We start from the raw sequence: 224816 nt of genomic DNA, 5'->3' as shown, positions 1-224816 counted from the left end.
GCACCATCACCAGCCCGTCCACCGAGCGCGACACGCCCAGCGCATCGGGCGCCACGCTGCCTTTGGAAAACACGTACAGCGCCCCCGCCAGACCGGCCAGCAGCCCCGCCACCACGAAGGCGGCCCACTGCACGCCGCGCACGTCGATGCCAATGGCGTCGGCCCGCAACGCCGAGTCGCGCGCCGCGCGCAGCGCCCAGCCCAACGGCGCAAACAGCATGCGCCGCAGCAGGTAGATGCCCGCCACGGCCAGCGCCAGCACCAGCCAATAGAAGCCCGCGCCCTGCGCGGCCCACTGCGGCGGCCACACGCCGGTGATGCCGTTGCTGCCGCCGGTGAACCCGTCCCACTGGTAGGCGATGGCCCAGGTGATCTGTGCGAACGCCAGCGTCAGCATGGTGAGCGACACGCCCGACAGGCGCACGCAGAACCAGCCGTACACCAGCGCGCCCACCGCCGCCACCAGCGGCCCCAGCAGCAGCGCCGTGCCCATGGGCCAGTCCAGCCAGCGCACCAGCAGCGCCGCGCCGTAGGCGCCCAGGCCGAAGTACGCCGCATGGCCGAACGAATGCAACCCGCCCGGCCCCAGGATGCAATGCAGACTGGCGGCGAACAGCGCGGCAATCGCGATGTCGGTCAGCAGCACGGTGGCGTAGCTGCCCGGCTCCACCGCCAGCGGCAGCAGCGCCAGGCCCAGCACCAACGCGCACCAGGCGGCCGTGGCGCCCTGCCCTGCCCGGCGCAGCGGCGCCTCGGGCGCGCCCACGCCGCGCACCACGGCCTGCGGGCGGCCCATGAGGCCCCAGGGCCGCCAGATGAGCACGGCCGCCATCACCAGGAACTCCACCACCAGCGTGAGCCGGGGAAAGGCCACCTCCACCCCCGCGACCTCGACCACGCCCAGCCAGATGCACACGGCCTTGAGCTCGGCAATCACCAGCGCCGCCACGAAGGCGCCGGGCAGCGAGCCCATGCCGCCCACCACCACCACCACGAAGGCGGCGCCGATGGTGAGCATGTCCAGCTCCAGGCTGGCGGGCTCGCGCGGCAGCTGCAGCGCGCCGCCCAGGCCTGCCAGCAGGGCCCCCAGCGCGAACACGCTGGTGAACAGCCAGGCCTGGTTCACACCCAGCGCACCGACCATCTCACGGTCCTGCGTGGCGGCGCGCACCAGCGTGCCCCAGCGCGTGCGCGTGAGCAGCAGCGTGAGCAGCACCAGCACCAGCGGCCCCACGGCGATGAGGAACAGGTCGTAGGCCGGGAAGCGCCGGCCCAGCAGGTCCACCGCGCCCTCCAGGCCCGGCGCGCGCGGGCCGAACAGCTCCTCCGGCCCCCAGAGCCACAGCGCCGCGTCCTTGATCACCAGCACCAAGGCGAAGGTGGCCAGCAGCTGCAACAATTCGGGTGCGCGGTAGATGCGGCGCAGCAGCAGCACCTCCACCGCCGCGCCCAGCAGGCCCACGGCCAGCGGAGCCAGCAGCAGCGCAGGCCAGAAGCCGAGGGCATCGCCCAGACGCTCCACCAGGGCATAGGCCAGGTACAGGCCCAGCATGTAAAACGAGCCGTGCGCGAAGTTGACGATGCGCATCACCCCAAAGATCAGCGACAGCCCCGCCGCCACGAGGAACAACGTGGAAGCGCCCGCCAGGCCATTGAGCAGTTGGGCCAGCAGCCCCGAAACATCCATGTCAGTCGTCCAATGCCGCACAGGGCCACCGCAGCCCGCACGGGTGAAGCCCGCAGCCATAGCGCCCGGGTCGCCCCGCGGTAGCGGCCGCGCGTTCCCCCACGGGAAGGGCGCCGGCGCAGAGTCCGGCAGTCACTCGTCCTTGCGCAGCCGCTTCACCTCGGCGTCGCTGGGCTGGTACTTGGCGCCGTCGCGGTAGGTGAAGTCCACCATCACACCCTTGCCCATGCGCAGCGCGGTCTTGCCCACGTAGGCACCCATGGTGGACTGGTGGTCCTGCGTGCGGTAGGTGATGGGACCGAACGGCGTGGCCACCTGCAGGCCGCGGAAGGCGGTGATGAGTTTCTCGGTGTCGGCCGATCCGGCCTTGGCCAGCCCCGCCGCAACCGACTGGACGGCGTTGTAGCCCACCACCGAGCCCGCGCGCGGGTAGTCCTTGAAACGCTTCATGTAGGCGTCCAGAAAGGCCTTGTGCTCGGGGGTCTGGATGGCATACCAGGGGTAGCCGGTGACGATCCAGCCCTCGGGCGTCTCGCTCTTGAGCGTGTCCAGGTATTCCGGCTCGCCCGACAGCAGGCTCACCACGCTGCGGCCCGCGAACAGCCCGCGGGTGTTGCCCTCGCGCACGAATTTGGCGAGGTCGGCGGCGAACAGCACGTTGAAGATCGCATCGGGCTTGGCGTCTTCCAGCGCCTGGGCCACGCTGCCGGCATCCACCTTGCCCAGCGGCGTGGCCTGCTCGGCAACGAACTCCACGTCTGGCTGCGCGGCCTTGAGCAGCTGCTTGAAGGTGGCCACGGCCGACTGGCCGTACTCGTAGTTGGGATAGACGATGGCCCAGCGCTTTTTCTTCAGCGCCACGGCTTCGGGCACCAGCATGGCCACCTGCATGTAGGTGGAGGGGCGCAGGCGGAAGGTGTAGCGGTTGCCGTGCTCCCACACGATCTTGTCGGTGAGCGGTTCGGCCGCCAGGAAGAAGCGCTTCTTCTGCTGCGCGAAGTCGGTCAGCGCCAGGCCCACGTGCGACAGAAAGCTGCCCATGAGCACATCCACCTTCTCGCGCGCGATCAGTTCCTCGGCCGCGCGCACCGCGTCGCCGGGGGTGGCGTTGTCGTCGCGCGTGACCAGCCGCAGTTGCTTGCCCTGGATGCCGCCAGCCGCATTGATCTGCTCGACCGCCAGTTCCATGCCCTTCTTGTAGGGCTCCAGAAAGGCGGGCTGGGCCTTGTAGCTGTTGATCTCCCCGATCGTGTAGGCCTCCTGCGCATAGGCGCCACCCGCAAACAGCAGGGCGAGCAGGGGGGTGAAGGGCTTGTGCATGGTCGAATCCTTTGCCACAGGTCAGCTTCCGGGCAACGCAACTGTACCGCTGCCACGAGTTTGCCCGACAATGTGCGGGTTTGCCCGCATGGCAGGGGGCAGCCAACGCCCGCACGCGATGCTTGACGGGTGCCGTGGACACAGCGCAAATGTCGGCTTATGCCGAGAGCGCATATCAAAGCCGCGACACTAACGCCACCGGCCCTGCCCCCACGGCTCCCGTTCGCCCTGTTTTCGTTCATTTTTCTGGCACCCATCCATGAGCGCATTTCACGAAGAGCGTGTACTGACCGTACACCACTGGACCGACCGCCTGTTCTCCTTCACCACCACGCGCGACCCGGCGCTGCGGTTCTCCAACGGCCACTTCACCATGATCGGCCTGAAGGTGGACGGCAAGCCGCTGCTGCGCGCCTACAGCATCGTCAGCGCCAACTACGAGGAGCACCTGGAGTTCCTCTCCATCAAGGTGCCGGACGGCCCGCTGACCTCGCGCCTGCAGCACATCCAGGTGGGCGACTCCATCATCGTGGGCAAGAAGCCCACGGGCACGCTGCTCATCGACTACCTGTTGCCCGCCAAGCGGCTCTACCTGATGTCCACGGGCACGGGCCTGGCGCCGTTCCTGAGCGTGATCCGCGACCCCGAGACGTACGAGAAGTTCGAGCAGGTGATCCTGATCCACGGCGTGCGCCAGGTGGCCGAGCTGGCCTACCACGACTACATCACCAAGGAACTGCCCCAGCATGAGTTCCTGGGCGAGCTGATCACCAAGCAGCTCAAGTACTACCCCACGGTCACGCGCGAGCCCTTCCGCAACCAGGGCCGCATCCCCGACCTGATCGACAGCGGCAAGCTGGCCGCCGACCTGGGCCTGCCCGAGCTCAATCCGCTGGAAGACCGCGTGATGCTCTGCGGCAGCCCTGAGATGCTGGCCTCGCTCAAGGAACTGCTGGAAAAGCGCGACTTCGAGGAAGGCAACACCACGCGCCCCGGCGACTTCGTGATCGAGCGCGCCTTCGTGGAGAAGTGACGCACGCGGCCCTGGCCGCGTCGATTTGCTAGCAAAATAGGAGCTATTGGCGCTTACCCACAGGCGATCCAACGCCAATCCCCCTCAAAACGGCCTGCCCGCAAGCGCAGGCCGCTTTTATTTTCGTAGCGCCTGGGTAGCCACTCTCGTCAAGCGCAGGCCCCTGCGCTCAATAGCCCCGGTCCACTACGCGCACCGGCTCCACGCCCGCACGGTCGGCATCGGCCCCCGGGTCCACGCGCAGGCTCTTGCCCTGCACGCGTACGGCCGTGCCCTCGGCCAGCGGCTGGGCGCGCGTGAAGTTGCGCACCGAACCGTCATCCATGCGCACGCGCATCTGGTAGACCGTGGTGGTACGGGCGCGCTGCTCCACCTTGTGGCCCACGTAGCCGCCGCCCACGGCGCCCAGCACCGTGGCCGCGGTGCGGCCCGATCCCTTGCCGATCTGGTTGCCCAGCACGCCCCCCAGCACACCGCCGGCCACCGCGCCCACGCCCGTGGCCGGCGCGGCCTGCTCGACAGCGCGCACCGACTCCACCCGCCCGCAGGTGGCACACACCGGCGCCGCACTGCGCTGCGCCACGGCCCGCTGCAGCGGTTCGCCGCGCTGGGTTGGCACTGGCGAGGGCGATGCCGCCGGCTGTGGATAGCCCTGTGCATACGTCTGTGGATCGCCCTGTGGATACGCCTTTGGAGAAGGCGGCGCTGCTGAGCGCCGGGCTACGGGATTCGCTCCTGAATCGAGAGCTGCCATCGCTTGCTGCGACTGGGCTAGAGGCGCTTTTTCATTCAACACTTCCGCCTCGGGCGTGCGCGGCGCGGTGGCTGCCAGCGTGGCGGCCGGTCCGCCAGCCGCGGAGTCGCCAGCAGGCGGACCGCCGCGCAGGTTCTGCGCCAGCAGCGTGCCACCCAGGGCCAGCACACTCACGCCCAGCACGCCCACGGCGGCCCACAGCCATTTGAGCGAAGCCGCGGACGGGGCTGCGGCGGAGGAAGCAGAGGTGGAATGCATGTGCTCGTCCGGTTGCCAGAAGAAAAGCCGCGGGCTGCGCATGCAGCCGCCACGGCACCGGCGCCAAGGCTAACGCCGGCCCTGCTTCACAAAACCGCGCGCGGCGTAACGGACGTAATCAGCGGTCAACGGCCCGCCGGCGCGGAGGCGGCGGTACGCGTTTCGTGCAGCGCCCGCGCGCTGGCGGCCGAGAACAGCAGCACCGCGGACGAAAAGTAGATCCACATCAGCAGCACCACCAGCGAGCCCGCAGCGCCATAGGCCGACACCACCGCCGCGGTGGACAGGTACAGCGCCAGCAACTGCTTGCCCACCGTGAACAGCGTGGCGCCCACCACCGCGCCGAATACCAGGCAATGCGTGGGCGGCTTGGGGCCGCTGCCGATGCGCATCAGCCCCAAGAACAGCGCCACCGCCACGGCGAAGGCCACGGCCTCATTGACGATCTGCAGCAGCGTGCCCGAGCCGAACGGCAGCCGCGCGCTGGCCCAGGTGGCCAGCACGTTGATAGCCGTGGACAACACCAGCGACACCAGCAGCAGAAAACCGATGGCCAGCACATAGGCCAGGCCCCGCAGGCGCAGCGAGGCCATGCGCCACCACGCCTTGCGCTCGGGCGCGGGCTGGCCGTGTGCCCACAGCCGCTCCAGCGCGCTCTGCAGCTCCACGAACACCCCCGTCGCGCCGGACAGCAGCAGCACGAAGCCAGCCATCGACGCGAGGCGCCCCTCGGCCGGTTCCTGCGCACTGGCCAGCGCCAGGCGCACCACCTCGGCGCCGCGCTCGCCCATCACCCCGCGCACCTGGGCGATGAGGTTGCTCTCCAGGTAGGCCTGGTCGATCCACCACCCCAGCACCCCCACCAGCAACAGCAACAGCGGCGCCAGGCTCAGCATGCCGTAGAACGACATCGCCGCGCTCATGCGCAGGCCGTCGGCGTCCAGCCACATCTGCACGGCGCGCACCAACGGCGCAATGGGCTGCAACACCCGCTGCAGCAGTGGCTGGGCAATAGATTTGAGGCTCTGCAGGGTCAGTGGCATGGCCCGATTGTGAACAGTGCGGGCCCGGCCCCCTGTCGGCGCAAGCCGACAGCCGGCCGCGCACCGGCTGCCGCACGGACCAGGTGGACGCTCTTACACTTCCCAGTCTTCACTCACCACGACAGACAAGCATGCAAACGCGTTGCGCCCTGGTCGGCATGCCGGGCTCGGGCAAATCCACGGTGGGCCGCCAGCTCGCCCGCCGTCTGGGGCTTCCCTTCGTGGACCTGGACCAGCGGCTGGAGCAGCGGCTGGGCACCAGCATCCGCGACTATTTCGACCAGCACGGCGAAGCGGCCTTTCGCGACCACGAGGCCGCGCTGCTGGCCGAGCTGGCCGCCCAACCCGGCGGCATGGTGCTGTCCACCGGCGGCGGCGCCGTGCTGCGCGAGGACAACCGCGCCACGCTGCGCCGCGGCTTTCCCCATGTGATGTACCTGCGCGCTTCGCCCGAAGAGATCTTCAAGCGCATCAAGCACGACCGCACGCGCCCCCTGCTGCAGGTGGACGACCCGCTGGCCCGCCTGCGCGACCTCTACCGCGCGCGGGACCCGCTGTACCGCGAGGCCGCGCACTACGTCATCGAGACCGGCCGGCCCACGGTGCACACGCTGGTCAACATGATCATGATGCAGCTGGAGATGGCGGCGCCGGGCGACCCGGTGTAGCAAGCGCCCTTCCTCAGACATGAAAAAGGCCCCGCATGCGGGGCCTGGGTTCTCTTGCGGCGCAGAGGCTTACCAGCTGCGCACACGTCCGGTGTCGATGTGCACGAACTGTTCCCGGGCGTAGTAGCCCACGCCGCCCGCCCGCAGGGAGATGGCGGCGTCGCGCAGGTCGCTCAGGGACACGCCGGGCAGGCGCACGTCGATGGCCTTGCCGTCCATGTGCAGGCTGCGCCGCGCCACACCGCCGCCGCGCGTGGTGCGCAGCGTCTCGTTGGTATGGGGGCTGCGGTAGCCGGAGATCACCTCGAACGGCTGCTGCGTCTCCAGCGTCTGCCGCACGCGATGCAGCAGGTGGAACAGGTCCGGGTCCATCACGCCGACGTCGCCGCTGTAGTGGTCGCGCAGGAAGTGGTTGAGCGTGGGCAGCGCCGCGGGAACGAATTGTTCGCCCTGGGCGTAGACCAGCGCCAGCCGCTCATGGGTGTGCAGGTGGTTGAAGGCCAGGCGCCGCGCAAGGTCCTGCTCTTCGCTGAGCGACGCCAATGCCGCCTTGGGCAGCAGCACCGCGGCCGCTGCGGCGTGCGCGATGGCGGCGCCGCGCCCCAGGAATAGACGGCGGTGGGGGTTATGCGGTGGAGCCATGCGCGAAAAACCTCGAAAAAGCGAAAAAACGCGCTATTTTGGACCGATCACCCCGGCAGCACTACCCGCGCGGACCGCATCGTAGGGTTTTGCCGAATGCTGGCGCAGCAGGCTGGCGAGCTTGCGGTCATGGCCGTACAGGTCGCCATAGAAGTGCGGACGGCCGTCCTGCACCACCACGGTGATGTGCGTGATGATGACCGGCACCGGATGCGGCAGCCGTACGAACACGGGCTTGGGCTGCGCCATGGCCGCACGGATGCGCTCCACGGTCCAGGTGGGATCGTCCTGCAACACGAACTGGGCGAGCGCCACCGGCTCCTCGACACGCACGCAGCCGTGGCTCAGGTCGCGCCGGCTGCGGCCGAACAGCGTGGGCGCCGAGGTGTGGTGCAGGTAGATGTTGTCGTTGTTGGGCAGCACGAACTTGATGTCGCCCAGCGCGTTCAGCGGCCCCGGGCGCTGGCGTATGCGCGCCTGGCCTGCCAGCACGGCACCCAGCATCTCGGGCGTGGTGTCGGTGCTCACGCCCGCCGCGCTGACGAACTCCATGCCCTGCCGGGCCAGGTAGCCCGGGTCGCGGCGCAGGCGCGGCACGGTTTCGCCGCGGGCGATGGACGGCGGGATGTTCCAGTACGGGCTGAATTCGATGGACTGCATGTCCTCATCGAACAGCGGCGTGCGCGTATCCAGCGCCTTGCCGACGATGACCGCCATGGACAGGCGCAGCGTGATCCTGCCGCCCGCGTACTCATAGGCGCGCAGGCGGTATTCGGGCACGTTCACGGCGATCATGCGCGGGCCTTGCAGCACGGGCGTCCAGCGCAGGCGCTCCATCTGCAGCGCGATCTGCTCGGCGCGTGCGGCCGGGGGCACATTCAGCGCCGCCAGCGTGGTCGCGCCCAGCACCCCGTCCGCCTCCAGCCCGTGGCGGCGCTGGAAGGCCGTGACGGCCTCGACCAACGCGGGGGTGTATTGCGCCGGCGCGGACGCTGCAGGCGGCTCGCCCGTGGGCTGCGGCGGCAGGTCGCCCAGCGCCACCAGCCGCTCGGCCAGCACGCCCAGGCCCTCCCAGGGCTGGCCCGGCGTGAGCTTGCGGCCCGGCAGCGCGGGCATCGGCTGCGCCCAGGCAGGGTGAGCGCCCAGCGCGCGGTACTGCGCCAGCAGTGCGCGCAGCGCCGGATACATGGGCACGCGGGGGACGGCCGCGTCCCGCGCCTGCTGGATCTGGCCGTCGGCCAGCGCGGTCTGCAGCGCGGCGCGCAGGTCGGGCTGGGGGCGGCGGGAGTGGTCGTAGCGCTCGTTGAGCCGTGCCGGATCGATGCGCCCGCCGTGCAGCTCATACAGGTAGCGCTCCACGGCCTGCGTCAGCTCCTGGTCGAGCGCCACGGCGGAGGCGGCATCCAGGCCGCGGGCGGCTGCGGCCGCCAGCGCATCACTCAGGTGCTGCGCGCCATAGTCGGCCGGCTCCAGCCCATCGGCTGCGGCTTCGTTGAGCCAGCGCACCGCTTCATGCGCAGCCGGCAGGGGGCGCCCGTCAGCCGTCAGCCAGGACGGGTTGGCCCAGGCAGCCAGCGGCATCCAGGCCGCCAGCAGCAGGGGGGCAGTGTGGTGTGTCAGCAGGCGCAGGTTCATGGGTCGATCTTGGCATGGCCTGCGCCGACCAGGCGCTATAGCCCCAGATTCGGCGCAAGCGCGCGCTCCACCTCGGCCAGGGGCACTCCGCTGCGCTGGGCCATGTCCTGCACCTGCGCATCGTCGATCTTGCCGACGCTGAAGTAGGTGCTCTCGGGGTGGCTGAAGTAAAAGCCGCTCACACTGGCCGCGGGCGTCATGGCGTAGCTGTCGGTAATGTCCATGTCCACGTCGGCCGTGCCCAGCAATGCAAACAGCGGCTTCTTCACCCGGTGATCGGGGCATGCGGGGTAGCCCGGCGCGGGGCGGATGCCCACGTACTTCTCGGCGATCAGTTCGTCGTTGGACAGCCGCTCGCCCGCCTGGTAGCCCCACCAGTCGGTGCGCACGCGGTGGTGCAGCCATTCGGCACCGGCCTCGGCCAGGCGGTCGGCCAGGGCCTTGAGGGTGATGGCGTTGTAGTCGTCGTGGTCGGCCATGAACTCGGCCACCTTGGCATCCACGCCGATGCCGGCAGTGACGGCAAACGCGCCAATGTGGTCGGCCTGCGTGGGTGCGCCACCCTCCGAGCGAGGCGCGATGAAGTCGGCCAGGCAGCGACTGGGGCGCATGCGGCCCTCGGCGTCGGGCTGCTTCTCGGCCTGCTGGCGCAGGCCGTACCAGGTGAGCACGACCTTGTCGCGCGCGGCATCGGCATACAGCTCGATGTCGTCATCGCGCACGGTGTTGGCGGGCCAGAAGCCCACCACGGCGTGGGCCGTGAGCCAGCGGCCCTCCACGATCTTCTTGAGCATGGCCTGTGCGTCGCGGAAGACGCGCGTGGCTTCCTCGCCCACCACCTCGTCCTGCAGGATGTCGGGGTACTTGCCAGCCAGGTCCCAGGTCTGGAAGTACGGTGCCCAGTCGATGAAGGGCACCAGTTCGGCCAGGTCGATGTTCTTGATCACGCGCCGGCCGATGAACTTGGGCGCCGGCGGCTGGTAATGCGCCCAGTCGATGCGCGTCTTGTTGGCGCGGCACTGCGCCAGCGGCCACACCGGCGTCTTCTTCTTGTTGGCATGCAGGTGGCGCACATGGTCGTAGTCGGCCTGCACCTCCGCCAGGTAGCTGTCCTTTTGCTCGCCCAGCAGGCTCTGCGCCACGCTCACGCTGCGCGAGGCATCGGGCACGTAGACCACGGGGCCCTGGTACTGCGGCGCGATCTTGACCGCCGTGTGCACGCGCGAGCAGGTGGCGCCGCCGATCAGCAATGGAATCTTCTTGATGCGGAAGTACTCGTCCTTGTCCATCTCGCCGGCCACGTACTGCATCTCTTCCAGGCTGGGCGTGATGAGGCCCGACAGGCCGATGATGTCCGCGCCTTCGGCCTTGGCACGCGCCAGGATTTCATGGCAGGGCACCATCACGCCCATGTTGATGACCTCGAAGTTGTTGCACTGCAGGACGACGGTCACGATGTTCTTGCCGATGTCATGCACGTCGCCCTTCACGGTGGCGATGACGATCTTGCCCTTGCTGGACACATCCAGGCCGGCGGCTTCCTGCTGGCGCTTTTCTTCCTCGATGTAAGGGATCAGGTGGGCCACGGCCTGCTTCATCACGCGGGCGCTCTTGACCACCTGCGGCAGGAACATCTTGCCCGCGCCGAACAGGTCGCCCACGATGTTCATGCCGTCCATCAGCGGACCTTCGATCACGTGCAGCGGGCGGCCGCCGCCTTGCACCACGATCTGCTGGTAGGCCTCCTCGGTGTCTTCGACGATGAAGTCGGTGATGCCGTGTACCAGCGCATGCGACAGGCGCTCACCCACGGTTTTCGGGTGCTCGGGCGTGCCGCGCCACTCCAGCTTCTTGCTGTCGTCCTTGGCGGCGCCCTTGGCGGCCTCGGCAATCTCCAGCAGGCGTTCGGCCGCGTCGGGGCGGCGGTTCAACACCACGTCTTCCACACGCTCGCGCAGCTCGGGGTCAAGATCGTCGTAAACGCCGACCATGCCCGCGTTGACGATGCCCATGTCCATGCCGGCCTTGATGGCGTGGTACAGGAACACGGTGTGGATCGCCTCGCGCACCGGCTCGTTGCCGCGGAAGCTGAACGACACGTTGGACACGCCGCCCGACACCTTGGCGCCCGGCAGATGCTGCTTGATCCAACGCACGGCCTCGATGAAGTCCACGGCGTAGTTGGCGTGCTCTTCGATGCCCGTGGCGATGGCGAAGATGTTGGGATCGAAGATGATGTCCTCGGGCGCCATGCCCACCTCGTCCACCAGGATGCGGTAGGCGCGCTCGCAGATCTCGGTCTTGCGCGCGAAGGTGTCGGCCTGGCCCTTCTCGTCGAAGGCCATGACCACGGCAGCCGCGCCGTAGCGGCGGATCAGCTTGGCCTGGCGCTTGAACTCCTCCACGCCCTCCTTCATGCTGATGGAGTTGACGATGCCCTTGCCCTGCAGGCAGCGCAGGCCGGCCTCGATGACCTCCCACTTGGAGCTGTCCACCATCACCGGCACCCGGGCGATGTCGGGCTCGGAGGCGATGAGGTTCAGGAAGCGCACCATCGCGGCCTTGCTGTCCAGCATGGCCTCGTCCATGTTCACGTCGATGATCTGCGCGCCGTTTTCCACCTGCTGGCGCGCCACCGACAGTGCCTGCTCGTACTGGTCATTCAGGATCATGCGCGCGAACGCCTTGGAGCCGGTGACGTTGGTGCGCTCGCCCACGTTGACGAACAAGCTCCCCTCGCCGATGAACACGGGCTCCAGCCCCGACAGGCGCATGGGCGGCACGGCGTGCGAAGGGACGGAAGATGCGGGGGCGGACGACGGCATGGGGCTCACCTGGATAACAAGAACAGATACATCAGGTGAGCGCCGTTGGTACACGCACGGCTGCATGCCGCGGTGGGCCCGAGCCTGACGCCGCCACGCGCGAGCCGCCTGTGCGGCCCCGGCCGGCGGGCGCTGCAGCGCTCCTCGGGAAAGCGTCGAATTCTACGCGGCCCACCTTTGGGGGGCAGGTATATGGATATACCCCCGCGTGCACTGTGAGCCCAGAACATGGCCCCTACACGGGCCGGTGGCTGTTTCAAGCAAAAACAGACCGCAAGCCAGACACAGCAAGCGTTAAAAGCTATCAAACAAGGAGCATCAGCCCTGCTCCCGTAACAGTCGCAGCTTGCGGTACAGCGTGCGCGTGCTGACCCCCAGGGCGCGCGCCAATTCGCGACGCGACGCGGCCCCACCCGCCAGCGCCGCGCGCAGGGCCTCGGATTCGATGTCACGCAGGGTGGCATGGTCGGGCTGCTGCGCAGCGCGGGCCGGCGCCGCCGCGGGCGCATCGAACGAGAGCGCGCGCTCGATCGTATGGGCGGTCACCACCGCGCCGTCGGTCAGCAGCGCGGCACGTTCCAGCACGTTGCGCAGCTCGCGTACGTTGCCGGGGAAGGGGTGCTGCGCCAGCCGGCGCAGCGCCGCGGGCGCAAGCACCAGGCCCCGCCCCCCGGCCACGCGCTGCAGGAGCGATTCCGCCAGCAGCGGAATGTCCTGCGGGCGTTCGCGCAGCGCGGGCAGCTGGATGGGAAAGGTGCTCAGGCGGTAGTACAGGTCCTGGCGAAACCGCCCCTCGCGCACCATGGCGCGCAGGTCGCGGTGGGTGGCCGCCACCAGGCGGATGTCCGCGCGGCGCAGCTCGGTGTGGCCCACGCGGCGGTAGGTGCCGCTTTCCAGCAAACGCAGCAGCTTGACCTGCATGGTGAGCGGGATGTCGCCCACCTCGTCCAGGAACAGCGTGCCGCCGTGCGCCGCCTCCACCAGGCCGGCGCGTGCGGCATGGGCGCCGGTGAAGGCGCCACGCTCGTGGCCGAACAGTTCGCTCTCGAACAGCGTCTCGGGCAGGCTGGCGCAGTCCACCACCACCAGCGGCCGCCCCGCGCGCGGGCTGGCCTCGTGCACGGCGCGCGCGGCCAGCTCCTTGCCCGTGCCCGACTCGCCCAGCAGCAGCACGCTGGCCTGCGACGGGCCCACGCGCGCGATCAGCTCCAGCACGGCCTGGAACGCGGGCGCGCGCCCGATCATGCCCGGCGCGCCCGGCTGCCCCTGGGCAATGCGCAGCGGCTCCATCTTCTCCAGAAAGTACTGGGGCTGGCCCGCCTCGTCGCGCAGCGGCACCAGTTCGATCTGCACGTATTCCTCGCCCGCCGGGGTGTGGTGCAGGTGCAGCACGCGCTCGCGCTGGCCACTGAAGAGCGAGCGCGCCAGCGGGCAGGTCTCGCCCGCCTGGTCGCACGGCACGGGCGAATGGTGCGAGACCGCATGGCAGGTGCGCCCCACCACCGGCGCGCCCTGGCCGAACTGGCGACGGTAGGCGCCGTTGGCGGCCACGATGCGGTAGCCGCGGTCGAACAGGATGTGCGGCTCGGGCAGCCCCTCCAGCCAGGAGGCGAGCAGCGCGGTCTGCGCCGCCTGCGCCGGGGTGGGAGAAAGATCAGGGATGTCGGCCATGGTGACATATGGTGTCACAAATGGCATGCATTGGCAGTGTTTTTGCCGTTCACCATGGCAGCGCTGACTCCTTGGGTGGATGTAAGCCTTTGTTCCACATGGAGATTTCGCACGCAGTGCCGCGCGGCCAGGCTGGCACGGCTCTTGAGTCAGGACAAGCAAGCGCGCGGCCCCTTGGCCGCGCCCATCGTGAAGGAACCGCCATGACTGCCCTCCCCGCCTCGTGCACCTGCGCTGCGCCCGACGCAGAACGCCGCACCCTGATCCACGCCACGGCCGCCGCCGGGGGCCTGGCCGCCGTCGGCGCGGCCGTGCCCCTGGTCAGCAGCCTGGCGCCCAGCGAGCGCGCGCGTTCCCTGGGCGCGGCCGTGGAGGTGGACATCGCCGGCCTGCCGCCGGGCGGCATGCTCACGGTGGAGTGGCGCGGCAAACCCGTCTGGATCGTGCGGCGCACGCCGGAGATGCTGCAGTCGCTGCAGGGGCTGGAGGCACAGTTGGCCGACCCCGCATCGGCCAAGGACCAGCAGCCCGACTACGCGCGCAATACCCACCGCTCCATCCAGCCGGAGGTCTTCGTGGCCATCGGCATCTGCACGCACCTGGGCTGCTCGCCCACGGCCGTGGCCCCGGGCGCGCCGCAGTCCGGCCTGGGCGCGGGCTGGCCCGGGGGCTTCTTCTGCCCCTGCCATGGCTCCACGTTCGACAACGCGGGGCGCGTGTACCGCAACAAGCCCGCACCGACGAACCTGGAGGTGCCGCCGCACCGCTTCCTGAGCGCCACGCGGCTGCTGATCGGCGAGGACAGCGCCAGCGCCTGATCGACTGCCCTTCGCCCAAGACCATCACAACCACGCCCCTTCCATGCCCGCCCCACAGACCCAGCCCCCCGCTGCCGAACGCGACGTCTACGTCGACCTGTACGAAGCCAAGAAGAAGATCTACCCGCGCGCCATCGGCGGCGTGTTCACGCGCTGGCGCTGGGCGCTGGTGCTGCTTACCCAGGGGGTGTTCTACGGCCTGCCCTGGTGGCAGTGGGGCGAGCGCCAGATGGTGCTGTTCGACCTGGGCGCGCGGCGCTTTTACCTGTTCGGCCTGGTGCTGTACCCGCAGGACTTCATCTACCTCACCGGCCTGCTCATCATGTCGGCGCTGTCGCTGTTCCTGTTCACGGCAGTGGCGGGGCGGCTGTGGTGCGGCTTCGCCTGCCCGCAGACGGTGTACACCGAGCTGTTCCTGTGGCTGGAGCGCCTGACCGAAGGCGACCGCAGCGCGCGCATGCGCCTGGACAAGGGCCCGTGGACCTTCGAGAAGCTGTGGCGTAAGACGCTCAAGCAGCTCGCCTGGGTGTCGGTGGCGCTATGGACCGGATTCACGTTCGTGGGCTACTTCGTGCCCATCCGCCAGCTGGGCGGCGAGCTGCTGGCGCTGCACGGCACCTGGCAGATCTTCTGGGTGGGGTTCTACAGCTTCGCAACCTATGGCTTTGCGGGCTACATGCGCGAGCAGGTGTGCAAGTACATGTGCCCGTATGCACGCTTTCAGAGCGCGATGTTCGACAAGGACACGCTGATCGTCACTTACGACACCCAGCGCGGCGAGCCGCGCGCCGCGCGCAGCAAGAAGGTAGACGCCAAGGCCGCCGGCCTGGGCGACTGCATCGACTGCTCGCTGTGCGTGCAGGTGTGCCCCACGGGCATCGACATCCGCAAGGGCCTGCAGTACGAGTGCATTGGCTGCGGCATGTGCGTGGACGCCTGCAACACCGTGATGGACAAGGTGCAGTACCCGCGCGGGTTGATCCGCTACGCCACGCAAAACGGCATGCAAAACCGCTGGAGCAGCGCACAGATGCTGCGCCGCGTGCTGCGCCCGCGCGTGCTGTTCTACAGCGCCGTGCTGCTGGCTCTGTGCACGGCCATGCTGGCCAGCCTGGTCACGCGCACGCCGCTGAAGGTGGATGTGGTGCGCGACCGCGCCGCGCTCTCGCGCGTGGTGGCGGGTGGGCAACTGGAGAACATCTACCGCGTGCAGGTCATGAATGCCACCGAGCAGCCCCAGCGCTACCGCATCACGGCCAGCGGCCTGCAGGGGCTGCAGGTGGCCTCGGAGCCCGAAGTGGAGATCGGCCCCGCCGAGTCGCGCTGGGTGGCGGTGCGGCTGCAGGTGCCCTATGGCGCCGCGCCCGCCGGTTCGCACACCGTGCACCTGGACGTACAGGCGCAGGGCGACCGGGCGCAGGTGTCGGAAAAGACCGTGTTCCTGGTGCCGCGGTAGGCGCCGCCGCAGATTACAAGCCAAAAGAGCTTCCAGCGCCCTTCTGTCAAGCGCTGGAAGCTCCTTATTTCATAGCAATCCGCTATCAATCCATGCGGATGTTGCGCTCCTTGATCAGCGCACCCCAGCGGGCCACCTCCTTGTCCAGGTGCGTGGCCAGCTGCTGCGGCGTGGTGCCGATGGGCTCGGCGCCGATGGTCTCGAACTTGGCCACGGTATCGGGCTGCTTCATGGCGTCGATCAGCGCGGCGTTGATCTTGTTCACGATGGCCGCCGGCGTGCCCGCGGGCGCGAACACGGCAAACCAGGGCGAGACCTCGTAGCCCGGCACGCCGGCCTCGGCGATGGTGGGCACGTCGGGCAGCGTGGCCGATCGCTTGGCGCTGGTCACGCCCAGCGCGCGCAGCTTGCCGGCCTGGATGTGCGGGCGCGCCGAGGTGATGCTGTCGAACATCAGGTCCACCTGGCCGCCCAGCATGTCGGTCACGGCCGGGCCGCTGCCCTTGTAGGGCACGTGCAGCAGGTTCAGCCCGGCCATGGAGGCGAACACCTCGCCCGCCAGGTGAATGGAGGTGCCGTTGCCGGCCGAGGCATAGGTGAGCTTGCCGGGGTCGCGCTTGGCATGGGCGATCACGTCGGCCACGGACTTGTCGGTCGTCTTGGCGGTGTTCACCACCAGCACGTTGGGCACGATGGCCAGCAGGCTGATGGGCGCGAAGTCCTTCACCGGGTCGTAGCTCAGGCGCGGGTACAGCGCCTTGTTGGTGGCCATGCCGATGGACGTGATCATGATGGTGTAGCCATCGGCCGGCGACTTGGCCACGGCGTCGGCGCCGATGTTGCCGCCCGCGCCGGGACGGTTCTCGATCACGAAGGGCTGACCCAGCGTGCGGCCGGCCTTCTCGCCCAGCGTGCGGGCAATCACGTCCATCGCGCCGCCCGGAGGGAAGGGTACGACCCACTTGATGGGCTTGGCAGGCCATTGGGCGTCGGGCTGCGCCATGGCGGCAGCGGGCAGCAGGCCGGCGGCGGCCAGGGTGCAGGCGCCCATCAGGGCAATGCGGCGGGAGAAAGTCATGGTGTGTCTACCTCAGGTCCAGGATGTCAGGCGGCGGCCACGCGGTCCATGCGTGCCTCGGGGCGCTGCTCGTCGGCCGACAGGGCCTTTTGCAGCACGAAGTCAAAGCGCACGCGGGTGAACGGCGCGCTGATGCCCAGCGATTCATAGCCGGCGGCGGGCGTGCCCGGCTCCAGCGTGACCACCAGGCCGTCGCGCGTGGCGAAGGCGAAGTCGTCGTCCAGGAAGCTGTCGCCCGGAATGTTGACCTGCGTGGTCAGCGTGCGCAGGCCTTCTGCTACCACCAGGAAGTGGATGTGCGCGGGGCGGTTGCCATGGCGGCCCAGGGCGTCGAACAGTTCGGCCGTGGGGCTGCCCGGCGGGATGGCGTAGCCCGGCGGGATGAAGCTGCGAAAGCGATAGCTGCCGTCCGCCCCCGTGCGGATCTTGCGGCGCAGGTGGTAGGGCGCCTGGTCGGGGTCGAAGTGCGAGTAGCGGCCCAGCTCGTTGGCGTGCCACACGTCCACCAGCGCGCCGGCCACGGGCTGGCCCGCGGTGTCGAGCACGCGGCCTTCCATCACCACCACCTCGCCGCGGGGCGGCTCCTCGCCCTCGTCCAGGCGCACCTCGCGCTCGGACAGCGGCGCGCCGGCCACGAACAGCGGGCCCTCGATGGCGCGCGGCGTGCCCGCGGCGCGCTGGGCGCGCTCGTCGGCCTCGTCCATGCGGATGTCGATCAAGCGGTCAAAGCCCAGGCCGGCGGTGATCAGCCCCGTCTGGCCGCTGGCGCCCAGGCGCGTGAGCCAGCCCACGCCGGCCCAGAACTCGTCGGGCGTCACGTCCAGGTCTTCGATGGTGCGGAACAGGTCCGTGACGATGCGCTGCGTGATCTGGCGCACGCGGGCATTGCCCTCGGCCACGTGCACGGTGTTGACGATGTCCAGCAACTGCTGGGCGGTGTATTCGGCCATGTCTCTCTCCTGTGGGATGGAATGTGGGGGTGTCGGGGGCCGTGCGTCAGCCGGGGGCGCCTTCCTGCACGATGGCTGAAGGGTGGTTGGCCAGCGGCGTCACGTGGATGTCCATGTAGAGGAACAGCGGCAGCTGCGACAGCAGCTGGTGCAGCTCGTCGTTGGACTGCACGTCGAACACGCTGTAGTTGGCGTACTCGCCCACCACGCGCCAGATGTGGCGCCAGCGGCCGTCACGCTGCAGGTCTTGCGAGTACTTCTTCTCGCGGGCCTTGATTTCGTCGGCCTGCGCGGCGGGCAGGTCGTGGGGAATCTTCACATCCATGCGAACGAGGAACAGCATCTGGTTTTCTCCTGGCAAAAAAAGGGTTCAGGCGGGCTGCGCGCTGGCGCGGCCCAGGTCCACGTGCACGGGCGTGAGGCCCTGGCGTGCACGGTCGAAGCGGTCGAGCCGCTCGGGCACCACGGTGAGGCCGAAGCCCGGCCCGTCGGGCAACTGCAGCGCGAAGTCGGAAAGGACCATCTGCTGCTCCACGATGTCGTCCACCAGCAGCTGCGGGCCGAACAGCTCGCAGTTGTGGTGCGTGCCGCCCAGCGTGGCAAACACATGGGCCGAGGCGGCGCTGCCGACGGAGGTCTCCAGCATCGTGCCGCCGTACCAGCCGATGTCGGCGGCGCGCGCCACGTCGGCCACGGCCCGGGTGCGCAGCAGGCCGCCGTGCTTGGCGATCTTGAGCGAGAACACGTGGCAGGCGTTATGGCGCGCCAGGCGCATCGCGTCCTGCGGCGTGCAGACGGTCTCGTCGGCCATCACCAGCGCGGTGTGGGGCAGCGTGGCGGTGAGCTGGCGCAGCGCCTCCTCGTTCCACTGGGCCACGGGCTGCTCGATCAGGCCCACGCCGGCGTCGATCATCTCGGGCAGGTAGCGGCGCGCGGTGGCGCCGTCCCAGGCCTGGTTCACGTCCACCGTCATGCTGGCGCGGCCGTCCAGCGCGCGGGCGATGCGTGCCACGTGCGCCACGTCCTCCTGTGGCGCGCGTGCGCCGATCTTCAGCTTGAAGATGCGGTGGCGGCGCGCGGCCAGCATCTTCTCGGCCTCCTCGATGTCCTTGGCGGAGTCGCCGCTGGCCAGCGTCCAGGCCAGGGGCAGGCTCTCGCGCTGCTTGCCGCCCAGCAGTTGCCACACGGGCAGGCCCAGGCTGCGCGCCACGGCGTCGATGGCGGCCTGCTCCACAGCGCTCTTGGCAAAGCGGTTGCCCTTGCAGGCCAGGTCCATGCGCTGCAGCAACTGCTCGAAGCGGCCCGCGTCCTGGCCGATCACGGCAGGCGCGAGGTAGCTGTCGATGGCATGCCGGATGCTCTCGGGCGATTCCTCGTTCCACGAGGGGCCGCCGATGGTCGCGGCCTCGCCGAAGCCGCTGGCGCCATCGCTCAGCCACAGCTGCACGATCACGGGGCTCTGGCGCTGGATGGCGCCGAACGAGAGCTTGTGCGGGCGGATCGTGGGGATGTCCAGGATGCGTGCCTGGATGCGTTCGATGCGCAGCACGGAAGCGGAGGGAGAAGTCGTCATGGAAAGCGGGCCGTGGCGAAAAAAGCGTTACGGGCCATGACCTTAGCGCTGCCATCGGGGCGAATCCAATGAGATATATTGCAGTTTTTGTTCGACGCCATCGAACAGTCACAGGTTTTAGGGTTAACCCTTAGAACGGATTGCACCCATGGAACTGCGCCAGTTGCGGTACTTCTTGAGCGTGGCCGAGACCGAGCACCTCACCCGCTCGGCGGATGCGCTGTTCGTCACACAGTCCACGCTCTCGCACGGCCTGCGCCAGCTGGAGGCCGAGCTGGGCGTGCCGCTCTTTGACCGCCTGGGGCGCGGGCTGCGCCTGTCCCAGGCGGGCCACGCCTTTCGCGACCACGCAGCGCGCGCGCTGCAGGAGCTGGAAGCCGGGCGGCAGGCCGTGGCCGACATGAGCGCGCTGCAGACCGGCACGCTCCAGGTGGGCGTGATCCCCACCTTCCTCACGCGCTTCGTGCCCGACGCGGTGGCCGCCTTCAGCGCGCGCTACCCGGGCGTGCAGCTCACCGTGCGCGACCTGCGCAGCGGCCAGATCGAGGAACTGCTGATCGCCGGTCGGCTGGACCTGGGGATCGCCTTCCATCCGGCCAGCCGCGAGGAGATCGAGGCCGAGCCGCTGTTCGAGGAACGCATGCACCTGGTGGTGCACCAGGGCCACCCGCTGGCGCGCAGGCAGCGCCTGCGGCTGGCCGAGCTGGCGGGCGTGCCGCTGGCGCTGCTGCCGGCCAGTTTTGCCACACGTCGGCTGATCGACGCGGCATTCGCCCAGGCGGGCGTGACGCCGCTGGTGCGCGTGGAGATGGAGTCGGTGGATGCGCTGCTGCAGGCCTGCCGCAGCGGGCCGCTGGCCACCATCGCCGCGGAGCACGCGGCCCTGCACGCGGGCCCCGACATGCGCGCCGCCATGCTCACCGAGCCGCGCACCGTGCGGCGCGCCGGCCTGCTGTGGCGCCGCGGCGCCTCGCGCAGCGCGGCCGCGCGCGAATTCGTGGCGCTATTGCGGCCCGCCATCGCACGCACCGCTGCTCCGCCTTCCCTGCAGGGCGGTGTTGCACAGCAAGAGTAAAAAATGGCTCTAGCGCTTACCAGTCAAGCGCAAGCAGCTATGAACTAAGGAGCACCTACCACGACCCCGGCTGGCGCGGCAGCAGACACGGCCTGGGCCGATGCGGGCAGGCCGAAGATGCGGTCAAACGCCCAGTTGAAGCCGTAGGTGTAGACGAGGAAGAACAGCAGCAGGCCGGCCTCCATTACCGTGGCCTGCCACAGGCTCACGCCGAACCACCAGGCCATCAGCGGGATGAGGACCAGCGCCAGCCCGCCCTCAAAGCCCACGGCGTGCACCACGCGCCGCAGTACGGAGCGGCCCTTGACGCGCTGGCGCGCCTCCCAGCGCTCGAACAGGGCGTTGAAGGTCACGTTCCAGGCGATGGCCAGCGCAGACGCGACGACGGCCATCACCCCCGAAGCGCCCGCGCCCTGGCCAATGGCCATGAAGAGCAGGCTGGAGACGATGATCGCGATGATTTCGTAAAGGGTGACAAAGACCACCCGGCGCTTCGGCCCCTGCAGGCCGACCGCATGTGTTGTTGCACTCATGCGGCGCAGTATAGGGAGTGAAATCTGAAGGAAAAAGTCATCTTCCTTCAGAAATATTGATAGATTGGCGCATGGCCTTCACTTCCGACAACGTCCTCGTGTTCCTGGCCGTGCTGGACCGCGGCTCGTTCTCCGCCGCGGCGCGGGCGCTGTCGCGCGTGCCCTCGGCCGTGAGCATGGCCATCGCCCAGCTGGAAGCCGAGCTGGACATGCCCCTCTTCGACCGCAGCGGCCGCGAGCCGCGCGCCACGGCGGCCGCGCGTGCGCTGGAGCCGCAGGCACGCGCGCTGGCGGCGCAGCTGCAGCAGCTCAATACCCAGGCGCTGGCGCTGACCCAGGGGCTGGAGGAACGCCTGACCCTGGCCATTGCACCCGAGCTGCTGGCCGCGCGCTGGCACGGCCCGCTGGCCACGCTGGCGCAGGACTACCCGCTGCTGCAAGTGGAGGTGCTGGCCGCGCCCCAGGCCGATGCGCTGGCCCTGCTGCATGCCGGGCGCGCCCAGCTCGCGCTGGTGTTCGAGCGCCCCAGCCTGGACGGGCGGGAAGACTTCCAGGAGGTGGGCAGCGAAACCCTGGTGGCCGTCATCGCGCCGCAACATCCGCTGCTGGCGCCGCGCGCGGCGGGTGCGGGCCCTGCAGGCCTGCGCGAGGAACACCTGGCCGGCACGCGCCAGATCGTCGTGGCCGGGCGCGACCTGGGGCAGACCGATGCGCGCTTCGTCTACGCGCGCCACCATTGGCGCACCGACAGCCACTTGGCCGCGCTGGGCCTGATCGAGGCCGGCCTGGGCTGGGGCTGGCAGCCGCGCGCGCTGGTGGCGCCGCGCATCGCCGCCGGCACGCTGGTGGAACTGCCCCTGGAGAACCTGAGCAACGGCGCCCAGTTGTGGGTGGACGTGGTCTGGTCCCGCGAGCGCCCGCTGGGCCTGGGCGCACGCCGCTTCGTAGAGTTGATGGCGCGCCAGCGCCCCGGCAGCAGCCCGGCGCCACAATAGCCAGGCACTGACCATCTTGAGGAGCGTTCATGCCCACCTACCTGCCACCCTTTGACATCGCCGACGACGCGCTGGCCAAGCAATGGCGCCAGTGGCAGCCCAAGGACTTCGCCGCGAACGGCGGCAACGGCAAGAACGACAAGAACGGCAAGCATGCCGACAAGGACAACGGCGCGCTGCACCTGAAGGACTACGACCCTGGCGCCAAGCCCTTTTCCTGCGGCGACAAGGCACGGGACAAGGCCCGCGTGGAGGAGCTGGCGCTGGAGCTGGACGCGCTGCAGGACCTGCTGTACGCCGACCGCCGCTACAAGCTGCTGGTGGTGCTGCAGGGCATGGACACCGCCGGCAAGGACGGCACCGTACGCGGCGTGTTCGGCCGCATGAGCGCCCTGGGCGTGCATGCCGTGGGCTGGAAGGCGCCCACCGAGCTGGAGCGCGCGCACGACTACCTGTGGCGCATCCACCGCCAGGTGCCCGGTGCGGGCGAACTCACCGTGTTCAACCGCAGCCATTACGAAGACGTGCTGGTGCCCGTGGTGAACGGCTGGATCACGCCCGAGCAGCAGCGCCAGCGCTATGCGCACATCAACGACTTCGAGCGGCTGCTGGCCGAAACGGGCACGGTGGTCATGAAGTTCATGCTGCACATCAGCAAGGACGAGCAGCGCCAGCGCCTGCAGGAGCGCCTGGACGACCCCACCAAACACTGGAAGTTCGACATGGGCGACATCCAGGTGCGCGAGCAGTGGGACGCCTACCAGCGCGCCTATGAGGCCTTCCTGCCCGCCACGCACACCCCGTGGGCGCCGTGGACCATCGTGCCCGCCGACTCCAAGACGCACCGCAATCTGATGATCGCCAGCGTGCTGCGCGGCGTGCTGCAGCGGTTGGAACTGCGCTACCCACCGGGCGACCCCGCGCTGGAAAAGTTCACAGTCAAATAGGGCTCTAGCGCTTGCATGGCAAGCGCCAACAGCTCCTTTTAAAGGAGCAAATTTCACCAAGACGCGGGCATGGCAAGGTTATGCATCGAATGCATTAGATGGAAACATGGCGGCGTTGGACAGCCCTGGGCGACAGGCATAAAGTGCTTCGCTTGGTAGACATTCCCCAAGGAATTCCGCATGTCCAACACCCCCAACCCACCCCTTCCCACCCACGCGCTGCCGTCCTATCTGGACCCCAACCACCTCGGTCCCTGGGGGGTGTATCTGCAGCAAATCGACCGCGTCACCCCTTACCTGGGCAGCCTGGCGCGCTGGGTGGAGACGCTGAAGCGCCCCAAGCGTGCGCTGATCGTGGATGTGCCCATTGAGCTGGACAACGGCACCATCGCCCACTTCGAGGGCTACCGCGTGCAGCACAACGTCAGCCGAGGCCCGGGCAAGGGCGGTGTGCGCTTTCACCAGGACGTGACCCTGTCCGAAGTCATGGCCCTGTCGGCCTGGATGAGCATCAAGAACGCGGCCGTGAACGTGCCCTACGGTGGCGCCAAGGGCGGCATCCGCGTCGACCCCAAGACCCTGTCGAAGGCCGAGCTGGAGCGCCTGACGCGCCGCTACACCAGCGAAATCGGCATCATCATCGGCCCCTCCAAGGACATTCCCGCGCCGGACGTGAACACCAACGCCCAGGTCATGGCCTGGATGATGGACACCTATTCCATGAACGTGGGCACCACCGCCACCGGCGTGGTCACGGGCAAGCCCGTGGACCTGGGTGGCTCGCTGGGCCGCGTGGAGGCCACGGGCCGCGGCGTGTTCACCGTGGGCGTGGAGGCCGCGCGCCTGACCGGCATGGCCATCGAGGGTGCGCGCGTGGCCGTGCAGGGCTTTGGCAACGTGGGTGGCACGGCCGGCAAGCTGTTTGCCGAGGCCGGCGCCAAGGTGGTGGCGGTGCAGGACCACACCGGCAGCATCCACAACGACAAGGGTCTGGACGTGCCGGCGCTGCTGGCGCACGTGCAGCAAACCGGCGGCGTGGGCGGGTTCGCCGGTGCCGAGCCCATGGCCAACGACGCCTTCTGGGGCGTGGCCTGCGACATCCTGATCCCCGCAGCGCTGGAGAGCCAGATCACCAAGGACAACGCGGGACGGATCCAGGCCAAGATGGTGATCGAGGGCGCCAACGGCCCCACCACCCCCGAGGCCGACGACATCCTCAACGACAAGGGCGTACTGGTGCTGCCCGACGTGATCTCCAACGCCGGCGGCGTGACGGTCAGCTACTTCGAGTGGGTGCAGGACTTCTCCAGCTTCTTCTGGACCGAGGACGAGATCAACGCCCGCCTCGTGCGCATCATGAAGGAGGCCTTCGCGGGCGTGTGGCAGGTGGCGCAGGAGAACAAGGTCACGCTGCGCACGGCGACCTTCATCGTGGCCTGCAAGCGCATCCTGCATGCGCGCGAGATGCGCGGCCTGTACCCCTGACACGGCACACCCCGTGCGAGGCGGCCTGCGGGCCGCCTTTTCTTTGCCTGCCCTTCCGGCCTCGGCGCACGCGCATACGGGACATCGCGGATGACGCGCGCGCACCCCATTTTTATAATCGGCCGTGCAGACTGCCCTTGGCGGCCTGCATGCGCCCTTTTGTTCGGGCAGGCCGCAGTCCCTGTGGCCACCTGGAATCCCGAACCGTCTGCCGGGCGCGTCATCGCGCTGGCCATTCCTGCGATGGCCAGTTTCATTGCTCTCCCTGCTGCCTGCGGCAGCACCACGCCCATGCCTTCCCCGCGAGGGAGCGGCAGGGCGTTTCATCACACAAGGAGTCTCCCCAGGATGCGCATGTCCCAATGCCTGCCTCTCAGTTTTGCCACCCTCGCCGCCCTCGCCCTGCCGGCCGCCGCGCAGTCACAAGTGACCATCAGCGGCTATCTGGACACCGGCGTCTTTCGTGACTACGACAAGACCCGCAAGCTGGGGACGATCCAGCGCAGCCATCTGGCGGTGGCCGGCACGGAAGACCTGGGCGGTGGCCTCAAGGCCAACTTCCGCCTGAGCACACGCTTCGAGCTGGACACGGGGCAATCCGAAGGGGCGGGCAGCAAGCCCTTTTGGCATGACGAATCTACCGTGGGCCTGCAAGGCGGCTGGGGCCAGTTGCGCCTGGGCCGCGCCCTCAGCGCGATGTGGAGCCAGGAATGGAAGTTCGACGCCTTCTCCAACTTCAACCGCATTGCCTCCACCGCCTGGCACATGGCCCACTACTACACGCCCACCGACCGCGCCAGCAACAACGGGGCCGCGGAGTACGGGCGCATGACCAACGGCATCTACTACGACTCGCCCACCTGGGACGGCTTCTCGTTCAATGCCAGCGCCTCGACCGAGCGCACCCAGGCGCCCGGCCGCGACGGGCGCGGCGGCTCGGTGGCACTGAACTACGACCAGGGCCCGGTGGCCGCCATGGTGGGCTACGAGCGCAACGGCAGCGGTGACAAGGACCTGTTCCTGGGCGGCCTCTACCGCCTGGGCGCCGCCACGCTGATGATGGCCTACGACCACAGCCGCGCGGGGAGCAGCCCCGATACGTCGCGCATGGTGTCGGTGGGCGGCAGCTACGCCCTGGGTGTCACCACGCTGCGCGCCAGCTATGGCCGCCAGCGGCTGAATGAGGGGGTAACCCACCACATGGCGTCACTGGGGGCGGAGTACAACCTGTCCAAGCGCACCATGCTCTACGCGAGCCTGGGGCACCAGCGCTACGAACACAACCCCTCGCGCACGGCGTTCGGCGTGGGCGTGGCCCACGCCTTCTGACGCTGCCTCAGAGTACGCGCTGCGCGCGCAGCGCCTGCAGCTGCGCGGCATCCAGCCCCAGCCGCTCGCGCAGCACCTCGTCGGTGTGCTGGCCCAGTGCGGGCGGGGCATAGCGCAGGGTGACGGGCGTATCGGACAAGCGCAGCGGGCTGGCGGTGGTCACCACGCGGTTGACCACCTCGCCGGCCGGCGGCTGGGCGCCGGGGTAGCGCTGCTGCTCCACGCGCAGTCCGCGTGCGCGCACCTGCGCATCGTCGAACGCCTGGCCGACGTGGTTGATCGGCCCGCAGGGCACGGCCTTGTCCTCCAACAGCGCGATCCAGGCGGCCGTGGGCCGCGTGCGCGTGAGGGCGGCCATCAGGGGGATCAGCGTCTCACGGTGGGTCACCCGGCCAGCGTTGGTGGCAAAGCGTTCATCACCGGCCCAGTCCGTGCCAGCCGCTTCGCAAAAGCGCGCGAACTGCCCGTCGTTGCCGATGGCCAGCAGCATGTTGCCGTCCTGCGTGGGAAAGTCCTGGTAAGGCACGACACTGGGGTGGGTGTTGCCCTGGCGCTTCGGAATGTTGCCGGCGTTGAGGAAGCCCGCACCCTGATTGGCCAGCACCGCCATGGCCACGTCCAGCAACGCCATGTCGATGTGCTGGCCGCGTCCCGTGCGGTGGCGCGCCTCCAGCGCGCCCAGGATGGCGGTGGTGGCATACATGCCGGTGAACAGGTCGATCACGGCCACGCCCACGCGCATCGGGCCGCCGCCAGGCTCGCCATCGGCATGGCCGGTGATGCTCATCAGGCCGCTCATGGCCTGGATCAGCAGGTCGTAACCGGCCCGCGGCGCATACGGCCCGGTGTGGCCGAAGCCGGTGACCGAGCAGTAGATCAGGCGCGGGTTCAGGGCCGATAGGCTTTCGTAGTCCAGCCCGTAGCGCTTGAGGCCGCCGGTCTTGAAGTTCTCCACCACCACATCGCTTTGCTGGGCCAGCTCGCGGATCAGCCGCTGCCCCTCGGGCGTGGCCATGTCCACGGTGACGGAGCGCTTGTTGCGGTTGCAGGCGGCGAAGTAGCAGGCGTGTTCGCTCGGCTGGCCGTCGGCATCGGGAAAGAACGGCGGGCCCCAGTGGCGCGTGTCGTCGCCATCGCCGGGCTTCTCGATCTTGATCACGTCGGCGCCCATGTCGGCCAGGTTCTGGGTGCACCACGGGCCGGCCAGCACGCGCGATAGGTCGAGTACGCGCAGATGGCCGAGCGCGCCGGCGCGGCCTGCGCCTGGGGAAGAGGAAGAATCAGGGGTGGTCATGGACAGGCGGTGGTTGCCGAGCGGAAGGCGCATGGTACGGCGCGCCCCGGCGCCGCGGCTTTGCATTTGTGAAAGCTGGCGTTCACGCAGGGCCGCCAGGGTATCCAGCGCTTTCTACAATGCCGGCCATGGCCATGCATTTCGATCTTGTGGATCTGCGCCTGATGGTGCACATCGCCGACGCCAACAGCATGACGCGCGGCGCGGAACTCTCCTTCATCTCCCTGCCGGCGGCCAGCACGCGCATCAAGAACCTGGAAGAAAGCATCGGCACCAAGCTGCTGTACCGCACCAGCCAGGGCGTGACGCTCACGCCGCCGGGCCAGGCCTTCGTGTCCCACGCGCGCATGGTGCTCGGGCAGATCGAACACCTGCGCGGCGACATGCAGGAATACGTGCGCGGCATCAAGGGCCATGTGCGCGTGTTCGCCAACACCACCTCTCTGGGCGAATTCCTGCCGCCGGTGCTGCGGCACTTCCTGCGCCGCAACCCCGACGTGAACATCGACCTGCGCGAGCGCCTGTCGCACGACATCGTGCGCGCCGTGACCGAGGGGCAGACCGACATCGGCATCGTCGCCGGCCTGGTGCGCACCGAGAACCTGGAGACCCTACCCTACCGCCGCGACCGGCTGGTGTTGGTGGTCCCCAAGGGCCATGCCCTCGACGGCGAGATGCAGATCGACTTTGCCGACACGCTGGAGCTGGACTACGTGGGGCTGCACGAATCCAGCGCCATCCATGCCTTCCTGCGCCACGCCAGCGACCAGCTGCACCGTCCGATCAAGCTGCGCATCCAGGTCGGCAACTTCGAGACGGCCTGCCGCATGATCGAGGCCGGCGTGGGCGTGGGCGTGCTGCCCGAGTCCGCCGCCAGCCGCCATGCGCAGGCCATGGACATCGCCATCGTGCCGCTGTCGGACGCCTGGTCGGTGCGCGAGATGCAGATCTGCGTGCGCAGCATGGAGGCCCTGCCCAGCTTTGCGCAGGAACTGGTGGACCTGCTGGTGGCCGATGCGCAGGGGCGGCTGCAGCTGGAGTGACCGCGGCAGCGGCAGCGACAGCGGCAGCGGCAGCGGCCCGCGCGATCTTTGAGTGAAATTGGCCTCTAGCCCTTGCCAGAAAAGCGCTAGCAACTCACTTTTTTGAATCAAGCGTGGTCGGCGCCAGCCAGTACTTGAAGGTGCCGTGTGCGGTGGCCACGAGCCGGCCGTCCTCGTCCAGCAGCTGGCCCGCGCAACTGCACAGGCTGCGCGTGGCATGCACCACCCAGCCTTCGGCCAGCAGCGCGCCGCGCCCCGGGCGATGAAAGCGGCTGCTCATCTCCACCGTCACCGCGGTCTGCGAGGGCGCCTCGGGCAGCTCGCCCGCGGCGCGCGACATCACGGAATCCAGCAGCGCCATGACCACGCCGCCATGCGCAGCGGGTAACTGGTTGAGCAGTTCCTCGCGCAGGTGCGGCAGGCGCACCTGCACCTTGCCCGGCGGCGCCGGCACCTGCGCGGCGCCGATCAGGCGCAAGAAGGCGCTGCGGTCCACCAGCGGCGGCACCCCGCTCATGCGGCGCGCGCCTCACGCACCATGTTGCGCGCGATGATGATCTGCTGGATCTGCGTCGTGCCCTCGTACAGGCGGAACAGGCGCACGTCGCGGTAAAAGCGCTCGATGCCGTACTCGGCCATGTAGCCTGCGCCGCCCAGGATCTGCACCGCGCGGTCGGCCACGCGGCCGCACATCTCGGTGGCAAACATCTTGGCGCACGAGGCCTCGGTGGAGACGTTGTGCCCGTCGTCGCGGCGGCGCGCGGCGTCGATGGTCATGCACTCTGCGGCGTACAGCTCGGCCTGGCTGTCGGCCAGCATGGCCTGCACCAGCTGGAAGTCGCAGATGGGCTGGCCGAACTGCTTGCGCTCCAGGGCATATGCGAGGGCGTCGCGCAGGATGCGCTGGGCCACGCCCACCGCCACCGCGGCGATGTGGATGCGGCCCTTTTCCAGCACCTTCATGGCGGTCTTGAAGCCGCGGCCCTCCTGCAGGCCGATGAGGTTGGCCGCCGGCACCTTGACGTTGTCGAAGATCACGTCGCAGGTGTGGGCGCCGCGCTGGCCCATCTTTTTGTCGTACTTGCCAAAGCTGATGCCGGGCGTCTTGGCGTCCACGATGAACGAGGACACGCCGCCCGCGCCCTTGTCGGCCGGGTTGGTGCGCGCCATCAGCGTGAACATGCCGGCGTGCGGCGCATTGGTGATGTAGCGCTTGGTGCCGTTGACGATGTAGTGGTCGCCGTCCTTGATGGCCGTGGTGCGCAGCGATGCGGCGTCCGATCCCGCCTCGGGTTCGGTCAGCGCGAACGAGGCGATGACCTCGCCGGTGGCCAGCTTGGGCAGCCACTGGGCCTGCTGCTCGGGCGTGCCATCCATCAGGATGCCCTGCGAGCCGATGCCCACGGTGGTGCCGATGATCGAGCGGAAGGCCGGCGCCGTCTGGCACAGCTCGAACAGTACGCGGCACTCCTCCTCCATCGTCAGCTCCAGGCCGCCGAACTTCTCGGGAATGGTCATGCCGAACAGGCCCAGTTCGCGCATCTCCTGCACGATGGACTCGGGGATTTCATCGGTCTCGGCCACTTCGTTCTCGGCCGGCACCAGGCGTTCTCGCACAAAGCGGCGCACGCTGTCGAGCAGGGCTTCCAGGATGTCTGGGTCGCGGATCATGAGGGTTCTTTCTTCGGTATGCGGGTTCAGAGGGTGTCGGCGGTGCCGAGCACGGCGGTGGACTGGCTGGACAGCGTGCCGCCGTTGCCATGCACCACGGCGGTGTCATGACGCGATAGCTGGCGCGCGCCGGCCTCGCCACGCAGCTGGCGCACGGCCTCGATCAGCGCAAAGATGCCGTACATGCCTGGGTGCACGCACGACAGGCCGCCGCCGTTGGTGTTCACGGCCAGGCGCCCGCCGGGCGCGATGCCGCCGTTCTGCACGAAGGCGCCGCCCTCGCCCTTGGCACAGAAGCCCAGGTCTTCCAGGAACAGCAGGGTGTTGATGGTGAAGGCGTCGTACACCTGGGCCATGTCCATGTCTTTGGCCTGCAAACCCGCCATCGCGAAGGCCTGGGCGCCCGACTGCGCTGCCGCGGTGGTCGTCAGGTCGGGCATGCAGGAGATCTGGCGGTTCCAGATCGCTGTGGCATTGCCCAGCACATAGACGGGCGGGTTGGGCAGGTCGCGCGCGCGCTCGGCGCGGGTGAGCACCAGGGCGCCGCCACCGTCCGTCACCAGGCAGCAGTCGCGCACGGTGAGCGGGCTGGCGATCGGCCGGGCCGCCAGCACATCCTCGATGGTGAGCGGGTCGCGCATGAACGCCTCGGGGTTCTGCTGCGCCCAGGCGCGTGCGGCCACGGCCACCTCGGCCAGTTGTTCGCGCGTGGTGCCGAATTCGTGCATGTGGCGCGCAGCGGCCAGCGCATAGGCGGACACGGGCAGCACCGGCTCATAGGGGAATTCGTACGGTTGCGGGTCCAGGAAGCGGCGTGCGGCCACGCTTTCCTTGCGCCCGAAGGTAGCCGAGCGCTGCGCGCTGCCGTAGCACACCAGCACGGCCTTGCACTGCCCGGCCTCCAGCGCGCGGATGGCGGGCAGCAGGTGGGCGATGAAGCTGGAGCCACCGATCATCGTGCCGTCCACATAGGTCGGGTTGATGCCGAGGTGTTCGATCACCGGCATGGTCCACATGCTGGCGTTCACACTGCAGGTGGCCAGGCCGTCGATGTCCTGCATGGTCAGCCCCGCGTCGGCCACGGCCGCGTGTGCTGCACGCACCAGCAGCGTCATGTCGTCCATGCCGGGCGCCTCGCCGCAGCCGTAGGTGGCGGCGCCGACGATGGCTGCGCGGCCGCGCAGCGGCCGGTTCACGGCGGCGGCGTCCAGGGGGGATTGCGGAACGCGGCTCATGCGGCACCCCCTTGCGCTGCGGGCTGGAACAGCACCAGGCCACGCCCGTCCTTCTGCGCCACGCGGGCCTGCACCCGCTGGCCGATGCGCACGTCTTCGGGCGCCACGCCCTCCACGCGGCTCATCATGCGCACGCCTTCATCCAGATCGATCAGCGCGACGTTGTAGTTGCCCCCCGCGTCCGCCTTGCGTGCGATGGTGGTGGCGGAATACACGGTGCCCAGGCCGCTGGCGCGCACCCAGCGCAGCGGGCTGGCGCCGCAATGCGGGCACAGCTCGCGCGGCGTGAATACGTGGTTCTTGCACTGCGGACAGTGCTGCAGGCAAAAGCGGCCGGCATCCAGCTCGGCCTGGTAGTGGGTCTGTGCGCTCAGGTGCATGGTGTATTCGGCTCGGGCTTCTTGAGGGGTCTATGGTTTTGTGGAATGCAGCATGCCTGCAAGGGCGGTGCGCTTCAATTTGGCATTTTTTAAGACCACCTTTAGCGTGCCCAACTCAGGGGTGTATAGCAGCGGTCAAACCATCGACGGCCCGCCTTCATCCAAGCAGGCCACCCGCCTCAATCGTGTGTCTGAGGACGCGCGGCCGATGGATGAGGAAGCCATCGAACCGCGGGCACTCAATCGATCTTCAAGAAAGCAGCTGTAGCGGGTGCTGTTTGTCCCTGCACATTGCGAATAGGCCGTATCCGCGAATACAGGGGCAAGATCAATGCGCGGACAATCTAGCTAACAGCAAGATGAGGAAGGAACCATGCGCCCACAGCTTCACCAGCGGTTCGTTGACAAAGCCCAAGCGGCTGTCACCGCTGCAGTCGAGGTGTACAACAAGCCAGCCTTTGCCTACCGGGAAGAGACGTTCGCAATCCTTGCGCTCAATGCGTGGGAGTTGCTGCTGAAGGCCAAGGTACTCAAAGACGCGGGCAACGCCGTCAAAGCGCTCCGGGTCTACGATTCGCGGCCAACCAAGAGCGGGGCGCCGTCGAAGAAGGTCTATCTGAAGACGAACCGGGCCGGGCTGCCCATGTCTATCTCGCTGGGTACGTGCATCACCAAGCTTGAGGGCACGGCTGCGCAACTTCCGGCGCCCGTGCGTGCCAATTTGGATGCCCTGCAGAGCATCCGCGACAACAGCGTGCATTTCGTGACGGCAAACGCCACGCTGGCCAGGCAGACGCAGGAGCTGGCTGCGGCGAGCGTGAGCAACTTCGTGCTGCTGTCCAAGGCGTGGTTCGACAGAGACTTCTCGCGGATGCTGAACCTTGTGCTGCCACTGTCCTTTGTGACACCTGCACAGGAGGTGAATGCGGTGGTAGTGTCAGCCGACGAGACGCGTCTCATAGAACATCTGAAAGACTTGGCTCAGGAGGTTGCAGATAGCGACAGCAATTACGCTGTGGCCATCCGAATGCAGGTCAAGCTAGAAAAGAGCGTTCTGGCTAACGCCTCCAAGGTGATGCTGACGAAGGACGACGACGCAGTGAAGGTCACGCTCTCAGAGCAGGACATCCGCGAGCGGTACCCGTGGGACTACGGCGAGTTGTGCAAACGACTCGGAGCCCGCTACACGAATTTCAAGCAAAATCAGGACTTCCACAACGTCCGACTGCCTCTGATGAAGGACAACAAGTACACCAAGGCGCGGTACCTGGATCCAGGCAATCCAAAGAGTCCGAAGAAGGACTTCTACAACGCCAACGTGCTGCAGGTCTTCGACCAGCACTATACGAAGAGGTAGACGGCTAGGCGACGACAGCTGTTGCTCGGCCTGTTTGCTTCTAAGCGAAGGTCTTTGTTGATATAGCGGCGGCCTCGCACAACCGTGGGCTGGCTGCTTCGGAGCAAGGCCAATAGCTACTTTAGGTCGATAGCAGATAGCCGCTCTACTACTTCAGTGCCTGCGATCAACCCAAAGCAGCCCCATCACCCCGGCGTGATCCCCGCCGTCTTGATGACCTTGGCCCACTTGTCCAGCTCGCCGCGCAGACGCTGGCGCATCTGCTCCTGCGTGCCGGGATCGGCCTCGGCGCCGGCGTCCAGCAGGCGCTGGCGCACGGCGGGGTCTTTCATCGCGGTGTTGAAGTCGGCGTTGATCTTGTCCAGCACGGCCTGGGGCGTCTTGGCGGGCGCGAACAGCGCGGCCCACGAATACGCCTCATAGCCCGGCAGACCCGATTCCACGCCCGTGGGCACGTCGGGCAGCATGGCCGAGCGCTGGCGGCTGGCCACGCCCAGCACCTTCACGCGGCCGCTCTTGATGTGCTGCAGCGCCGTGGGTGCGTCGCTGAACATGAGCTGCACCTGGCCGCCCAGCAGGTCGTTCATCGCGGGGGCGCTGCCCTTGTAGGGAATGTGCTGCAGCTTGGTCCCCGCCTCCATGTTGAACAGCTCGCCCGCCAGGTGCGTGCCGCCCCCGTTGCCCGACGAGCCATAGGCCAGCGGCGTGCCCTTCTTGGCCAGCGCGATCAGCTCCTGGATGGTGTTGGCCGGCACCGAGGGGTGCGCCACGATGAACACGGGGAACATGGCCGCAAAGCTGATGGGCGCGAAGTCCTTCTCGATGTCGTAGGGCAGCTTGCCCATCAACGAGGGGTTGACCGAGTGGTGGATGGCACCCACGAAGAGGCCGTAACCGTCGGGTGCCTCCTTGGCGGCGGCCGTGGCGCCCACCACGCCGCCCGCGCCGGCGCGGTTGTCGATGACGGTGGGCGTCTTCCAGATCTCGGACAGCCTGTGGCTGAAGACGCGGGCGGTGGTGTCCACCGGGCCGCCGGGCGGGAACGGCACGATGAAGCGCACGGGCTTGCTGGGCCAGGGGTCGGCCGCGAGCGCCGCCAGCGGATGGGCGGCGGCAAGCAGGCTGCCGGCGATGAAGTTGCGGCGGGAGGGGGTGGAATGCATGGTGTGTCTCCTATCGTTCAGGTGGTCAGGCCCAAGGCCTGGTCTTTCAGGGTGCGCTTGAGCACCTTGCCGTTGGTATTGGTGGGCAGTTCGCTCAGGGCGACGATGTGGGACGGGCGCTTGTAGGGCGCGAGCAGCTCGCGCAAATGGGACTGCATGGCATCGGCATCCAGCGCGGCGCCGGGGCGCAACTCCACAAAGGCCACGATCTCCTCGTTGCCGTCCTCCACGGTGCGGCCCACCACGGCCGAGCGCTGCACGCTGGGGTGGGTGTTGAGCGCGGTCTCCACCTCGGCCGGGTAGACGTTGAAGCCCGAGCGGATGATCATTTCCTTCAGGCGCCCCACGACGAACAGCGCGCCGTCAGCATGCATCTCGCCCAGGTCGCCGCTGGCGTACCAGCCGCCCTCGCGCATCACCGCGGCCGTGGCCGCGGGGTCGCGGAAGTAGCCGGGCATCAGCCCCCGGCCGCGGATCCACAGCTCACCGCGCTCGCCCAGCGGCAGCGGCTCGCCCGTGGCCGGGTCGGTCACACGCACCTCGGCCTCGGCCACAGCGTAGCCGGCACTGGTGTCGGGCCGCTGCTCGCCCAGGCGCGTGAGGTGCACCGAACCCGCGTATTCCGACAGGCCGTAGCCGTGGTGCAGCGCCTGGCCGAAGGCGGCCTCCACGCGCTGCTTCAGCGCCAGGTCGAGCGGGCCCGCCCCGGTGTAGAGGTAGCGCAGCGCCGGCGCCTCGGGCCGCTGGATGCCGCGCTCCTGCAGATGCGCCAGCAGGCGCGAGAACAGCGCGGGCGGCCCCTGCAGCTGCGACACGCCATGGTGGACCAGCGCATCCAGCAGGTCGTCGGGATCGAACTGCGGACGCATCACGAGCTGCGCACCGGCCAGCAGCGAGCTGATCAGCACCGTGCCCAGACCGAAGATGTGGGTCATGGGCACAAAGGCGTAGCTGCGGTCCTGCGGACCCAGCGCACGCGATGCCCCCGACACGCGCGCGAAGTGGATCAGCGCATCGTGCGTGAGCATCACGCCCTTGGGCTGGCCCGTGGTGCCCGAGGTGAAAATCAGCGAGGCGACCGTATCGCGCAGCGCACCTGCCTCGGGCTGCGCGTCCTGGAGAACCGCGCCGTGCTGCATGCCCGGCAGCGCGGAATCGACCGCCGCGAAGCGCTGGGCATGCGCGGCAGCGCTGCGCGATGCCGCAGCCGTGAAGAACACCACGCGCGCATCGGCCTTGCCGACGAAGGCGTCGATCTCGGCGGGCGCCATGCGTGCGTTCACGCCGCAGGACCAGGCGCCCACGCGGCTGCAGGCCAGGATCAGCGCAGCATGCTCGGGGCAGTTCTCGGCCACCACCAGCACGCGGTCGCCAGGGCGCACATCCAGGGCCCCCAGTTCGGCCTCGGCCGTGTCGGTGAGCGCGCCCAGGTCGGCAAAGCTCAGGCTGCGGCCGTCCGGCAGATGAATGAAGGGCCGCGCGGGCGCCTCGGCCAGCCAGCGGTCCAGCAGGTGATGGATGCGCTCTGCCATCTCAATCCACGGTGATGCCGTGGGTCACCGTGGCCCACATGGCGCGCTCCTGGGCGCCGCGCTCGGCCAGCTTCTGCGGCGCGCCGGTCCACTCGTCGTAGCCCAGTTCCTTGTAGCGCTTCTTCAGCTCGGGCTGCTGCAACGCTGCATTGACGGCCTTGTTGAGCTTGGCCACCAGCTCGGGCGACATGCCCTTGGGACCATAGACGCCGTACCAACCACCCACGTCGAAGCCCTTGAGGCCGTCGATGCCCGACTCGGCGAACGTGGGCACGTCCGGCAGCGAGGCATTGCGCTGCGGCGAGGTGACGGCAACGGCGCGCACCTTGCCGCTGTGGATGTAGGCGCTGGCGGTGCTGATGATGTCCAGCATCATGTTGAGCTGGCCGCCGATCACGTCCGTCATCGCCGGGGCGTTGCCCTTGTAGGGGATGTGGTTCATCTCGATGCCGCTGCGCTTGGCGAACAGCAGCGCGCCCAGATGGTTGGATCCGCCCACACCGGCCGAGCCGTAGGCCAGCTTGCCCGGATTGGACTTGGCGGTGGCCACCAACTCGCGCACGCTCTTGTAGGGCTCGTTGTTGTTCACCACCAGCACGTTGTAGTAGCTCAGGATGGGCGCCACAGGCGTCAGGTCCTTGGCCGGGTCGAACGGCATCTTGGTCATCACATTGGGGCTGATGGTGATGGTGGGGCTGGCGGCAAACCACAGCGTCATGCCATCGGGCTTGGAGCGCACGACCTCGCTGCCGGCAATGGTGGCGTTGGCGCCGGTCTTGTTTTCCACCATGACCGGCATGCCCAGTTCCTTGGACAGCGCCGGTGCGAACAGGCGCGCCCCCTGGTCCACGGGGCCGCCCGCGGCATAGCCCACGATGAGGCGCACGGGCTGGCCGTCCTGCGCGGCGGCAGGCAGAGCGAAGGCGAAAGGCGCCAGGGCCAGGGCGGCCGTGGCTAGACGACGGGAAGCGGGCATGGTGTGTCTCCTGATGTTGTAGGTAACGCGGGCACCGCTGGGGCGGAGGGCCAGCGCGTTGGCAGCAATGGTGCGGCCCGGTGCGCACGCTGGGAATCTGCTTTTGCCAAAGCCGGGGTTCAGGTGTCCTTAGGGCCAGGCCAACAACGCGCACGCTGGCGCGGGCCTTGCACCGCAGCCGTGCAAGGCGCCAGGCCACGCAGTCACACGCGGCGGTCTGCGGCGGCGCAGATCCGCCGCTCAGTGGAAGGGCCGCGCGTCAGACGCGCTCGAACACTGCGGCGATGCCCTGGCCGCCGCCGATGCACATGGTCTCCAGGCCGTAGCGGCCCTTGCGGCGCTGCAGCTCGTGCAGCAGCGTGGCCAGGATGCGCACGCCCGTGGCGCCGATGGGGTGGCCCAGCGAGATGCCCGAGCCGTTGACGTTGAGCTTGTGCGCGATGGCATCCTGGTCCTGCCATTCCCAGCCCTTGAGCACGGCCAGCACCTGGCAGGCGAAGGCCTCATTGAGCTCCACCAGATCCATGTCGTCGATGCGCAGGTTCAGCCGCGCGAGCAGCTTCTTCACGGCCGGCACCGGGCCGATGCCCATGTGCGAGGGCTCGCAGCCCGCGGCGGCCCAGCCCACCAGCGTGGCCATGGGCGTGAGGCCCAGCTCGGCCAGCTTGTCCTCGGCCACGATCAGGCAGGCGGCCGAGGCATCGTTTTGCTGGCTGGCATTGCCGGCGGTCACGGTGCCGTTCGGCATCAGCACGCGCAGCTTGGCCAGGCTCTCGGGCGTGACGTCGGCGCGAAAGCCCTCATCGCGGGCAAACGTGACCGGCTCGCCCTTGCGCTGCGGCACCTGCACGGGAACGATTTCGTCGGCAAAGCGGCCCGCCTCCCAGGCGGCCGCCGCGCGCTGGTGGCTGCGCAGCGCGAAGGCGTCGGCCTCCTCGCGCGTGATGCCATAGTCGCGCGCCAGGTTCTCCGCCGTCTCGATCATTCCGCTGATCTTGCCGAAGCGCTCCACCGGCTGCGAGCGCTCGCGCCCGCGGTCCAGGCGGTCGTAGAAGCGCACGTTGCCCGAGCGCGCGCCCCAGCGCATGTCGGTGCTGTAGTACTCGATGTTGCTCATGCTCTCCACGCCGCCGGCGATCACCACGTCGGCGGCGCCGCTCTGCACCATCATCGACGCGGTGACGATGGCCTGCAGGCCGCCGCCGCAGCGCCGGTCCAACTGCATGCCGGGCACCGACACCGGCAGGCCCGCCTGCAGCGCGGCCCAGCGGCCCACGCAGGGCACCTCGCTGTTGGCGTACGACTGGGCCATCACCACGTCGTCGATGCGTGCGGGGTCGATGCCGCTTCTCTCGACCACGGCGCGCACCGTGGTGGCGGCCAGCTCCTCGACGGGCACGGGCCGCAGGCTGCCGCCAAAGGTGCCAACGGGGGTGCGGACGGGGGTGACGATGGCGGCTCTGCGCATGGTGTTGCTCCTTGAAATATGAATGAAAATGGCCGCTAGCGCTTATCTGACATGCGCTAATAGCTATCAAATTTGAAATACCGCGCCACAGCGGCGCAGCGTGTCGTGGGCCTGGCGCTCCAGGTCGGCGCGGTGTTCGGGGGCGGCAATGTCGATCAGCCGGCGCACGCGGCGCGACAGCGTCTGGCCGCGCAGGTCGGCCACGCCATGCTCGGTGACGATCAGACCCGCGTCGCTACGCGGCGTGCTCACCGGGCCCGAGAGCTGCGCCACGATGCGCGTCTTGCCCTTGGCGGTGGCGGGCAGCGCCACGATGGGCAGGCCGCCTTTGCTGCGGGCCGCGCCGCGCAGGAAGTCCACCGCGCCGCCCACGGCGCCCACGTAGCAGCCGGCAGCCACCTCGGCGTTGATCTGGCCGGTGAGGTCCACCTCGATGGCCGCGTTGATGGCGGTGAGCTTGTGGCTGGTGGCCAGCACCTCGGGGTCGTGCGTGTAGTCGGTGCCGCGCAGCACGATCTGTGGGTTGCGGTGCGCCCAGCGGCGCAGCTTCTCGCCACCCATGAGGATGCCGCCAATGCCCACGCCGGTGTCCAGACTCTTCCTGGCGTTGGTGAGCACGCCGGCTTCGGCCAGAGCGGCAATGCCGTCGCCCACCGCGCCGCTGTGCAGGCCCAGGTCGCGGTGGCCGTGCAGCGCGGCCAGCACGGCCTCGGGCAGGTTGCCGATGCCCAGCTGCAGCGTGGCGCCGTCTTCCACCCACCCCGCCACATGGCGCGCAATGGCCTGCTCCACCGGGCCGGGCGCGCTGCGGCTCTGATCCAGCGGCGGGTGCTCGGCGTCGATGAGCAGCGCGAAGTCGCTGGCCTGCAGGTGCAGCCCGCCGTGCGTCCAGGGCACGTCGGGGTGCACCTCGGCGATCACCACGCGCGCGCGCTCGATCGCGGCGGGCAGGTACTCCTGCACCAGCCCCAGGCTGTAGCGGCCCTGCGTATCGGGCGGCGACACCTGCAGCAGCACCACGTCGGCCGGCAGCACCCCCGCGCGGATCAGGCCCGGCAGATGGGAATAGTGGCTGGGCAGGATGTCCAGCACGCCGGCCTGGGCCAGGGCGCGATGCGGCCCGCCCGCGGCATAGCCGAAGAAATCGATGGCGTCGGCCTGCCCGGGCTGCAGCGTGTCCGACGCGCCGATGCCCACGAACACGCGCAGCCGCCCGCCCTGCGCCAGCGCGTGGCGATGCTGCACCACGGCGCGTGTGAGCGTCAGCGGCTCGGCCGTGGCCTGGCCCCACCACAGCGTGTCGCCGGGGCGGATCAGTGCCTGCAAGCGTTCGGCCAATGCGCTCATATCAGTCATCCATGGCGCAGCGCGCCACCCGCAACCCATGAAACTGGCGCGACGGCACCGGTCCGATGGCCGCGGAGCAGGCCATGCCAGCGGACGCCGTGGAGCGGGCTTTGCCCGGCCACTGGCGTCGTCCCCCTGGGGGGATGGCGCCGCAGGCGACACAAGGGGGAGTCATTTCCTGTCCCAGTCGAAGCGCAGCGGCTGCTTGTCCTTGAAGCGTCGCACCGCGTCCTGGTGGTAGTCGGAGCCACGGCACACAGATTGCGCATAGGACTCCAGCTCGGCGATGGTGCGCGCGTCGCTCTCGAAGGACTGGTTCATGATGGTCTTGGCCATGCCGATGGCAGCCGTGGAGGCCTCGCCAAAACGCCGCGCCAGCGCCCGCGCGGCCTCGGTCAGCGCCGCGGCGTCGTCCACGATGTCGAACACCATGCCCAGTTGCTTGGCTTCTTCGGCATCGACGGTGCGCGCGGTGAAGACCAGCTCCTTGGCTTTTTGCTGGCCCACGATGCGCGGCAGCAGGTGCATCGCGCCCAGGTCGGGGATCAGGCCGATGCGGCCGAACACCGCGCAGAACTTGGCGCGGCGCGTGGCCAGCACGAAGTCGGCCGCCAGCGCCAGGCTCAGGCCCGCGCCGAAGGCCGGGCCGTCCACCGCGGCGATCACGGGCTTCTCCAGGTTCACGAGTTCGGGGAACCACTGGTGCAGCTCGCGCATGCCCTTGCGAAAGGCCAGGCCGGTGCGGCTGGTGTCCAGCATGGCCGAGATGTCGCCACCCGAGCAGAACGCGCCGCCCGCGCCGGTGAGGATGACCGCGTGCACCTGCGCGTCGTCGCGCATCTGCGCGATGGCGGCGGCCAGGGCCGGGCGCATGGCCTGGTTGAGCGCGTTGCGTGCCTCGGGGCGGTTCAGGGTGATGGTGCCGATGCCGTCCTGCACGGCGGTCAACACGGGGGATGCGCTCATGGCGTGCTCCAGGGTTTTTGATTCAGAACGAGCTACAGCGCTTACCTATGAAGCGCCGGCAGCTCACTTTTTGATAGCTCACGCCAGTTCGGCGAAGCCGTGGCTCAGCACAACCTTGTCGCGTTCGAGCACACGGGCGCGCAGTTGCACCTGCGTCGGTTGGCCGGGCACGCGCCAGATCTCGGTCACCAACGTCTCGCCCGGGTACACCGGGGCGGCAAAGCGGATGTCCAGCGCCTTGAGGCGCGCGGGATCGCCGCCGCAGCACTGGCGCAGCACCGCGTGCGCCACCAGGCCATAGCTGGCCAGGCCGTGGAGGATGGGGCGCTCGAAGCCCGCCTTGGCGGCCACGGCCGGGTCGGCGTGCAGCGGGTTGTAGTCGCCCATCAGGCGGTAGAGCAGCGCCGCCTCGGGGCGGGTGGGCTGGGTGTCGGTGAAGTCGGGCGCGCGGTCCTGCGGCGTGGGCTGCAGCGCGGGCAGCGGTGCGTCGCTGGGCTGGCCGCCGCCCTGCTGGCTGTAGCCGCCATCCCCGCGCAGAAAGGTCACCTGCTGCACGGTGGCCAGCAGCTCGCCGGCGGCGGTTTCCAGGCGCCGCTCGGTCACCATGATGGCGCCCTTGCCCTCGCCCTTGTCGGTCAGGTGCGTGATGCGGTTGTGGCCCACGACCTCGCAGCTCGCGGGCAGCGGGCGGTGCAGGCGCATGCGCTGCTCGCCGTGCAGAAGCTTGACCCAGTCGATGCCCGTGTCCGGCTCGCGCGCCCAGAAGCCCGGGTAGCCCAGCACCACGGCCTGCGACGGCAGGGCGCGCAGGCCGCCTTCCAGCCCCTCGTAGACGAAGGGCAGCGCGCCGGCGTTCAGCGGATCGTTGCCCAGCCCGAGGCTGAGCGCATAGAGCATGGTGTCGCGCTCGGTGTAGTGCTGGTGCACCGGCGGGAAAACCCGGCTTTTCAGGTGTTGGTAGTCAATAGCCATTTCGTTCCTCCATGACGCCGCGCGTCACCTGCATCGCTTGAAACTGGCGCGCCCCACACCAGGGCAGCCGAGCAAGGGCCTGGGCCGGCGCGCCGCCCCGCAGCGAGGGTTGCGTCCCCCTTCCCGGAGCGCGCAGCGCTGCGAGAGAAGGGGGAAGGCGCGCAGCGCCTCAGGGGGTTGTCTCTGTCACACAGGATCCCAGGAGAACACGTCGCCCGAGCGCTCCATGGGCACGAACGAGGCCTTGAGCGCGGGCATGCCGTGCTCGGCGATGAACTCGGGCGTCCAGCCTTCGCTGCGGTGCACCGAGCGCAGGGGGCGCGGCTGGCTCATCAGGAAGATTTCATTGTTGCGCACGGCGAAGACCTGGGCGTTCACGTCCTGGGCCTGGTCCGACAGCAGGTACACAGCCAGCGGGGCGATCTTGTTGGGCGTCATCTGCTGGATCTTGGCCACGCGCGCCTGCTGCTCGGGCGTGTCGGTGGGGATCGAGCCGATCATGCGGCTCCACGCAAAGGGCGCGATGCAGTTGGAGCGCACGTGGAACTTCTGCATGTCCAGCGCGATCGACTTGGACAGCGCCACCAGCCCCAGTTTGGCCGCGCTGTAGTTGGCTTGGCCGAAGTTGCCGATCAGGCCCGAGGTGGAGGTCATGTGCACGAAGGCGCCGCTCTCCTGCTCCTTGAAATGGCTGGCGGCCGCGCGGCTCATGTAGTAACTGCCGTACAGGTGCACCTTGAGCACGGCGTCCCACTCGTCCAGGCTCATCTTGTGGAAGAACCGGTCACGCAGGATGCCCGCGTTGTTGACCACGCCGTCGATGCGGCCGAAGTGGTCGAGCGCGCACTGGATGATGCGGCCCGCCGCGGCGGCCTCGGCCACGCTGTCCATGTTGGCCACGGCCTGGCCGCCGGCGGCCTTGATCTCCTCGACCACCTTCTGCGCGGGGCCGGCGTCGGTGCCTTCGCCCGTGGTGGAGGTGCCGATGTCGTTCACCACCACCTTGGCCCCGGCGGCGGCCAGCGCCAGCGCCATGTCGCGCCCGATGCCGCCGCCAGCCCCCGTCACCACCACCACCTTGTCCTGCACCATCTTCTGCGCCATGTCTGTCGTCCTTTGTTTGCGATAGGAAATCAATGGCTGCGAGCATGACGGCAAAGGGCCGCCCGCGCTATTCGGCAATCGCAAGGGCGGGCTTCGGCCCCATGAAAGCGGCGCGAAGACCCCGGGGGCTTCATGGGCGACGAAGAGGCGCTTTCACAAACGCGGATTGCGCGGGTGTCGGCCAGACCGCACGATGGCGACCATGACCGAACCCACCATCGACACCGCCCAGCTCGCGCACCTGCAGACCTGGCAGGGCCAAAGCGAAACCCTGAGCGACACCCTCACGGCCACGCCCATCGCGGCGCTGTCGGCCACGCTGGACCGCGACGACCCCGCGCCGGCTCCCGGCACCACCGTGCCGCCGCTGTGGCACTGGCTGTACTTCCTGCCGCATGCGCGCCAGAGCGAGATCGGCCCGGACGGGCACCCCAAGCGCGGGGGGTTTCTGCCGCCCGTGCCGCTGCCGCGCCGCATGTGGGCGGGCGGGCGTCTGCGCTGGGAAATGCAGGGAGATGGTGCCAACCCGCTGCAGGTGGGCCAACAGGTGCAGCGCACCTCCACCATCCAGTCCGTCAAGCACAAGGCCGGGCGCTCGGGTGAGTTGCTCTTCGTGCTGGTGGAGCACCAGTACCGCAACGCGCAGGGCCTGGCGCTCACCGAGGAGCACGACATCGTCTACCGCAGCGCCGCCCAGCCCGGCGACCCGGCGCCCACGCCGCAAAAGCCGCCGCTGGAGGGCCAGGCCGCCTGGTCGCGCACCATCGTGCCCGACGACGTGCTGCTGTTTCGCTACTCCGCGCTCACCTTCAACGGCCACCGCATCCATTACGACCGCAAGTACGTGACCGAGGTCGAGGGCTACCCCGGCCTGATCGTGCACGGCCCGCTGATCGCCACGCTGCTGCTGGACCTGCTGCGCCGCAGCCTGCCCGGTGCGCAGGTGCTCACGTTCGACTTCCGCGCCGTGCGACCGACGTTCGACCTGCACCCGTTCAGCGTGCACGGCAGGCCCTCCAGCGACGGCAAGACCGTGGAGCTGTGGGCCCAGGACCACGAGGGCTGGCTGACCATGCAGGGCACGGCCACGCTGGTCTGAACACTACTAAATCCATAGCCGCTGGCGCTTGCTGCATCCGCGCCAGAGTCTAAAAACACTTGAAATCCACCATGATCCACCAGCCCGACCAGTACCAGGAAATCCGCGACGCCGTGCGCGCTCTGTGTGCCCAGTACCCTGACGAATACTTCCGCAAGGTCGATGAGGCCCGCGCCTACCCCGAGGCCTTTGTCGACGCCCTGACCCAGGCCGGCTGGATGGCCGCACTGATCCCGCAGGAGTACGGCGGCTCGGGCCTGACCATGGCCGAGGCCTCGGTCATCATGGAAGAGATCAACCGCAGCGGCGGCAACTCCGGCGCCTGCCACGGCCAGATGTACGTGATGAACGCCATCGTGCGCAGCGGCAGCGAAGCGCAAAAGCAGAAATACCTGCCCAAGATTGCCTCGGGCGAGCTGCGCATCCAGTCCATGGGCGTGACCGAGCCCACCACGGGCAGCGACACCACCAAGCTCAAGACCAGCGCCGTCAAGAAAGACGGCCGCTGGGTCATCAACGGCCAGAAGGTCTGGATCTCGCGCATCCAGCACAGCGATCTGATGATTTTGCTGGCCCGCACCACGCCCGCCGATCAGGTGAAAAAGCGCTCCGACGGCCTGTCGTGCTTCTTGATCGACCTGCACCAGGCGATTGGCAACGGCCTCACCGTGCGCCCCATCCTGAACATGGTCAACCACGAGACCAACGAACTGTTCTTCGACAACCTCGAGATCCCCGAGGACGCGCTGCTGGGCGAAGAAGGCAAGGGCTTCAAGACCCTGCTGGACGGCCTGAACGCCGAGCGCACGCTGATCGCCGCCGAGTGTATTGGCGATGGTTACTGGTTCATCGACCGGGCCAGCAAATACGCCAAGGAGCGCGTGGTGTTCAACCGCCCCATCGGCCAGAACCAGGGCGTGCAGTTCCCGATTGCTGACGCTTTCATCGAGCTGGAAGCCGCCAACCTGATGCGCTGGAAGGCCTGCGAGAAGATTGACGCCCACCAGAACGCGGGCGCCGAGGCCAACATGGCCAAGTACCTGGCGGCCAAGGCCAGCTGGGAAGCGGCCAACGTCTGCCTGCAGACCCACGGCGGCTTTGGCTTCGCGTGCGAATACGACATCGAGCGCAAATTCCGCGAAACCCGCCTGTACCAGGTGGCGCCGATTTCGACCAACATGATCTACAGCTACGTGGCCGAGCACATCCTGGGCTTGCCCCGTTCGTTCTGACGTGCGACACCCCCCTGTGGCGCTTCGCGCCTTCCCCCCGCTCTCGCAGCGCTACGCGCTGCGGGCAGGGGGACGACGCCCTCGCTGCGGGGCGGCCCTTGCTCGGCGTCCGCTGGTGTGGGTCGCGCCAGTTTCGAACGTCGCGGGCAGCGCCACCGCTCGATAGAAGTCCTGAGATATGAATCCAAACATCCGCCCCCTTGACGGCATCACCGTCGTCTCGCTGGAACACGCGGTGGCCGCGCCGTTCTGCACGCGCCAGCTGGCCGACCTGGGCGCGCGCGTCATCAAGGTGGAGCGCCCCGGCAGCGGCGACTTCGCGCGCGGCTACGACCAGCGCGTGAAGGGCCAGTCGTCGCACTTCACCTGGATCAACCGCAGCAAGGAGAGCCTGGCGCTCGATGTGAAACAGCCGCAGGCCAAGGCCGCGCTGCTGCAACTGCTCCAGACCGCTGACGTGTTGGTGCAGAACCTCGCGCCCGGCGCGGCCGCGCGCATGGGCCTGTCGTATGAAGCGCTCAAGGCGCACAACCCCAAGCTCATCGTGTGCGACATCAGCGGCTACGGCGCCGACGGGCCGTACCGCGACAAGAAGGCCTATGACCTGCTGATCCAGAGCGAGGCGGGGTTCCTCTCCGTCACGGGCACGCCCGAGACGCCATCCAAGTCCGGCATCTCGGTGGCCGACATTGCCGCGGGCATGTATGCCTACACCAACATCCTGTCGGCCCTGCTGCTGCGCGGCAAGACGGGCGAGGGCAGCCACATCGACGTGTCCATGCTCGAAGCCATGGGCGAGTGGATGGGCTATCCGATGTACTACGCCTTCGACGGCGCGCCACCGCCGCCGCGCACCGGCGCATCGCACGCCAGCATCTACCCCTATGGCCCGTTCGTGGCGGGCGATGGCAAGACGGTGATGCTGGGCCTGCAGAACGAGCGCGAATGGAAGGCCTTTTGCGACACCGTGCTGCAGCGCCCCGAGGTGGCCACAGACGCGCGCTTCTGTTCCAACGCCCAGCGCAACGCCCACCGCGACGCGCTGCAGGCGCTGATCCTGCAAGAGTTCTCCACGCTCAGCGCCGCCCAGGTCGTCGAGCGGCTGGACCAGGCGGGCATCGCCAACGCCCGCGTGAACGACATGGCCGACCTGTGGGCGCACCCGCAGCTGGCCGCACGCCAGCGCTGGAGCGACGTGGATTCCCCCGTGGGCCGCATCCCGGCGCTGCTGCCGCCCGGCGTGAACAGCGCGTTCGATTACCGCATGGATGCCGTGCCCGCCGTGGGCCAGCACAACGCCGCCATCCTGGCCGAGCTGGGCTGGAGCGCCGAGCAGATCGACGCCCTGCAGGCCCCGCAACCTCTTTGACGCAAAAACCATAGCTGCTAGCGCTTGATACGCCTGCCCGGGAGCCCGAAATGAAGCAAGAAACCCAAGTCACCATCCATCCCCTGGCCCAGTTTGCCGCCACGCTGCAGTGGAGCGACGTGCCCGCACCCGTGCAGCGCCGCACCGAAGACCTGTGGGTGGACTGGTTCGGCTCCGTGCTCGCCGGCTGCCGCGCGCGGCCCGTGGCCAGCATCACGCGCTTTGCCCTGTCGCAAGGCCCTGCCAGCGGCCCGGCCGAGGTGATCGGCCACGGCGCCACCAGCAGCCCCATGATGGCCGCGCTGGCCAACGCCGCGGCCAGCCATGTGGCCGAGCAGGACGATGTGCACAACGGCTCGGTGTTCCACCCGGCGGCCGTGGTCTTTCCGCCCGCGCTGGCCGTGGCGCAAAGCATCGGCGCCAGCGGCGCGCAGCTCATGGCGGCCTGCGTGGCGGGCTATGAGGTCGGCATCCGCGTGGGCGAATTCTTGGGCCGCAGCCACTACAAGGTGTTCCACACCACGGCCACGGCCGGCACGCTGGCGGCAGCCGCTGCCGTGGGGCGCCTGCTGGATCTCACGCCCGCGCAGATGCAGCACGCCTTTGGCTCGGCCGGCACGCAGTCGGCGGGGCTGTGGGAATTTTTGCGCACCGCGGCCGACAGCAAGCAGCTGCACACGGCCCACGCCGCCGCGGCCGGCCTGATGTCCGCCTACCTGGCCCAGGACGGTTTCACCGGCGCGCAGGACATTTTTACCGGCCCGCAGGGCCTGGCCGCGGGCATGTCCAGCGATGCCAACCCGGCCAAGCTCACCGAGGGCCTGGGCACCCGCTGGGCCACGGCCGAGACATCGTTCAAGTGGCATGCCTCGTGCCGCCACACGCACCCCGCGGCCGACGCGCTGCAGCAGGTGATGCGCGAGCACGGCCTGGCGCCCGCCGACATCGCACAGGTGACCTGCCATGTGCACCAGGGTGCCATCGACGTGCTGGGGCCGGTGGTCTCGCCCACCACGGTGCACCAGTCCAAGTTCTCCATGGGCACGGTGCTGGCATTGGCCGCACGCTTTGGCCATGCGGGTTTGACCGAATTCGACGAGCAGTTCCTGGCCCCGGACACTGTGACCTTGCGCGAGAAGGTGCGCATGGTGCTGGACCCCGAGGTGGACGCCGCTTACCCGCAGCGCTGGATCGGCAAGGTCACCGTGCAGACGACCGACGGCCGCACGCTGGCCGGGCGCGTGGAAGAGCCCAAGGGGGACCCCGGCAACACCCTCTCGCGCGAGGAACTCACGGCCAAGGCCCTGCGCCTGGCCGCCTACGGCGGCGCGGTGTCCGACGCGCAGGCCCGGGCGGCCGTGCAGCACCTGTGGCAAGTACAGGAGTGGCCGCGCACGCAGCATCTGCTGGGCTGACCAGTGGTCCCGCCTGCGCCGCGGCCCATGATCCCCCCAGGGGCGCAGAAGACGCCCCCTTCACCACCACCGACAAGGAGACACACGCATGACCGCACGCTTCATCCCGATTTCCCGACGCACCACCTTCGGCGCCATCGCCGCAGCCTGCGCGGCGCTGGCCTTGGGCGGCCCTGCCGCCGCCAACACCTGGCCTGAAAAGAACGTCACCCTGGTCGTGCCCTACAGCGCCGGCGGCCCCACCGACGTGGTGGCGCGCCTGCTGGCCGTGCCCATGGGCCAGTCGCTGGGCCAGACGGTGGTGGTGGAGAACACCGTGGGCGCGGGCGGCACGCTGGCGCCCGCGCGCATCGTGCGCTCCAAGCCCGACGGATACACCATCCTGATCCATCACATGGGCATGGCCACGGCCCCGGCGCTGTACAAGAAGCTGCCCTATGACCCGCTCAAGGACTTCGAGTACATCGGGCAGGTGCTGGATGTGCCCATGACGCTGCTGTCGCGCAAGGACTTCCCTGCCAACACCTTCCCCGAGCTGCTGGACTACGTGAAGAAGAACCAGGACAAGGTATCGCTGGCCAACGCAGGCGTGGGTGCCGTGTCGCAGCTGTGCGGCATGCTGTTCATGCACCAGGTGGGCGTGAAGCTGACCACCGTGCCCTACAAGGGCGCCGGCCCGGCCATGAACGACCTGATGGGCGGCCAGGTGGACCTGCTGTGCGACCAGACCACGCAGACCGCACCCGTGATCCAGGACGGCAAGCGCGCCAAGGTGTTCGGCGTGACCACGCCGCAGCGCCTGGCATCCATGCCCAACATTCCCACGCTGGACGAGCAGGGGCTCAAGGGCTTCGACGTGAAGGTGTGGCACGGCATGTACGCCCCCAAGGGCACGCCCAAGGACGTGATCGAGAAGCTCAACAAGGCATTGAACGTGGCGATCAAGGACGAGAACGTGAAAAAGCGCATCGCCGAGCTGAGCTCCGACCTGGTCTCACCCGAGAAGGCCACGCCCGAAGGCCTGCGCAAGCACCTGGAAGCCGAGGTGGCGCGCTGGGACAAGGTCATCAAGGCCGCCGGCGTGAGCGCGGAGTAATCTCGCCCGTTTTGCCCCGGCTGGCACGCTGCCGGCCGGGGCGCTTGCACCACAAGGCACCCCATGATCGACCGGCTGGACCACCTCGTGCTCACCACCGCCCATGAGGCGCAGTGCGTGCACTTCTACTGCACCGTGCTGGGCATGGCGCTGCAGACCTTTGGCGAAGGCCGCAAGGCCTTTGTGTTCAACGGGCAGAAGATCAACCTGCACATCCAAGGCCGCGAGTTCGAGCCCAAGGCCCTGCACCCCCTGCCGGGCGCGCTGGACTTGTGCTTCATTGCGTCCATCCCGCTGGCGCAGGTGCAGCAGCGCCTGGCCGAGCACGGCATTGCCATCGAATGCGGCCCGGTGCCGCGCACCGGCGCGCGCGGCCCCATCCTCTCGGTCTACGTGCGTGACCCGGACCACAACCTGATCGAAATCTCGGAATACGCCTGACCCGCGCTGTTCCCGCCTCCCTGCTTCCCTGCTTCCCATGACCGACTCCGTGCGCCACGCCTGCTCCTTCCTCTTCGTTCCCGCCACCCAGCCTGAGCGGCTGCCCAAGGCCCTGGCCAGCGGCGCCGACCTGGTGATTGCCGACTGGGAGGACGCCGTGGCCCCCGCCGACAAAGAACGCGCCCGCACCGCCCTGGCCGACGCGCTGGCCGCCCTGCCGGCCCCGCAGCGCGCACGGCTGCTGGTGCGCATCAACAGCGAGGCAACCCCCTGGTTTGCGGCCGATCTGCAGGCGTTGGCACAACTCACCGCCCAGGGCTTGGCCGGCGCCGTGGTGCCCAAGGCCGAGCGCGCGCAGACCCTGCAGGCCGTGGCCCGGGCCGCCGGGCCGCAGGCTGCGCTGGTGCCGCTGGTGGAAAGCGTGGCGGGCCTGGCGGCCGCCGACGCGCTGGCTGCCGCGCCCCAGGTAGCGCGACTGGCCTTCGGGCATCTCGACTTCCAGGTGGACGCAGGCATGGCCTGCGCCGAAGACGAACAGGAGTTGCTGCCCGTGCGCATGGCCCTGGTGCTGGCCTCGCGCCGCGCGGGGCTGGCCGCGCCCATCGACGGCGTGACGGTGGACACGCGCAACCCCGAGCGCATGGGCCGCGATGCCGAGCGCGCACGGCGCATGGGCTTTGGCGGCAAGCTGTGCATCCACCCGGCGCAGGTGCCAGTGCTGCATGCCGCGTTCGACCCCGATGAGGCTGCCGTGGCCTACGCGCAGCGCGTGCGGCAGGCGCTGGAGCAGGCGGGTGGCGGCGTGTGCGTGCTCGACGGCCGCATGGTCGATGCACCGGTCCTGGCGCAGGCCGAGCAGACCTTGCTGCGCCACGCACGGGCGCTGCAGCGCCTGGCGAGGGTCTGAAGGCCCGCTCCGGTTTCGTGCCTGCAGCTCTGCCGCGCGCCGGCACAATCACCGGCGTGCCCCTACCGTCATTCTTCCCTCGATGAGACTCTCCCGTACACAACCGCTGTGGGTCATGCTGCTCACGCTGCTGTCGGGCTTTGCGCTGAGCCAGGCTTACCGCACCACCACCGCCATCGTGGCCCAGGGCCTGCAGGCAGATTTCGGCCTGCAGGCTTCCTCGTTGGGGGCGTTTGCCGGACTGTTTGGTTTGTCGTTCGGCATTGCGCAACTGCTGATGGGCATCGCACTGGACCGCTACGGCCTGCGCCGCACGGTGCTGGTGGCTGCGCCCCTGGGCATCGCTGGTGCGGCCCTGTCTGCGCTGGCGCCCAGCTATGGCTGGCTGATGGTCGGTCAGGTGCTGATCGGGGTGGGCTATTCACCCGCCTTCGTGGCCTGCACGCTGTTCATTGCGCGCTATTTCGCGGCCGACCGGTTTGCCTTTTTCTCGGGCCTGAGCATGGGCCTGGGCGGGCTGGGGTTGCTGTTCACCGGCACACCGCTGGCCTGGGTGGTGCAGCACTGGGGCTGGCGTGCCGGCTTTGGCCTGCTGGCTGGCCTGAGCCTGCTGTCATGGCTGTTGATTTATGCGCTGGTGCATGAACCGGTACGTGCCGATACCGCACACCGTCCAGCCAGCAGCTGGGGGGAGGCACTGACGGGCATGGGACGGCTCTTTACCGTGCCACACACCTGGGGCATCGTGATCCTCGGCATGTCGTGCTATGCGGCCTTTTTGTCGCTGCGCGGCCTGTGGCTGGGGCCTCTGCTGATCGACCGCTACGGTTTTTCGCTGGTGGACAGTGGCAACGTGGCGCTGGTGTTGTCGCTGATTGCGCTGTTCACCCCCGCCGCTTTCGGCCGCATGGACCCGGGCCCCGCCCGGCGCCGCACCTGGGTGGGCCGCGCTTCGCTGTCGATGGCCGGCCTGTTCGCCATCATGGCCTGGGTCAACAACGCCCAGGCCACGGTGGCGCTGATGATCGCGATGGGGCTGCTGTCAGGCTACAGCATCTTGCAATATGCCGACGTGCGCTCGTCCTACCCCAACGAACAGACGGGACGCGCCCTGTCGCTCTACACCATGGCCATGTTTCTGGGGGTGGCGCTGATGCAATCGCTAACCGGCGCCGTGGCCGCCTGGGCCACCAGCGCCGGGCTGGAGCCCTACCGCGCGGTGTTGCTGTGCATCGCCGCCTGGCTGGCGCTGGCGTCGCTGGCCTTCAGGCTGCTGCCAGCGTCCGCGCTGCTCCAGCAACGGTAACCAGGGCCGCGCGGGAGACTGCCCCGCGCAACGCGCTCAGCGCTGGCGCCACACGGCCCGCGCGCCGGACTGGCCCAGTCCTTCCATGACCGACTGCGTATGCGCGCCGGGCGCGCAGGCCTCGCCCGGCTCGTAGGCTGCACCGTCAAAGCGGGGCGCGGGTGCCGCCTGTAGCACCCCCTGGCGTTCGGCATACACATCCCGCGCACGCATGTGCGGGTGCTGCGCCGCCTCGACGGGGCTGAGCACGACGCCAAAACAGGCGTCGGTGGGCTCCAGCAGCGCCTGCCAGTGCGCACGCGGCTGCGCCAGGAACAGCGCGGCCAGCCGCACGCGGCGCACCGGCCAGGCGGCCTTGTCCCATTGCGACCCGGTGAAATCGGGGTCCTCGGCCAGCCCCAGCACCTGCAGCAGCAGGGTGTAGAACTGCGGCTCGATAGCGCCCACGGTGACGTAATGGCCATCGGCGCAGACATAGGTGTCGTAGAAGGGCGCGCTGTCGTGGATGCTCTGGCCGCGCACATCGGCCACCAGGCCGCTCTGGCGCGCACTCAGCATCAGGTTCAGCATATGGGCCGAGCCGTCCACGATGGCTGCGTCCACCACCGTGCCGCGGCCCGTGGCGCGCGCCTGCACGATGCCCGACAGCAGCCCCGTCATCAGGTACATCGCACCGCCGCCGATGTCGCCAAGCACGGCGAAAGGCGAGACGGGCCGCGCGTCCGCCGGACTGCAGCCCCACAGCGCGCCGCTGACGGCGGCATAGTTCGTGTCGTGCCCCGCACGCGGTGCCAAAGGTCCGCTCTGGCCCCAGCCCGTCATGCGCCCGTACACCAGGCGCGGGTTGACCGCCATGCACTCCTCGGGGCCCAGACCCAGGCGCTCCATCACGCCAGGGCGCATGCCCTCGATGAGCGCATCGGCCTCGGTCACCAGAGCCAGCACCAACTGGCGCCCCTCCTCGGTCTTGAGGTCGGCAAACACCGAGCGCTTGCCGCGATTGAGCAAGGCGCCGGTGGTCTCGCGGCCCTTCGTCTCGCGCACCACGGAAATGACGTCCGCACCCAGGTCGGCCAGGTGCATCGCACAAAACGGCCCCGGCCCCAGGCCGCCAATCTCCAGTACGCGCACGCTGTCCAGAACCTTCACGATGTCTCCTTGGTAGATGTTGTATGGGTGGCGGGCGCGGGTATCAGGTGAGGCCGGAGGCCCCGAGCACGCTCTCCACCGAGCGCACCAGCGTGCGCAGGCGCGGGCCCAGGTCTGTCTCCAGCCGGGCGTACATGGGGCTGAACACCGGCACCGAGACGGCGAACACCCAGAGTTCCCCGTCCTGCGGCTGCGACATGGGCACGGCGATGGATTCGATCTCGCGGTGCAGGTCGCCGTGGCTGCGGCAGAAGCCGTGGCGCGCAAAGTCGTCGCGCGCGTCCGTCAGGCGCTGCTCCAGCCACGCGGCGCGCTGCGGGTCGTTGCGCTGCAGGTCCTGCAGGTAGGCCTTGCGCTCATCCTCGGCCATGCCCAGCAGATAGGCGCGGCCCGTGGCCGTGCGCGACAGCGAGATGGGCACGCCGATTTCCTGGCGGAACACGGTGTTTCCCATGCCGTTGGCCAGCTCCACCATGCACAGCCGGCGCTTGTGGCCCACGGCCAGCTGCACCTGCCCCTCGGTCAGGTCGGCCAGCGCCTGCATGTGCGGCCGGGCGAACTGGCGCAGGGCCATGCGCGTGAGCACGGGCGAGGACAACTGCAGCAGGCCCAGGCCGGGCACGTACTTGGACAGCCGCTCCGAGTAGCGCAGCAGGCCCAGCTCGCACAGCGTGTCCGTCAGGCGAAACAGCGTGGGCTTGGGCAGGCCGGTCAGGTCCATCAGCTCCTTGGCGCTGAGTTCCTGGCACTTGCTGGAGAAGCACCGCAATATGGAAACGCCACGCACCAGGGCGCTGACCAGTTTGCCGTCCGGATCTGCGTTCACGTTCACATTGACCTCAAAAAGCTTGAGATTTTCACCTGTTTCAAAGTCAGGTCTGCGGCCACTGGAAGGGCATCGGCCTTTTCTCCAGGAAGCAGCGCACGGCCTCGCGGTGCTCGGGCGTGCCCATGGCCAGGGCCTGGGCGTTGGCCTCCTGCTCCAGCAGCGACGGCAGGTCGCTCGCGGCCAGCGCGAGCGAGCGCTTGATCAGGCTCAGCGCCACGGGCGATGCGCCCACGAAGCTGCGCGCAATCGCCTGGGCGCGCGCCTGCAGCGCATCGGGCTCTACCAGCTCGGCGGCAATGCCCAGGCGCAGCGCCTCTTCGGCTTGCACCTCGCGGCCCGATAGCATGAGCTCTCGCGCACGCTGCACGCCCACCACGCGCGGCAGGGTGTAGAACGCCGCGCAGTCCGGCACCACGCCCACGCGGATGAACGACATGGCAAAGCGCGCGCGGGTGCTGGCAATGATGAAGTCCGCCGCCAGCGCCAGGCTGAAGCCCGCGCCATAGGCCGCGCCATCCACCGCCGCAATCACCGGCTTGTCCAGCAGCATCAGGTCCTTGAGCCAGTCGTGCAGGCTGGTCAGGCGCTGGCGCCAGCCGCCGTTGTCCAGCCCGCTGGCGGCGATGTTGGAGAGGTCGCCGCCCGAGCAGAAATGCGCGCCCGCGCCCGTCAGCACCAGCGCGCGGATGGCCGGGTCGGCCTGCACCTGGCGCACCACCGCGGCCATCTCCCCGCGCATGGCGGGGTCGAAGGCGTTGCGCTTGGCGGGGTTGCTCAGGGTCAGCGTGGCCACGCCGTCCTGCACCTCGAAAACGATGCGCTCGTAGGCCTGGCTCATGCCGCGCTCCGCGGCACGTACGACGCGCGCATGTCGCGCCCGCCGCGCAGCGACGATCCGCCGTCCACCGGGATGACGGCGCCCGTCACGTAGCCCGCCTGTGGCGACGAGAGGAACAGCGCCATGTTCGCAATGTCATCGAGCGTGCCCATGCGCTGCAGCGGCACGGTGGCGACCGCGTTGGCCAATGCCTCGGGCGTGGGCGCCAGGCGCCGCATGCCCTCGGTATCACCGATCGGGCCGGGCGCGATGGCGTTCACGCGCACGCCCACCTCGCCCCATTCCATGGCCAGCACGCGCGTCATCATGTCGATGCCGGCCTTGGCCGCGCAGGCATGCACCTGGTACATGGTGGGGTTCACGCCCTGCGGCGCCGAGATGTTGATGACGCTGGCGCCCGGTTTCTTGAGCATCGGGTACGCCAGGCGCAGCACGTGGAAGCTGCCGTTCAGGTCGATGTCGATCACGGTCTTGAAGCCGTTGGGCGACAGGTCGGCCGCGGGCGCGATGAAGTTGCCCGCCGCGCCCGAGACCAGCACGTCGATGTCACCGAACTGCGCATGCGCCTGGCGCAGCGCGGCGTCCACCGCAGCGGGGTCGCGCACGTCGGCGCTGATGCCCAGCGCCTGCGCACCCAGCGCGCGCAGGCCTTCGGCCGCCTGCTGCACCTTGTCGGGCGAGCGGCTCATGACCACCACGTGGGCGCCCGCGCGTGCAAACGCCTGGGCGATGCCGAGGTTGATGCCGCTGGTGCCGCCGGCCACGAAGACGTGGCGGCCTGCGAAGGAGGAGGACTCAGCCATGGCGCCCTCCTTTCAGTCCAGCTGCAGCTTCTGGCTGCGGATCAGCGCGCCCCAGTCCTGCCGGTCGCGCTCCACCATCTGCGAGAACTGCTCGGGCGGCATGCCGCCGGGGCGGCCGCCCAGCTCGCGGTAGCGTTGGACCACGGCCGGGTCCTGCAGCACGGCGATGAGGTTGTCGGTGAGCTTCTTCACGACGGCCGGCGGCGTCTTGGCAGGCACGAAGAAGCCCATCCAGCCCACCTTGTCGAAGTCCTTCATGCCCAGCTCGGTCATGGTGGGCACGTCGGGCAGCTCGGGCTCGCGCGTGGCGCCGGTCACGGCCAGCGCACGCAGCTTGCCATCCTTCACATGGCCCAGCGACCCCGTGAGGTTGTCGAACATGAACTGGGTCTCGCCGGCCACGATGGCCATGGTGGCAGGTGCCGAGCCCTTGTAGGGCACGTGCACCACGTCCACCCCCGCGCTTTGGCGCAGCAGCTCGCCCATCAGGTGCGTGGTCTGGCCCACGCCCGCGGACGAAAAGGCCAGCTTGCCCGGCTCGCGCTTGGCCGTGGTGAGAAGCTCCTTCAGGCTCTTGATGGGCGATTTCACCGGCACGACCAGCACGTTGGCGAACGAGATCATGTCGGTCAGCGCCACGAAGTCCTCGGCCTTGTAGGGAAGCTTCTGGTAGGCGGTGTAGTTGATGGCGTTCGAGCCGGTGTTACCCACCAGCACGGTGTAGCCGTCCGGCTGCGCGCGCGCCACGAGACTGCTGCCCAGCGAGCCGCCCGCGCCGGGCTTGTTGTCCACCACGATGGGCTGGCCCAGCCGCTCGCTGAGCTTTTGCGCCATGAAGCGCACGGGCGTGTCGGTGGTGCCGCCGGCCGCGCCGGGCACGACGAAGGTGATAGGGCGTGTGGGCCAGGCGGCGTCGGCCCGTGCGGGGTGCGACGCCGTCAGGGCGGCCAGGCCCAGCAAGGTGGTGGCGCCTGCGAGGCGCAGCGCGTGGCGGCGGGGAGGGAATGGCATGGTGGTGTCTCCTGGGGTCCTTGCGGCACTGCGGCCGCTTTTGCTATGAATTAAATAGCCATTAACGCTGGATGGACGGGCGTCAACGCCTCTTTTTGCTTCAAGCGCCCTTCCAGACCGGCGCGCGCTTCTCGGCAAAGGCCGCAGCGCCCTCGCGCGCGTCCTGCGAGGCGAATACCGGCGCGGTGATGGCGGCCTGGCGCTCGAACATCTCGGCCTGCGACCAGTCGGCCGACTCCTGCGCCACGCGCTTGCTAGCAATCAGCGCCAGCGGCCCGTTGGCGGCCACGGCCTGGGCCAGCTCCAGGGCGGCGTCCAGCGCTTGGCCGGTCTCGACCAAGCGGTTGACCAGGCCATGGGCGTGCGCGCGCTCGGCGCTGAACATCTCGCCCGTGAGGATGGCTTCCATCGCCACGTGGTAGGGCAGGCGCCTGGGCAGGCGCAGCAGCCCGCCGGCCGCGGCGGCCAGGCCGCGCTTGACCTCGGGAAGGCCGAATTGGGCCGTCTTGGCGGCGACGATCAAGTCGCAGGCCAGCACGGTCTCAAAGCCGCCGGCCAGGGCATAACCCTCCACGGCCGCAATCAGCGGCTTGCGCGGAGGCTGCTGTGTGAGGCCCAGGAAGCCCCGCCCCGGCAGGCTGGGACGCTTGCCCTGCAGAAAGCCCTTCAGGTCCATACCGGCGCAGAACGTGCCGCCCGCGCCGGTGATGACGCCCACCTGCAGCGCGGGGTTGCGGTCCAACTCGTCCAGCGCCGCCGCCATGGCCTCGGCCATCTCCAGCGTGGCGGCGTTGCGCGCCTCGGGGTTGCTCAGCGTCATGACTAGCACGTTGCCGCGCACTTCGACCCATACCGTGGATGCCATCACAAATTCCTTTCAGTTGTTCGCCGGGTTACATGGCCCGTGTCGCATGCAACCGGCACCTCAGCCCATTACTCCGAAGGCCGCGGAGCAGGCCACGCCAGCAGACGCCGTGGAGCCGGCTTTGCCGGGCCACTGGCGTCGTCCCCCTTCCCGGAGCGCGAAGCGCGCAGAGAGAAGGGGCTGAGGGGCCGGCTCCGAGCCTGCCTGCGCAGGCTTGGACGTCCCCGAAGAGCTGTCGCCTCTGGCGGCTGCACGGAGGGGCGCTCCTCAGGGGGTTGTTATCTAGGCGCCATGCGGATGGCCCCATCCAGGCGGATGGTTTCGCCGTTGAGCATGGGGTTCTCCAGGATGTGCAGGGCGGTCATCGCGTACTCGCTGGGGTGGCCCAAGCGCGCGGGGTTGGGCACCGACGCACCCAGAGACTGGCGCACGGCCTCGGGCAGCTTGGCCAGGATGGGCGTATCGAACAGGCCCGGTGCGATGGTGCACACGCGGATGAACTTGGAGGCCAGGTCGCGCGCCGCCACGATGGTCATGCCGATCACGCCGGCCTTGGACGAGGCGTAGGGAATCTGGCCGATCTGCCCCTCGTAACCCGCCACCGAGGCGGTGAGCACGCACACGCCGCGCTCGCCGTCGATGGGCTCGTTCTTGGCCATGGCAACGGCCGCCAGGCGCAGCGTGTTGAAGGTGCCGATCTGGTTCACGCGGATGATGTTGATGTACTTCTCCAGCGAGCCGGGGCTGCCGTCCTTTTCGATCAGGCGCACCGGGCCGCCGATGCCCGCGCAGTGCACCAGCGCGCGGAAGTTGCCGAACGCCTCGGCCGCGGCGATGGCCTGCTGCATCTGGCCTTCGTCGGACACATCGGCCTTCACATAGCGCAGGCGGCCGGCGTATTGCTGTTCCATGGCCTGGCCCCGCTCGTCGTTCAGGTCCACGGCCACCACGTTCAAACCACGCTCCAGCAGCGCGATGGCCGAGGCCTCGCCCAGGCCCGAGACCCCGCCCGTGACGAGGGCGGTCATTCCTTTTTGCAGCTTCATGCTTCTTTCCTCATTTTGTCTTCCAGCGCCCGTCCATCAAGCGCCAGCAGCTATCAAATCAATAGTTACAGACGTTCGATGATGGTGGCGTTGGCCATGCCGCCGGCCTCGCACATGGACTGCAGGCCGTAGCGCTGGCCGCTGTCTTCCAGCGCGTGCAGCATGGTGGTCATCAGGCGCAGGCCCGAGGCGCCCAGCGGGTGGCCCAGGGCGATGGCACCGCCGCGCGGGTTCAGGCGCTCACCGTCGGCCTTCAGCTCCTTCTGCCAGGCCAGGGGCACGGAGGCGAAGGCCTCGTTGATCTCGTAGTGGTGGATGTCGTCCAGCTTCATCTTGGCCTTGGCCAGCACGCGCTGCGTGGCCGGGATGGGGGCGGTGAGCATGTACAGCGGGTCGTCGCCCACCACGTCGAAGGCCACGAAACGCGCACGGGGACGCAGGCCCAGCTGCTGGGCACGCTGCTCGCTCATGATGAGCATGGCGCTGGCGCCGTCGGTCATCTGCGAGGCATTGCCGGCCGTGGTGGCCCACTGGATCTGCGGGAACCGCGCGGACAGCTCCGCGTTCTCGAACACGGCCTTCAGGCCGGCGAGCTTTTCCACCGTGGTGCCGGCGCGGATGGTCTCGTCTGCCGTCACGCGGCCGGCAGGGGTGTCGATGCCCACGATCTCGCGCGCAAAGCCTCCGCTGGACTGCGCCGCGTGGGCACGCTGGTGCGAGCGCGCGGCATAGGTGTCCAGCGCGGTGCGGTCCAGGCCCCATTGGGCGGCCACCAGGTCGGCCGAGACACCCTGCCCCACCAGGCCGGGGGCGTAGCGGGCGTCAAAGCGCGGTCCGGTAGTGTTCTTGCCCATGCGCGAGCTGCCCATGGGCACGCGGCTCATCGACTCCACGCCGCAGGCGATCACGATGTCCTGCGTGCCCGCCATGATGGCCTGCGCCGCGAAGTGCACGGCCTGCTGGCTGGAGCCGCACTTGCGGTCGATGGTGGTGGAAGGCACGTGCGCAGGCAGGCCCGCGGCCAGCCAGGCCAGGCGCCCGGGCGTGCCCGCCTGCTCGCCGGCTTGGCTCACGCAGCCGCAGATCACGTCGTCCACCGTGCCGGGATCCAACTGGTTACGGGCGACCAGTTGCTCCAGCACCTGCGAGAGCAGGTCCACAGGATGCACCTCGGCCAGTGCGCCATCGGGCTTGGCCCGGGCCATGGGGCTGCGGATGGCATCGACGATGACGGGAATATTCATGCTGACTCCATGTGTTTATGAGACAAATGATCCATTAAAAATGATTTTCAGCCGGTTTGAATGTGCTGAAGACCGTGTTTACCCGATGTGTTTTGGTCTGTACGCCTGAAAAAATCGTCTCACACAACATTTTTGTGAGACATGCATTTCGCATTTTTGGGTGACTCCAGTCCCCATGGCGGCGCACCGAGGAGCAACGGGTGACAGGTATGCAGGACTTCTTTGGCCGCGCGGCGGCAGCTCCCGACCGGGTGGTACTGGTCATGGCCGAGACAGGCGCGCGCTTCACCGCCGGCGAAGTGGCGCAACGCGCCCTGGCGATGGCACAGTGGCTCCACACCCAGGGCCTGCAGGCGGGCGAGCGATTCGCGGTGGTGCTGGAAAACCGCGTCGAGATCCTGGCGCTGGCGCTGGCGGCCCGGCAGGCCGGCCTGTATGCCGCCGTGCTCAGCACGCACCTGACACCGGCCGAGGTGGCCTACATCGTGCAGGACTGTGGCGCGCGGCTGGTGGTGGCGTCCGCCAAGACCCTGCCCCAGCTGGCCGAGTTGCAGGCCCACCATCCCCTGCCGTGCTGGACGGTGGACGAGGCCCCTGCGCAAGCCACGTCGGTGCAGGCCCCATCGCTACAGGCCGCGCTCGACGCCCTGCAGGGGGCGCCTGCGGACTTCGCCGACCGACCGCTGGGGCGCGATCTGCTGTATTCCTCGGGCACCACGGGCCGGCCCAAGGGCGTGCTCAAGCCCCTGTGGCCCGCCCACCTGCGCGGCCAGACCGACCCCGAAGCACTGGGCACGGCGCGCATCATGGGCATGGGCGAAGACACCGTGTACCTCTCGCCCGCGCCGCTGTACCACGCCGCGCCGCTGCGCTACACGCTGCGCGTGCTGGAGCTGGGCGGGCAGGCCGTGATCATGGAGCGCTTTGACGCCGAGACCGCCCTGGCCCTCATCGAGCGCTACCGCGTCACCCACAGCCAGTGGGTGCCCACCATGTTCGGCCGCATGCTCAAGCTGCCCGAGGCCGTGCGCCAGCGCTACGACCTGTCCAGCCACCGCGTGGCCATCCACGCCGCTGCGCCCTGCCCCGTGGATGTGAAGCACGCCATGCTCGACTGGTGGGGCGACATCCTCATGGAGTACTACGCGGGCTCCGAGGGCTGCGGCACGACGATGATCAATTCGGCCGAGTGGCGCCAGCGTCCCGGCTCGGTGGGCCGCCCCACCACGGGCCGGCTGCACATCGTGGGCGACGACGGGCAGGAGTTGCCCGCGGGCGAGATCGGACAGGTGTACTTCTCAGGCGGCGGACAGTTCAGCTACCTCAACGACGAGGAGAAGACGCGCCAGGCCATCAATGAGCGTGGCTGGATCACCTATGGCGACATCGGCCATGTGGATGCCGAGGGCTACCTTTACTTAAGCGACCGGCGCGCAGACCTGATCCTCTCGGGCGGCGTCAATCTCTACCCGCAGGAGATCGAGAACGCCCTGATGCGCCACCCCGACGTGTACGAGGTGGCCGTGGTGGGCGTACCCCACCCCGACTTTGGCGAGCAGCCCCTGGCGGCCGTAGTGCTGCGCCACGGCGCGCAGGCCTCGCTGGACACGGCCCGCGCCATTGCCGCCCAGGCGGCCGAAGTGCTGGCGCGCATGAAGCTGCCCCAGCGCGTGGTGTTCGTCGATACGCTGCCGCGCCTGGAGACCGGCAAGCTGCTGCGCCGCAAGCTGAAGGAGCGCTTTCGTGACGAGCCGCAGGCGGGTTTTGCCCTGCGAGACTCCTGAAACCATAGCTACTAGCGCTTACTAGATAAGCGCCAAAGCCCATTTTGATATTTAGACCCTGAGACACCGACCATGCAAGACCTGATCCAGCGCACCGTTTTCCGTGAAGACCATGAACAGTTCCGCGACGCCGTGCGCCACTTCTTCGACAAGGAAATCGTGCCGCACCTGGCCGATTGGGAGCGCAACGGCATCGTGCCCAAGGAAGTGTGGCGCAAGGCCGGCCGCGAAGGGCTGCTCAACACCATGCTGCCCGAGCCCTACGGCAGCGGCGGTGACTTCGGCCATGCGGCCGTGTTGATCGAGGAGGTAGGCCGCACCAACGCCACGGCGCTGGGCTTTCCGCTGCACTCGGACATCGTGGCGCCCTACATCTACGCCTACGGCAACCAGGAGCAGCACGACCGCTGGCTGCCCAAGATGGCCGCCGGCGAAATGATCGGCGCCATTGCCATGACCGAGCCCGGCGCGGGCAGCGACCTGAAGTCCGTGCGCACCACGGCCAAGCGCGAGGGCGACCACTACGTCATCAACGGTGCCAAGACCTTCATCACCAACGGCATCAATTCCGAGATCGTGATCGTGGTCTGCAAGACCGCGCCCGACCTCGGCGCCAAGGGCGTGTCGCTGATCGTGGTGGAAGAGGGCACGCCGGGTTTCAGCAAGGGCCGCAAGCTGGAAAAGATCGGCCTGATGGGGCAGGACACCTCCGAGCTGTTCTTTGACAACGTGAAGGTGCCCGTGGGCAACCTGCTGGGCGAGGAGAACATGGGCTTCAAGTACCTGATGCAGGAGCTGGCCCAGGAGCGCCTGGTGGTGGCGGTGCGCGCGGCCCGCTGCATCGAGTCCTTCCTGCAAAAGACCATCGACTACACGCGCGAGCGCAAGGCCTTCGGCCAGACCGTGTTCGAGTTCCAGAACACGCGCTTCAAGCTGGCCGAGGCCAAGGCGCAGGCCACCATGCTGCGCACCTTCGTCGACGAATGCATGAAGCTGCACATGCAGCGCAAGCTGACGCCCGAGCGCGCCGCCATGGTCAAGCTCAACGCCACGGCGCTGCAGAACAAGCTGCTCGACGAGTTCCTGCAACTGCACGGCGGCTACGGCTACATGACCGAATACCAGGTGGGCCGCGCCTGGACCGATGCCCGCATCGGCCGCATCTACGGCGGCAGCGACGAGATCATGAAGGAAATCATCGCCCGCACGCTGTAGCACGAGCCATTCCCTTTCTACATAAAACCCAAGGAGACAACACCATGGCATTCACCCGGCGCAAGACCCTGGGCCAATGGCTGCCCCTGATCGCCCTGGCCGCCACGTGCGGCGTGGGCGCCGCACAGGCGCAGGACCATTACCCGAGCAAACCCATCCGCGTCATCGTGCCCTATCCGGCTGGCGGCGGCACGGACATCATTGCCCGCCTGATCGGCACGCAGCTGTCCCAGCGGCTGGGCCAGGCCGTGGTGGTGGAAAACAAGCCCGGGGCCAGCGGCATCCTGGGCAACGACACCGTGGCCAAGGCGCCCGGCGACGGCTACACGGTGCTCATGGGCATCACCACCGTGGTGCAGATCCCGGCGCTGTACAAGAAGGTGCCCTACAAGCTCAGCGACCTGGCCCCGGTGTCGCAGGTGGCCAAGTCGGCCGACCTGCTGATGGTGCCGCGCAGCTCGGGCGTGACCACGCTGCAGCAGTTCGTGGACAAGGCCAAGGCAGCCCCCGGCACGCTCAACTTCGGCAGCTACGGCAACGCCACCTCGTCGCACATGAACGGCGAGCGCTTCAAGCAGAAGGCCGGCATCGACATCACGCACATTCCCTACCAGGGCTCGGGCCCCGAGATGGCGGCCATGCTGGGCGGGCAACTGTCGCTGGCCTTCGTGGACGCCACGGCCGCCTACCCGCACATCAAGTCGGACAAGATCAACATCCTGGCCATCACCGGCGCACAGCGCCACCCGGCCCTGCCCCAGGTGCCCACCATGACCGAAGCCGGCTACCCCGGCCTGGAGGCCAACGGCTGGTTCGGCATGTTCGTACCCGCCACCACGCCCAAGGCCATCGTGGACAAGCTGGGCAGCGAGGTGAGTTCCATCGTCAAGTCGCCCGAGCTGAACAAGCGCCTGACCGAGATGGGCCTGATCCCCGTGGGGTCCCTGCCCGACGACTTCAAGGCCCAGATCGACAAGGACGCTGCCCACTGGAAGGCCGTGGCCGAGGCCGCCAAGATCTCGATGGACTGAGATGAAACGACGCCCCCGAGTCGCTTCGCGCCTGGCCCCTACCCGCTCTCGCATTGCTGCCATGCGGGCAGGGGGACGCAGCCTCGCTACGGGGCGGCGCGGCCGGCCTAGGCCAGCATAGGCCGGCATAGGCCCTTGCTTGGTGGCGGCCCTGGCTTGGGGTGCACCGGTTGCATGGGCTACGGGCGGTGCGTAGCGCTATGGATAACTGAGAGGCCATACAGGCAAAGGAGACGCGCGATGAAACACGAAGCCCACCCCCTTGGATGGAACCGGCGCCACCTGCTGGCCCTGGCCGCCGCAACCGCGGCGGCAGGCCCGCTGGGCGCACGGGCGCAGACCGCGCCCACCGGCTTCGCCACCCGCCCCGTGCGGGTGGTGGTGCCCTTTGCCGCCGGCGGCGCCACCGACGTGATCGCCCGCATACTGGGTGAGCGCATGGCGCAGCGCTTTGGCCAGTCGGTGGTGGTGGACAACAAGCCCGGCGCGGCCGGCCTGATCGCCGGCGAGATGGTCGCCAAGGCGCCGCCCGACGGCATGACGGCGCTGCTGGGCACCACCTCGTCGATGCTGACCAACAAGTACCTGTACAAGAAAACGCCCTACGACCCGCTGACCGAGCTGACCCCGCTGGTGCGCGTGTGCCTGGCGCCGATCGCCCTGGTGGTCACCGCCGACACGCCGGCGCAGAACCTGCAGGACTTCATGGCCTGGATCCGCTCCCAGAAGGGCAAGCTGACCTATGGCTCCTACGGCATCGGATCGCACGGCCAACTGGCCTGCACCACGCTCAGCGAGGCGGCCGGCGCCGACATGACGCATGTGGCCTACAAAGGTGAGGCGCCGATGGTGCAGGACCTGCTGGGCGGACAGATCAAGATCGGCATGGGCAGCCTGCTGTCGCTCAAGGCGCACGTCGACGCGGGCAAGCTGCGCGCGCTGGCCCTGACCGGCCCGCGTCGCGTGCCGCTGCTGCCCGAGGTGCCCACCTTCACCGAGGCCGGCTACCCACAGGATGCGCTGTCGATTGTGGGTTGGTTGGCGATTGCCGGCCCCAAAGCCATGCCGGCCGACGTGGCGCGGCAATGGGCCCAGGCCGCCAACCACGCCGTGGCCAGCCGCGAGGGCCTGGCGCGCATCATCGCCGCCGGCTTCGTACCGGTGGACGACGACACGCCCGAGAAGTTCGCCCGCCTGTGGGCCCAGGAAGCCCCTGTCTGGGGCCGCCTGCTGCAAGCTGCAGGCGTCCAACCCAGCTGAGCAGCCCCACTGGCCGCCCGCTGGCGCCTAGGCGATGGCGGATGCAGTGGAGCGGGCGATCAGCTTGAAGCTGCCCGTCGCCATGGCCACCAGCGTGCCGTCCTCGGCGCGCACTTCGCCGCGCACGAAGCTGATGGAGCGGCCGCGCCGCTCGCAGCGCGCGGTGGCAATCAGATCGCCCGTGCCCGCGGCGACGTAATGCAGCGTCAGGTCGATGGTGGCCACGCCATAGGCAGCCGGGTCGTGCGCGCGCGCCGCCGCAGCTAGCGTGCAGTCCAGCAGCGTAGCGATCGATCCGCCGTGGACCTCGCCACGGCTGTTGGCCTGGTCCGCCTGGAAGCCCATGCGCACCTGGGCCATGTCGTGGCCGATGCGCTCACCGCGCAGCGCCATGGCGCGGGCCATGGCCATGGGCAGGCCAAAGAACATGTCGGGGGCTTCGCCGGCGAAGGGGCTCAGGGGAATGTCGGCGGTGATGGAAGACGGTTGTTGCATGAAGGGGATTGTCAGTGGTTCATGGTGCACCCGCACGGCAGGGCCCAGGCACGGGCGGCCGCGCAAGCGGCCTATGCCGGCCGCGCCGCGCTGGCGCAACCGCGAGCGGGGGAAGCGGCGCAGCGGCTCAGGGGGTGTCAATCCACTCTTGCCCCCGTGGACTTGACCACGGCGGCCCAGCGCGTGATCTCGCGCTCGATGTGCGCCTGCAGCGCCTCGGGGGTGGAGCCCACGGGCTCGTAGCCGCCGGCAGCCAGTTGGGATTGCAGCTGGGGCTGGCGCAGCGCGGCGGCGATCTCGCGGCTCAGGCGCTGGGTGATCTCGGGTGGCGTGCCGGCTGGCGCGATCAGCGCATACCAGCCGGTCACGTCAAAGCCGGCCATGCCCTGCTCCTGCACCGTCGGCACCTCGGGCGCCAGGGCCGAGCGCTGCGGGCTGGTGACGGCCAGCGCATGCATGCGCCCGCCGCGGATGTGCGGCATGGAGGTGGAGATGCTGTCGAACGTGAGGTCGATGTCACCCGCCAGCATGGCATTGACCACGCCGGCGCTGCCTTTGTAGGGCACGTGCGTCATCTTGACCCCAGCAATGCTGCTGAAGTATTCCGCCGCGAGGTGCCCGGTGTTGCCGTTACCGGCCGAGCCAAAGGTGAGTTTGCCCGGCGCCGCCTTGGCGGCCTGGATCAGCTCATGGATGTTTTTTGCAGGCAGCTTGCCGCTGGCCGCCACCACCATGGGCAGGTTGGCCACCAGCGACACGGGGGCGAAGTCCTTGCGCGTGTCGTAGGGCAGCTTGGGGTAGAGGCTGTCGTTGATGGCATGCGCTGCCAGCACCATGAACACGGTGTAGCCATCGGGCTTGGCCCGCGCCACATACTGCGAGGCCAGTGTGCCGCCCGCCCCGGGTTTGTACTCCAGCACCACGGGCTGGCCCAGCTGCTGCTGCAACTGCATCGCCAAGGGGCGCCCCAGCAGGTCGGCGCTGCCACCAGGCGGGTAGGGAATCACGAGCTGGATCGGCTTGGCGGGCCAGGCGTCCGCGGCGTAGGCAACGGGCGCCAGCAGGGCGCTGGCGGTCAGGGCCATGCTGGCGAGCAAGGCGCGGCGCAGCCGCGAGGGACGAGGCAGTGACATGGCAGTCTCCGGGTGGTGAGAGGAAAGTCAGCCGGCGATGGGCGCCGCTTGCAGGTACTGCTCGCGCAGCGTGCGCTTGAGCACCTTGCCGATCTCGCTGCGCGGCAGGCGTTCGACCAGCCGCAGGTCGGCCACGCGCTGGGTCTTGCCCACGCGGGTGTTCAGCCATTCGCGCAGCTCTTCGGCGATGGGCTGTGCGCCCGAGCGCGCCACCACGTAGGCCACGGGGGTCTCGCCCCACTGCTCGGAGGGCACGCCGACCACGGCGCACTCGGCCACCTGGGGGTGCTGGCACAGCACGGCCTCGATGTCGCTCGGGTAGACGTTGAAGCCGCCCGTGATGATCATGTCCTTCTTGCGGTCGCCCAGCACGATGAAACCGTCCGCGTCCAGCCGGCCCACGTCACCGCTGCGGATGTAGCGCCGGCCTTCAGCGTCGAACCACTCGGCCTCGCGCGTCTTGCCCTCCAGGCGGTAGTAGCCGCTCATCATCCCGGCCGAGCGGCCGACGATCTCGCCCTGCTCCCCGGCGGGCAGCTCGCGCCCCTCCTCGTCGATGAATCGGATGTCGGCGCCCTCGCCGGGGCGGCCCACGGTGTGCAGCTTGGTCGGGTGGTCGTGGCAGTGCAGCTCGCAGCGCACGCCGCCCTCGGTCATGCCGTAGTACTCGATGAGCCGGCCAGGCCAGCGCCGCAGCACCTCGGCCTTGAGCGCCGCGCTGAAGGGCGCGCTGGTGCAGAACTTGTGTTGCAGCCGGCTCAAGTCGGTGCGATCAAAGTCCGGGCAGGCCATCAGGCGCTGGTATTGCACGGGCACCAGCATGGTGTGGGTGGCGCCGTGCTGCTGGGCCAGCGCCAGATAGCGCGCGGCATCGAACTTGCGCATCAGCACCAGCGTGCCGCCCAGCGCCAGCGTGGGCAACGCCGCCACCAGCGTGGTGTTGGAGTACAGCGGCGTGGCGCACAGCGAGACGGCATCGGGCCCATAGCCATTGGTGACCGCGCGCCGCACATGCGCCCAGCGCATGGCCCAGGACTGCACGATGCCCTTGGGCACGCCCGTGGTGCCCGAGGAATAGATCACGTTGAACGGCCAGTCGGGCACCGGCGTGATCGGCGCCGGCGCGCCGTCGCCCTGGGCCAGCCATTGCGACCAGGGCTCGCCCGCCTCGGGCGCACCGTCCAGGGCCACGCAGCGCAGCGCAGCGCCGGCATGCAACGGCCATTGCGCGGCCACCTCGCGGTCACGCAGCACCAGGCGCGCGCCGCAGTTGTCCAGCATGGCGCTCAGGTGCTCCGCCGTGGCCGAGGGCGCGAGCGGCGCCACGGCCACGCCAGCGCGCAGCGCGCCCAGATAAGCCAGCACATATTCGACCGAGGTGCCTGCGCAGATGGCCACCACGTCACCGGGTTGCATTCCGTCGCGCTGCAGGCTGCGCGCCACGCGGTCCATGCCGGCGCGCAGCGCGGCGTAGTCCAGCCGCTGGCCCTCCAGGACCAGGGCGGTGTGGCCAGGGCGGTGCGCGGCCTGGCGTTCAATCAGTTCGGGCAGCGAGCCGAAGGGCTGGGCCAGCAGGTGTTCGATGTCTGGATGCATGGAATCGGGAGAGCAGTGAAAAGAGGGGGCGCGCGCCCCGCCTGGGTTATTCGAGGGACAGGCCCGCCGCCTTGACGATCTGTGCCCAGCTCTTGCGTTCCTGGGCGATGAAGGCGTCGTACTCGGCCGGCGTCTCGCCACCGGGCACGCCGCCCAGTTCGGCAAAGCGCTGGCGCACCTCGGGCGTTTGCATGGCCTTGCGCGCCGATTGCTGCAGGCGCTCGACCACCGCATCGGGCGTGCCGGTCGGCGCCAGCAGGCCGAACCAGGCCGTGACTTGCATGGGCACGCCGGCCTCGGCCATGGTCGGCACATCAGGCAGTTGCGCCGAGCGCTCGGCGCTGGTGATGGCCAGCGCGCGGAACTTGCCGGCCTTGATGTGCGGCATGGAGCTGGGCAGGTTGTCGATCATGAAATCCACCTGCTGCCCCAGCAGCGCCGTGACGGCAGGCGCCGCGCCGGGATAAGGCACGAGGGTCACTTCGATACCGGACTTCTGACGGAACATCTCCGAGGACATATGGGGCGACTGCCCCACGCCCGAGGTGGACACATTGAGGCGGCGCGTCTTCGCCAGGCTGACCAGCTCCTGCGCACTGCGCACGGGGGAGTCGGCATGGACCACGAGGATGTTGGGCACGGAGATCACGTTGGTGATGCCGCGCAGGTCGCTTTCCTTGTAGCTGAGCTGCTTGTAGAGGCTGAAGTTGATCGCCACCGGGCCGATGTTGCCCATGAGCAGCGTGTAGCCGTCGGGCTTGGCGCGCGCCACCTGCGCGGTGCCGATGCTGCCGCCGCCGCCACCTTTGTTCTCCACGACGATGGAAGTGCCCAGGTCCTTGGCCATCTTCTCGGCCAGCACGCGCGCCGCGATGTCGGTGGTGCCGCCCGCAGCGGCTGGCACGACGATGGTGATGGGACGCTCGGGCCAGGCAGCCCAGGTGGCCAGCGGAAGGGCGGTCAGGCAGAGGGCAAGCAGATGGCGGCGCAGGGGCATGTCGTGTCCTTGTCGTGTGCGATGGGGTTCACCACACGATAAGGGCAGGCTGACGGCGACGGCTCAGGGTTTCATGGGAGACACGCTTCGTGATTCAGCAACCCATGCTTAGGCAGGTTGAAAGGACGGCGGGGACGCGTGTACACGTGGTGACTGCGGCCGCCGGCCGGACACGCCTGTCAAGCCGTGGCACGTTGCACGAATCGCGCAAGACGCTCCACGCCCTCACGCAGTCTGGCCCCATCGGACACCGCGTGGCACCAGCGCAGCCAGCCTTCACCCTCGGGGCCGAAGGCCGCGCCCGGCGCCAGGCCCAAGCCGACCTCGCTCACCAGATGTTTGGCAAGCGCCAGGGAGTCGTCAAAGCCCGCCAGGCGGAAGAACACGTACATCGCCCCGCCGGCATCGGGCACTTCCACACCCGGCACGGCACGCAGCGCTTGCACCAGCAGCCGGCGGCTTTCCACGAGGCCCGCGCGCAGCTGCGCCACATGCGCCTCGCCCTGCTGCAAAGCCACCGTTGCGGCGCGCTGCACGGGCTCGAAGATGCAGGAGAAGTTGTATTCAATGACCTTGCCCAGGTCGGCCTCCAGCGCCTCGGGCACCACCATCCAACCTACGCGCCAACCCGTCATGCACCACGCCTTGGAACAACTGTTGACCGAGATGATGCGGTCGCCCGGTGCGTAGTGGCGCAGGAAAGAAGGTGCGCTGGCCAGCTGCGGGTCGTACACCAGACGCTCGTACACGTCGTCGCTCAGAATCCAGATGCCATGGCGGCGGCAGTGCGCGAGGATCGCCACCAGGCTTTCCTCATCGATGGTCCAGCCTGTGGGGTTGTTGGGTGAATTGAGGATGAGCATGCGCGTGCCCGGCGTGAGCGCATCCAGCAGCCGATCCAGCGCAAGCGTCCAGCGCCCGCCCCGCACCACCAGTGGCACGCGTTCAACCTGCGCGCCCAGGATGCGCGGCATCTCCAGCAGGTTGGGCCACAGCGGCGTGACGGCCACCACGCGGTCGCCCGGTGACAGCAGCATCTGGCAGGTAAGCATCAGCCCGGCATCGCCCGAGGCCACAGCGCCGATGCGCTGGGCGGACACCTCGCGTCCGTGCAGGCCCGAGAGATATTGCGCGATGGCCTCGCGCAGGTAGGGCCGGCCCAGATTCTGCGAATAGAAGGTCTCGCCCGAACCGAGCGACTGCGCCGCCGCATCCCGGATGAACTGCGGCGTGGGCTGATCGGACTCGCCAAACCAGAAGGGCAGCACGTCCGCGCGGCCCATGCCGGTGTTGGCGACTTCGCGGATCAGCGATCCGCCCAGGCTCTGGATGGCGGGCCGCGCCAGGGCGGGCAGGAGGGTATCGGTGGGCGAAGCGGGGTTGTGCATGCGGGCCAGATGGAAAGCGAAAAGGTATGGGAAACAGGGCGCTACGGGTCGTAGCGCGTCAGCACTCCACGATGTTCACCGCGAGGCCGCCGCGCGAAGTCTCCTTGTACTTGGTCATCATGTCCGCGCCGGTCTCGCGCATGGTCTTGATGACCTGGTCCAGGCTCACATGGTGCGTCCCGTCGCCATGCAGCGCCATGCGCGCGGCGTTGATGGCCTTCACCGAAGCCAGGGCGTTGCGCTCGATGCACGGGATCTGCACCAGCCCGCCCACCGGGTCGCAGGTCAGGCCCAGGTGGTGCTCCATGCCGATCTCGGCGGCGTTCTCCACCTGCGCGGGCGTGCCGCCCAGCACGGCGCACAGGCCCGCCGCAGCCATGGAGCAGGCCACACCCACCTCGCCCTGGCAACCGACCTCGGCGCCCGAGATGGAGGCGTTCTCCTTGTACAAGATGCCGATGGCCCCAGCCGTGAGCAGGAAGTCGACCACGCCACCCTCGGTAGCGCCGGGAATGAAGCGCCAGTAGTAATGCAGCACCGCCGGCACGATGCCCGCCGCGCCATTGGTGGGGGCCGTGACCACGCGCCCGCCGGCGGCGTTCTCCTCGTTCACGGCCAGGGCGAACAGGTTCACCCAGTCGATCACCTGCAGCGGGTCCTGCTGGGTGTCGGGCGCGTTCTTCAGCGCCTGGTGCAGCGCGGGCGCACGCCGGCGCACCTGGAAGCCGCCGGGCAGCACCCCGCCCACGCTGCAGCCGCGCGCCACGCAGTCCTGCATGGCGCGCCAGATGGCGAGCAGGCCGGCGTCGATCTCGGCGTCGGTGCGCCAGTGGCGTTCGTTCAGGCGCATCACCTGCGCGATCGATCCGCCCTGCGCCGCGGCCTGCGCCAGCAGCTGTTCGCCACTGTGAAAGGGCAGCGGCAGCACCTCGGTGTCGGGCGCGATGGCGGCCTGGCGCTGTGCGTCAGCGGCCGCCTCCTCGCTCACGATGAAGCCGCCGCCCACCGAGTAGTACACCTGCGCGGCCAGCGTGCCGCCCGCCGCATCGAAAGCCTCGAAACGCATGCCGTTGGCGTGCAGTGGCAGCGTGACGTCGGGTACCAGCAGCAGGTCGGCCGCCTCGTCGAATGCCACTTCGGGGCCGTCGGCCAGCGGCAGGCGGCCCCGGCTGCGGATGCGGGCGATGAGCGGCTCGATGGCGTCCACCTCCACGGTGTCCGGCGCATGGCCGGCCAGGCCCAGCAGCACGGCGCGGTCGCTCGCGTGCCCGCGCCCCGTGGCGCCCAGCGAGCCGTAGAGCGTGCTGCGCACGCGCGCCACCTGCGCCAGCACCCCCTCGCGCGCCAGCCGCTGCGCGAACAGCCGCGCAGCGCGCATGGGCCCCACGGTGTGCGAACTGGACGGCCCGATGCCGATCTTGAACAAGTCGAAAACGCTGACGGCCATGGGCAAGACTCCAGAGGGCAAGGATTACGGTCGTGCGCCATGCTGGCGCGGTCGCGATGGCAAGGGAATCGGGTGTTTCGCCCTAGCCAGGCCCCGCCGGTGCCGCAAGCGGCGCCGGCTGCACGCGCAGCGCCAGGCAGAAGGGCTGCACGCAGGGTGCGCGGCCTTCGTAGGGGCAGCCGGGCGCGCTGCAGGGGGGCTCGGCCGCACGGTCGTGTTCTTGCACACGCGACTGGCCGCTGGCCTGCAGCGCGGCCAGGGCCAGCCAGGGGTCGGTGCGCGCCTGCAGCGGGTCGCGCCCGTACACCACGGCGGCCGCACCGGGTGCCGGCGCCAGGTCCAGCGACAGCCACCCGCTGGTGCGCTGGCCCGCGGCGCCCGGGCCTTGCAGCACCAGCGCGAACAGTCCGGGCGCCAGCGCCTGTGGCGGTCCGGCAAAGCCCACCGACAGGGCCGCTGGCGCGGTGGGCGCAGACGGCAGCGCAGGCATTGCGGCAGCAGGCAGGCGCAGCGTGAGCGTGAAGCCGCGCGCACCGTCGGGCGTGTACACCATGCCTTGCGCCACGCGCGCAATCTGCAAAGCCGGCAGTCCGGTGCCGCCGGCCGCCGGGTCGGTGCCGGCGGGCCACGGCTGGGCCGCCAGCACACGCGGCGCCGCGCCGCCAGCCGGGCCAATTTGCTGCACCAGCGTATTCAACAGCCGCAGCAGCGGCGCCCCCACACCCTGGGCAGGCCACGGCGCAGGGATGGCCGCGGCGCGCGCAAAAGCGCCCTCGTCGGCCACGGCATCGGCGGAAAGAGCCGCCGGCCCGTGGGATGCGGCCGCTGCCCTGGACGATGCAACCGCGCCGCCAGCCATCGCCTGCAGGCCCTGGCGTGCCTGATCGGAAAGGCTTACCCGCTCACGGCCTGCCGGCACGGCAGGCATGGGGGGCAGCGCCGTCGGCAGCAGGTTTGGCGAAAACGGCACAGGGGGAGCGTCGGTCGGCGCGGAGCCAGCTGGCGGGGCGCCCGCCGGGGTGGGCGCTGCCGGCGCGGCCAGCAGCCAGTTCTGCCGCTGCAGCGCAGCCTCGGCCAGCACGCGCACGGCGGGTGCCAGCGGCGGACGGGGCGGGTCGATGGAGGAGGCCATGGCGCCCCAGTGTCGCAGAGCGCGAGCCCCGCGCCAACGGTGGCGGCCTCCCGAGGGGAGGCTTTTTGCTACTCAATTAATAGCTTCTACCGCTTACTGGATAAGCGCTAGAGGCAATTTTATTTCAAAACCCTGCGCGAAGCCTCATCCCTTGAGGCCCAGCCGCCGCGCGAGCTTGTGCAGGTTGCTGGGGTCCACGTCCAGCGTGCGCGCGGCCTGCGCCCAGTTGCCGCCATGCGCCACCAGAGCGGCATTCAGGACCTGGCGCTGGCAGGCATCCACCGCGTCGCGCAGTGTGCCCGTGGGCGCGGCCAACGATAAGGCGCCGCCTGCCGCGGGTGCCATGGGGGCATCGCTGCGGGGCGTGGCCACGGGTTCGTCCAGCGCGTCCAGGTCCAGCAGGCCGGCCTCCAGCGTGACGATCTCGTTGCGGTCCACGCCGCGGCTCAGGGCCTTGAGCGCGGCGCGGCTGATCACGTGTTCCAGCTCGCGCACGTTGCCCGGCCAGCGGTAGCGGCGCAGCGCGGCCTGCGCGTCAGGCGACAGGCGCAGGCTGCGCAGCCCCAGGCGGGCGCGGTTGAGCTCCAAAAAGCGGCCGGCCAGCACCAGCACGTCGTTGCCCCGCTCGCGCAGCGGGGGAATGGGCACGGGGTAGACCGAGAGGCGGTGGTACAGGTCGGCGCGGAAGGCCCCGCTGGCCACCTGCTCGCGCAGGTTGCGGTTGGTCGCCGCAATCACGCGCACGTGCACGCTGCGCGGGCGGTCGGCGCCCAGGCGCTGGATCTCGCCGTTTTGCAGCGTGCGCAGCAGCTTGGCCTGCACGGACAGGGGCAGCTCCCCCACCTCGTCCAGGAACAGCGTGCCGCCCTCGGCGGCCTCGAAGCGGCCCGCGCGGTCACTCACCGCGCCCGAGAACGCGCCGCGCACGTGGCCGAACAGCTCGCTCTCGGCCAGCGACTCGGGCAATGCCGCGCAGTTCACGTGCACCAGCGGTCGCGCGCGCCGCGGCGACTGGTGGTGCAGCAGCCGCGCGAACAGCTCCTTGCCCACGCCGGTCTCGCCCAGCAGCAGCACGGGCAGCTCAGACGCGGCCACCACGCTCAGCTCATGCAGCAGCCGCTTGAGGGCCGGGCTTTCGCCCACGATCTCCAGCTCGCCGGCGCCGCCGCGCTCGGGCGTCGCCAGCGCCAGGTCGCCTTCGGCCGGGCCGGTGGCGGCCATGCGCAGGGTGCGCAGTTCCTGCTCCAGCCGCGCCACGCGCACCACTGCCTCCACCAGCGGCACCCACTGGCCCAGCCGCTGGCGCGCGGCGGGTCCGAAAGTGCCGGTGGCCAGGGCATCCAGCGTGAGCACGCCCCAGGGCCGCCCCTCCACGTGCAGGGCCACGCCCATGCAGTCGTGCACGGGCAGCGGCTCGCCCACCAGGGTGTCGAGCAGGCCGTCGTAGGGGTCGGGCAACTGGCTGTCGTGCTCGAAGCAGGTCACCTCGCGCCGCGTGAGGATGGCCGCCAGCCGTGGGTGCTGGCCTACGGCAAAACGCCGGCCCAGGGCGTCGCTCACCAGCCCGGTGACGGCCACGGGGCGCAGGCGCTCCTCCTCCAGCCGCAGCAGGGCCACGGCCCCGCAGCCGAACTGCGTGCGCAGCAGGTCCACCAGGCGCTGCAGGCGCACGGCCTGGGGCAGTTCGGCCCCCAGGTCGGCGCACAGCAGCAGGGCGGAGGTGGCGGCCGCGGGCGACGCCTCAACAATGGTCATAAAAACCCTTTAAAGGTGTTTTTTACCCAAATTGACATGGGTCTATTTTACCCACGATGGTGTAAACCCTTGATTTTTCATGGCAGAGCCGCTGGCCCAGGGATTGCGAGAGGGGAGGCATCTCTTACCGCGACTGTTCGACCATGCATCGTTACTCCCCCTCCCCCACGGTGTGCCGGGCCCGGCCCGCGCACCCTTGCGAGGGCGCAAGGAAAGTCCCCCCACCCTTCGCCCCGCTGCACCGCTTGATAAACACAATGACGGAGGCCCAACATGGGTAAGTACGCCAAGTATTGGTACACGCTGATAGGCGTGTTGATTGTCACCTTCAGCCTGCTGGGCTTCTACGGCGCAGAGGTCTACCGCACCGCGCCGCCGATCCCGGGGCAGGTGCTGGTGCAGGGCAGCGACAAGCCGCTCTACACCAAGGACGGCATCCTCGACGGCCAGACCGCCTGGCAGTCGGTGGGCGGCATGCAGCTCGGCTCCATCCTGGGCCACGGTGCCTACCAGGCGCCCGACTGGACGGCCGACTGGCTGCACCGCGAGCTGACAACCTGGCTCGAACTGGCCGCGCAGAAGGACCATGGCAAGGCGTTTGCCGATCTGGACGTGGGCCAGCAGGCAGTGCTGCGTGACCGGCTCAAGACCGAGTACCGCACCAACACCTACGACAAGGCCAAGGACACGATGGTGATCTCGCCGCTGCGCGCCGAGGCCATCGCCATGACCGCCCAGTACTACGACAAGCTGTTCAGCAACGACCCCTCGTTGCAGAAGACGCGCGAGAGCTACGCCATGAAGGAGAACACCCTGCCCAGCGCCGAGCGCCGCGCGCAGATGGCCGGCTTCTTCTTCTGGACCTCCTGGGCCGCCTCCACCGAGCGTCCCGCCGACAACGGCGGCACCGGCGCCAGCTACACCAACAACTGGCCCCATGAGCCCCTCGTCGGCAACCAGCCCACCGGTGAGAACCTGGTCTGGTCGGTGATGAGCGTGGTGGTCATGATGGCCGGCGTGGGCTTCCTCGTGTGGGGCTGGGCCTTCCTGCGCAAGCACGACGAGCAGGACCCCACCCCTCCCCAGCACGACCCGCTGTCCCGCGTGGCCCTGACGCCTTCGCAGCGCGCCCTGGGCAAGTACCTGTTCCTGGTGGTGGCGCTGTTCACCGCACAGGTGCTGCTGGGTGGTTTCACCGCGCACTACACGGTGGAAGGCCAGACGTTCTACGGCGTGGAAATCTCCCAGTACCTGCCCTACTCGCTGGTGCGTACGTGGCACTTGCAGGCCGCACTGTTCTGGATCGCCACCGGCTTCCTCGCCGCAGGCCTGTTCCTTGCGCCCGTGATCAACGGCGGCAAGGATCCCAAGTACCAGAAGCTCGGCGTGGACGTACTGTTCTGGGCACTGGTCGTGGTCTGCGTGGGCTCGTTCATCGGCAACTACTTTGCCATCGCGCAGATCATGCCGGCCGAGTGGAACTTCTGGTTGGGCCACCAGGGCTATGAGTACGTGGACCTGGGCCGCCTCTGGCAGATCGGCAAGTTCGCCGGCATCGCCTTCTGGCTGGTGCTGATGGCCCGCGCCATCTTCCCCGCCCTGCTGGCCCCCAACGGCCAGGACAAGAACCTGCTGGCACTGCTGACCTCCTCGGTGGTGTGTATCGGCCTGTTCTACGGCACCGGCCTGTTCTACGGCGAGCGCACCCACATCTCGGTGATGGAGTACTGGCGCTGGTGGGTGGTGCACCTGTGGGTGGAAGGCTTCTTTGAAGTGTTCGCCACCACGGCACTGGCCTTCATCTTCTCGACCCTGGGCCTGGTGTCCTACCGCATGGCCACGGCTGCCAGCCTGGCATCTGCCTCGCTGTTCATGCTGGGCGGCGTGCCCGGTACCTTCCACCACCTGTACTTCTCGGGCACCACCACTCCGGTGATGGCCGTGGGTGCCTCCTTCAGCGCGCTGGAAGTGGTGCCGCTGGTGGTGCTGGGCCATGAAGCCTGGGAGCACTGGAGCCTGCAGCACAAGGCCACCTGGATGAAGAACCTGAAGTGGCCGCTGATGTGCTTCGTCGCCGTGGCCTTCTGGAACATGCTGGGCGCCGGTGTGTTCGGCTTCATGATCAACCCGCCGATCTCGCTGTACTACATCCAGGGTCTGAACACCACGCCGGTGCACGCCCACGCCGCACTGTTCGGGGTGTATGGCTTCCTGGCCCTGGGCTTCACGCTGCTGGTGCTGCGCTACGTGCGTCCCCAGATGGTGTTCAACGAGCGCCTGATGAAGACCGGCTTCTGGTGGCTCAACGCCGGCCTGGTGCTGATGATCGCGACCAGCCTGCTGCCGATCGGCCTGTTCCAGTTCCACGCCAGCGTGGCCCACGGCACGTGGTACGCCCGCAGTGAGGAATTCCTGCAGCAGCCGTTCCTGGAGACCCTGCGCTGGGTGCGTACCTTCGGTGACCTGGTGTTCATCACCGGCGCCCTGTGCGTGACCTGGCAGGTGGTGAGCGGCGTGCTGTTCGCCCCCCGCGCCCCGGCCGCCCCGAGCACCGGAGCCCTGGCAGGCGCCAACCGCTGACGCACCGCGGATACCGGGTGCGCCGCCCCGCGCGGCGCGCCCGGTCCCGCCCTCGGACCTTTTGAAGAACCGCCATGAACATCGACCGCTTCAAGCACGAGCACCGGGACATCCTGGGCCAGATCGCCACCCTGCGCCAGCTGGCACACAGCGGCGTGGAGCACAACGCGACGGCGATTGCACAGGGCATCGTGGCCATGAGTTCCACCATCAAGCTGCACCTGGCCGTCGAGGACCGCCTGTTGTACCCCGCACTGCGCCAGGGCGCCGACGCGGAACTGGCACGCCTGGGCGAGCAGTTCCAGCGCGAGATGGGCGCGATTGCCGCGGCGTACATGGACTTCGCACGGCGCTGGAACACGCCGGAGCGCGTGCGCACCGACGCCGAGGGTTTCCGTGCAGATGCCAACACCGTGCTGCGCCATGTGTACGAACGCATGCAGCGCGAAAACCGCGACTTCTACCCGCGCATCGAGGCCGAGGAGGCCCTGGCGCATTAAGGTTCGCTCTATTTTTCATAGCTGTTAGCGCTTACCTGTAGAGCACTGCAGCTCGAAAACGTTTCCATCGGCAAGGCCTTAGGGGCACCTTGCTTTTCAGCCGGCCTTGTGCCGGCTTTTTTTTTGCGCCGCGCGGGCCCCTCCGCGGCTGCCGGCGGGCTTGTCGTTTTTCTGGGGCGATCGCCCGCACAATCACTGCCGTGATGTAACGTCTGCCTACATTTGCACGGGTACCGCGTCCACGCGCCCCTGGCATCGACCCACCACCACGCCGCACATGATGCACCCCGCCCACCGCCAGGAGTTCCGCCAGTCCCTCATCTGGTTCGCTGTGCTGCTGGTCAGCCTGTGGCTGTTGAAGACCCTGCCCGCGCCAGACGCCGCGCGCGGCATGGCGGGCTACTTGCCGCTGCACACCGCGATGGAGGTCGTGTCCATCGGCGTGGCGGCAATGGTGTTCAGCATCAGCTGGGCCACGCAAAGGTACCGGCCCAACGGGCGGGTGCTGGTCCTCGGCCTGGGGCTGCTGGGCGTGGCGGTGCTGGACCTGACCCACAGCCTGTCCTACGCCGGCATGCCGGACTTCGTGACCCCCAGCGACCCGGAAAAGGCCATCAACTTTTGGCTGGCCGCGCGCGCGCTGGCGGCGCTGGCCCTGCTGTGGGCCGCGTTATGGCCCCACCGCTGGAATGAATGGCTGGGCCGCCGCTCACGCTACGCGGGGCTGTTGTGGGTGGCGTTGCTGGTGGGCGCGGTGCACTTTGTGCTACTGGGGCATCCGCAGTGGCTGCCCCGCACCTTCACGCCCGAGGCAGGGCTCACGCCCTTCAAGGTCCGTTTCGAATACGCGCTGGCAACCGCGTACGTGCTGGCGGGCGTGGGCTTTCTCACGCAACTGCGCCATGCGCGGGAGTTCGGCCTGTCGCACCTGGCGCTGGCATCGTTCACCATGGCCATGAGCGAGATCTTCTTCACGCTCTACGCCAACGTGACCGATGTGTACAACGTCGCCGGCCACTTCTACAAAATCCTGGCCTATGGCTTCCTGTACCGCGGCCTGTTCGTGGAAACGGTGCAGATCCCGTACCTGGACCTGCGCGCCGCCGAGGCCCGGCAGCGCGCCACGCTGAACACGCTGCCCGACCTGCTGTTCGAGGTGGACCGCAAGGGGGCCTACCTCGCGGTGCACGCCAACGAGACCAGCAAGCTCATGACCCCGCTGCCCCAGTTGCTGGGAAAAACGCTGGACGAGGCGCTGCCGCCGGCGGCGGCCGCGCAGTGTTTCGAGGCACTGGCGGAGGCTGAACGCACGGGCATGAGCCGCGGCCAGCGCATCACGTTGCCGCTGCCCCTCGGCGAGCGGCATTTCGAGCTGTCCGTCTCCCGCAAATCCGCGGTCGCGGGCCAGCCCGACACCTTCCTGATGCTGTCGCGCGACATCACGCCCACCGTGGAGAACGAGGAGCGCATTCGCTCCGAGGCCGGCCTGAACGCCGCCCTGCTGGACCTGCAGCAGCACGACATCCACCAGCCCGAGGCAGACCTGCTGCGCCGCGGCCTGGCGCATGCCCAGACCCTGACCGGCAGCGCGCTGGCCGTGCTGTACTTCGTGCACGACGACGCACGCGGCACCTCGCTGGCCGCCTGCTCGCACGAGAACGCCCCGCCCGACATGCCGCCGTGGGAAACCGCCCTGCGCGAACGCCGCGCCGTGGTGACGAACGCGCCGCACGATGCGGCGGCTGGGAGCGCACCGGGCGGCGCGACGGCCCGCTGGGCTTGCGTGCCCGTAGTGGAAGGCGGCAGGCCGCGCCTGCTGCTGGGCGTGGCCGGCAAGGCGCAGGACTATCACCCACGCGACGCACAGGCGCTGCAGACCGTGGCCGACGCCCTCTGGAAGCACACGGCCCAGCGCCGCCAGGAGGCCGTCATCCACCGCCTGTCGGAGGCGCTGGACCAGAGCCCCAGTCCGGTGGTCATCACCGACATCGACGCCAGCATCGTCTACGTCAACAAGGCCTTCAGCGAAGTCAGCGGCTACGGCGCACAAGAGGTGCTGGGCCGCAACCCGCGCGTGCTGCAGTCGGGACTGACGCCGCGGACCACCTATGCCGATATGTGGACCAAGCTGCCGCGCGGCCTGCCCTGGCAGGGCGAACTCATTAACCGCCGCAAGAACGGACAGGTCTACACGGAAAACGCCTCGCTTTACCCCGTTCGCGACGTGTTCGGCGAAGTGACGCATTACGTCGCGCACATGGAGGACATCACGCAGCGGCGCGAGGCGGAGGAGCGCATCCGCGCGCTCTCCAACTACGACACGCTGACCGGCCTGCTCAACAAGAAAGCCTTCGACGAACAGTTGACGCAAGCCATCGACCGCGCCGACGCAAGCCACGAACGGGTGTCGGTGCTGTGGTTCGACCTGGACAACTTCAAGCTGGTGAACGAAACCCTGGGCCACGCGGCCGGTGACGAACTGCTGTTGGAGATGGGCAACCGGCTGCGCGCCTGCCTCGCGCCGCACATTCCCGTGGCGCGCTATTCGGGCGATGCGTTCACGGCCATCGTGCCCCTGGCGGACCAGGCGGCGGTGGCGCTGCTGGCGCAGGATGCGCTGGCGCAGCTGCAGACCACGCTGCAGATCCACGGCCATGCCGTTTCGGTCAGCGCGTCGGCCGGCATCGCCGTCTACCCCGACGACGCGCGCACCGCCAGCACCTTGGCGTCCGCCGCGGAAGTGGCGATGTACCGCGTCAAGCAGGACGGGCGCAACGGGCTGCGCTTCTTCGCACCCGAGATGCAGGCGCACACGCAGCGTTCGCTGGAGCTGGCCGCTGGCCTCAAGGACGCGGCGCACCGCGGCGAGTTGTTCCTGGTGTTCCAACCCCAGCGCACGCTGGGCAGCGGCGCGCTGGCGGGCGCCGAGGCGCTGCTGCGCTGGCGCCATCCGCGCTGGGGGCTGGTGTCTCCGGCCGAGTTCATCCCGATCGCCGAACAAAGCGGCTCCATCGTGGCCATCGATTTCTGGGTGGTGGAGCAGGTGGCGCAGCAGTTGCGCGCCTGGGATGCCGCGGGCCTGCCGCCGCTGGTGGTGGCGGTGAACGTATCGGCTGCGCAGTTCGCGCGGCCGCACTTCGTCGAGGAGCTGGTGCGCATCCTGCAACGCATGGACATTTCACCCCAGCGCATCGAGGTGGAGCTGACCGAGGCCGTCGCGCTGAAGAACCCCGAGCAGGCCGAGACCACCATCCGCCGCCTGCATGAGGTGGGCTTTCGCGTGGCGCTGGACGACTTCGGCACGGGCTATTCCTCCATGAGCTACCTCAAGCGCTACGCCATCGACAAGCTCAAGATCGACCAGTCCTTCGTGCGCGAACTCGCCCACCAGGCCAGCGACCAGGCCATCGTGACGGCCATCATCAAGATGGCCCACAGCCTGCGCATGGCCACCATTGCCGAAGGCGTGGAGACGGCCGAGCAGGCCGCGTTGCTGCAGGCCTGCGGCTGCGACGAAATGCAAGGCTACTGGTACAGCCGGCCGCTGGAGCCCGCCGCGTTCGAGGCCTTTGTGCGCAATGCGCAGGCTGGCGTCGAGTTGGCCTGACACGCGTCGCGCCGCACGCAACCCGGTTGCTACTGTTTTAATAGCTTCCAGCGCTTACCCCTCCAGCGCCAGAAGGCCAAAAGGCGTCAAACCCTCCACGGCGCCCCGATCCCCCGCCCAGCCTCTCGGGCGCGGGCCTGCTGCGGCCCCACCCCGTGGCACGCGGGCCACAAGCCGCGCACCGCACCCCCCCTCTGCACAGGCCCTTTTCTGCCCTGCGGTTTGTGCCTGATCAAACTACCTATAGTGTTTGATAGGTATGGTGAACACTATATGTAGTGTTTTAAGGGTTGCCATGACACCACCATCTCCGATCGTCGCCAGCCTGCCGCGCGACGTCATCCAACGCAACGGCGAGCGCACGCCTTTCGATGCTGTGCGCATCCAGTCGGCCATCGCCCGGGCCGGCCAGGCCACGGGCGAGTTCGGCGAGGACGAGGCCCGTCTGCTCACGGCGCAGGCCACCAAGGTGCTGATCCACCGCTTCCATGGCGAGGCGCCGGCCATCGAGCAGATCCAGGACGTGGTGGAGCAGACGCTGATCGCCGCCAACCATCTGCAGACCGCGCGCGCCTACATGGCCTACCGCCAGCGCCACGCCACCCTGCGCGCCGACCGGCAGACGCTGGTGCATGTGGAAAGCTCCATCAACGAGTACCTCACGCGCGCCGATTGGCGTGTGAACGCCAACGCCAACCAGGGCTACTCGCTGGGCGGGCTGATCCTGAACGTGGCAGGCAAGGTGACGGCCAACTACTGGCTCTCGCACGTCTACGCGCCCGAGATCGGCGAGGCGCACCGCAATGGCGACATCCACATCCACGACCTCGACATGCTCAGCGGCTACTGCGCCGGCTGGTCGCTGCGTACGCTGCTGCACGAGGGGCTGAACGGCGTGCCGGGCAAGGTGGAGGCGGGGCCCCCGAAGCACATGAGCTCCGCCGTGGGGCAGATCGTGAACTTCCTCGGCACGCTGCAGAACGAATGGGCGGGTGCGCAGGCGTTTTCGTCCTTCGACACCTACATGGCGCCCTTCGTGCGCAAGGACGGCATGGACTATGCCGCCGTGCGCCAGTGCATCCAGGAGCTGGTCTACAACCTCAACGTGCCCTCGCGCTGGGGCACGCAGACGCCGTTCACCAACCTCACCTTCGACTGGACCTGCCCCGAGGACCTGCGTGAGCAGGTGCCGGTGATCGGCGGCGTGGAGATGCCGTTTTGCTACGGCGAGCTGCAGGCCGAGATGGACGTCATCAACCGCGCCTACATCGACGTGATGACCACGGGCGACGCCAAGGGCCGCGTGTTCACCTTCCCCATCCCCACCTACAACATCACGCCCGATTTTCCGTGGGAGAGCGAGAACGCCGTCGCCCTGTTCGACATGACGGCCAAGTACGGCCTGCCGTACTTCCAGAACTTCATCAATTCCGAGCTGTCGCCCAACATGGTGCGCTCCATGTGCTGCCGCCTGCAGCTGGACCTGCGCGAGCTGCTCAAGCGCGGCAACGGTCTGTTCGGCAGCGCCGAGCAGACCGGCAGCCTGGGCGTGGTCACCGTCAACTGCGCACGCCTGGGCTATCTGCACGCGGGCGACGAGGCGGCCCTGCTGGCGGCGCTGGACCGCCTGCTGGAACTGGGCAAGCAGAGCCTGGAGGTCAAGCGCAAGCTCATCCAGCGCCTGATGGACCAGGGCCTGTTCCCGTACACCAAGCGCTACCTGGGCACACTGCGCAACCACTTCAGCACGCTGGGCGTGAACGGCATCAACGAGATGGTGCGCAACTTCACCGGCGGCGCGCACGACATCACCAGCGACTGGGGTCACCAGTTCGCCCTGCGCCTGCTGGACCATGTGCGCGCGCGCATCGTGCAGTTCCAGGAAGAAACCGGCCACCTCTACAACCTGGAGGCCACGCCCGCCGAAGGCACCACCTACCGCTTTGCCAAAGAAGACAAGAAGCGCTGGCCCGCCATCCTGCAAGCCGGCACCGAGGCGCAGCCGTACTACACCAACTCGTCGCAGCTGCCCGTGGGCTTCACCGACGACCCGTTCGAGGCGCTGCAGCGGCAAGAGGCGCTGCAGGGCAAGTACACCGGCGGCACGGTGCTGCACCTGTACATGGGCGAGCGCATCTCCAGCGGCGCTGCCTGCCGCGAGCTGGTGAAACGGGCGCTCACCCACTTCCGCCTGCCCTACATCACCGTCACGCCCACCTTCTCCATCTGCCCCACGCACGGCTACTTGGCGGGCGAACACCCGTTCTGCCCGCGCTGCGACGAGGAGCGCCTGGCCGCCAAGCGCGCGCGGCTGGCGGCGTGATTTGAATGAAATTTGCCTCTAGCGCTTATGTAGCAAGCGTCAAAAGCTATTGTTTTTGAAGTTCTTCCACCACCAACCCAGGAGTTTGTCATGACCCACTTTTCCGCCACCGAGAACACCGCCCTGGCCACCGCCGTGCAGCTGACCGACGCCGAGCGCCAGCCCTGCGAGGTCTGGACGCGCGTCATGGGCTACCACCGCCCCGTGGCCAGCTTCAACACCGGCAAGCAGGGCGAACACAACGAACGCCAGTTCTTCGCCGAGCCGGGCCGTGCCTGCTAGGACCAGCCACACCGCCGCCCAGGCGCTGCGCGTCGGCGGCATCACGCCGCTGACCACCATCGACTTTCCCGGCAGGCTGGCCGCCGTGGTGTTCTGCCAGGGCTGCCCCTGGCGCTGCGGCTATTGCCACAACGCCGGGCTGCTGGACGCGGCCGCACCCGCGCCGCACCGCTGGAGCGAAGTGGAGCAACTGCTGCACACGCGCCGCGGCCTGCTGGACGGCGTGGTGTTCTCGGGCGGCGAGCCCACGCTGCAGGCCGCCCTGCCCGACGCCCTCGCGCGCGTACGCGCCCTGGGCTTTGCCACCGGCCTGCACACGGCCGGCATGTACCCCGAGCGGCTGCAGGCCCTGCTGCCGCTGCTGGACTGGGTGGGCCTGGACATCAAGGGGCCGCCGGCACATTACGACGCCATCACTCGCACGCCGGGCAGTGGCGACCGCGCTTGGGAGTCGCTGCGCTGCGTGCAGGCCAGCGGTGTGGATTACGAGTGCCGCACCACTTGGAACCCGACTCTTTTCCCGCCTGCCGATCTCGTCGGCCTGGCACATACCCTGGCAGACGCTGGTGTTACACACTGGGTTGTCCAACGCTGCCTAGCTGCGGGCGATGTTCCCTCAACATCGCCCGGCCCCCTCCAGTTTTCGGGAGTAGAGGAGCGTTTTAAGTCGCTCACTTGGCGAGGCTAGTCGCCTCGAAGGTGGCAGCCCGCTGCTCCTATGAGTACTTACGACCCGGGAAAGCGGTCCTTCCTCAAGCCGCACCTCCCATTACATGCCTCTACTTACTCAGGATACTCATGCCGGTCAGCTCATTGCAGTGAGCTTTGGGTAGCCAGATCGCTCAAGGCCTGCTCCAGCAGCGTGATGTCGGGTTGAGATTGCTCCGCTTCTTTAAAAACAATACCGGTACCAATCGTGGAAGGCGTGGTCAGGCGTCGCACTGATACCAATTGCTCGGTCATGGAGCCGCTCGCGTTCAGCAAATAGCCTTCGCCCTCGTTGACGCTGTATACAAACAAATAACCCCGTTGCAACTGACCCTGAGCATTCAATCTCACGCACAGTACGCCGCCGGCCGCGTTACCGCTAGTTTGATGCTCACAGCCGAACAATCCGTCGGATGAGGCAACAATGCCATTTCCTGTATTAGTGGCTGGCCCACTGACAGTCAGGTTCGCCACTTCCGCTGTGAGACCCAATGGTCCGAAGGACGTGAAGTTCCATATGCCTCGAAGACTAGGCGCGGCAAACGGATACCCAAAATTGAATCGTGCAATCGCCTTCTCAGTTTCTCCGGGGAGGGTAACAAACCCGGTCACGCCGCTAGTGAAACGGAATTGGGCAGTACCCGCGTTACCGGCTTCTTGTCCTGAGAGAGGACCGCTGCCCAAGTGGCGGCCGCCCGCATAGCGCATCAGGGGCGCTGAAACTTGATTGTCGACAAGTCTGCCAGTGGCTAAATAGAAAGTCGGGTGTCCGTTATTTTCGTATGCATACATCTGCAGGACGAAAACGTCATTCTGAACATCAATTGCCAATCCACGACCCGGCTTTCCGTCCAGTTCGGACGTTACGACCCATGTGCCAGTCTGTGGCATGAAAGCATGCACCCAACCGGCGCCTAGCAGTGCGGCCACAGTGATTATTTTCTTGAACATCGCCTGAACTCCTTGGACAACCTCCCAGCGAGGCAGTGTCGTTATAGCAGATGTGTCAATTTGTTTCTTTGACGATACCGGCTAAATGCGTCGCTCGTGACTCGGCAGACATACCGCTGCTTTCCCACCAAAGCATCCTGCCCCCAACAGGAGGCTGTCTCATTTGCGCAGGCTTGCAACGAAGGCCACTGTCAGGCCGCGCCGCACACCCGCAGCACTTCGGCGCCGTACGCCTCCAGCTTTTTCGCACCCATGCCGCTGATGCCCTGCAGATCCTCCAGCGTGGCCGGGTTGCGCTCGGCAATGGCGGCCAGCGTGGCGTCGTGGAAGATCACGTAGGCCGGCAGGTTGTGCTCGCGCGCCACCTCGGCGCGCCAGGCCTTGAGGTTGATGAAGCGCACCTGGGCATCCTGTCCCAGGTTGGCCGCTGCCACCGGCGGGGCGCTGGCACGGCGCGGCTTCTTCGGCCCGGCTGCGGCCGTGGTTTCGCGCAGCAGCACGCTCTGTTCGCCGCGCAGCACGGGGCGCGATCCCTCGGTCAGCGCCAGCGTGTCAAAGCTGTGGCCGCCCTCGGTCGTGACCTTGTGCAGCCCCACGGCGCCGGCGGCCAGCAACTGGCGCAGCACGCCGCGCAGCTGCGCCTCGGAATACTGTGCGCCCAGGCCGAAGGTGGAGAGTTTTTCATGGCCGAACTGCTGGACCTTGTCCGTCGCCTTGCCGCGCAGGATGTCCATGATGTGGCCCGTGCCGAAGGTCAGGCCGCTGGCCTCGTGCACACGGTAGATGGTGGACAGGAGCTTGCGCGCGGCATCCGTGCCGTCCCACACGGCCGGCGGGTTCAGGCAGTTGTCGCAATTGCCACAGGGCTCGGATGTCTCGCCGAAGTAGCCCAGCAGCCGCACGCGCCGGCAGTCCGTGGCCTCGGCCAGGGCCAGCAGCGCATCCAGCTTGCCGCGCATCACGGCCTTGAACTCCTCGCCCGCGGGGCTCTCGTCGATCATGCGGCGCTGGTTCACCACGTCCTGCAGGCCGTAGGCCATCCAGGCGTCGGCGGGCAGACCGTCGCGGCCTGCGCGGCCGGTTTCCTGGTAATAGCCCTCAATGTTCTTGGGCATGTCCACATGGGCCACAAAGCGCACGTCGGGCTTGTCGATGCCCATGCCGAAGGCGATGGTGGCCACCATCACGATGCCGTCCTCACGCAGGAAGCGGTCCTGGTTCTGCTGGCGCACCTCGGCGGGCAGGCCCGCGTGGTAGGGCAGCGCCGTCAGGCCCGCATCGCACAGCGCCTGGGCGAGTTCCTCCACGCGCTTGCGGGACTGGCAATAGACCACGCCGGCCTCGCCCAGGTGCTCGCGGTCGATGAAGCGCATGAGCTGCGTGAGCGGCTCCTTCTTTTCCTCGATGCGGTAGCGGATGTTGGGCCGGTCGAAGCTGCTGACGAACTGCCGCGCCTGCTGCAGCCGCAGGCCCTGCACGATGTCCTCGCGCGTGAGCGCGTCCGCCGTGGCCGTGAGGGCAATGCGCGGCACGCCCGCATAGCGCTCGTGCAGCACCGCGAGCTGGCGGTACTCGGGCCGGAAGTCGTGGCCCCACTGGCTCACGCAGTGCGCCTCGTCGATGGCGAACAGCCCGAGCTGCCCGCGCGCATGCAGACCGTCCAGCAGCGTGAGAAAGCGGTCGGTGGTCACGCGCTCGGGCGCGGCGTACAGCAGCGTGATCTCGCCGCGCGCCAGGCGCCGCTCCACGTCCTGCGTCTGCTGCCAGTCCAGCGTGGAGTTGAGGAAGGCCGCCTCCACCCCCGCCTCGTGCAGCGCGCCCACCTGGTCGTGCATCAGCGCGATCAGCGGCGAAACCACCACCGTCACGCCCAGCCCCGCATCGCGCCGCACGATGGCCGGCACCTGGTAGCACAGGCTCTTGCCGCCGCCCGTGGGCATCAGCACCAGCGCGTCGCCGCCGGCGATCACATGGTCAATGATGGCCTGCTGCGGGCCACGGAACTGCTCGTAGCCAAAGACGTCGTGCAGGACGAAATGCGCGGGGGACAAACCGGTGGACTCTCTTTTTGATAGCTGTCAGCGCTTATTGGATAAGCGCCAAAGGCACTTTTGGCCTATAAAACGCGGCCATGCGGATGGCCCCACCATGGCGCAAAGCCCGTTATTGTGCGCCCGCCACCGCGGGCGGCGCCGGCTTCCTACAATCGGCCCCATGACCCTGCCCCACTACACCCGCGCGCAAGCGCTGCCCGCCATCCTGGAACAACGCATCGCCATCCTCGACGGCGCCATGGGCACGATGATCCAGCGCTTCAAGCTGACCGAGGCGCAGTACCGGGGCGAGCGCTTCAAGGACTTTGCGCGCGACGTGAAGGGCAACAACGAGCTGCTGAGCCTCACGCGCCCCGACGTGATCCGCGACATCCATGAAGGGTATCTCGCGGCCGGCGCCGACCTGATCGAGACCAACACCTTCGGCGCGACCTCGATCGCGCAGGACGACTATGGGCTAGCCGAGCTGGCCTACGAGATGAACCTGGAGAGCGCCAAGCTCGCGCGCGCGGCCTGCGACAAATTCAGCACGCCCGACAAGCCGCGCTTCGTCGCCGGCGCCCTCGGCCCCACGCCCAAGACGGCCAGCATCAGCCCCGACGTGAACGACCCCGGCGCGCGCAACATCACCTTCGAGCAGTTGCGCGCAGCCTACCTGGAGCAGACCCTGGCGCTCATCGAGGGCGGTGCCGACGTGATCCTGGTCGAGACCATCTTCGACACCCTCAACGCCAAGGCCGCGCTGTTCGCCGTGGACGAGGCCTTCGAGCAGACCGGCCAGGTGCTGCCGATCATGATCAGCGGCACCGTCACCGACGCCTCGGGCCGCATCCTGAGCGGGCAGACCGTGACCGCCTTCTGGCACAGCGTGCGCCATGCGCACCCGCTGTCGGTGGGCCTGAACTGCGCACTGGGCGCCACGCTGATGCGCCCCTACATCCAGGAACTGGCCAAGGCCGCGCCGGACACCTTCATCAGCTGCTACCCCAACGCGGGCCTGCCCAACCCGATGAGCGACACGGGCTTCGACGAGACGCCCGAGGTCACCAGCCGCCTGGTGCACGAATTCGCCGCCGAGGGCCTGGTCAACATCGTGGGCGGCTGCTGCGGCACCACGCCGGACCACATCGGCGCCATTGCGCGCGCCGTGGCGCCGGTGGGTACGCGCCGGCTGTTCCAGACCGAAGCCGCCTAGAGCGCACGCCGCATGCGCCCAGCCACCGACTGAGAGGACCCGGCGACATGCAACGCACCCCCCGCACTTCTTTCCCAGCAACTCCCCGCCGGGCCACCGCCACGCTGGCCCTGTGCGTGGCCGCATGCCTTGCCGTCACCGGCTGCGCCACGCCACCCCCGCCCCCGGTGGCGCCCGCCCCCGCCGCCGATGCGCGCGCCCGTTACGACGCCGACCTGCAGGACTGCCGCGACCGCGCGCAGCAGGTGGGCGTGCTCAGCGAGACGCTGGACGCCGTGGTCCAGGGCGCGCTGGTGGCGGCGTTTCTCGCCTGGGGACTCGGGCGTAGCGACACGGGCGTGCGCGACTGGGCTCTCACGGGCGGCGCACTTGCGGGCGGCTCGCAGGGACTGCAGGCGCTGGAGCGGCGGCGCCAGCTGGTCGCGCACTGCATGGCCGTGCGGGGCCACCGCATCAGCCCGCTGGCAGTCGCCGGGCCGCAGCCGGGCGCCGCGCCGTCCGTGCCCGTGGCACCGGCGGCGCCGCCGCGCCCCTCGGGCGCCGATGCCTACAGCGCCGAGCGCCTGGCACGCGAGCAAGCGTGCCATGCCCAGCCCGTGGCCGCGCTCGCCGCCAAGGGGCCGGGCTTTGAGACCTATAGCGTGCCGTGCAGCAACGGCGACGCGCTGGCGATCCGCTGCGAGTTCGGCAATTGCCGCGTGCTGCGCTGAGAGAACTCCTGTTTTCATAGCTGTTCGCGCTTGCCAGTTGGGCGCTATGGGCCTATTTGGCTTTGAACGTCGCCCTCTTCCGCGCTCACCCTCTTACCCGGACGGCGCAAGGCTCCTAGACTGGTCCCACGACAACACGGAGGCCACGCACCATGGACTGGACCACCCACCAGGTCTTCAACCAATACCCCGAGCTGAACGACTACCACCCGCTGGCCACCGACGCAGCGCTGTGCGAGGCGCTGGAGCGTGCGGGCGCCGACTGGGCGCGCCCGGCGCTCGACGCCTATGCCGCACGGCTGGGCATGACCGAGACCTACGCCCTGGCCGACCAGGCCAACCGCCACACGCCGCAGTTGCAGCGCTTTGACACGCGCGGGCAGCGCATCGACGCGCTGGAGTTCCACCCCGCGTGGCACCAGCTCCTGGCGCTGTACCGCGGCGAGGGGCTGATCTCCCGGCCCTTCCAGGACGAGCGACCGGGCCGCTGGGCCGCATGGGCGGCGGGCTTTTACCTGCACGGCCAGGTGGAACAGGGCACGCTGTGCCCCGCCACGATGACACAGGCCGCCATCCCGCTGCTGCGCAAGGAGCCCGCGCTGTGGCAGTCGCTGCAGTCCCGGCTCTACAGCACCGCCTACGACCCGCGCGACCTGCCCGTGGCGGACAAGGCCAGCATCTGGCTGGGCATGGGCATGACCGAGAAGCAGGGCGGGTCGGACGTTCGCGCCAACACCACCGTGGCGACACCCATCGGCACGGGCGGGCGCGGCGGCGAATACCGGCTGCGCGGACACAAGTGGTTCTTCTCGGCGCCACAGTGCGACGCGCACCTGGTGGTGGCGCGCACCGGCGAGGGCGGCCCGTTCGCCTGCTTCTACGTGCCGCGCTGGCGCCCGGACGGCAGCCGCAACGCCGTGCGTGTGCAGCGCCTGAAGGACAAGGTGGGCAACCGCAGCAACGCCAGCAGCGAGGTGGAGTTCGAGGATGCCTGGGGCCTGCTCATGGGCGAGGAAGGCCGGGGCATCCCCACCATCATCGAGATGGCCAGCTACACGCGCCTGAACTGCGTGGTGGGCAGCGCCGCCATCCTGCGCCAGGCCACCGTGCAGGCCATCCATTACGCGCGCCGGCGCCACGCCTTCGGCAAGGCCCTGGCCGAGCAGCCGTTGATGCGCGCGGTGCTGGCCGACCTGGCGCTGGAGAGCGAGGCCGCGCTGCACCTGGCCATGCGACTGGCCCAGGCGTACGAGGACGACGGCACGCCCGCCCAGCGTGCCTGGAAGCGCGTGATGACGCCGGCCGCCAAGTTCTGGGTCTGCAAGCGCGCGGTGGAGCTGACCGGCGAGGCCATGGAGGTACTGGGCGGTAACGGCTACGTGGAGGACGGCGTGATGGCGCGCCTGTTCCGCGAGGCGCCCGTCAACTCCATCTGGGAGGGCTCGGGCAACGTGATGTGCCTGGACGTGCTGCGCGCCCTGCAGCGCGAGCCCGACGCCGCACACGCTTTGCTGACCGAGCTGCACGCCGCGGCGCAGGGCGAGCCGCGCATTGCCGCTGCCGCACGCGAGCTGCAGGCCCTGTTGGCCACACCGGCTGAGCAGTTGGAAGGCCTGGGCCGCGTGCTGACCCAGCGCCTGGTGCTGCTGGCCCAGGCCTGCCTGCTGCGCCAGCAGGCCCCCGCGGCCGTGGCCGATGCGTTCATCGCCACGCGGCTGGCGGACAGCGGGGCCGGCCGCGTGGCGGGCGCCATTGACACACGCGGTCTGGATGTGGCGGCGGTTCTGGCGCGCGCGTTTCCGGGATAGTGGACGGGGCCTTCAGAGCAAAACGGCTTCTAGCGCTCGTCCACCAAGCGCAACCAGCTATTTTTACAATAGCAAAACTGCTTCACCTGGCGCGCTGCGCCACAATGCACCATGCTGACCTTCCAAGACATCCAGCACGCCGCTGAGCGCCTGCGCGGCCAGGTACTCGAAACCCCCTGCGTCGAATCGCGCACGCTCTCGCAGATCGTGGGCGCCCAGGTGTTCCTCAAGTTCGAGAACCTGCAGTTCACCGCCTCGTTCAAGGAACGCGGCGCCTGCAACAAGCTGAGCCAGCTCACTCCCCAAGAACGCGAGCGCGGCGTGGTGGCCATGAGCGCGGGCAACCATGCCCAGGGGGTGGCCTACCACGCGCAGCGCCTGGGCCTGCGCGCCGTGATCGTCATGCCGCGCTTCACCCCCGGTGTGAAAGTGGAGCGCACGCGCGGCTTTGGTGCCGAGGTGGTGCTGCACGGCGACACGCTGGAGGAAGCCCGCCAGCACGCCTACCAGTTGGCGGAGCAGCAGGGCCTGACCTTCGTGCACCCCTACGACGACGAGGCCGTGGCCGCCGGCCAGGGCACGCTGGTGCTGGAGATGCTGGCCGCCCAGCCCGACCTGGATGCGCTGGTGGTTTCGGTGGGCGGCGGCGGGCTGCTGGCCGGCATGGCAACGGCGGCGCGGGCCATTAAGCCGAACCTGGAGATCATCGGCGTGCAGACGGCGCGCTTCCCAGCCATGGTGAATGCCATCAAGGGCACGCACCACGCGCAGGGCGCGTCAACCATCGCCGAGGGCATCGCCGTGGGCCAGCCCGGAAAGATGACGCAGGAGGTCATTGGCCGGCTGGTGGATGACCTGCTGCTGGTGGACGAAGGCGACATCGAGCAGGCGGTGCTGATGCTGCTGGAGATCGAAAAGACGCTGGTGGAAGGCGCGGGGGCCGCCGGGCTGGCCGCGCTGGTGCGCCACCCCGAGCGCTTTCGCGGAAAGAAGGTGGGGCTGGTGCTCAGCGGCGGCAACATCGACCCGCTGCTGCTGGCGGCCATCATCGAGCGCGGCATGGTGCGATCCGGCCGGTTGGCGCGCATCATGGTCAGCGCACGCGACGTGCCCGGCGTGCTCGCCCGCATCACTGCCCTCGTGGCCGAAGCGGGCGCTAACATCGAAGAGGTGCACCACCAGCGCGCCTTCACCGTGCTGGCCGCGCAGAACGTGGAGATCGAACTGGTGCTGCAAACGCGCGGCAAGGCCCACATCCAGCAGGTGCTGGACCTGCTGCGCGCCGCGCAGATGGAGGCCGAGCTGCGCTGAGAGCGCCGTGCCGCACGCGCGTGCGGGTAAGGCCCGTGCACGCGCGGGGGCGTTGTGGCTACACTTGTCCCCCATCAAGGCACCAGACCCCACAGGAGACCGAACCCATGGCCCATGACCACCCCATCGCCCCCAACGCCGCCGACGTCGAGGCCGCCACGGCCACCGATGCCGCCGAGTCCGTGGTGCATCTGATTCCCGTCGTGATCCCTGCGGTGGGTGCGGCCATGATCTTCCTGCTGGCCTTCATTGCGGTCTACATGGCCTGAACGCACTGCCCGCTCGCCACCCAGCCCCGCCTCTGCGGGGCTTTGTTTTTGGTGATCGCGTTTGCACTGACACCATGGCGCGCATAACGTCATGTGTTTTTTGCATGATTTAACCCCCTATCCGACAGACAAATCGGGGGCGTCTTCATAAAATCGTCACCCCAGCCGACCTGTGCAGGGGTGCCACCGCGGTACCCCCGTTTCGCCAGCCGACTGAGTCCCAGCGGTTTTTTCAAAGGCAGCGCGCAGATCGGTTCAGCGCGGGCCTGTGCGTCGTGACCCGGTTCGCTTCCTTTGAAAAGACTGTTTTTCAACTTCAAAGAAGCCTTCCCGATGAACGCACCCACCATGCCCGTCCTGGACATTCAGGCGCCCGCATACGTCAAGAACGCCAAGCTGATCGCCTGGGTGGCCGAAATGGCCGCGCTGTGCAAGCCCGCCCGCATCCACTGGTGCGACGGTTCGCAGCAGGAGTACGAGCAGTTGTGTCAGCAACTGGTGGATGCCGGCACGTTCAAGAAGCTGAACCCCGCCAAGCGCCCGGGCAGCTACCTCGCGTGGTCCGACCCGTCGGACGTCGCGCGCGTGGAAGACCGCACCTACATCTGCTCGGAGAAAAAGGAAGACGCCGGCCCGACCAACAACTGGATGGCCCCGGCCGAGATGCGCGCCACGCTGCAGCCGCTGTTTGACGGTTGCATGGTTGGCCGCACCATGTACGTGGTGCCCTTCTCCATGGGCCCTCTGGGCTCGCACATCGCCCACATTGGCATCGAACTGACCGACAGCGCCTACGTGGCCGTGAACCAGAAGCTGATGACCCGCATGGGCAAGGCCGTCTATGACGTGCTCGGCACCGACGGCGAGTTCGTGCCCTGCATGCACACCGTGGGCGCCCCGCTGGCCGCAGGTCAGAAGGACACCACGTCCTGGCCCTGCAACCCCCAGGTCAAGTACATCGTCCACTACCCCGAGACCCGCGAGATCTGGTCCTACGGCTCGGGCTACGGCGGCAACGCACTGCTGGGCAAGAAGTGCCTGGCGCTGCGCATTGCCTCGACCATGGGCCGCGACCAGGGCTGGCTGGCCGAGCACATGCTGATCCTGGGCGTGACCAACCCCGAGGGCAAGAAGTACCACGTGGCCGCCGCTTTCCCCAGCGCCTGCGGCAAGACCAACTTCTCCATGCTGGTGCCGCCGGAAGCCGGTTTCGCCGGCTGGAAGGTCACGACCATCGGTGACGACATTGCCTGGATCAAGCCCCATGCCGACGGCAAGATGTACGCCATCAACCCCGAAGCCGGTTACTTCGGCGTGGCCCCCGGCACCAACATGCACACCAACCCGAACTGCATGCGTTCGCTGGACAAGGACGTGATCTTCACCAACGTCGCCCTCACCGACGATGGCGATGTGTGGTGGGAAGGCATGGAGAAGGACACCGGCAAGCTCCCGGACCACCTCATCGACTGGCAGGGCAAGGACTGGACACCGCAGATCGCCAAGGAAACCGGCGCCAAGGCCGCGCACCCCAATTCGCGCTTCACGGTGGCCGCCACCAACAACCCGGCCCTGGACCCCGAGTGGGACAACCCCGCCGGCGTGGCCATCGACGCCTTCATCTTCGGCGGCCGCCGCTCCACCACCGTGCCGCTGGTGACCGAGGCCCGCAGCTGGATGGAAGGCGTTTACATGGCCGCGACCATGGGCTCCGAGACCACCGCCGCCGCCTTTGGTGCGCAGGGCGTCGTGCGCCGCGACCCGTTCGCCATGCTGCCGTTCTGCGGCTACAACATGAGCGACTACTTCCAGCACTGGCTCGACATGGAACACAAGCTGGAGGAGTCTGGCCACCAGCTGCCCAAGATCTTCTGCGTCAACTGGTTCCGCAAGGGCGAGGACGGCAAGTTCGTCTGGCCCGGCTATGGCGACAACATGCGCGTGCTCAAGTGGATGCTGGACCGCATCGAGGGCACGGCGCAAGGCGAGCCGACCATGTTCGGCATTGCTCCGCAGTACGCCGAGATCAACTGGACCGGCCTGGACTTCAGCACCGAGCAGTTCAAGACGGTGACCAGCATCGACAAGGCTGCCTGGGCCGAAGAACTGAAGCTGCACACCGAGCATTTCGACAAGCTGGCCTACCACCTGCCTCAGGAACTGCTGGCCACCAAGGCCGCGCTGGAGAAGCGTCTGGCGGCCTGACCGCCCTGCCGTGGCTCGGCTCGGCTCGGCATGAATTCAGCCGGGCCTACACACACAACCCCGCGACCACGTCTGTGGCGCGGGGTTTCTTCATGAATGCGCCCCATAGGAAGCTGCCGCGCACATAGCAAAAAGGGCACCCGAAGGTGCCCTGTTGTCGGTTGGCGCGGGGTCGCCGCGCGGCCGTTCAGCGGTAACGGCGCAGATCGTCCACCGCGATGCCGTTCATCGCACGGCTCAGGTCGGCCATGATGCGGGCGTCGCGCAGTGCGGCATTCCAGGTGCGCTCGTCCTCTGCCGCACGCCGGTGCGCGTCCGACCAAGCCTTGGCAGCGCCACGCAGGCCTAGCACCGCGCTGCGCGCAGGTGCCGCCAACAACGCCATTCCCGCGAAAGCGATCACCCACATCACCATCCAGCCGGCCAGCATGTGGCCATCGTTCCAGGTGTCAATGACCTGGTTGGCCACGACAAGCAGCGCGGCGACCAGCGCCGCCAGCAGCAGCGACGTTGCGCCGCGGGTGCCGTCAAAGCGGGCAGCGGTTTGCTTCAGATGGCTTGCGGCCTCTTCAATGCGTGCAATGCCGTGGTGCTGGACAGGAACGTCGATGTGTACAAACTTCGTCATGATGCGACTCGTACGCCACTGTTGGCGAAATTGCCGGGCGGTGCAGCAATACTAGGGTTTACCCTGGTTTGTGTCTAATTTATATGTTGAATCACCCATATTCATCCGTGTGATGATTGCGGCATGCAGCCATTGAACTTTCGCACGCTGGATCTCAATCTGCTGCGCGTCTTTGACGAGGTCATGGCCGAGCGCAACCTGACCCGCGCCGCCGAGAAACTGGCCATCACACAGCCCGCCGTGAGCAACGCACTGCGCCGGTTGCGCGAGGTGCTGGGCGACGAGCTGGTCACGCGGCGCGGCCACGGCGTGGAGCCCACGCCGCGGGCACTGGCCCTGTGGCCCGCCGTACGGCACGCATTGGCACAGTTGCAGGAGACACTTTCCCCCGGGCGCTTTGACCCGGCGTCCGCTCAGACGACCTTCGTTCTGGCGATGGCCGACGCCACGGGTGCCACGCTGATCCCGCCACTCATCGAGATCGTGGAACGCGAGGCCCCCGGCGTCTCGCTGCGCGTGGTGCCGCTGACCACGCGCGACCCGCGCCGCCTGCTGGACGACGAGAGCGCCGACATGGCCGTGGGCTACTTCCCCGCCGTGCTGGCCGACCTCACGGCGCGGGCGCAGTCGGACAACGTGGTGGCGCACGAAAGCACCCGCCTCTACGACGGCCAGTACGTGTGCGTGATGCGCGCGGACCACCCGCTGGCCGCCGTGCCGATGACGCTGGACCTGTACTGCGCCGCGCGCCACCTGCTGGTGAGCTTCTCGGGCAAGCCCTTCGGCTTCATCGACGGGGCATTGGCCGCGTTGGGACGTGAACGCCGCATCGTGCTTACCGTGAACCAGTTCTTCACCGCGGGACGGGTGGTGGCCACCACGGACCTGCTCACCGTGCTGCCGCGCCACTTCGTCGGCGTGGCCAGCGTGCGCGACGAACTGGTGTGGCGCCCGCTGCCCATGACGCTGCCGCCCGTGCACGTGGACGCACTGTGGCACCGCCGGCGCAACCACGACCCCGCCCACCGCTGGCTGCGCGAGGCGATTGCGCGCGCCGCGCGCAACACGCCCGCCCCCATCCACCGCCAGGATTGACCCGTCCCACTCACCCATGAAGCTGCAACTGCTGTCCGACCTGCACCTGGAAGCCCACCCGCATTTCACCCCCAGCCCCGCCGTTGGCGCGGATGTCCTGGTGTTGGCCGGCGACATCGGCTCTTACCAGGCCGGCTCGCTGCTGTCGGACGACGACTTCGGCCTGGCGCGCTTCTCCCCTCTGCCGCAGTACGCCGGATGGCCCACGCCAGTGGTCTTCGTCCCTGGCAACCATGAATACGACATGCAGGACTTCGACGCCGCGCATGCGCGCCTGCGCCGCATCTGCGACCGGCTGGGGCTGATCTGGCTGGAGCGTGAGAGCATGGTGCTGCAGGGGGTCCGCTTCGTTGGAACGACGCTGTGGAGCGACTTCGACGCGCTGGCCGACCACGCGGCGATCACCGACCCGGGCCAGCGACTGCAGCGGCGCGAGAAGGCGTTCCGCGCGGCCAATTTCTATCTCTCCAAGACTGGCAGCACCCGCCAGGGTGGGCCCTTCCTGGCCGCCGAGGTGCGCGAACAGGCCCTGGTTTGCCAGTCTTGGTTACGCAACGCGCTCGCACAGCCCTTTGCGGGCACGACGGTGGCCGTCACGCACTTCGCGCCCAGCCTGCTCAGCGCCGACCCGCGCTACGGCCTGGTGCCGGGCACGGCGGGGTTTTGCAATGCGCTGGACGACTGCCTGCCCCACGCCCAGCTGTGGCTGCACGGCCATCTGCATGCGCCCAGCGACTACCTGGTGCGCGGGGCCCGCGTGGACGGCACGCCCTGGAGCTGCCGCGTAGTGGCCAACCCGCTGGGCTATGCCCGCAAGGGGGAGCAGGCAACCTTTGAGCCGCACTGCGTGCTCACCGTATGATGCGTGCGGGCCCTGCACCCGCCACCGCGTACCGCATCAAAAATATGACTGAAGTCAAGACAACAGGCGCCGGCGCGGATTAGTCTGAATTCTCGTTTCCGGAGCACTTCGAATGAACATCCTGCTTGCTGTCGACGGCAGCACCTACACCAAGAAAATGCTGGCCTACCTGGCCGCTCACGACGAGATGCTGGGCAGCTCGCACACCTACACGGCCATCACCGTGCAGCCCCAGTTGCCTCCCCGCGCGCGCGCCGCGCTCGGCAAGGAAGTCGTGGACAAGTACCACGCTGAGGAAGGCGAAAAGGTGCTGTCGCCCGTCGTGAAATTCATGGCGCGTCAGGGCGTGCAGCTCAAGACCATGACCAAGGTGGGCCCGGCGGGCGAGACCATCGCCAAGGTGGCCGAGTCCGGCAAGTACGACCTGGTCGTCATGGGCACGCACGGCCACGGCTCGCTGGGCAAGCTGGTGATGGGCTCGGTCAGCACGCAGGTGCTGGCCAACTGCCAGGTGCCGGTACTGCTGGTGCGCTGATCAGGCCACCCGCATGGCGGGGCCGCTCGCCAGGCCGCTCAGGCAGGTGTCCGCGGCCCAGTCGATGATGCACTCGTCCGCATAGCCGCGGTCGCGCAGCATGCCGAGCATGGGATCGGCATTGCGCGCCAGCAGCGCACACAAGATCACATCGGGCGGCAACTCGCGCCGCAGCTGTCCCTGGGCCTGCGCCTCGACGATCCAGCCGAGGATGCAGGCATGCACCTCCTGCATCGATGCCTGGTAGGCGTCGCAGGCGCGCAGCGCCTGGGCCAGCGCGGAGTTGCGGCTGGGCAGCAGCGGCACCTCGTCGGCCAGTTGCAACTGCAGCGTCCAGCACAGCAGCGCGTGCAGGCGCTGCATGGCGCCCAGTTCGGCCGGCAGCGCCGCCAGAAAGCGCTGCAGGCGCTCCACCACATGCACCATGGCGGCCGAGCACAGGTCGTCCTTGCCGGCAAAGTGTTTGTACAGGCTGGCCTTGGCAATGCCCACGGCCGCGGCGACCTCGTCCACGGTCATGGTCTCGAAGCCTTTTTCGCCCAGCAGGCGGCTCGCGGCCTCCACGATGGCATCCTCGCGCGCCCGGAGCATCTGCTCCTTGAAGGACGGACGGGGCGGCTGCAACGTGTTCATGCGGGCGATGTTAGCGAGCCTTCACCCCGCGCAGGCCGATAACCCTAAAGACCCCCATCCGCGTGTGCCGTCAGGCCGACAGGTACTGCGCCGCCGCGCTGGTGAGCGCATCGGCCAGCGCATCCAGCACTTCCGACTCCAGGTTCCATGAGTGCCAGTACAGCTGGATGGGCAGCGTATGGCCCGGCGCCAGGTCCACCAGCCGGCCTTGCTGCAGCCAGGGACGCGCGAGCAGCTCGGGCACCACGCTCACGCCCCAGCCCGCGGCCACGGCGCGCACCTGGCCCTCCGAACTAGGCACGAACACGCGGCTGAGCGACACGCGTTTCAGGCCAAAGGTGCGCGTGACGAACTCGGCCTGCATATCGTCCTTGCGGTTGAACGAGACGAAAGGCACGTCGCGGAAGTTGTGCGCCGTGAGCCCTTGCGGCAGTTGGCGGCGCGCCAGCTCTGGCGCGGCCACGGCGACGTACTGCATCGCGCCCAGGGGCACCATGCGGCAGCCGCGCAGCGCACTCTTCAACGTCGTCACGCAGCCCATCACCTGGCCCGAGCGCAGCCACTCCTGCGTGAAGTCCTGGTCGTCGGCAATGATCTCCAGCGGCAACCGCTGGCGCACCAGATCGCCGAGCGCGTCCACCGCCCAGGTCGCGATGCTGTCGGCGTTGATGGCGATGGCGATGCGCTCTTCCTCGCGGCCGCCGCCGCGCCCGCTGGGCATGAGGTCCTGCAGATCGCGCTCCAGGTCGGCGCGCAGCAGGCGCAGCTGCTTGGTGTGCTTGAGCAACAACTGCCCGGCCGAAGTGGGCTTGAGCGGCCGGCTGCGCACGATGAGCACCGAGCCCACCTGCGCCTCCAGCGCACGCAGGCGCTGCGACACGGCGGACTGGGTGATGTTCAGGCGGCGCGCGGCGCGCTCGAAACCGCCCTCTTCGACGATGGCGGCCAGGCATTCCAGGGCGGCGGGGTCAAATGTGCTCACGGTCGGTATCCATTAGTCATTCTGATGAATTCCGAAGAAGTTTAATCACGCTTTTGTTTTTCATTGGGCCGCAGCACACTGCGCGCCATGAAAACCATCGTCCTGGGCGCCGGCATCATCGGCATTAGCACCGCCTGGCATCTGCGCGAGCGCGGGCATGAAGTCACTGTGGTCGACCGCCAGCCCGACGCGGCGCTGGAGACCAGTTTTGCCAACGCGGCGCAGATCTCGGTGAGCTACTGCGAGCCCTGGGCCAACCGCGAGGCGCCATGGAAGGCCCTCAAGTGGATGTTCGACAAGGAAGCGCCGCTGCTGTTTCGCCCCCAGCTCGACTGGGAGCAATGGCGCTGGTGCCTGAAGTTCCTGGCGCAGTGCAACGACACGGCCTTCGCACGCAACGTGCAGCAGATCGTGGCGCTGGGCGCGTACAGCCATGCCGCACTCAAGGAGCTGGTGCGCGTCACGGGCATCGAGTACCACCGGCTGGAACGCGGCATCGCGCACTTCTACACCGACCAGAAGTCCTTTGACGACGCGGCCCACGCCGTGGAACTGATGCGCCGCTTCGGCGTGCAGCGGCGCGTGGTCAGCCGCGACGAGCTACTCGCCATCGAGCCGGCCTTCCGCGCCTACGGCGACCGCATCACCGGCGGCACCTACACCAGCACCGACGAGAGCGGCGACGCGCGCGTATTCACCCAGGCGCTGGCCCGCCGCTGCGCCGAGCGCGGCGTGCAGTTCCTCTACGGTCACGACGTGCTGCGCCTGAACCGCTCCGGCAACGCTATTGAATCAATAGCTATTCGCGCTCGCCAGGAAAGCGCTACAGGCCAAAAAGACCAAATACTGAAAGCCGATGCCGTGGTCGTTGCATGCGGCAGCTACAGCGCACCGCTGCTGCGGGGCGTGGGCGTGCACCTGCCCATCTACCCCGGCAAGGGCTACAGCGCCACGTTCCCGCTGCTCAAACCCGAGGGCGCGCCCATGGTCTCCACCATCGACGATGGCAAGAAGATCGCCATGAGCCGCCTGGGCAACGTGCTGCGCGTGGCCGGCACCATCGAGCTGGGCGGCTACGACCTGTCGCTGGACAGCCCTGTGGCGCGCGCGCGCTGCCACATGCTGTCGCGCCGCATTGAGACCATCCTGCCCGGCGTGTGCGACACGCGCACGCCCGAGGAAGGCGGCGATCCACAGTACTGGACCGGCCTGCGCCCCGCCACGCCCACCAACATCCCGTTCATCGGTCGTACACCGCTGCACGGCCTGTGGGTGAACGCCGGCCACGGCACGCTGGGCTGGACGCATGGCGCTGGCTCGGGCAAGGCCATGGCCGAGTTGCTGAGCGGCGAGCGGCCAGCCATGGACTTCGCCTTTCTGGGCGGCGACACGCCGGCTACCGCCTACGGGGCGCCGCGCCTGGCCTGAGCGGCTCGCACCTCAGCGTTTGCGCTGCACCAGCAGGTTGCGCTTGGCATCCTCGGGGTAGGCGAAGGTCACCGCGCCGGCCTGCACCTTGCCCATCACCAGCATGTTGGGGGTGATGGCCTCTTTCTCCTCGGCCGAGAAGGGCCGCTCGTAGGTCGCCACCACGCCGTAATACACGCGCTGCAGGTTCTCCAGCGAATGCTTGAGGGCCGGGCCGTTGACCTGCCCGTCGCGGATGCCCAGCAGCGCATACATCAGCAGGTAGGCCGCGTCGTACCCTTGCGCCGCCGCCATCGGCACGGCCGGGCGGCCCTTGAAGGCGCGCGCGTAGGTGCTCAGGAACGAGGCGCGGCGTTCGTTGCTGGGCTCGGCGATGAAGGTCTGCGCCGTCAGCGCTCCCTCGGCGGCGTCCTTGCCGCCCTGGATGAAGAACGGGAACGACAGCGTCCAGCCGCCGACCTGCGGCACCTTCCAGCCCAGCTCCTTGCGGCCTTGGGCAATGACAGCGTTCTCCGGCCCTACGGTGTAGCTGAAGATGACCTGTGCGCCCGCATCGCGCGCGGCCTGCAACTGGGGCGCCAGGCTCTTCACGCCCAGAGGGAAGTTGGTCGCGTACACGGGCGTGAGCTGGTGCGCGGCGAGCGCCGCTTCCACGTCCTTGCGCCCGGCCTGGCCGTAGCCCGTGTCGTCGGCAAAGAGGGCCACGCGCGTCCAGCCGCGGCGCAGGATGTCCTCCACCACGAAGGGCGCCTGGATGTTGTCGGGGGCCGAGGTGCGGAAGATGAAGCTCTGCGCCGCCGGATAGGTGCGTGTCACGGGGGTGCCCGTGGCGCACGGCACGATCAAGGGCAGCTTCGCCTGCTGGAACACGTCCAGCGATTTCATCGCCACGCCGGTGTTGCAAAAGCCCAGGGCCGCCACCACGCCCTCGCTGGCCAGTTCCTGCGAGCGTTGACGGCCGGTGTCGGGCGAGCCCTGGTCGTCCTTGACCACCAGCTCCACAGGCCGGCCCAGGTAGCCGCCCACGGCGTTGAACTGCTCCACCGCGAGCTGGATGCCCTGCAGCATGGGCGTGCCGAAGTCCGACGACGGCCCCGAAAAGGGGCCGATGACCCCCACCTTCACGGGCTGGGCGCCCGCCATGCCCGCCAACGCCCACAGCGCCAGCGCCCCTGCCCAGTGTCTGGGTCTCATGGCCATCATCGTGTCTCCGCAATGTTGTGAAAAACACTCCAGCCTAACCAAAAGCGCGGGCGCGCGATGTGGTTTATTGCGCAGCGGTGCGCGGTCGCGGTCAGGGGCGGGTAAGCGATTTGCGGTGAGGGATCACCGCGCACGCGTTCAGTGCAGCACCGGCGCCGGGCCGGCCAGGAAGTCCAGCAGCGCCGCCTCGAAACCCTCGGGGTCTTCAAGCTGCGGCCAGTGGCCCACGCCGGGCAGCAGCACGGCGCGCGCATCGGGCAGCACATGGGCCAGGGCGAGCAGTGCCTCGGGCGGAGTGCAGCGGTCGTACTCACCCCCGACGAGCAGCGCGGGCACCTGCAGGCGCACAAGTTCCGGCGCACGCCGCGCGAAAGCCGTCAGGGCTTCCAACGCACGGCGGTAGGTGGCGGGCGGCACGCGGCCCATGGCGTGCCGTGCAAGCTGCAGCCCCTCGGGCAGCGCGCCGGGGCCGGCGTCGCGCGCCACGGTAGGGTCGGCCAGCCGGGCCATGTCCCGTCCATCGTCCAAGCCCGCAAGGCGCGGCGCCACCCACACGGCGGTGGCGGCCTCGTCCAGCGCCGGGCCGCCGGCACACAGCACCAGCCGCCGCACGCGCAGCGGTGCCCGCACGGCGATCTCCAGCGCCAGCATCGCCCCCAGGCCGTGGCCGACCAGCACCACCTGCTCGCACCGCAGGGCATCGAGCAACAGCAGCGCACGCTGGGCCAGGCCCTTGAAGTTGTAGGGCTCCACCGGCGCACTGCCGCCATAGCCCGGCATGTCCCATGCCACGGCGCGGTAGCCCGCGGCGGCCAGGGTTTCCAGCGTGGGGGCAAAGCCCAGGTGATCGCCATCGGCATCGTGCAGCAGCAACACGGTAGGGCCGGAGCCGAGCAGGGAAAAGCGTGGAAGAAGAGACATCGCAGGGTCCAGGGCCGCAGGGCATGCGCGCTGCAGGCGCGCAGGTGCAGACTGATAATAGCCCTCCCATTGCCCTACGCGGCGCGCCCAGGGCGCCGCCCCCCCTTCGTGAACAGCCGCCTGCCCCACCCGCCCTCCAGCCAACCTCCCGTCTTCACGCCACGCGAGTTCCGCGACGCGCTGGGCATGTTCGCCACAGGCGTGACCATCGTCACGGCGCGCGGGGAAGGCGGCGCGCTGATCGGCATGACGGCAAACTCGTTCAACTCGGTGTCGCTGGAGCCGCCGCTGGTGCTGTGGAGCCTGGGGCACAAGACGTCGTCGCTGCCCGCTTTTTCCCGTGCCACGCACTACGCCATCAATGTGCTGACGGTGGAACAGCGCGCCCTGGCCGAGCAGTTCGCCACGCGCGGCATCGACCGCTTCGCCGGCGTGGCCTACCGCCTGGGACGGAGCGGCGTGCCGGTGCTGGACGGCGCGGCGGCCGTGTTCGAGTGCTTCAACCGCAGCCAGTACGTGGAGGGCGACCACACGATCTTCGTCGGCCAGGTGGAGCGTTGCAGCCACCGGGAAGGCGCTTCGCCCCTGCTGTACCACGGGGGGGTGTTCTATACGGAGCATCCGCTGGGAAGCCTTTCGGCCACCGTAGCCCGCCCGATGGAGAAATAGCGCCCCGGCTTGCGCCGGAGCGCAGGCACGCCCGGCCGCTTCGGGGCTGGGCGGAACGGGCCGGATATCTGCCCGTTACTTGGCTGTCGCCTCGGGCAGTTCGATCTTCACCTCCAGCACTTCCAGGTCGTCCTGGCGCTCGAAGTGGACCTTCAGGTCGTCGGCGTTGATCTTCACGTACTTGGAGATCACCGCCACCAGCTCGCGCTGCAGCGCGGGCAGATAGTCGGGCTGGCCGGCGCTGCGGCCGCTGCGCTCGTGCGCCAGGATGATCTGCAGGCGCTCCTTGGCCACCGAGGCCGTCTTTTTCTTCTCGCCGAGCAGGAAGGACAGCAGGGACATCTCGCTTACCTCCCGCCGAAGATGCGCTTGAAGAAGCCGGGCTTGGCCGCCTCGATGAAACGCAGGGGCTTGTCCTCGCCCAGGAAGCGCGCAACCACGTCCTTGTAGGCCTCGGACACATCGGTGCCCGACAGGTGGATGGCGGGCAGGCCCTGGTTGGAGGCCTGCAGCACGCTCTCGGACTCGGGGATCACGCCGATGAGCTTGATGCGCAGGATGTCTTGGATGTCCTCCAGGCTCAGCATCTGGCCGTCTTCCACACGATGGGGGTTGTAGCGCGTGATCAGCAGGTGTTCCTTGACGGGCTCGCCGCCTTCGATGGCGCGCTTGGTCTTGCTGCTGAGCATGCCCAGGATGCGGTCGGAGTCGCGCACGCTGGAGACTTCGGGGTTGGTGACCAGCAGCGCCTCGTCGGCGAAGTGCATGGCCATCAGCGCACCGCTTTCGATGCCGGCGGGCGAGTCGCAGACGATGTAGTCAAAGCCCATGTCGGCGAGGTCCTTGAGCACCTTGCCCACGCCGTCCTGCGTGAGCGCGTCCTTGTCGCGCGTCTGGCTGGCGGCCAGCACGAACAGGTTCTCGCACTGCTTGTCCTTGATGAGGGCCTGGTTCAGGTTGGCCTCGCCCTGGATCACGTTGATCAGGTCATACACCACGCGGCGCTCGCAGCCCATGATGAGGTCCAGGTTGCGCAGGCCGACGTCAAAGTCGATGACGGCGGTCTTGTGGCCGGCGAGCGCCAGGCCCGATGCGAAGGCGGCACTGGTGGTGGTCTTGCCCACGCCCCCCTTGCCGGAGGTCACGACGACGATTTTGGCCATGTTCTGAGAGGTCCTTGCGTTGCGGTCTGTGGAGTAAGAAAGGGTGGGGACAGTCACAGCGGCTCGATGAGCAGCTTCTCACCGTCCAGCCGCACCTGGGCCGGCTTGCCGCGCACGTTGTCGGGCAGCTCGGTCTCGGTGGTGCGGTAGATGCCTGCCACGGAGACCAGTTGCGGCTCCATGCAGGTGCTGAAAATCCGGGCGCTGGTGTCGCCGCGCGCGCCGGCGATGGCGCGCCCGCGCAGCGGTGCGTACACGTGGATGTTGCCGTCGGCGATCACCTCGGCGCCAAAGCTGACCACGGCCATCACCACCAGGTCCGAGCCGCGGGCATACACCTGCTGGCCCGAGCGCAGCGGCTTGTCCACCACCACGGTCCCCGGCGCCGGCGCGGGCACGGGGACCTCGCGCACGACCTCCACCTCGCGGATGACTTCGTGGACCACCTCGCGGGGAGTGTTCTCACGCGGAGCCTGCATGCGGGGGGGCGGCGCGTCGGGGGCGGCAATCAGGCCCGCGTCGTGCGCGTCCTGCCTCTGCGCGCTGCTGCCGCCGCGCACGGCCACGGGCTGCGTACGATGGCTGCGCAGCGTCTTGACCAGCGCGGCGAAGTCGATGGGCTGCGGCTCGTCCTGCACGGCCGAGAGGTCGATCAGCACCGGGTCGTTGTCGAAAAATTCGGGGTCGTCGGCCCTGCGGGCAGCCAGCTCGGCGGCGATGCTGGCCACGTCGGTGGTCTTGAGCACCATGGCCACCACGGGCAGCTGGGCACTCTTGAGGTCTAGGTGGGTGCGGGCCTGGCCCGCCGTATCAACGGCCATGAAGCGGTTCGGATGGGAAAAAAGACGCCGCGCACGGGCGCCGCCTCGAAGCCGCAAAGTGTACCTGCGCTGCGCCGCTGCCACCGTATCAGGACGTGCGGCGAACCCGGGCGCACCCCAGGCCTGGGCAGCCGCGGATCTGGCTTCACGAGTCCACCGGCTGCGCCCCCTTCGCGCCGCGCAGCGCGGCGAGAGAAGGGGAAAGGTGCGCCAGCGCCGCGGGGGGGATGCTCAGAACTTCGGAATGCGGATGCGGCTGATCATCAGCGAGCCCGACAGTGCGAACAGCAGCACCAGCGGGTGCAGCGTGAAACCGCCGATCGTCACCGACCCCAGCCACAGCTGGCCGCGCACCGCGCCCACGCTGGCGGCCACGGCCATCAGCCCCACGAGCACGATGGAGGTGGGGATCGGCGTGCCCTCGAAGTACTTGACCTTGCCCGACGGGCCCTCGGCCAGCGTTTCGGCCGTGATGTTGAAGCGCGCCAGGCGCGACACGCCGCAGGCCACGAAAAAGGCCAGCACCACGCGGTCGTACAGCCCCTGCATGCCGCAGGCGTAGGCGATGATGGCGGGCGCCACGCCGAAGGAGATCACGTCGGCCAGCGAATCCAGCTCGCGCCCCATGGCCGAGCTTTTCTGCCGCCAGCGCGCGATGCGCCCGTCCAGCACGTCGAACACCAGCGCCGCCAGCACCAGCGCACAGGCGAAGTACACATGGCGCACGTCCGACGTTTCCAGATAGGTCATCGACGAGAACAGCGCCCCGACGCCGCACACCGCGTTGCCCAGCGTGAACCAGTCCGCGAGGTGGAACTCGCGGATCATCGAAAAGCGTTTGTGGGGAGAAGCCATGGCGGCATTATCGAACGGCCGCCGGGCCTTTCCTTGTCCGCCGATGGCTGATTCGGTCTACTGGAAACGCGGGGCGCGCTTCTCGATGAAGGCGGTGACCGCCTCGCGGTGGTCGGCCGTCTTGTGGGCGATGGCCTGGTAGCCGGCGGAGATCTCCAGCAGCGAGGCCAGCGAGGCGTGCTCGCCCTCGCGCAGCAGCCGCTTGGTCATGCGCATCACGGCACCGGGGTTGGCGGCGATTTTCTCGGCCAGCGCACGCGCGGTGGGCAGGAGCTGGTCGGCCGGCACCACGCGGCTCACCAGGCCGCAGGCCAGGGCGTCCTGGGCGCTGATGGCCTCTCCGGTGAAAGCCATCTCGGACGCCTTGGCCATGCCCACGGCCCGCGGCAGCAGCCAGGCGCCGCCGTCGCCGGGCACGATGCCCACGCGCACGAAGCTCTCGGCAAAGGTGGCGTTCTCGGCCGCGATGCGGATGTCGCACATGCAGGTCAGGTCCAGCCCCGCGCCGATGGCCGGGCCGTTGACGGCGCAGATCACCGGCACGTCGAGCTGGTACAGCGCGTTGGGAATCTGCTGGATGCCCTGGCGGTATTCCTCGCGGATCAGGTCGGGCGTGAGCGCATCGTCGAAGAAGCGCTGCATGTCCTTGACGTTGCCGCCCGAGCTGAAGATGGGGCCTGCGCCGGTGAGGATCAGCACTTTCACGCTGGCGTCCTTGCGCACGGTGTCGCACAGCTGCACGAACTCCTGCACGGCCGTGTTGCCGGTGAGCGCATTGCGCGTCTCGGGCTGGTTCATGGTGGCGGTCAGGATGCCGCCGTCGCGTTCAATGGTCAGGAAGGCCATGGTGTCTCTCCGTAATCAAAAGTAGGAGCTGCCAGCGCACATCACCGCTTGATTTCAATATGAAAACACATTGAACGCCTTGATTGGTATGCGCAAACAGCTATGGTTTTCAGAGCATCATTTCCACGTCGGTGATGCGGCGCACGAGGTCCAGCGTCAGCCCGCCGTGCGCCAGCAGCGCCTGGCCGGCCACGCCGTGCCAGTAAGACTCGCTTCCGGCCGTCTGGCGCCAGGCGTGCAGGCGGCGGGTGAACAGCTGCAGGTCGTATTCCGCGGTGAAGCCGATGGCGCCGTGGATGGCGTGGGCGAACTCGGCCACGGCCAATGCGGCCTCGCTGCAGCGCGCCTTGGCGGTGGCCACACGCAGCCGGTCGGGCAGCACACCGGCGCCGTTGCAGCCCAGCTGCGCAGCCATGCGCGCGGCGAACACATGCTCGCTCATCACCGCCAGCTGGTGCTGGATGGCCTGGAACTTGCCGATGGGGCGGCCGAACTGCTGGCGCTCGTTGGCGTACTGCAGCGTGCGGCGGAACACGTCGCCCAGCGCGCCGGCCATCTGCGGGGCCACCACGGCGGCCTGCAGGGTGCGTGCGTCTTGCGCGGCATCCGCCGGCACCCCGGGCGCGGCCTCCACCTGGGCAGCAGACCAGGCCAGGGCGGCATCCAGCGCCAGCGCCTGGGGCGCGGCCTGCGCATCGGCCATGGCCAACAGGTGCCAGGCGCTGCCTGCCTGCACCAGTACGTGATCGGCCACCTGGCCGCCGCGCACCAGGGCGCAGCGCACGCCGCCATCCGGCAGCCGCTCGCCACGCGCCAGCGTGATGCTGCCGGTGGGGCGCGCTACGCCGGCCTGGGCCAGCAGCGCGCGCGCCACCATGGTCTCGCCCAGCGGCAGCGGCAGCGCATGCGCGCCGCATTGTTCCAGCACGCCGAACACCTGGGTCAGGCCCAAGCCGGCGCCGCCCTCGTCCTCGGGCAGCAGCGCATCGGCGAGGCCCGTGGCCTCCAGCTGCGCCCACAGCTGCTGCGTCGCAGGCGCAGCGCGCCCGCCGGATTCGATAGCGCGCACCACCGGGGGGGTGCACTGGTCGGCCAGCACCTGGCGGGCGGCGTCGGCAAACAGATCGTTGTCTTGGCTCATGTCGTGGCTCCGTTTCAGCGCAGGCCCAGGCCCCGGGCGATCATCCCGCGCAGGATGTCGCGCGTGCCGCCGCGCAAAGAGAACGAGGGCGAGGCCTCGGTCACGTATTTCAGGGTCATCAGCAGTTCCACCGGCACGTCTTCCGCCTCGCGGGCGAACAGGTCGTCGGCGATCGCCGCGGGGATCATCTGCTCCAGCGTGGTGCCCAGCTCCTTGACCAGCGCGGCCTCGACGATGGGGCTTTCACCGCGCACCAGCTTGTCCTGAATGGCCACCGACATGGCGCGCAACGGCGCGAGCTGCGTGAGCACCTGGCCCGCCAGGCGCTGGGCCGATTCCGTGCGCCCTTGCGGCGTGCGCACGTACTGAAGCCACTGGTCGAACAGCACGATGCTGGAGAACAGCCGCTCGGGCCCGCTGCGCTCGAAGGCGAGTTCCGCCGTCACCTGCACCCAGCCCTGGCCCTCGGCGCCGATGAGCGCATCGGGGCCCAACTGCACGTTGTCGAAGAACACCTCGCAGAAATGGCGGTCGCCCGAGAGGTCCTCGATGGGGCGCACCGTGACGCCGGGCAGCGACAGGTCCACGATGACCTGGGACAGGCCCTTGTGGCGGTCCTCGCTGCTGCCGGAGGTGCGCACCAGCGCAATCATGTACTGGCAGTGGTGCGCGTTGGTGGTCCAGATCTTCTGGCCGTTGAGCACAAAGCCCTGGTCATTGGGCGTGGCGCGCGTCCTCACGCTGGCCAGGTCCGAGCCCGAGCCCGGCTCACTCATGCCGATGCAGAAGAACGCCTCACCGCGGCACACCTTGGGGATGTAGAACTGCTTTTGCGCCTCGGTGCCGTACTTCAGGATCAGCGGCGCGCTCTGGCGGTCGGCAATCCAGTGCGAGCCCACGGGCGCGCCGCAGGCGAGGAACTCCTCCACCAGTACATAGCGCGTGAAGGCGCTGCGTCCGCCACCACCATATTCCTTGGGCAGCGTGACGCCGATCCAGCCGCGGGCGGCCAGCTTGCGGCTCAGCTCGCTGCTGTAGCCGCCCCACGAGCGCGCGCGGATATGCGCGGGCAGTTCGGCGATCGCCTCGGCCAGGAAGGCACGCACCTCGGCGCGCAGGGCCTCGTCCTCGGGAGGGATGCGCGTGAGCGCGAGTGAATCCAGGGTACTCATCCCAAAACTCCGTTGTCTCTGTAGGTTTGCAGTGCCTCGGGCGCAAGGCCGAGGTGGCGGGCCAGCACCGCATCGGTGTGCTGACCCAGTTGCGGGGGCGTATGGCGGTAGCTCACGGGCGTGTCCGACAGGCGCAGGGGGCTGGCCACCAGCGGCACGCTGCCCGCCTGGGGGTGCTGCATGGCGATCTGCATGCCGCGCGCCTTGACCTGCGGGTCGTCGAACACATCGCGCACAGTGTTGATCGGGCCGCAGGGCACGCCGTGCTGCTCCAGCAGGGCGATCCAGTCGCGCGTGGGCTTGCCCACCGTCACGCCGCGGATCAGCGCCACCAGTTCGTGGCGGTGCGCCACACGCGCGGCGTTGGTGGCAAAGCGCGCATCCTGCGCCCAGCCGGGCTGGCCCGCGGCGTGGCACAAGCGCGCGAACTGCCCGTCGTTGCCCACGGCCAGGATCATGTGGCCGTCGGCCGTGGGGAAGTCTTGGTAGGGCACGGTGTTGGGGTGGGCGTTGCCCATGCGCTGCGGCACCTTGCCGCCGTACAGGTAGTTCATGCCCTGGTTGGCCAGGCACGCCACGCCCACGTCCAGCAGCGCCAGGTCGATGTGCTGGCCGCGGCCGGTGTGCTCGCGCGCCTGCAGCGCGGCCAGGATGGCGGTGCTGGCGTACAGGCCAGTGAGGATGTCGGTGAGCGCCACCCCCACCTTCATCGGGCCGCCGCCGTCCTCGCCGTCGGGGCGGCCGGTGACGCTCATCAGCCCGCCCATGCCCTGGATCAGGAAGTCGTAGCCGGCGCGGTGCGCATACGGCCCGCTCTGCCCGAAGCCGGTGATGGAGCAGTACACCAGGCGCGGGTTGAGTGCGCTCAGCGAGGCATAGTCCAGCCCGTACTGCGCCAGACCGCCTGTCTTGAAGTTCTCCACCAGCACGTCGCACTGCTGCGCCAGGCGCCGCACCAGCTCCTGCCCCTCGGGGCGGGTGAAGTCGATGGTCACCGACTGCTTGTTGCGGTTGGTGCACATGTAGTAGGCCGACTCGCCCGTGGGCTGGCCGGCGGGGTCGGTCACGTAGGGCGGGCCCCAGGCGCGCGTGTCGTCGCCGCTGCCGGGGCGCTCCACCTTGATGACCTCGGCGCCCAGGTCACCCAGCGTCTGGCCGGCCCAGGGGCCGGCCAGCACGCGCGACAGGTCCAGCACCTTCACGTGCTGCAGCGCGCCGGGTTGCAGGGCGGCCGGCGAGGTCATTGCAGCGGCACCTTGGCCTGAGTGACGATGCGCTTCCACAGCGCGATCTCGTTCTTCTGGAACTCGTGCATCTGGGCGGGGCCGCCGGTCATGGGCGTGGCGCCCAGGCGCTCGTAAAAGGCGCGGGTCTCATCCATCTTGGAGATGGTGGTGAACAGCTCGGCCAGCTTGGCGGTCTCGGCCGCGGGTGTCTTGCTGCTGACCATCGCGCCCACCCAGGTGTAGGCCTCGAAGCCGGGCAGGCCGGCCTCGCTGGCGGTGGGCACGTCGGGCGAGGTGGCCACGCGCTTGTCCGCCGCCACGGCCAGCACCTTGACGCGCCCGCCCTTGGCCAGCTCCTGCACGGCCGTGACTTCGGCAAAGGCGTAGTCCACGGTGCCCGCCGCGAGGGCGGTCATGGTCTCGCCGGCGCCCTTGAACGGCACATGCACGGTCTGCACGCCGGCGCTGTCGTTGAGCAGCTCGCCCATGAGCTGGTAGCCGGCCGAGCCGGCGCCGAAGTTCACCTTGCCCGGGTGGGCCTTGGCATAGCTGACCAGCCCCTTGAGGTCGGCAAACGGCGCCTGCGGGGCCGTGGCCAGCATGGCGGGCGAACGCATCATCATGGTCAGCGGCGCAAAGTCCTTCACCGGGTCGTAGGGCAGCTCCTTGAACAGCGCCGCGTTCACCGCCAGCGTGGAGTTGCTGCCGATGAAGACGGTGTAGCCGTCGGCCGGGGCCGAGAGCACCTGCTTGACCGCGATGAAGCCGTTGGCGCCGGGCTTGTTCTCCACCACCACGGACTGGCCCGTGAGGTCCTGCAGCTTGCGCGCGAAGTAGCGCGCCGAGGTGTCGGTGCCGCTGCCGGGCCCGAACGGCACGACGAACTTGAGGGTCTTGGACGGGAAGGCCTGCGCCTGCACGGCGGGCGCGAGGGCGGCGCCCAGGGCCATGAGGCTGGCGCCCGCCAGGGCGCGCAGGGTGGTTCTGCGGTGGAATGCCATGTGCAATGTCTCCTTGGAGTCTCTGCTCCGCTACGGTGCCCCGCAAAGGGGTCGGAGTTGGCACTCTAGGCAGCACCTTGCATGCTGTCTAATATTAAGAATTTAGATTTCAATACTTTTTGCATATCGCATGAACCTCCGGCAACTCAGCCAGTTCGTCGCATTGGCGGAAACCGGCAACTTCCACCGCGCGGCCGAGCGCCTGCACATGGCGCAGCCGCCGCTGTCGGTGTCCATCCGCAAGCTGGAGGAGGAACTCGGCAGCCCCCTGTTCGAGCGCACCACCACGGGCGTGGTGCTCACCCCGGCCGGCGAAGCCATGCTGGGGGACGCGCGCCGCGCGCTGTTCCACGCCCAGCAGTGCCGCCAGGCGGTACAGGACGCGCGGGAGGGCGAGGGCGGGCTGCTGCGCCTGGGCATCATCGGCTCGGCCACCTATGCGCTGCTGCCGCAGCTCATTCCGTCACTGCGCCAGCGCTATCCGCAGATCGAGTTGGAGCTGAGCGAAGCCACGTCGTCCGAGATCCTGGAGGGGCTGGTGTCGCGGCGCTTCGATGCCGGCCTGCTGCGCTACCCGGTGCTGGACCCGAGCGGCTTCGAGCTGCTGCCGCTGGACCGCGACGACTTCGTGCTGGCCGTGGCCGAGAGCAGCCCGCTGGCGCAGCGCGACGCCATCGCGCTGGCCGAGGCCGCGCACGAGCCCTTCATCATGTACCCGCAGCACAAGGTGCCCAGCCTCTCGGCCCTGGCCATGATGCGCTGCCAGTTCTCTGGCTTTGCGCCGCGCGTGGCACAGGAGGCGATGCAGGTGCAGACCATCATGAGCCTGGTGGCCTCGGGCCTGGGCGTGGGCCTGGTGGCCAGCGTGGCGCGGCAGGTGGTGCCGCGCGGCGTGAAATGCCTGGCGCTCACCGACAACCCGCCGGGCTTTCACGTGGGCATTGCGCTGGCGCGCCTGGCCGGCGGCACCAGCCGCGTGGTGGAGCGCTTCACCGAGCACGCGCTGCGCTTTGCCAGCGTGCCGCGCGTGGAAGGAGAGAACTGGGACAAACCGGGCTGAACCGCCCGTCCATCAAGCGTGATTAGCTATCTTTTATGAAGCACCACCGGCCGCACGCCGCGCGGCAAAGTCCACGTACCACGCCAGGCAGCCGGGATTGGCCATCGCGTCCGGGTTGACCACCTTGTCCATCGGCTGACCCAGCAGCAGCTTCTTGACGGGCAGCTCCTGCTTCTTGCCGCTCAGCGTGCGCGGCACCTCGGCCACCTGCACGATTTCGTCGGGCAGGAAGCGCGGGCTCAGGCTGGCGCGGATGGCGTCGTTGATCCGCGCGCGCAGGCCGTCGTCCAGCACCAGGCCGCTGCGCAGCACCACGAACAGCGGCATGTAGCTCGCGCGGCCCAGGTATTCCAGGTCCACCACCAGGCTGTCGAGCACCTCGGGCAGGGCCTCGACGGCGCTGTAGATCTCGCTCGTGCCCATGCGCAGGCCGTGGCGGTTGATGGTGGCGTCGCTGCGGCCGTAGATCACGCAGCCGGGGCGGGCGCTGGAGCCGATCTCGATCCAGTCGCCGTGGCGCCAGACGGCCCCGGCCTCGGGCCCCAGATCCCCGCCGCCGGGCCTGCGGCCATGGCCGGGCGGGTACATGTCGAAGTAGCTGGCGCGGTAGCGCGCGCCATCGGCGTCGCCCCACAGGAACAAGGGCATGGACGGGATGGGCTGGGTGCACACCAGCTCGCCCACGGCGTCCAGTACCGGGCGGCCTCGTTCGTCCCAGGCCTCGACGGCTGCGCCCAGCATGCGGCACTGCATGCGCCCGGGCGTTTGCGGCAGCTCGCGATTGCCGCCGATGAAGGAGCCCGCGAAGTCGGTGCCGCCGGAGATGTTGCACCACCAGACCTGAGGCACGCCCGCGCTGGCCAGGAGTTGCGATCCCCACCGCTGCACTTCGGCAGGCAGCGGCGACCCCGTGGAGCCCAGCACGCGGATCGCCGACAGATCGCCGCAGGCCGCAGGGGTGATCCCGGCCTTCATGCAGTGGCCGTAGAACGCGGCGCCAGCGCCGAAGAAGGTCACGCGCTCCTCGGCTGCCATGCGCCACAGCACTGTCCAGTCGGGCCGCTCCTTGCTGCCGCCGGGGTTGCCGTCGTACAGCACGCAGGTGGTGCCGCCCAGCAGGCCGCCGACCTGGGCGTTCCACATGATCCAGCCGGTGGAGCTGTACCAGTGGTAGCGCTCGCCCAGGGAGTTGGGCGCGTAGCTGCAGCCGATGTCGTTGTGCAGCACCGCCAGCTGCAGCATCACCAGCAACATGCCGCCATGGCCGTGCACGATGGGCTTGGGCAGGCCGGTGGTGCCGCTGGAATAGACGATCCACAGCGGGTGGTCGAACGGCAGCCACGCCGGTTCAAAGGCCGCAGTCTCTGCATCATTTCGGGCGATGACGCTTGCGTAGCAAGCGGTATCAGCTACTGTTTTTGAAGCATCCAGGTTGTTCACCAGCACCACGTGGCGCAGCGTGGGCAGTTGCGCGCGCAGTTCCGCCAGCACGTCGCAACGGTCGTGGTCGCGCCCCCCATAGGTGACGCCGTCCACGACCAACAGCACCGTCGGTGCGATCTGGCGGAAGCGGTCCAGCACCGCGTGCGTGCCCATGTCGGGCGCGCACAGGCTCCACACCGCACCGATGCTGGCGCAGGCCAGGAAGGCGACGATGGTCTCGGGGATGTTGGGCAGGTAGGCTGCCACGCGATCGCCGGGCTGTACGCCTTGGGCCCTCATGTGCAGCGCCAGCGCCGCCACCTGCCGGCGCAGCGCGGGCCAGGACAGCTCGCGGCGCTCGCCGCGTTCGTTGCGGCCGATGAGGGCCGGCTGGCCCGCGGCCTGTGCGGCGTCCACATGGCGCAGCACCTGGCGCGCGTAGTTCACCTGCGCGCCGGGAAACCACTGCGCCCCCGGCATCACGTTCTTTGCGAGTACCGCGCTGTGCGGCGTGGGCGACTGCAGGTCGAAATAGTCCCAGACGCTCTGCCAGAAGGCGTCCAGATCGGTGGTGGACCAGCGCCAGAGCGCGTCGTAATCGTCAAAGCGCAGGCCGTGCTGCGCCTGCAGCCAATCCTGGTAGCGGCGTATCTGGGGCGCGTAAGGCGGGTGTGTTGGGGGGATGTTGTGGTGTGTCTCCATGCGCACAGCCTAGCGCGGTCGCGGTCGCCGTGCGCGCCACGCGTGACAACTGGCCGGTCGCACCTGGCCGGCGGCACCTCGCCGGCCGCACCTGGCCTCAGCGCCGCGGCTGCTCCGTCACGCTGGTGATGGCATAGCCCTTGTCGCGCAGCTGCCGTCCGGGCTCGGGAATACCAAGGTCGTTCCAGTGCGCCTGGGTTTCGTCCCGTTCCACGGCGCGGTGCTCGCAGTTCCAATCGGTATTGATGGCCTCCTGCGGTATGGGCTTGCCCTCGGGCACGGCCAGATGGGAATAACGCCCCTCGGCTTCGGATCGGCGGTAGATGTCCACGCGCATGTCGGGTCCTTTGCTTGCTGGTTGCAGGGTTCTCCACTGTAGTGAGACCATCGCCCGCCCGGCGTAGGAAGCGGCCGCATGGCCGCCGTGCTTGACGCAAGGCAAGATCGCCGCTTTCTGCCCTGCCGACAATTGCCCGCTGTTGCCACTGCCGGCGGCCTGTTTCTGAATCATGACAACACAAGACGTTTCCTCTCAGCGCAGCGACGTGCTCGTCGTGGGTGCGGGGCCTGCCGGGCTGTCGCTGGCGGCCTCGCTGGCCCAGGCCGGCATGCAGGTCACGGTGCTGGAGCAGCAACCCGCCTCCACGCTGGCCGCGCCCCCGGCCGACGGGCGCGAGATTGCACTCACCCACCCCAGCGTGGCCACGCTGCAGCGCATCGGCAGCTGGCAGCGCCTGGCCGCGCACGAGGTCGGCCTGCTGCGCGAGGCGCAGGTGCACGACGGCCCCGTGGGCCAGCGCGGGGCCATGCAGCTGCACGCAGGCGGCAGCGGCGTCCAGCATCTGGGCTGGATCGTGCCCAACCACGCGCTGCGCCGCACGGCCTACGAGGTAGCCGCGCACACGCCCGGCGTACGACTGGTCACCGAGGCGCGCGTCACCCGCGTGGCCGTCACGCCCGCGCATGCCGAGCTGGAATACACCGACACCCGCAACCTCGACGCAGCGCCCCTGCGTCTGCAGGCCCCGCTGCTGGTGGCGGCCGACAGCCGCTTTTCCGCCACGCGGCGCCAGTTGGGCATCGGCGCAGCCATGCACGACTTCGGCCGCACGGTCATCGTCTGCCGCCTGCGCCATGAACTGCCGCACCACGAGGTCGCGCACGAGTGCTTCGGCTACGAGCAGACGCTGGCGATCCTGCCGCTGCCGGGCGACCTGGTCGATGGCGCGCCGATGTGCTCGGCCGTGGTCACCACCGGCGCGGCGCATGCGCAGGAGTTGCTGGCACTGCCCCCTGAGGCATTCGCCGCACGCGTGCAAGCCCAGTTCAAGGACCGCCTGGGCGCAATGCGGCTGGTGGGCGAGCGCCACGCCTACCCGCTGGTCGCCGTGTATGCGCACCGCTTCGCCGCCGCGCGCTGCGCGCTGCTGGGTGACGCGGCCGTCGGCATGCACCCGGTGACGGCGCACGGGTTCAACCTGGGGCTGGCGGGTGTGGACAGCCTCACGCGCACTCTCACCCAGGCACGCGAGCGTGGCGCGGACATCGGCGCCGCCAGCGTGCTGGAGGGTTACGCGCGCGGCCATCACCGCCACGCCTGGCCGCTGTACCAGGGCACGAATGCCATCGTGCGCCTGTACACCGACGACCGGCCGCTGCCCCGCCTGCTGCGCCAGGTGGTGCTGGCGGGCGCCAACCGGCTGCCGCCCCTCAAGGGCGCCATCGTGAGCCAGCTCACAGGCCGGCGCCCCGCCTGGCCCAGCGCCGCACCTTAGTGCGCACACCGCCATCCAACTGGAGGGGCAGGCACTCGCTGCCTGTCCCGGCCTACGTCCTGCGGCACACCCATCCATAATGGCCGCATGGACAACCTGTTGGACCATCTCAGCGAGACCGACACCCGCGCACGCACCGTCGAAGAGCTCACCCGGCCACTGCTGGAGCTGCTGGAAGACATCACCGGGTTCGAATCCACCTACCTCACGGTGGTGGACCTGGAGCGGGGTGTGCAGCGTGTGCTGTACGCGCGCAACACGCGCCAGATGCAGATCCCGGAGGGACTGAGCGTGCCCTGGCACGACACGTTGTGCAAACGCGCGCTGGACGAGGGCCGCCCCTTCACCGCCGACGTGGGGCAATGCTGGGGCGATTCGCAGGCCGCCGCGGCGCTGGGCATCCAGACCTACGCCAGCACACCGGTGCGCATGGCCGACGGCCAGCTCTACGGCACGCTTTGCGCCGCCAGCGACGAGCGCCAGGAGCTCACTTCGCAGGCGCGCAACGCGCTGACGCTGTTCGCGCGGCTCATTGGCCAGCAGGTCGAGCGCGAGCTGCTGCTGCAGCAATTGCTGCAGGCCAATGCCCGGCTGGCGGCCTATGCGGCGACCGATGCCCTTACCGGCCTACCCAACCGCCGCGCGCTGCGCGAAATGCTGCACCAGCAACTGGCGCAAGGCGCGCGCCAGGGCACGGCGGTGCTGATCGCCTTCATGGACCTGGACGGTTTCAAGGCGATCAACGACACCTATGGCCACGAGGTGGGCGACCTCTTCCTGGCCGACATGGCCGAGCGGCTGCGCGGCGCCGCGCGCGCGCAGGACTTCGTCGCACGCTACGGGGGCGATGAGTTCGTGGCCGTAGGCCCCGGCCCCGCGCCCGGCCCGGCGCTGGAGGCGGCCCGCCAGGGGTTCGGCCAGCGCCTGGCACAGGCCACGCGCGGGCGCTTTGGCGGGGCGGACGCCCCCATCGACTACGCGGGCGCCAGCGTGGGTGTGATCGCCGTGCTCCCCAACGACATGACGGCCGACGAGGCGCTGCGCGAGGCCGACCGCGCCATGTACGCCGCCAAGAAGGCGCGCCGCGCCGTGCGCTGAACAAGCCCCCGCACGGGCATGCGCGGCAGGGGGCCGGGATAATCCGCCGCTCTGCCAGCCCCCTCCACCCCTTTGCCCATGCCCGCAGCCCTGCCCCGCGTGCTGTCCGTCATCCCGCCGATGACGCAGCTCAACACGCCCTACCCCTCCACCGCCTACCTCACGGGCTTTCTGCGCTCGCGCGGCGTGCCGGCGTGGCAGGAGGACCTGGCGATCGCGCTGGTGTTGCGGCTGCTCTCGCGCGACGGTCTCGCGCAGGTCGCCGAAAGGGCGCGGGCCCTGCCCGCAAACGCGCAGAGCCCGGCGGTGCAGTTCTTTCTTGCACAGCAGGAGCGGTACCTGGCCACCATCGGCCCAGCCATGGCCTTTTTGCAGGGGCGCGACAGCACCCTCGCGCACCGCATCGTGGGCCGCCACTACCTGCCGGAGGGGCCGCGCTTCGCGGCGCTGGACGTGTACGAGGACGACGGCAGCGGCGACCCGCTGGGCTGGGCCTTCGGCGCCCTGGGCCTGACCGACAAGGCCAAGCATCTGGCCACGCTGTACCTCAACGACCTGGCGGACGTGCTGCAGGGCGCCGTGGACGCGCGTTTCGAGTTTGTGCGATACGCCGAACAGCTCGCCGGCAGCCAGCCCACGTTCGACCCGCTGGCCGACGCGCTGGCGCAGGCGCCGACCTTCTTGGACGAGGTGCTGCAGCAGCTCACCCATGAGGCCGTCGCGCGCCACCAGCCCGGCGTGGTGCTGCTCTCGGTGCCCTTCCCGGGCTCGGTGTACGGCGCGTTTCGCATTGCCCAGGCCCTCAAGGCACAGCACCCGCACATCGTCACCGTGCTGGGCGGCGGCTTCGTCAACACCGAGCTGCGCGAGCTGGCCGACCCACGGGTGTTCGATTTTTTCGACTACGTGACGCTGGACGCCGGCGAGCGCCCGCTGCTCGCGCTGCTGGAGCACCTGCAAGGCCAGCGCGGGCGCCAGCGGCTGGTGCGCACCTTTGTGCGCAATGACGATGGTGCCGTGCAGTACATTCACCTGGCAGAGCCCGACGTCGCCTTTGCCGAGATCGGCACGCCCACCTGGGACGGCCTGCCGCTTCAGCGCTATCTGTCGCTGCTGGACATGCTCAACCCCATGCACCGGCTGTGGAGCGACGGGCGCTGGAACAAGCTCACCGTGGCGCACGGCTGCTACTGGAAGAAGTGCAGCTTCTGCGACGTGAATCTGGACTACATCGGCCGCTACGAGGGCGCCAGCGCCCAGGTACTGGCCGACCGCATCGCGGCCATCGTGGCCGAGACCGGGCAGACCGGTTTTCACTTCGTCGATGAAGCCGCGCCGCCCAAGGCCCTCAAGGCGCTCGCGCAGGAGCTGATCGCACGCGGCACCGGCATCTCCTGGTGGGGCAACGTGCGCTTTGAAAAGACCTTCACGCCCGAGCTGGCCGAGCTGCTGGCCGACGCGGGCTGCATCGCCATCTCGGGCGGGCTGGAGGTCGCCTCCGATCGGCTGCTGGGCCTGATGAAGAAGGGTGTCAGCGTGGACCAGGTGGCGCGCGTGACCCGCGCATTCAGCGACGCGGGCATCCTAGTGCATGCCTACCTCATGTACGGCTTTCCGTCGCAGACCGTGCAGGACACGGTGGACGCACTGGAGTACGTGCGCCAGCTGTTCGGCAACGGCTGTATCCAGAGCGGGTTCTTTCACCGCTTCGCTTGCACCGTGCACTCGCCCGTGGGCCAGAACCCCGCGGAATACGGCATCACCCTCGCGCCGCTGCCGCCCGGCGGCTTCGCCAAGAACGACGTGGCCTTCGTCGACCCCACGGGCGTGGACCACGACGCACTGGGCGCGGGGCTCAAGAAAGCCATCTACAACTACATGCACGGCATCGGGCTGGAAGAGGACGTGCGCATGTGGTTCCCGTTCCGCGTACCCAAAACCACGGTCAAGCGCGACCGCATCGCACGGGCGCTGGCATCGCGCGGCTGACTGCAATGTGCCATGGCCGGTTGCGCGGGGGCGTCAGAGTCCGCGAGACCCTGTGGCGGGTGCCAACGCGGAACATGGCCTCCACCACCTGTCATTGCGTATAGCAGCCCCGGCAACCCGCGCAGTCAGGGCGCCCGGTAGGTCAACGCATGGCGTCAACGCTGCCTCGACAGGCTGACTTCTGAACAAGAAAAGAGCGCCTCCGCCATTTTTCGCACAATTGTGCTAAATTGCGCTCCATCATGGATGCCAAGACCCAGAAGGCGGAATTCACACGCATGGCCATCATCGGCGCGGCGCTGGACCTGGCCGCGGCCGAGGGGCTGGAGGCCATCACGCTGCAGGCCGTGGCCGACCGCGTGCAGCTGTCCAAGAGCGGCGTGTTCTCTCGCGTGGGTTCGCGCGAGGCGCTGCAGAAGGCCGTGATCGAGGAATTCGGTCGCCGCTTCATCGCCGACGTGTTCGTGCCCGCCATGCAGCAGCCCAAGGGCCTGCCGCGCCTGGACACCATCGTGCGGCGCTGGATCGCGCGCACCCGCGACGTGGAGGCCCACCAGGGTTGCATTTTCACGGCCGGCGCGTTCGAGCTGGACGACCGCGAAGGCGAGCTGCGCGACCTGCTGCTCAGCGAGGTGCTGCGCTGGCGCGCCGCGCTGCGCCGCACGGTGTTGCAGGCCGTCGAGGCCGGGCATCTGCGCGCCGATACGTCCGCCGACCAGCTGGCGGGCGAGATCAGCGCGCTCATCATGGGCCAGCTGCACGACGTGCGCTTCCTGCGCGACCCGCAGGCGGCGCATCGCACCGAGGCGTCCTGGGAGCGCCTGGTCAAGAGTTACCAAGCCTGAATCCGCGGGGCGTGGCACGGAACCCTTGTTTTTCTTTTCCCAAATTTCGCACAACCGTGCGAATAAAGGAGCAATCATGCTGATCATGCTTTTCATCGCGGCCGTCGTGGCCGCCCTGCGCCTGTCCTGGTGTGCGCTGCGGCTGCTGCGCGCCCTGCCACGCAGCAATGCCGACTGGATCTTCTACTGAGCCCACACCATGACCCCCACCGCATTGCAGACCACTCCTGCCTACTACCGTAACGTCACGGGCGTGCGCGCCCTGCGCTGGGCGATGGCCGCCACCCAGCGGCTGTGGCCCACGCTGGCGGTGCGCGCGGCCTACCGGCTGTTCGGCACGCCGCTGCCGCTGCGCCGGCCGGCCCGCAACGCGCCCTGGGGCGCCCTCTGGCGCGTGGAGCGCTGGCCGTTTGAGGACGCCGAGATCACCCTCTACCGCCACCACGCCGCACAGGGCCCCACGGCCCTGCTGCTGCACGGATGGGGCGGCCAGGCGGGGCAGATGCAGAGGCTGGCCGACGCACTGGCGGACGGCGGCCTGGCCCCCGTGCTGGTGGACATGCCGGCGCATGGCCGCAGCCGCGGCCGGGTGAGCAACCTCCCTCAGTTCTCCCGCGCGCTGGAGTACGTGGCCGAGCGACTGCGCGCCGAGGGCGCGTCGCTGGGCGCCGTGGTCGCGCATTCGCTGGCGGCCAACGCCGCGGCGCATGCGGCCAGTCGGGGCCTGCCCGCGGATCGGCTGGTGCTGCTGGCGCCTCCGGCCTCGCCACACGAGTTCACGCGGGTGTTCGCCCAGGTGTTCGGTCTGACGGAGCGCACCCGCGCGGCCATGCAGCAGCGCATCGAGGCGCGCGAGGGCATCCTGATGCGCCAGTTCGAGCCCGCCGCCGTGGGCCCGCGCGTGGCCGTGCCCACGCTGGTGGTGCACGACCGCGGCGACCGCGTGAACCGCCTTGCCGATGGCGAGGCTTTCCGCGACGCGATCGCTGGCGCGCGCCTGCTGGTCACCGAGGGGCTGGGGCACAGGGGCATGCTGCAAGCGCCCGAGGTGCTGCAGGCGGTGGCCGCCTTCGCGCAGGCGGCACCGGCACCAGGCAAACAGGATGAACAAGCCCTAACATCGCCCCACTTTTCATAACAAGGAGTGATTGATGGGACTTTTCCAATGGACGGAGCGCCCGGCGCAGGTGCTGCAATCGGGCGGGGTGATCGGCCCCGACGAACGCCTGCCCTGGCCGCAAACGGGGCTGATGGGCATCCAGCACGTGATTGCCATGTTCGGCGCCACGGTGCTGGCGCCCATCCTGATGGGGTTCGACCCCAACGTGGCGGTGCTGATGAGCGGCATCGGCACGCTGATCTTCTTCCTCATCACCGGCGGCAAGGTCCCGAGCTACCTGGGCTCGTCGTTCGCCTTCATCGGCGTGGTGATCGCGGCCACGGCCTATGCAGGCAAGGGGCCCAACGCCAACATCGGCGTGGCGCTGGGCGGCATCATCGCCTGCGGCCTGGTGTACACGCTGGTGGGCGTGGTGGTGCACCTGGTGGGCACGGGCTGGATCGAGCGCTTCATGCCCCCGGTGGTCACCGGCGCGGTGGTGGCCGTGATCGGGCTGAACCTGGCCGGCATCCCCATCAAGAACATGGCGGCCAACAACTTCGAGGCCTGGATGCAGGCCCTGACCTTCGTGTGTGTGGCGCTGGTGGCGGTATTCACCAGCGGCATGCTGCAGCGCCTGCTGATCCTGGTGGGACTGATCATCGCCAGCCTGCTGTACGCGCTGCTGACCAACGGCATGGGCCTGGGCAAGCCGATCGACGTGTCGGGCATCGCCAACGCCGCCTGGTTTGGCCTGCCGCAGTTCCATGCGCCGGTGTTCGAGGCCAACGCCCTGCTGCTCATCGTGCCCGTGGTCATCATCCTGGTGGCCGAGAACCTGGGCCACATCAAGGCCGTGACGGCCATGACCGGCAAGAACCTGGACCAGTACATGGGCCGCGCCTTCATCGGCGACGGCGTGGCGACGATGGTGAGCGGCGCGGCCGGCGGCACGGGCGTGACGACGTACGCCGAGAACATCGGCGTGATGGCCGCCACGCGCATCTACTCCACGGCGGTGTTCCTGGTCGCGGCGCTGCTGGCGGTGCTGCTGGGCTTCTCGCCCAAGTTCGGCGCGCTGATCCAGGCGATCCCGCTGCCGGTGATGGGCGGCGTGTCCATCGTGGTGTTCGGCCTGATTGCGATTGCCGGCGCCAAGATCTGGGTGGACAACCGGGTGGACTTCTCGCAGAACAAGAACCTCATCGTGGCGGCGATCACGCTGATCCTGGGCACGGGCGAATTCACGCTGAAGTTCGGCGACTTCGCGCTGGGCGGCATCGGCACCGCGACCTTCGGCGCCATCGTGCTCTACGCGGCCCTGAACCGCGGCAAGTAAGGCTGGGCGGGAGCGCCCAGGCGCGCTCCCATATCCATAGCTGCTAGCGCTTATTCTGAAACGATTCAAGGCACTTTCCGCCTTGATAATCAACCGTAACAAGCGCCAACAGCTCTTTTTTTAGTAGCAAACAGATCAACGCCGCAGCAGTGACCACACCATCTCGATGCCCGCCGTGAGCAGGTCGAACTCGTCGCTGCGCGTGCCCTCCAGCCGTTCGCGCTGGCGCGCACGCTCCTCCCGCGCACGGTTGCGCTCCAGCGCCACCAGCGCGTCGGCCAGGGCGTCGGGCGAGGCGGCGTCCGCCGGCGCGGTCTGACGGGCGGCGCTGCCGTGGCGCGCCAGGGCCTTGTCCACCGCCTGCGGGTCCAGCAGCGACAGGGCCGAGCGGCAGTAAGGGCAGGCGTGGTCGTGACGGATGTCCACGGTGCCGCCGCAGCTTGTGCAGTTGATGGTGCCCACACGCTCGGCCAGCGCCTCGATCTCCATCGTGGACAGGTGCCGCACGAAGCCCTTCTCGACCATGAACGAGCCAAAGGTCGAAAAGCGCCCGTGGCGCGCCGCGCAGCGGTAGGTGACGTAGCGCCCGCCCTGCGCCACGTCGTAGCCCTTGGCCAGCGCCTGGCTGCAGCGCGGGCAGCGCAGCCGGTCGGCCAGCGGGTGGTGTGCGTCGCCTCGGTGCTGGTGCAGCAGCTCGAACAGCTCCAGCACGGCCGCCGGCGCCAGGCGCGTGTTCTCCTGCGGGTCGAACCACATGCCCTGGCAGGCAAAGCACAGGTCCAGCTCCAGCGTGCCTCCGGTGCTGGCGGCAAATCGCCGGATCTCGGAGGGCTGGCGGCACGAGGGGCAAAGCGGTGTGAACGGCATGGTGGACGCGATCGTACTGCCTGCCCGGCCGTTGCCGCGACGCGGCCGTGCCTGCGCGTGCGGCCTGCGTCAGCGCGGTGTAAGGCCAGGGTTATCCCTAGCCGCGCACGGAGCGGCTGCTAAGATTTACGCTCTTTTTTGCGCCCCGCGCCAGCTGCCCGCCAGGCCTGCACGGGGCGCTTGTCCGTCTGGAGTTAGCGTGTCCACCTCGTCGTCCCCCCGTATCCAGCACCCCGGTCTGGCCCAGAAAATCATGAGCGCGGCCGAAGCCGCGGCCCTGATCCCGGCCGGCGCCAATATCGGCATGAGCGGCTTCACCGGCGCGGGCTATCCCAAGCAGGTGCCCCAGGCGCTGGCCGCGCGCATCGAGGCCGAGCATGCAGCAGGCCGGCCGTTCCAGGTCAACGTGTGGACAGGCGCCTCCACCGCGCCCGAACTGGACGGCGCGCTGGCCAAGGTGAACGGCATCCACCAGCGCCTGCCGTTCCAGTCGGACCCGATCTGCCGCGACAAGATCAACGCGGGCGAGGTGCACTACCTGGACATCCACCTCTCGCACGTGGCGCAGCACGCGTGGTTCGGCTTCCTGGGCCCCATGCAGGTGGCCGTGGTGGAGGTGCTGGGCATCCTGCCCGACGGCCGCCTGATCCCCTCGTCCGCCGTGGGCAACAACAAGACCTGGCTGGAGATCGCCGACAAGGTGATCCTCGAGGTGAACTCGCTGCCCCCGATCGAGATGGAGGGCATGCACGACATCTACTACGGCACGGCCATCCCGCCGCGCCGCCAGCCTATCCACCTGACGCAGGCCACCGAGCGCATCGGCGAGCCCTACCTGCGCGTGGACCCGTCCAAGGTGATCGCGGTGGTCCAGACGCACCAGCGCGACCGCGACACGGCCTTCGCCAAACCCGACGCAGTCTCCAACCAGATCGCGGCGCACATCATCGACTTCCTGGCCCACGAGGTGAAGGTGGGCCGACTGCCCAAGAACATGCTGCCGCTGCAGTCGGGCGTGGGCAACGTGGCCAACGCGGTGCTGACCGGGCTGCTGGACGGCCCGTTCGACGAACTGCTGGGCTTCACCGAGGTGCTGCAGGACGGCATGCTGGAGCTGATCAAGCGCGGCAAGATGACTGCGGCGTCGGCCACCGCGATCTCGCTGAGCAGCGAGGCGCTGAAGGACTTCAACGAGCACATTGCCTTCTACCGCGACCGCATCGTGCTGCGCCCGCAGGAGATCAGCAACCACCCCGAGCTGGTGCGGCGCCTGGGCGTGATCGCCATGAACGCCATGATCGAGGCCGACATCTACGGCAACATCAATTCCACGCACGTGATGGGCTCGGCCATGATGAACGGCATCGGCGGCTCGGGCGACTATGCGCGCAACGGCTACCTGTCGTTCTTCGTCACGCCCTCGGTGGCCAAGGGCGGCAAGGTGAGCTGCATCGTGCCCATGGTCTCGCACGTGGACCACACCGAGCACGACACGCAGATCATCGTCACCGAGCAGGGCCTGGCCGACCTGCGCGGCCTGTCGCCACGCCAGCGCGCGCAGGTCATCATCGACAAGTGCGCGCACCCGGACTTCCGCCCGCTGCTGCAGGACTATTTCGACCGCGCGCGCAGCAAGGGCGCGCAGCACACGCCCCACATCCTGGGCGAGGCCTTGTCCTGGCACGAGCGCTGCCTGGCCACGGGCAGCATGCTGCCCTGAGGGCCCAGCCGTCCCTGGCGCCCCGGGGCCTACAGAAAGAACGGAGAACTGGCGCGCCCCAGGCAAGGGCCTGGACCGGCCGCGCCGCCCCCTGGCCGTGGGGCGCGCCCCCTGCCCGCATCGCGCAGCAAATACGAGAGCGGGACTGCGGGGCGCGCTAGCTGCCTGCGCAGGCTTGGACGGCCCCGAAGGGCTGCTGCCTTGGGCTGCACCGAGGCGCAAAGCGCCTCAGCGGTGCCGTGTTCAGGCGATGAAGCGGCCCGTGCTGCCCAGCACGCCCAGGTCGATGAAGCGCGAGCCCACGTAGGGCGCCTGGCCGCTGTAGTCCACCACGAAGCCGCCCAGGTCCAGGTTGCGGATGCCCGCCAGCGCCGCGCGCAGCTTGGGCTGGGTCACGTCCTTGCCGGCGCGGTCCAGGCCTTCGATGAGCACGCGCGCGTTCACGTAGGCCTCCAGGCTGCCTTGCGAGAACTCGCTCTTGCCCTGCGCGCGCATGGCGGACTGGTAGTCGCGCACCAGCTGCAGCTTGGCGCGGTTGGGGTCGGGCACGATCATGGACAGCGCGAGGCCGCTGCCGTCCTCGCCCAGCTGGCCCAGGCTGGCGCTGGGCAGCGTCACGCTCAGGCCGGCCATGAGCACGCCGGGCGATTCCTTCTTGATGCCGCGCACCAGGCCCACGGACACCGTGCCCGCGGTCGCCAGCAGAACGGCCGAGGGGCGCGCCGCGGCCACGGCCTGCAGCACCTGCGGCAGGTTCTTGCCGTCGGTGGCCACGGCCACCTGCACGGCGGGCTTCATGTTCAGTGCCGCCAGGGCGCGCGTGGCGTCCTCCAGCATTTCGCGGCCGTAGCCGTTGTCCAGGTACACCACACCGATGCCCTTCAGGCCCATGCCCGCCAGGCGCTGGATGAGGCGCTGCACCTCGTCGGTGTAGCTGGCGCGCACATGGAACACGTTGCGCGTGCTCTTGCGCAGCGACGACGCGCCCGTGATCGGCGCCACGTAAGGAATACCGGCCTCTTCCACCAGCGGCACGATGGCCGCGTTGTTGGGCGTGCCCACGCACGACAGCAGCGCCAGTGCACTGCCCTGGCCGATGATCTGCTTGACGTTGGCCAGCGTGCGCTCGGGGTCATAGGCGTCGTCCACCATCTGCAGCTGCAGCGTGCGCCCATGCACACCGCCGCGCGCGTTGGCCTGCGCGAAAGCAGCGCCCGCGCCCAGCTGGATGTCGGTGCCAAAGCCCAGCAGCGGGCCGCTCATGGCGGCCGAGCAGCCGATCGAGAGGGCCTTGGCGGACACGCCTGGCGCGTCCTGCGCACGGGCCGGGAGCACGAAGGCCGGCGCGGCCGCGAGGGCGGCGGCTCGGCCGGCTTGGAGGACAAACTGGCGGCGTTGCATGGTCAAAGGAATGTGTGGGTTGGATGGGAAGGCTGCCCCGCGGCGCCCCGGCCCGCTGATGGGCCACGCAAAGCACTGCGCACGGGAAACGGATAAGCTCCAAACGAGCAAACCGGTCGATTCTGGGCGCGTGGAGGTTGCAACTTCCGCCACCGAGCCCACCAATCGTGCCAAAGCCCGGCGCCGCTGCCGGGCGCAGCCCTGATGTGAGACCCCTCAGCCCATGTCCCTCTGGAAAAAACCCACCACCCTCGCGCTGCTCACCGCCTCCAGCGCCAACACCGCCGTGAGCCACCTGGGCATCGAGTTCACCGAAGTCGGCGACGACTTCCTGCGCGCGCGCGTGCCCGTGGACGAGCGCACGCGCCAGCCCTTCGGCCTGCTGCACGGCGGCGTGAGCGTGGTGCTGGCCGAGACACTGGGCTCGGTGGGCGCCTACCACGCCAGCCCCGAGGGCTGGCTGGCCGTGGGCCTGGACATCAACGCCAACCACCTGCGCGCCGCCAGGAGCGGATGGGTCACGGGCACGGCCCGGCCGGTGCACATCGGCAAGACCACACAGGTCTGGCAGATCGACATGGTGAACGACGCGGGCGAGCTGACCTGCGTGTCGCGCATCACCATGGCGATGCTGGCGCCGAAATAAAGGCATCCCCCTGAGGCGCTGCGCGGCGTCTGCTGGCGTGGCCTGCTCTGCGGCCTTCGGAAGGGCAGCGTGACGAGGGATCGCGCGCCGGCACCGTTCCTGGCCTCAGCGGGAACATGGGTCCAATCGGGGTGTAACGCTTGATGGGTAAACGACAGAAGCTACTTTTTTAATAGCAACACCACCCCACTCGCGCCCAAAGACAGCGCCTGCGGCCCACAGCCCGCTCCGCGCGTTTGCCAGGGGGGCCTGCGCTGCGGCTTTCGGAAGGTTGGAGCGCGGTGATGGGTTGCGCGCCGGCGCACCTGCCGCGTTGCGGTGACTTATGCGCCCCATCGTGTTATGCGTCCAATCGTGCCGCAGCGCTTGACCAGTCTGCGCTGTCAGCTACTTATTCAGTAGCATCGTTCTGGCGTGCCAGGCGCTCGCTCTTCCAGTAGACCTCGCTGCCGCCGTCCATGCGGTTGAGCGCGCGCGAGAGCACGAACAGCAGGTCGGACAGGCGGTTCAGGTACTGGCGCGGCGCGGGGCGCATGGTCTCGTGCTGCTGCAGCGCCACCACGGCGCGCTCGGCACGGCGGGCCACCGTGCGGCACACATGGGCCTGGCAGGCGGCGCGCGTGCCCGCGGGCAGGATGAATTCCAGCAGCCGCGGCAGCTCGGCGTTGTAGCGCGCGAGCGCGTTGTCCAGCTGCAGCAGCGCATCGTCCTTGAGCAGCTCGTAGCCGGGCATGGACAGCTCGCCGCCCAGGTTGAACAGCTGGTGCTGCACGTCGATCAGCAGCTCGCGCATGTCCGCGGGCAGCGGCTCGCACAGGAGCAGGCCGATGTGGGAGTTGAGCTCGTCCACGTCGCCCATGGCCTGCGGGCGGCCGCTGGCCTTGGACACGCGGGTGTTGTCGCCCAGGCCCGTGGACCCGTCGTCGCCGGTGCGCGTGGCGATTTGTGTCAGTCTGTTTCCCATGGCGCGTTTCCTCCTCATTCGGGGCCGGGGCGACGATTGTGCGTTACATCCGCCGGGCCATTGTGGAGACGGGCAACAGCGGGCAAAAGTGCTGGCTGCGGCATCCATGCTGCGGTGCAATGAAGGCCTGTTCAACTTCCACCGGAGCCGAATCGATGCCTCACACACCGCAACGACGCACCCTCCCCTCCTTCGATGCCCGCAGCGTGATGCTGTTTGCGGCGCTGACCGTGGGCGGTGCGGCGGCGCAGGCCCAGACGCCCAGCGCCCCCTCCGCACAACCGCAGTACCAGACGGGGCCGGGCCAAGCCACAACGCAGCCCAAAGCGACCTTTGGCGGCAGCAGCACGGCCACGCCCAGCGGCAGCAGCGCCAGCGCCTTTGAACGCGCCGATGCCAACCGCGACGGCCAGCTGAGCAGCGCCGAGGCGGGCCAGCTACCCGCCATCGCCAACCGCTTCCAGGCGCTGGACAAGGACAAGAACGGCAGTCTGTCCCGCACCGAATTCGAGGCCGGCAGCCGGTCTTGACGCTTAAAGGGACGGGCATGGTCAAGCATTGATTACGCACCCTTCGAGCGCAACGCCGTACCCGTCCTGGGCGGCCCGTCTGGGCGACCCCGTCCTCTCGGGCCGCCACCACCCCCCGCCTGCACTGTCCTCCAGGGTGCGGGCGGGGTTTTTCCATGGATACACGCTAAATCGGCCTTTCGCCACAGGCCGACCATGGTGGACTCTCAACACGCGGCCCGCAGGCCGCAGCCCGGACTTCTAGAATGGCCGCCACCCACGCGCCTTGAAGGAAGCCCGCCATGAACGCCCCCGCGACCACCGCCCATCTGCAACCCCTGACCACGCCGCGCCCCGTGCCGCAGGCGATGCTGGACGCGCTGGCCGCACGCTTTGGCGCGCAGTACTCGGCGGCGCAGGCGGTGTGCGAGCAGCATGGGCGCGACGAGGGCTCGCTACAGGCGCCCCCGCCGGCGGCCGTGGTGTTTGCCGAGAGCACGCAGGACGTGCAGGACGCCGTGCGCCTGGCCGCGCAGTACGGCGTGCCAGTGATCCCCTACGGCGCGGGCTCGTCGCTCGAAGGGCACTTGCTGGCCGTCCAGGGCGGCATCAGCATCGACATGGGCCGCATGAACCGGGTGCTGTCCGTTGACGCCGATGACCTCACCGTGACCGTGCAGCCCGGTATCACGCGCAAGCAGCTCAATGAGGCGATCAAGGACACGGGCCTGTTCTTCCCCATCGACCCCGGCGCCGACGCCAGCATCGGCGGCATGGCCGCCACGCGCGCCAGCGGCACCAATGCCGTGCGCTACGGCACCATGCGCGAGAACGTGCTGGCGCTGGAGGTGGTCACCGCCCGTGGCGAGGTGATCCGCACCGGCACGCGCGCCAAGAAGAGCAGCGCCGGCTACGACCTCACGCGCCTGATGGTGGGCAGCGAGGGCACGCTGGGCCTGTTCACCGAGGTCACCGTGCGCCTGTACCCGCTGCCCGAGGCGGTGAGCGCGGCGATCTGCTCGTTCCCCACCATCGAGGCCGCCGTGCGCACGGTGATCCAGACCATCCAGCTCGGTGTGCCGATCGCGCGCGTGGAGCTCATCGACGCCAACAGCGTGCGCATGGTCAACGCCCACAGCAAGCTCCGTCTGCGCGAGGAGCCACTGCTGCTGATGGAATTCCATGGCTCGCCCGCCGGCGTGCAGGAACAGGCCGAGGTGGTGCAGGACATTGCACGCGAATGGGACGGCAACGCGTTTGAATGGGCCACCACGCCCGAGGAGCGCACGCGCCTGTGGACCGCGCGGCACAACGCCTACTTTGCCGCCGTACAGAGCCGCCCGGGCTGCAAGGCCATCAGCACCGACACCTGCGTGCCCATCAGCCGCCTGGCCGACTGCCTGCTCGACTCCGTGGCCGAGGCCGACGCGAGCGGCATCCCCTACTTCCTGGTGGGCCACGTGGGCGACGGCAACTTCCACTTCGGCTACCTGCTGGACCCGGCCGTCCCCGCCGAGCGCGAGACAGCCGAGCGGCTCAACCACCAGCTCGTGGCGCGCGCGCTGCGCCTGGGCGGCACCTGCACCGGCGAGCACGGCGTGGGCGTGCACAAGATGGGCTTTCTGGTGGACGAGGCCGGCGAGGGCGCGGTGGAGATGATGCGCGCCATCAAGCGCGCGCTGGACCCGCAGAACATCCTCAATCCGGGCAAGATCTTCGCGCTATAGCCTGCGCCGCGGCGGCCGCGCGGGCACTCCTGATTCAATAGCTGCAAGCGCTTGCTGCATAAGCGCTAGGGCCTTTTTTACCCTTGTTTTCCGCACAACGGGCCCGAGCGCGCGGGCAATAAAAAGCCCAGCCGGTCCGCGGCCGGGCTGGTGGCAGGCGCTCCGCTACCCGGCACCACGCGGGCCACGCCGCGCGGCACCGGCGCGGCTTTCAGGCGCCGAACAGCTTGTTGGCCGTCTCGGCCACCAGACGGCCCTGGAAGCGTGCGCCGTCCAGCTCGGTCGCGCTGGGCTGGCGCTGGCCCTGGCCGCCGGCGATGGTGGTCGCACCGTAGGGGGCGCCGCCCACCACTTCGTCCAGCGTCATCTGGCCCTGGAAGCTGTAGGGCAGGCCCACGATCACCATGCCGAAGTGCAGCAGGTTGGTGATGATGGAAAACAACGTCGTCTCCTGCCCGCCGTGCTGCGTGGCGGTGGAGGTGAACGCCGCGCCCACCTTGCCGTTGAGGGCGCCGCGCGCCCACAGGCCGCCCGCCTGGTCGAGGAAGCTGCCCATCTGCGAGGGCATGCGGCCAAAGCGCGTGGGCGCGCCGACGATGATCGCGTCGTAGTTTTCCAGCTCGGCCACGGTGGCGACGGGTGCGGACTGGTCCAGCTTGAAGTGCGCGGACCGGGCAATCTCCTGCGGCACCGTTTCGGGCACGCGCTTCACGTCCACCGTGGCACCGGCAGAGCGCGCGCCTTCGGCGACGGCCTGCGCCATGGTTTCGAGATGGCCGTAAGTCGAGTAGTAGAGAACGAGTACCTTGGACATGACTTTCCCTTTTCAAGAACGCTTGTGCAGCCACAAGCAGCATGGCAGGCAGCGCGCGCAGCACCCCGCCGCCTTCATGGGCCAGCACACGCAGGCACCCCGCTCCAGCAGGCGCCACCGGCGCTGGTTCGATCTCACTTAACCACCCCGGTCCTGCGCCGCGCGGTGCGGGCGCACCCGGGCAGCCAGGCAGCGCACGTAGTCATCGCGGATGCCCAAGAGGTCGAGTTGGCACGCCAGCTGGTCCAGGTAGTCGCGGTTGCTGCCCACGCTGCCCTGCGCGCTGGCGATGATGGCCGCGGTGTCGTCCAGCGATAGCCCGCCGCGGTGCAGCGGGTGCGCGGTGTTGGCGGACAGCACCAGCGCGCGCACACCGCCCTGCGGCGTGTGCAGCGGTTGAAAGCCCGGGCAGTAGCTGCCGTGGATCATTTCGCGCCGCCACAGCATGCGCGACTCCCGCTCCAGCAGCGCCTGCGGAATGCGGAATGCCAACCCCTCGCAGTCACCCACGCCGCGCTGCAGCGTGAGCACCAGCCCCGGGCTGTCGGGTGTACCGCGGCCGATCGTGGTGGCCAGCGCGAACCGGCGCGCATGGTCCGCGAGCCGGGCGCGGCGCACCTCATCAAAGTGGATGGCGGGGTTCCACATCAGCGAGCCGTAGGCAAACACCCAGAGGTCGCACCCCTCGCTCTGCGCCAGCACGGCCTGGCGTGAGCGCTCGACCACGTCATCGGGCAGCCGCCAGTCGGCGGACAGGCCCTGCTGGCGCGCCTGCGCATCCCAGGCGGCGAGCACCTCGTCGGTCAGGCGCAGCCCGCTGGCCTGGGGCGGCGTGAGCCGTCCTTGCAGTTCGGGCAGGTGCCTGAAGGCGTGGGGTTCCATGGGTGGGGTCGATGCAGAACCGGGGGGAAGGAGCGGGCGCGTACGCTGGAGAACGGCGCGGCGGCGCGCCGCTCGTCACTGCGGTTCACTGTATTTCGCATCCACCGCTTGATCAATGGGCCAGAGCGCATCACACCGTCCTGCATAACCGCCGAATGCAGGCTGCGGCGAACGCTTGCCGCCCCGCGCCCAGCGGCAGGAGAACCGCCACGCCGGTATGCGCGGCGCAGGGCTTGCCCTGGAGGGCGCGCCAGCGCTCCTGTTTCAATAGCTATTAGCGCTTGCTACGTAAGCGCTGGAAGCCCCCTACACCTATCACGCAGCCTGCGCCTGGCGTCGCGCCACGCCACCGCCCACCAGTGCCGCCGAGACCACACTCAGCACCAGCGCCAGGGCCGAACCGTAGAAGATGTCGGCGGTCTGCCCGCGGTCCAGCAGCACGCCAAACAACGGCGCCGCGACGGAAAAGCCCAGGTCCAGCCCCGAATACACCGTGCCGTACACGCGGCCCGTGGCGCCGGGGGGCGCGGCGCGCTTGATGAGCATGTCGCGCGACGGGCCGGCAATGCCCACGCCCATGCCCGCCAGCGCCGCCACGGCCAGCGCCACCGTGCCCGGCAGTGCGCCCAGCCCCACCAGCACCAGCAGCGCGGCGGAGGCCATCAGGCAGATGCTGATGGTCTTTTCCAGCCGCACCACGCGGCCCACGAGGAAGCCACCGATCACCATGCCCACGGCGCTGCACAGCATGTAGCCCGTGACCACCATGGAGGTCAGCGACAGCGGCATGTCGTACATCCGCTGCAGCGCCGGGGCGGCAAAGCTCTGGATGGCGCTGAGCGAGCAGGTGCTCCAGAAGAAGAACGAAAAGCACAGCCACACGGCCGGGAGCTTGAGGAAGGCCATGGGGTGTTCCTGCGCGTGCGCGCTGCCCGTGGCGCCCTTGGCCGGCGCATGCGCCCAGGCGCCCTGACGGTCGTCCAGCGCGTCGCGGTTCCACACCATGACGGCCAGCACCACCAGGGCCAGCGCACCGCCGCTCAGGCAGGCCATGCGCCAGGATCCCGTGGCCGTGGCAATGCCCGCCATGAACAGCGGCGCGGTGGCCCAGCCCAGGTTGCCCGAGATGCCGTGCACCGAGAAGCCGTGGCCCAGCCGCGCGGGCGACACGCGCTTGTTGAGGATGGTGAAGTCCACCGGGTGGAACGGCGCATTGCCCAGGCCCGCCAGCACCGACGCCACCACCAGGCCCAGGTAGCCGCTGGCGCTGCCCGCGGTGAGGCCCGCCAGCGCAAAGCTGGCCAGCGCGGCGAACAGCACCGGGCGTGCGCCCACGCGGTCCACCAGGAAGCCCGACAGCGCCTGGCCCACGCCGGAGACCACGAAGAACACCGAGACCAGCAGCCCCAATTCGGAATAGCTGTAGCCGAACTCCGCGATCAGGAACGGAAACAGCGGCGGCAGCAGCAGGTGAAAGAAGTGCGAGGAGCCGTGCGCAAGGCCGATCAGGCCAATGGTGCGCGCGTCCTGGCGCAGGGTGGGGGCAGCAGTCGTCATGGGCATGATCTTAGGCAAGGCAGTCCCGGCCGATATACGATAGTCGGCCAATTGCTGTCGCGATCATGCCAAGCCCGTCCCTTCCGCGCCCTGCCCCGCCGCCTGCCGAGCCCGTCGCGGCCAGCACCGCCGGCCGCGCCGCGCGGCCGGTGCGCGTGCTGTCGTACGTGGAGTCGCTCACGCCGCACCTGTTCGTGCCCAGCCGGGAGCGCCCCGTGCGCGCCAAGCACCGCGAGCTGCGCGCCGACACGCAGGTGCGTCCGCACAGCCACCCCTGGGCGCAGGTGGCCATCTCCACCACGGGCGTGCTGCGCCTGACCGTGCCGCGCGGCACCTACATCGTGCCGCCCTCGCGCGCGCTGTGGATCCCGCCGGGCGTGGAGCACGCCGTGACCATGGTGGAGGACGCCGACCTGCGCACGCTGTACTTCTACCAGCCGCCCGGGCGCTGCGGCCCCGCCGTCGCGCGCGCGCAGGAAGAGCCCTGGCGCCAGTGCCGCGTGCTGGAGGTGTCCGAGCTGCTGCGCGCCGTGGTGCGCGAGATGCCCACCGACCCCGACGACGGCGCCCCGCCGCCGCCCGAGCTGCTGCACCGCGAGCGCCACCTGAGCGCGCTGATCCTGGACGAGTTGCGCCGTGCCAGCAGCGTGCGCCTGGGCGTGGACTTGCCGCGCGACAAGCGCCTGCGCCACCTGTGCGAGGCGGTGCTGGCCGATCCCACACGCCACGACACGCTGGCCGACTGGGCGCGCGACACCGGCGCCAGCCCGCGCACGGTGGCGCGCCTCTTTCGCCAGGAGCTGGGCAGCACCTTCACGCAGTGGCGCCAGCAGGTGATCCTGGCGCGCGCCGTGGCGCTGGCCGCGGGGCGCAAGCCCATCAACCAGATCGCGGCGGAACTGGGCTACAACAGCCCCAGCGCCTTCAGCGCCATGGTGCGGCGGGCCGTGGGGCTGGCGCCGGGACGCTTCCTGGGGTCGCCATAGATCTCAAGGCAAATAGGGCTCCAGCGCTTACCCCATAAGCGCAAGCAGCTCTTTTTTCAGGAGCACTACACAGACAGCATGCCCGTGGCGGCGGCCAGGCGGGCCAGCGTCCAGCCCCGGCCCAGCAGCAGGCGACGCGTGGCCAGGGCTTCCTGCACGCGCGCATCCACCTGGCGGCCCAGGTAGCGCGGGGTCTTGTGCTGCAGGCAGACATAGCCCTGCGGGTAATCACGCCCCAGGCGCTGCCACAGCGCATGGGCCCCTGCAGACTGGCGCGCACCGGACACCAGGCACTGCCCACCGTCCAGCGCCCAGCGGTACACGGCCGTGGCAAGGCCCCGGCGCTGGTAGGCGGGCGCGTAGCGCGAATGCGGCGCGCGCAGGTGGCGGTCGGCGCGGCGGTTCAGTTCGACAAGGCGGTTGAAGACCGTGGTGCCCGCCAGGCACTGGCGCAGCGGGTCTTCGATGTAGACGTACAGCTCGCCATCGGCCACGCGGCTGCGCACGAAAAGGCCGGGGTGCCCCGGCAGGGGCGTGGAGGGCAGGCCATGCAGGGCGTCACCGGGAGAGTGCAGCCGCTGGTGCAGGGCCGAGAGTTCCTGCTCGATCGTGGCGTCGGGCGGGTCCACGTCGATGCGCAGCTCGGCGGGCTGCGCGAGGCGGCGCGCCTGGCGCCGGGAGACATCAAGAAAGGAGGAAAAAACGTCAGAAGCGTCGGGGGCGGGCGGCGGCTTGGGCCACGCCAGCCATGACGACCAGAACGGCGGCAGGGACAGGTACATGGAACTGCGGCAATAACAATGCGGCGCGCATGCTAGGCCACCGCACGCCTGAAGGCCAGCCCCGCCGGCGATACCGCACCCCGCGGGTGCGATACCGTGTCGTTCTTGGCGTTTTCGGGCTATGGCCCTTGCGAGAAAGACGCTGGCAGCTATGAATAACGAAGCACTTTCCCCATAAAGCGCCCACGAAAAAGCGGCCCGAAGGCCGCTTGCTTGCCAGGGGCGAAGCCCCTTGCACCCCGCTCAGCGCGACAGCGCGCCGGCCGTGGCCGAGTCCAGGCGGCCGGTGACGGGCAGGCCCTGGGCCTGCTGGAACTCGCGCAGCGCACGTGCCGTCTTGGGACCGGCGGAGCCGTCGGGCGTGCCCACGTTGTAGCCCATGGCGTTCAGGCGTTCCTGCGCCTCGCGCACCGACATGGCCGCACCCGCGCGGGTCTGCGAGGGAGCCGCGCCGCCATCCACGCCCAGGCGGCCGCCGCCGCCCAGGCCCTGGCCCTGCACCGACTGCGCCTTGTAGCTGCGCAGCGCCACAACCATCTGGTTGTAGGCATCCATGAACGCAGCGGTGATCACCTTGCCTTGCGCGGTGTTCTGGTAGCCCCCCAGGCCACCGCCGGCCGAGCCGCCGAACAGGCTGCCGAAGCCGGCAAAGTCGCTCTTGGAGGCGCTGCCTTCGGAGGCCGCCACCTGCACGCCCGAGCGGTTGTCCACCAGGGTCAGCATGGCGCTGGCCTCGCGCGTCTTCAGCCCGCCGCCGACGGCCGCCAGCGCACGGCCGCTGCCGCCGCCGATCAGGCCGCCCAGCACACCGCCGATGGCGCCTGCGTCGTTGTTCGAGAAGATGATCTCGGGCGACATGCCGTAGTCGGACGCCACCATCTGGCCCCGGCCAAAGTTGCTGCCACCGCGCATCTCGCCGGAGCCCATGAGCTGGCGCTCGCGGTCCATGGCGCGCATGCCGGCTGCGCCGCGCTCCACCACGATGAAGCAGTTGGACTGCTGGATCAGCAGGCGCAGCAGGTTGGCCGTGGGGGGCAGCTTGTACTCGTTGCGCAAGATGGTGTACCAGCCGGCGTCCTGGTTCTCGACCAGCGACACGGTGCCCAGGGGCGACTGGCAGCGCTCCAGCTGGCCGCTCTCGTTGGCGGCGCTGCCGCCGGCGGCAGCGCCGGTGGCCACGGTTTTGGACTCGGCGCTGCCCATCCGCATGTTGGTGGTTTCGCAGCCGGTCAGGGCCAGGGCGGCGCAGGCGGCCGCCAGCAGCGTCAGTGGTTTACGGGACATAGCTTTCCTTCCTCTCTCTCTTTTCTTGCATTCCGGGGTGTGTGGACACGTCTCAACCGAGGCGTTGCGGTCTGCGCACCCGGTACGGGAGCGGCGTGGCCGACGTGAATGCAAAATCATACCGATTCGGCAGTTTTTGCAACCGATGTTTGCAAGTTGTTTCGTTTTAGTGTGGCGCAGCACCGTCCCCCGGCAAAGGCAATTGGTAGATCCACACCGCATGGCCGGCGAAGGAATCCAGCCGCGCGCTGGGGCACACGCCCGGCACGGCGAACGCCAGACTCACGAGCCAGCGGCCCGGCGCCATCTCCGCGCGGGCCTTCGCGGCCACACGGGCCATGCTCTCGGGCCGCTGGAACACGTACACAAGGTCGTAACCGCCCCAGTCTGCGGCCCAGAGGTCACCGCGCCGCACGCGCGCCCAGGGGCAGCGCAGCCGGCACAGCAGCGCCAAGGGTCCGCTCCACTCCAGGCCGTGCAGCCGCGCCTGCGGATAGGCCGCGCGCAGGGCCTTGAGGCCATCGCCCAGGCCACAGCCGGCGTCCAGCACGGCAGCACCCGCGGGCAGCGGCGCGGCGTCCTGCAGGCCGTGCAGCGCACCCGGCGGGGTGGGAAACAGCGGCGCATCGCGCCAGGCATTGAGCGGATACACCAGCAGCAGCAGCGCCAGCGGCAGCAGCCAGCCCCAGGCCGGCAGCGCCACCGCGCCCCCCAGCGCCGCCGACAAGGGAAAGCCCAGCGCGATCAGGCCGCGGCGCCACCAGCCCTGCGCCAGCAGGCTGCCCGCCACACCCACGGCGCAGGCCAGCCCGAGCGCTGCCAGCGGAGCCACGCTGCCGCGCAGGCCCGCGAACAGCAGCCACGCCGCTGCCCACACCAGCACCGCCGGCAGCGGCCAGGGCAGGACGATGCGCCGCGGCGGCGGCGCGTGCAGATGATGGAGTCGGCGGGGCCGGCGCGGCATGGGCACGGGCCGCAACGATGCGGCGTCAGCCGCCGCGCAGGCGCTCGATGAGGCCGTTGAGCGCCTCCAGCGAGCCAAACTGGATGGCCAGCTCGCCCATCTCCTCGACCCGGCTGCCGCGCTTGACGCGCTTCTTGACGCGCACCTCGACCTCGGCCATGAGCAGGTCGGACAACTCTTCCTCCACGCGCTTGAGGTCGCGCGACTTGTCCTTCTTGGGCTTTTGCGGCGTGAGGGCGAACTCCGCCCCCAGCTTCTTGACGAGGCTCTCGGCCTCGCGCACCGACAGCTTCTTCGCCGCGATCTGGTTGCCCGCGGTGATCTGCGCCGCGCGCTCCAGCGACAGCAGCGCACGCGCGTGGCCCATGTCGATGTCGCCGGCCATGAGCATGGTCTGCACCGGCTCGGCCAGGTTCAAAAGGCGCAGCAGGTTGCTCGCCGCGCTGCGCGAGCGGCCCACGGCCTGCGCCGCCTGTTCGTGGGTGAGGCCGAATTCGCGGATCAGGCGCTGCAGGCCCTGGGCCTCTTCCAACGGGTTGAGGTCTTCGCGCTGGATGTTCTCGATGAGCGCCATGGCCGCGGCCGCCTCGTTGGGCACGTCGCGCACCAGCACCGGCACCTCGGCCAGGCCCGCCAGGCGTGAGGCGCGAAAGCGCCGCTCGCCCGCGATGATTTCGTACAACGGCCCACTGGCGCTGAGGGCGCCCATCGCCGCCGAAGCCCCCTGCGTTGCACGCTCCTGGCGGCGCTGTTGCGCCTGTTCGTCGTCGAGGCGACGCACGAGGATCGGCTGCATGATGCCCTGGGCCTTGATGGATTCGGCCAGTTCGTACAGCGCGCCCTCGTCCATGCGCGTGCGCGGCTGGTAGATGCCGGGCACGAGCCGGTCCAGGGCCAGCGTGCTCACCGGCCCGTCTGCCGCACCCGCTGCGTTGGCGCCGGCGGGCGCCTTGTCGGCCACCTTGGGGCCCAGCAGTGCTTCCAGGCCGCGTCCCAGGCCCTTGGGTTTCTTGGTGACCATGTGTCTTCAGTCCTTGTTCATCAATGCGCGCAGCAGTGCGTGCCCTTCGGGCCAGTCGCCCAGGTCGGAATCGGCGTTGATATGGCCGCGGGGCCCAGAATCCACGAAGCGTGCGCCCCATGCACCGGCCAGCGTCTGCGCACGCTCAAAGCTGCAGTAAGGATCGTCCTGGCTGCCCACCAGCACGGCCGGAAAGGGCAGCACCTGGCGCGCGATGGGCGCCCAGCCGGGGATCTGCGCGGCCAAGTCGGGCCGCTCCACATCACCCGGCGCCACCAGCAGGGCGCCGCGCACCTTGTGCGCGTGGCGGGTGTGCGCCGCCCACCAAGCGGTGAGGATGCACCCCAGGCTGTGCGCGGCCAGCACCACCTCGCCCGGCGCATCAGCCACGACCTCTTCCAGCCGCGCGGACCAGTCGCCGCGCAACGGACGCATCCAGTCGTGCTGCTGCACGCGCTGGTAGCCATGCAGCCGCTCCCACTCGGTTTGCCAGTGGCCGGGGCCGGAGTTCTGCCAGCCGGGCAGGAGAAGGATCTGGGAGGGGTTCATGCGGCGTCACTATGATTTATATAGCTGATAGCGCTTATCCAATCAGCCTTGGAGGCCATTTTGACCTGTAAGACCTTGGCCAGGCATCACATGCGCTTCACGCGCTCCACCATCTCGCGCGCGAACTCCAGAAAAGCCTGGCTGCCCTTCGCCGCGGGATCGAACACAACGCCGGGCAAACCGTAGCTGGGCGCCTCGGCCAGGCGCACGTTGCGCGGGATCACGGTGTCGAACACCTTGTCGCCGAAGTGGTCCTTGAGCTGCTCGCTGACCTGGCTTTGCAGCGTGATGCGCGGGTCGAACATCACGCGCAGCAGGCCGATGATTTGCAGGTCGGGATTCAGGTTGGCATGCACCTGCTTGATGGTGTTCACCAGATCGGTCAGGCCCTCCAGCGCGAAGTACTCGCACTGCATCGGCACGATGACGCCGTGGGCGCTGCACAGGCCGTTCAGCGTGAGCATGGACAGGGAGGGCGGGCAGTCGATGAGCACGAAATCGTAGTCGGAGTCCACCGCGGCCAGGGCGGCCTTCAGGCGGCGTTCGCGCTGCTCCAGCGGCACCAGTTCCACCTCTGCCCCGGCGAGTTCGCGGTTGGCGCCCAGCACGCGGTAGCCGCACTGCTCCGACAGCACGGCGGCCTCCGGCACCGAGGCCGACTCCAGCAGCACGTCGTACACCGACAGCTCCAGCGCGCGCTTGTCCACGCCCGAGCCCATGGTGGCATTGCCCTGCGGGTCCAGGTCCACGAGCAGCACGCGCTGGCCGATCTTGGCCAGGCCCGCGGCCAGATTGACGGAAGTGGTGGTCTTGCCGACCCCACCCTTTTGATTGGCAATGCAGAAGATCTTGGCCATGCGGGGCAATTCGCTATTACTTGGAAATGGCCAGCTTGACGCCGAAGCCGATGAGGAACACGCCCGCCGTTTTCTCCAGCACGCGCGCCACCGTGGGGTTGGCGCGCATGCGCTCGGCCAGGAAGTGCGTGAGCAGCACCACGACCAGGCTGTACAGGAAGGTGAGCGTGGCGATGGTGGCGGCCATGGCGGCGAAGGTGACCAGCCCGCGGTGCGTGGCCGGGTTCACGAACAGTGGGAAGAAGGCCATGTAGAACACGATGGCCTTGGGGTTGAGCAGCGTGATGACCGCCCCCTGGCGGAAGTAGTGGCGCGGCGCGATGTTCAGCACCGGCGCCTCCCCCGGCTTGGCGGTGAGCATCTTGTAGCCCATCCAGCCCAGGTAGACGGCGCCCAGCCATTGCACGGCATGGAATGCCGCCGGATACGCGGCCAGCAGGCCCGCCACGCCCGCCACCGCCATCCACATGAGCACCTGGTCGGCGGCGATCACGCCCATGCAGGCGGCCATGCCGGCCCGCACACCGCCCTTGCCGGTGGAAGTGATGAGCGCCAGATTGCCCGGCCCCGGGATGGCGAGGAACAACACGATGGCGGCGACGAATGCGCCGTAGTCTGCAATGCCGAACATGGGAGCGCCTTGCGAAGCGGGAGGGGGCTTGAGTTTACGCGACGGGGCGCAGCCAGAGGATGCAGCGTTCGGCCTGCAGCCCCGGCACAGTGAGTTGTTCCACGTGAAACACGCCTACATCCGCCGGTAGCGCGGCAATCTCGTCGTGCGGGTGCTTTCCCTTCATGGCCAGCCACACGCCGTGCGGTGCCAGTGCCTGGCGCGACCAGGCGGTGAAGTCCGCCAGAGCGGCAAAGGCGCGGCAACTGACCACATCGAACGGACCGGCCAGCGTTTCCACGCGCGCATGAATGCCATGCAGGTTGGACAGACCGAGGGTGCCAGCCGCCTGCTGGATGAACGCTGCTTTCTTGGCCACGGTGTCCACGCAACTCACATCCACTTCCGGGCAACAAATGGCGAACACCACGCCAGGCAGTCCCCCGCCTGATCCCACATCCAGCAGCCGTGCGCCCGGGCGGGCCGCACTGCCCTGCCCCGTTTGCGCGACATGGCGGCGCAGCGGCGGGACGGCAGCCAGGCTGTCCAGCAGGTGGTGCGTGAGCATTTCCTGCGGATCGCGCACCGCCGTGAGGTTGTAGACCTTGTTCCACTTTTGCAGCAGCGCCAGGAAGTCCAATAGCTGTGTGATTTGCGCTTCCGACAGATCCAACCCCAAGGCGTTGGCGCCCTCACGCAGGGTGTACTCAAGGCTTGTGTTCGACACCACGCTCATGCGACCGTCTCCACCCCATCCGCCGGCTGCGGGGCAAACCCCTTGAAACCGCCCTTCTTCAAGTGGACCATCAGCAGCGAGATCGCCGCCGGCGTCACCCCGGAAATGCGCGACGCCTGGCCCAACGTCTCCGGCCGGTGCTTCTGCAATTTTTGCCGCACCTCGATCGACAAGGCCGCCACTTGCATGTAGTCCAGATCTTCGGGCAGGCGCAGCTTCTCGAAGTGCGCGGCGCGCTGCACCTCGTCCCGTTGGCGGTCGATATAGCCCGCGTACTTGGCGGCAATCTCGACCTGCTCGATCACGGGTGCGCTCAGCTCGCCCAACGTTTCACGTGAAACAGCCTCGCTTGCATACTTGCCGCCATCCATGGTCGTCAGTGCGTCGTACCCTACGTCCGGACGGCGCAACAGGTCGAAGAGGTTGTATTCATGTTCGATGGCTTTACCCAGCACGCGCTCGGCCTCCACCGTGGGCAGGTTGCGCGGGTTCACCCATGTCGATTTCAAACGCTCTGTTTCACGTGAAACCGCATCGCGCTTGCGGCTGAAAGCGTCCCAGCGCGCATCATCCACCAAACCCATGCGACGCCCCGCATCGGTCAGGCGCATGTCGGCGTTGTCCTCGCGCAGCTGCAGGCGGAACTCGGCGCGGCTGGTGAACATGCGGTAGGGCTCGGTCACGCCCTTGGTGATCAGATCGTCCACCAACACGCCCAGATAGGCCTCGTCGCGCGCGGGCACCCAGGCACCCTCCCCTCGGCATTGCAGCGCGGCGTTGATACCGGCGAACAGGCCCTGCGCCGCCGCCTCCTCGTACCCTGTGGTGCCATTGATCTGGCCGGCGAAGAACAGGCCCTGGATCTGCCGCGTCTCGAAACTGCTCTTGAGCGAACGCGGGTCGAAGTAGTCGTACTCGATGGCGTAGCCCGGCCGCAGGATGTGCGCGTTCTCCAGGCCACGCATCGAGCGCACCAGGTCGTACTGGATGTCGAACGGCAGGCTGGTGCTGATGCCGTTGGGGTAGAACTCGTGCGTGGTCAGCCCTTCCGGCTCCAGAAAGATCTGATGGCTTTCTTTGTCCGCAAAGCGGTTGATCTTGTCCTCCACGCTGGGGCAGTAGCGCGGGCCCACGCCTTCGATCTTGCCGGTGAACATGGGACTGCGGTCAAAGCCGCTGCGGATGATCTCGTGCGTGCGCGCGTTGGTGTGCGTGATCCAGCACGGAACTTGGCGCGGGTGCATGGCCGTGCTGCCCATGAAGCTGAACACCGGCACAGTACCCTCGTTCACGCCGCCGGGCATGCCATCGCCGGGTTGCTCCTCACACTGGCTGAAGTCGATGCTGCGCCCGTCGATGCGCGGCGGAGTGCCGGTCTTCAAGCGCCCCTGGGGTAGCTGCAACTCCTTCAGGCGTGCCGACAGGCTTACGGCCGGCGGATCCCCCGCGCGGCCCGCTGCGTAGTTGTTCAGACCCACGTGGATCTTGCCGTCCAAGAAGGTACCCGCCGTCAGCACCACCGCGCGACTGCGAAAGCGGATACCCACCTGCGTGACGGCGCCCACCACGCGGTCGCCCTCCACCATCAGGTCGTCCACCGCCTGCTGGAACAACCACAGGTTGGGCTGGTTCTCCAGCATGCGGCGGATGGCCGCCTTGTAGAGGATGCGGTCGGCCTGCGCACGCGTGGCGCGCACGGCCGGGCCCTTGCTGCTGTTGAGGATGCGGAACTGGATGCCCGCCTCATCGGTCGCCAGCGCCATCGCGCCGCCCAGCGCGTCCACTTCCTTCACCAGGTGGCCCTTGCCAATGCCGCCGATGCTGGGGTTGCAGCTCATCTGCCCCAGCGTCTCGATGTTGTGCGTGAGCAGCAGCGTGCGGCTGCCCATGCGCGCGGCGGCCAGCGCGGCCTCGGTGCCGGCATGGCCTCCGCCAACGACGATGACATCGAAATCCTGGGGGTACAACATGGTGGGGTGCTCCGGGCCCGCTGCGGCCCTGTCAAACGGTGAACAAGCCCGGCTTTCACGGCGCCGGTACCGCCCCCACCCTCGCGCCTGCGCTGCCGGCCCGGCGGGGAACCCGTGATTTTCCCATCTTTGCCTCCCCGATGCGCGGCGGGGTTTGTTTCACGTGAAACCGCGCAGGAAAAGTGTGCCCGGCCTGTGCTCCAATCCCGCGCATGAAGTTCCTCGTGTTCGCGGGCAGCACCCGCACCCATTCATTCAACCGCCGTCTGGCCGCCGTGGCCGCACACATGGCGCGCGACGCCGGCGCCGACGTCACGCTGCTGGAGCTGGCCGACTTCGACATCCCCCTCTACAACGCCGACCTGGAGACCGCGGGCACCCCGGCCGACGTGATCCGGCTGAAGGAAGTGCTGGACGCCCACCCCGCCTGGGTGATCTGCTCGCCCGAATACAACGGCAGCTACACCGGCCTGCTCAAGAACACCATCGACTGGGCCTCCAGCCCCGTGGCCGGACACGCGGAATGGAGTGACGGCACACGCCCGTTCGCGGGCAAGGTGGTGGGCATGCTCAGCGCGTCCAACGGCGCACTGGGCGGCCTGCGGTCGCAAAGCCACCTGGCGCCGCTGCTGCTCAACCTGGAATGCTGGCTGGCGCCGCGCCACTTCGCGCTGCCGCGCGCGGCCAGTGCCTTCGACGCCCAGGGCCAGCTGGTCGACGCAAGCCAAGCCGCCCACGTGCGCGGCGTGGTGGAGCAGGTCCTGTGGGCTGCCGGGCGGCTGCACGGCACCGCGTGACAGAAGCAAAATCCGGCAACAGCGCATATCCAGCAAGCGCTGACAGCTATGAATTAAATAGCGCCATGGATTGCCGCCCCGGCTGCGGCGCCTGCTGCACGGCGCCGTCGATCTCCTCGCCCATTCCCGGCATGCCGCACGGCAAGCCGGCCGGCATGCGCTGCGTGCAACTGGACGACGACGCACGCTGCCGCATCTTCGGCCGGCCCGAGCGCCCCGCGGTGTGTGCCTCACTGCGGCCCAGCCCCGCCATGTGCGGCGACAGCCGCGCGCACGCGATGCGCTGGCTGGCGTTCATGGAACAGGCCACGCAGCCGTCCACGCCCCGCTGAGGCCGCCTTGCCCCCCAGGCGCAGCGCCGCGGGGAAACGCCCCCGCAAAGGCCTTGGCATGGCAGACCCGCGCAGGTCGGCATAGCATGCGCTGCGGAGATTTTCTTCATCACTCTCTTGAAAGGACAAGACCGCATGAAGCTCTACTACTCCCCTGGCGCCTGCTCGCTCTCCCCGCACATCGTGCTGCACGAAACCGGCTTGGCCCACACCTCGGTGCTGGCCAGCACCAAGAGCCACAAGCTGCAGGACGGCACCGACTACTACACCATCAACCCCCTGGGCTACGTGCCGGTGCTGGAGCTGGACGACGGCACGCGCCTGCGCGAAGGCCCCGCCATCGTGCAGTACCTGGCCGACCAGGCGCCGCACAAAAACCTCGCCCCCGCCAACGGTACGCTGGCGCGCTACCGTCTGCAGGAGTGGCTGACCTTCATCGGCACCGAGATCCACAAGGGCTTCACCCCCCTGTTCAAGCCCACCACCCCCGCAGACTACAAGCCCCTGGTGCATGAGCAACTGCTCAGCCGCCTCAAGTGGGTGGACGGCGAACTGGCCCACAAGCCCTACCTCATGGGCGAGCACTTCAGCGTGGCCGACGCCTACTTGTTCACGGTGACCAACTGGGCCCCCGCCGTGAACCTGGACATCTCCGCACTGAAGAACCTGGCGGCCTACCGCGAACGCATCGCCGCCCGCCCCGCCGTGCAGGCCGCCATGAAGGCCGAGGGCCTGCTCAAGTAAGGCCCACATGGCCGCGCCCGGCATCTGCGGGGCGCGGCTTGTGCGTGCCGGCGCCTCACCGCAAAAATCCCCCCGCGCGCCGCACGCCCGGCGCCATCCAGGGCCGCCGGCCGGCCCCACCGCCGTACCCCCTCCCTGTTTGACGTAGCACAGAACCCGTGGTTCTGCAGCGCCTGGGTGTACTGCACGCCCTGAGCGATACCGGTAACCTTTGATGCGTGCCGCACCTCCCGCGGTTCGCTTTGCAAGAAGGTACTGAAGTCGCATGCCCACTCTGTTCGATCCCATCCAGGCCGGTGACCTGCACCTGGCCAACCGTATCGCCATGGCGCCGCTGACGCGCAACCGCTCGCCCCGGGCCGTGCCGCGCGACATCACCGCCACCTACTACGCCCAGCGCGCCAGCGCCGGCCTGCTGATCACCGAGGGCACGGCCATCACCCACCAGGGCCAGGGCTATTCCGACGTGCCGGGCCTGTACAGCACCGAGCAGCTGGACGGCTGGAAGCGCGTTACCCAGGCCGTGCATGCACGCGGCGGCAAGATCGTCACCCAGCTGTGGCACGTGGGGCGCGTGTCGCACACTGCCCTGCAGCCGGAGGGCGGCGCGCCCGTGGCGCCGTCGGCCGTGCGCGCGCAATCGCAGACCTACCTGGTGGACCCGGCCAGCGGCCAGGGCCAGTTCGTGCCCACGTCCGAGCCCCGCGCACTGGCGGCCGAGGAACTGCCGGACATCGTGCATGCCTTCGCCGCCGCCGCGCGCAACGCGGTGCAGACGGCGGGCTTTGACGGCGTGGAGATCCACGGCGCCAACGGCTACCTGCTGGACCAGTTCCTCAAGGACGGCGCCAACCAGCGCAAGGACGACTACGGCGGCGGCATCGCCAACCGCGTGCGCCTGATGGTGGAGGTGACGCGCGCCGTGGTGGACGCCATCGGCGGCGGCCGCGTGGGCATTCGTCTCTCGCCCGTCACGCCCGCCAACGACATCCGCGACAGCGACCCGCAGCCGCTGTTTGAACACCTGGCGCGCGAGTTGGCGCCGCTGGGCCTGGCCTTCATCCACGTGATCGAGGGCGCCACCGGCGGCCCGCGCGAGGTGGAGGGCCGCCCCTTCGACTACGCCGCGTTCAAGAACGCTTACCGCAGCGCAGGCGGGCGCGGCGCCTGGATGGTGAACAACGGCTACGACCGCGACATGGCCCAGGAGGCGCTGGCCAGCGGCCGCGCCGACATCGTGGCCTTTGGCCGCGCGTTCATCTCCAACCCCGACCTGGTGGAGCGCCTGCGGCGGGGCGCCCCGCTCAACGCCTGGGACAAGACCACGTTCTACGGCGGCGGCGAGCACGGCTACATCGACTACCCCGCGCTGGAGCAGGTCCCGGCCTGACGCAGGCGGCCCGCCAAGCATCACGCCCGGCGCCGGGCGTGATGCTTCATGGATGGATATAAAAAACGGCTCCAGCGCTGATGGGCAAAGCGCTGACAGCTATCAAAACAAAAGCGGGTACGCCCATGGGGACCCGCGGGCAGCAGGGAGAGATGCATGGAGACACTGGCCGTCCTCGTCCTGGGCGCCGTCGTGGCGGGCTTTGTGCAAGGCCTGTCGGGCTTTGCGTTCAGCATGGTGGCCATGTCGTTCTGGGTCTGGGTGCTGGAGCCGCACCTGGCGGCGGCGCTGGCGGTGTTCGGCTCGCTCACCGGCCAGGTGCTGGCTGCGGTGACCATGCGCCGCGGTTTCAATGCCGCCCTGCTGTGGCCGTTCATTCTGGGCGGTCTGGTGGGCGTGCCCGTTGGCGCCAGCCTGCTGCCCCACCTGAACGCCCACTGGTTCAAAGCCCTGCTGGGCACGCTGCTGGTGTGCTGGTGCCCCGCCATGCTGATGGCGCGCAGCCTGCCGCGGGTGCGTTGGGGCGGGCGCACGGCCGACGCCGTGGTGGGCCTGTGCGGCGGCGTGATGGGCGGCATTGGCGGCTTCACGGGCGTGCTGCCCACGCTGTGGTGCACGCTGCGCGGCCTGCCCAAGGACACCCAGCGCGCCGTGGTGCAGAACTTCAACCTGGCGATGCTGGCCGTGGCCATGGCCACCTATCTGGCCAAGGGTCTGGTCACGCGCGACATGCTGCCCGCCTTCGGCATCGTGGCTACGGCCGTGCTGGTGCCGGTGCTCCTGGGTACGCGGCTGTATATCGGCATCAGCGAGGTCCGCTTTCGCCAGATCGTGCTGGGCCTGCTCACGCTGTCGGGCGGTGCGCTGCTGGTGGCATCCGTGCCGCGCCTGCTGGCATCGGCATAAAAATCGGCTCCAACTCGCGCCCAGTAAGCGCTAACAGCTACTTATTAAATAGCAATCTGTTAACTTCCTTGCGCGCCATCACAGGCCGCAAAACCAAGGGGCAAAAAAAAGCACCCGAAGGTGCGCAAGGAGGGTTTGTTGAAAACTGGCGGCGGCGCCCGGCCGCCGCGTGCGTCATGCAGCGCTCAAGCGGCGCTCAGGCGCGGCGTGTCGCCGCCCCGCAGCGCGGGGGCCGGCGCGCCAGTGCGCGTGAAGGCCGCGGGCGCGTGGCCGTCGTCGGCCAACTGGAACTGGCTCACCACCTGCGACAGGCGGGCGGCCTGCTCGCGCAGCGACTCGGCCGCCGCGGCGGACTCTTCCACCAGCGCGGCGTTCTGCTGCGTCATGCGGTCGATCTCGCCCACGGAGGCGTTGACCTCGCCGATGCCGCCCGCCTGCTCGGAGGCGGCGGAGTTGATCTCGCCAATGATGTCGGTCACGCGCTGCACGCTGGACACGATCTCCTGCATGGCCTTGCCGGCATCTTCCACGTGGCGCACGCCGCCGTCCACGGCCGTCACGCTGGAGCTGATCAGGCCCTTGATCTCGCTGGCTGCGGCCGCGCTGCGCTGCGCCAGGCTGCGCACCTCGCCCGCCACCACGGCAAAGCCGCGGCCCTGCTCGCCCGCGCGCGCCGCTTCCACGGCCGCGTTCAGCGCGAGGATGTTGGTCTGGAAGGCGATGGAGTCGATCAGGCCGATGATGTCGCCGATCTTGCGGCTGGAGGAGGAGATCTCGTGCATGCTGTTCACCGCCTGCTGCACCACCTGGCCACCGCGCGTGGCGATGCCCGAGGCCGAGGTGACGAGCTGGTTGGCCACCTGCGAGGACGACGCCGTCTGCTGCACCGTGGCGGTGAGCTGCGAGAGCGCGGCCACGGCTTCTTGTGCGTTGCTGGCGGTCTGCTCGGTGCGGCCGGACAGGTCCTGGTTGCCGGTGGCGATCTCCTGGCTGGCCGTGGCGATGTTGCTGCTCGCGTCGCGCACCTGCGCCACCATTGCGCCCAGGCCGTTTTGCATGTCCAGCAGCGCGCGCTGCAGGTCGGCCGCCTCGTCACGGCCTTCCACGCGGATGCGCTGAGACAGGTCGCCCCCGGCGATCGCCTGTGCCATCGCGCGGGCCACTTCCAGCGGGCGGCAGATGGACACCATGTTCAGCAGCGTGAGCGGCACCACCACCACCACAGTGATCAGCACCGCCAGGGCGAACAGCCACTTGGTCTGGTCGGTGACGCGGTCCTGGTGCGCAATGGCGCTGTCCACCTCGGCGGCCAGGCGCTTGTCCAGCGCGGCCACCTTCTCGGTGGCGATGTTGAACTGCTCCACCGCCTTACCGCTCATGCGGTTGGCGATCGTGGCGGTGTCGTAGCCGCCGGCCTCCAGCTGGCGTGCCACGTGTGCGAACTGCTCGCGGTAGGCCACCAGGTGCTTGGCGACGTCCTTCGCCTCGGCCAGGTCCTCGCCCTGCCAGATCTGGCCCAGCGTGGCCGTGACCTTGCCCGCACGGTCCAGCGACGCCAGCCACCGGTCGTGCGCGGCGCGCACCGACTCGGGGCGCTCGTAGTGGATGATCATGTCCTTCTCATGCTGGCGGATCTCACCCATCTCGCTGCGCAGCTGGCCCATCAGCTTCACCGCGGCATGGGGCTGGCTGACGAAGTCCTGGGCTAGCCCGTGGATGCGGAACATGCCCAGCATGCCGGCACCGCCCAGCAGGCCCAACAGGCCCAGTACCACGCCAATGGCGCCGATCATTCGCAGGCGGATCGTGAAGAGCCGCATGAGCGCGTAAATATTCATCACCGTTTCCTTGTCGTGTGCAGCCCCCGGCGGGCCACCCTCCCATGATGTGCGTCACGCAATCCGTCACCCTGTCAGGCGATGGCTTGCGCGTGACTTACTAAGAAGCCGCGCGCCAATATGCAACAAAACGTTGCAGTTTGCCAGAGAAATAAGAATCCTTTTGTCTCGTTTATCCCGCAATCACCCCCGCCAACGCTTGAGCAACAACGCATTCGTCATCACGCTGACCGAACTCAGCGCCATCGCGGCCCCCGCGACCACGGGACTCAGGTAGCCCAGCGCCGCCAGCGGAATACCGGCCACGTTGTATGCAAAGGCCCAAAACAGGTTCTGGCGGATCTTGGCCACCGTGCGCCGCGAGATGTCCAGCGCCGCCGCCACCAGTTGCGGGTCGCCGCGCATCAGCGTGATGCCCGCAGCGTGCATGGCCACGTCGGTACCGTTGCCCATGGCCATGCCCACATCGGCCGCAGCCAGCGCGGGCGCATCGTTCACCCCGTCGCCCACCATGGCCACGATATGGCCTTGCGCCTTCAGCGCGTTCACCGCCGCCGCCTTGTCGCCGGGCAGCACCTCGGCCATCACCTCGCCGGCCTCCGGCTGCAGGCCCAGGCGGCGGGCCATGGCCTCGGCCGCGCCGCGGTTGTCGCCAGAGATCATCACGCAGCGCACGCCCTGGGCGCGCAGTTGCGCCAGTGCCTCGCGCGCGCCGGGCTTGGGCTCGTCGCCAAAGGCCAGCAGCGCGCGCAAGACATAGTGCGCCCCCGCGCCCGGCACTATCGTGTCCTCGCTGCCCCCCAAGGGAGTGCCCGCGGCTTCGGGCGGCCGTGCGCCGCTCGGGTCCTGCGCGACCCGCTCGGCCACCGCGGACACGGTGGCGCCTTCGGCCTGCAGCGTGGCCGCACGATCGGCCAGCGGGCCCAGGTCCACGCCCAGTTCCTGCATCCAGCGCAGGCTGCCGACCAGATAGCTGCGCGCTGCCACCTCGCCCTCGGTGCCGCGGCCGGGCACGGCGCGCACTCCGTCGGGCGCAGGAACAGGCAGGCCACGCTCCTGGGCGGCGCTCACCACGGCGCGTGCGAGCGGGTGCTCACTGCCGCTCTGCACCGCGGCCACAGCCGACAGCAGTGCCGCCTCATCCACCCCTGGTTCCACGTGAAACGCCGTCAGGCGCGGGCGGCCCACGGTCAGCGTGCCGGTTTTGTCGAAGGCCACGGTCTGCACGCGGTGGGCGGTCTCCAGCGCCTCCGCGTCCTTGATGAGGATGCCGTGCCTGGCCGCCACGCCCGTGCCCGCCATGATGGCCGCCGGCGTCGCCAGCCCCAGCGCACACGGGCAGGCGATGACCAGCACCGCCACGGCATGGATCAGCGCGGCCTCCACGCCCGCGCCCGCCCACAGCCAGCCCAGCAGTGTGACGATGGCAATCGCCAGCACCACCGGCACGAAGACCGCCGACACCTTGTCCACCAGCCGCTGGATGGGCGCCTTGGCCGCCTGCGCATCCTCCACCAGGCGGATGATGCGCGCGAGCACCGTCTCCCCCCCCACGGCCGTCACCTGCATCACGATGCGCCCATCGCCATTGATCGAGCCGCCGGTGAGCGCCCCGCCCTCCGGGCCATCGGCGCTGCGCGCCACGGGCAGCGGCTCGCCTGTCAGCATGGATTCGTCCACCTGGGTGTGCCCCTCCACCACCGTGCCGTCCACGGGGATGCGCTCGCCCGGGCGCACCACCAGCCGGTCACCCGCCATCACCTCAGCGATCGGCACGTCCACCTCGCCGTCCCGGCCCAGCAGGTGGGCCACCTCGGGGCGCAGCGCGTGCAGCGCGCGGATGGCGGCCGTGGTCTGGCGCTTGGCGCGCGCTTCCAGCCACTTGCCCAGCAGCACCAGCGTGATCACCACGGCCGATGCCTCGAAGTACAGGTGCGGCGTGTGCCCCGCGCCATGGGTGGATTCGGCCGTGGCCCACAGCCACAGCGACAGGCCGTAGCCCGCGCTGGTGCCGATGGCCACCAGCAGGTCCATGTTGCCCGTGAGCGCCTTGGCGGCATGCCAGCCCGCCTTGTAAAAGCGCGCGCCCAGAATGAACTGCACCGGTGTGGCCAGGATGAACTGCACCCACGCCGGCAGCATCCAGTGCAAGCCGAACAGATCGCCCAGCATGGGCAGCACCAGCGGCGCCGACAGCAGCAACCCCACCGCCACCGGCGTGAAGCCTGCCCAGGGCGACTGCGCGCCCTCCTCACCCGCTTCCTGCTCCTCCACACTGCGCGGCTCGTAGCCGGCATTGCGCACGGCGCGGCGTGCCAGCGCCTCCATGCCTCCGCCGCTGGCGGCGTCGAACACGATGTGCGCGCGCTCGGTCGCCAGGTTCACCGTGGCGTCCTGCACGCCCGGCACCTTGCGCAGCGCACGTTCCACCCGGCCCACGCAGCTCGCGCAGGTCATGCCGGCAATGCCCAGGTCCAGCGTGCCCGCAGGGGCGTCGCCCGTTGCGGCAGGGGAAAGGGAAGCAGAAGTCATGAAAGCCACCTTGGAATCGATACAGGGCGCACCTTAAACCTTGACATGCTGGCAAGGTCAAGCGGCAGGCCGCGCGTGTCCCCGCTTGACTTTGACACCATGTCAGGCTTCATGATGCAGCTGTCGGCCACCCGCTGGCCCGCAACCCATCCACCGCCCTTTGATCGAGAGGACCATCATGCAATACACATTTCAAGTCCAGGGAATGACCTGCGGCCACTGCGAACGCGCCGTGGTGCACGCGGTGCGCCAGGTCGACACCGACGCCCTCGTGAAGGTGGACCTGGCCACCGGCCAGGTCATCGTGGAGAGCGACAAGTCGCGCGAGGCGTTGGCCAACGCCATCCAGGAAGAAGGCTACAAGGTCGCCGCATGAGCACCGCGCCGCGGCGCCCCGCCCACCGCGTGCCCCGCGCCGTCGCTGGGCACGCGGCCGCGCTGGACTGGCCCGTGGCCATCGGCACCGCCGCCGAGCGCGCAGGCGTCTCGGCGCGCATGCTGCGCCACTACGAATCACTGGGCCTGCTGACCGGCGTGGCGCGCACCGACAGCGGCTACCGCCAGTACACCGAGGCCGATGTGCACACCCTGCGCTTCATCCGCCGTGCGCGCGACCTGGGCTTCTCGATGGAGGAGATCGCCACCCTGCTCGGCCTGTGGCAGGACAAGCAGCGCGCCAGCAGCCAGGTCAAACGCATTGCCCAGGCGCACATCGACAACCTGAGCGAGCGCATCGCCGCCATGCAGGCCATGCAGCGCAGCCTGCAGGCGCTGGTGCACTGCTGCCACGGCGACGACCGGCCGGACTGCCCGATCCTGGACGATCTGGCCATGGCCGGCACCCCGAATAGCGGCGCCGCCGAAGTCGCTATTTAATTCATAGCTGTCAGCGCTTGTGAACAGGGCGCTGGAGGCCTAAAACACCCCAAACCAACCTGCAGGCCGGGCCACAATGGCCGCCTTGACACACCCTGCAGGAGGCATGCCATGGCACACCCTTTCAAGGTGGGCGACCACGTCAGCTGGAACTCCGAGGCCGGCCGCGTCAGCGGGCGCATCACCGCCGTCCACACCCGCGCGCTGCAGTGGAAGGGCTACACCCACCACGCCAGCGCCGAAGAGCCGCAGTACGAGATCCAGAGCGACAAGACCGACCATGTCGCGCTGCACAAGGGCAGCGCGCTGCACCGCCTGGCCCGCTGAGCGGCGCACGCAATGGCCGCGCCGCCGCTCTACACCATCGGGCATTCCACGCTGGCGGTGCAGGACTTCATCGCGCTGCTGCAGCGCGAAGGCGTGACACGGGTGATCGACGTGCGCGCCATCCCGCGCTCGCTGCGCCAGCCGCAATTCCACGAGGACCGGCTGCCCGGCGCGCTGGCCGCGCAGGGCATCGCCTACACCCACATGCCGGCGCTGGGCGGGCGCCGCCCCCTGCAGCGCGGCGTGCCGCCCACCACCAACGGCTACTGGGACAACCGCAGCTTCCACAACTACGCCGACTACGCGCTGCAGCCCGCCTTTCGCGCCGCGCTGGCCGCGCTGCGCATGGCCGCGGCACGCGAGCCCTGCGCCATCATGTGCGCCGAGGCCGTGTGGTGGCGCTGCCACCGCCGCATCATCACCGACCACGTGCTGGCCGCCGGCGGCGCGGTGCGCCACATCCTGGGCGCGCGCACCGAGAGTGCGACACTCACCCCGGCCGCGCAGGTCCACCCGGACGGTACGGTCACCTATCCACCTCCAACCACCGTATCTGCCCCATGACCCACCGCGAAGTCTTCGTCGTCAGCACCGCACGCACCGCCATCGGCACCTTCGGCGGCAGCCTGAAGGACGTGCCCAACACCCAGCTCGCCACCACCGCCGTGAAGGCCGCCATCGCGCGCGCCGGCATCGCGCCCAACGCCGTGGGCCATGTGGTGATGGGCAACGTGATCCCCACCGACACCAAAGACGCGTACCTGAGCCGCGTGGCGGCGATTGACGCCGGCTGCCCCATCGAGACGCCCGCCTTCAACGTCAACCGCCTGTGCGGCTCGGGCCTGCAGGCCATCATCAGCGCCGCGCAGGCCATCGGCTATGGCGACTGCGACGTGGCCGTGGGCGGTGGCTCGGAATCCATGAGCCGCGGCCCCTACTTCGACCAGGGCGCGCGCTGGGGCCAGCGCATGGGCGACAGCAAGAGCATCGACTACATGCTCGGCATCCTGCACGACCCCTGGCAGAAGATGCACATGGGCATCACCGCCGAGAACGTGGCCGAGCGCTACCAAATTTCGCGCGAGATGCAGGACCAGCTCGCCCTGGCCAGCCAGCAGCGCGCCGCCGCCGCCATCGCCGCCGGCTACTTCAAGGAACAGATCGTTCCGGTCGAAATCGCCACGCGCAAGGGCACCGTGCTGTTCCAGGAAGACGAACATGTGCGCGCCGCCACCACGCTGGACGTGCTGGCGGGCATGAAGCCCGCGTTCAAGAAGGAAGGCGGCACGGTCACGGCCGGCAACGCCTCGGGCATCAACGACGGCGCTGCCGCCGTGGTGCTGGCTGCGGGTGACCGCGTGGCCGCCCTGGGCCTGAAACCCCTGGCGCGCCTCGTCGGCTATGCGCACGCCGGGGTGGACCCGGCTTACATGGGCATCGGCCCCGTGCCCGCTACGCAGAAGGTGCTGCAGCGCACCGGCCTGAAGGTGCAGGACATGGACGTGATCGAGGCCAACGAGGCCTTCGCCGCCCAGGCCTGCGCCGTGGTGCAGGAACTGGGCCTGGACCCCGCCAAGGTCAACCCCAACGGCTCGGGCATTTCGCTGGGCCACCCCGTGGGTGCCACGGGCGCCATCATCACCACCAAGGCGATTGCCGAGTTGCACCGCACGGGCGGGCGCTACGCGCTGGTGACCATGTGCATCGGCGGCGGCCAGGGCATCGCGGCCATCTTCGAACGGGTTTGAGTCGTTCTGGCCTTCAGCGCTTGTCCATCAAGCGCTGCTAGCTCCTGATTAAGTAGCAACCAAACGATCCCGCGCCTTCCTCACGGCCGATCAGAACGCCTGCATGCAGCTCTTGGGTGGCTCCGACCCTAGGGCTGCATACCCGATTCCCGCGCTTTTCTGAACCGACGCGCGCAGGCTGCGCATCCACGGCGGCACGTCGGACATCATGAGGGGAAGGGTTGCGCGGCCACTACCGGGCCGATGAACCAGCGGGCATCCACCCACCAGCCACCCGATCCCGCCGGGTAGCTTTTTTTTATGCCGCGGCTTCCGGCTTGTAGAACACCTCCACGCTGCCCTTGAGGGTGATGAGCAGCGGCCGGCCCTTGCGGTCCAGTGTCTTGCCGGCGGGCACCTTGATCCAGCCCTCGCTCACGCAGTACTCCTCCACGTCGACACGCTCCTTGCCGTTGAAGCGGATGCCGATGTCCGCCGCCTGCTGGAACACCGCCGCCACATGGTGCGGGCTGCGCGGGTCGATGGCCAGGCGGTCGGGCAAGGGGAGCAGGGCGGAGTCGGTCACAGGGAAAGGTCTCGGAAAGCAGTAAAGGGCCTGCATTGTCCCGCAATCTCGGGGCGGTTGTGGCCTGTATCGCGGTGCCACGGCTCCATCGCTCCTGAAAAAGGAGCTTCTAACGCTGTGTCAGCCTTCGCTTGCGCCGTTTTTGTTCGGCAGTCATTCCGGGAAGGCCGCCTTGTGGATAAGTCTGCGGAGCGTTCTGGCACAACTGACCAGTTATACACAGGTGCGGGGCGCATCTGGGGCTTGTCCCCATTTGCGGTACAGCAGGCGCCTGCGGCCGTCCCCATGCTTTGGCGCAGCGCAAGTGCTTGATCTGTCAAACAAAAATCGGCTTGCCCACAGGCCGGGCCGCCCTCTACTACTACGACTATTCTTTATAAGAACTACAAAGAACAACCCGTGGCAAACCGCAGCGCCGCACAAAACCCCTTTCTCGGCCCCGGATTGAGGAGGCTTTGGCGAAAAAAAAGCGCCTTGTCAGGCGCTTTTTGGGGAAAGAGGGAAGGTTGCGGTCAGCGCAGCAGCGCGTAGCCCACACCGATCGCGGCCAGCAGCCCCACGGCATCGGCCACCAACGCGCAGGCCAGTGCGTGGCGTGTGTGCTTCACGCCCACGCTGCCGAAGTACACGGCCAGCACGTAGAAGGTGGTCTCGGTGGAGCCCTGCACGATGGCGGCCAGGCGCCCCACGAAGGAATCCACGCCGTGCGTCTGCAGCACGTCGATCATCAAACCCCGGGCGCCGGCGCCCGAGAGCACCTTCATCAGCCCCACGGGCAGGGCCGGCAGGAAGTCGGTGTTCCACCCCAGCGCCGCCACCCCCGCGCCGATGGCCGCCAGCAGCGCATCCATGCAGCCCGCGGCGCGGAACACGCCGATGGCCGCCAGGATGGCCACCAGGTACGGAATGATCTGCACCGCCACGGCAAAGCCCTCCTTGGCGCCGTCGATGAAGGCGTCGTACACGTTCACGCGGCGCCAGGCCCCGGCCAGCAGGAACAGCGCCACCACCCCCAGGATCACGCCCGCGCCCGTGGCACCCGCAATCTGGGCGGCTTGCTCTGCGGGCAGTTGCGCCAGGCCCGCCACCGCCGCCGCCAGCACGCCGCCCACGGCCAGCAAAGGCAGCAGCAGGCGCGCGCGCCAGATCGGCAGGCGCTGAAAGAGCGCCACCGCCAGCACGCCCGCCAGCAGCGAGGCGAAGGTGACCAGCAGCGTGGGCAGGAAGATGTCGGCCGCGTTGAAGCCCGCGCCCAGGCCCTGCTTCAGCGCCACGCTCTGGCGGATGGCGATGACGGATGTGGGGATCAGCGTCAGCCCCGCCGTATTCATCACCACGAACATGATCTGCGCGTTGCTGGCCGTGCCCGCCGGTTCGCGGTTGAGCGTCTGCAACTCCTGCATGGCCTTGAGGCCCAGCGGCGTGGCCGCGTTGTCCAGCCCCAGCAGGTTGGCGCTGATGTTCATGGTCATCGCGCCCTGGGCCGGGTGGCCGGCGGGCACGCCGGGAAACAGCCGCGTGAGCAGCGGCCCGGCCAGGCGCGCCAGCAGCTCGACCATGCCGGCGCGCTCGCCCACGCGCATCAGGCCCAGCCACAGCGCCATGATGCCGGCCAGGCCCAGCGAGATCTCGAAGCCCGCACGCGCGCCGTCGAACAGCGCCGTCAGCAGGGCCTGGAAGATGCCCGCTTCGCCCAGCAGCCAGCGCACCACGGCGGTGGCGAATGCCACGATGAAAAACCCCGTCCAGACCCAGTTGAGTGCCATGGAACTCGATGGTAGCGGCTGGCCCCGTCCGTGCGCCGTGGCAGACTGCACCCCATGCCGCCCCCCACCCTGCTCGTTGCCGACGACCACCCGCTGTTCCGCGCGGCGCTGATCCAGGTGCTGCATGAGCGCTTTGCGCCGCTGCAGACGCTGGAGGCCGCCAGCGCCGCCACGCTGGGACAGGCGCTGCAGGACCACCCCGAGGTGGAGCTGGTGCTGCTGGACCTGGCCATGCCCGGCGCGCGGGGCTTCTCGGCCCTGCTGCACGTGCGCGGGGAGTACCCGCAGGTGCCGGTGGTGGTGATCTCGTCCAACGACCACCCGCGTGTGATCCGCCGTGCGCAGCAGTTCGGTGCGGCGGGGTTCATCCCCAAGTCGGCCCTGGCCGAGGACATGGGCGCCGCCATTCGGGCCGTGCTGGACGGCGGCAGCTGGTTCCCGCCCATGGCGGCCGAGCGCTCCGAGGCCGACGCCGCGCTGGCCGCCAAGCTCGCGCAGCTCACGCCGCAGCAGTTCCGCGTGCTGCTGTGCCTGGCCGATGGCCTGCTCAACAAGCAGATCGCGCACGAGCTGGGCCTGGCCGAGAACACCGTCAAGGTGCATGTGACGGCCATCCTGAAAAAGCTGGAGTGCTACAGCCGCACCCAGGCCGCGGTGCTGGTGAAAAGCCTGGAGACGGAGCCGGAAGCCGCGCCCTGAGCGCAGTACCCTGCCTACACAAGTTTCAAGCCCAATCGGCCTCTAGCGCTTGTCTGACAAGCGTTAGCAGCTACTGTTTGCGTAGCATCATCTGGCTGATGAGCGCGCGCAGTGCAGACGGGCGCACGGGCTTGAGCAGGTAGCCCCAGCCGCGCTCGGCCGCCTGGCGGCGCAGGGTGCTGCTGCGCTCGGCCGTCACCAGCACCACCGAGGGTGCCTGGCCCCACACGGTGCACAGCCGGTCGTACAGGTCGGGGCCGTGGAAGGGCCCCATGCGCACGTCCAGCAGCACCAGCTGTGGCGCGTTGCCGGGCGCGGCCAAGTCCAGGGCCGACTGCGGGCCGCCCGCCAAAGGCACCTCGCAGCCCCAGCGGCGCAGCAATGCGCCGGTGGCCTCGCAACTGGGCGCATCGTCGTCGATGTACCAGGCCGTGGTGCCCTGCAGGGGCTGGTCGCCCTCGGGCGGGGCGGCTGCGCCCGCGGCGGCGGGGCGGGGTGCGGCAGCGGCATCGGCCAGCGGCACGCACACCCAGAACACGCTGCCGCGCCCCAGTTCGGAGCGCAGGCCGATCTCGTGGCCCAGCAGCTTGCCCAGGCGCTCGACGATGGCCAGCCCCAGGCCCGCACCACGGTCGCCATCCTGGCTGTGGCCCTCGCCCAGGCGGCGGAACTCCTCGAAGATCTCGCGCTGCAGGCTCTCGGGAATGCCGGGGCCCTGGTCATGCACCTCGATGCGCAGGTACCGGCCGCGGCGCCGGCAGCCGATCAGCACGCGCCCGCGGGGTGTGTAGCGGATGGCGTTGGACACCAGGTTCTGCAGGATGCGCCGCAGCAGTGCCTCGTCGCTGCGCACCGCGTAGCGCGTGCCTACGGTGCGCAGGCGCAGGCCCCGGCTGGCGGCGATGATGCCGAAGTTGTGCTGCATCACCTGCAGCAGCGGGCCGAGCGCGAAGTCGCGCACATGCACCTCCAACTGGCCCGATTCCATGCGCGAGATGTCCAGCAGGCTGTTGAGGATGCCGTCCTGCGCGGCCAGCGCGCCGTCGATGCTGTCGGCCACCTGGCGTCCGGCGGCGTCGTGCAGGTGGCCGCGCAGCAGCGAGGCGAACATGCGCGCCGCATTCAGCGGCTGCAGCAGGTCGTGCACCGCGGCGGCCACGAAGCGGGTCTTGTAGCGGTTGGCGGCCTCGGCCTCGCGCCGGGCGGCGTCCAGATCGCGCGTGCGTTCGGCAATGCGCAGCTCCAGCGCATCGGCCAGCGAACGCAGCTCGCGTGCGGCGTTCTTGTAGCTGGTGATGTCGGCGTAGCTGGTCACGAAGCCGCCGTCGGGCAGCGGGTTGCCGCGGATCTCCAGCACCGTGCCGTCGCTCTTGGCGCTCTCATGCAGGTGGGGCTTGCCGCTGCGCAGGTGCTGCAGGCGCCGCTGGATGGCGTCCTCGGTGGGCGTGGCGCCCAGCAGGCCGCGCCGCGCGTTGTGGCGGATCAGCGCCTCCACCGGCGTGCCCACGCGCATCAGCTCGGGCGGAAAGCGAAACAGTTCCACGTAGCGCGAGTTCCACGCCACCAGGTTCAGGTCGCGGTCGATCACCACCACGCCCTGGGGCAGGTGCTGCAGGCTACGCGACAGGCCGGTGTCGGCCTCGCGCGCGGCCTGCACGATGCCGTCCTGCGCGGTGCGCAGCTCCTGGGCATGCTGGCGCAGCACGGTCTCCAGTTCCTGGCGGCTGCGCTGGCGCAGCAGGGCCAGGCGCTGGCGCTGGCGCACGAACAGCACCAGCAGTGCCAGGGCCAGCCACAGGCCCGCGGCCGCACCGGCCGCCCAGCGGCGGGCCTCGATGGCGCTGTCCGCGTGGTGCAGCAGGTGCAGTTGCCAGCCGGTGCCTGCCAGCTCCTGCGTGTGCCACAGCAGCGGGCCGGGCAAGGGGGGCTCCTGCGCGCGTGCCAGCACCGTGCCTTCGTCCACCCGCCGCTCCACCTGCAGGCCCAGCGGCGTGAGGGGCTGGCCGGTGTACTGGCGCGTGGCCTCCAGCTCCTGGCGCGCCTGGGGCGTGAGGGGCGCCAGCAGCCGGTAGCGCCAGGCGTCGCGGCTGGCGAGGAAGACCACGCCGTGCGCGTCCGAGGCCAGCACTACGTCGGGGCTCTGGCGCCATTCGCGTTCCAGCTCGGTCAGCAGGATCTTGATGGCCACCAGGCCCAGCGTCTGCCCGTCATCACCGCGGATCGCCGTGGACAGGAAGTAGCCCGCCTCCCCCGTGGTCAGGCCGATGCCGTAGAACCGCCCGTGGCCCTGCGCCAGCGCCTGCTGCACGTAGGGGCGGAAGTGGTAGTCCTCTCCCACGTTGTTGGGAGTGTCGCGCCAGTTGCTGGCGGCGATGGCGCGGCCTTGCAGGTTGATGAGCGTGAGTGTGGACGAATGGCTGGCGCCGTTGGCCTGCTCCAGCTTGCGGTTGAGCACGTCCACCTCGGCGGGCGTGAGCGGGTGGGTCAGCGCGTCCCTCAGCTGCGCGTCCAGCGCCAGCACCTCGGGCAGGGTGCGAAAGCGGTCGATGCGCTGCTCCAGCGCCTGGCCGTACAGCGTGAGCTGGCGCCGCACCCCCTGGCTTTCGTCGTGCAGCGCACGGCGCTGCGCGTACTGGCTGGCCAATAGCATGCACACGGCCATGCCCGCCAGCACGAACAGTGCGACAAGCGCGGTGAGCAGGGGGCGGCGGCGGCGTAGCGGCATGGGCGGAGTGTCCCTGGGTTTGGTGTCCGTGGGCGGGGCGGGCGCGGCGTCTAATACCAATAGGTTATCGGCGCGGCGGCGATGCAGGGGTACAACCGCGGACTTCCAAAGATGCGCGGCATTGCACGGCCCTGGCGCGTCTTTTTTTCGACCTCCGGAGACACGCCGCATGCATGCCATTCCCTCTGCCGCCCCCGCCCCGTCGGTGCGGCTTCCGTTCTATCGCCAACTGTATTTCCAGGTGGTGTTCGCCATCATCATCGGCGTGCTGCTGGGCCACTTCCAGCCCGAGTACGGCGCGGCGATGAAGCCGTTCGGCGATGCCTTCATCAAGCTCATCAAGATGATCATCGCGCCGGTGATCTTCCTGACCATCGTCACCGGCATCGCCAGCATGAGCCACCTGAGCGCCGTGGGCCGGGTGTTCGGCAAGGCCATGGCGTACTTCCTCACCTTCTCCACGCTGGCGCTGGTGGTGGGCCTGGTGGTGGCCAACGTGATGCAGCCCGGCACCGGCATGCACATCAACGTGGCCGAGCTGGACCAGACCGCCGTCAAGGGCTACGTGAGCAAGTCGCACGAGATGACTCTCACCGGCTTCGCGCTGGACATCATTCCCAAGACGCTGATCAGCCCCTTCGTGGGCGACAACATCCTGCAGGTGCTGCTGGTGGCCGTGCTGTTCGGCGTGTCGCTGGCCATGGTGGGCGACGCCGGCAAGCCCATCCTGGACTTTCTGGACGGCCTGACCAAACCCGTGTTCAAGCTGGTGAACATCGTCATGAAGGCCGCGCCCATCGGCGCCTTCGGCGCCATGGCGTTCACCATCGGCAAGTTCGGCCTGGGTTCGCTGGTGAACCTGGCCGAGCTGGTGCTCACCTTCTACATCACCTCGGCCGTGTTCGTGCTGGTGGTGCTGGGCGCGGTGGCACGGGCCTGCGGCTTCTCGGTGCTCAAGCTGATCCGCTACCTGAAGGCCGAGCTGCTGCTGGTGCTGGGCACCTCCTCGTCCGAGTCCGCCCTGCCCTCGCTGATGGAAAAGATGGAAAAGGCCGGCTGCAGCAAGTCCGTGGTGGGCCTGGTGGTGCCCACGGGCTACTCGTTCAACCTGGACGGCACCAACATCTACATGACGCTGGCCGCGCTGTTCATCGCGCAGGCCACCGACACGCACCTAACGCTGGGCCACCAGATCGCGCTGCTGCTGGTGGCGATGCTGTCGTCCAAGGGCGCGGCCGGCGTGACCGGCGCGGGCTTCATCACCCTGGCCGCCACCCTGGCCGTGGTGCCCGAGGTGCCGGTGGCCGGCATGGCGCTGATCCTGGGCGTGGACCGCTTCATGAGCGAGTGCCGCTCGCTCACCAACTTCATCGGCAACGCCGTGGCCACGGTGGTGGTGTCGCGCTGGGAAAACGCGCTGGATGCCGACCGCCTGCACCGCGTGCTGGACGGTGAGGCCGAGTTCCTGCCCGAGCCCGAACGGGCGGTGGAACCCGTCGTGCTGGCCCGCCACCGGGCCTGATCCGGCAGCGGCCTTCAGGCCAGGCCCCAAAGCCCATGCACCGGCAACGGCGCGTGGGCTTTTTTCATGCCCTTAGAACGGCGCGTCGTCGTCGGGGCCGCTGGCCGCAGCATGCAAGGCCCCGGCGGCTGGTGCGGGGGCGGCAGCAGCGCCCCCCAGGCTCGTGCGCCCCTCGCCGCCCAGCGCCGCGATCAGGTCGGGAATCAGCTGCGACAGCTCGCCCGTGGCGATCGCCACGTCGGCATCGAAGCCGCCATCGTCCTGCGCCTGGCCCTCGAACACCGTGTCCAGGAACGCCACCTTCTTGAGCTGCAACCCCTCGGTCAGCACGAAGCTCACGCGGTCGTCCCAGCTCATGGCGAGCTTGGTGGGCAGCTTGCCCGCCTCGATGTGGCCCTGCACTTCCTCAATGTCCAGCGGGTGGCGGGCGTAGCGCACCACGGCCTTGGTCTCGTCGGGCGCCTTCAGCTCGCACTCGCGGTCGATGGAAAAGCCCGCCGGCGGCTCCTGCTCCTTGAGCCACAGCGCCATCGCCGCCTGAGGGCTGGTCTGCGTGTCCAGCAGCGCCAGCGACAGGCCGGGCAGGTGCTCCACCAGCAGGCTCACCACCTCGTCGGCACGGCCCTGGGCGCCGGTATCCAGCACCAGCAAATGCGCCTGTGGGTCGATCCACACCCAGGTGCCGCCCTGCTTGGTGAAGGCCATGGGCAGGAGGTCCAGCTTGGCCTCTTCCTTGAGTTCCTTGGTTTCCTTCTTGCCGGGCTTGCGGCCGGTCTGCTGCTCGATCTGCGCGGCCTTTTCCTTCACCTTGCGCGCCAGCACGGTGGCCGGGAGCATCTTGGCTTCCCATTGAAAGCGCAGCATCCAGTGGCCGCCCACGCTCTCGGCCAGCAGCCCGTGGGCCTCGCCGCGCGGGGGCACCCAGCCGCTGGACTTTTCCTGCGTGGCGCCGCACTCCTGGAAGGGCGCCTTGGCCAGCGCTTCCTCCAGCTGGGTCAGCTCCACCTGCCACTCGGGGGCAATGCGGTACACGATCATGTTCTTGAACACGGGGAGATTCCTTTTGAAATGCCGGCCCCGCGCCAGGGCTGCACGACGGGCGGGGCGGTGAATGGTCCTGATTTGATAGCTGTCAGCGCTTATTGGATAAGCGCTGGAGGCACTTTTGGCATAAAACGACTGTAGCCGGCAGGGTGGGGCATGCCGGGTGAATAGCAGAACTTTACACAGGCGCAGAATTCGCTCACGGGCGCGTTACACACGCGGCGCACACTGCTTTGCAAGCGCAGGGTGCAGTGTCCCCCATTCGGGTGGACCACCAGGCGCCCATCACTTCCTGTGTGAAGCAAGAAAGGAAACACCATGGCCCGTTTCAAGATCACCCAGCGCCTGGCCGCCACCGCCGTGGCGGCCGCTGTGCTCGCCGGCATGGCTGTGCCCACCCTGGCGCAACCCGGCCCCGGCCCAGCCGCCACCGAGCAAGGCGCATCCCAGGCGCAGCAGCGTCCGCGCCAGCGCGCCCTGACGCCCGAGCAGCGCGAGCAGTACAGGGCCCAGCGCGCCGAGGCGTTCAAGCGCAAGCTGCAGCTCACGCCCGAGCAGGAGCCCGCATGGAACAGCTTCCTGCAGTCCATGAAGCCCGACGCCGACGCACGCAAGGCGCGGCTGGATTGGCAGGGCATGGACCAGCTCACCACGCCCGAGCGCATCGACCGCATGCGCGCGCTGCGCTCCCAGCGTGCGGCCGAGATGGACCGCCGCGGCGACGCCGTCAAGGCCTTCTATGGCACGCTGACGCCGGCGCAGCAAAAGACCTTCGACGCCGAAGGCAAGCGCATGTACCGCCACTGGGGCGGCGACCACCCCATGGGCAAGCGCTGGGGCAAGGACGGTGCGCGGGGCGACTTCCGCGGTGACGGTCGCGGCATGCGCCACCAAGGCCCTGGCCCGGGCACAGGCGCAGCTCCCGGCGCGCCGCTGACGCCGCAGTAAGCCTGCCCAGGGCCGGGTGCGCATCCGCTGCGCCCGGCCGCGGGCTGCGGCTCTGGCCTACAGGGCGGCTGGGCAGTGGGGGGCTACAGTGGTTACATATTCAGGTAACAACAACACCTCGCAACCATGCCTACCATCGCCCGCCGCAGCGCCTTTTTCCGGCGCACCGCCCTTCTCTCCCCGGCGCCTTTTCTCGCAGCTGCCGCTGCGTGCCTCACGGCCACACCAGCCCTTGCGCAGCCGTCAGAGGACCGGGCCTACGCCCCTTCGGTCTACGTGCAGGGCGAATGGGCGCGGCGCCAGACGGATGCCATCACCATCGGTGCCACCCTGCCCTGGGGCACCTGGCGCCGCCCGCTGTGGGGCGGCGAGCTGCGCGGCCATTGGGATGTTTCACTGAGCCGCTGGTCCTTTGACGGCATCGGCGGGCACAACAGCGCCGTGGTGGTGGGCGTGGCGCCCACGCTGCGCCTGCGCCCCGACGAGGGCCGTTCCCCCTGGTTCTGGGAGGCCGGCATCGGTGCCACCGTGGCCAGCCACCGCTACCGCGTGCAGGACCATGAGTTCAGCACCCGCTTCAACTTTGCCTCGCACCTGGGCCTGGGGCGCAATTTCGGCGCACAGCGCCAGCATGAGCTGATGCTGAGCGTGCAGCACGTGTCCAACGCCGGCATCAAGAGCCCCAACCCCGGGGAGAACTTCCTGCAACTGCGCTACGCGTTGCACTTCTGAGCGGCCTGTGGACAAGCCTGGGGATGCGGCGCTGGTCATCTGCGCCTTGTCCACAGCACCCGTCCCACCGGCGCAGTTGTACCCATTTCAGGCCGGACTTGACCCGGTGCCGGGACACAGACTTTGCAGTAGCGCAAGTACGCGCCGTCATTCAGAAAAAGCGGCTTGTCCACAAAATGGCGCGGGCTCTACTACTACCACTATGAAGTAATAGACACATTCATGAATAACCGGAGCGATGGCCGCGTGGGTCAGGCCGTCGGCCGGTGTGCTTCATTATTGATAGCTGCCAGCGCTTGCCCATCAAGCGCCAGCAGCCATTTTTCCTGCAAGCCGGGTTATTTGGCCAAGCCAAGCTTCTCGATGATGACCTTCTCAGTCTTCATGGTGTCCAGCGCGTACTGCTTGTAGGTGGCGCTGTCCATGTAGTAGGTGTCCATGTCGAACTTCGCCAGGGACTCCTTGTAGTTGGGCATCTCCATGGCCTTCTTGAAGGCGTCGTGCAGCACCTGGGCGATCTTCGGGTCTGTGCCCTTGGGCACCACCAGGCCGAACGGCGAGGTCTGCACCAGGTTGATGCCCACTTCCTTGAGCGTGGGCACGTTGGGGAAGCGGGCCGAGCGCTTGTCCCCCCAGACCGACAGCACGCGCAGCTTGCCCTGCTCCACGTACGGCGCCCAGCCGGGCGTGTCGGCAATCGACATCACATGCCCGCCCAGCACGGCCTGCAGCGACTCGGAGTTGCCCTTGTAGGGGATGTGGTTCAGCGTCACGCCGGCCTGCAGGGCGATGTTCTCCATCGTCAGGTGCAACGTGGTCAGCGCACCGGGCGTGCCGTAGTTCAGCTTGCCGGGGTTGTTCTTGGCGTAGGCGATGTAGTCCTGCATGGACTTGATGGGCGAGTCCGCGGGCACCACCAGGCCGAAGGCGTAGCCCGCCAGGCCGATCACGTATTGCAGGTCGGTGGCCGGGTTCCAGTTGATCTTCTGCGTGTAGGGCAGGCGGAACACCGGCAGCGGCACCTGTGCGAGCGTGTAGCCGTCGGCCGGGGTGCTCTGCATCATCTGCGCGGGCAGCACGCCGCCGGCGCCGGGCTTGTTCTCGATGATCACGGGCTGTCCCAGGATCTTGGAGGCGTTCTCCGCCAGCACGCGAAACGGCACATCGGTCGAGCCGCCGGCGGTGAAGCCGATCAGCACCTTGATCGGGCGGCTGGGAAAGCGCTCGGGTTGCGCCAGCGCGGGGCCGGCCACGCAGCCGGCGGCCAGCAGCAGGGACAGGGTGCGGCGGTTGAGCAAAGCATGGGTCATGGAGGGAGTCCTTGGGTCTATGGCCTCCGGCGCTGCGATCAACCCGCTGTGCAGGCCGTGTGCTGTGGAGGCCTTCAGGTAGCGTGGTTTCTCTGTGCGAAATTCATGGAGGCACGGGAGAAGTGGCGTGATTTCAGTATCCCCCTGATGAAAAACCCTTCTCGCTAGGGAAATCCATGAGTCGGTGCAGAAAAGTTGCGATGAAATAATTCCGCTAAGAGAAATTTACCTGGAGAGTGGGAATGGCGCGCACACGGAACATCGACTTCGACGAAGGCGCGGACAGCCGGCGCTTCGTGACCGCGCTGGCCCGGGGGCTGGACGTGCTGGCGTGCTTCCAGGTGGACGAAAAATGGCTCACCAATGCCGAGATCGCCGCGCGCACCGGCCTGCCCAAGCCAACGGTGGTGCGCCTGGCCTACACGCTGTGCGTGCTGGGCTACCTGCGCCATTCGCGCGACAGCGGCAAGTACGCGCTGGGCGACAGCCTGGCGGCACTGGGCATCACCATGGTGTCCAACCTGCGGCTGCGGCGCATTGCACGGCCCTACATGCAGGACTTCGCGGACCGCTACGACATCTCGGTGTCGCTGGGCATCCGCAACGGGCTGTCGGTGCTGTACGTGGAGAACTGCCGCTCGGGCACGCCGCTGTCGCTGGGGCTGGACCTGGGGGCGCGCCTTCCGGTGGCGGAGACGGCCATGGGCCACGCCTTGCTGGCCGTGATGGAGCCGCGCGAGCGCGAGCGGCTGCTGGCCGAGATCCGCCAGGCCGAGGGCGAGCGCTGGCCGCAGTTGCGCCAGGCCATCGAGACCGGGTGTGCCCACTGGCGGGCGCGTGGCTTCACGGTGGTGGTGCGCGACTGGCAGACGGATATCGCGGGCGTGGGCGCCGCCATCCGCCAGCCCGACGGCCGCGTGATCAGCTTCAACGCAGGCGGCTCGGCCAGCAAGTTCCCGCGCGCGCTGCTGGAGCAGGAGATCGGCCCGCAGTTCGCACGCATGGTCAAGGGGCTGGAGCCGTTCGTGCGCAGCGAGGAAGCGTAAGCTATCGATTAAATAGCTGTCAGCGCTTGCTGGACAAGCGCTAGAGGCCAATTGGGCTTAAAGAGGCGGCGTGCGGGCTGCGGCGATGTAGTCGTGCAGCAGTTGCTCCAGCAGGTCCAGCGGCAGCGGCCGGCTGAAGAAGTAACCCTGGTACACCGCGCAGCCGGCGTGCGCCAGCCAGTCGCGCTGCGCGCTGGTCTCCACGCCCTCGGCGATCACCTCCAGGCCCAGGCTGGCGGCCAGGCCGATGATGGTGCGCACGATGGCCGCGTCGTTGGGGTCCGTGAGCAGGTCGCGCACGAAGCTCTGGTCGATCTTGAGCTGCCCGAGCGGCATGCGCTTGAGGTAGGCCAGCGACGAGTAGCCGGTGCCGAAGTCGTCCAGCGAAAAGCCCACGCCCAGCGCGCGCAGCGCCGCCATGGTGGCAATGGTGGCGGCCAAGTCCTCCACCAGCAGGCTCTCGGTCAGTTCCAGCTTGAGCTGGGAGGCCGGCGCGCCGGTGGCGGCCAGCACGCCCGCCACGTCGTCCACGAAACCCGCATCCCGGAACTGGCGCGAGCTCACGTTCACTGCCATGGTCAGCGGCGCCAGCGCCGGCACCCGCTGCCAATCGGCCAGCACCGAGCACGCCGTGTGCAGCACCCAGTGCCCCAGCGGCAGCACCAGGCCGGTCTCCTCGGCCAGCGGAATGAACTGCCCGGGCGACACCATGCCGCGCCGCGGGTGCGCCCAGCGCAGCAACGCCTCCACGCCCACGATCGCGCCCCGCGCGTTGATCTGCGGCTGGTAGTGCAGCAGAAACTCTTTCTGCGCCAGCGCGTTGCGCAGATCCGCCTCGAGCGAGGCACGCTCGGCCACGGCATGCTGCATGCTCGGGTTGAAAAAGCGCAGCGTGTTGCGTCCCGCGGTCTTGGCCTGGTACATCGCCAGGTCGGCCTGCTTGAGCAGTTCGCCCACCGTGGTGGGCGCGTGGTTGAACAGTGCGATGCCGATGCTGGGCGTGCTGCGGTACTGGTACCCGGTGAGCGCATAGGGGGCGCTGAGCACGGCGAGGATCTTCTCGCCCACGGCGCCCGCCTGCTCCGCCAGCGTGTCGCTGTGCGCGCTGAGCTGCTCCACCAGCACCACGAATTCGTCGCCACCCAGGCGCGCCACCGTGTCTGCGCTGCGCACGCAGGTGTTCAGCCGCTGCGCCACGATCTGCAGCAGCTCGTCCCCCTGGTCATGGCCCAGCGTGTCGTTGAGGGTCTTGAAGTTGTCCAGGTCGATGAACAGCAGCGCCCCGCCCTGCTCCAGGCGCTGCGCCTTGGCCAGGGCCTGGTCCACGCGGTCCAGCAGCTGCACGCGGTTGGGCAGGTGGGTGAGCGGGTCGAAGAAGGCCAGGCGCTGGATCTCGCGCTCCTGGTGCTTGCGCGTGCCGATGTCGGCGTTGATCGCGAGGACCGACTCGGGCTCGCCACGGTCGTTGCGCACCAGCGTCCAGCGGCCTTCGGCTTCGAGGGTGCGACCCGCGCGGTCGCACTGCAGGATCTCGCCGCTCCACACGCCGTGCTGCATCACCTGCTGGGTGGCGCGCAGGAAGTCCTCCGGGTTCTGGTACAGCAACGTGGCGATGGAGCGGCCGAGGACCTCCTCGCGCGACCAGCCGTACATGCGCTCTGCGCCCTCGTTCCAGAACGTGATGCGGTGCTCCAGATCGCGCACGATGATGGCGTCGCGCGCCTTGTCCAGCAGCGATGCCTGCTGGCGGATGCGCTGGTCGTCCGTCTGGCGCTGCAGTTCCGCGGCCGCGCGCGCGGCGAAGATCTGCAGCGTGTTGCTGACGAAGCGGCTGCGCTCCAGCGCCTGGCGGAACACCACGAAGATCATGCCGATGGGCGTGCCGTCGCTGGCCGTGAGCTGCTGGCCCACGTAGCTGCGCGCGCCGGTGCGCGCGAGCACCGGCGCGCGCGGGAACCGCTCGCGCGCACGGTCGCGGATGACCAGCGAGCGCTGGGTCAGCAGCCGCTCGCTCGGCGTGCCTTCCAGTACGTACTCGGCATTGGGCTGGGTCACGCCATCGACCACGTGCGACAGCGCCACCGCCCGCCGCGCCTGCCCGGGGGCGGCCGGCAGGAAGCGGCCCACGCAGGCCACCTGGGCGCCCAGCGCCTCGGCCATGTGCTGCGCCAGATGGTCGAAGAACGCCGCGCCCACGCCGGCCGAGACGGCGGTGGCCACCTTGACCAACGTGGCCTGCAGGCGCTGCTGCTCCGCGCGGGCACGCAGGTTCTCGATGCCGAACGCGAGGTCGGCGGCCATGGCCTCCAGCAACTGCGTCTCCTGCACCCCCAGGTGCAGCACCTCGGGCGCATACAGGTACAGCAGGCCGAAGGTGCGCTCGGCGTTGCGCAGCGGCAGGCACACCACGGCGTGAAAGCCCAACTGGGCCATGCGGTCCGCCAGGTGGCTGAAAGCCGGGCTGTGGTGCACGTCGTGCACGATCACCGTGCGGCCGCTGCGCACGCACACGCCTGCCGGGCCGTTGCCGCCCGGCTCCTGCACCGACCAGCTCAGGTGCAGGTGTTCGGTGTAATCATGGGCTTGGGCGACGCCCGCGTGCGCCACGGGCTCGATGCGCCTGTGCGCATCGTCGCGTGCCATGCCCACCCAGCCCATGCGGTAGCCGCCGATCTCCACGGCCACGCTGCACACGGCGTGCAGTAGATCGGACTCGCTGGTGGCACGCACCAGTGTCTCGCTGCAAGCGCCGCGCATGCGCTTGGCCCGGTTGACGCGCGCCAGCTCGTCCTCGATACGGCAGCGCTCGGTCACGTCGCTGGCCAGCATCTGCCACGCCGGGCGCCCGCCGAAGTCCGTGTCGCCCACGACGACTTCCACGTCCAGGGCGGCGCCGTCCTTGCGTGAGTGGCGCCACAGCCGTGGTGCGGACGCGGGAGACCCGGGTGCATGGGCCTCGCGGCGCAGCATGTCGAGTGCGCAGGTGGCCGCGTCCTGGTTCTCCGCGGACCAGAGCGCGCGCAACTCCATGCCCAGCAGCTCCTGCTCCGCATGGCCGTAGTGGCGGACCATGGCGTGGTTCACCGCCAGCAGACGCAGGCTGTCGCGGTCGCAGACCCACATGGGCTGCGGATGTTCGGCAAAGAGCGTGCGGTACTGCTGCTCGGACGCACGCAGCTGCGCGTCCACGCGCCGCAACTGCAACATGGCGCCCAGCGACTCGGCCAGGATGCGCAGGTGCAGCAGATGCTGCGCCTCCAGCGCTGCGCCCTGGGGCACCCTCACCTGGAGCAGGCCCGCGAGCAGCGCGCCGCTGCCCAGCGGCATGCTGACCCGCCGGTGGGGGGGCTGCGCACTTCCCACATCCTGCGCGGGGGCGTCCGTGGCTGCCTGTAGGCCCGCGCGTGCGGCTTGCTCCATGCCCTGCCAGGATGCGCAGGCGTCCAGCGGCACGCGGGTGCCGATCGCCGGCAGGGGCGGCGCGCCCACGCTGGCGCGCACGGCCAGCGCATCGTTTTCGCGCAACGCGATCATTGCCCCGACTGCGCCCGTGATCGCGCAGGCGGCTTGGGCGGCCTGCGCCAGGACGTGCTCCAGGGGCAGCTGCAGGTCCGTGATCAGCTGCTGGAGCTGCAGCAGGAGGGCATGCGCCGCCGCCTCGTCGTGCGCCTGCACCGCTGTGGCCAGGCCTCCTGCCTCGGCCGGGTGGGCTGACGGGGTTCCAGTGGAATCGCTCATCGGCATGGCGCGCTGCGTGTCATGCCCACGCGCGGCCGGGATGGCGCTGCGGGAAGGAGCGAGAGGCGGCCCGGGCCATGGCGCGCGTCAGGAGCGGCCCAGGCTGGCGCCGGCCAAGGGGCTCGGCGGTGGCGCGGCGGGGTGTTGGAAGAACATGGCGGACGCTTGCGGCCCGAAAGGCGGGCGGATGTGACTGATGGTACATGGGCGCCCTCCTTCTTTTCGGCCGCGACGGCGCCGGAGCGTGTCAGCCGCGTGTGCGGCGTTCGCGCACGGCCGCAGCCAGCTGCTGCAGTACCGGCACGGTCTGTGCGAAGCTGATGCAGGCATCGGTGACCGACACGCCGGGTGTGAGCGGCTGGCCGTCCACGATGTCCTGGCGGCCCTCCTGCAGGTGGCTCTCGATCATCACGCCGGTGATGCGTGCATCGCCCGCGGCGATCTGCTGGGCCACGTCCTGCGCCACGTCGATCTGGCGGCGGTGCTGCTTGCTGCTGTTGGCATGCGACAGGTCGATCATCACCTGCGGGCGCTGGCCGGCCTTCTCCAGCATCACGCAGGCGGCCTGCACGTCGGCCGCGCCGTAGTTCGGGGCCTTGCCGCCGCGCAGGATCACATGGCAGTCGTGGTTGCCGCGCGTCTCGAAGATCGCCGCCTGCCCCATCTTGGTCATACCCATGAAGGCATGCGGTGCCTGCGCGGCCTGGATGGCGTCGGCCGCCACCTTCACGCCGCCATCCGTGCCGTTCTTGAAGCCCACGGGGCAGGACAGGCCGCTGGCCAGTTGCCGGTGGCTCTGGCTTTCGGTGGTGCGCGCGCCGATGGCGCCCCAGCTCACCAGGTCGCTGATGAACTGCGGCGACAGCAGGTCCAGGAATTCCGTGCCCACGGGCAGGCCCAGCGCCAGCACGTCCAGCAGCAATGCGCGGGCGCGCTCCAGGCCTTCGTTGATGGCGAAGCTGCCGTCCAGGTGCGGGTCGTTGATGTAGCCCTTCCAGCCCACGGTGGTGCGGGGCTTCTCGAAGTACACGCGCATCACGATGAGCAGGTCCTGCGCCAGCGCATCCGCCTGCTCCTTCAACAGGCGCGCGTACTCCATGGCCTGGTCATGGTCGTGGATGGAGCACGGTCCCACCACGACGATGAGGCGGTCGTCCTGCCCGTGCAGCACGCGCGAGATGGCCACGCGGCTGCTTTCCACCAGCGTCTGCGCCGCCTCGGGCGCGGGCTGCCATTCCTGCAGCAGCGCGGGCGTGATGAGCGGGCGCACGGCTTTGATGCGCAGGTCGTCGATGCGCGTGGTGTCGTGGGTGGTGAGCGGGGATGCGAGGCGTTCGGTCAGGGTCATGGTGCCCCGATTGTCGCGCTACCCGCGTGAGAGCCTGTTCGGGGAGTCCGGCGCCCTGCCCGGGCGGCAGGTGGCGGTGAAGGAAGGTAACACTGCCTGTGGCCGCCGCAAGCGGCGCCGTGGAAGTTCAGGGGCGCCGGAAGCTCGCGAACTGTTGCGACCAGTAGCGCGACTTCAGGTGGTCCAGGCGCACCGTGCCGCCGCTGGACGGCGCATGTACGAAGCGCCCCTCCCCCACGTAAATGCCGGCATGCGTGGGCCGGCCGCGGCCGAACACCACCAGGTCGCCCGTGCGCAGCTCGTCCGCGTCGATGGACTGGCCGAAGCCGCTCAACTGGGCCACCGTGCGCGGCGGGGCCACGCCCGCGCGGCTGGTGTACACGTAGCCGATGAGACCGCTGCAGTCGAAGCCGCTGTCGGGCGTATTGCCGCCGTAGCGGTAGGGCGTGCCCACCAGTCCCAGGGCATGGATGGCGATGTCGCTCGACTGTTCGGGCGACAGGCGGGAATAGGCGGCGTTGCGCGAGGCAGAGGTGGGCGGCGTGGTGCCGCAGCCCACCACCAGCAGGCTGGCCGCGAGCGTCAGGACGAGAAGGGCAAAGGCGCGCATGGGGGTCAAGCGTAGCAGCCGCGGCGCGATGGCGCAGCCAACACCCCGCGCCCGAACGCGCTTTCTCCTACTTTTGCAACGTTTTTTGGGGTCATTTTTTGCACTTTTCTCGCGGCGCCTCGCCGTGGTGCACGCGCGAAGGGTGTGGGGCGCGATTGCAGCGACTGAGCCGCGCAGTACAAAAAATTGTACTAGTACAAACAATACAATGTGTGCATGCCATCGTTGTCTGTAGAAGGAAGCAATGCCAAAGACATTGCGGCAAGCCTTGAATATGCCATGCGCCGCGGCGCTCTGCCAAGCGGCGCTGCCCTGCCCTCGGTGCGCCATCTGGCCGCAGAACTGGGGGTGAATCCCAACACCGTCGCCGCCGCTTATGCGCGGTTGCGCAGCGCGGGCCGCGTGGTCACTGCGGGGCGCCGCGGCACCCGCGTAGCGGGCGAGCCGCCCCGCCCTGCCCCTTCGTTCGCTCCGCCCGAGGGCCTGCGCGACCTGGCCAGCGGCCAGCCCGATCCTGCGCTGCTGCCGCGCCCCCGCGGCGCGGCCTGGGCCGCTGCGCTGGGGCAGCCGGCAGCGGTGCCGCATGCGCCGCAAGCGGTTGCGGAGGCGCTGCTGTCGCAAGCACGCCCCTGGCTGGAGAGCCAGGGCCTGCCTGGCGATGCCGTGGGGGTCTTCTCGGGCGCGCTGGATGCGATCGAGCGCGCCCTGCGTCAGCATGCGCGCCCCGGCGACCGCGTGGCGGTGGAAGACCCGGGCTGGCCACCGCTGCTGGCGCTGCTGCACAGCCTGCGCCTGCAGCCCGTACCCCTGGCCGTGGACGCGCAAGGGCTGTGCGTGCCGGCAGCGGGCGTGTTGGCGCAGTGCTGCGCCGTGGTGGTTACGCCGCGCGCGCACAACCCCACGGGCGTGGCCCTGGGTGTGGCGCGCTGGAAGGCGCTGCGCCGCCAACTGCGGGCCCACCCACACACGCTGCTGATCCTGGATGACCATTGGGGCCTGCTGAGCCACGCGCCCCTGGCGATGGCCGGGGCCCTGCCGCCGCTGTGGCTGCATGTGCTGAGTGTGAGCAAGGCGTTGGGCGCAGACTGCCGCGTGGCCCTGGCCGCGGGCACGCCGGCGCTGGTGCAGGGCATGTGCGCACACCAGGCGCTGGGGCCGCGCTGGGTCAGCCACTGGTTGCAAGGGCTGGTGGCGCAGTTGTGGCGGCAGGCGGCGCAGGGGCGTGCGCGGGGCTCATGGCGCCATGCCGCGGCCCAATACGCGGCCCGCCGCGCGGCGCTGACGGACGCGCTGCGCGGCCACGGGGTGGCGGCGCCCTGGCTGGAAGGCGAGGGCCTGCACGCCTGGATGCCGGTGTCCGACGAAGCCGCGGCGGTGCAGTCCCTCGCGGCCGCGGGCTGGGCGGTGCAGGCGGGCGCTCCGCTGCGGCTGCACAGCGGGCAGGGTGTGCGCATCAGCCTGGGCGCCGTGGGCGTGCGCGATATGGGCCGGCTGGCGCGCGACCTGGCAGGGGCGCTGCGACCTGCGGTGCGGGCGGTGTTTTAACGAACGCGAGCGCGCCGCGAATACGGCAGCGCTCCCGTGCTGCACGCCGCCCGTGGAGGGATTTTGTCAATCTCGCCTCTTGCGCGGAGGGAGGCGGTCCTTGGAACTGCCGCCACGTGGTCTGTGGTTGACCTCTCTGCGGGCGACGAGCTAAGGGTTAAGGGCTACCCTGTGGCGGGGCACGCCGCGGCTTGCGGCGCCCGCTCTCCGCTCCAGCAACGCGCGCTGGCAAGACAGACGCTCCTCGCGCAAAGTGCCCCCGCGCGGGTTGGGCGCGCCGTCAATCCAGCGACAGCTCGCGGTGCTCGCCCAGCGGCTTGGGCTGCTCGCCGGTCAACGCGGCGGTGGCGAGTTGGTAGAGCTGGGAGAGCTTGCTGTCCTTCACGTCCCAGTATTCCGCATGCTCGATGCGGACGGCCAGCAGCACCAGATTGGGGTCTGTGGGACCGTCGGGGAACCAGGCCTTGGCCAGCGGCGTCCACAGTGCTTCCTTGCGCGCGGGGTCCTCGATGAAACCGGCCGTGCCCGACAGCGACACGTAGCAGTCTTCGCCCGGGTCGGCGTAGCTCAAATGCACCTGGCTGTCGGCCTGCAGGCGGCTGTGCAACTCGCTGCCGCGCGGGATGAAGAAGAAGAGTTGACTCTGCGCATCGATGTCCTTGTTCAGCGTAGTCAGCGGGTGGGCATGCAGCCGGCCGTCGGCCGCGCGGTGGGCGAGCATGGCAAAGCGGATGTCCTTGATGCGGTTCCACAGCGTGGCGTGGGGGGAATCGTCGGGCATGGACATGGGAGAACCTCCGTGGGATGTAGGTGGACGCCACGGCGCGGTGCGTCACGCACGCGCCGGGACGGGCATACAACGCACTGTAGGGTGCGCTCGGGGTGCGCGGCGTCGGCCCCGGTCACGCCTGGATGTGCGCGCAATCCGACGCGCGGTATGAATGGGAGAAGAATTGAAAAATGCCCTGTCGCGCCCGCAATAAGGGCGGGGGCAGCTACCCCATTTGCAACGCCGTTGGCGGCTGTTCGGCTGGCGCGGCCTGGCGGTGGTGCTGCAGCAGCTTGCCGATGGCAGGGCGTGCGCAGCGCTGCAACTGCATCAGCAGCGCGTGGTCCGGCCAGGCCAGGCCGAAGCGTTGGCACAGGTCACGCTGCATACAGGCCAGCAGCGAGGCGGCCATTTCCGCATCGGCCAGCGCGCGGTGGGCGCGCCCGGCGCGCGGCAGGCCGAGGTGGTCCGTGAGGCGGCCCAAGCTGTGGCTGGGCGCATCGGGGTACACGCGGCGCGACAGCAGCACGGTGCAGGCGAATGGATGGGGCGCGGCGAGCCCGGCGTACTGCAATTCGGCCTGCCAGAACTTGCGGTCGAATGCGGCGTTGTGGGCCACCATGGGCGCGTCGCCCACAAAGCACGCGGCCTCGCGCATCACTGCGGCGGCAGCGGGAGCGGCCTCCACCATGGCATTCGTGATGCCGGTGAGTTGCGTGATGAAGGGCGGGATCCGCACGCCCGTGCGCATCAGGCTCTGGTAGCGGTCCACCACGCGGCCGCCTTCCATGAGCACGATGGCCACCTCGGTGGCGCGTGCACCCTGGGCAGGCATCATGCCGGTGGTTTCGAAATCGATGACGGCGATGGGGGCGGACGGCATGCGGGACGGCAGGAAACCGGCCCCGCGCACCCCGTGCGATAGGCACGGGCCACCGGCACCGGTGCGTAATCGTAGCCGCCACGCACGAAGCGCCGCCGCCCCCAAAAGTGCGGATGCCGGGCCACGCGGGCCCTGCAGGCCGGGCTCAGCCCGCGCCGCCCTGGTTCTTGCTGCCGCGGCGCGACTGCGCCTGGTTGCCGCTGCCCACCTGGTCCGTGCGGTCGCTGCGGCTATCGGGCGTGCGACGCGCCTGGTTCAGGGCCGTGGGGGGCTGGTGCCCCTGCTGGTTGTGGTCGTTGGCCACCTTGTCGGTGGCGCCCGAGTTGTCGTTGGTGCGCTTCATGGCGGGCCTTTCAGAGATCGGTCCAATCCACTCTAGGCAGCACGGCAGAGCGCGGGCGTCGGCGATGGGCCTGCCCGCCTGTGGGACGCGGCCCGACAGGCGATGCGGGAAGGGGTTAATGGTCCAATCGGGCTCCAGCGCTTATCCAGCAAGCGCCACAAGCTATACCAATAGGAGCAATCGGTCACCCTGCGGCCCGGCGCGCCAGCGTGAACGGCGGCAAGCCCTGCAGCAGCCGCTGGCCGTAGCCGGTGCGCACCAGGCGCTTGTCGTAGCAATACACGTGCGCGCGGTCTTCCTCGGTGCGGATGGCGCGGCCCACCCACTGCGCCAGGCGGATGGCGGTGGCGGGCACCACCAGTTCGCTGAACGGGTCGCGTCCGGCGCCGCGCAGCCATTCGGCGCGGGCCTCGCCCACGGGGTCGTCAGGCGGGGCGAAGGGCAGCTTGGTGATGAAGAGCGATTCGCACAGCCTGCCGGGCAGGTCCAGCCCCTCGCCGAAGGATTGCATGCCGAAGATGATGGAGGGCTGGCCTTCGGCCACGCGCTCGCGGTGGCGGGCCAGCAGCTGTGGGCGGGGCAGGGTGTTCTGCACCAGCACGGCGCTGCGCATGGCGGTGGGCAGCATGTCCACGGCCTGGCGCATCTGCTCGCGCGAGGTGAACAGCACCAGCGCGCCAGCCTCGACCAGGGCCAGGTCGGACAGCAGCGCGTCCACCATCTCGGAGGTAAAGGCCTGCGCATCGCGCGGCTCGGCGCGGGTCTCGGTGGCCACCAGCGTGCCCTGCAGCGCGTAGTCGAACGGACTGGGCACGGCCAGCGTGGTCACGGCTTCGTCGCCGAACAGGCCCGATTCGCGCAGGAAAAAGTCGAACTGCCCGCAACTGGTGAGCGTGGCCGAGGTCAGCACCGCGCCGCGCACGGCGGACCACAGGTGGTTGCGCAACGTGTTGCCCGGCAGCACGGGGCTGGCATGCGCGCGCACGACGATGAAGTCGCCCTCGACCTCCAGCGTGAACCACTTGGCGGCCGGCACCGCGCCCTCGGGCGCGTCCTGCAGCAGCAACTGGGCGGCCGCGTGCACGGCCTCCAGCCGCGGCGCCAGCACGCCGATCTGCGCATACAGCTGCGACAGGCGCCGCGCCTCGTCGGGCTTGTCGCGCATTTCGCTGCGCAGGGCCTTGGAAATGGCGCGCAGGGCGTTCAGGAAGCCCTCGGCGTGGTGCGCGGCCTGGCTGAAGGGCTCCACCAACGCTTCGGGCAGCACACCGCCGGCCACGCGGGCGCGCGTGGGCAGGCTGGATGCGAACTGGCGGCGCCCCGGCACGGGCGCACGCAGTTGCTCGCCATACACGTCCATCACCAGGCGCGCGGCATCCTGCAGCGCGGCGCGCAGGCGCGCGGCGTGGTTGGGAATGTCGGCGATGTCCTCGACCTCCACCAGCTGGCCGATGCGCAGCGCGCGGCTGGCCAGGCGGTCGATCCAGGTCAGGCGCGAGAGGTCGGCCTCGCAGGCGAACTGGTCGAGCGCGGTGGCGGGCAGGTGGTGGGCCTCGTCGATCACCAGCAGGCAGTTGTCCAGCTCGGGCAGCAAGCGCGCGCCCAGGGACGACAGCAGCAGGTCGTGGTTGGCCACGATGACCTGCGCGGCCACGAGCTGCTTGCGCCGCTCGTAGTAGGTGCACTGGTTGAACACCGGGCAGTGCTTGCCGGTGCAGGAACTGGCCTCGGCCGCCACGGGACTCCAGGCCTCGGGCTCGGGCGGCGTAGCGAGCGTGTCGCGGTCGCCGTCCCATTCGCTGGTCGCCAGCGCGTCTGCCATGCTGGCGTAGAACTTCATGCGCGCCTCGGACTCGTGGCGCGGGCGCTTGCCGCGCTGCTCGGCTTCCTCGTCGGCGAACAGGTCGTCGTCGGGCAGGTCGCCGTCACCGCCCGGGCCGGCCGCGCCGCCGCCGGCCAGGCGCTCCAGCTTGAGCTTGCACACGTAGCGCCCGCGCCCCTTGGCCAGCGCGAACTGGAAGGGTTGCTCCATGCGGGCGGCCAGGGCCGGCAGGTCCTTGTGCACCAGCTGCTCCTGCAGCGCCACGGTGGCGGTGGAGATCAGCACCCGCGTGCCGCGCGCCAGCGCCATCGCGATCGCGGGCACGCTGTAGGCCAGCGACTTGCCCACGCCCGTGCCGGCCTGCACCACGGCAATCGCGCGCTGGGGCAGGGCATCGTCGTCCTCCAGCTTGCCCAGCTGCGCCTGGCTGAAGGTCTGGGCCACCTGCTCGGCCATGCGCCGCTGGCCCTCGCGCACGCGAAAGCCGGCCGTGGATTGGACCACCGCCTCGAACGATTGCAGGGCCTGGGCGGCCCACTCTGTGGAAGACATGGAAGGGGAGATCAGGCGCGGGGCCGGCTTTGCGGGGCGTGCCACTGTAAATGCATCCAGGCATGTTAGCCGAAGCGGGCTGGGCGCCGCTCAGGGCCGGCTATACACCCCTGGCCGTGCCCCCCAGGTGATGCGTGGTCGCCCGTGCGCCCAACGCTGATGCCGTCGTCCGCCCCCGGCCTACGCGGAACCGGACGGGGACTGCCTAGCATGGGGCGATCTGCCTTGCAGGCAAACGAGAGGTTCCCCATGCCATCCCATCGCGATACCCCGTCCCCTTCCAATGCCCCGGGCGCCGCGCCGCCGTCGCCGGGCGAGCACACCGATGTCCACGAACAGGGCGTGGACCTGCAGACCCCGCCCCAGCAGGAACGCGCCGCCGGTACCCCCGCCGCGCCCAAGCTGCCGCACGAGCGGGACCAGTCCGTCACCATGACCGGCGGCGAGCGCCATCCCGAGGTCGAGCAGGCCCACCGCGACGTGGAACGCGGCCTGCAGGATACCGACCGTGGACCGCCCGCCGGCCGCACCTATCGCAAGCTCAAGGACTCGGAATAGCTATTAAAAACGTAGCTGTCAGCGCTTGATGGTAAAGCGCTAGAACCTGTTTTTATTCTTCATCCGTGGGAGCGCTGCACAGCTCCACGCGCAGCCGCCGCACCTGCGCACCCGTGTACGCCTGCAAATGCGCCGTGGCCTGTGCGGCCAGCGCATCGGGCGTCGGCGCGGTGAGCAGCAGCAACTCGGGCGCTCCGCCCGGGGTGACGGGTGCCGCCCACGTGCGGCGCCGCACCGTGACGCCGTCGCGCGCCAGCGCCCGTAGCACTGCCGTTTCGCACAGGGCCGCACCGGGCAGCAGGCGCAGCAGGTGCGGCGTCTTCACTGAGGCCATCGGCAGTACGGCGGGGGCGTCCGCGCGGCGGTGGGTGCCCAGTGTGGGCACGCCAGGGCCCGTGGGTGCCGGGGAAGAAACGGCCGGCAGGCGCGCCAGGTCGATCAGGTCCGCCAGCACGGCGCTCGCCGTGGGCTCGCCGCCGGCGCCCGCGCCGCTGAAAAAGGCGCTGCCGGCTGCGTCGCCGCGCACCAGCAGCCCGTTGGTCGCGTCGTCCAGCAGCGCCAGCGGGTGCCGCGCGGGCACCAGGGCCGGGTGCACGCGCAGCTGGATGGCCACGCGGCCCTCGCACTCCTGCTGCTCGGCCACGGCCAGTAGCTTGACGGCGTAGCCCAGTTGCGCGGCCGCGGCCACGTCGCCCCGCTGCAGGTCGCGGATGCCCTCGACATGCACGGCGTCCAGCCGCACCGGCATGCCGAACGCGTTGGCGGCCAGCAGCGCCAGCTTGTGCGCGGCGTCGGTGCCGTCCACGTCGAAGGCCGGATCGGCCTCGGCATAGCCCAGTGCCTGGGCTTCGGTGAGCGCGGCGGCAAAGCCGAGGCCCGCCGCCTGCATGCGCGTGAGGATGTAGTTGCTGGTGCCGTTGAGCACGCCTGCCAGCGCGGTGATGCGGTTGGCCGCCAGCCCTTCGCGCAGCGCCTTGATCACGGGTACGCTGCCGGCCACGGCCGCTTCATAGGCCAGCACCCGGCCGTGGCGCGCGGCAGTCTGCGCCAGCGCCTCGCCGTGCGTGGCCAGAAGGGCCTTGTTGGCGGTCACCACATGCTTGCCATGCACCAGCGCGGCCTGCACCCAGTCGCGTGCGGCGCCCGTGCCGCCGGCCAGTTCCAGCACCACGTCCACGCCGGGGTCGGCGGCCAGTTGCAGCGGGTCGGTCAGCAGGCGCACGCCGGGCGCGCCGTCCAGCGCTGCAGCGGCACGCGCGGTGTTGCGCGCGGCGACCGCGACGATCTCGATGGCGCGCCCGGCGCGTGCGTTGATGAGGTCCTGGTTGCGCCGCAGCACCCGCCACACGCCGCTGCCCACGGTGCCGGTGCCGATCATGCCCACGCGCAGGGCAGGGGGCGGGGCCGGAGCGCGGCGCGCACTGGCGTGCACCTCGGGCGAGGGGCTGAGTTGGGGTTCTACGAACATGTCTTTCTCCAAACACGGGCTGCAAAAGCCCACAAAAAAAACCAGCGGCCGGGGCTGGGTTTCGTTCGGAGGGGGAAGAAGACACCAGGGGGCCGCCGGTGCGGCCACCCTGCGCGTGCGCTAGGTCGCCGCGGTGGTCATGGTGGTAATCATTCGTGCGTTCACGCCCGATGCGCAGGCCCGCGCCGCGCCGGTGGCGGGGGTGCGTGGGTCAGAGCAAAGCAGTGTGAACAGCATGCGTGCAGTGTAGCGCAGGTGACGGTGCGGCGTGCTTTACTCTTGATTTGATAGCTGCTAACGCTTGATGGACAAGCGCTATAGGCGGTTTTGGTTTGAATGCCTCGGGATGGGAATCAGCAGCCCACGGCCTGGCCGTCGCGCCGGTGGTCGGAGCCCGCGGCGTAGGCGAAGCCGGTGCCGGGCGTGGCCTCCAGCCGGCGGATGATCTGTGCGCTGCCGAATTCCAGGCTGCCGGGCGCGGCCACCTGCGGGTCGTGCCCCAGCGCGCGCAGGCCGTCGACCACGGCGGCGGGCACGGTGTGTTCCAACGTCAGCGCGCCCGCGTCGTTGATGCGCCAGCGTGGCGCGTCGGAGCAGGCCTGGGGGTTCAGGCCCTCCACGGCCTCGCGCAGCACCATCTGCACATGGCCCTGGGCCTGCATGTTGCCGCCCATCACGCCAAAGGCCATGTGGGGCTGGCCGCCGCGCGTGACGAAGGCGGGAATGATGCTGTGCATGGGCCGCTTGCCGCCCGCCACCTGGTTGGGGTGGCCCGGCGTGGTGACGAAGCCCATGCCGCGGTTGTGCAGCGCGATGCCCGTGCCCGGCACCACCACGCCCGAGCCGAAGCCCTTGAAGTTGGACTGGATGAACGACACCATGCGCCCCTCGCTGTCGGCCGTGCACAGGTACACCGTGCCGCCGCTGCCGGGCTGGCCGGCGGGGTACTGGCCGGCGCGCTGCGGGTCGATGAGCGCGGCGCGCTGGCGCAGGTAGGCCGGGTCCAGCAGCTGCGCGGAGGTGAGGCGCATGTGGTCCGGGTCGGCCACGTGCGCGTACAGGTCGGCAAAGGCCACGCGCATGGCCTCGATCTCCAGGTGCATGCGTGCGGCCGAGCCCGCTGCGGTGCTGCGGTAGGGCAGATGCTCCAGCAGGCCCAGCGCCATCAGCGCGGCGATGCCCTGGCCGTTGGGCGGGATCTCATGCACCGTGCGGTCGCCAAAGGGCACGCTGATGGGCTGCACCCATTCCACGGCGTGCGCGGCCAGGTCCTCCAGCGCCAGGCCTGCGCCGTGCTGGCGCGCGTAGTCGGCCATGGCCTGCGCCAGCCGGCCGCGGTAGAACGACGCGCCGCGCGTGCGGGCGATGTCCGCCAGCGTGTCCGCCTGGTCGGCAAAGCGCCAGATCTCGCCCGCCTGCGGCGCGCGTCCGCCGGGCGTGAAGGCCTCGAAGCCCGGCTGGCCCTTGAGGTCGATGGCCGCCTGCGCCCACTGGCGCGCGATCACCGGGCTGACGGGAAAGCCGTCGCGCGCGTGGCGGATGGCGTCGGTGAACAGGTCCTCGAAGGGCAGGGCGCCAAAGCGCTCGGACAGTGCCACCCAGCCCGCCACGCCGCCGGGCGTGGTCACCGTGTCCCAGCCGATGCGCGGCATTTGCGGCAGGTGGGCAAAGAGCTCGGCCGACCAGGCGCGCGGCGCGCGGCCCGAGGCGTTCAGCCCGTGCAGCGCGGCGCCGTCCCACACCAGCGCGAAGGCGTCGCCGCCAATCCCGTTCATCACCGGCTCCACCACCGTGAGCGTGATGGCCGCGGCCAGGGCCGCGTCGATCGCATTGCCGCCGCGCGCAAACGCCGCCGCGCCGGCCTGCGCGGCCAGCGGCTGGGAGGTGGAGACCACGTTGCGCGCCAGCACGGGCTGGCGGCCGGAGGGGTAGGGGAGTTGCCAAGTCATGGAAGCCGATCTGGAAGGGGAAGGAATGCCGGGTCGATTGTGCCGCCGTGAAGGCGCCGCCCTACTGCGTGGAATTGCGCACCATGCGGATCGCATCGAACGGGCAGCGCAGCGCACACAGCGCGCAGCCGGTGCAGCTCGGCGCGTCATGCAGCACCGAGCGTTTGGGGCCGAAGCGCTCCGGTCCCTGCATCTGCAGCGACAGCACATGCGGCGGGCACACGCCCACGCACCAGCCGCAGCCGGTGCAGCGCTGCGGGTCGATCGCGGGCAGGGCCTTGCGCGGGGCGGTCATCGGCGCAGCATGCCACGGCGGGCGCTACAGTGCGGGGCTTATGGCTGAATCCGCTGCTTCCATCACCCGCCACCTGCGCATCCACGGCCTGGTGCAGGGCGTGTACTACCGCAAATCCATGACCGAAGCCGCGCGCCGCCTGGGCGTGCAGGGCTGGGTGCGCAACCGCCAGGACGGCACCGTGGAAGCGGTGGCCAGCGGCGCTGCGCCGGCCGTGCAGGCGCTGATCGACTGGGCCCACGAGGGTCCGCCCGCCGCGCGGGTGGAGCGTGTGGAGGTGGCGCAGGCGCCCGCCTGCGACGCCCAAGGGTTTGAGCAGCGCGAGACGGTTTAAGTCAAATCGGCCTCTAGCTCTTATCCAGCAAGCGCTGGCAGCTATGAAAACAGGAGCTTGCCGGCAGTGGCCGTTCCGGCTGGGCGTCAGGCGAGCTGCCGCAGCAATTCCAGCGCGCCGGCCGGCGCCCGCTCCTTGGCGCCGTTGATGAAGTACACGAATACGTCGCGCGGCCGCTCGCCGCCGGTCCAGGTGCGCACGCCGGCAGCCCATTGCGCGATGGCCTCGGACGTGTAGCCGGTGGGGATGTCGGCTTGGCTGCGCATCAGCCGCAGGTAGGCAAAGTCGGCCTCGGCGTCGGCCATCGCAGGGAATTTCTCGGAGTCCGTGCACACCGGCACGCAGCCGTAGCGGCGTGCCAGGGCGATGAAGGCCGGCGTGGCAAAGCTCTCGTGCCGCACGTCCAGCGCATGGCGCAGGCGGCGCCCATCCACTTCGCGCGGCAGCAGCGCCAGGAAGGCCTCGAAGTCCTCTTCCTCGAACCGCTTGCTGGGCATTAATTGCCAGACGATGGGGCCGAGCTTGCCCTGCAACTGCGCAATGCCGCTGCCCACAAAGCGCGCGATCGCATCACCCGCCGTGGCCAGCACCCGGCGGTGCGTCACCCGCCGGTGGGCCTTGAGCGAGAACATGAAGCCGTCCGGTGTTTCGTCGTGCCACTTGGCGAAGGTGGCGGGCTGGAAGGTGCTGTAGAACGTGCCGTTGACCTCGATGGCCGTGAGCTGGCGGCTGGCGTAATGCAGTTCCTTGGCCTGCGCCAGGCCCGGCGGGTAGAAACTGCCGCGCCAGGGCGCGAAGGTCCAGCCGCCGATGCCGACGCGGATGTGCGGGCGGCCGGTGGCGGTGTCCACGGCAGCGCCGCTCACTGCACCAGCGTGGCGCTGAGCGTGATCTCCGGCACCGCGGCCAGCGCCTTGGACAAGGGGCAGTTGGCCTTGGCGTCGGCGGCCAGCTTCTGGAAGGTGGCCTCGTCCATACCCGGCACCTTGGCCTTCAGCGTGAGCGCGATGCGGTCGATGAGAAAACCCTCGCCCTGCTGGGTCAGACGCACGCTGGCCGTGGTGTCGACGCGCTCGGTGGCGAAGCCGGCCTTGTCCGCCGCGAACGAAAAGGCCATCGTGAAGCAGGCGGCATGCGCCGCGCCCAGGATTTCCTCGGGATTGGTGCCCTTGCGGTCGTCGCCAAAGCGGCTGGCAAAGCCATAGGGGTACTTCTGCAGCGCTTCGGTCTCGGTGCTGATCTGGCCCTGGCCGGCCTTGCCGCCGCCTTCCCAGTGAACGCTGGCCTTCTTCTCGGACATGGGAACCTCCACAGTGTGCAAAGACGCCCATGACACCACGCCGCGCGCGCGGCGCAGGTGGGCGGCCGCTGGCTTGCGGCGTGGGCCGCGTCCTACAGCGTGGTGGTCAGCCGCGGCGCTGCCGTTCGCGCGCGCCGTAGGCGCAGTAGCCGGGCTTGGGGCTTTTCTTCTGTGGATGCAGGCGGCAGGTCTCGGGCCGCTGCTCGTACACGGTGCACAGGCGCGTGGCGGCGTCCAGGAACTGGCAGTCGCCATTGGCGCGCCGGGCCAGGGTGAAGAGGGTGTTCTTGTGGTTGAAGTGGTCGATCAGCCGCGCCTTCTGCAGCCGTTTGGCGATGTGGCGGGGCTCTTCATGCTCGGCCTCGAACGCGTCCACCAGGCCCAGGCGCACCAGGTCGGACAGCTGCACCTCCAGCGGCATGGTGCAGCAGTTGGCCGCGCAGCTCTCGCACAGGCCCGCGCGGTAGCGGGTCCAGGTGTCGACGCGGTCGACGTCGACGATGGCGATGGGGGATCTCATGGCGCGGGCGTGCAGGGCTGCGGGGCCAGCGGCCGGGCCTGCGCCGCCAGCGCATGCAGCTCGTCGCCCGTGAGGCGGTAGCGGATCCATTCGCTCTGCGGGCGCGCGCCCAGGCTGTCGTACAGCGCGATGGAGGGTGTGTTCCAGTCCAGCACGCTCCACTCGAAGCGCCCGCAGTCGTGGTCCACGGCGATGCGGGCCAGTTGCCGCAGCAGCGCCATGCCTGCACCCTTGCCGCGGTGCTCTGGCGAGACGTACAGGTCTTCCAGATACAGGCCGTGGCGGCCCTGCCAGGTGGAGTAGTTGAAGAAGTACACCGCGAAGCCCACGGCGGTGCCGCCGGCCTCGCAGATCAGGCCGTGCACCTTGGGGTTGGCGCAGAACAGCGTGCGGTGCACGTGCGCGGGCGTGGCCAGCGCCTCATGCTCCGCTTTTTCATAGATCGCCAGTTCCCGCACGAAGTGCAAGATCAGATCGGTGTCGTCAATGGTGGCGGGGCGGATGGTCAAGACGGTCATAACTGCCAACGGCTTTGGTGCAGCAGAAGTTCATTAAAAACGCAATGGTGTGGAGGGCTGCAACCGATGCATTGCTGCCGGTTGCTTTTTGATAGCCATGACCTGCCATGCAGCGGTGGTGTTCTTCACGGTAGACAATAACAACTCAAGCGCTGAAATTCCTCAAAAAATGATCGATTGGGTCGCTGTAGTCTTCATCACGTTCAAGGTGCTCGTCTTCGGCACGTGCATGTTCTTTGCCATCAAATGGCATTACGACCAGGGGAACAAAGGAACGGACAGGCGCGCGCTGCTGCGCACGAGCGGCAAGGTCGTTGCCGTTTTCATGCTGGCGCTGCTGGCGGTGTTGCTCTTCACCTTCGGCCTTTCCAGGATGCTCGGTATGGATTTGCGCCTTCCGTGAGGGCTGCGACGGGCCTGGTCGTCTGAACTCAATCGCGATCTGGCGCGCCCAGAGGAAATAAGGGCCGGTAGGGCCTTGCCTCGCGCACTGCGCGGGCGAACGAGGGGCGATCGAGCAGACGAGCTCGATAGGCGCGAACATGAGGCAGTGACAGCGAAATCGGATGCGTCCAATCAGCGTAGAACAGCGCAGGGCCGGCAGCGCAGTCCGCGAGGGAGAAGGTTGTGCCGGCGGCCCACTTCTTGTCCGCGAGGTGTGCTTCGAGCCACGTGTAGGCTCGCTCGAGAAGTTCTTGAGCCCGGGTGTGAAAGTACTCGCGCTGCCCCGCATCGCCGGTGAGGGCGGCACTCACCGCGCCTTGCACCGGCGACATCACGTGCAGGTCGAAGAACCGGTCGAGAAAGCGCACCTCCAGGGCGGCCATTGGGTTCGTAGGGAGCAGGCTGATGGGCCCGGGATGCGTGAGTTGCAGATATTCGATGATGATGCTTGTTTCCCTGATCGCGCGATCGCCGTCCACTAGCAGCGGGAACTTCGCCATCGGCCAGCGCCGCAGCCACTCCTGCGCGTTGTGCGGGTGCTCCGCGTCGATGCATCGGAACTCGAAGGGAACATGGTTCTCGTACAGCGCGATCAGCGCCTTCTGTGTGTACGAAGAAAATGGATGGCCGTAGAGAGTGAGCGACATGGACACCGCCTTTGAGTGGTTGCATTGTGCAAGTGGTTTGACTCTATCGGAATCCACTTGCACAATGCAAGTCATTTCTAGGGGTGCGCGTGAAACAGCATGGTCGATCCGGATGCCCGATCAACCTCACGCTCGAGCAGCTGGGTGATCGCTGGAGCCTCATCGTCATCCGTGATGTGATGTTCGGGAACCGGCGTAGCTATGGGGAACTCCTGCAAAACAGCGAGGAAGGCATTGCTTCGAACATTCTTGCGGACAGGTTGAAGCGGCTCACGGCCACTGGGCTCCTGGATCGGCAGAACGACCCGAATCACCGGCAGAAGGGCATCTACAGTTTGACGGAATCATCCATCCAGCTCGTGCCGCTGCTTGCGCATATGGCTGCATGGGGGCGGCGGCACACGCATCCGAGCAGGGAGTTATCCGTGCGCGCAGAAATCCTGGAAAAAGGCGGGCCTGCGCTGTGGGACGCGTTCATGGCCGAACTGCGTCACCTCCATCTTGGAGCGGCACCTCCGGCGCGCTCCGTGTTCGATGAACTTCAGGCCGCGTACCTGAAAGCGATCCAATCGCGTAAGAAGGCCTGAGGCCTCGAAACCCCACAAATCAGACGTCGATGTTGCCCGCGCGCAGCGCGTTGGTTTCGATGAAGTCGCGGCGCGGCTCGACCTCGTCGCCCATCAGCATGGTGAACACGCGATCGGCCTCGATGGCGTCGTCGATCTGCACGCGCAGCAGGCGGCGCACCTCGGGATCCATGGTGGTTTCCCACAGCTGCTCGGGGTTCATCTCGCCCAGGCCCTTGTAGCGCTGGCGGCTGGTGGTGCGCTCGGCTTCGCTGATCAGCCAGGCCATGGCCTGGCGGAAGTCGCCCACCTTTTCCTCCTTGGCCTTCTCGCCCTCGCCACGCGTGACCTTGGCGCCTTCCTGGATCAGCCCGCGGAAGCTCTCGGCGGCCTGGGCCAGGGCGGCGTAGTCGTCGCCGGCCACGAAGTCCTGCGTGATCAGGCTGCTCTTGATGTTGCCATGGTGGTGGCGGCTGATGCGCAGGATGGGCTTGTCGGTGCGCGGGTCGATCTCGCCCGCCACATCGGCGGGCACGCCGTTGGTGTTGAGCTCGCGCAGCTTGGCCTGCAACTGCACGGCACTGGCCTCGGCGTCCTGCAGGGTGTCCAGGTTGAAGACCACGCCGTCGGCCACGGCGCGCAGCGCCTCGGCATCCATGAAGGCGGACAGGCGCGCGATCACCTGCTCGGCATGCTGGTGCGTGCGTGCCAGCTGGGCCAGTTCGTCGCCGGCCAGCGTGCGGGGCTGGTTGCCGCCGGTGGTGATGCTGGCGTGGTTCAGCGCCACGCGCAGCAGGAAGGTGTCCAGCGCCGCGGCGTCTTTCAGGTACAGCTCTTCCTTGCCGTTCTTCACCTTGTACAGCGGCGGCTGGGCGATGTAGATGTGGCCGCGCTCCACCAGCTCGGGCATCTGGCGGTAGAAGAAGGTCAACAGCAGCGTGCGGATGTGGGCGCCGTCCACGTCCGCGTCGGTCATGATGATGATGCGGTGGTAACGCAGCTTGGCCACGTCGAAGTCGTCAGCGCCGCTCTTGCCCGATTCCACGGCGGCCTTGCCGATGCCGGTGCCCAGGGCGGTGATGAGGGTGACGATTTCGTTGCTGGACAGCAGCTTCTCGTAGCGTGCCTTCTCCACGTTCAGGATCTTGCCGCGCAGCGGCAGGATGGCCTGGAACTTGCGATCGCGCCCCTGCTTGGCGGAGCCGCCGGCGGAGTCGCCCTCGACGATGTAGATCTCGCACAGCGCCGGGTCTTTTTCCTGGCAGTCGGCCAGCTTGCCGGGCAGGCCCATGCCGTCCAGCACGCCTTTGCGGCGTGTCATCTCGCGTGCCTTGCGCGCGGCCTCGCGGGCGCGCGCGGCCTCGACGATCTTGCCGCAGAGGATCTTCGCGTCGTTCGGTTTTTCTTCCAGATAGTCGGTGAGCGCCTTGGCGACGATGTCCTCGACCGGCGCGCGCACTTCGGAGCTGACCAGCTTGTCCTTGGTCTGGCTGCTGAACTTGGGTTCGGGCACCTTCACGCTCAGGACGCAGCACAGGCCTTCGCGCATGTCGTCGCCGCTGACCTCGACCTTGGCCTTCTTGGCCAGCTCGTTCTGCTCGATGTACTTGCCGATCACGCGCGTCATCGCCGCGCGCAGGCCGGTCAGGTGCGTGCCGCCATCACGCTGCGGGATGTTGTTGGTGAAACAGAGGACTTGCTCGTTGTAGCCGTCGTTCCACTGCATGGCCACTTCGACGCCAATCTCGGTGCCGGGGATGCCGCCGTAGGTCTCGGCCGGGCGCGCGCCCGTGGCGTGGAAGGCCGTGGGGTGCAGCACCTTCTTGGTGCCGTTGATGAATTCCACAAAGCCCTTGACGCCACCGGCACCCGAGAAGTCATCTTCCTTGCCGGTGCGCTCGTCGATCAGGCGGATGCGCACGCCGTTGTTCAGGAAGGACAGTTCGCGCAGGCGCTTGGCCAGGATCTCGTAATGGAAGTCGCTGTTCTCCTTGAAGATTTCGGTGTCGGGCAGAAAGCGCACCTCAGTGCCGCGCTTTTCCGAGGGGCCGATGACCTTCATGGGCGAGACCTCGAAGCCATCCACGATCTCGATGAGACGGTTCTGCACCACGCCCTTGGAGAACTCCAGCTGGTGCGTCTGCCCGTCGCGGCGCACGGTCAGGCGCAGCTTCTTGGACAGCGCGTTCACGCAGGACACGCCCACGCCGTGCAGGCCGCCCGAGACCTTGTAGCTGTTCTGGTTGAACTTGCCGCCGGCGTGCAGCTCGGTCAGGGCGATCTCGGCGGCCGAGCGCTTGGGCTCGTGCTTGTCGTCCATCTTCACGCCGGTGGGAATGCCGCGGCCGTTGTCCACCACGCTGATGGAGTTGTCGGTGTGGATGGTGACGACGATGTCGTCGCAGTGGCCGGCCAGGGCCTCGTCGATGGAGTTGTCCACCACCTCGAAGACCAGGTGGTGCAGGCCGGTGCCGTCGGACGTATCGCCGATGTACATGCCCGGACGCTTGCGCACGGCCTCCAGGCCCTCCAGGATCTGGATGGCGCCCTCGCCGTAGCCGTCGCTGCCGGCGACCGATGCGACGGGCTGCTCGGCCGGGGCGGAAATGGGCTGTTCGGGGGCGGGCTGCGATTGCTCTGCGGTCATGAAAGGGCTGCCTTCGGTCCAGGCGCACCGGCACGGCGTGCCGGCGGCCTTATAGGAATCAAATGTGCCGCTAGCGCCCGTCCATCAAGCGCTAGCAGCTATCAAAATAATAGTGTGTCAGATGCGCATGGGCATCACGACGTACTTGAAGTGCTCGTTGTCGGGGATGGTCATCAACGCGGAGCTGTTGCCATCGGCCAGGTCGACCTTCACCATGTCCTGGCCCATGTTGGCCAGGGCGTCGATGAGGTAGCTGACGTTGAAGCCGATCTCGATGGCGTCACCGCCGTAGTCGATGTCCAGCTCGTCCACCGCCTCTTCCTGCTCGGCGTTGTTCGACGCCACACGCAGCAGGCCGGGTTCAATGTTCAGGCGCACGCCCTTGAACTTGTCGCTGGTCATGATGGCCGTGCGCTGCAGGCTGGCCAGCAGCGGGGCGCGGCCCAGGGTCACGCTGTTGTGGTGGTTCTTGGGAATCACGCGGTTGTAGTCGGGGAACTTGCCTTCCACCAGCTTGGTGACGAACTCCATGCCGCCGAAGCTGAACTTGGCCTGGTTGTTGGCGAACTGCATCTCGATGGCGCCGTCGGCGTCCGACAGCAGACGCTGCAACTCCAGCACGGTCTTGCGCGGCAAGATGACCTCCTGCTTGGGCACTTCCACGTCCAGCTGCGCGCTGGCGAATGCCAGGCGGTGGCCGTCGGTGGCGACCAGCGAGAGCGTAGTGCCCTCGGCCACGAACAGGATGCCGTTCAGGTAGTAGCGGATGTCCTGCACCGCCATGGCGAACGACACCTGCCCCAGCAGGCTCTTCAGGACCTTCTGCGGCACGCTGAACGCGGGGCCGAAGCTGGCGGCTTCCTGCACCAGCGGGAAGTCCTCGGCCGGCAGCGTCTGCAGCGTGAAGCGGCTCTTGCCGCCCTTCAGGATCAGCTTGGACTGGCTGGACTCCAGGCTCACCGTCTGGTCGGAGGGCATGGTCTTCAGGATGTCGATGAGCTTGCGCGCACCCACCGTGGTGGTGAAGTCGCCCGTGTCGCCGCCCAGCTCGGCCGTGGTGCGGATCTGGATCTCCAGGTCGCTGGTGGTGAGCTGGATGGCATTGCCCGTCTTGCGCAGCAGCACATTGGCCAGGATGGGCAGCGTGTGGCGGCGCTCGACGATGCCGGCAACCGATTGCAGAACGGCGAGAACCTTGTCTTGTGTGGCCTTCAGGACAATCATGTCGTCAACCTTTGGTGGTTTTTGGGGATAGGTGCGCAGACGGCGGCATGGGCAGTGCCCCCTCCCGGGCCGTCCAACGCGCCATTTTGCCCGCGAACGGGCGTGCTTTTGCGGGGGGGCGGTCCTTTTCGCTCCATGGGGCGCGTCAACCCTTCAGCGTCTGCTCCAGCACGTGCAGCTGCTGGTTGAGTTCGGTGAGCTGCTGGCGTTCGGCGCCAATCTTGCGCACCGCGTGCAGCACCGTGGTGTGGTCGCGCCCGCCGAACAGCTCGCCGATCTCGGGCAGGCTCTTTTGCGTGAGCTCCTTGGCCAGGTACATGGCGATCTGCCGCGGGCGGGCGATGCTGGCCGGGCGCTTCTTGCTGTACATGTCCGCGACCTTGATCTTGTAATAGTCGGCCACGGTCTTCTGGATGTTTTCCACCGAGATCTGCCGGTTTTGGATCGACAGCAGGTCGCGCAGCGCTTCTCGCGCGAGTTGGATGGAAACTTCCTTCTGGTTGAAGCGGCTGTAGGCCAGGATCTTGCGCAGCGCGCCTTCGAGTTCACGCACGTTGGAGCGCACATTCTTGGCCACGAAGAAGGCCACCTCTTCGGGCATCTCCGACCCTTCGGCGCGCGCCTTGTTGATCAGGATGGCCACGCGCATTTCCAGCTCGGGCGGCTCGATCGCCACCGTCAGCCCAGAGTCGAAGCGCGAGACCAGCCGCTCGTGGATGTTGGCCAGACCCTTGGGATAGGTGTCCGAAGTCATCACGATGTGGCTCTTCTTGGCCAGCAGCGCCTCGAAGGCGTTGAAGAATTCTTCCTGCGTGCGGTCCTTGTTGGCAAAGAATTGCACGTCGTCGATCAACAGCAGATCGAGCGAGTGGTAGCGCTCCTTGAAGTCGTCGAAGGTACGGCGCTGGTATGACTTGACCACATCCGAGACGAACTGCTCCGCATGGATGTAGAGAACCTTCGCGTCGGGCCGGTCCTGCAGGAGCTTGTTGCCCACGGCATGTACCAGGTGGGTCTTGCCCAAGCCCACGCCGCCATAGATGAACAGCGGGTTGTACAGGTGGCCGGGCGAGCCGGCCACGTGCATCGCCGCCGAGCGCGCCATGCGGTTGGCCGTGCCCTCCACCAACGTCTCGAAGGTCAACGCCGGGTTCAGGCGCGTGCGGAAGGCGCCGGCAGGCGCCTCGTCGGCGGTGGGGTGGGCGGACGGTGCATCGCCGGTGGCGGGGGTGTCTGGCGCTGTGGGACGGACGTAAGTCCTGACAACGGATTCCCGCTGAGCAAGCGCTAACTCCAATGTGACCGGTTGGCCGTACAGACCTTCCAGCAGGGCCGAGATGCGGCCGGCATACTGCGCGCGGATCCAGTCGAGCTTGAAGCGGTTGGCCACCAGCAGGGTGACCTTGGAAAAATCGGGGGCGACCTGGGCCACCAGGGGCTTGATCCAGGTGTTGAATTGCTGTTCCGGGAGGTCTTGCGCCAGTTGCTCGGCGCAGGCCTGCCACAGACCCTGGCCGGCGCTGGCGCCGTCGCTGTCGTGGCTGGAGGAGTGAAGTCCCTCGTTCATTTCAGGTGATTCTTGTTGTGGATAGGAGGAACGGTACAAGGCCCGCGATTCTAGCTTGTCAAGGAGTTATCCACAATCTGAGCGAGGCGGTAAGGGGGCATGCGCGGCCCTACATGCACCGGATCGCGAAGTAGGCCGATACGCCCCAGGCATTGCCAGGATTCACCGAGCCTGCAATAATCCGCGGTTTCCCTGAATGGTGTTCAGGGTGATCAAGCCCGGGCGGCTGCTTTTCGCGCATTCCATGCAGGATGCAGCAGGCCCGGCGGGTGTTGCCGATCGAAGCCGCGCCCGTAACTGAACCTTCAAGGATTGAGAACATGAAACGTACTTACCAGCCCTCCAAGACGCGCCGTGCGCGCACCCATGGCTTCCTCGTGCGCATGAAGACGCGCGGCGGGCGTGCCGTCATCAACGCTCGCCGCGCCAAGGGCCGCAAGCGTCTGGCCGTCTGAGGCCGGGCCGCTCGGCTTTCGGCCGCTTACGGGTTTGCACCGCCAGTTCCCTGCCGGGGACGCTGCACCCATGCATCGGCTGAAAACGCGCCCCCAGTTCCAGGCAGCCATGGCGGGAGGCACCGTCTCCCGCACGGCGCACTTCGCATTGCACCGGCTGGGTTTGCCGCCGGTGGCAATCGATGGAGTTCCGCCAGCCACAGGGCCCGATTCCTCGCCGCAGGCGCAGGGATCGCAGGCCCTGTTTCTCGTTGGGGGGCAGGCGGGCGGCGTGTGGCTGGGCGCCATGGTGCCCAAGCGCTGGGCCCGCCGCGCAGTCACGCGCAACACCATCAAGCGCCAGATCTACGCCGTGGCCAGCGGATTCGAGGCGCGCATGCCCAGCGGCGCGCACGTGGTGCGCCTGCGCATGGGCTTTGATCGCAAGCAGTTCGTGAGCGCCACCTCCGAGGCTTTGAAGCAGGCCGTGCGCGCCGAACTGGAACAGCTCTTTGCCGCGGCCGAACGCCGCAGTAAGGCGGCCGCGACAGGGGTGCGACCATGATGCGCGCGCTGCTCATGGGGCTGGTGCGCGGCTACCGGCTGCTGCTAAGTCCCTGGATCGGGTCGGCCTGTCGCTTCGAGCCCACCTGCTCGGTGTACTCTCTGCAGGCGCTGGAGCAACATGGTGCCGCGGCCGGCAGCCACCTGACCGTGCGCCGCCTGGCGCGCTGCCATCCCTGGTGCGAGGGCGGGCTGGACCCCGTGCCGCAGGAGCTGCCGCGCGGCATGCGCCTGTTTTCACGGCTCACGCCTTCCGACGACACTCCCTCTTCCTCACGTAAGAAGACTTCATGAACGACATCCGCCGCACCATCCTGTGGGTGATCTTTGGCTTTTCCATGGTTCTGCTGTGGGACAAGTGGCAGATCCACAACGGCAACAAGGCCACCTTCTTCCCCACGCCGCCGGCGCAGACGGCCAGCACGCCCGCGGTAGCGGCCTCCGGCGCTGGCGCTGCCGACGTGCCGGTGGCCGCCGCCAGCGCCACGCCGGGCGCGGCGCCGCAGCCGCCCGCAGGCGCCAGCGTGCCGCCTGCCGCCATCCCGCGCGAGCGGGTGACCGTGAGCACCGACGTGCTGCGCCTGAGCTTTGACTCCGAAGGCGGTTCGCTGGTCCACGGAGAGCTGCTGCAGTATCCCGAGATGGAGGACAAGACCAAGCCCTTCCTGCTGCTGGACGAGAGCGCTTCGCGTGTCTATGTCGCGCAGACGGGCCTCATCGGCAACGGTGCCGGCGGCGCATTCCCCACGCACAAGACCCCCATGGCGGTCGTGCCCGGTCCGCGCGAACTGCAGGACGGCCAGAACGAGCTGACCGTGCGCTTCGAATCGGCCGACATGGGCGGCGTGAAGCTGGTCAAGACCTGGACGCTCAAGCGCGGCGCCTACGACGTGGCCGTGAAGCATGAGGTGGTCAACACGGGCACGGCCCCGGTATCGCCCCAGCTGTACCTGCAGCTGGCGCGCGATGGCAACAAGCCGGCGGGCGAGTCGTCGTTCTACTCCACGTTCACCGGTCCGGCCGTGTACACCGAGGCGAAGAAATACCACAAGGTGGAATTCAAGGACATCGAGAACGGCAAGGCCGAGATCGACAAGTCTTCCAGCAACGGCTATGTGGCCATGGTGCAGCACTACTTCGCCACCGCGTGGCTGCTGGGCGATGGCGTGCAGCGCGACAACTTCGTGCGCAAGGTGGACACCAACCTGTACTCGGTGGGCATGATCACGCCGCTGGGCGAGATCGCCCCCGGCCAGTCGAAGGCCGTGGACGCGCGCCTGTTCGCCGGCCCGCAGATCGAGACGCTGCTGGAAAAGCTGGCCCCGGGCCTGGAGCTGGTCAAGGACTATGGCTGGCTCACCATCCTGGCCAAGCCGCTGTACTGGCTGCTGGACCAGTTGCACAAGGTGATCGCCAACTGGGGCTGGTCCATCGTGGCGCTGGTGTTCCTGCTGAAGATCGCGTTCTACTGGCTCAACGCCAAGGCCTACGCCAGCATGGCCAAGATGAAGGCCATCAACCCGCGCATCATGGAAATGCGCGAGCGCCTCAAGGACAAGCCCCAGCAGATGCAGCAGGAGATGATGCGCATCTACCGCGAGGAGAAGGTCAACCCCATGGGCGGCTGCCTGCCCATCATGATCCAGATCCCGGTGTTCATTGCGCTGTACTGGGTGCTGCTGTCCAGCGTGGAGATGCGCAATGCGCCGTGGATCGGCTGGATCAAGGACCTGTCCTCGCCCGACCCATTCTTCATCCTGCCGCTCCTGATGACGCTCTCTTCGCTGCTGCAGACCGCGCTGAACCCCGCGCCGCCGGACCCGATGCAGGCCAAGATGATGTGGCTGATGCCGCTGATGTTCAGCGTGATGTTCTTCTTCTTCCCGGCCGGCCTGGTGCTGTACTGGCTGACGAACAACATTCTGTCGATCGCGCAGCAGTGGATCATCAACACCCGCATGGGCGTGCCGCCGCAGTTCAACCTGCCCAAGTTCCGCTGACGGAGCGCGGCCTTCCCGGCCGCAATCCCCTGCTCCCCGCAACGGCCGCTCAGCGGCCGTTGTTGTTTTCGGTACGATGATTGCTACTACGTGATCCGGTAGTAACCATCAACACACAGGAGCCAGACGGATGATTCAACGTACCACCTTCAAACTGGGCTTGCTGGGGGCCGCCGTGCTCGTGGCCATGGGCACCGCCCACGCCGCCACCATGCGCTGGGCCGGCGCCAACGACATCCTCACCGTGGACCCCCACGCGCAGAACCACCAGACCACGCACGCCTTCCTGCAGCAGGTGTACGAGAGCCTGGTGCGCTATGACGACAAGTACCAGATCGAGCCCGCGCTGGCCACCAAGTGGACGCAGGTCTCCCCCACACAGGTGCGTTTTGAACTGCGCAAGGGCGTGAAATTCCATGATGGTGCGCCATTCACGGCCGATGACGTGGTGTTCTCGCTCACGCGTGCCGGCACGGCGCCGTCCAACATGATGTCCGCGGTGCAGAGCGTCAAGGAAGTCAAGAAGGTGGACGAGCACACGGTGGACGTGTTCCTCAAGGGCCCCAATCCCATCCTGCTGCGCGAGCTGACCGAGGCGCGCATCATGAACAAGGCCTGGGCCGAGAAACACAACTCGGTGAAGTCGCAAGACTACGCGGGCAAGGAAGAGAACTACGCCTCGCGCAACGCCAACGGCACGGGCCCCTTCGTCATGGTGGGCTGGCAGCCGGACGTGAAGGTCACGCTCAAGAAGAACCCCAACTGGTGGGACAAGCCCAAGGGCAACATCGACGAGGTGGTGTTCACCCCCATCAAGTCGGCCGCCACGCGCTCGGCCGCGCTGATCTCGGGGCAGGTGGACTTCGTGGTCGACCCGCCGCCGCAGGATCTGGCGCGCATGAAGGCCAACCCCGACATCAAGCTCATCGAAGGGGCCGAGAACCGCACCATCTACCTGGGCCTGGACCAGTTCCGCGACGAGCTGCCCGGCGCCGGCACGGCCGGCAAGAACCCGCTCAAGGACAAGCGCGTGCGCCAAGCGCTGTACCAGGCCATCGACTCTGCGGGCCTGCACAGCCGCACCATGCGCAACCTGTCGGTGCCTGCGGGCACCATGATCGCTCCCATGGTGCATGGCTGGACCAAGCAACTTGACGAGCGTGCCGCCAAGTACGACGTGGAGGCCGCCAAGAAGCTGCTGGCCGACGCCGGCTACCCGAACGGCTTCTCGCTCAAGCTCGACTGCCCGAATGACCGCTACGTGAATGACGAGGCCATCTGCCAGGCCGTCACCGCCATGTGGACGCGCATCGGCGTCAAGACCAACCTGCAAACTGCGCCCATGGCGCAGTTCGTCACCCGCGTGATGAACAACGACGTGAGCGCCTACCTGTTCGGCTGGGGCGTGGCCACGTTCGACGCGCTGTATTCGCTGGACTCGCTGATGTCCACCAAGGACGGCAAGACCTCGGCTGGCGTCTACAACGGCGGGCGCTTTTCCGACGCCAAGCTCGACGGCATGATCCAGCAGATCAAGGTCGAGATGGATGCCCCCAAGCGCGACGCGCTGATCAACGACGCGCTCAAGCTGGTCAAGGACGAGTACTACTACCTGCCGCTGCACCACCAGATCCGCCCCTGGGCGATGCGCAAGAACGTGGACACGCCGCATCGCGCGGACGATCGCCCCATGCCCGCGTGGACGACCATCAAGTGATCGCGGCAAGTCGAAGGCCTTAAAAACGATAGCTGGCAGCGCTTGGCTACAAAGGTTTTCAGATACAAAAACCCCTGAAACCGACGTTGGACAAGCGCAAGCAGCTATCAAAATATGCGTTACCCACGCCCCAGGCCCGCCCCGCGCGGGCCTTCTTCATGGCGCCGGGCGGGGCGCGGCTATCATGCGCTGCCCCTCTCCACCGCACCTGTAAGCCCATGCTGCCGCGCCATTCCGACCCCATCGTTGCCATTGCCACCGCGCCGGGGCGCGGCGCGGTCGGCATCGTGCGGGTCTCGGGCAAGCAGATCGGTGCACTGGTGCAGGCGCTGTGCGGCCGCGCGCTCAAGCCGCGCGAGGCCACCTACCTGCCGTTTCGGGATGCCGCGGGCCAGGCCATCGACCAGGGGCTGGCGCTGTACTTTCCCGCGCCGCACAGCTACACCGGCGAGGACGTGCTGGAGCTGCAGGCCCATGGCGGCCCCGTGGTGCTGCAGCTGCTGCTGGCGCGCTGCCTGGAGGCGGCCACGGGCGGCGTGCTGGACCGCCTGCGGCTGGCCGAGCCCGGCGAGTTCACCGAGCGCGCCTTCCTCAACAACAAGATCGACCTGGCCCAGGCCGAGGCGATCGCCGACCTGATCGACGCCAGCACGGAGGCGGCCGCGCGCGGCGCCAGCCGTTCGCTGTCGGGCGATTTCTCGCGCGAGATCCACACGCTGCGCGACGCGCTGGTGCACCTGCGCATGCTGGTGGAGGCGACGCTGGACTTTCCTGAAGAGGAAATCGACTTCCTGCGCAAGGCAGACGCGCGCGGGCAGCTATCGAATTTGCAGCAATCGCTGGCCCGCGTGATGCAGCGTGCCAGCCAGGGCGCGTTGCTGCGCGAGGGCATCAAGGTGGTGATCGCCGGGCAGCCCAACGCGGGCAAGAGCTCGCTGCTGAACGCGCTGGCAGGGGCGGAACTGGCCATCGTCACGCCGATCGCCGGCACCACGCGCGACAAGGTGCAGCAGACCATCCAGATCGAGGGCGTGCCACTGCACGTGATCGACACGGCGGGCCTGCGCGAAAGCGACGACGAGGTCGAGCGCATCGGCATCGCCCGCGCCTGGGACGAGATCGCGGGCGCCGACGCGGTGCTGTTCCTGCACGACCTCACGCGCTGGGGCAGTGCGCAGTACCAGGACGACGACACCGCCATTGCGCACACGCTCTCCACCCGGCTGCCCGCGGGCGTGCCGGTGGTCGACGTCTGGAACAAGGCCGACGCCGCCCCGCAGGCGGCGGCGCCTGCGCGCGAGGGTGAGAGCCAGGCGGTGCTGCTGTCCGCGCGCACCGGCCAGGGGCTGGATACGCTGCGTCGGCAATTGCTGCAAATCGCGGGTTGGCAGTCGGCTGCGGAGGGCGTGTACATCGCCCGCGCGCGCCACATCGAAGCCTTGCGCGCCGTGGACGCCCACCTCATGGAGGCGGCCGCGCAGCTGGAAAGCGACGGGCCGGCGCTGGACCTGCTGGCCGAGGAGCTGCGCCTGGCGCAAAACGCCCTCAACACCATCACGGGCGAGTTCACGTCCGACGATCTGCTCGGTGTCATCTTCTCCAGCTTCTGCATCGGCAAATAGCCGGCGCGGCGGGCGCGCAACGCCATGTGTAAGTAAGGGTAATGAGTGCTTGTGCAGATGACGGCGGCGCGTTACCGTTCGCGCCCGATGAATGCCATCACCGCTCCCTCCTCCAAAGTCGACCTTTCGGGTCTGATCCAGGCCATCACCCACGCGACGGCGGACGACAGCATGAACAACGTGCTCACCGCCGAGCAGTGGGATTGGCTGTCCGCCTACCTGTTGCCCATCAGCATCCCCTCGGGACAGGTGCTGTTCGCCAAGGGCACCAACGACCGCACCTTGTACCTGGTGGAAAGCGGCTCGCTCAGCGTGCACTTTGAGGACGAGAAGCAGCGGCTGCGCCTGGCCATCGTCGGCCCCGGCTCGATGGTGGGCGAGGGGGCGTTCTTTTCCCATCAGCCCCGCAGCGCCACGGTGCAGGCGGGCGCACCGAGCAAGCTCTGGAGCCTGCCCGCTCTGCGCTTTACGGAACTTTGCAATCGCCAACCGGCGGTAGCGCTGCACTTGGCGATGGCGGCCGGCGCCGTGCTGGCCAAGCGCCTGGGCAACCGCCGCCGCCGCATCGCGGCGACCTGAGCACGGCGCGCGAGCGCCACGCTTTGTGACCACAGCGCCCATCGCGGCGCGGCCGATCCTGCAACTGTCACGCCTCGGCCGAGGCGCGCGCAGTACACTTGCCGACGTTTTTTGAGCGCTTCTTCGCGAAGGCAAGCATGTCATTGTTCAGCTGGTTCACCCGCAAATCCAAGCCTCCGGTCGCGCGTGCGCGCCCGGCACCCGCCGCTACCCAGGCCAATGGCGCGGCCCCGGCGCATGCAGGCAAACCCCTGCTGGAGCCGCAACCCGCCGCGGCCCCCGAGCCCGCCACGGGCCGCAAGAACGAACGCATGGAGCGCCGCGAGCTGCTGTACACCGTGGTGCGTGACGCCATGGTGCGTGCCGGCGTGCTGTCGGCGGGGTACAAGTTCAAGGTGCTGTCGCTGGACCAGCGTGGGGCGCAGTTCCTGGTGATGATGGACTTGGCGCCGGAGTATGGGCGGGACATGGCGCGGCTGGGCGAAATCGAAACCCTGGTGACGCAGACCGCTCGTTCTCGTTTCGACATCCTGGTGACTGCCGTGTATTGGCGCACCAACGACCAGATCAGCACGGGCGTGCAGGTGCGCACCCCGGCGGCCCAGGCGCCCGCGCCGCAGGCTTCTGCCGCCCCCGCATCGCCCATCATTTCCGGGACGCCCCGGCCCGCGGCTGCCGCTACGCAGGGAGCGGCACTACCCTCGCGTCCAGCGCCGCTGGTGCCACCCGCGCCCGCGCGCGCGGCGCCGCGGTTCGAGCCCATCGAGGCCGACGAGGTGGCGGCGTTCAAGCAGGCGCTCACCAGCGCTGTGGCGCGTGCGCCCGCGGCCGCGCCGGCCCTGGGCGTTACCACGCGCAGCGGCCCGCTGCTGCCGCCAAGCCCCGCGCCCACGGGGTTCGAGGACACTGTCATGCCGGGGCAGGACGGCCGGTCGTCCGACCTCAGCTCCACGCAATACGGCGACCTGCGCTGAAGAACCGGCTGCGGGGACTGCGGCAGCCCAGCGGTCTAGTGGCCGCTGAAGTCCACCAGCGTGTACAGCGGCAGTCCGCTGGCACGCAGGCGTGCCGAGCCGCCGAGTTCCGGTAAATCCACGATGGCGGCGCCTTCCATGACGGTCGCGCCCAGTTTTTCCAGCAGTTTCTTGCCGGCCATCATCGTGCCGCCGGTGGCGATCAGGTCGTCGATCAGCAGCACCCGGTCGCCGGGCTGGACCGCGTCCGCGTGCAGTTCCACGGTCGCGCTGCCGTACTCGAGTTCGTAGGTTTCCTCGACGGTGGTGAAAGGCAGCTTGCCCTTCTTGCGGATGGGAACGAAGCCCACATTCAACTCATAGGCCACCACCGCGCCCAGGATGAAGCCGCGGGCGTCCAGTCCGGCCACCACGTCGGGGCGCAGCGCGCGGTCCATGTAGCGGTGCACGAAGGCGTCGATCAGCACGCGGAACACTTTGGGGTTTTGCAGCAGGGGCGTGATGTCGCGGAACTGCACCCCCGGCGCTGGCCAGTCAGGGACGGTGCGGATGTGCTGGCGCAGGTAGTCGTTGACGCTAAGGGCTGTCATGGGTGGGGCAAAAGAGAGAACGATTCGGATGTGCAGACCCTGCCGGGCACCGCCAGGGCGCACAGTGTAATCAGCCGCGCAGCAGCTTCTCCTCTGCCAGGCCCAGGGCGGTGGGATGGCCGGACAGCACCAGCGTGTCGCCTTCGGCCAGGGGCGTGCGGTCGTCGGGCGGGGACATGGCGCCGCTGGCGCGACGCACGTTGACCAGACGCACGCCGATGCCATGCAGGGGCAGGTCGGCCAGCGGCTTCCCCACCACGGCGGCGCCCGCGGGCAGGGACAGGGAGTACAGCCGCTCCTGGTCGCGTTCGGACGGCGTGTCGTCGTCCGCCCCGTGGAAGTAGCCGCGCAGCAGGCCGTAACGTGCATCGCGCTGGTCTTGCACCAGGCGCAGCACGCGGCGCATGGGCACGCCCACCAACGCCAGTGCGTGGCTGGCCAGCATCAGCGAGCCCTCGATGGCCTCGGGCACCACCTCGGTGGCGCCGGCCTCCTGCAATTTCTCCAGTTGAGAGTCGTCCTGGGTGCGCACGACCACGGGGAGCTGTGGCGCGTGGGTGCGCGCATGGTGAATCACCTTGAGCGCGGCGGGAGTGTCCAGGTAGGTGACGACCAGGGCGGCCGCACGCGCCAGGCCCGCTGCCTTGAGCGCCTGCAGGCGCGTGGCGTCGCCGAACACGACCGAGTTGCCCGCGGCGGCGGCCTGCCGCACGCGGTCGGGGTCCAGGTCCAGCGCCATGTAGGCGATGCCTTCGCGCTCCAGCATGCGTGCCAGGTTCTGCCCCGAGCGGCCGTAGCCGCAGATCAGCACGTGCCCGCTGGTGTTGATGGCCTGGCGCGCGATGGTGGTCACCTGCAGCGACTGCTGCAGCCAGTCGCTGGCCACCAGCTTCATGACGATGCGGTTGCTGTACTGGATGAGGAATGGCGTAGCCAGCATGGACAGCACCATGGCCGCCAGCACCGGGTTCATCAGTGCGGGCTGCAGCAGGCCGTGGACCTGCATGAGCGACAGCAGCACGAAGCTGAACTCCCCTGCTTGCGCCACGTACAGCGCGGTGCGCAGCGATACGCCCGTTGTCGTTCCCAACCCGCGGGCCAGCGCGACGATGATGGCCGTCTTGATCAGCAGCGGCGCGGCCAGCAACACGAGCACCAGCGACCAACGCTCCACCAGCACGTGCCAGTCGAGCATCATGCCCACCGTGATGAAGAACAACCCCAGCAGCACGTCGTGGAAGGGGCGGATGTCGGTGCCCACCTGGTGCCGGTATTCGGTCTCGGACACCAGCACGCCGGCGATGAAGGCGCCCAGGGCCAGCGAGAGGCCTGCCAGTTCGGTCAGCCAGGCCAGCCCCAGCGTGACCAGCAGCAGGTTGAGCATGAACAGTTCGTCGCTCTTGCGCCGCGCCACCTGCGTGAGCCACCAGCGCATCACGCGTTGGCCGCCAACCAGCAGTACCGCCACGAGTACTGTGGCCTTCAGCAGGGCGACCGCCAGCGCCGTCAGCAGTTGCTCGGGCTCGGACCCCAGCGCAGGCACCAGCACCAGCATGGGAACCACGGCCAAATCCTGGAACAGTAGGATGCCCAACACCCTGCGCCCATGCTCGCTCTCCAGCTCGCCGCGCTCGGACATCAGCTTCACGACGATCGCTGTACTGCTCATCGCCAGCGTTCCGCCCAGCGCCAGTGCGGTCTGCCAGCCCATGTCCCACACGCCGCCGGTCAGCCGCGCCAGCAGCAGCAACCATGCGGAGAAGGCCGCCATGCACGCCAACACCTGCAGCAGGCCCAGGCCGAACACGTGGCGGCGCATGGCACGCAGCTTGGGCAGGTTGAATTCCAGGCCGATGGTGAACATGAGGAACACCACTCCGAATTCGCCCAGGTGGCGCACGCCTTCGGAGTTCTGCGTCAAGGCCAGGGCATGCGGGCCGATGAGGATGCCCGCCGCCAGATAGCCCATCATCGGCGGCAACCGCAGGCTGCGGCATGCCACCACGCCCAGCACGGCGGCCAGCAGGTAAAGCAGGGTCAGGGCGAGAGAGGACATGTTTCATCGTAGCCGAGCCGCAGGTGGGCCGACCGATAGAATTCATCCATGCCTGTCGCTCCTGCCGTTTCCTCGTCTTTCAATGCCGAACAGGCCCTGCGCTTGGGACGCGAGACCGTCCGCACGGAGGCCGAGGCGCTGCATGCCATGGGCGAACGCCTGGGCGGCGGCTTCGTGCAGGTGGTGCAGCGCGTGTTGGCAACCACGGGCCGCGTGGTGGTCATGGGCATGGGCAAGAGCGGCCACGTGGGGCGCAAGATCGCCGCTACCTTGGCCTCCACCGGCACGCCCGCGTTCTTCGTGCACCCCGCCGAGGCCAGCCATGGCGACCTGGGCATGGTGACCAACGGCGACCTGGTGCTGGCGCTCTCCAACAGCGGCGAAAGCAGCGAGATCACCGTGCTGCTACCGGTGCTCAAGCGCCTGGGCGTCCCGCTGATCGCGATGACGGGCGGGCTGCAGTCCACCCTGGCGCGCCACGCGGACCTGGTGCTGGACTGCAGCGTGCAGCGCGAGGCCTGCCCGCTGAACCTGGCGCCTACCACCAGCACCACGGCGCAGCTGGCCATGGGCGACGCGCTGGCGGTGGCGCTGCTCGACGCGCGCGGCTTTCGCCCTGAGGATTTCGCGCGGTCGCACCCCGGCGGTGCGCTGGGCCGCAAGCTGCTGACGCATGTGCGCGACGTCATGCGCGCGGGCGCTGACGTGCCGCATGTACCGCCCCATGCCAATTTCAGCACCCTGATGCGCGAGATGAGCGCCAAGGGCGTGGGCGCCACCGCGGTGGTAGACGATGCGGGCCGGCCCGTGGGTATCTTCACGGACGGCGACCTGCGCCGGCGCATCGAGGCCGGCGTGGACCTGCGCGAGACGCGCGCCCAGGACGTCATGCATGCCAGCCCGCGCACCATTGCAGCCGATGCCCTGGCGGCCGATGCGGCGCAGGCCATGGAGCACCACTCGATCACCAGCGTGCTGGTCACGGACGACGACGGCGTGCTGGTGGGCGTGGTGCACATCGGCGACCTGATGCGAGCCAAGGTGATCTGATGTCCCAGTCCAACGCCACGCCGCTGCCCCCCCTGCAACCGGCCCTGCAGTTCGATCCGCAACTCCTGCTGCTGGCGCAGCCGGTGCGCGTCGCCTTCTTCGACGTGGACGGTGTGTTGACCGACGGCGGCCTGTATTTCTCTGAAGTGGGCGAGACCCTCAAGCGTTTTCATACGCTTGACGGACACGGCATCAAGCTGCTGCAGCAGGCGGGCATCACGCCCGCGGTGGTCACGGGGCGTGATTCACCGGCGCTGCGGCTGCGCCTGAAGGCGCTGGGGGTGATGCATGCGCGTTTCGGCACCGAGGACAAGCGCCCGGCGGCTGAGTCCATCCTGGCCGAGCTGGGCCTGTCGTGGCCTCAGGCCGCCGCCATCGGAGACGACTGGCCCGACCTGCCGGTGATGCGCCGTGTGGCCTTCGCCTGCGCGCCCGCGCAGGCCCACATCGAGGCCCGCGCCGTCGCCCACCATGTCACTGCCGCGCCGGGTGGCGCGGGTGCGGCGCGGGAGTTCTGCGACCTGCTGCTGGTCGCCAGTGGCCGTTACGCCGGTCTGTTGGCCGCGCACGCCGTATGACCTCACGCCTACACCTGGCGTGGGAACGCCTGTCGCTCTACCTGCCCGTGCTGCTCATGGGGCTGCTGGCGCTGGGCTCCTGGTGGCTGGTGCGCAACGCGCCGCGACCGCAGCAGCCGGCGCAGGAGCGCCCCGTGAGCCACGAGCCTGACTACTACATGCGCGACTTCGCGGTCAAAAGCTTTGATGCCACGGGCCGACTGCAGAGCGAGATCCGCGGCACCCTGGCGCGCCACTACGCTGACAACGACACGCTGGAGATCGACCAGGCGCGCATGCGCTCGGTGAACGAGGAGGGGCGCGTCGTCACCGCCCGTGCGAATCGTGCGCTGTCCAACGGGGACGGCAGCGAGGTTCAGCTCTACGGCAATGCCATCGTTACGCGCGAGGCGTCTGCCCCCGAAGGCCGCGCTCCAGTGCCGCGGCTGGAGTTCCAGGGGGAGTTCCTGCATGCATGGGTGAATGAAGAGCGCGTGCGCTCCGACCAGCCCGTGACACTCAAGCGCGGCGCCGACACGTTCACCGCCGACAGCATGGATTACGACAACCTGGAGCAGGTCATGCAACTGCGCGGCCGCGTGCGCGGCACGCTGATGCCGGCACCCGTGCGCCGTTGACCGAGATGGCGCGTTCGGCTTCGCAAGACCGCCCACTGGTGTTGATCACTGGAGCCTCCAGCGGCATCGGCCAGGCGCTGGCCGAGCGCTACCACCGGGCAGGGTGGCGGTTGGCCCTTGTGGCGCGGCGCGTCGATATGATCGAATCTTGGGCTAGGGCAGTAGGGATAAGCGCGAACAGCTATGAAACATATAGCGCAGATGTAGCACAGCCTGACAGCGTCATCGCGGCGTGCCACGCTTGCCTGGAGCGTCAAGGGCTGCCCGATGTGGTGGTGGCCAACGCGGGAATCAGCGTCGGGGTGGACACGGCGCAGCGCGGCGACCTCGATGTCATGGCGCAGACCTTTGCGACCAACAACCTGGGCATGGCGGCCACCTTTCATCCGTTCATCGATGCGATGGTCCGCCGCGGCAGCGGGCGGCTGGTGGGAATCGGCAGCGTGGCGGGTGTCCGGGGCCTCCCTGGCCATGGAGCTTATTGCGCGAGCAAGGCGGCGGTGATCAGCTACTGCGAGAGCCTGCGGGGGGAGTTGCGTGGCACCGGCGTGCAGGTGGTGACGATTTGCCCGGGCTATGTGGATACGCCGCTGACGCGGGAGAACCGGTATGCCATGCCCTTCCTGTTGCCGCCGCAGGCTTTTGCGGACCGCGCGTTCCATGCCATTGAGGCGGGTGCGACGTACCGGGTGATTCCCTGGCAGATGGGCGTAGTGGCCAAACTGCTGCGCATATTGCCGGATGCGTGGTTCGACCGGCTGCTGGCGGGACGGCCACGCAAGCATCGCGCGGGCCAGGGCCGATCTTCCAATCCCTGAGGCCTGGAAGGACAAAAGGCTCCCGAGGGAGCCTTCTGATGGTGGAGCGCGCTTTTACTCGCGCCTGCCAAAATCAATATCCGTTGTTGCCGCCACCGCCGTAGCCGCCACGGCCACCACCGCCGCCGCCGCCACGTGGACCGGAGCCGTAGGGGCTGCGAAAGCCGCCTTCGCTGCGGCCACCACCGCCGCCGCCGTAGCCGCCACCACCGCCACTGCGTCCGCCGCCGTAGCCGCCACCACCGCCAAAGCCGCCAAAGCCGCCGCCACCGCTGCGGGGGGGGCGCGCTTCCATGGGGCGGGCTTCATTCACGACAATGCTGCGGCCGCCGAGGGACTGGCCGTTCATGCCATTGATGGCTTCCTGGGCTTCGGCATCGCTGCCCATTTCCACGAAGCCAAAGCCTTTGGAGCGGCCGGTGTCGCGCTCCATCATGACCTTGGCGCTGGTCACCGCACCGAACTGGCTGAAGGCTTGCTCCAGATCTTGGTCACGCACCGAGTACGGCAGATTGCCGACGTACAGTTTGTTGCCCATTAAGGGACTCCTCAAAAACAATGGAATGAGCGACGGAGTCCCGAACCCGCAGCCAGTTAATCACAATGACGCCCTATGCGCGAAAACTGACGGATCACCGCAACCTCTACGAGGCAATACCCTCGTCAAAACATTATGCGCCAGAACCTTTGTAAAGATGCAAGGGGTTTTCAACGCACGTGTCGTCAATTTGACGCAAAAAAAGGAGCCCTAAGGCTCCTTTTTTGACTCAGCGGAATATCAATAGCTGGAGCGGCCGCCACCGTAGCCGCCGCCATAACCACCGCCACCGCCGCTGCGGCCACCGCCGTAGCCACCACCGCCACCAAAGCCGCCGCCGCTGCGGGGCGGGCGGGGTTCCATCGGACGGGCTTCGTTGACCACGAGGTCGCGGCCGCCGTAGTTCTGGCCATGCGCGCCCTGGATGGCGGCCTGGGCTTCAGCGTCGCTGCCCATTTCGACAAAGCCGAAACCCTTGGAGCGGCCGGTGTCGCGCTCCATCATGACCTTGGCGCTTTGCACGGCGCCGAATTGGCTGAAGGTCTGCTCCAGATCCTGGTCGCGGAAGGTATAGGGCAGGTTGCCCACGTAGAGTTTGTTGCCCATGATCGGACTCCTAGAAAAAACATGAAATGCGATGGAGCCCGACGCAATCAACAAACCTGTGACGACTTCAAAGACGCGAAACTGACCAGACACCGCAGCGTGCACTTCCGCATGGCAGAACTGCACGGCCATTATCAAGCATTGCCATAACCCCAAAGATGTCGTAATTGCGCGCCTGCAACACTTTCCAGGGTAACTACTGTGTCCGGCTGGGCAAAAAGGTGCCTTCTTCGACCGGATACAATCCCCCGCTGTCTTTGGGGAGTAGCCTGCCCCGCGCGAGTCCGCTGCGACTGCGACGCGAGAGGATGCATGCATCAACAGACTTGGGGCCCTTGGGCGCCATGGTGCATGGGACCCGCTGCCACAGCGGGTCGGGCGAGACCATTGACCGCGTACCGATCCATCAGGCCGGAGTCGGAGCGTGGTCAATGCTGTCCGATGTACTTCCGGCCGGAAATCCTATTACGACCGCCCCATGGAAGCCTTCCTCGTCTCCACCGCCATCGTCACCCTTGCCGAGATGGGTGACAAGACCCAGCTGCTGTCGCTGGTGCTCGCCGCACGCTTTCGCAAGCCCTGGCCCATCGTGCTGGGCATTTTCGTGGCCACGCTGGCCAACCACGCGCTGGCAGGCGCGGTGGGGTCATGGGTGACCACCGTGCTGGGGCCGCAGGTGCTGCGCTGGGTGCTGGGTCTTTCCTTCATTGCCATGGCGGTGTGGATGCTGATTCCCGACAAGCTGGACGACGACGGTGACGGTGCGGCGCCGCGCTTCGGCGTGTTCGGCACGACGCTGGTGGCGTTCTTCCTGGCCGAGATGGGCGACAAGACGCAGGTCGCCACCGTCATGCTGGCTGCGCAGTACAGCGCCTACTTCTGGGTGGTAGCGGGTACTACGCTGGGCATGATGCTGGCCAATGCGCCCGTGGTCTGGCTGGGGGATCGTCTGGTGAAGAAGGTGCCGATCCGCGTGGTGCATCTGGTGTCTGCGTTGATCTTCCTGGTCTTGGGCCTGCTGGCGCTGTTTGCGGGAGATGCGACGCCTTTGGCATAATGACCCGCAGACGCGCCGATTTGCACCGCTTGCGGGCGCTTTACAAATCCAGCTAAAGACGTGACCGATCGACACGCCTGCCACCCCAGCACGCACCCGGACCCGGCCTCGTTGTTTAGCGAAGCCGGGTTTTTTCATGTCGTTCATCGCCACACCGCAAACCATGCACTTCGCCGAGCCCCTGCCGCTGCAGTCGGGGGCCTCGATCCGCGACTACACCCTGGCCTACGAGACCTACGGCACGCTCAACGCCGACCGCTCCAACGCCGTACTGGTATGCCATGCGCTCAATGCCTCGCACCACGTCGCAGGCAGCTACGCAGGCCAGCCCAGGAGCGAGGGCTGGTGGGACAACATGATTGGGCCGGGCAAGTCTGTCGATACCAACCAGTTCTTCGTCATCGGCGTCAACAACCTGGGCTCGTGCTTCGGGTCCACGGGGCCCATGCACCGCCACCCGGACACGGGCGAGGTCTACGGTGCGGACTTCCCCGTCGTCACGGTGGAGGACTGGGTCGATGCGCAGGCGCGCCTGCTGGACCGCCTGGGCATCACGCAACTGGCGGCGGTAATGGGCGGCAGCCTGGGCGGCATGCAAGCGCTTTCCTGGACGCTGCAGTACCCCGAACGCATGCGCCACGCCGTGGTCGTGGCCAGCGCCCCCAACCTCACGGCCGAGAACATCGCCTTCAACGAAGTGGCGCGCCGGGCCATCGTCACTGACCCGGACTTTCACGGCGGGCACTTCTACCGCCACGGCGTGATCCCCAAGCGCGGGCTGCGCATCGCGCGCATGATCGGCCACATCACCTACCTGAGCGACGACGTGATGAACGAGAAGTTCGGGCGCCAGTTGCGCGAGGGCATGGACCTGAAATACAGCACGCAGGACATCGAGTTCCAGATCGAGAGCTACCTGCGCTACCAGGGCGACAAGTTCAGCGACTATTTCGACGCCAACACCTACCTGCTCATCACGCGCGCGCTCGACTACTTCGACCCCGCGCGCCAGCATGGCGGCAATCTGGCGCAGGCGCTGGCCGTGGCGCGTGCCAAGTTCCTGCTGGTGAGTTTCACCACCGACTGGCGCTTCTCGCCCCAGCGCAGCCGCGAGATCGTGCACGCGCTGCTGGAGAACCGCCGCGACGTGAGCTACGCCGAGATCGACGCCCCGCACGGGCATGATGCATTTTTGCTCGATGACCCCCGCTACATGGGCGTGGTGCGCTCTTATTTCGATAGTGTTGCCAAGGGGCTGCAGGGAGGACAACCATGAGCGACCACGCCACCATGCAAGCCATTGCGCGCCTGGTGCCCGAAGGCGCGCGCGTGCTCGACCTGGGGTGCGGCGATGGCGCGATGCTGGACTACCTGCAGCGCGAACGCGGCTGCAGCGGCTATGGCATCGAGATCGCCGACGCCAACGTGCTCGCCTGCGTGCGCCGCGGCGTGAACGTGATCCAGCTCAACCTCGACGAGGGGCTGGCGATGTTCGGCGATAACAGCTTCGACGTGGTGCTGCAGATCGATACGCTGCAGCACCTGCGCAATGCCGAGGTGATGCTGCGCGAGACTGCGCGCGTGGGCAAGAGCGGCATCGTCGCCTTCCCCAATTTCGCACACTGGCCCAACCGCGTGTCGGTGCTGCGCGGGCGCATGCCCGTCACCCGGCGCCTGCCCTACCAGTGGTACGACACGCCCAACATCCGCGTGGGCACCTACAAGGACTTCGAGGTGCTGGCGCACAAGAACAAGCTGCGCATCCTGGACGCCTTCGGCCTGCAGGACGGGCGCGAGGTGCGCTGGCTGCCCAATGCGCGTGCGGGCACGGCAGTGTTCCGTTTCGAGCACGACTGAGCGCACCGTCCAGCCTGGCGCGCAGGGGACATTTCTCGCCGGTGGGGTTTGTTGCTATTGAAAATGTAGCTATCAGCGCTTGATGGGCAAGCGCTAGAGGCCAAAATTCCTCTGTTCCCGATGCCGGGCCTCTGGGCGGGATGCGTGGTACGTGAGACCGCGTAAGGGATATTGTGAATAGATGTAACGGCAGGCCTGCCGTAGATTTCCAGACAGACCGGGACGACCCGGCGCACCCCTTTTTCTGGAGACATGCATGGCCGCCGTTTCGCTTGCCCACCATTCCGTTGCCCGCCGGGTCACGCTGACCGCCCTGGGGCTTGTGGCCCTGGTGCTGGTGGGCGTGGGCCTGGCCCTGGCGGTTCTGACCGAACGCAGCACGCGGGCGCAGCTGGTGCAGAGCATTGGCGGCACCACCCAGGCCGTCGCCCATTCGCTGGATGCGGCGGACAACACCAACCGTGAGCTGGTCCAGGCCACCATGCGCGGCTTTCGCCGCTACTTCGAGGCCACCATGCAACTCGACGAGGGCGCGGGGGAGCTGCGCAGCTTCGGCGCGCTGGTCAACGAGGACTACAGCGCGGTGGACAAGTTCGCCAACGAGACCGGCGGCGTGGCCACGGTGTTTGCGCGCAAGGGCGACGACTTCGTGCGCATCACCACCTCGGTGAAAGATGCGCAAGGCCAGCGCCAGCAGGGCACGCCGCTGGATCGTGCCGATCCTGCCTACGCGGCAGTCGCCAAGGGCGAGCCCTACACCGGCATCACCGTGGTCGCAGGCAAGCCCTACATGGGCCACTACCTGCCGGTCAAGGACACGGCAGGCAAGGTGGTGGCGCTGCTGTTCATCGGCAATGACGTCAGCATCTTCCACGCCATGCTGCAAAAGCAGGTGGAGCAGACACGCTTTTTCGAGCACGGCGGCGTGTACGTGATCAACCCCGGCGCCGGGCTGGAGCAGGCCGGCTTCGTGTACCACCCCACGGCGCGGGGCCAGCGGGTGCTGGAGGCCTTCCCCCAGTCACGGGCGTTCTTCGAGGCGTTGGTGGCTGCGCCAGAGGGCTTCGTGCGCGACGCGGTGGCGGTGTATTCGCCTGGCGCGCAGGACCCTTGGGCGCTGCTGCGCAAGACACAGGGCGGATGGTGGGTGGTTGCCGAGGTGCCGGACGCCGAGGCCATGGCCGGCCAGCGCCACGTTACCTGGGCCGTGTGGGGATTGATGGCATTGGCCGTCGGCTTGCTGGGCGTGGGTCTGTTCGTGATGCTGCGCCGCGGCGTCAGCCAGCCGCTCACCGGGCTCACGCAGGCCATCACGCTCGTCGCGCAGGGCGACCTGACGCAGAGCTTCGAGACCACGCGGCGCGACGAGATCGGCACGCTGGTGCGGGAAGTGGAAGGCATGCGCCTGCGCTACGTGCAGATGCTGCAAGAGGTGCGCACGGCTGTGGACAGCATCGACACCGCCAGCGCCGAGATCGCCAGCGGCAACCAGGACCTGTCGGCACGCACGGAGGCCACTGCCGGCAGCCTGGCGCAGACGGCGCAAAGCATGGACCAGCTCACGGCCACCGTGCGCCAGTCCGCCGATGCGGCCCACCAGGCCAACCAGCTCGCGGCCTCCGCCGCGCAGGTGGCGGCCCGCGGCGGTCAGGTGGTGGGCGAGGTGGTGACCACCATGGACGACATCAACCAGAGCTCGCGCAAGATCGCCGACATCATCGGCGTGATCGACGGCATTGCCTTCCAGACCAACATCCTGGCGCTGAACGCCGCCGTGGAGGCTGCACGCGCCGGCGAACAGGGCCGCGGCTTTGCCGTGGTGGCGGGCGAGGTGCGCAGCCTGGCGGGCCGCAGCGCCGAGGCGGCGCGCGAGATCAAGCAGCTCATCCAGGCCTCGGTGGAGAAGGTGGAGACGGGCGCGCGCCTGGTGCAGGACGCCGGCAGCACCATGGGCGAGATCGTGGGCAGCGTGCAGCGCGTGGGCGACATCATTGGCGAGATCACGGCCGCAGCGTCTGAGCAGGCCGGCGGCATTGGCCAGGTCAACCAGGCCGTGGGCCAGCTGGACCAGATGACGCAGCAGAACGCCGCGCTGGTGGAGGAGTCCGCCGCCGCCGCGCACAGCCTGCGCGAGCAGGCGGCGCGCCTGGCCGCGGCCGTGCAGGTGTTCAGGCTGGGGCCGGCCCTGGGCGACGCGTCCCTGATTGGGGCACCTGCGCATGCACCCGCGCCAATGGCTGAGGTGGCCGACCTGCGCGTGGGGGCCCTCGCGCTTACCTGAGTGCGGGCCTCGCCGGGGCGGGGCGGTTATCCTCGCGCGCTGCGCGCCTGGCTCGGGGCGCGTCCACCCTTGCCGTTTCCATGCCGTTCCTCGATGTGCCCACCATGCTGCTGATGACCGCGGCGGCTTCCCTCACCATGGCGGCATCCCTGGGCGCGGTGCGGCCGGGGCGCCGCGAGGGCATCAGCCTGTGGGCGCTGGGGCTGATGATGCACACCTCCACGTACGTGCTGTACGCCCTGCGCGGCCTGGTGTCCGACTGGGCCAGCATCGTCCTGGCCAACACGCTGCTGTCGGGCACGTTCGCCATGGTGCTGGCCGCCGTGCACCAGTTCCAGGGGCGGGCGTTGCCGTGGCGCCGCATGACGGTGCCGGTCGCGGCGACAGCGCTGTTGTTTGCGTTCTTCATTGACGACTACCGCGCACGCATCATCACGGCGGGCGTGGTGCCACCGCTGCAGCTGGGCATGGTGCTGTGGTCCCTGTGGCGCGAGCGGCCGGCTGCGTCCCTGCGCGGCGCGACGCTGCTCAGCGTGGGCCTGGTGATGGAGGTATTGCTGCTGGGGGTGCGCGGAATGCTCGCCGCGACGCGCGACATACCGGTCGAGGGGCTGATGCAGGGCAACGCCATGCAGTCCATCACCTTCATGGCGGCCTTCGTGGTGGTGATCCTGAGTTCGCTGGGCTTCATCCTCATGGGCAAGGACCGCTCCGATGCCGACAACCGCTATTTCGCCGCGCACGATGCGCTCACGGGGCTGGTCAACCGCCGTTCGCTCATCATGGCGCTGGAGCGCGATGTGGCCCGCGCCGTGCGCCTGCGCGAGCCTTACGCGGTGATGCTGGTGGACATCGATCACTTCAAGTCCGTCAACGACAGCCATGGCCACCTGGCGGGCGACAGCGTGCTGCGCCATGTGGCGGACCTGCTGCGCACGCGCCTGCGGGCGCAGGACCTGGTGGGTCGCTACGGGGGTGAAGAATTCATGGTCCTGTTGCCGCACACCCCGCTCGGCGGGGCCCTGGAGCTTGCCGAGACGCTGCGCCGCTCCGTGGAGCGCTTGCCCTGTGTGGGCGGCGGCAAGGAGATACCGGTGACCGTGAGCATCGGCGTGTGCGGCGGGCCCCTGCAGCCCGCGGACGGCTGGGACAGGCTCGTTCAGGGGGCCGACGAGGCGCTGTATGCGGCCAAGCTCGCCGGGCGCAACCGGGTAGAGTCCACGGCGCTGGCGGCACCGCGCCCCGCGCCCGCACCGGCGGTGGACTAATAGGGCGCCGTGCAGATCGCCGTCGCCGGGCGGCGGGTGTTGGCGTATCCTGCGCCTTTTGCGCACCGACAGAGGTTCTGCCATGAACGACCGCCTGCCCGCCGCCGCCCTGGATGCCGCACTCGCGCTGGAACGCGTGGGGCGGGTGTGGGACGAAGACATCCTGCGGCAGCTCACCGACTACATCCGCATCCCCGCCAAGTCCCCGGGCTTTGCGCCCGACTGGCGCGAACAGGGCCACCTGGAGACCGTGCTGCGCAACGCCGCACAGTGGGTCGAGGCCCAAAAGGTGGCGGACCTGCAGTTGGAGATCGTGCGCCTGCCGGGGCGCACGCCGGTACTGTTCTTCGAGGTGGCGGCCACTCAGCCGCGGTCCACGCAGACCGTGCTGATGTACGGCCACCTGGACAAGCAGCCCGAATTCGAGGGCTGGCGCAGCGACCTGGGCCCGTGGACACCCAAGTACGAGGACGGCAAGCTCTACGGCCGGGGCGGCGCCGACGACGGCTACGCGGTCTACGCCAGCGTGGCCGCGGTGCAGGAGCTCAAGCGCCAGAACGTGCCGCACCCGCGCATCGTGGGCCTGATCGAGACCTGCGAGGAGAGCGGCTCCGCCGACCTGCTGCCTTACATCGACGCGCTGAAGACCCGCCTGGGCGACGTGGCGCTGGTAATCTGCCTGGACTCGGGCGCGGGCAACTACGACCAGCTGTGGCTCACCACCAGCCTGCGCGGCATGGCCAGCGGCACGCTCAAGGTCCAGATCCTCACCGAGGGGGTGCACTCGGGCGACTCATCGGGTCTGGTGCCGTCGTCGTTTCGCATCATGCGCCAGGTGCTCGACCGGCTGGAGGACTCGGCCACGGGCCGCCTGCTGCCTGCGCACTTCCACTGCGAGGTGCCGCCCGACCGCCTGGCGCAGGCGCGGGCCACCGCCGCCATCCTGGGCGAGGAGGTCTACAAGCGTTTCCCCTGGGCGCATGCCGATTGCGGTGGCAGCACGGTGTTTGCCCTGCCCACCACCACCGACCCGGTACAGGCGCTGCTCAAGCGCACCTGGGAGCCCACGCTCAGCGTGACGGGGGCCGAGGGCTTCCCCGCCCTCAAGGATGCGGGCAACGTGCTGCGCCCCTACACGGCCTTCAAGCTGTCGTTGCGCCTTCCGCCGCTGGTGGACGCCGCTGCCTGCCTGCAGGAGATGAAGGCCGTGCTGGAGGACAACGCACCCTACCAGGCCAAGGTCACCTTCGCCCCCGATGGCGCGGCCAGCGGCTGGAACGCCCCGGCCATCACGCCGTGGTTCGAGCAGGCGCTCAACGCCGCGAGCCAGGCGCACTTCGGTGCGCCTTGCGGCTACATCGGCCAGGGCGGCACGATTCCGCTCATGAACATGCTGAGCCGCGGTTTCCCGACGGCGCAGATGATGGTCTGCGGCGTGCTCGGCCCCAAGAGCAATGCCCACGGCCCCAACGAGTTCCTGCACGTGCCCTACGCCAAGAAGCTCACCGCGGCCGTGGCGCAGGTGATCGCCAGCATGCCGGCCTGAAAACGCGCACGGCCATGCAGGAACTGAGCGAACCCACGCTGCGCCCCTTCACCGCCAGCGACGGCGAGAACCTCGCCGTGCAGGACTGGCCGCTGCCCGCGCAGGAGCGCCGCGGCGCCGTGCTGCTGGTGCACGGCCTGGGCGAGCACGCGGGGCGCTACGAGGCCCTGGCCCAGCGCCTGAACGGCTGGGGCTTCAGCGTGCGCGGCTACGACCACTACGGCCACGGCGACTCCGGCGGGCCGCGAGGCGGCCTCACCAGCGACCTGCGCCTGCTGGCCGACCTGGCGGACCTGGTGGACGCCACGCGTACGCGGCTGCGGCCCGGCGAGCCGCTGGTGCTGCTGGGCCACAGCATGGGCGGGCTGGTGGCGGCGAGCTTCGTGGCGCGGGGCGTGCGCCCCGTGGATGCGCTGGTGCTCTCGTCGCCCGCGCTGGCCACTTTCATGAACCCGCTGCAAAAGCTGCTGCTGGCCACGCTGCCCCGGCTGGTGCCCAACTTGCGCGTGGGCAACGGCCTGAACCCCGAACACCTGTCGCATGACCCGGCCGTGGTGGCCGCCTACCGGGCCGACCGGCGTTGCCACGACCGCATCAGCGCGCGGTTGGCGCGCTTCATTGCCGATGCCGGCCCCGCCACGCTGGCGCGCGCCGCGCGCTGGACGGTTCCTACGCTGCTGCTGTGGGGCGAGGACGACCGCATCGTCAATCCCGCGGGCAGCCGTGCCTTCGCGGCAGCGGCGCCACCGGCCGTGGTGCACGCCCAGGGCTTTGCGGGGCTGTACCACGAGATCTTCAACGAGCGCGACGCGGCGCCGGTGTTCGCGCAATTGGAATCGTGGCTGGAGCAGCGCTGCCCGGTGCGCCGGGCGCAGCCCGTGGCGGTTTGAGTCAAATCGGCCTCCAGCGCTTGTGTAGCAAGCGCTAGCAGCTCCTGTATTAGGAGCAAATCCGCCGTCAGTGCGCCAGCAGCACGCGGTTGCGCCCCAGGCGCTTGGCGCCGTAGAGGGCCGCGTCCGCGCGCTGCAGCAGCGCCGCGGTGCTCTCGCCGGGGGCCAGTTCCGCCAGCCCGACCGACACCGTCAGAGACAGCTGCGTGCCGCCTGGCAGGGCCACGGGCGTGGCGGCCACGGTGGCGCGCACGCGCTCCAGCAGACGCGTGCCGTCCGCCGGGTGGGTATTGGCCATGAGCAGCAGGAACTCCTCGCCGCCCCAGCGCGCCAGGAGGTCGCTGGCCCGCACGCAGCCGTGCACCGTCTGCGCGAACGACTGCAGCGCCACGTCGCCGGCCGCATGGCCGTGCGTGTCGTTCACCACCTTGAAATGGTCCAGGTCCAGCTGCGCCAGCAGCAGGGGCTGCCGGCTGCGCTGCGCGCGCGCATGCTCCAGCCGCATCATCTCCAGCATGCAGCGGCGGTTGGGCAGGCCTGTGAGCTCGTCTCGGATGGCCAGTTCGCGGATCTGCTCCACGGCGGCGGCCAGCTCGCGCTTTTGGCTGCGCAGACGGGCCCGCGCGCTGTGTACGCGCGTGGTGAGAAAGGTGCTGCTGGCCAGCACCACCGCGATCATGACCAGGTAGGCCGCCGACAGCGCCGGGGGCTGGCTGTCGGGCGATAGCCAAGCCGGATGCCACCACTGCACCACGGCGCCCGCTGCGCCAAAGGCCACCAGCCCGTAGAGCGCCACGCCCACCATCTGGCGAGGGGTGAGCCCGAAGACGCCGAACATCATGATGACCGCGAGAATGGGTGGCGCAATGCCGCGCGCGGGGCCGGCGATCACATAGGCCGCCGCGTTGCAGGCAATCGCATAGACGATCTGGAACAGCGTGAGCGACGGGTCGGCAAAGCGCCGGCTGGCGCCGCTGCGGATGAGCACGAACACCGTGGTGATGCCCGCGCCGCACGCCAGGGTCCACCAGTACACTGGCACGGGATCGGTCAGGCCTGCGGCGGCCACCAGGTGCATCGCCCCGATGCAGCCCAGCATCAGCAGCGCCGACAACCCCGCCATGGCCAGGCGGATGCGCTGATGGGGATCGGTCGTGATGAGTGCATCCAGCGTCCGCTGGGCGAGGCCGCGGCGGCCCGTGACCTCCTGGTTCACGCAAGCTCCTTTTCTCAGAGGCGCGGGGCTGCGGACCGCGCACGCTGTGTGGACTGTAGGCGGCCCGCGCGCGGTCTGAGAATAGGTAGTTGCCGTGAGCTGGAGGTCTGGCCTGCCAGGGGGGCGATGAGTTGTCCCGATGCCCTGTCGTGGGACGATGTTGCAGCCACTGCATCGCCCCCCGCCAGCTCTGCGGCGGCTGGCCGGGCAGCCAGACCACGCAAGGGCCGGGCGCGGCCGCCAGTGCCTGGCGCTCGAAGCTTGCACGGTTCTCGATCAGCCAGTAGCGGCGGGGCACCCCACCTGAGCCGGCGCGCCAAACAGGCGCGTGGGCAGGCTGCACAGGCCGGCAGCCGCTACGTCGATGCAGCCCCCGGGTGTCTTCAAAGGGAGCGAGCCGCCCGGCCACAACAGCGGCGCGAAGCGGGCGATGCCCAGCGCTTCCAGCCGCTGCGCACCCGCAATGTCCACTAGGGACTGCCATTGGCGTTCTGCCGCGTCGGCGCGCAGCCAGTCGCACAAAAGGGCCTATTGGGCGGGGCGCAACGTTGGCAGGCTCGCCCACGGTGCGCCGTGCCGCATACGGCGCCTGTGCCCGTTGGGTTGCGTGCGCGGGGCGGTCATGCGCTGATGGGTTTGAGCTCCGGCACGCCGCGCCGCTTGGCCACGGCGATGGGCGGCGCCCAGCGGCTGCCGGCGGGCTTCTTGCTGGTCACGAGGGTGATCTCGGCGGGCTCGAACACCTCCAGGTTGTGCGTGATGGGCGTGGTCAGCACGTACTGCGCGCGCGTGCTGCGCAGGAAGTGGCCCACGAGCTGGATGTTGCGCACGTCCAGGTGGGCGAAGGGCTCGTCGATGAAGACGAAGCCGCCCGAGCCGCTTTCCTCGTCTTTCAGCAGGCCCACCAGCAGGATGAGCGACTTGATGACCTGCTGCCCGCCCGAGGCCTCGCCGTCGTTCAGCCCGATGCTGCCCTTGCCGTCGAAGGCGAAATGCACTTTCAGGCCCGCCTGGGCGAGCACGGTGTCGTCGTTCTCCAGCAGGGGGAGGTCGGCCGCCACTTCCACACCGGCCAGCTGGCCCAGCTCCTGGATGTTCTTACGGTAGCGGCGCACCGTGCTGCGCAGCACCTCGATGTAGCTCTCGCGCGCGTTCAGCACCGCCGTGGCGGCCTGGGCGTTCTTGACCTGGTGGTCCGACAGGCTGGCCGCCTGCTCGCGCACCGTCACGTCCATGCGGCGGTGGCGTTCTTCCACGGTGGCGTCCTGCTCCCAGGTGCCTTGCTCCAGCTCCTGCTCCACGGCATGCAGGCGCAGCTTGGCCTGGGTGTCGTTTACGTATTCGTCGACCAGCGCGCCCATGGCGGCGGGCGTGATCCAGCGCGCCGGGAACTGCGCGCGCTGGGCCTGGCTGCGGGCCACGGCCCCCTGTTGCTGGCGGCGGCGCGCGCTCCATTCCTGCGCGGCGCGCTCGCTGTCGCCGCGCGCGCGCTGCAGCTGCGCCTCCAGGCGCTTGTGCTCCTCATTGAAGGCGCGGTGGCGGTCGTGGGCGCGGGCGGATTCCTGCTCCAGACGCTGCCACAGCTGGGCCGCGGCCACGCGCGCCTGCTTGGCGGCGGGCAACTGTTCGCGCGCCTGGCCAAACTCGTCGCTGCGGCGCGCCAGCTCCTCGGCGGCGCTGTGGCCTTCCAGGGCGCGGCGGGTGTCGGTGATCTGGCGCTTGAGGGCCATGAGCTGGTCCAGCACGGGTGCCAGCTGCGCATCGATGCGGGCCAGGTCGCGCTCGGCCGCGCTGCGGCGTGCCTGCACGGCACTGGCGCCGAACTGGTGCTCATGCGCCTCCACCCACATGGAGCGCGCGCCGCGCCCGTCGTGCATGTAGGCCTGGGGCGTGATCCAGGTGCCGCCCAGCTTCTTGCCCTCGCGCGGGTCCGCCACGCAGCGCAGGTTCTGCAGTTGCTGCACCAGCCAGCGCGGCACGGGCGCGGTGAAGCGCACATGCTCCAGCAGCGTGCCGCTCTCGCCCTTCAGCGCCACGCTGCCCGGCTCGACGATGTAGTGGCGGTAGCGCTCGCGCTCGCCCAGCTCCCAGGCCTCGGCCAGGTCGTTGGCCTGGTCCAGCAGCACCACCCAGCGGTGGCCGCGCAGCACGCCCTCGATGGCGGCGCGCCAGCGCTCGTCCTGCACTTCCACGGTTTCGGCGACGAAGCGGTGGCCGATGCCGGCGTTGGCCAGTTGTTTGCGAAAGCGCAGCACCTCGGGCGGCAGCGGCGGCAGGCTCTGGCCTTCGAGCGCGGCGAGCTGCGCGGCGGCCAGCTTGCGCCGCTGGGTGAGTTGGCTGCGCTCGTCCTGCAGGGCCGATTCCTGGTCCTGCAACTGGGCCAGGTGGGCCTGCAATTCGTCGGCATTGCTGCCCTTGTCCACCAGCGCCAGCAGCTCCTGCTCGCGCTGGGCCAGCTTTTCCAGCGGGGCCTCGTGGCGTGTGGCCTCGTCCAGCTGCGTGCGCGCCTGGTCGCGCTCTGCGCGCAGCTGCTCGGCTTGCTGTTGCGCGCGCGTGCCTTCCTCCAGCAGGTGCAGCAGGCGCTTGTTCTGCACCGCCTGCTCCGCCAGGGCCGCGCGGTGCTGGGCCTTCTGGCGGCGCAACTCGCGCGATTGTTTGGTGAGCTGCTCGCGCTCGCCCCACCAGCCGAGCACGGGCAGCACCTCGGTGGCCAGGCGCTCGCGCTCGGCCAGGCGCATCTGCCAGGTCTTGTAGCTGGTCACGCGGTTGTGCAGTTCGGAGAGCTGCGCGCGGCTGTGGTCCAGCTCGCGCTCGGCCTGCGCCATCTCGCGCGCCAGCTGCTGCTGGTGCTCGCGCGCCTGGTCGTAGGCGTCCAGCACCTGCTGGTCGCCGAACACGTCGAACACCAGGCGCAGCAGCTCGCGCGGGCTGAACTCACACAGCCGGTCGGTCTGGCCCTGCTCCAGCGAGAGCACGCGCGCAATCGCCGGCGACAGGCCGGCGGCGGCCAGCACGCGGCCCCAGGCCTCCACGCCCATGAAGCCCAGGTCCTTCTCGGGCATGTCCAGCAGCTGCTCGATGGAGACATCGCCCTCCACCAGGCAGTAGCGGCGCTGCCAGTCGCCCCCGTTCTTGTCGATGCGGCAGGCCAGCGTGACCTGGTCGCTGTAGAGCAGGCGGCGCGCAAACGGGCGGCTGGAGCTTTGCCGGCCCTGCGGCCGGTTGTCCACCACGGCGCGCAGCCAGGCGGTCTGCGCGCCGGCGTGGCGCGCATAGGTGCGGTAGTCGCGCGGGGCCGAGCAGCGCAGGCCCAGCAGGGTGCGCATGGCGTCCAGCAGCGTGGTCTTGCCCGAGCCGTTGGGGCCGGCAATCGTGATGATGGAGCCGTCCAGCGGCAGCGACACGCGCTGGCAGTAGTCCCAGTGAACGAGTTCCAGGGTTTGCAGGTGGAACATGGCGGTCAGTTCTCCTGCACCGTGGATGCTTCGTTATTCATAGCTGCTGGCGCTTGCTGTTCGGGCGTTAGAGGCTGATTTGGCTCGTATTCCGGCGCAGCCGCGCGCTCGCGCAGCAGTACGTCGGCCAGCGCGCCGTCCAGGATGCGCGGGGCGAGCACGTCGTAGTCCAGCAGCACGTCCAGCAGCGGCCCCTCGGCGATCTCGTCCTGGCGGCGCAGGATGAAGCCATGGCGCTCCAGCAGCTTGAGGTTGGCGTCCAGGCGCAGCTTCTTGCCCAGCTGCGGGCCGTAGTCTTCCAGCAGCGCCTTGTACGACAGCACGGGGCTGGCCACGCTGGCCTGGGGCAGGGGCTTGGCGCCGGGGAAGAAGTCGTTCTGGCCCGCGTCGGCCTCCTGCACGCGGCTGGTCTGGCGCTCGCGCTTCGGTAAAACGATGAGCGCCCACAGCACGATGAGCAGCGCCTGCGCATCGCGCGGCAGCTCCAGGTTGTTGTTGGCGTTCAGGCCGGACTCGCCCATCACCCCGTTCTGCGCGGCGCTCAAGAGGGCCACGCTCACGTGGTCGGCGTAGATGCTGTCCATCCAGCGCAGGCCGGATTGGGCCAGGCGCTGCTCCACCTGGGCAAAGAGTTCGGCATCGACCAGCGCGCGCTTCACACGTGGGTGGCTGCGGGGCAGCCAGCGGCGCGTGAGCAGCTCGGCGATCAGCAGGGCGGCGTCATCCATTCTTCACTTCCTCGGTGCCCTGGGGGCTGTCGGGTTCGGCCGGCACCAGCCGGCCACGGCTGAGCAGCTCCACCTGGTGGTGGTCCAGCGGCTCGGCCTGCGGCTGCCATTCGATGCGCCACGGCTGGCGCGCCAGCTCGCCCGTCAGGCCCGGCAGCACGGCGGCCTGCGGATCGCCCAGCAGGGGCATGAGCTGGGCCTTGTAGGCCAGCTGCGCGTAGCGCGTGGCGCCGGGGCGCGGGCCCAGCAGGGCCTCGGCCGCGGTGCGGGCGGCATCGGCATGGCCGCCGTCGCGGGCCCATTCGGCGAGCAGCGCATTCAGGTCGCCCAGCTCGCGCGGCAGGGCCACGGCGGTCAGCGTGCCGGCCGGGGCGCTCTGCGCGCCGGGCAGGGCCTCGGCCTGCGCGGGCTGGGGGCGGTCGCGTTCGAACTCGGCCTCCACCACGTCCAGCAGCTCGTGCGGGGCCAGCGTGGCCAGTTGCGTGGGCAGGGCCACGGCGCCGTCCAGCAGGCGGTGCAGCTGCGGCGCGGCCTGCAGCCAGCGCTTCACGTCGGTGCTGGTGATGCCGGTGGTGCCCAGCGTCACGCGCTGGCGGTCCACCTGCTGCAGCGCACGGTTGAACTGGCTGGCCATGGCCAGCAGGCGCGACTGCGCCTGGCCCAGGCCGCGCGCCGCGCGCTCCAGCAGCAGGTGGCCGTGGCTGTTGCCGATGATGGCGGTGATGGCATCGGAGGCGCGGTCGATGAGCTGGGCTGCGCGGTCGTAGCGCTTGCGCGCCTCGCGCAGGCGGAACTCGGAGCCGCTGGCGATGGCGTCGGCAAACTCGCCGTGCAGGCGCGCCAGCTGCGCCTGCAGCAGCTGCACCTGGCCGGCATCCACGCTGCCCAGCTGGTTGGCGCCCACCACCTGGCCCAGCAGGGCGGCGAGTTCGCCGCCGTCGGCGTGGTCGTCCTCGGGCGCGGGGCTGGTCAGCGGCGCCAGCAGGCCGGCCACGCGCTGGGCCAGCGCGGGCAGGTGGTAGCTGCGCTGGGTCTCGTCCCAGGCGAGCAGGCCCACGTCGCGCAGGCGCTTGAGCACCGTCTCCAGCGCTTCGGGGCGCAGCGCGTGAAACAGTTCGTCGATGCGTTCGCGCGGCAGTTGCGCGTCGCCCTGCGCCGCCAGTTGAAGGAACACCCACACGCGCAGCTGCACCAGTGCCGCCGGGCCGTGGAACAGGCCGCTCAGCGCCTGCGTGAGCGGCTGCTGGCGCGACAGGTGCCACAGCAGCGGGGAGTCCTGCGCGGTATCGTCAAAACTGTAGGCGTCGCGAAAGAAATCCGCGATGGCGCCCATGCCTACGCCCATGCCTACGCCCATGCCTGCGCCCACGCCGTTGTCCAGCGCGTCATCGCCGACCTGCAGCGCCAGGTCGTCCGGGGCCAGTGCGCGCATCAGGCCAGCCCCAGCAGCGCCAGCGCCGCCACCGAGGCGGTTTCCGCCCGCAGCACGCGCGCGCCCAGGCTGGCCGGCGCAAAGCCCTGGGCCAGCGCGGCGTCTTCCTCCTGCGCGGTCAGGCCGCCCTCGGGGCCGTGCAGCACCCAGACGGCGCCGGCCTGGGCCGCGGCTTCCCGCAGCGGGCGGCTGCCGCTGCGCAGCGACAGCAGCAGGCGCGCCGCGTCGGTGGCGAGTGCGTCGGCAGGGGGCTGGCGCAGCCAGTCGGCCAGGGACAGCGGCGCGTGCACGGAGGGCACGCGGTTGCGCCCGCATTGCTCGCAGGCCGCCACCGCGATGGCCTGCCAGTGCTGCTGGCGCTTGGCGGCGCGCTCGCCGGACAGCTTGAGCACGCTGCGTGCTGCGGCAATCGGCTGGATGCTCGCGGCACCCAGCTCGGTGGCCTTTTCCACCAGCCAGTCCATGCGCTCGTTGGCGGGCATGCCCACCACCAGGTGCACGGCGCGCGCGGCCTCGCGCTCCACGGCGCTGTGGCTGCCGACCTGCACCTGCACATCGCTGCGGCCCATGTGGGTGACGGTGGCGCTCCACTCGCCGCCCTCGCCGTTGAACAGCGTGACCGCGTCGCCCGGCTGCAGGCGCAGCACCTGCACATGGCGCGCGGCCGTCGGCGGCAGCGTGAGCTGCGCATCAGCGGCCAGGGGCAGGGGGCAGTGAAAACGGGGCATATCTTTCAAAAATAGTAGCTGCCAGCGCTTGGTGGACAAGCGCTGGAGGCCGATTTGGCTTGTAAACCTAGACGCGCCCGAAGGCGTAGCCCATGG

The 224816-nt window shown here is 68.8% G+C and carries 202 protein-coding genes and 1 riboswitch (2 of these 203 cut by a window edge); of the genes, 91 read left to right on the top strand and 111 right to left on the bottom strand.

Annotation, left to right across the window (positions count from 1 at the left end; all coding sequences use genetic code 11):
• Window positions 1-1687, bottom strand: partial view of an ABC transporter permease gene (locus QY917_RS14660; protein ID WP_123675330.1) — the 5' portion only. It extends 221 nt beyond the left edge of the window; only the first 1687 of its 1908 coding nucleotides appear in the window; its start codon is at window positions 1685-1687; the stop codon falls past the left edge of the window.
• Between the two features lie 132 nt (window positions 1688-1819).
• On the bottom strand, window positions 1820-3007 hold the full coding sequence (locus tag QY917_RS14655; protein ID WP_123675331.1) for an ABC transporter substrate-binding protein: 1188 nt from the start codon (window positions 3005-3007) through the stop codon (window positions 1820-1822).
• A 259-nt stretch (window positions 3008-3266) separates the two neighbouring features.
• On the opposite strand from QY917_RS14655, the gene QY917_RS14650 reads away from it, so the two are divergent.
• Window positions 3267-4040: a ferredoxin--NADP reductase gene (locus QY917_RS14650; RefSeq protein WP_088887909.1), complete on the top strand. Its 774-nt coding sequence runs from the start codon at window positions 3267-3269 to the stop codon at window positions 4038-4040.
• Between the two features lie 169 nt (window positions 4041-4209).
• Here the strand turns inward: QY917_RS14650 and QY917_RS14645 are convergent, their stop codons facing one another.
• Both QY917_RS14645 and QY917_RS14640 read right to left on the bottom strand, forming a co-directional pair.
• A complete protein-coding gene (locus QY917_RS14645) occupies window positions 4210-5052 on the bottom strand; it encodes a glycine zipper 2TM domain-containing protein (RefSeq protein ID WP_123675569.1) in 843 nt (280 codons plus the stop codon).
• A 125-nt stretch (window positions 5053-5177) separates the two neighbouring features.
• The gene (locus QY917_RS14640; protein WP_123675332.1) at window positions 5178-6095 is read right to left on the bottom strand and encodes a YihY/virulence factor BrkB family protein; all 918 of its coding nucleotides are present in this window, start codon (window positions 6093-6095) and stop codon (window positions 5178-5180) included.
• A gap of 131 nt (window positions 6096-6226) precedes the next feature.
• Here QY917_RS14640 and QY917_RS14635 point away from each other — a divergent pair, with 131 nt between their 5' ends.
• A complete protein-coding gene (locus QY917_RS14635) occupies window positions 6227-6763 on the top strand; it encodes a shikimate kinase (protein ID WP_123675333.1) in 537 nt (178 codons plus the stop codon).
• A gap of 69 nt (window positions 6764-6832) precedes the next feature.
• Here the strand turns inward: QY917_RS14635 and QY917_RS14630 are convergent, their stop codons facing one another.
• The 4 genes from QY917_RS14630 to QY917_RS14615 all read right to left on the bottom strand — a co-directional run bounded on the left by QY917_RS14630 (window position 6833) and on the right by QY917_RS14615 (window position 13536).
• The gene (locus tag QY917_RS14630; protein WP_123675334.1) at window positions 6833-7405 is read right to left on the bottom strand and encodes a DUF882 domain-containing protein; all 573 of its coding nucleotides are present in this window, start codon (window positions 7403-7405) and stop codon (window positions 6833-6835) included.
• Window positions 7406-7438: 33 nt separating this feature from the next.
• On the bottom strand, window positions 7439-9040 hold the full coding sequence (locus QY917_RS14625) for a murein L,D-transpeptidase (RefSeq protein ID WP_123675335.1): 1602 nt from the start codon (window positions 9038-9040) through the stop codon (window positions 7439-7441).
• A gap of 35 nt (window positions 9041-9075) precedes the next feature.
• Window positions 9076-11865: a methionine synthase gene (metH, locus tag QY917_RS14620; protein WP_170163336.1), complete on the bottom strand. Its 2790-nt coding sequence runs from the start codon at window positions 11863-11865 to the stop codon at window positions 9076-9078.
• Between the two features lie 30 nt (window positions 11866-11895).
• A riboswitch (S-adenosyl-L-homocysteine riboswitch) is annotated at window positions 11896-12017 on the bottom strand.
• 166 nt (window positions 12018-12183) lie between these two features.
• Window positions 12184-13536: a sigma-54-dependent Fis family transcriptional regulator gene (locus tag QY917_RS14615; protein ID WP_123675337.1), complete on the bottom strand. Its 1353-nt coding sequence runs from the start codon at window positions 13534-13536 to the stop codon at window positions 12184-12186.
• A gap of 203 nt (window positions 13537-13739) precedes the next feature.
• On the opposite strand from QY917_RS14615, the gene petA reads away from it, so the two are divergent.
• Window positions 13740-14354, top strand: coding sequence for a ubiquinol-cytochrome c reductase iron-sulfur subunit (gene petA / locus QY917_RS14610; protein WP_011803614.1), 615 nt, complete (start codon window positions 13740-13742; stop codon window positions 14352-14354).
• Window positions 14355-14397: 43 nt separating this feature from the next.
• Entirely contained in the window at window positions 14398-15810 is a 1413-nt protein-coding gene (gene ccoG / locus QY917_RS14605) for a cytochrome c oxidase accessory protein CcoG (RefSeq protein ID WP_123675338.1), read from the top strand.
• An 85-nt stretch (window positions 15811-15895) separates the two neighbouring features.
• On the opposite strand, the gene QY917_RS14600 is transcribed toward ccoG, so the two are convergent.
• The 4 genes from QY917_RS14600 to QY917_RS14585 are packed head-to-tail and all read right to left on the bottom strand — an operon-like array spanning window position 15896 to window position 19411.
• Complete coding sequence (locus tag QY917_RS14600; protein WP_302079276.1) at window positions 15896-16861, bottom strand: tripartite tricarboxylate transporter substrate binding protein; 966 nt, start codon at window positions 16859-16861, stop codon at window positions 15896-15898.
• 53 nt (window positions 16862-16914) lie between these two features.
• The gene (locus QY917_RS14595) at window positions 16915-17838 is read right to left on the bottom strand and encodes a dioxygenase (protein WP_123675340.1); all 924 of its coding nucleotides are present in this window, start codon (window positions 17836-17838) and stop codon (window positions 16915-16917) included.
• Between the two features lie 46 nt (window positions 17839-17884).
• Window positions 17885-18181 (bottom strand): muconolactone Delta-isomerase, encoded by a 297-nt coding sequence (gene catC / locus QY917_RS14590; RefSeq protein WP_123675341.1) that lies wholly within the window; start codon window positions 18179-18181, stop codon window positions 17885-17887.
• Between the two features lie 27 nt (window positions 18182-18208).
• The gene (locus tag QY917_RS14585) at window positions 18209-19411 is read right to left on the bottom strand and encodes a muconate cycloisomerase family protein (RefSeq protein ID WP_012655262.1); all 1203 of its coding nucleotides are present in this window, start codon (window positions 19409-19411) and stop codon (window positions 18209-18211) included.
• 148 nt (window positions 19412-19559) lie between these two features.
• On the opposite strand from QY917_RS14585, the gene cynR reads away from it, so the two are divergent.
• Entirely contained in the window at window positions 19560-20486 is a 927-nt protein-coding gene (gene cynR / locus QY917_RS14580) for a transcriptional regulator CynR (protein ID WP_123675342.1), read from the top strand.
• Window positions 20487-20530: 44 nt separating this feature from the next.
• On the opposite strand, the gene QY917_RS14575 is transcribed toward cynR, so the two are convergent.
• Window positions 20531-21019, bottom strand: coding sequence for a PACE efflux transporter (locus QY917_RS14575; protein WP_123675343.1), 489 nt, complete (start codon window positions 21017-21019; stop codon window positions 20531-20533).
• Window positions 21020-21090: 71 nt separating this feature from the next.
• Between QY917_RS14575 and QY917_RS14570 the strand changes: the two genes are divergently transcribed.
• From QY917_RS14570 to QY917_RS14555, 4 genes are all read left to right on the top strand, one after another.
• Window positions 21091-22014 (top strand): LysR family transcriptional regulator, encoded by a 924-nt coding sequence (locus QY917_RS14570; RefSeq protein ID WP_103736882.1) that lies wholly within the window; start codon window positions 21091-21093, stop codon window positions 22012-22014.
• A gap of 29 nt (window positions 22015-22043) precedes the next feature.
• On the top strand, window positions 22044-22961 hold the full coding sequence (locus tag QY917_RS14565) for a PPK2 family polyphosphate kinase (protein ID WP_123675344.1): 918 nt from the start codon (window positions 22044-22046) through the stop codon (window positions 22959-22961).
• 180 nt (window positions 22962-23141) lie between these two features.
• Window positions 23142-24446: a Glu/Leu/Phe/Val dehydrogenase gene (locus tag QY917_RS14560; protein ID WP_012655257.1), complete on the top strand. Its 1305-nt coding sequence runs from the start codon at window positions 23142-23144 to the stop codon at window positions 24444-24446.
• Window positions 24447-24794: 348 nt separating this feature from the next.
• A complete protein-coding gene (locus QY917_RS14555) occupies window positions 24795-25775 on the top strand; it encodes a porin (RefSeq protein WP_123675345.1) in 981 nt (326 codons plus the stop codon).
• Window positions 25776-25782: 7 nt separating this feature from the next.
• On the opposite strand, the gene QY917_RS14550 is transcribed toward QY917_RS14555, so the two are convergent.
• Window positions 25783-27069 carry a CaiB/BaiF CoA-transferase family protein gene (locus QY917_RS14550; protein ID WP_088888631.1) on the bottom strand — a complete coding sequence of 429 codons (1287 nt, stop codon included), beginning with the start codon at window positions 27067-27069 and terminating at the stop codon, window positions 25783-25785.
• Window positions 27070-27197: 128 nt separating this feature from the next.
• On the opposite strand from QY917_RS14550, the gene QY917_RS14545 reads away from it, so the two are divergent.
• Window positions 27198-28112, top strand: coding sequence for a LysR substrate-binding domain-containing protein (locus tag QY917_RS14545; RefSeq protein ID WP_041838923.1), 915 nt, complete (start codon window positions 27198-27200; stop codon window positions 28110-28112).
• A gap of 94 nt (window positions 28113-28206) precedes the next feature.
• On the opposite strand, the gene QY917_RS14540 is transcribed toward QY917_RS14545, so the two are convergent.
• The 4 genes from QY917_RS14540 to QY917_RS14525 are packed head-to-tail and all read right to left on the bottom strand — an operon-like array spanning window position 28207 to window position 31398.
• On the bottom strand, window positions 28207-28629 hold the full coding sequence (locus tag QY917_RS14540; RefSeq protein ID WP_123675346.1) for a PaaI family thioesterase: 423 nt from the start codon (window positions 28627-28629) through the stop codon (window positions 28207-28209).
• Entirely contained in the window at window positions 28626-29783 is a 1158-nt protein-coding gene (locus QY917_RS14535; RefSeq protein ID WP_012655252.1) for an acyl-CoA dehydrogenase family protein, read from the bottom strand. The genes QY917_RS14540 and QY917_RS14535 overlap by 4 nt, the downstream gene beginning before the upstream one ends.
• A gap of 26 nt (window positions 29784-29809) precedes the next feature.
• Entirely contained in the window at window positions 29810-31018 is a 1209-nt protein-coding gene (locus QY917_RS14530; RefSeq protein ID WP_047350168.1) for a thiolase, read from the bottom strand.
• On the bottom strand, window positions 31015-31398 hold the full coding sequence (locus QY917_RS14525) for a Zn-ribbon domain-containing OB-fold protein (protein ID WP_012655250.1): 384 nt from the start codon (window positions 31396-31398) through the stop codon (window positions 31015-31017). The genes QY917_RS14530 and QY917_RS14525 overlap by 4 nt, the downstream gene beginning before the upstream one ends.
• 373 nt (window positions 31399-31771) lie before the next feature.
• Here QY917_RS14525 and QY917_RS14520 point away from each other — a divergent pair, with 373 nt between their 5' ends.
• Entirely contained in the window at window positions 31772-32755 is a 984-nt protein-coding gene (locus QY917_RS14520; RefSeq protein ID WP_123675347.1) for a DUF3644 domain-containing protein, read from the top strand.
• A 185-nt stretch (window positions 32756-32940) separates the two neighbouring features.
• On the opposite strand, the gene QY917_RS14515 is transcribed toward QY917_RS14520, so the two are convergent.
• The 8 genes from QY917_RS14515 to QY917_RS14480 all read right to left on the bottom strand — a co-directional run bounded on the left by QY917_RS14515 (window position 32941) and on the right by QY917_RS14480 (window position 42283).
• A complete protein-coding gene (locus QY917_RS14515; protein ID WP_047350167.1) occupies window positions 32941-33918 on the bottom strand; it encodes a tripartite tricarboxylate transporter substrate binding protein in 978 nt (325 codons plus the stop codon).
• Window positions 33919-33935: 17 nt separating this feature from the next.
• The gene (locus QY917_RS14510; RefSeq protein ID WP_123675348.1) at window positions 33936-35450 is read right to left on the bottom strand and encodes a class I adenylate-forming enzyme family protein; all 1515 of its coding nucleotides are present in this window, start codon (window positions 35448-35450) and stop codon (window positions 33936-33938) included.
• Between the two features lies 1 nt (window position 35451).
• Window positions 35452-36426: a tripartite tricarboxylate transporter substrate binding protein gene (locus tag QY917_RS14505; RefSeq protein ID WP_123675349.1), complete on the bottom strand. Its 975-nt coding sequence runs from the start codon at window positions 36424-36426 to the stop codon at window positions 35452-35454.
• Window positions 36427-36685: 259 nt separating this feature from the next.
• Window positions 36686-37894 carry an acetyl-CoA C-acetyltransferase gene (locus QY917_RS14500; RefSeq protein ID WP_103736890.1) on the bottom strand — a complete coding sequence of 403 codons (1209 nt, stop codon included), beginning with the start codon at window positions 37892-37894 and terminating at the stop codon, window positions 36686-36688.
• 66 nt (window positions 37895-37960) lie between these two features.
• Window positions 37961-39250 (bottom strand): acetyl-CoA hydrolase/transferase family protein, encoded by a 1290-nt coding sequence (locus QY917_RS14495; RefSeq protein ID WP_123675350.1) that lies wholly within the window; start codon window positions 39248-39250, stop codon window positions 37961-37963.
• A gap of 162 nt (window positions 39251-39412) precedes the next feature.
• The gene (locus QY917_RS14490) at window positions 39413-40207 is read right to left on the bottom strand and encodes an enoyl-CoA hydratase/isomerase family protein (protein WP_123675351.1); all 795 of its coding nucleotides are present in this window, start codon (window positions 40205-40207) and stop codon (window positions 39413-39415) included.
• 78 nt (window positions 40208-40285) lie between these two features.
• Window positions 40286-41179, bottom strand: a complete 894-nt coding sequence (locus QY917_RS14485) for a MaoC family dehydratase (RefSeq protein ID WP_123675352.1) — start codon at window positions 41177-41179, stop codon at window positions 40286-40288.
• A gap of 186 nt (window positions 41180-41365) precedes the next feature.
• A complete protein-coding gene (locus QY917_RS14480) occupies window positions 41366-42283 on the bottom strand; it encodes an SDR family NAD(P)-dependent oxidoreductase (protein ID WP_123675353.1) in 918 nt (305 codons plus the stop codon).
• Window positions 42284-42476: 193 nt separating this feature from the next.
• Between QY917_RS14480 and QY917_RS14475 the strand changes: the two genes are divergently transcribed.
• The 8 genes from QY917_RS14475 to QY917_RS14440 all read left to right on the top strand — a co-directional run bounded on the left by QY917_RS14475 (window position 42477) and on the right by QY917_RS14440 (window position 51148).
• Window positions 42477-43382 carry a MaoC family dehydratase N-terminal domain-containing protein gene (locus QY917_RS14475; protein WP_123675354.1) on the top strand — a complete coding sequence of 302 codons (906 nt, stop codon included), beginning with the start codon at window positions 42477-42479 and terminating at the stop codon, window positions 43380-43382.
• 71 nt (window positions 43383-43453) lie between these two features.
• Window positions 43454-44614 carry an acyl-CoA dehydrogenase family protein gene (locus QY917_RS14470; protein WP_011803587.1) on the top strand — a complete coding sequence of 387 codons (1161 nt, stop codon included), beginning with the start codon at window positions 43454-43456 and terminating at the stop codon, window positions 44612-44614.
• 178 nt (window positions 44615-44792) lie between these two features.
• Window positions 44793-45983, top strand: a complete 1191-nt coding sequence (locus QY917_RS14465; protein WP_123675355.1) for a CaiB/BaiF CoA-transferase family protein — start codon at window positions 44793-44795, stop codon at window positions 45981-45983.
• A 50-nt stretch (window positions 45984-46033) separates the two neighbouring features.
• On the top strand, window positions 46034-47398 hold the full coding sequence (locus tag QY917_RS14460) for an MmgE/PrpD family protein (RefSeq protein WP_123675356.1): 1365 nt from the start codon (window positions 46034-46036) through the stop codon (window positions 47396-47398).
• An 88-nt stretch (window positions 47399-47486) separates the two neighbouring features.
• The gene (locus tag QY917_RS14455; RefSeq protein WP_123675357.1) at window positions 47487-48494 is read left to right on the top strand and encodes a tripartite tricarboxylate transporter substrate binding protein BugD; all 1008 of its coding nucleotides are present in this window, start codon (window positions 47487-47489) and stop codon (window positions 48492-48494) included.
• A 63-nt stretch (window positions 48495-48557) separates the two neighbouring features.
• Entirely contained in the window at window positions 48558-48935 is a 378-nt protein-coding gene (locus tag QY917_RS14450; RefSeq protein ID WP_123675358.1) for a VOC family protein, read from the top strand.
• A 37-nt stretch (window positions 48936-48972) separates the two neighbouring features.
• The gene (locus QY917_RS14445) at window positions 48973-49842 is read left to right on the top strand and encodes a CoA ester lyase (RefSeq protein WP_123675359.1); all 870 of its coding nucleotides are present in this window, start codon (window positions 48973-48975) and stop codon (window positions 49840-49842) included.
• Window positions 49843-49924: 82 nt separating this feature from the next.
• Window positions 49925-51148, top strand: coding sequence for an MFS transporter (locus QY917_RS14440; protein ID WP_123675360.1), 1224 nt, complete (start codon window positions 49925-49927; stop codon window positions 51146-51148).
• A gap of 36 nt (window positions 51149-51184) precedes the next feature.
• Here the strand turns inward: QY917_RS14440 and QY917_RS14435 are convergent, their stop codons facing one another.
• The 8 genes from QY917_RS14435 to QY917_RS14400 form a co-directional block, all read right to left on the bottom strand.
• Complete coding sequence (locus QY917_RS14435) at window positions 51185-52297, bottom strand: CaiB/BaiF CoA-transferase family protein (RefSeq protein WP_123675361.1); 1113 nt, start codon at window positions 52295-52297, stop codon at window positions 51185-51187.
• A gap of 43 nt (window positions 52298-52340) precedes the next feature.
• Window positions 52341-53123, bottom strand: a complete 783-nt coding sequence (locus QY917_RS14430) for an IclR family transcriptional regulator (protein WP_162844532.1) — start codon at window positions 53121-53123, stop codon at window positions 52341-52343.
• A gap of 46 nt (window positions 53124-53169) precedes the next feature.
• A complete protein-coding gene (locus tag QY917_RS14425; protein ID WP_123675362.1) occupies window positions 53170-53964 on the bottom strand; it encodes an enoyl-CoA hydratase/isomerase family protein in 795 nt (264 codons plus the stop codon).
• A complete protein-coding gene (locus tag QY917_RS14420) occupies window positions 53961-54767 on the bottom strand; it encodes an SDR family oxidoreductase (RefSeq protein ID WP_123675363.1) in 807 nt (268 codons plus the stop codon). Before QY917_RS14420 ends, QY917_RS14425 begins: the two co-directional genes overlap by 4 nt.
• A 12-nt stretch (window positions 54768-54779) precedes the next feature.
• Window positions 54780-55778 carry a tripartite tricarboxylate transporter substrate binding protein gene (locus tag QY917_RS14415; protein ID WP_123675364.1) on the bottom strand — a complete coding sequence of 333 codons (999 nt, stop codon included), beginning with the start codon at window positions 55776-55778 and terminating at the stop codon, window positions 54780-54782.
• Between the two features lie 100 nt (window positions 55779-55878).
• A complete protein-coding gene (locus QY917_RS14410) occupies window positions 55879-56643 on the bottom strand; it encodes a crotonase/enoyl-CoA hydratase family protein (RefSeq protein WP_123675365.1) in 765 nt (254 codons plus the stop codon).
• 278 nt (window positions 56644-56921) lie between these two features.
• Window positions 56922-57689, bottom strand: coding sequence for an SDR family NAD(P)-dependent oxidoreductase (locus QY917_RS14405; protein ID WP_123675366.1), 768 nt, complete (start codon window positions 57687-57689; stop codon window positions 56922-56924).
• 65 nt (window positions 57690-57754) lie between these two features.
• Window positions 57755-58933, bottom strand: a complete 1179-nt coding sequence (locus QY917_RS14400; protein ID WP_123675367.1) for a thiolase family protein — start codon at window positions 58931-58933, stop codon at window positions 57755-57757.
• Between the two features lie 209 nt (window positions 58934-59142).
• Between QY917_RS14400 and QY917_RS14395 the strand changes: the two genes are divergently transcribed.
• The 4 genes from QY917_RS14395 (at window position 59143) to QY917_RS14380 (ending at window position 64223) form a co-directional block, all read left to right on the top strand.
• Window positions 59143-60717, top strand: coding sequence for an AMP-binding protein (locus tag QY917_RS14395; protein WP_123675368.1), 1575 nt, complete (start codon window positions 59143-59145; stop codon window positions 60715-60717).
• A gap of 72 nt (window positions 60718-60789) precedes the next feature.
• A complete protein-coding gene (locus QY917_RS14390; protein WP_123675369.1) occupies window positions 60790-61932 on the top strand; it encodes an acyl-CoA dehydrogenase family protein in 1143 nt (380 codons plus the stop codon).
• A gap of 44 nt (window positions 61933-61976) precedes the next feature.
• Window positions 61977-62963, top strand: coding sequence for a tripartite tricarboxylate transporter substrate binding protein (locus QY917_RS14385; RefSeq protein WP_012655225.1), 987 nt, complete (start codon window positions 61977-61979; stop codon window positions 62961-62963).
• Window positions 62964-63203: 240 nt separating this feature from the next.
• The gene (locus QY917_RS14380; protein WP_123675370.1) at window positions 63204-64223 is read left to right on the top strand and encodes a tripartite tricarboxylate transporter substrate binding protein; all 1020 of its coding nucleotides are present in this window, start codon (window positions 63204-63206) and stop codon (window positions 64221-64223) included.
• Between the two features lie 27 nt (window positions 64224-64250).
• Here the strand turns inward: QY917_RS14380 and QY917_RS14375 are convergent, their stop codons facing one another.
• The 8 genes from QY917_RS14375 to norR form a co-directional block, all read right to left on the bottom strand.
• Window positions 64251-64718 (bottom strand): PaaI family thioesterase, encoded by a 468-nt coding sequence (locus QY917_RS14375; protein ID WP_123675570.1) that lies wholly within the window; start codon window positions 64716-64718, stop codon window positions 64251-64253.
• A gap of 137 nt (window positions 64719-64855) precedes the next feature.
• Window positions 64856-65851, bottom strand: coding sequence for a tripartite tricarboxylate transporter substrate binding protein (locus tag QY917_RS14370; RefSeq protein WP_012655222.1), 996 nt, complete (start codon window positions 65849-65851; stop codon window positions 64856-64858).
• A 27-nt stretch (window positions 65852-65878) separates the two neighbouring features.
• Complete coding sequence (locus QY917_RS14365; protein ID WP_123675371.1) at window positions 65879-67447, bottom strand: class I adenylate-forming enzyme family protein; 1569 nt, start codon at window positions 67445-67447, stop codon at window positions 65879-65881.
• Window positions 67448-67493: 46 nt separating this feature from the next.
• The gene (locus QY917_RS14360) at window positions 67494-68444 is read right to left on the bottom strand and encodes a tripartite tricarboxylate transporter substrate binding protein (RefSeq protein ID WP_012655220.1); all 951 of its coding nucleotides are present in this window, start codon (window positions 68442-68444) and stop codon (window positions 67494-67496) included.
• Between the two features lie 179 nt (window positions 68445-68623).
• Window positions 68624-69832 carry a pyridoxal phosphate-dependent aminotransferase gene (locus QY917_RS14355; protein ID WP_123675372.1) on the bottom strand — a complete coding sequence of 403 codons (1209 nt, stop codon included), beginning with the start codon at window positions 69830-69832 and terminating at the stop codon, window positions 68624-68626.
• Between the two features lie 58 nt (window positions 69833-69890).
• Window positions 69891-71279 carry an L-serine ammonia-lyase gene (locus tag QY917_RS14350; RefSeq protein WP_123675373.1) on the bottom strand — a complete coding sequence of 463 codons (1389 nt, stop codon included), beginning with the start codon at window positions 71277-71279 and terminating at the stop codon, window positions 69891-69893.
• A gap of 82 nt (window positions 71280-71361) precedes the next feature.
• Window positions 71362-72411, bottom strand: a complete 1050-nt coding sequence (locus tag QY917_RS14345; protein WP_123675374.1) for a hypothetical protein — start codon at window positions 72409-72411, stop codon at window positions 71362-71364.
• 144 nt (window positions 72412-72555) lie between these two features.
• Window positions 72556-74166 (bottom strand): nitric oxide reductase transcriptional regulator NorR, encoded by a 1611-nt coding sequence (gene norR, locus QY917_RS14340; protein WP_012655216.1) that lies wholly within the window; start codon window positions 74164-74166, stop codon window positions 72556-72558.
• Window positions 74167-74439: 273 nt separating this feature from the next.
• Between norR and QY917_RS14335 the strand changes: the two genes are divergently transcribed.
• The 6 genes from QY917_RS14335 (at window position 74440) to QY917_RS14310 (ending at window position 84146) form a co-directional block, all read left to right on the top strand.
• Complete coding sequence (locus tag QY917_RS14335) at window positions 74440-76746, top strand: nitric-oxide reductase large subunit (protein WP_123675375.1); 2307 nt, start codon at window positions 74440-74442, stop codon at window positions 76744-76746.
• A gap of 74 nt (window positions 76747-76820) precedes the next feature.
• Window positions 76821-77246 (top strand): hemerythrin domain-containing protein, encoded by a 426-nt coding sequence (locus tag QY917_RS14330; RefSeq protein WP_047350136.1) that lies wholly within the window; start codon window positions 76821-76823, stop codon window positions 77244-77246.
• A gap of 277 nt (window positions 77247-77523) precedes the next feature.
• The gene (locus QY917_RS14325) at window positions 77524-80853 is read left to right on the top strand and encodes an EAL domain-containing protein (RefSeq protein ID WP_123675376.1); all 3330 of its coding nucleotides are present in this window, start codon (window positions 77524-77526) and stop codon (window positions 80851-80853) included.
• A gap of 295 nt (window positions 80854-81148) precedes the next feature.
• Window positions 81149-83176 (top strand): ribonucleoside triphosphate reductase, encoded by a 2028-nt coding sequence (locus tag QY917_RS14320; RefSeq protein WP_123675377.1) that lies wholly within the window; start codon window positions 81149-81151, stop codon window positions 83174-83176.
• A 90-nt stretch (window positions 83177-83266) separates the two neighbouring features.
• Window positions 83267-83458 (top strand): anaerobic ribonucleoside-triphosphate reductase, encoded by a 192-nt coding sequence (nrdD, locus tag QY917_RS14315; RefSeq protein WP_011803556.1) that lies wholly within the window; start codon window positions 83267-83269, stop codon window positions 83456-83458.
• The gene (locus tag QY917_RS14310; RefSeq protein WP_302077645.1) at window positions 83448-84146 is read left to right on the top strand and encodes an anaerobic ribonucleoside-triphosphate reductase activating protein; all 699 of its coding nucleotides are present in this window, start codon (window positions 83448-83450) and stop codon (window positions 84144-84146) included. The genes nrdD and QY917_RS14310 overlap by 11 nt, the downstream gene beginning before the upstream one ends.
• A gap of 122 nt (window positions 84147-84268) precedes the next feature.
• On the opposite strand, the gene QY917_RS14305 is transcribed toward QY917_RS14310, so the two are convergent.
• Together QY917_RS14305 and recQ are read right to left on the bottom strand one after the other, a co-directional pair.
• Window positions 84269-85117, bottom strand: coding sequence for a hypothetical protein (locus QY917_RS14305; RefSeq protein WP_123675378.1), 849 nt, complete (start codon window positions 85115-85117; stop codon window positions 84269-84271).
• A 191-nt stretch (window positions 85118-85308) separates the two neighbouring features.
• The gene (gene recQ / locus QY917_RS14300) at window positions 85309-87168 is read right to left on the bottom strand and encodes a DNA helicase RecQ (protein WP_123675379.1); all 1860 of its coding nucleotides are present in this window, start codon (window positions 87166-87168) and stop codon (window positions 85309-85311) included.
• A 163-nt stretch (window positions 87169-87331) separates the two neighbouring features.
• Between recQ and QY917_RS14295 the strand changes: the two genes are divergently transcribed.
• The 6 genes from QY917_RS14295 (at window position 87332) to QY917_RS14270 (ending at window position 94669) form a co-directional block, all read left to right on the top strand.
• On the top strand, window positions 87332-88366 hold the full coding sequence (locus tag QY917_RS14295; protein WP_047350130.1) for a homocysteine S-methyltransferase family protein: 1035 nt from the start codon (window positions 87332-87334) through the stop codon (window positions 88364-88366).
• 47 nt (window positions 88367-88413) lie between these two features.
• Complete coding sequence (locus QY917_RS14290) at window positions 88414-89076, top strand: glycine zipper family protein (protein WP_123675380.1); 663 nt, start codon at window positions 88414-88416, stop codon at window positions 89074-89076.
• A 152-nt stretch (window positions 89077-89228) separates the two neighbouring features.
• Window positions 89229-90884, top strand: a complete 1656-nt coding sequence (locus QY917_RS14285) for an isovaleryl-CoA dehydrogenase (RefSeq protein ID WP_123675381.1) — start codon at window positions 89229-89231, stop codon at window positions 90882-90884.
• A 111-nt stretch (window positions 90885-90995) separates the two neighbouring features.
• Window positions 90996-92195: a threonine ammonia-lyase gene (locus QY917_RS14280; protein WP_011803550.1), complete on the top strand. Its 1200-nt coding sequence runs from the start codon at window positions 90996-90998 to the stop codon at window positions 92193-92195.
• 107 nt (window positions 92196-92302) lie between these two features.
• Window positions 92303-92464 (top strand): hypothetical protein, encoded by a 162-nt coding sequence (locus QY917_RS14275; protein WP_012655207.1) that lies wholly within the window; start codon window positions 92303-92305, stop codon window positions 92462-92464.
• A gap of 333 nt (window positions 92465-92797) precedes the next feature.
• Complete coding sequence (locus QY917_RS14270; protein WP_123675382.1) at window positions 92798-94669, top strand: phosphoenolpyruvate carboxykinase (GTP); 1872 nt, start codon at window positions 92798-92800, stop codon at window positions 94667-94669.
• Window positions 94670-94856: 187 nt separating this feature from the next.
• On the opposite strand, the gene QY917_RS14265 is transcribed toward QY917_RS14270, so the two are convergent.
• Window positions 94857-95297, bottom strand: a complete 441-nt coding sequence (locus QY917_RS14265; RefSeq protein WP_123675383.1) for a hypothetical protein — start codon at window positions 95295-95297, stop codon at window positions 94857-94859.
• A 123-nt stretch (window positions 95298-95420) separates the two neighbouring features.
• Between QY917_RS14265 and QY917_RS14260 the strand changes: the two genes are divergently transcribed.
• The 3 genes from QY917_RS14260 to QY917_RS14250 all read left to right on the top strand — a co-directional run bounded on the left by QY917_RS14260 (window position 95421) and on the right by QY917_RS14250 (window position 97789).
• Window positions 95421-96392, top strand: coding sequence for a LysR family transcriptional regulator (locus QY917_RS14260; RefSeq protein WP_047350125.1), 972 nt, complete (start codon window positions 95421-95423; stop codon window positions 96390-96392).
• Between the two features lie 16 nt (window positions 96393-96408).
• Window positions 96409-97254 (top strand): metallophosphoesterase, encoded by an 846-nt coding sequence (locus tag QY917_RS14255; protein ID WP_123675384.1) that lies wholly within the window; start codon window positions 96409-96411, stop codon window positions 97252-97254.
• Window positions 97255-97366: 112 nt separating this feature from the next.
• Window positions 97367-97789 (top strand): universal stress protein, encoded by a 423-nt coding sequence (locus QY917_RS14250; RefSeq protein ID WP_012655202.1) that lies wholly within the window; start codon window positions 97367-97369, stop codon window positions 97787-97789.
• Here QY917_RS14250 and QY917_RS14245 read toward each other — a convergent pair whose 3' ends face one another.
• Window positions 97790-98422, bottom strand: coding sequence for a TetR/AcrR family transcriptional regulator (locus QY917_RS14245; protein ID WP_123675385.1), 633 nt, complete (start codon window positions 98420-98422; stop codon window positions 97790-97792).
• Between the two features lie 70 nt (window positions 98423-98492).
• The gene (locus QY917_RS14240) at window positions 98493-99404 is read right to left on the bottom strand and encodes a LysR family transcriptional regulator ArgP (protein WP_011803542.1); all 912 of its coding nucleotides are present in this window, start codon (window positions 99402-99404) and stop codon (window positions 98493-98495) included.
• A gap of 87 nt (window positions 99405-99491) precedes the next feature.
• Here QY917_RS14240 and QY917_RS14235 point away from each other — a divergent pair, with 87 nt between their 5' ends.
• Window positions 99492-100832, top strand: coding sequence for a D-amino acid dehydrogenase (locus QY917_RS14235; protein WP_123675571.1), 1341 nt, complete (start codon window positions 99492-99494; stop codon window positions 100830-100832).
• 12 nt (window positions 100833-100844) lie between these two features.
• Here the strand turns inward: QY917_RS14235 and QY917_RS14230 are convergent, their stop codons facing one another.
• Window positions 100845-102035, bottom strand: coding sequence for an ABC transporter substrate-binding protein (locus QY917_RS14230; protein ID WP_123675386.1), 1191 nt, complete (start codon window positions 102033-102035; stop codon window positions 100845-100847).
• 138 nt (window positions 102036-102173) lie between these two features.
• The gene (locus QY917_RS14225; RefSeq protein WP_012655198.1) at window positions 102174-102956 is read right to left on the bottom strand and encodes an alpha/beta fold hydrolase; all 783 of its coding nucleotides are present in this window, start codon (window positions 102954-102956) and stop codon (window positions 102174-102176) included.
• 108 nt (window positions 102957-103064) lie between these two features.
• Here QY917_RS14225 and QY917_RS14220 point away from each other — a divergent pair, with 108 nt between their 5' ends.
• On the top strand, window positions 103065-103625 hold the full coding sequence (locus QY917_RS14220) for a flavin reductase family protein (protein ID WP_012655197.1): 561 nt from the start codon (window positions 103065-103067) through the stop codon (window positions 103623-103625).
• Window positions 103626-103700: 75 nt separating this feature from the next.
• On the opposite strand, the gene minE is transcribed toward QY917_RS14220, so the two are convergent.
• From minE to QY917_RS14175, 9 genes are all read right to left on the bottom strand, one after another.
• Window positions 103701-103967, bottom strand: coding sequence for a cell division topological specificity factor MinE (gene minE / locus QY917_RS14215; protein WP_011803537.1), 267 nt, complete (start codon window positions 103965-103967; stop codon window positions 103701-103703).
• A gap of 5 nt (window positions 103968-103972) precedes the next feature.
• Window positions 103973-104788 (bottom strand): septum site-determining protein MinD, encoded by an 816-nt coding sequence (gene minD / locus QY917_RS14210; protein WP_011803536.1) that lies wholly within the window; start codon window positions 104786-104788, stop codon window positions 103973-103975.
• Between the two features lie 53 nt (window positions 104789-104841).
• Window positions 104842-105609: a septum site-determining protein MinC gene (gene minC / locus QY917_RS14205; RefSeq protein ID WP_011803535.1), complete on the bottom strand. Its 768-nt coding sequence runs from the start codon at window positions 105607-105609 to the stop codon at window positions 104842-104844.
• A gap of 231 nt (window positions 105610-105840) precedes the next feature.
• Complete coding sequence (gene pssA, locus QY917_RS14200; protein ID WP_011803534.1) at window positions 105841-106464, bottom strand: CDP-diacylglycerol--serine O-phosphatidyltransferase; 624 nt, start codon at window positions 106462-106464, stop codon at window positions 105841-105843.
• A 57-nt stretch (window positions 106465-106521) separates the two neighbouring features.
• A complete protein-coding gene (locus QY917_RS14195; protein ID WP_047350876.1) occupies window positions 106522-107310 on the bottom strand; it encodes a crotonase/enoyl-CoA hydratase family protein in 789 nt (262 codons plus the stop codon).
• A gap of 109 nt (window positions 107311-107419) precedes the next feature.
• On the bottom strand, window positions 107420-108451 hold the full coding sequence (locus tag QY917_RS14190) for an acyl-CoA dehydrogenase family protein (RefSeq protein ID WP_123675387.1): 1032 nt from the start codon (window positions 108449-108451) through the stop codon (window positions 107420-107422).
• A 14-nt stretch (window positions 108452-108465) separates the two neighbouring features.
• Window positions 108466-109623, bottom strand: a complete 1158-nt coding sequence (locus tag QY917_RS14185) for an acyl-CoA dehydrogenase family protein (RefSeq protein ID WP_123675388.1) — start codon at window positions 109621-109623, stop codon at window positions 108466-108468.
• Entirely contained in the window at window positions 109620-110867 is a 1248-nt protein-coding gene (locus QY917_RS14180; protein WP_123675389.1) for a CaiB/BaiF CoA-transferase family protein, read from the bottom strand. Before QY917_RS14180 ends, QY917_RS14185 begins: the two co-directional genes overlap by 4 nt.
• On the bottom strand, window positions 110864-111850 hold the full coding sequence (locus QY917_RS14175) for a tripartite tricarboxylate transporter substrate binding protein (protein ID WP_123675390.1): 987 nt from the start codon (window positions 111848-111850) through the stop codon (window positions 110864-110866). The genes QY917_RS14180 and QY917_RS14175 overlap by 4 nt, the downstream gene beginning before the upstream one ends.
• Before the next feature lie 130 nt (window positions 111851-111980).
• Here QY917_RS14175 and QY917_RS14170 point away from each other — a divergent pair, with 130 nt between their 5' ends.
• Window positions 111981-112910, top strand: coding sequence for a LysR family transcriptional regulator (locus QY917_RS14170; RefSeq protein ID WP_123675391.1), 930 nt, complete (start codon window positions 111981-111983; stop codon window positions 112908-112910).
• Between the two features lie 33 nt (window positions 112911-112943).
• On the opposite strand, the gene QY917_RS14165 is transcribed toward QY917_RS14170, so the two are convergent.
• Window positions 112944-115034: an acetoacetate--CoA ligase gene (locus tag QY917_RS14165; RefSeq protein WP_123675392.1), complete on the bottom strand. Its 2091-nt coding sequence runs from the start codon at window positions 115032-115034 to the stop codon at window positions 112944-112946.
• A gap of 97 nt (window positions 115035-115131) precedes the next feature.
• Entirely contained in the window at window positions 115132-115371 is a 240-nt protein-coding gene (locus QY917_RS14160; protein WP_012655189.1) for a DUF6139 family protein, read from the bottom strand.
• Window positions 115372-115543: 172 nt separating this feature from the next.
• Between QY917_RS14160 and ubiM the strand changes: the two genes are divergently transcribed.
• The 6 genes from ubiM (at window position 115544) to QY917_RS14130 (ending at window position 123179) form a co-directional block, all read left to right on the top strand.
• Window positions 115544-116809 carry a 5-demethoxyubiquinol-8 5-hydroxylase UbiM gene (ubiM, locus tag QY917_RS14155; RefSeq protein WP_123675393.1) on the top strand — a complete coding sequence of 422 codons (1266 nt, stop codon included), beginning with the start codon at window positions 115544-115546 and terminating at the stop codon, window positions 116807-116809.
• An 87-nt stretch (window positions 116810-116896) separates the two neighbouring features.
• A complete protein-coding gene (locus QY917_RS14150) occupies window positions 116897-117907 on the top strand; it encodes a sensor domain-containing diguanylate cyclase (protein WP_302077618.1) in 1011 nt (336 codons plus the stop codon).
• A 78-nt stretch (window positions 117908-117985) separates the two neighbouring features.
• Window positions 117986-119896, top strand: a complete 1911-nt coding sequence (locus tag QY917_RS14145; protein WP_302077617.1) for a radical SAM protein — start codon at window positions 117986-117988, stop codon at window positions 119894-119896.
• A 242-nt stretch (window positions 119897-120138) separates the two neighbouring features.
• On the top strand, window positions 120139-120741 hold the full coding sequence (locus QY917_RS14140) for a TetR/AcrR family transcriptional regulator (RefSeq protein ID WP_123675395.1): 603 nt from the start codon (window positions 120139-120141) through the stop codon (window positions 120739-120741).
• 199 nt (window positions 120742-120940) lie between these two features.
• Window positions 120941-121879 carry an alpha/beta fold hydrolase gene (locus QY917_RS14135; protein WP_123675396.1) on the top strand — a complete coding sequence of 313 codons (939 nt, stop codon included), beginning with the start codon at window positions 120941-120943 and terminating at the stop codon, window positions 121877-121879.
• Between the two features lie 13 nt (window positions 121880-121892).
• Window positions 121893-123179, top strand: a complete 1287-nt coding sequence (locus QY917_RS14130; RefSeq protein WP_123675397.1) for a solute carrier family 23 protein — start codon at window positions 121893-121895, stop codon at window positions 123177-123179.
• Window positions 123180-123314: 135 nt separating this feature from the next.
• Here the strand turns inward: QY917_RS14130 and QY917_RS14125 are convergent, their stop codons facing one another.
• A complete protein-coding gene (locus QY917_RS14125) occupies window positions 123315-124046 on the bottom strand; it encodes a zf-TFIIB domain-containing protein (protein WP_123675398.1) in 732 nt (243 codons plus the stop codon).
• A gap of 253 nt (window positions 124047-124299) precedes the next feature.
• On the opposite strand from QY917_RS14125, the gene QY917_RS14120 reads away from it, so the two are divergent.
• Complete coding sequence (locus tag QY917_RS14120; RefSeq protein WP_103736943.1) at window positions 124300-125766, top strand: acetyl-CoA hydrolase/transferase family protein; 1467 nt, start codon at window positions 124300-124302, stop codon at window positions 125764-125766.
• Window positions 125767-126009: 243 nt separating this feature from the next.
• On the opposite strand, the gene QY917_RS14115 is transcribed toward QY917_RS14120, so the two are convergent.
• Entirely contained in the window at window positions 126010-127167 is a 1158-nt protein-coding gene (locus QY917_RS14115) for an ABC transporter substrate-binding protein (RefSeq protein ID WP_011803516.1), read from the bottom strand.
• A 223-nt stretch (window positions 127168-127390) separates the two neighbouring features.
• Here QY917_RS14115 and QY917_RS14110 point away from each other — a divergent pair, with 223 nt between their 5' ends.
• Entirely contained in the window at window positions 127391-127813 is a 423-nt protein-coding gene (locus QY917_RS14110) for a hotdog fold thioesterase (protein WP_123675399.1), read from the top strand.
• A 391-nt stretch (window positions 127814-128204) separates the two neighbouring features.
• Here QY917_RS14110 and QY917_RS14105 read toward each other — a convergent pair whose 3' ends face one another.
• Window positions 128205-128777, bottom strand: a complete 573-nt coding sequence (locus QY917_RS14105; RefSeq protein ID WP_123675400.1) for a cob(I)yrinic acid a,c-diamide adenosyltransferase — start codon at window positions 128775-128777, stop codon at window positions 128205-128207.
• A 155-nt stretch (window positions 128778-128932) separates the two neighbouring features.
• Here QY917_RS14105 and QY917_RS14100 point away from each other — a divergent pair, with 155 nt between their 5' ends.
• On the top strand, window positions 128933-129307 hold the full coding sequence (locus QY917_RS14100; RefSeq protein ID WP_123675401.1) for an EF-hand domain-containing protein: 375 nt from the start codon (window positions 128933-128935) through the stop codon (window positions 129305-129307).
• A gap of 281 nt (window positions 129308-129588) precedes the next feature.
• Window positions 129589-131013: an FAD-binding oxidoreductase gene (locus QY917_RS14095; protein WP_123675402.1), complete on the top strand. Its 1425-nt coding sequence runs from the start codon at window positions 129589-129591 to the stop codon at window positions 131011-131013.
• A 211-nt stretch (window positions 131014-131224) separates the two neighbouring features.
• On the opposite strand, the gene wrbA is transcribed toward QY917_RS14095, so the two are convergent.
• From wrbA to QY917_RS14080, 3 genes are all read right to left on the bottom strand, one after another.
• Window positions 131225-131827: an NAD(P)H:quinone oxidoreductase gene (gene wrbA, locus QY917_RS14090; protein ID WP_019373987.1), complete on the bottom strand. Its 603-nt coding sequence runs from the start codon at window positions 131825-131827 to the stop codon at window positions 131225-131227.
• 138 nt (window positions 131828-131965) lie between these two features.
• Complete coding sequence (locus QY917_RS14085) at window positions 131966-132709, bottom strand: gamma-glutamylcyclotransferase (RefSeq protein WP_123675403.1); 744 nt, start codon at window positions 132707-132709, stop codon at window positions 131966-131968.
• A 315-nt stretch (window positions 132710-133024) separates the two neighbouring features.
• Window positions 133025-134272, bottom strand: a complete 1248-nt coding sequence (locus QY917_RS14080; protein WP_103736947.1) for an MFS transporter — start codon at window positions 134270-134272, stop codon at window positions 133025-133027.
• Window positions 134273-134331: 59 nt separating this feature from the next.
• Here QY917_RS14080 and QY917_RS14075 point away from each other — a divergent pair, with 59 nt between their 5' ends.
• Entirely contained in the window at window positions 134332-135252 is a 921-nt protein-coding gene (locus QY917_RS14075; protein ID WP_287965215.1) for a helix-turn-helix domain-containing protein, read from the top strand.
• A 65-nt stretch (window positions 135253-135317) separates the two neighbouring features.
• Here the strand turns inward: QY917_RS14075 and QY917_RS14070 are convergent, their stop codons facing one another.
• The 9 genes from QY917_RS14070 to mnmG all read right to left on the bottom strand — a co-directional run bounded on the left by QY917_RS14070 (window position 135318) and on the right by mnmG (window position 144025).
• On the bottom strand, window positions 135318-136034 hold the full coding sequence (locus QY917_RS14070) for an N-acetyltransferase (RefSeq protein ID WP_123675404.1): 717 nt from the start codon (window positions 136032-136034) through the stop codon (window positions 135318-135320).
• 243 nt (window positions 136035-136277) lie between these two features.
• Window positions 136278-137318 carry a peptidoglycan-binding domain-containing protein gene (locus tag QY917_RS14065; RefSeq protein ID WP_012655168.1) on the bottom strand — a complete coding sequence of 347 codons (1041 nt, stop codon included), beginning with the start codon at window positions 137316-137318 and terminating at the stop codon, window positions 136278-136280.
• A 166-nt stretch (window positions 137319-137484) separates the two neighbouring features.
• The gene (locus QY917_RS14060) at window positions 137485-138282 is read right to left on the bottom strand and encodes a trans-aconitate 2-methyltransferase (protein WP_123675405.1); all 798 of its coding nucleotides are present in this window, start codon (window positions 138280-138282) and stop codon (window positions 137485-137487) included.
• Between the two features lie 25 nt (window positions 138283-138307).
• Window positions 138308-139303: a ParB/RepB/Spo0J family partition protein gene (locus QY917_RS14055; protein ID WP_123675406.1), complete on the bottom strand. Its 996-nt coding sequence runs from the start codon at window positions 139301-139303 to the stop codon at window positions 138308-138310.
• A gap of 6 nt (window positions 139304-139309) precedes the next feature.
• On the bottom strand, window positions 139310-139852 hold the full coding sequence (locus QY917_RS14050) for an alpha/beta hydrolase (protein WP_088887981.1): 543 nt from the start codon (window positions 139850-139852) through the stop codon (window positions 139310-139312).
• An 86-nt stretch (window positions 139853-139938) separates the two neighbouring features.
• A complete protein-coding gene (locus QY917_RS14045) occupies window positions 139939-140709 on the bottom strand; it encodes a ParA family protein (protein ID WP_011803501.1) in 771 nt (256 codons plus the stop codon).
• A 16-nt stretch (window positions 140710-140725) separates the two neighbouring features.
• Window positions 140726-141340: a LysE family transporter gene (locus tag QY917_RS14040; RefSeq protein WP_123675407.1), complete on the bottom strand. Its 615-nt coding sequence runs from the start codon at window positions 141338-141340 to the stop codon at window positions 140726-140728.
• Between the two features lie 34 nt (window positions 141341-141374).
• Window positions 141375-142055 (bottom strand): 16S rRNA (guanine(527)-N(7))-methyltransferase RsmG, encoded by a 681-nt coding sequence (gene rsmG / locus QY917_RS14035; protein WP_123675408.1) that lies wholly within the window; start codon window positions 142053-142055, stop codon window positions 141375-141377.
• On the bottom strand, window positions 142052-144025 hold the full coding sequence (gene mnmG / locus QY917_RS14030; RefSeq protein WP_123675409.1) for a tRNA uridine-5-carboxymethylaminomethyl(34) synthesis enzyme MnmG: 1974 nt from the start codon (window positions 144023-144025) through the stop codon (window positions 142052-142054). Before mnmG ends, rsmG begins: the two co-directional genes overlap by 4 nt.
• A gap of 212 nt (window positions 144026-144237) precedes the next feature.
• On the opposite strand from mnmG, the gene QY917_RS14025 reads away from it, so the two are divergent.
• The 5 genes from QY917_RS14025 to QY917_RS14005 all read left to right on the top strand — a co-directional run bounded on the left by QY917_RS14025 (window position 144238) and on the right by QY917_RS14005 (window position 148194).
• Complete coding sequence (locus tag QY917_RS14025) at window positions 144238-144822, top strand: NADPH-dependent FMN reductase (RefSeq protein WP_088887984.1); 585 nt, start codon at window positions 144238-144240, stop codon at window positions 144820-144822.
• A gap of 65 nt (window positions 144823-144887) precedes the next feature.
• Window positions 144888-145154, top strand: coding sequence for a YkgJ family cysteine cluster protein (locus QY917_RS14020; protein ID WP_123675410.1), 267 nt, complete (start codon window positions 144888-144890; stop codon window positions 145152-145154).
• Window positions 145155-145289: 135 nt separating this feature from the next.
• The gene (gene gstA / locus QY917_RS14015) at window positions 145290-145898 is read left to right on the top strand and encodes a glutathione transferase GstA (RefSeq protein WP_012655159.1); all 609 of its coding nucleotides are present in this window, start codon (window positions 145290-145292) and stop codon (window positions 145896-145898) included.
• A gap of 265 nt (window positions 145899-146163) precedes the next feature.
• Window positions 146164-147288, top strand: coding sequence for an alkene reductase (locus QY917_RS14010; RefSeq protein WP_123675411.1), 1125 nt, complete (start codon window positions 146164-146166; stop codon window positions 147286-147288).
• A 156-nt stretch (window positions 147289-147444) separates the two neighbouring features.
• Window positions 147445-148194 carry a sulfite exporter TauE/SafE family protein gene (locus tag QY917_RS14005; protein ID WP_123675412.1) on the top strand — a complete coding sequence of 250 codons (750 nt, stop codon included), beginning with the start codon at window positions 147445-147447 and terminating at the stop codon, window positions 148192-148194.
• Window positions 148195-148379: 185 nt separating this feature from the next.
• Here QY917_RS14005 and QY917_RS14000 read toward each other — a convergent pair whose 3' ends face one another.
• Entirely contained in the window at window positions 148380-150032 is a 1653-nt protein-coding gene (locus tag QY917_RS14000) for a methyl-accepting chemotaxis protein (RefSeq protein ID WP_123675413.1), read from the bottom strand.
• A gap of 183 nt (window positions 150033-150215) precedes the next feature.
• The gene (locus tag QY917_RS13995; RefSeq protein ID WP_123675414.1) at window positions 150216-152564 is read right to left on the bottom strand and encodes a cation-translocating P-type ATPase; all 2349 of its coding nucleotides are present in this window, start codon (window positions 152562-152564) and stop codon (window positions 150216-150218) included.
• Between the two features lie 178 nt (window positions 152565-152742).
• On the opposite strand from QY917_RS13995, the gene QY917_RS13990 reads away from it, so the two are divergent.
• From QY917_RS13990 to QY917_RS13970, 5 genes are all read left to right on the top strand, one after another.
• Window positions 152743-152940 carry a heavy-metal-associated domain-containing protein gene (locus tag QY917_RS13990; RefSeq protein WP_012655153.1) on the top strand — a complete coding sequence of 66 codons (198 nt, stop codon included), beginning with the start codon at window positions 152743-152745 and terminating at the stop codon, window positions 152938-152940.
• Complete coding sequence (cueR, locus tag QY917_RS13985) at window positions 152937-153440, top strand: Cu(I)-responsive transcriptional regulator (RefSeq protein ID WP_302077595.1); 504 nt, start codon at window positions 152937-152939, stop codon at window positions 153438-153440. The genes QY917_RS13990 and cueR overlap by 4 nt, the downstream gene beginning before the upstream one ends.
• 111 nt (window positions 153441-153551) lie before the next feature.
• Window positions 153552-153767 (top strand): DUF2945 domain-containing protein, encoded by a 216-nt coding sequence (locus QY917_RS13980; protein WP_011803488.1) that lies wholly within the window; start codon window positions 153552-153554, stop codon window positions 153765-153767.
• A gap of 12 nt (window positions 153768-153779) precedes the next feature.
• The gene (locus QY917_RS13975) at window positions 153780-154331 is read left to right on the top strand and encodes a DUF488 family protein (protein WP_123675415.1); all 552 of its coding nucleotides are present in this window, start codon (window positions 153780-153782) and stop codon (window positions 154329-154331) included.
• Window positions 154328-155515, top strand: coding sequence for an acetyl-CoA C-acyltransferase family protein (locus QY917_RS13970; RefSeq protein ID WP_123675416.1), 1188 nt, complete (start codon window positions 154328-154330; stop codon window positions 155513-155515). The genes QY917_RS13975 and QY917_RS13970 overlap by 4 nt, the downstream gene beginning before the upstream one ends.
• 298 nt (window positions 155516-155813) lie before the next feature.
• On the opposite strand, the gene QY917_RS13965 is transcribed toward QY917_RS13970, so the two are convergent.
• Both QY917_RS13965 and QY917_RS13960 read right to left on the bottom strand, forming a co-directional pair.
• Window positions 155814-156080, bottom strand: a complete 267-nt coding sequence (locus QY917_RS13965; RefSeq protein ID WP_041838767.1) for a DUF3297 family protein — start codon at window positions 156078-156080, stop codon at window positions 155814-155816.
• 512 nt (window positions 156081-156592) lie between these two features.
• The gene (locus QY917_RS13960) at window positions 156593-157846 is read right to left on the bottom strand and encodes a nucleoside recognition domain-containing protein (RefSeq protein ID WP_123675417.1); all 1254 of its coding nucleotides are present in this window, start codon (window positions 157844-157846) and stop codon (window positions 156593-156595) included.
• A gap of 54 nt (window positions 157847-157900) precedes the next feature.
• On the opposite strand from QY917_RS13960, the gene QY917_RS13955 reads away from it, so the two are divergent.
• Window positions 157901-158545: a response regulator transcription factor gene (locus tag QY917_RS13955; RefSeq protein ID WP_123675418.1), complete on the top strand. Its 645-nt coding sequence runs from the start codon at window positions 157901-157903 to the stop codon at window positions 158543-158545.
• A gap of 70 nt (window positions 158546-158615) precedes the next feature.
• On the opposite strand, the gene QY917_RS13950 is transcribed toward QY917_RS13955, so the two are convergent.
• Window positions 158616-161270 carry a PAS-domain containing protein gene (locus tag QY917_RS13950; protein WP_123675419.1) on the bottom strand — a complete coding sequence of 885 codons (2655 nt, stop codon included), beginning with the start codon at window positions 161268-161270 and terminating at the stop codon, window positions 158616-158618.
• Between the two features lie 169 nt (window positions 161271-161439).
• Between QY917_RS13950 and QY917_RS13945 the strand changes: the two genes are divergently transcribed.
• The gene (locus tag QY917_RS13945) at window positions 161440-162792 is read left to right on the top strand and encodes a dicarboxylate/amino acid:cation symporter (protein ID WP_123675420.1); all 1353 of its coding nucleotides are present in this window, start codon (window positions 161440-161442) and stop codon (window positions 162790-162792) included.
• Between the two features lie 72 nt (window positions 162793-162864).
• Here the strand turns inward: QY917_RS13945 and QY917_RS13940 are convergent, their stop codons facing one another.
• Entirely contained in the window at window positions 162865-163842 is a 978-nt protein-coding gene (locus tag QY917_RS13940; RefSeq protein WP_123675421.1) for a recombination-associated protein RdgC, read from the bottom strand.
• A gap of 312 nt (window positions 163843-164154) precedes the next feature.
• Between QY917_RS13940 and QY917_RS13935 the strand changes: the two genes are divergently transcribed.
• Window positions 164155-164784: a Spy/CpxP family protein refolding chaperone gene (locus tag QY917_RS13935; protein WP_123675422.1), complete on the top strand. Its 630-nt coding sequence runs from the start codon at window positions 164155-164157 to the stop codon at window positions 164782-164784.
• A 126-nt stretch (window positions 164785-164910) separates the two neighbouring features.
• The gene (locus QY917_RS13930) at window positions 164911-165516 is read left to right on the top strand and encodes an acyloxyacyl hydrolase (protein ID WP_088887997.1); all 606 of its coding nucleotides are present in this window, start codon (window positions 164911-164913) and stop codon (window positions 165514-165516) included.
• A 338-nt stretch (window positions 165517-165854) separates the two neighbouring features.
• Here QY917_RS13930 and QY917_RS13925 read toward each other — a convergent pair whose 3' ends face one another.
• Window positions 165855-166826 (bottom strand): tripartite tricarboxylate transporter substrate-binding protein, encoded by a 972-nt coding sequence (locus tag QY917_RS13925; protein WP_088887998.1) that lies wholly within the window; start codon window positions 166824-166826, stop codon window positions 165855-165857.
• 242 nt (window positions 166827-167068) lie between these two features.
• Here QY917_RS13925 and QY917_RS13920 point away from each other — a divergent pair, with 242 nt between their 5' ends.
• Window positions 167069-167872 (top strand): IclR family transcriptional regulator, encoded by an 804-nt coding sequence (locus QY917_RS13920; protein WP_012655140.1) that lies wholly within the window; start codon window positions 167069-167071, stop codon window positions 167870-167872.
• Between the two features lie 57 nt (window positions 167873-167929).
• On the opposite strand, the gene QY917_RS13915 is transcribed toward QY917_RS13920, so the two are convergent.
• The 3 genes from QY917_RS13915 to QY917_RS13905 form a co-directional block, all read right to left on the bottom strand.
• Window positions 167930-171616, bottom strand: coding sequence for an EAL domain-containing protein (locus tag QY917_RS13915; protein WP_312035108.1), 3687 nt, complete (start codon window positions 171614-171616; stop codon window positions 167930-167932).
• Window positions 171617-171857: 241 nt separating this feature from the next.
• Complete coding sequence (locus QY917_RS13910; RefSeq protein WP_123675423.1) at window positions 171858-172958, bottom strand: 3-deoxy-7-phosphoheptulonate synthase; 1101 nt, start codon at window positions 172956-172958, stop codon at window positions 171858-171860.
• A 127-nt stretch (window positions 172959-173085) separates the two neighbouring features.
• Window positions 173086-173568 (bottom strand): C40 family peptidase, encoded by a 483-nt coding sequence (locus tag QY917_RS13905; protein ID WP_123675424.1) that lies wholly within the window; start codon window positions 173566-173568, stop codon window positions 173086-173088.
• A 216-nt stretch (window positions 173569-173784) separates the two neighbouring features.
• Here QY917_RS13905 and QY917_RS13900 point away from each other — a divergent pair, with 216 nt between their 5' ends.
• A complete protein-coding gene (locus QY917_RS13900; RefSeq protein ID WP_123675425.1) occupies window positions 173785-175113 on the top strand; it encodes an aminotransferase class I/II-fold pyridoxal phosphate-dependent enzyme in 1329 nt (442 codons plus the stop codon).
• A 280-nt stretch (window positions 175114-175393) separates the two neighbouring features.
• Here QY917_RS13900 and QY917_RS13895 read toward each other — a convergent pair whose 3' ends face one another.
• The 4 genes from QY917_RS13895 to dinG form a co-directional block, all read right to left on the bottom strand.
• Window positions 175394-175894 carry a pyridoxamine 5'-phosphate oxidase family protein gene (locus QY917_RS13895; RefSeq protein WP_172209108.1) on the bottom strand — a complete coding sequence of 167 codons (501 nt, stop codon included), beginning with the start codon at window positions 175892-175894 and terminating at the stop codon, window positions 175394-175396.
• 214 nt (window positions 175895-176108) lie between these two features.
• On the bottom strand, window positions 176109-176765 hold the full coding sequence (locus QY917_RS13890; protein ID WP_123675426.1) for a PolC-type DNA polymerase III: 657 nt from the start codon (window positions 176763-176765) through the stop codon (window positions 176109-176111).
• Window positions 176766-176910: 145 nt separating this feature from the next.
• Window positions 176911-177108 carry a hypothetical protein gene (locus QY917_RS13885; protein WP_011807233.1) on the bottom strand — a complete coding sequence of 66 codons (198 nt, stop codon included), beginning with the start codon at window positions 177106-177108 and terminating at the stop codon, window positions 176911-176913.
• A 184-nt stretch (window positions 177109-177292) separates the two neighbouring features.
• Window positions 177293-179482: an ATP-dependent DNA helicase DinG gene (gene dinG / locus QY917_RS13880; protein WP_123675576.1), complete on the bottom strand. Its 2190-nt coding sequence runs from the start codon at window positions 179480-179482 to the stop codon at window positions 177293-177295.
• Between the two features lie 249 nt (window positions 179483-179731).
• On the opposite strand from dinG, the gene QY917_RS13875 reads away from it, so the two are divergent.
• The gene (locus QY917_RS13875) at window positions 179732-180040 is read left to right on the top strand and encodes a hypothetical protein (protein WP_123675427.1); all 309 of its coding nucleotides are present in this window, start codon (window positions 179732-179734) and stop codon (window positions 180038-180040) included.
• Window positions 180041-180092: 52 nt separating this feature from the next.
• Here QY917_RS13875 and QY917_RS13870 read toward each other — a convergent pair whose 3' ends face one another.
• From QY917_RS13870 to QY917_RS13860, 3 genes are all read right to left on the bottom strand, one after another.
• The gene (locus QY917_RS13870) at window positions 180093-181508 is read right to left on the bottom strand and encodes a homoserine dehydrogenase (RefSeq protein ID WP_123675428.1); all 1416 of its coding nucleotides are present in this window, start codon (window positions 181506-181508) and stop codon (window positions 180093-180095) included.
• 353 nt (window positions 181509-181861) lie between these two features.
• Entirely contained in the window at window positions 181862-183457 is a 1596-nt protein-coding gene (locus QY917_RS13865; RefSeq protein ID WP_123675429.1) for a gamma-glutamyltransferase family protein, read from the bottom strand.
• A gap of 61 nt (window positions 183458-183518) precedes the next feature.
• Window positions 183519-183752: an ATP-binding protein gene (locus QY917_RS13860; protein ID WP_123675430.1), complete on the bottom strand. Its 234-nt coding sequence runs from the start codon at window positions 183750-183752 to the stop codon at window positions 183519-183521.
• A 40-nt stretch (window positions 183753-183792) separates the two neighbouring features.
• Here QY917_RS13860 and QY917_RS13855 point away from each other — a divergent pair, with 40 nt between their 5' ends.
• Window positions 183793-184086: an acylphosphatase gene (locus QY917_RS13855; RefSeq protein ID WP_123675431.1), complete on the top strand. Its 294-nt coding sequence runs from the start codon at window positions 183793-183795 to the stop codon at window positions 184084-184086.
• An 86-nt stretch (window positions 184087-184172) separates the two neighbouring features.
• Here QY917_RS13855 and QY917_RS13850 read toward each other — a convergent pair whose 3' ends face one another.
• The 4 genes from QY917_RS13850 to QY917_RS13835 form a co-directional block, all read right to left on the bottom strand.
• Window positions 184173-184937, bottom strand: a complete 765-nt coding sequence (locus QY917_RS13850) for a DUF72 domain-containing protein (RefSeq protein WP_123675577.1) — start codon at window positions 184935-184937, stop codon at window positions 184173-184175.
• A gap of 11 nt (window positions 184938-184948) precedes the next feature.
• Window positions 184949-185386 (bottom strand): OsmC family protein, encoded by a 438-nt coding sequence (locus QY917_RS13845; protein ID WP_011807225.1) that lies wholly within the window; start codon window positions 185384-185386, stop codon window positions 184949-184951.
• A gap of 106 nt (window positions 185387-185492) precedes the next feature.
• A complete protein-coding gene (locus QY917_RS13840; RefSeq protein WP_012655127.1) occupies window positions 185493-185906 on the bottom strand; it encodes a YkgJ family cysteine cluster protein in 414 nt (137 codons plus the stop codon).
• Window positions 185903-186424, bottom strand: a complete 522-nt coding sequence (locus tag QY917_RS13835; protein WP_011807223.1) for a GNAT family N-acetyltransferase — start codon at window positions 186422-186424, stop codon at window positions 185903-185905. Before QY917_RS13835 ends, QY917_RS13840 begins: the two co-directional genes overlap by 4 nt.
• A gap of 169 nt (window positions 186425-186593) precedes the next feature.
• Between QY917_RS13835 and QY917_RS13830 the strand changes: the two genes are divergently transcribed.
• Entirely contained in the window at window positions 186594-186827 is a 234-nt protein-coding gene (locus tag QY917_RS13830; RefSeq protein ID WP_123675578.1) for a hypothetical protein, read from the top strand.
• A gap of 28 nt (window positions 186828-186855) precedes the next feature.
• On the opposite strand, the gene QY917_RS13825 is transcribed toward QY917_RS13830, so the two are convergent.
• Complete coding sequence (locus tag QY917_RS13825; RefSeq protein WP_123675432.1) at window positions 186856-187515, bottom strand: glutathione S-transferase family protein; 660 nt, start codon at window positions 187513-187515, stop codon at window positions 186856-186858.
• 89 nt (window positions 187516-187604) lie between these two features.
• Here QY917_RS13825 and QY917_RS13820 point away from each other — a divergent pair, with 89 nt between their 5' ends.
• On the top strand, window positions 187605-188102 hold the full coding sequence (locus QY917_RS13820; RefSeq protein ID WP_287964224.1) for a helix-turn-helix domain-containing protein: 498 nt from the start codon (window positions 187605-187607) through the stop codon (window positions 188100-188102).
• A 19-nt stretch (window positions 188103-188121) separates the two neighbouring features.
• Here QY917_RS13820 and gyrB read toward each other — a convergent pair whose 3' ends face one another.
• From gyrB to dnaA, 3 genes are all read right to left on the bottom strand, one after another.
• Window positions 188122-190728, bottom strand: a complete 2607-nt coding sequence (gyrB, locus tag QY917_RS13815; protein WP_088888639.1) for a DNA topoisomerase (ATP-hydrolyzing) subunit B — start codon at window positions 190726-190728, stop codon at window positions 188122-188124.
• A gap of 117 nt (window positions 190729-190845) precedes the next feature.
• Window positions 190846-191952 carry a DNA polymerase III subunit beta gene (dnaN, locus tag QY917_RS13810; protein ID WP_123675434.1) on the bottom strand — a complete coding sequence of 369 codons (1107 nt, stop codon included), beginning with the start codon at window positions 191950-191952 and terminating at the stop codon, window positions 190846-190848.
• Between the two features lie 145 nt (window positions 191953-192097).
• Entirely contained in the window at window positions 192098-193519 is a 1422-nt protein-coding gene (dnaA, locus tag QY917_RS13805) for a chromosomal replication initiator protein DnaA (protein WP_011807219.1), read from the bottom strand.
• Between the two features lie 320 nt (window positions 193520-193839).
• On the opposite strand from dnaA, the gene rpmH reads away from it, so the two are divergent.
• The 8 genes from rpmH (at window position 193840) to QY917_RS13765 (ending at window position 201409) form a co-directional block, all read left to right on the top strand.
• Window positions 193840-193974: a 50S ribosomal protein L34 gene (gene rpmH / locus QY917_RS13800; RefSeq protein WP_005798102.1), complete on the top strand. Its 135-nt coding sequence runs from the start codon at window positions 193840-193842 to the stop codon at window positions 193972-193974.
• A gap of 70 nt (window positions 193975-194044) precedes the next feature.
• On the top strand, window positions 194045-194518 hold the full coding sequence (locus QY917_RS13795; RefSeq protein WP_123675435.1) for a ribonuclease P protein component: 474 nt from the start codon (window positions 194045-194047) through the stop codon (window positions 194516-194518).
• Window positions 194515-194811, top strand: a complete 297-nt coding sequence (gene yidD, locus QY917_RS13790; RefSeq protein WP_123675436.1) for a membrane protein insertion efficiency factor YidD — start codon at window positions 194515-194517, stop codon at window positions 194809-194811. Before QY917_RS13795 ends, yidD begins: the two co-directional genes overlap by 4 nt.
• Window positions 194808-196517 carry a membrane protein insertase YidC gene (gene yidC, locus QY917_RS13785; protein ID WP_123675437.1) on the top strand — a complete coding sequence of 570 codons (1710 nt, stop codon included), beginning with the start codon at window positions 194808-194810 and terminating at the stop codon, window positions 196515-196517. Before yidD ends, yidC begins: the two co-directional genes overlap by 4 nt.
• 130 nt (window positions 196518-196647) lie before the next feature.
• Window positions 196648-198234, top strand: a complete 1587-nt coding sequence (locus tag QY917_RS13780) for an ABC transporter substrate-binding protein (RefSeq protein ID WP_011807215.1) — start codon at window positions 196648-196650, stop codon at window positions 198232-198234.
• A gap of 218 nt (window positions 198235-198452) precedes the next feature.
• Window positions 198453-199856 (top strand): tRNA uridine-5-carboxymethylaminomethyl(34) synthesis GTPase MnmE, encoded by a 1404-nt coding sequence (gene mnmE, locus QY917_RS13775; RefSeq protein ID WP_123675438.1) that lies wholly within the window; start codon window positions 198453-198455, stop codon window positions 199854-199856.
• An 87-nt stretch (window positions 199857-199943) separates the two neighbouring features.
• Window positions 199944-200435, top strand: coding sequence for a Crp/Fnr family transcriptional regulator (locus QY917_RS13770; protein ID WP_041839105.1), 492 nt, complete (start codon window positions 199944-199946; stop codon window positions 200433-200435).
• Between the two features lie 137 nt (window positions 200436-200572).
• Window positions 200573-201409, top strand: a complete 837-nt coding sequence (locus QY917_RS13765) for a hypothetical protein (RefSeq protein ID WP_123675439.1) — start codon at window positions 200573-200575, stop codon at window positions 201407-201409.
• 35 nt (window positions 201410-201444) lie between these two features.
• On the opposite strand, the gene QY917_RS13760 is transcribed toward QY917_RS13765, so the two are convergent.
• Together QY917_RS13760 and QY917_RS13755 are read right to left on the bottom strand one after the other, a co-directional pair.
• Window positions 201445-201999 (bottom strand): adenine phosphoribosyltransferase, encoded by a 555-nt coding sequence (locus QY917_RS13760; protein ID WP_015914697.1) that lies wholly within the window; start codon window positions 201997-201999, stop codon window positions 201445-201447.
• Window positions 202000-202069: 70 nt separating this feature from the next.
• Window positions 202070-204055 carry a monovalent cation:proton antiporter family protein gene (locus QY917_RS13755; protein ID WP_011807210.1) on the bottom strand — a complete coding sequence of 662 codons (1986 nt, stop codon included), beginning with the start codon at window positions 204053-204055 and terminating at the stop codon, window positions 202070-202072.
• A 48-nt stretch (window positions 204056-204103) separates the two neighbouring features.
• Between QY917_RS13755 and QY917_RS13750 the strand changes: the two genes are divergently transcribed.
• Genes QY917_RS13750 through QY917_RS13735 form a run of 4 tightly spaced genes read left to right on the top strand, consistent with a single transcriptional unit; the run spans window position 204104 to window position 207118 of the window.
• Window positions 204104-205105: an SIS domain-containing protein gene (locus QY917_RS13750; RefSeq protein WP_123675440.1), complete on the top strand. Its 1002-nt coding sequence runs from the start codon at window positions 204104-204106 to the stop codon at window positions 205103-205105.
• Complete coding sequence (locus QY917_RS13745) at window positions 205105-205683, top strand: HAD family hydrolase (protein WP_103736977.1); 579 nt, start codon at window positions 205105-205107, stop codon at window positions 205681-205683. The genes QY917_RS13750 and QY917_RS13745 overlap by 1 nt, the downstream gene beginning before the upstream one ends.
• A complete protein-coding gene (lptC, locus tag QY917_RS13740; protein ID WP_088888014.1) occupies window positions 205680-206300 on the top strand; it encodes an LPS export ABC transporter periplasmic protein LptC in 621 nt (206 codons plus the stop codon). The genes QY917_RS13745 and lptC overlap by 4 nt, the downstream gene beginning before the upstream one ends.
• 5 nt (window positions 206301-206305) lie before the next feature.
• On the top strand, window positions 206306-207118 hold the full coding sequence (locus tag QY917_RS13735; RefSeq protein WP_123675441.1) for an SDR family oxidoreductase: 813 nt from the start codon (window positions 206306-206308) through the stop codon (window positions 207116-207118).
• A 73-nt stretch (window positions 207119-207191) separates the two neighbouring features.
• Here the strand turns inward: QY917_RS13735 and QY917_RS13730 are convergent, their stop codons facing one another.
• Entirely contained in the window at window positions 207192-207656 is a 465-nt protein-coding gene (locus tag QY917_RS13730) for an RNA-binding protein (protein WP_123675442.1), read from the bottom strand.
• Between the two features lie 240 nt (window positions 207657-207896).
• Entirely contained in the window at window positions 207897-208262 is a 366-nt protein-coding gene (locus tag QY917_RS13725) for an RNA-binding protein (protein ID WP_015914690.1), read from the bottom strand.
• Between the two features lie 478 nt (window positions 208263-208740).
• Here QY917_RS13725 and QY917_RS13720 point away from each other — a divergent pair, with 478 nt between their 5' ends.
• The 7 genes from QY917_RS13720 (at window position 208741) to QY917_RS13690 (ending at window position 217161) form a co-directional block, all read left to right on the top strand.
• Complete coding sequence (locus tag QY917_RS13720; RefSeq protein ID WP_015914689.1) at window positions 208741-209319, top strand: TMEM165/GDT1 family protein; 579 nt, start codon at window positions 208741-208743, stop codon at window positions 209317-209319.
• 136 nt (window positions 209320-209455) lie between these two features.
• Window positions 209456-210595: a homoserine O-acetyltransferase gene (locus QY917_RS13715; protein ID WP_123675443.1), complete on the top strand. Its 1140-nt coding sequence runs from the start codon at window positions 209456-209458 to the stop codon at window positions 210593-210595.
• The gene (gene metW, locus QY917_RS13710) at window positions 210592-211176 is read left to right on the top strand and encodes a methionine biosynthesis protein MetW (protein WP_123675444.1); all 585 of its coding nucleotides are present in this window, start codon (window positions 210592-210594) and stop codon (window positions 211174-211176) included. Before QY917_RS13715 ends, metW begins: the two co-directional genes overlap by 4 nt.
• A gap of 256 nt (window positions 211177-211432) precedes the next feature.
• The gene (locus QY917_RS13705; protein WP_123675445.1) at window positions 211433-213457 is read left to right on the top strand and encodes a methyl-accepting chemotaxis protein; all 2025 of its coding nucleotides are present in this window, start codon (window positions 211433-211435) and stop codon (window positions 213455-213457) included.
• 80 nt (window positions 213458-213537) lie between these two features.
• On the top strand, window positions 213538-214725 hold the full coding sequence (locus tag QY917_RS13700; protein WP_123675446.1) for a diguanylate cyclase: 1188 nt from the start codon (window positions 213538-213540) through the stop codon (window positions 214723-214725).
• 82 nt (window positions 214726-214807) lie between these two features.
• Complete coding sequence (locus QY917_RS13695) at window positions 214808-216271, top strand: M20 family metallopeptidase (RefSeq protein WP_123675447.1); 1464 nt, start codon at window positions 214808-214810, stop codon at window positions 216269-216271.
• A gap of 14 nt (window positions 216272-216285) precedes the next feature.
• A complete protein-coding gene (locus QY917_RS13690) occupies window positions 216286-217161 on the top strand; it encodes an alpha/beta hydrolase (protein WP_123675448.1) in 876 nt (291 codons plus the stop codon).
• Between the two features lie 67 nt (window positions 217162-217228).
• Here the strand turns inward: QY917_RS13690 and QY917_RS13685 are convergent, their stop codons facing one another.
• The 7 genes from QY917_RS13685 to QY917_RS13655 all read right to left on the bottom strand — a co-directional run.
• A complete protein-coding gene (locus tag QY917_RS13685) occupies window positions 217229-218377 on the bottom strand; it encodes a sensor domain-containing diguanylate cyclase (protein WP_302077361.1) in 1149 nt (382 codons plus the stop codon).
• 276 nt (window positions 218378-218653) lie between these two features.
• Window positions 218654-218899: a hypothetical protein gene (locus QY917_RS13680; protein WP_123675449.1), complete on the bottom strand. Its 246-nt coding sequence runs from the start codon at window positions 218897-218899 to the stop codon at window positions 218654-218656.
• Window positions 218900-218997: 98 nt separating this feature from the next.
• The gene (locus tag QY917_RS13675) at window positions 218998-221832 is read right to left on the bottom strand and encodes an ATP-binding protein (protein ID WP_123675450.1); all 2835 of its coding nucleotides are present in this window, start codon (window positions 221830-221832) and stop codon (window positions 218998-219000) included.
• A 5-nt stretch (window positions 221833-221837) separates the two neighbouring features.
• On the bottom strand, window positions 221838-222560 hold the full coding sequence (locus tag QY917_RS13670) for a hypothetical protein (protein WP_123675451.1): 723 nt from the start codon (window positions 222558-222560) through the stop codon (window positions 221838-221840).
• A complete protein-coding gene (locus tag QY917_RS13665; RefSeq protein ID WP_123675452.1) occupies window positions 222553-223992 on the bottom strand; it encodes a hypothetical protein in 1440 nt (479 codons plus the stop codon). The genes QY917_RS13670 and QY917_RS13665 overlap by 8 nt, the downstream gene beginning before the upstream one ends.
• Window positions 223992-224720 carry a 16S rRNA (uracil(1498)-N(3))-methyltransferase gene (locus QY917_RS13660; protein WP_123675453.1) on the bottom strand — a complete coding sequence of 243 codons (729 nt, stop codon included), beginning with the start codon at window positions 224718-224720 and terminating at the stop codon, window positions 223992-223994. Before QY917_RS13660 ends, QY917_RS13665 begins: the two co-directional genes overlap by 1 nt.
• 67 nt (window positions 224721-224787) lie before the next feature.
• Window positions 224788-224816: the end of an aminoglycoside phosphotransferase family protein gene (locus QY917_RS13655; protein ID WP_123675454.1), read on the bottom strand. 1135 nt of this gene lie beyond the right edge of the window; only the last 29 of its 1164 coding nucleotides appear in the window; its start codon lies beyond the right edge, outside the window; its stop codon occupies window positions 224788-224790.

This window comes from Diaphorobacter sp. C33 (assembly GCF_030503915.1).
GTDB classification, from domain to species: Bacteria; Pseudomonadota; Gammaproteobacteria; order Burkholderiales; family Burkholderiaceae_C; genus Diaphorobacter; species Diaphorobacter nitroreducens.
The sequence above is the reverse complement of the archived record's forward strand: the minus strand, read 5'-3'. Positions and strand labels throughout refer to the sequence as shown.

Excerpts from the sequence above, each read along its gene's own strand:
- QY917_RS14100 (WP_123675401.1), top strand. The coding sequence starts at position 128,933 with ATGCCTCACACACCGCAACGACGCACCCTCCCCTCCTTCGATGCCCGC.
- QY917_RS14265 (WP_123675383.1), bottom strand. The coding sequence starts at position 95,297 with ATGACGAAGTTTGTACACATCGACGTTCCTGTCCAGCACCACGGCATT.
- QY917_RS14395 (WP_123675368.1), top strand. The coding sequence starts at position 59,143 with ATGCAGGACTTCTTTGGCCGCGCGGCGGCAGCTCCCGACCGGGTGGTA.
- QY917_RS14000 (WP_123675413.1), bottom strand. The coding sequence starts at position 150,032 with ATGAATATTTACGCGCTCATGCGGCTCTTCACGATCCGCCTGCGAATG.
- QY917_RS14645 (WP_123675569.1), bottom strand. The coding sequence starts at position 5,052 with ATGCATTCCACCTCTGCTTCCTCCGCCGCAGCCCCGTCCGCGGCTTCG.
- dnaA (WP_011807219.1), bottom strand. The coding sequence starts at position 193,519 with ATGAACGAGGGACTTCACTCCTCCAGCCACGACAGCGACGGCGCCAGC.
- QY917_RS13830 (WP_123675578.1), top strand. The coding sequence starts at position 186,594 with ATGATCGATTGGGTCGCTGTAGTCTTCATCACGTTCAAGGTGCTCGTC.
- QY917_RS13950 (WP_123675419.1), bottom strand. The coding sequence starts at position 161,270 with ATGCCGCTACGCCGCCGCCGCCCCCTGCTCACCGCGCTTGTCGCACTG.
- QY917_RS13895 (WP_172209108.1), bottom strand. The coding sequence starts at position 175,894 with ATGCCCGACGATTCCCCCCACGCCACGCTGTGGAACCGCATCAAGGAC.
- yidC (WP_123675437.1), top strand. The coding sequence starts at position 194,808 with ATGAACGACATCCGCCGCACCATCCTGTGGGTGATCTTTGGCTTTTCC.
- QY917_RS14350 (WP_123675373.1), bottom strand. The coding sequence starts at position 71,279 with ATGGCCGTCAGCGTTTTCGACTTGTTCAAGATCGGCATCGGGCCGTCC.
- QY917_RS14520 (WP_123675347.1), top strand. The coding sequence starts at position 31,772 with ATGCGCCCACAGCTTCACCAGCGGTTCGTTGACAAAGCCCAAGCGGCT.
- QY917_RS14055 (WP_123675406.1), bottom strand. The coding sequence starts at position 139,303 with ATGGTCACCAAGAAACCCAAGGGCCTGGGACGCGGCCTGGAAGCACTG.
- QY917_RS14190 (WP_123675387.1), bottom strand. The coding sequence starts at position 108,451 with ATGAGCCAAGACAACGATCTGTTTGCCGACGCCGCCCGCCAGGTGCTG.
- QY917_RS14585 (WP_012655262.1), bottom strand. The coding sequence starts at position 19,411 with ATGACGACTTCTCCCTCCGCTTCCGTGCTGCGCATCGAACGCATCCAG.
- QY917_RS14275 (WP_012655207.1), top strand. The coding sequence starts at position 92,303 with ATGGCCCATGACCACCCCATCGCCCCCAACGCCGCCGACGTCGAGGCC.
- QY917_RS14225 (WP_012655198.1), bottom strand. The coding sequence starts at position 102,956 with ATGTCTCTTCTTCCACGCTTTTCCCTGCTCGGCTCCGGCCCTACCGTG.
- QY917_RS14290 (WP_123675380.1), top strand. The coding sequence starts at position 88,414 with ATGCAACGCACCCCCCGCACTTCTTTCCCAGCAACTCCCCGCCGGGCC.
- QY917_RS14515 (WP_047350167.1), bottom strand. The coding sequence starts at position 33,918 with ATGCATTCCACCCCCTCCCGCCGCAACTTCATCGCCGGCAGCCTGCTT.
- QY917_RS14530 (WP_047350168.1), bottom strand. The coding sequence starts at position 31,018 with ATGAGCCGCGTTCCGCAATCCCCCCTGGACGCCGCCGCCGTGAACCGG.
- QY917_RS13765 (WP_123675439.1), top strand. The coding sequence starts at position 200,573 with ATGTCATTGTTCAGCTGGTTCACCCGCAAATCCAAGCCTCCGGTCGCG.
- QY917_RS13865 (WP_123675429.1), bottom strand. The coding sequence starts at position 183,457 with ATGACTTGGCAACTCCCCTACCCCTCCGGCCGCCAGCCCGTGCTGGCG.
- QY917_RS14360 (WP_012655220.1), bottom strand. The coding sequence starts at position 68,444 with ATGCCCCTGCGCCGCCATCTGCTTGCCCTCTGCCTGACCGCCCTTCCG.
- QY917_RS14135 (WP_123675396.1), top strand. The coding sequence starts at position 120,941 with ATGACCCCCACCGCATTGCAGACCACTCCTGCCTACTACCGTAACGTC.
- QY917_RS14235 (WP_123675571.1), top strand. The coding sequence starts at position 99,492 with ATGAAAACCATCGTCCTGGGCGCCGGCATCATCGGCATTAGCACCGCC.
- QY917_RS14475 (WP_123675354.1), top strand. The coding sequence starts at position 42,477 with ATGGCGACCATGACCGAACCCACCATCGACACCGCCCAGCTCGCGCAC.
- QY917_RS14415 (WP_123675364.1), bottom strand. The coding sequence starts at position 55,778 with ATGCCATTCCCTCCCCGCCGCCACGCGCTGCGCCTCGCAGGCGCCACC.
- QY917_RS13695 (WP_123675447.1), top strand. The coding sequence starts at position 214,808 with ATGAACGACCGCCTGCCCGCCGCCGCCCTGGATGCCGCACTCGCGCTG.
- QY917_RS13730 (WP_123675442.1), bottom strand. The coding sequence starts at position 207,656 with ATGGGCAACAAACTGTACGTCGGCAATCTGCCGTACTCGGTGCGTGAC.
- QY917_RS13975 (WP_123675415.1), top strand. The coding sequence starts at position 153,780 with ATGGCCGCGCCGCCGCTCTACACCATCGGGCATTCCACGCTGGCGGTG.
- QY917_RS14460 (WP_123675356.1), top strand. The coding sequence starts at position 46,034 with ATGAAGCAAGAAACCCAAGTCACCATCCATCCCCTGGCCCAGTTTGCC.
- minE (WP_011803537.1), bottom strand. The coding sequence starts at position 103,967 with ATGTCCCTGCTGTCCTTCCTGCTCGGCGAGAAGAAAAAGACGGCCTCG.
- QY917_RS13700 (WP_123675446.1), top strand. The coding sequence starts at position 213,538 with ATGCCGTTCCTCGATGTGCCCACCATGCTGCTGATGACCGCGGCGGCT.
- QY917_RS14480 (WP_123675353.1), bottom strand. The coding sequence starts at position 42,283 with ATGGCGCAGAAGATGGTGCAGGACAAGGTGGTGGTGGTGACGGGGGCT.
- QY917_RS13705 (WP_123675445.1), top strand. The coding sequence starts at position 211,433 with ATGGCCGCCGTTTCGCTTGCCCACCATTCCGTTGCCCGCCGGGTCACG.
- rpmH (WP_005798102.1), top strand. The coding sequence starts at position 193,840 with ATGAAACGTACTTACCAGCCCTCCAAGACGCGCCGTGCGCGCACCCAT.
- QY917_RS14025 (WP_088887984.1), top strand. The coding sequence starts at position 144,238 with ATGAAGTTCCTCGTGTTCGCGGGCAGCACCCGCACCCATTCATTCAAC.
- QY917_RS14140 (WP_123675395.1), top strand. The coding sequence starts at position 120,139 with ATGGATGCCAAGACCCAGAAGGCGGAATTCACACGCATGGCCATCATC.
- QY917_RS14540 (WP_123675346.1), bottom strand. The coding sequence starts at position 28,629 with ATGAGCGGGGTGCCGCCGCTGGTGGACCGCAGCGCCTTCTTGCGCCTG.
- QY917_RS14175 (WP_123675390.1), bottom strand. The coding sequence starts at position 111,850 with ATGGCATTCCACCGCAGAACCACCCTGCGCGCCCTGGCGGGCGCCAGC.
- QY917_RS14295 (WP_047350130.1), top strand. The coding sequence starts at position 87,332 with ATGACCCTGCCCCACTACACCCGCGCGCAAGCGCTGCCCGCCATCCTG.
- cynR (WP_123675342.1), top strand. The coding sequence starts at position 19,560 with ATGGAACTGCGCCAGTTGCGGTACTTCTTGAGCGTGGCCGAGACCGAG.
- rsmG (WP_123675408.1), bottom strand. The coding sequence starts at position 142,055 with ATGAGCGTGGTGTCGAACACAAGCCTTGAGTACACCCTGCGTGAGGGC.
- metW (WP_123675444.1), top strand. The coding sequence starts at position 210,592 with ATGAGCGACCACGCCACCATGCAAGCCATTGCGCGCCTGGTGCCCGAA.
- QY917_RS13935 (WP_123675422.1), top strand. The coding sequence starts at position 164,155 with ATGGCCCGTTTCAAGATCACCCAGCGCCTGGCCGCCACCGCCGTGGCG.
- QY917_RS14070 (WP_123675404.1), bottom strand. The coding sequence starts at position 136,034 with ATGTACCTGTCCCTGCCGCCGTTCTGGTCGTCATGGCTGGCGTGGCCC.
- QY917_RS14565 (WP_123675344.1), top strand. The coding sequence starts at position 22,044 with ATGCCCACCTACCTGCCACCCTTTGACATCGCCGACGACGCGCTGGCC.
- QY917_RS14525 (WP_012655250.1), bottom strand. The coding sequence starts at position 31,398 with ATGCACCTGAGCGCACAGACCCACTACCAGGCCGAGCTGGATGCCGGC.
- QY917_RS13760 (WP_015914697.1), bottom strand. The coding sequence starts at position 201,999 with ATGACAGCCCTTAGCGTCAACGACTACCTGCGCCAGCACATCCGCACC.
- QY917_RS14305 (WP_123675378.1), bottom strand. The coding sequence starts at position 85,117 with ATGTTCAAGAAAATAATCACTGTGGCCGCACTGCTAGGCGCCGGTTGG.
- QY917_RS14505 (WP_123675349.1), bottom strand. The coding sequence starts at position 36,426 with ATGCCCGCTTCCCGTCGTCTAGCCACGGCCGCCCTGGCCCTGGCGCCT.
- QY917_RS14535 (WP_012655252.1), bottom strand. The coding sequence starts at position 29,783 with ATGATCCGCGACCCAGACATCCTGGAAGCCCTGCTCGACAGCGTGCGC.
- QY917_RS13835 (WP_011807223.1), bottom strand. The coding sequence starts at position 186,424 with ATGACCGTCTTGACCATCCGCCCCGCCACCATTGACGACACCGATCTG.
- catC (WP_123675341.1), bottom strand. The coding sequence starts at position 18,181 with ATGCTGTTCCTCGTTCGCATGGATGTGAAGATTCCCCACGACCTGCCC.
- QY917_RS14595 (WP_123675340.1), bottom strand. The coding sequence starts at position 17,838 with ATGGCCGAATACACCGCCCAGCAGTTGCTGGACATCGTCAACACCGTG.
- dinG (WP_123675576.1), bottom strand. The coding sequence starts at position 179,482 with ATGTCTTCCACAGAGTGGGCCGCCCAGGCCCTGCAATCGTTCGAGGCG.
- QY917_RS13930 (WP_088887997.1), top strand. The coding sequence starts at position 164,911 with ATGCCTACCATCGCCCGCCGCAGCGCCTTTTTCCGGCGCACCGCCCTT.
- QY917_RS14095 (WP_123675402.1), top strand. The coding sequence starts at position 129,589 with ATGAACGCCCCCGCGACCACCGCCCATCTGCAACCCCTGACCACGCCG.
- QY917_RS14485 (WP_123675352.1), bottom strand. The coding sequence starts at position 41,179 with ATGGCTATTGACTACCAACACCTGAAAAGCCGGGTTTTCCCGCCGGTG.
- QY917_RS14230 (WP_123675386.1), bottom strand. The coding sequence starts at position 102,035 with ATGATGGCCATGAGACCCAGACACTGGGCAGGGGCGCTGGCGCTGTGG.
- QY917_RS14330 (WP_047350136.1), top strand. The coding sequence starts at position 76,821 with ATGAACATCGACCGCTTCAAGCACGAGCACCGGGACATCCTGGGCCAG.
- QY917_RS14370 (WP_012655222.1), bottom strand. The coding sequence starts at position 65,851 with ATGTCACTGCCTCGTCCCTCGCGGCTGCGCCGCGCCTTGCTCGCCAGC.
- ccoG (WP_123675338.1), top strand. The coding sequence starts at position 14,398 with ATGCCCGCCCCACAGACCCAGCCCCCCGCTGCCGAACGCGACGTCTAC.
- QY917_RS14465 (WP_123675355.1), top strand. The coding sequence starts at position 44,793 with ATGAATCCAAACATCCGCCCCCTTGACGGCATCACCGTCGTCTCGCTG.
- QY917_RS14575 (WP_123675343.1), bottom strand. The coding sequence starts at position 21,019 with ATGAGTGCAACAACACATGCGGTCGGCCTGCAGGGGCCGAAGCGCCGG.
- QY917_RS13725 (WP_015914690.1), bottom strand. The coding sequence starts at position 208,262 with ATGGGCAACAAACTCTACGTGGGCAACCTGCCCTATACCTTCCGCGAC.
- QY917_RS13910 (WP_123675423.1), bottom strand. The coding sequence starts at position 172,958 with ATGACCCTGACCGAACGCCTCGCATCCCCGCTCACCACCCACGACACC.
- QY917_RS13750 (WP_123675440.1), top strand. The coding sequence starts at position 204,104 with ATGCCTGTCGCTCCTGCCGTTTCCTCGTCTTTCAATGCCGAACAGGCC.
- QY917_RS13840 (WP_012655127.1), bottom strand. The coding sequence starts at position 185,906 with ATGAGATCCCCCATCGCCATCGTCGACGTCGACCGCGTCGACACCTGG.
- QY917_RS13905 (WP_123675424.1), bottom strand. The coding sequence starts at position 173,568 with ATGCGCGCCTTTGCCCTTCTCGTCCTGACGCTCGCGGCCAGCCTGCTG.
- QY917_RS13915 (WP_312035108.1), bottom strand. The coding sequence starts at position 171,616 with ATGCCGATGAGCGATTCCACTGGAACCCCGTCAGCCCACCCGGCCGAG.
- QY917_RS13745 (WP_103736977.1), top strand. The coding sequence starts at position 205,105 with ATGTCCCAGTCCAACGCCACGCCGCTGCCCCCCCTGCAACCGGCCCTG.
- QY917_RS13890 (WP_123675426.1), bottom strand. The coding sequence starts at position 176,765 with ATGCCGTCCGCCCCCATCGCCGTCATCGATTTCGAAACCACCGGCATG.
- QY917_RS13675 (WP_123675450.1), bottom strand. The coding sequence starts at position 221,832 with ATGTTCCACCTGCAAACCCTGGAACTCGTTCACTGGGACTACTGCCAG.
- QY917_RS14600 (WP_302079276.1), bottom strand. The coding sequence starts at position 16,861 with ATGGGCGCCTGCACCCTGGCCGCCGCCGGCCTGCTGCCCGCTGCCGCC.
- QY917_RS14490 (WP_123675351.1), bottom strand. The coding sequence starts at position 40,207 with ATGAGCGCATCCCCCGTGTTGACCGCCGTGCAGGACGGCATCGGCACC.
- QY917_RS14005 (WP_123675412.1), top strand. The coding sequence starts at position 147,445 with ATGGAGACACTGGCCGTCCTCGTCCTGGGCGCCGTCGTGGCGGGCTTT.
- QY917_RS14145 (WP_302077617.1), top strand. The coding sequence starts at position 117,986 with ATGCCCGCAGCCCTGCCCCGCGTGCTGTCCGTCATCCCGCCGATGACG.
- QY917_RS14150 (WP_302077618.1), top strand. The coding sequence starts at position 116,897 with ATGGACAACCTGTTGGACCATCTCAGCGAGACCGACACCCGCGCACGC.
- wrbA (WP_019373987.1), bottom strand. The coding sequence starts at position 131,827 with ATGTCCAAGGTACTCGTTCTCTACTACTCGACTTACGGCCATCTCGAA.
- QY917_RS14625 (WP_123675335.1), bottom strand. The coding sequence starts at position 9,040 with ATGAACCTGCGCCTGCTGACACACCACACTGCCCCCCTGCTGCTGGCG.
- QY917_RS14250 (WP_012655202.1), top strand. The coding sequence starts at position 97,367 with ATGAACATCCTGCTTGCTGTCGACGGCAGCACCTACACCAAGAAAATG.
- QY917_RS14075 (WP_287965215.1), top strand. The coding sequence starts at position 134,332 with ATGCCAAGCCCGTCCCTTCCGCGCCCTGCCCCGCCGCCTGCCGAGCCC.
- QY917_RS13690 (WP_123675448.1), top strand. The coding sequence starts at position 216,286 with ATGCAGGAACTGAGCGAACCCACGCTGCGCCCCTTCACCGCCAGCGAC.
- gstA (WP_012655159.1), top strand. The coding sequence starts at position 145,290 with ATGAAGCTCTACTACTCCCCTGGCGCCTGCTCGCTCTCCCCGCACATC.
- QY917_RS13955 (WP_123675418.1), top strand. The coding sequence starts at position 157,901 with ATGCCGCCCCCCACCCTGCTCGTTGCCGACGACCACCCGCTGTTCCGC.
- QY917_RS14115 (WP_011803516.1), bottom strand. The coding sequence starts at position 127,167 with ATGCAACGCCGCCAGTTTGTCCTCCAAGCCGGCCGAGCCGCCGCCCTC.
- QY917_RS14640 (WP_123675332.1), bottom strand. The coding sequence starts at position 6,095 with ATGCCACTGACCCTGCAGAGCCTCAAATCTATTGCCCAGCCACTGCTG.
- QY917_RS14165 (WP_123675392.1), bottom strand. The coding sequence starts at position 115,034 with ATGGAGACACACCACAACATCCCCCCAACACACCCGCCTTACGCGCCC.
- QY917_RS14245 (WP_123675385.1), bottom strand. The coding sequence starts at position 98,422 with ATGAACACGTTGCAGCCGCCCCGTCCGTCCTTCAAGGAGCAGATGCTC.
- QY917_RS13870 (WP_123675428.1), bottom strand. The coding sequence starts at position 181,508 with ATGTTCGTAGAACCCCAACTCAGCCCCTCGCCCGAGGTGCACGCCAGT.
- QY917_RS13720 (WP_015914689.1), top strand. The coding sequence starts at position 208,741 with ATGGAAGCCTTCCTCGTCTCCACCGCCATCGTCACCCTTGCCGAGATG.
- QY917_RS13755 (WP_011807210.1), bottom strand. The coding sequence starts at position 204,055 with ATGTCCTCTCTCGCCCTGACCCTGCTTTACCTGCTGGCCGCCGTGCTG.
- QY917_RS14550 (WP_088888631.1), bottom strand. The coding sequence starts at position 27,069 with ATGACCACCCCTGATTCTTCCTCTTCCCCAGGCGCAGGCCGCGCCGGC.
- metH (WP_170163336.1), bottom strand. The coding sequence starts at position 11,865 with ATGCCGTCGTCCGCCCCCGCATCTTCCGTCCCTTCGCACGCCGTGCCG.
- QY917_RS14335 (WP_123675375.1), top strand. The coding sequence starts at position 74,440 with ATGGGTAAGTACGCCAAGTATTGGTACACGCTGATAGGCGTGTTGATT.
- dnaN (WP_123675434.1), bottom strand. The coding sequence starts at position 191,952 with ATGATTGTCCTGAAGGCCACACAAGACAAGGTTCTCGCCGTTCTGCAA.
- QY917_RS14345 (WP_123675374.1), bottom strand. The coding sequence starts at position 72,411 with ATGGCCTCCTCCATCGACCCGCCCCGTCCGCCGCTGGCACCCGCCGTG.
- nrdD (WP_011803556.1), top strand. The coding sequence starts at position 83,267 with ATGACCCACTTTTCCGCCACCGAGAACACCGCCCTGGCCACCGCCGTG.
- ubiM (WP_123675393.1), top strand. The coding sequence starts at position 115,544 with ATGACAACACAAGACGTTTCCTCTCAGCGCAGCGACGTGCTCGTCGTG.
- QY917_RS14375 (WP_123675570.1), bottom strand. The coding sequence starts at position 64,718 with ATGCAACAACCGTCTTCCATCACCGCCGACATTCCCCTGAGCCCCTTC.
- QY917_RS14380 (WP_123675370.1), top strand. The coding sequence starts at position 63,204 with ATGAAACACGAAGCCCACCCCCTTGGATGGAACCGGCGCCACCTGCTG.
- QY917_RS14510 (WP_123675348.1), bottom strand. The coding sequence starts at position 35,450 with ATGGCAGAGCGCATCCATCACCTGCTGGACCGCTGGCTGGCCGAGGCG.
- QY917_RS13780 (WP_011807215.1), top strand. The coding sequence starts at position 196,648 with ATGATTCAACGTACCACCTTCAAACTGGGCTTGCTGGGGGCCGCCGTG.
- QY917_RS13735 (WP_123675441.1), top strand. The coding sequence starts at position 206,306 with ATGGCGCGTTCGGCTTCGCAAGACCGCCCACTGGTGTTGATCACTGGA.
- QY917_RS14570 (WP_103736882.1), top strand. The coding sequence starts at position 21,091 with ATGGCCTTCACTTCCGACAACGTCCTCGTGTTCCTGGCCGTGCTGGAC.
- mnmG (WP_123675409.1), bottom strand. The coding sequence starts at position 144,025 with ATGTTGTACCCCCAGGATTTCGATGTCATCGTCGTTGGCGGAGGCCAT.
- QY917_RS14110 (WP_123675399.1), top strand. The coding sequence starts at position 127,391 with ATGTCCCTCTGGAAAAAACCCACCACCCTCGCGCTGCTCACCGCCTCC.
- QY917_RS13845 (WP_011807225.1), bottom strand. The coding sequence starts at position 185,386 with ATGTCCGAGAAGAAGGCCAGCGTTCACTGGGAAGGCGGCGGCAAGGCC.
- QY917_RS14555 (WP_123675345.1), top strand. The coding sequence starts at position 24,795 with ATGCGCATGTCCCAATGCCTGCCTCTCAGTTTTGCCACCCTCGCCGCC.
- QY917_RS13670 (WP_123675451.1), bottom strand. The coding sequence starts at position 222,560 with ATGGATGACGCCGCCCTGCTGATCGCCGAGCTGCTCACGCGCCGCTGG.
- QY917_RS13855 (WP_123675431.1), top strand. The coding sequence starts at position 183,793 with ATGGCTGAATCCGCTGCTTCCATCACCCGCCACCTGCGCATCCACGGC.
- QY917_RS13665 (WP_123675452.1), bottom strand. The coding sequence starts at position 223,992 with ATGCGCGCACTGGCCCCGGACGACCTGGCGCTGCAGGTCGGCGATGAC.
- QY917_RS14425 (WP_123675362.1), bottom strand. The coding sequence starts at position 53,964 with ATGAGCCAGGCCTACGAGCGCATCGTTTTCGAGGTGCAGGACGGCGTG.
- QY917_RS14195 (WP_047350876.1), bottom strand. The coding sequence starts at position 107,310 with ATGGCCTTCCTGACCATTGAACGCGACGGCGGCATCCTGACCGCCACC.
- QY917_RS13795 (WP_123675435.1), top strand. The coding sequence starts at position 194,045 with ATGCATCGGCTGAAAACGCGCCCCCAGTTCCAGGCAGCCATGGCGGGA.
- QY917_RS14455 (WP_123675357.1), top strand. The coding sequence starts at position 47,487 with ATGACCGCACGCTTCATCCCGATTTCCCGACGCACCACCTTCGGCGCC.
- QY917_RS13770 (WP_041839105.1), top strand. The coding sequence starts at position 199,944 with ATGAATGCCATCACCGCTCCCTCCTCCAAAGTCGACCTTTCGGGTCTG.
- QY917_RS14105 (WP_123675400.1), bottom strand. The coding sequence starts at position 128,777 with ATGGGAAACAGACTGACACAAATCGCCACGCGCACCGGCGACGACGGG.
- mnmE (WP_123675438.1), top strand. The coding sequence starts at position 198,453 with ATGCTGCCGCGCCATTCCGACCCCATCGTTGCCATTGCCACCGCGCCG.
- QY917_RS14180 (WP_123675389.1), bottom strand. The coding sequence starts at position 110,867 with ATGACCTCGCCGGCCGCCCTGCAACCCGGCGCGCTGCAGCACGTGAAG.
- QY917_RS14410 (WP_123675365.1), bottom strand. The coding sequence starts at position 56,643 with ATGGCATCCACGGTATGGGTCGAAGTGCGCGGCAACGTGCTAGTCATG.
- QY917_RS14390 (WP_123675369.1), top strand. The coding sequence starts at position 60,790 with ATGCAAGACCTGATCCAGCGCACCGTTTTCCGTGAAGACCATGAACAG.
- QY917_RS13990 (WP_012655153.1), top strand. The coding sequence starts at position 152,743 with ATGCAATACACATTTCAAGTCCAGGGAATGACCTGCGGCCACTGCGAA.
- QY917_RS14355 (WP_123675372.1), bottom strand. The coding sequence starts at position 69,832 with ATGCACAACCCCGCTTCGCCCACCGATACCCTCCTGCCCGCCCTGGCG.
- QY917_RS13960 (WP_123675417.1), bottom strand. The coding sequence starts at position 157,846 with ATGGCACTCAACTGGGTCTGGACGGGGTTTTTCATCGTGGCATTCGCC.
- QY917_RS13925 (WP_088887998.1), bottom strand. The coding sequence starts at position 166,826 with ATGACCCATGCTTTGCTCAACCGCCGCACCCTGTCCCTGCTGCTGGCC.
- QY917_RS14160 (WP_012655189.1), bottom strand. The coding sequence starts at position 115,371 with ATGCGCGTGGACATCTACCGCCGATCCGAAGCCGAGGGGCGTTATTCC.
- QY917_RS14125 (WP_123675398.1), bottom strand. The coding sequence starts at position 124,046 with ATGCCGTTCACACCGCTTTGCCCCTCGTGCCGCCAGCCCTCCGAGATC.
- QY917_RS14020 (WP_123675410.1), top strand. The coding sequence starts at position 144,888 with ATGGATTGCCGCCCCGGCTGCGGCGCCTGCTGCACGGCGCCGTCGATC.
- QY917_RS14445 (WP_123675359.1), top strand. The coding sequence starts at position 48,973 with ATGACCGACTCCGTGCGCCACGCCTGCTCCTTCCTCTTCGTTCCCGCC.
- QY917_RS14655 (WP_123675331.1), bottom strand. The coding sequence starts at position 3,007 with ATGCACAAGCCCTTCACCCCCCTGCTCGCCCTGCTGTTTGCGGGTGGC.
- QY917_RS14050 (WP_088887981.1), bottom strand. The coding sequence starts at position 139,852 with ATGAACCCCTCCCAGATCCTTCTCCTGCCCGGCTGGCAGAACTCCGGC.
- QY917_RS13945 (WP_123675420.1), top strand. The coding sequence starts at position 161,440 with ATGCATGCCATTCCCTCTGCCGCCCCCGCCCCGTCGGTGCGGCTTCCG.
- petA (WP_011803614.1), top strand. The coding sequence starts at position 13,740 with ATGACTGCCCTCCCCGCCTCGTGCACCTGCGCTGCGCCCGACGCAGAA.
- yidD (WP_123675436.1), top strand. The coding sequence starts at position 194,515 with ATGATGCGCGCGCTGCTCATGGGGCTGGTGCGCGGCTACCGGCTGCTG.
- QY917_RS13875 (WP_123675427.1), top strand. The coding sequence starts at position 179,732 with ATGCCATCCCATCGCGATACCCCGTCCCCTTCCAATGCCCCGGGCGCC.
- QY917_RS14635 (WP_123675333.1), top strand. The coding sequence starts at position 6,227 with ATGCAAACGCGTTGCGCCCTGGTCGGCATGCCGGGCTCGGGCAAATCC.
- QY917_RS14385 (WP_012655225.1), top strand. The coding sequence starts at position 61,977 with ATGGCATTCACCCGGCGCAAGACCCTGGGCCAATGGCTGCCCCTGATC.
- QY917_RS13660 (WP_123675453.1), bottom strand. The coding sequence starts at position 224,720 with ATGCCCCGTTTTCACTGCCCCCTGCCCCTGGCCGCTGATGCGCAGCTC.
- QY917_RS14560 (WP_012655257.1), top strand. The coding sequence starts at position 23,142 with ATGTCCAACACCCCCAACCCACCCCTTCCCACCCACGCGCTGCCGTCC.
- QY917_RS14405 (WP_123675366.1), bottom strand. The coding sequence starts at position 57,689 with ATGAAGCTGCAAAAAGGAATGACCGCCCTCGTCACGGGCGGGGTCTCG.
- QY917_RS13885 (WP_011807233.1), bottom strand. The coding sequence starts at position 177,108 with ATGAAGCGCACCAACGACAACTCGGGCGCCACCGACAAGGTGGCCAAC.
- QY917_RS14325 (WP_123675376.1), top strand. The coding sequence starts at position 77,524 with ATGATGCACCCCGCCCACCGCCAGGAGTTCCGCCAGTCCCTCATCTGG.
- QY917_RS14470 (WP_011803587.1), top strand. The coding sequence starts at position 43,454 with ATGATCCACCAGCCCGACCAGTACCAGGAAATCCGCGACGCCGTGCGC.
- QY917_RS14080 (WP_103736947.1), bottom strand. The coding sequence starts at position 134,272 with ATGCCCATGACGACTGCTGCCCCCACCCTGCGCCAGGACGCGCGCACC.
- QY917_RS14185 (WP_123675388.1), bottom strand. The coding sequence starts at position 109,623 with ATGAGTACCCTGGATTCACTCGCGCTCACGCGCATCCCTCCCGAGGAC.
- QY917_RS14280 (WP_011803550.1), top strand. The coding sequence starts at position 90,996 with ATGCTGACCTTCCAAGACATCCAGCACGCCGCTGAGCGCCTGCGCGGC.
- QY917_RS14440 (WP_123675360.1), top strand. The coding sequence starts at position 49,925 with ATGAGACTCTCCCGTACACAACCGCTGTGGGTCATGCTGCTCACGCTG.
- lptC (WP_088888014.1), top strand. The coding sequence starts at position 205,680 with ATGACCTCACGCCTACACCTGGCGTGGGAACGCCTGTCGCTCTACCTG.
- QY917_RS13860 (WP_123675430.1), bottom strand. The coding sequence starts at position 183,752 with ATGACCGCCCCGCGCAAGGCCCTGCCCGCGATCGACCCGCAGCGCTGC.
- QY917_RS14120 (WP_103736943.1), top strand. The coding sequence starts at position 124,300 with ATGAGCGCGGCCGAAGCCGCGGCCCTGATCCCGGCCGGCGCCAATATC.
- QY917_RS14010 (WP_123675411.1), top strand. The coding sequence starts at position 146,164 with ATGCCCACTCTGTTCGATCCCATCCAGGCCGGTGACCTGCACCTGGCC.
- QY917_RS14630 (WP_123675334.1), bottom strand. The coding sequence starts at position 7,405 with ATGGCTCCACCGCATAACCCCCACCGCCGTCTATTCCTGGGGCGCGGC.
- QY917_RS14085 (WP_123675403.1), bottom strand. The coding sequence starts at position 132,709 with ATGGAACCCCACGCCTTCAGGCACCTGCCCGAACTGCAAGGACGGCTC.
- QY917_RS14270 (WP_123675382.1), top strand. The coding sequence starts at position 92,798 with ATGAACGCACCCACCATGCCCGTCCTGGACATTCAGGCGCCCGCATAC.
- minD (WP_011803536.1), bottom strand. The coding sequence starts at position 104,788 with ATGGCCAAAATCGTCGTCGTGACCTCCGGCAAGGGGGGCGTGGGCAAG.
- QY917_RS14065 (WP_012655168.1), bottom strand. The coding sequence starts at position 137,318 with ATGTCCCGTAAACCACTGACGCTGCTGGCGGCCGCCTGCGCCGCCCTG.
- norR (WP_012655216.1), bottom strand. The coding sequence starts at position 74,166 with ATGACCATTGTTGAGGCGTCGCCCGCGGCCGCCACCTCCGCCCTGCTG.
- QY917_RS14260 (WP_047350125.1), top strand. The coding sequence starts at position 95,421 with ATGCAGCCATTGAACTTTCGCACGCTGGATCTCAATCTGCTGCGCGTC.
- QY917_RS14400 (WP_123675367.1), bottom strand. The coding sequence starts at position 58,933 with ATGAATATTCCCGTCATCGTCGATGCCATCCGCAGCCCCATGGCCCGG.
- QY917_RS14130 (WP_123675397.1), top strand. The coding sequence starts at position 121,893 with ATGGGACTTTTCCAATGGACGGAGCGCCCGGCGCAGGTGCTGCAATCG.
- QY917_RS13900 (WP_123675425.1), top strand. The coding sequence starts at position 173,785 with ATGCCATCGTTGTCTGTAGAAGGAAGCAATGCCAAAGACATTGCGGCA.
- QY917_RS14365 (WP_123675371.1), bottom strand. The coding sequence starts at position 67,447 with ATGCATCCAGACATCGAACACCTGCTGGCCCAGCCCTTCGGCTCGCTG.
- QY917_RS14170 (WP_123675391.1), top strand. The coding sequence starts at position 111,981 with ATGAACCTCCGGCAACTCAGCCAGTTCGTCGCATTGGCGGAAACCGGC.
- QY917_RS14650 (WP_088887909.1), top strand. The coding sequence starts at position 3,267 with ATGAGCGCATTTCACGAAGAGCGTGTACTGACCGTACACCACTGGACC.
- gyrB (WP_088888639.1), bottom strand. The coding sequence starts at position 190,728 with ATGACCGCAGAGCAATCGCAGCCCGCCCCCGAACAGCCCATTTCCGCC.
- QY917_RS13970 (WP_123675416.1), top strand. The coding sequence starts at position 154,328 with ATGACCCACCGCGAAGTCTTCGTCGTCAGCACCGCACGCACCGCCATC.
- QY917_RS13825 (WP_123675432.1), bottom strand. The coding sequence starts at position 187,515 with ATGTCGCTCACTCTCTACGGCCATCCATTTTCTTCGTACACACAGAAG.
- QY917_RS14255 (WP_123675384.1), top strand. The coding sequence starts at position 96,409 with ATGAAGCTGCAACTGCTGTCCGACCTGCACCTGGAAGCCCACCCGCAT.
- QY917_RS14320 (WP_123675377.1), top strand. The coding sequence starts at position 81,149 with ATGACACCACCATCTCCGATCGTCGCCAGCCTGCCGCGCGACGTCATC.
- QY917_RS13980 (WP_011803488.1), top strand. The coding sequence starts at position 153,552 with ATGGCACACCCTTTCAAGGTGGGCGACCACGTCAGCTGGAACTCCGAG.
- QY917_RS14495 (WP_123675350.1), bottom strand. The coding sequence starts at position 39,250 with ATGACTGATATGAGCGCATTGGCCGAACGCTTGCAGGCACTGATCCGC.
- minC (WP_011803535.1), bottom strand. The coding sequence starts at position 105,609 with ATGGCCGTTGATACGGCGGGCCAGGCCCGCACCCACCTAGACCTCAAG.
- cueR (WP_302077595.1), top strand. The coding sequence starts at position 152,937 with ATGAGCACCGCGCCGCGGCGCCCCGCCCACCGCGTGCCCCGCGCCGTC.
- QY917_RS14500 (WP_103736890.1), bottom strand. The coding sequence starts at position 37,894 with ATGCGCAGAGCCGCCATCGTCACCCCCGTCCGCACCCCCGTTGGCACC.
- QY917_RS14545 (WP_041838923.1), top strand. The coding sequence starts at position 27,198 with ATGGCCATGCATTTCGATCTTGTGGATCTGCGCCTGATGGTGCACATC.
- QY917_RS14285 (WP_123675381.1), top strand. The coding sequence starts at position 89,229 with ATGGACTGGACCACCCACCAGGTCTTCAACCAATACCCCGAGCTGAAC.
- QY917_RS13920 (WP_012655140.1), top strand. The coding sequence starts at position 167,069 with ATGGCGCGCACACGGAACATCGACTTCGACGAAGGCGCGGACAGCCGG.
- QY917_RS14420 (WP_123675363.1), bottom strand. The coding sequence starts at position 54,767 with ATGGCTGAGTCCTCCTCCTTCGCAGGCCGCCACGTCTTCGTGGCCGGC.
- QY917_RS14040 (WP_123675407.1), bottom strand. The coding sequence starts at position 141,340 with ATGTTCGGCATTGCAGACTACGGCGCATTCGTCGCCGCCATCGTGTTG.
- pssA (WP_011803534.1), bottom strand. The coding sequence starts at position 106,464 with ATGGCTTCTCCCCACAAACGCTTTTCGATGATCCGCGAGTTCCACCTC.
- QY917_RS14045 (WP_011803501.1), bottom strand. The coding sequence starts at position 140,709 with ATGGCCAAGATCTTCTGCATTGCCAATCAAAAGGGTGGGGTCGGCAAG.
- QY917_RS14060 (WP_123675405.1), bottom strand. The coding sequence starts at position 138,282 with ATGCCGCGCCGGCCCCGCCGACTCCATCATCTGCACGCGCCGCCGCCG.
- QY917_RS13715 (WP_123675443.1), top strand. The coding sequence starts at position 209,456 with ATGTCGTTCATCGCCACACCGCAAACCATGCACTTCGCCGAGCCCCTG.
- QY917_RS14615 (WP_123675337.1), bottom strand. The coding sequence starts at position 13,536 with ATGGCCGACATCCCTGATCTTTCTCCCACCCCGGCGCAGGCGGCGCAG.
- QY917_RS13995 (WP_123675414.1), bottom strand. The coding sequence starts at position 152,564 with ATGACTTCTGCTTCCCTTTCCCCTGCCGCAACGGGCGACGCCCCTGCG.
- QY917_RS14450 (WP_123675358.1), top strand. The coding sequence starts at position 48,558 with ATGATCGACCGGCTGGACCACCTCGTGCTCACCACCGCCCATGAGGCG.